The sequence below is a fragment of the Acinetobacter sp. neg1 genome (assembly GCF_000788125.1).
Lineage (GTDB): Bacteria > Pseudomonadota > Gammaproteobacteria > Pseudomonadales > Moraxellaceae > Acinetobacter > Acinetobacter vivianii.
Genome location: NZ_JSZD01000006.1, coordinates 1,038,088 through 1,221,763, shown reverse-complemented (window position 1 = coordinate 1,221,763; position 183,676 = coordinate 1,038,088). Strand labels below are relative to the sequence as shown.

The 183,676-nt window shown below is 41.2% G+C and carries 159 protein-coding genes, 4 tRNA genes, 1 other RNA gene and 3 pseudogenes (1 of these 167 cut by a window edge); 94 read left to right on the top strand and 73 right to left on the bottom strand.

The window, feature by feature from the left end; all coding sequences use genetic code 11:
- From PJ15_RS06740 to PJ15_RS06720, 5 genes are all read left to right on the top strand, one after another.
- Window positions 1–1,159 (top strand): YadA-like family protein (locus PJ15_RS06740; RefSeq protein WP_047429102.1); only part of this gene is annotated, 1,159 nt, incomplete at its 5' end.
- A 57-nt stretch (window positions 1,160–1,216) separates the two neighbouring features.
- Window positions 1,217–2,008 carry a trimeric autotransporter adhesin/peptidogylcan-associated protein TpgA gene (tpgA, locus tag PJ15_RS06735; protein WP_047429100.1) on the top strand — a complete coding sequence of 264 codons (792 nt, stop codon included), beginning with the start codon at window positions 1,217–1,219 and terminating at the stop codon, window positions 2,006–2,008.
- Window positions 2,009–2,364: 356 nt separating this feature from the next.
- Window positions 2,365–2,565, top strand: a complete 201-nt coding sequence (locus tag PJ15_RS06730) for a hypothetical protein (protein ID WP_004773777.1) — start codon at window positions 2,365–2,367, stop codon at window positions 2,563–2,565.
- 284 nt (window positions 2,566–2,849) lie between these two features.
- The gene (locus tag PJ15_RS06725) at window positions 2,850–4,088 is read left to right on the top strand and encodes a putative solute-binding protein (RefSeq protein WP_047429098.1); all 1,239 of its coding nucleotides are present in this window, start codon (window positions 2,850–2,852) and stop codon (window positions 4,086–4,088) included.
- Window positions 4,089–4,176: 88 nt separating this feature from the next.
- A complete protein-coding gene (locus PJ15_RS06720; RefSeq protein ID WP_047429097.1) occupies window positions 4,177–4,929 on the top strand; it encodes an NAD-dependent epimerase/dehydratase family protein in 753 nt (250 codons plus the stop codon).
- A gap of 10 nt (window positions 4,930–4,939) precedes the next feature.
- Here the strand turns inward: PJ15_RS06720 and ssrS are convergent.
- The 3 genes from ssrS to PJ15_RS06710 all read right to left on the bottom strand — a co-directional run bounded on the left by ssrS (window position 4,940) and on the right by PJ15_RS06710 (window position 6,056).
- A non-coding RNA gene (gene ssrS / locus PJ15_RS18320) (6S RNA) lies at window positions 4,940–5,121 on the bottom strand.
- 90 nt (window positions 5,122–5,211) lie between these two features.
- Window positions 5,212–5,499, bottom strand: a complete 288-nt coding sequence (locus tag PJ15_RS06715) for a cell division protein ZapA (protein WP_005258901.1) — start codon at window positions 5,497–5,499, stop codon at window positions 5,212–5,214.
- 2 nt (window positions 5,500–5,501) lie between these two features.
- Window positions 5,502–6,056 (bottom strand): hypothetical protein, encoded by a 555-nt coding sequence (locus tag PJ15_RS06710; protein WP_004773773.1) that lies wholly within the window; start codon window positions 6,054–6,056, stop codon window positions 5,502–5,504.
- Window positions 6,057–6,122: 66 nt separating this feature from the next.
- On the opposite strand from PJ15_RS06710, the gene PJ15_RS06705 reads away from it, so the two are divergent.
- The 5 genes from PJ15_RS06705 (at window position 6,123) to PJ15_RS06685 (ending at window position 11,187) form a co-directional block, all read left to right on the top strand.
- On the top strand, window positions 6,123–6,755 hold the full coding sequence (locus tag PJ15_RS06705; RefSeq protein ID WP_047429095.1) for a UPF0149 family protein: 633 nt from the start codon (window positions 6,123–6,125) through the stop codon (window positions 6,753–6,755).
- Window positions 6,756–6,824: 69 nt separating this feature from the next.
- Window positions 6,825–8,138 carry an aminopeptidase P N-terminal domain-containing protein gene (locus tag PJ15_RS06700; RefSeq protein WP_047429093.1) on the top strand — a complete coding sequence of 438 codons (1,314 nt, stop codon included), beginning with the start codon at window positions 6,825–6,827 and terminating at the stop codon, window positions 8,136–8,138.
- A gap of 185 nt (window positions 8,139–8,323) precedes the next feature.
- On the top strand, window positions 8,324–9,535 hold the full coding sequence (ubiH, locus tag PJ15_RS06695; RefSeq protein ID WP_047429090.1) for a 2-octaprenyl-6-methoxyphenyl hydroxylase: 1,212 nt from the start codon (window positions 8,324–8,326) through the stop codon (window positions 9,533–9,535).
- Window positions 9,532–10,764 (top strand): FAD-dependent monooxygenase, encoded by a 1,233-nt coding sequence (locus PJ15_RS06690; protein ID WP_047429089.1) that lies wholly within the window; start codon window positions 9,532–9,534, stop codon window positions 10,762–10,764. The genes ubiH and PJ15_RS06690 overlap by 4 nt, the downstream gene beginning before the upstream one ends.
- Window positions 10,765–10,938: 174 nt before the next feature.
- Window positions 10,939–11,187: a hypothetical protein gene (locus PJ15_RS06685; protein WP_005258891.1), complete on the top strand. Its 249-nt coding sequence runs from the start codon at window positions 10,939–10,941 to the stop codon at window positions 11,185–11,187.
- A gap of 25 nt (window positions 11,188–11,212) precedes the next feature.
- Here PJ15_RS06685 and PJ15_RS06680 read toward each other — a convergent pair whose 3' ends face one another.
- Window positions 11,213–11,662, bottom strand: coding sequence for a MerR family transcriptional regulator (locus PJ15_RS06680; RefSeq protein ID WP_047429087.1), 450 nt, complete (start codon window positions 11,660–11,662; stop codon window positions 11,213–11,215).
- A gap of 61 nt (window positions 11,663–11,723) precedes the next feature.
- On the opposite strand from PJ15_RS06680, the gene PJ15_RS06675 reads away from it, so the two are divergent.
- The gene (locus PJ15_RS06675; protein WP_047429085.1) at window positions 11,724–12,365 is read left to right on the top strand and encodes a cation transporter; all 642 of its coding nucleotides are present in this window, start codon (window positions 11,724–11,726) and stop codon (window positions 12,363–12,365) included.
- Between the two features lie 63 nt (window positions 12,366–12,428).
- Here the strand turns inward: PJ15_RS06675 and rsmI are convergent, their stop codons facing one another.
- Window positions 12,429–13,271 carry a 16S rRNA (cytidine(1402)-2'-O)-methyltransferase gene (gene rsmI / locus PJ15_RS06670; protein WP_005258885.1) on the bottom strand — a complete coding sequence of 281 codons (843 nt, stop codon included), beginning with the start codon at window positions 13,269–13,271 and terminating at the stop codon, window positions 12,429–12,431.
- Between the two features lie 16 nt (window positions 13,272–13,287).
- On the opposite strand from rsmI, the gene PJ15_RS06665 reads away from it, so the two are divergent.
- The 4 genes from PJ15_RS06665 to PJ15_RS06650 all read left to right on the top strand — a co-directional run bounded on the left by PJ15_RS06665 (window position 13,288) and on the right by PJ15_RS06650 (window position 16,292).
- Window positions 13,288–14,220 carry a penicillin-binding protein activator gene (locus PJ15_RS06665; protein ID WP_004773759.1) on the top strand — a complete coding sequence of 311 codons (933 nt, stop codon included), beginning with the start codon at window positions 13,288–13,290 and terminating at the stop codon, window positions 14,218–14,220.
- Between the two features lie 12 nt (window positions 14,221–14,232).
- Window positions 14,233–14,640: a YraN family protein gene (locus PJ15_RS06660; RefSeq protein WP_004773758.1), complete on the top strand. Its 408-nt coding sequence runs from the start codon at window positions 14,233–14,235 to the stop codon at window positions 14,638–14,640.
- A gap of 65 nt (window positions 14,641–14,705) precedes the next feature.
- Window positions 14,706–15,416, top strand: a complete 711-nt coding sequence (locus PJ15_RS06655; protein WP_004773756.1) for a BON domain-containing protein — start codon at window positions 14,706–14,708, stop codon at window positions 15,414–15,416.
- 3 nt (window positions 15,417–15,419) lie between these two features.
- Window positions 15,420–16,292, top strand: a complete 873-nt coding sequence (locus PJ15_RS06650; protein ID WP_047429082.1) for an alpha/beta hydrolase — start codon at window positions 15,420–15,422, stop codon at window positions 16,290–16,292.
- 72 nt (window positions 16,293–16,364) lie between these two features.
- On the opposite strand, the gene PJ15_RS06645 is transcribed toward PJ15_RS06650, so the two are convergent.
- Window positions 16,365–16,613 carry a helix-turn-helix domain-containing protein gene (locus tag PJ15_RS06645; protein WP_004773752.1) on the bottom strand — a complete coding sequence of 83 codons (249 nt, stop codon included), beginning with the start codon at window positions 16,611–16,613 and terminating at the stop codon, window positions 16,365–16,367.
- Between the two features lie 211 nt (window positions 16,614–16,824).
- Between PJ15_RS06645 and PJ15_RS06640 the strand changes: the two genes are divergently transcribed.
- Window positions 16,825–17,370 (top strand): hypothetical protein, encoded by a 546-nt coding sequence (locus PJ15_RS06640; RefSeq protein ID WP_047429080.1) that lies wholly within the window; start codon window positions 16,825–16,827, stop codon window positions 17,368–17,370.
- Here the strand turns inward: PJ15_RS06640 and nudC are convergent.
- The 3 genes from nudC to dnaQ all read right to left on the bottom strand — a co-directional run bounded on the left by nudC (window position 17,367) and on the right by dnaQ (window position 21,244).
- The gene (gene nudC / locus PJ15_RS06635) at window positions 17,367–18,119 is read right to left on the bottom strand and encodes an NAD(+) diphosphatase (protein ID WP_047429078.1); all 753 of its coding nucleotides are present in this window, start codon (window positions 18,117–18,119) and stop codon (window positions 17,367–17,369) included. The two genes, PJ15_RS06640 and nudC, sit on opposite strands and share 4 nt — an antisense overlap.
- Window positions 18,119–19,765, bottom strand: a complete 1,647-nt coding sequence (locus tag PJ15_RS06630) for a hypothetical protein (RefSeq protein ID WP_047429077.1) — start codon at window positions 19,763–19,765, stop codon at window positions 18,119–18,121. The genes nudC and PJ15_RS06630 overlap by 1 nt, the downstream gene beginning before the upstream one ends.
- A gap of 126 nt (window positions 19,766–19,891) precedes the next feature.
- On the bottom strand, window positions 19,892–21,244 hold the full coding sequence (gene dnaQ / locus PJ15_RS06625; RefSeq protein ID WP_047429075.1) for a DNA polymerase III subunit epsilon: 1,353 nt from the start codon (window positions 21,242–21,244) through the stop codon (window positions 19,892–19,894).
- 330 nt (window positions 21,245–21,574) lie between these two features.
- Here dnaQ and PJ15_RS06620 point away from each other — a divergent pair, with 330 nt between their 5' ends.
- From PJ15_RS06620 to PJ15_RS06590, 7 genes and pseudogenes are all read left to right on the top strand, one after another.
- Entirely contained in the window at window positions 21,575–24,826 is a 3,252-nt protein-coding gene (locus PJ15_RS06620) for a lytic transglycosylase (protein ID WP_047429073.1), read from the top strand.
- Between the two features lie 6 nt (window positions 24,827–24,832).
- On the top strand, window positions 24,833–26,674 hold the full coding sequence (locus PJ15_RS06615; protein ID WP_047429071.1) for an extracellular solute-binding protein: 1,842 nt from the start codon (window positions 24,833–24,835) through the stop codon (window positions 26,672–26,674).
- A gap of 327 nt (window positions 26,675–27,001) precedes the next feature.
- Window positions 27,002–28,072, top strand: coding sequence for a microcin C ABC transporter permease YejB (gene yejB / locus PJ15_RS06610; protein ID WP_047429069.1), 1,071 nt, complete (start codon window positions 27,002–27,004; stop codon window positions 28,070–28,072).
- Complete coding sequence (locus PJ15_RS06605; protein WP_047429068.1) at window positions 28,072–29,082, top strand: ABC transporter permease; 1,011 nt, start codon at window positions 28,072–28,074, stop codon at window positions 29,080–29,082. Before yejB ends, PJ15_RS06605 begins: the two co-directional genes overlap by 1 nt.
- Window positions 29,060–30,664 (top strand): ABC transporter ATP-binding protein, encoded by a 1,605-nt coding sequence (locus PJ15_RS06600; protein WP_047429066.1) that lies wholly within the window; start codon window positions 29,060–29,062, stop codon window positions 30,662–30,664. The genes PJ15_RS06605 and PJ15_RS06600 overlap by 23 nt, the downstream gene beginning before the upstream one ends.
- A 99-nt stretch (window positions 30,665–30,763) precedes the next feature.
- Complete coding sequence (locus PJ15_RS06595) at window positions 30,764–32,008, top strand: NADH:flavin oxidoreductase/NADH oxidase family protein (RefSeq protein WP_004773733.1); 1,245 nt, start codon at window positions 30,764–30,766, stop codon at window positions 32,006–32,008.
- Window positions 32,009–32,119: 111 nt separating this feature from the next.
- Window positions 32,120–32,308 (top strand): annotated as a pseudogene (locus tag PJ15_RS06590) (hypothetical protein); the annotation flags it as partial.
- A 156-nt stretch (window positions 32,309–32,464) separates the two neighbouring features.
- On the opposite strand, the gene PJ15_RS06585 reads toward PJ15_RS06590, so the two are convergent.
- The 3 genes from PJ15_RS06585 to pyrC form a co-directional block, all read right to left on the bottom strand.
- Window positions 32,465–32,540: transfer RNA gene (locus PJ15_RS06585), tRNA-Glu, on the bottom strand.
- 19 nt (window positions 32,541–32,559) lie between these two features.
- Window positions 32,560–33,225, bottom strand: a complete 666-nt coding sequence (gene rnt / locus PJ15_RS06580; RefSeq protein WP_004773731.1) for a ribonuclease T — start codon at window positions 33,223–33,225, stop codon at window positions 32,560–32,562.
- Window positions 33,210–34,244, bottom strand: a complete 1,035-nt coding sequence (gene pyrC / locus PJ15_RS06575) for a dihydroorotase (protein ID WP_004773730.1) — start codon at window positions 34,242–34,244, stop codon at window positions 33,210–33,212. The genes rnt and pyrC overlap by 16 nt, the downstream gene beginning before the upstream one ends.
- 162 nt (window positions 34,245–34,406) lie before the next feature.
- Here pyrC and PJ15_RS06570 point away from each other — a divergent pair, with 162 nt between their 5' ends.
- On the top strand, window positions 34,407–35,678 hold the full coding sequence (locus PJ15_RS06570; RefSeq protein ID WP_047429062.1) for a GGDEF domain-containing protein: 1,272 nt from the start codon (window positions 34,407–34,409) through the stop codon (window positions 35,676–35,678).
- A 60-nt stretch (window positions 35,679–35,738) separates the two neighbouring features.
- Here the strand turns inward: PJ15_RS06570 and PJ15_RS06565 are convergent, their stop codons facing one another.
- The gene (locus PJ15_RS06565; RefSeq protein WP_004773728.1) at window positions 35,739–36,968 is read right to left on the bottom strand and encodes a L,D-transpeptidase family protein; all 1,230 of its coding nucleotides are present in this window, start codon (window positions 36,966–36,968) and stop codon (window positions 35,739–35,741) included.
- A 199-nt stretch (window positions 36,969–37,167) separates the two neighbouring features.
- Between PJ15_RS06565 and hemE the strand changes: the two genes are divergently transcribed.
- From hemE to PJ15_RS06545, 4 genes are all read left to right on the top strand, one after another.
- Window positions 37,168–38,241 carry a uroporphyrinogen decarboxylase gene (gene hemE, locus PJ15_RS06560; protein ID WP_004773727.1) on the top strand — a complete coding sequence of 358 codons (1,074 nt, stop codon included), beginning with the start codon at window positions 37,168–37,170 and terminating at the stop codon, window positions 38,239–38,241.
- Between the two features lie 44 nt (window positions 38,242–38,285).
- A complete protein-coding gene (locus PJ15_RS06555) occupies window positions 38,286–39,080 on the top strand; it encodes a DUF817 family protein (protein ID WP_047429060.1) in 795 nt (264 codons plus the stop codon).
- A gap of 172 nt (window positions 39,081–39,252) precedes the next feature.
- Window positions 39,253–39,723, top strand: a complete 471-nt coding sequence (locus tag PJ15_RS06550; protein WP_004773725.1) for a DUF3015 family protein — start codon at window positions 39,253–39,255, stop codon at window positions 39,721–39,723.
- An 81-nt stretch (window positions 39,724–39,804) separates the two neighbouring features.
- Entirely contained in the window at window positions 39,805–41,685 is a 1,881-nt protein-coding gene (locus PJ15_RS06545) for a DUF4105 domain-containing protein (protein ID WP_047429058.1), read from the top strand.
- A 36-nt stretch (window positions 41,686–41,721) separates the two neighbouring features.
- On the opposite strand, the gene PJ15_RS06540 is transcribed toward PJ15_RS06545, so the two are convergent.
- The 6 genes from PJ15_RS06540 to trpD form a co-directional block, all read right to left on the bottom strand.
- Window positions 41,722–42,081, bottom strand: coding sequence for a cupin domain-containing protein (locus PJ15_RS06540; protein ID WP_047429057.1), 360 nt, complete (start codon window positions 42,079–42,081; stop codon window positions 41,722–41,724).
- Between the two features lie 14 nt (window positions 42,082–42,095).
- Window positions 42,096–42,644 (bottom strand): GTP cyclohydrolase I FolE, encoded by a 549-nt coding sequence (gene folE / locus PJ15_RS06535; protein ID WP_171062185.1) that lies wholly within the window; start codon window positions 42,642–42,644, stop codon window positions 42,096–42,098.
- 91 nt (window positions 42,645–42,735) lie between these two features.
- A complete protein-coding gene (locus PJ15_RS06530; RefSeq protein WP_004773719.1) occupies window positions 42,736–43,425 on the bottom strand; it encodes a Smr/MutS family protein in 690 nt (229 codons plus the stop codon).
- Window positions 43,426–43,563: 138 nt separating this feature from the next.
- Window positions 43,564–43,989 carry a hypothetical protein gene (locus PJ15_RS06525; RefSeq protein WP_047429055.1) on the bottom strand — a complete coding sequence of 142 codons (426 nt, stop codon included), beginning with the start codon at window positions 43,987–43,989 and terminating at the stop codon, window positions 43,564–43,566.
- A 96-nt stretch (window positions 43,990–44,085) separates the two neighbouring features.
- A complete protein-coding gene (trpC, locus tag PJ15_RS06520; protein WP_047429053.1) occupies window positions 44,086–44,892 on the bottom strand; it encodes an indole-3-glycerol phosphate synthase TrpC in 807 nt (268 codons plus the stop codon).
- 9 nt (window positions 44,893–44,901) lie between these two features.
- Window positions 44,902–45,951 carry an anthranilate phosphoribosyltransferase gene (gene trpD / locus PJ15_RS06515; RefSeq protein ID WP_032863949.1) on the bottom strand — a complete coding sequence of 350 codons (1,050 nt, stop codon included), beginning with the start codon at window positions 45,949–45,951 and terminating at the stop codon, window positions 44,902–44,904.
- 355 nt (window positions 45,952–46,306) lie between these two features.
- Here trpD and PJ15_RS06510 point away from each other — a divergent pair, with 355 nt between their 5' ends.
- Both PJ15_RS06510 and PJ15_RS06505 read left to right on the top strand, forming a co-directional pair.
- Window positions 46,307–49,039 carry a TonB-dependent receptor gene (locus PJ15_RS06510; RefSeq protein WP_047429051.1) on the top strand — a complete coding sequence of 911 codons (2,733 nt, stop codon included), beginning with the start codon at window positions 46,307–46,309 and terminating at the stop codon, window positions 49,037–49,039.
- A gap of 7 nt (window positions 49,040–49,046) precedes the next feature.
- A pseudogene (locus tag PJ15_RS06505) lies at window positions 49,047–51,819 on the top strand (M1 family metallopeptidase).
- 57 nt (window positions 51,820–51,876) lie between these two features.
- Here the strand turns inward: PJ15_RS06505 and PJ15_RS06500 are convergent.
- The 4 genes from PJ15_RS06500 to PJ15_RS06485 all read right to left on the bottom strand — a co-directional run bounded on the left by PJ15_RS06500 (window position 51,877) and on the right by PJ15_RS06485 (window position 57,812).
- Window positions 51,877–53,241, bottom strand: coding sequence for an L-cystine transporter (locus tag PJ15_RS06500; RefSeq protein WP_047429047.1), 1,365 nt, complete (start codon window positions 53,239–53,241; stop codon window positions 51,877–51,879).
- A 356-nt stretch (window positions 53,242–53,597) separates the two neighbouring features.
- Entirely contained in the window at window positions 53,598–54,182 is a 585-nt protein-coding gene (locus tag PJ15_RS06495) for an anthranilate synthase component II (RefSeq protein ID WP_004773708.1), read from the bottom strand.
- Between the two features lie 289 nt (window positions 54,183–54,471).
- Complete coding sequence (locus PJ15_RS06490) at window positions 54,472–56,274, bottom strand: aminopeptidase P family protein (protein ID WP_047429045.1); 1,803 nt, start codon at window positions 56,272–56,274, stop codon at window positions 54,472–54,474.
- Complete coding sequence (locus tag PJ15_RS06485) at window positions 56,271–57,812, bottom strand: peptide MFS transporter (RefSeq protein WP_047429043.1); 1,542 nt, start codon at window positions 57,810–57,812, stop codon at window positions 56,271–56,273. The genes PJ15_RS06490 and PJ15_RS06485 overlap by 4 nt, the downstream gene beginning before the upstream one ends.
- 733 nt (window positions 57,813–58,545) lie before the next feature.
- Here PJ15_RS06485 and glnA point away from each other — a divergent pair.
- From glnA to PJ15_RS06460, 5 genes are all read left to right on the top strand, one after another.
- Entirely contained in the window at window positions 58,546–59,961 is a 1,416-nt protein-coding gene (gene glnA / locus PJ15_RS06480; RefSeq protein ID WP_171067993.1) for a type I glutamate--ammonia ligase, read from the top strand.
- Window positions 59,962–60,087: 126 nt separating this feature from the next.
- A complete protein-coding gene (locus PJ15_RS06475; RefSeq protein WP_047429205.1) occupies window positions 60,088–60,579 on the top strand; it encodes a chorismate--pyruvate lyase family protein in 492 nt (163 codons plus the stop codon).
- A 15-nt stretch (window positions 60,580–60,594) separates the two neighbouring features.
- Window positions 60,595–61,476 carry a 4-hydroxybenzoate octaprenyltransferase gene (gene ubiA, locus PJ15_RS06470; protein ID WP_047429041.1) on the top strand — a complete coding sequence of 294 codons (882 nt, stop codon included), beginning with the start codon at window positions 60,595–60,597 and terminating at the stop codon, window positions 61,474–61,476.
- Window positions 61,477–61,586: 110 nt separating this feature from the next.
- Entirely contained in the window at window positions 61,587–63,032 is a 1,446-nt protein-coding gene (locus tag PJ15_RS06465; protein ID WP_047429039.1) for a lipase family protein, read from the top strand.
- 111 nt (window positions 63,033–63,143) lie between these two features.
- Window positions 63,144–63,350, top strand: a complete 207-nt coding sequence (locus PJ15_RS06460) for a hypothetical protein (RefSeq protein WP_004773701.1) — start codon at window positions 63,144–63,146, stop codon at window positions 63,348–63,350.
- Between the two features lie 19 nt (window positions 63,351–63,369).
- On the opposite strand, the gene PJ15_RS06455 is transcribed toward PJ15_RS06460, so the two are convergent.
- From PJ15_RS06455 to PJ15_RS06440, 4 genes are all read right to left on the bottom strand, one after another.
- Window positions 63,370–63,810 carry a DUF2726 domain-containing protein gene (locus tag PJ15_RS06455; RefSeq protein ID WP_047429203.1) on the bottom strand — a complete coding sequence of 147 codons (441 nt, stop codon included), beginning with the start codon at window positions 63,808–63,810 and terminating at the stop codon, window positions 63,370–63,372.
- A 58-nt stretch (window positions 63,811–63,868) separates the two neighbouring features.
- Window positions 63,869–63,944 (bottom strand) — tRNA-Asn (locus PJ15_RS06450).
- A gap of 85 nt (window positions 63,945–64,029) precedes the next feature.
- Window positions 64,030–64,338, bottom strand: coding sequence for a hypothetical protein (locus PJ15_RS06445; RefSeq protein ID WP_004773697.1), 309 nt, complete (start codon window positions 64,336–64,338; stop codon window positions 64,030–64,032).
- Window positions 64,339–64,519: 181 nt separating this feature from the next.
- Window positions 64,520–64,595: transfer RNA gene (locus tag PJ15_RS06440), tRNA-Asn, on the bottom strand.
- A gap of 236 nt (window positions 64,596–64,831) precedes the next feature.
- On the opposite strand from PJ15_RS06440, the gene PJ15_RS06435 reads away from it, so the two are divergent.
- Window positions 64,832–65,263: a hypothetical protein gene (locus tag PJ15_RS06435; protein ID WP_047429202.1), complete on the top strand. Its 432-nt coding sequence runs from the start codon at window positions 64,832–64,834 to the stop codon at window positions 65,261–65,263.
- 30 nt (window positions 65,264–65,293) lie between these two features.
- On the opposite strand, the gene PJ15_RS06430 is transcribed toward PJ15_RS06435, so the two are convergent.
- The gene (locus PJ15_RS06430) at window positions 65,294–65,731 is read right to left on the bottom strand and encodes a PaaI family thioesterase (RefSeq protein WP_047429038.1); all 438 of its coding nucleotides are present in this window, start codon (window positions 65,729–65,731) and stop codon (window positions 65,294–65,296) included.
- A gap of 185 nt (window positions 65,732–65,916) precedes the next feature.
- Here PJ15_RS06430 and PJ15_RS06425 point away from each other — a divergent pair, with 185 nt between their 5' ends.
- Both PJ15_RS06425 and PJ15_RS06420 read left to right on the top strand, forming a co-directional pair.
- The gene (locus PJ15_RS06425; RefSeq protein WP_047429036.1) at window positions 65,917–66,330 is read left to right on the top strand and encodes a GFA family protein; all 414 of its coding nucleotides are present in this window, start codon (window positions 65,917–65,919) and stop codon (window positions 66,328–66,330) included.
- Window positions 66,331–66,459: 129 nt separating this feature from the next.
- Window positions 66,460–67,314, top strand: coding sequence for a DMT family transporter (locus PJ15_RS06420; RefSeq protein WP_047429034.1), 855 nt, complete (start codon window positions 66,460–66,462; stop codon window positions 67,312–67,314).
- Window positions 67,315–67,339: 25 nt separating this feature from the next.
- On the opposite strand, the gene PJ15_RS06415 is transcribed toward PJ15_RS06420, so the two are convergent.
- Window positions 67,340–68,575: a pyridoxal phosphate-dependent aminotransferase gene (locus PJ15_RS06415; protein WP_016651780.1), complete on the bottom strand. Its 1,236-nt coding sequence runs from the start codon at window positions 68,573–68,575 to the stop codon at window positions 67,340–67,342.
- 213 nt (window positions 68,576–68,788) lie between these two features.
- Between PJ15_RS06415 and PJ15_RS06410 the strand changes: the two genes are divergently transcribed.
- Window positions 68,789–68,968 carry a hypothetical protein gene (locus tag PJ15_RS06410; protein ID WP_005258791.1) on the top strand — a complete coding sequence of 60 codons (180 nt, stop codon included), beginning with the start codon at window positions 68,789–68,791 and terminating at the stop codon, window positions 68,966–68,968.
- A 37-nt stretch (window positions 68,969–69,005) separates the two neighbouring features.
- Here the strand turns inward: PJ15_RS06410 and PJ15_RS06405 are convergent, their stop codons facing one another.
- Window positions 69,006–69,800, bottom strand: coding sequence for a hypothetical protein (locus PJ15_RS06405; protein ID WP_004773688.1), 795 nt, complete (start codon window positions 69,798–69,800; stop codon window positions 69,006–69,008).
- 177 nt (window positions 69,801–69,977) lie between these two features.
- Here PJ15_RS06405 and uvrB point away from each other — a divergent pair, with 177 nt between their 5' ends.
- From uvrB to proB, 8 genes are all read left to right on the top strand, one after another.
- Window positions 69,978–72,002, top strand: a complete 2,025-nt coding sequence (uvrB, locus tag PJ15_RS06400) for an excinuclease ABC subunit UvrB (RefSeq protein WP_047429030.1) — start codon at window positions 69,978–69,980, stop codon at window positions 72,000–72,002.
- 120 nt (window positions 72,003–72,122) lie between these two features.
- On the top strand, window positions 72,123–72,707 hold the full coding sequence (locus PJ15_RS06395; protein WP_004773684.1) for a lipocalin family protein: 585 nt from the start codon (window positions 72,123–72,125) through the stop codon (window positions 72,705–72,707).
- Window positions 72,708–72,808: 101 nt separating this feature from the next.
- A complete protein-coding gene (rarD, locus tag PJ15_RS06390; RefSeq protein WP_047429028.1) occupies window positions 72,809–73,753 on the top strand; it encodes an EamA family transporter RarD in 945 nt (314 codons plus the stop codon).
- 256 nt (window positions 73,754–74,009) lie between these two features.
- A complete protein-coding gene (locus PJ15_RS06385) occupies window positions 74,010–75,467 on the top strand; it encodes a glyceraldehyde-3-phosphate dehydrogenase (RefSeq protein WP_005258782.1) in 1,458 nt (485 codons plus the stop codon).
- Between the two features lie 136 nt (window positions 75,468–75,603).
- A complete protein-coding gene (locus PJ15_RS06380) occupies window positions 75,604–76,347 on the top strand; it encodes a hypothetical protein (protein ID WP_005258781.1) in 744 nt (247 codons plus the stop codon).
- On the top strand, window positions 76,347–77,027 hold the full coding sequence (locus PJ15_RS06375; RefSeq protein WP_047429026.1) for a hypothetical protein: 681 nt from the start codon (window positions 76,347–76,349) through the stop codon (window positions 77,025–77,027). Before PJ15_RS06380 ends, PJ15_RS06375 begins: the two co-directional genes overlap by 1 nt.
- A gap of 195 nt (window positions 77,028–77,222) precedes the next feature.
- Window positions 77,223–78,440, top strand: a complete 1,218-nt coding sequence (cgtA, locus tag PJ15_RS06370) for an Obg family GTPase CgtA (RefSeq protein WP_004773676.1) — start codon at window positions 77,223–77,225, stop codon at window positions 78,438–78,440.
- Window positions 78,441–78,455: 15 nt separating this feature from the next.
- The gene (proB, locus tag PJ15_RS06365) at window positions 78,456–79,589 is read left to right on the top strand and encodes a glutamate 5-kinase (RefSeq protein WP_004773675.1); all 1,134 of its coding nucleotides are present in this window, start codon (window positions 78,456–78,458) and stop codon (window positions 79,587–79,589) included.
- Window positions 79,590–79,614: 25 nt separating this feature from the next.
- Here proB and PJ15_RS06360 read toward each other — a convergent pair whose 3' ends face one another.
- Together PJ15_RS06360 and PJ15_RS06355 are read right to left on the bottom strand one after the other, a co-directional pair.
- Window positions 79,615–80,289 carry an HAD family hydrolase gene (locus PJ15_RS06360; RefSeq protein ID WP_047429024.1) on the bottom strand — a complete coding sequence of 225 codons (675 nt, stop codon included), beginning with the start codon at window positions 80,287–80,289 and terminating at the stop codon, window positions 79,615–79,617.
- On the bottom strand, window positions 80,256–81,464 hold the full coding sequence (locus tag PJ15_RS06355; protein WP_005258773.1) for a DUF1615 family protein: 1,209 nt from the start codon (window positions 81,462–81,464) through the stop codon (window positions 80,256–80,258). Before PJ15_RS06355 ends, PJ15_RS06360 begins: the two co-directional genes overlap by 34 nt.
- Window positions 81,465–81,546: 82 nt before the next feature.
- On the opposite strand from PJ15_RS06355, the gene dusB reads away from it, so the two are divergent.
- Window positions 81,547–82,572 (top strand): tRNA dihydrouridine synthase DusB, encoded by a 1,026-nt coding sequence (dusB, locus tag PJ15_RS06350; protein ID WP_047429023.1) that lies wholly within the window; start codon window positions 81,547–81,549, stop codon window positions 82,570–82,572.
- Between the two features lie 54 nt (window positions 82,573–82,626).
- Here dusB and oxyR read toward each other — a convergent pair whose 3' ends face one another.
- The 4 genes from oxyR to rubA form a co-directional block, all read right to left on the bottom strand.
- Window positions 82,627–83,532, bottom strand: coding sequence for a LysR family transcriptional regulator OxyR (gene oxyR / locus PJ15_RS06345; protein WP_004773664.1), 906 nt, complete (start codon window positions 83,530–83,532; stop codon window positions 82,627–82,629).
- 6 nt (window positions 83,533–83,538) lie between these two features.
- Window positions 83,539–84,483, bottom strand: a complete 945-nt coding sequence (gene estB, locus PJ15_RS06340) for an esterase EstB (RefSeq protein ID WP_004773662.1) — start codon at window positions 84,481–84,483, stop codon at window positions 83,539–83,541.
- Between the two features lie 83 nt (window positions 84,484–84,566).
- Complete coding sequence (gene rubB, locus PJ15_RS06335) at window positions 84,567–85,748, bottom strand: rubredoxin reductase RubB (RefSeq protein WP_047429021.1); 1,182 nt, start codon at window positions 85,746–85,748, stop codon at window positions 84,567–84,569.
- Window positions 85,749–85,830: 82 nt separating this feature from the next.
- Window positions 85,831–85,995 carry a rubredoxin RubA gene (gene rubA / locus PJ15_RS06330; protein ID WP_004678010.1) on the bottom strand — a complete coding sequence of 55 codons (165 nt, stop codon included), beginning with the start codon at window positions 85,993–85,995 and terminating at the stop codon, window positions 85,831–85,833.
- A 348-nt stretch (window positions 85,996–86,343) separates the two neighbouring features.
- Between rubA and PJ15_RS06325 the strand changes: the two genes are divergently transcribed.
- On the top strand, window positions 86,344–86,781 hold the full coding sequence (locus PJ15_RS06325; protein ID WP_005258764.1) for an SRPBCC family protein: 438 nt from the start codon (window positions 86,344–86,346) through the stop codon (window positions 86,779–86,781).
- A gap of 158 nt (window positions 86,782–86,939) precedes the next feature.
- The gene (lysS, locus tag PJ15_RS06320) at window positions 86,940–88,466 is read left to right on the top strand and encodes a lysine--tRNA ligase (RefSeq protein WP_004773657.1); all 1,527 of its coding nucleotides are present in this window, start codon (window positions 86,940–86,942) and stop codon (window positions 88,464–88,466) included.
- 56 nt (window positions 88,467–88,522) lie between these two features.
- On the opposite strand, the gene PJ15_RS06315 is transcribed toward lysS, so the two are convergent.
- Window positions 88,523–89,017: a DUF2059 domain-containing protein gene (locus PJ15_RS06315; RefSeq protein ID WP_047429006.1), complete on the bottom strand. Its 495-nt coding sequence runs from the start codon at window positions 89,015–89,017 to the stop codon at window positions 88,523–88,525.
- A 168-nt stretch (window positions 89,018–89,185) separates the two neighbouring features.
- Here PJ15_RS06315 and PJ15_RS06310 point away from each other — a divergent pair, with 168 nt between their 5' ends.
- The 4 genes from PJ15_RS06310 to PJ15_RS06295 all read left to right on the top strand — a co-directional run bounded on the left by PJ15_RS06310 (window position 89,186) and on the right by PJ15_RS06295 (window position 93,996).
- A complete protein-coding gene (locus PJ15_RS06310; protein ID WP_047429004.1) occupies window positions 89,186–90,637 on the top strand; it encodes a capsule assembly Wzi family protein in 1,452 nt (483 codons plus the stop codon).
- Window positions 90,638–90,961: 324 nt separating this feature from the next.
- Window positions 90,962–91,870: a sulfate adenylyltransferase subunit CysD gene (gene cysD / locus PJ15_RS06305; RefSeq protein ID WP_005231558.1), complete on the top strand. Its 909-nt coding sequence runs from the start codon at window positions 90,962–90,964 to the stop codon at window positions 91,868–91,870.
- An 83-nt stretch (window positions 91,871–91,953) separates the two neighbouring features.
- Entirely contained in the window at window positions 91,954–93,567 is a 1,614-nt protein-coding gene (gene cysN / locus PJ15_RS06300; RefSeq protein ID WP_047429002.1) for a sulfate adenylyltransferase subunit CysN, read from the top strand.
- 147 nt (window positions 93,568–93,714) lie between these two features.
- Window positions 93,715–93,996 carry a hypothetical protein gene (locus tag PJ15_RS06295; protein ID WP_047429000.1) on the top strand — a complete coding sequence of 94 codons (282 nt, stop codon included), beginning with the start codon at window positions 93,715–93,717 and terminating at the stop codon, window positions 93,994–93,996.
- 49 nt (window positions 93,997–94,045) lie between these two features.
- Here the strand turns inward: PJ15_RS06295 and PJ15_RS06290 are convergent, their stop codons facing one another.
- Window positions 94,046–94,594, bottom strand: a complete 549-nt coding sequence (locus tag PJ15_RS06290) for a DUF2239 family protein (RefSeq protein ID WP_005258754.1) — start codon at window positions 94,592–94,594, stop codon at window positions 94,046–94,048.
- A gap of 222 nt (window positions 94,595–94,816) precedes the next feature.
- On the opposite strand from PJ15_RS06290, the gene PJ15_RS06285 reads away from it, so the two are divergent.
- A complete protein-coding gene (locus PJ15_RS06285) occupies window positions 94,817–95,332 on the top strand; it encodes a hypothetical protein (RefSeq protein WP_004773643.1) in 516 nt (171 codons plus the stop codon).
- 55 nt (window positions 95,333–95,387) lie between these two features.
- Window positions 95,388–95,651, top strand: a complete 264-nt coding sequence (locus PJ15_RS06280) for a ribosomal protein L7/L12 (protein WP_047428998.1) — start codon at window positions 95,388–95,390, stop codon at window positions 95,649–95,651.
- Window positions 95,652–95,689: 38 nt separating this feature from the next.
- Here PJ15_RS06280 and PJ15_RS06275 read toward each other — a convergent pair whose 3' ends face one another.
- Both PJ15_RS06275 and PJ15_RS06270 read right to left on the bottom strand, forming a co-directional pair.
- Window positions 95,690–97,018 (bottom strand): hemolysin family protein, encoded by a 1,329-nt coding sequence (locus tag PJ15_RS06275; protein ID WP_004773640.1) that lies wholly within the window; start codon window positions 97,016–97,018, stop codon window positions 95,690–95,692.
- A 143-nt stretch (window positions 97,019–97,161) separates the two neighbouring features.
- A complete protein-coding gene (locus PJ15_RS06270; protein ID WP_004773639.1) occupies window positions 97,162–98,151 on the bottom strand; it encodes a LysR family transcriptional regulator in 990 nt (329 codons plus the stop codon).
- 530 nt (window positions 98,152–98,681) lie between these two features.
- Between PJ15_RS06270 and PJ15_RS06265 the strand changes: the two genes are divergently transcribed.
- Window positions 98,682–100,286, top strand: a complete 1,605-nt coding sequence (locus PJ15_RS06265) for an isocitrate lyase (protein WP_004773636.1) — start codon at window positions 98,682–98,684, stop codon at window positions 100,284–100,286.
- A 299-nt stretch (window positions 100,287–100,585) separates the two neighbouring features.
- On the opposite strand, the gene PJ15_RS06260 is transcribed toward PJ15_RS06265, so the two are convergent.
- From PJ15_RS06260 to PJ15_RS06245, 3 genes are all read right to left on the bottom strand, one after another.
- Window positions 100,586–101,212 (bottom strand): superoxide dismutase, encoded by a 627-nt coding sequence (locus PJ15_RS06260; RefSeq protein ID WP_004638474.1) that lies wholly within the window; start codon window positions 101,210–101,212, stop codon window positions 100,586–100,588.
- A 227-nt stretch (window positions 101,213–101,439) separates the two neighbouring features.
- Window positions 101,440–102,063, bottom strand: a complete 624-nt coding sequence (locus PJ15_RS06255) for a superoxide dismutase (protein ID WP_047428995.1) — start codon at window positions 102,061–102,063, stop codon at window positions 101,440–101,442.
- Window positions 102,064–102,389: 326 nt separating this feature from the next.
- A complete protein-coding gene (locus PJ15_RS06245) occupies window positions 102,390–103,148 on the bottom strand; it encodes a Nif3-like dinuclear metal center hexameric protein (protein WP_047428992.1) in 759 nt (252 codons plus the stop codon).
- 188 nt (window positions 103,149–103,336) lie between these two features.
- On the opposite strand from PJ15_RS06245, the gene PJ15_RS06240 reads away from it, so the two are divergent.
- Complete coding sequence (locus PJ15_RS06240; protein ID WP_004773630.1) at window positions 103,337–104,518, top strand: trypsin-like peptidase domain-containing protein; 1,182 nt, start codon at window positions 103,337–103,339, stop codon at window positions 104,516–104,518.
- A 329-nt stretch (window positions 104,519–104,847) separates the two neighbouring features.
- Here the strand turns inward: PJ15_RS06240 and PJ15_RS06235 are convergent, their stop codons facing one another.
- From PJ15_RS06235 to map, 3 genes are all read right to left on the bottom strand, one after another.
- Window positions 104,848–106,068, bottom strand: coding sequence for an MFS transporter (locus tag PJ15_RS06235; RefSeq protein ID WP_413772461.1), 1,221 nt, complete (start codon window positions 106,066–106,068; stop codon window positions 104,848–104,850).
- A gap of 155 nt (window positions 106,069–106,223) precedes the next feature.
- Window positions 106,224–107,369 carry an OmpW/AlkL family protein gene (locus PJ15_RS06230; protein WP_047428988.1) on the bottom strand — a complete coding sequence of 382 codons (1,146 nt, stop codon included), beginning with the start codon at window positions 107,367–107,369 and terminating at the stop codon, window positions 106,224–106,226.
- 204 nt (window positions 107,370–107,573) lie between these two features.
- A complete protein-coding gene (gene map, locus PJ15_RS06225) occupies window positions 107,574–108,398 on the bottom strand; it encodes a type I methionyl aminopeptidase (RefSeq protein WP_004773623.1) in 825 nt (274 codons plus the stop codon).
- A gap of 214 nt (window positions 108,399–108,612) precedes the next feature.
- Here map and rpsB point away from each other — a divergent pair, with 214 nt between their 5' ends.
- Together rpsB and tsf are read left to right on the top strand one after the other, a co-directional pair.
- Window positions 108,613–109,365 (top strand): 30S ribosomal protein S2, encoded by a 753-nt coding sequence (rpsB, locus tag PJ15_RS06220; RefSeq protein ID WP_004652723.1) that lies wholly within the window; start codon window positions 108,613–108,615, stop codon window positions 109,363–109,365.
- A gap of 138 nt (window positions 109,366–109,503) precedes the next feature.
- Window positions 109,504–110,379: a translation elongation factor Ts gene (gene tsf, locus PJ15_RS06215; protein ID WP_004773622.1), complete on the top strand. Its 876-nt coding sequence runs from the start codon at window positions 109,504–109,506 to the stop codon at window positions 110,377–110,379.
- 97 nt (window positions 110,380–110,476) lie between these two features.
- Here tsf and PJ15_RS06210 read toward each other — a convergent pair whose 3' ends face one another.
- The 3 genes from PJ15_RS06210 to PJ15_RS06205 form a co-directional block, all read right to left on the bottom strand.
- On the bottom strand, window positions 110,477–110,953 hold the full coding sequence (locus tag PJ15_RS06210; protein ID WP_004773621.1) for a copper resistance protein NlpE: 477 nt from the start codon (window positions 110,951–110,953) through the stop codon (window positions 110,477–110,479).
- Window positions 110,954–111,064: 111 nt separating this feature from the next.
- A complete protein-coding gene (gene ykgO, locus PJ15_RS18315) occupies window positions 111,065–111,190 on the bottom strand; it encodes a type B 50S ribosomal protein L36 (protein ID WP_005231541.1) in 126 nt (41 codons plus the stop codon).
- Between the two features lie 229 nt (window positions 111,191–111,419).
- Window positions 111,420–112,340 (bottom strand): LysR family transcriptional regulator, encoded by a 921-nt coding sequence (locus PJ15_RS06205; RefSeq protein ID WP_047428985.1) that lies wholly within the window; start codon window positions 112,338–112,340, stop codon window positions 111,420–111,422.
- A gap of 98 nt (window positions 112,341–112,438) precedes the next feature.
- On the opposite strand from PJ15_RS06205, the gene PJ15_RS06200 reads away from it, so the two are divergent.
- Together PJ15_RS06200 and PJ15_RS06195 are read left to right on the top strand one after the other, a co-directional pair.
- A complete protein-coding gene (locus tag PJ15_RS06200) occupies window positions 112,439–113,659 on the top strand; it encodes an alpha-hydroxy acid oxidase (RefSeq protein ID WP_047428983.1) in 1,221 nt (406 codons plus the stop codon).
- Between the two features lie 100 nt (window positions 113,660–113,759).
- Window positions 113,760–115,073: an MFS transporter gene (locus tag PJ15_RS06195; RefSeq protein ID WP_047428980.1), complete on the top strand. Its 1,314-nt coding sequence runs from the start codon at window positions 113,760–113,762 to the stop codon at window positions 115,071–115,073.
- A gap of 150 nt (window positions 115,074–115,223) precedes the next feature.
- On the opposite strand, the gene PJ15_RS06190 is transcribed toward PJ15_RS06195, so the two are convergent.
- From PJ15_RS06190 to PJ15_RS06180, 3 genes are all read right to left on the bottom strand, one after another.
- Window positions 115,224–115,299, bottom strand: a tRNA-Gly gene (locus PJ15_RS06190).
- Between the two features lie 62 nt (window positions 115,300–115,361).
- A complete protein-coding gene (gene cysS / locus PJ15_RS06185; RefSeq protein WP_047428978.1) occupies window positions 115,362–116,783 on the bottom strand; it encodes a cysteine--tRNA ligase in 1,422 nt (473 codons plus the stop codon).
- Between the two features lie 108 nt (window positions 116,784–116,891).
- Complete coding sequence (locus PJ15_RS06180) at window positions 116,892–118,298, bottom strand: purine-cytosine permease family protein (RefSeq protein ID WP_047428976.1); 1,407 nt, start codon at window positions 118,296–118,298, stop codon at window positions 116,892–116,894.
- A gap of 375 nt (window positions 118,299–118,673) precedes the next feature.
- On the opposite strand from PJ15_RS06180, the gene PJ15_RS06175 reads away from it, so the two are divergent.
- The 11 genes from PJ15_RS06175 (at window position 118,674) to PJ15_RS06125 (ending at window position 129,833) form a co-directional block, all read left to right on the top strand.
- Complete coding sequence (locus tag PJ15_RS06175) at window positions 118,674–119,651, top strand: KpsF/GutQ family sugar-phosphate isomerase (protein WP_004773618.1); 978 nt, start codon at window positions 118,674–118,676, stop codon at window positions 119,649–119,651.
- A 3-nt stretch (window positions 119,652–119,654) separates the two neighbouring features.
- Window positions 119,655–120,194, top strand: coding sequence for a KdsC family phosphatase (locus PJ15_RS06170; protein ID WP_004773617.1), 540 nt, complete (start codon window positions 119,655–119,657; stop codon window positions 120,192–120,194).
- A 39-nt stretch (window positions 120,195–120,233) separates the two neighbouring features.
- Window positions 120,234–120,782 carry an LPS export ABC transporter periplasmic protein LptC gene (gene lptC, locus PJ15_RS06165; RefSeq protein ID WP_004773616.1) on the top strand — a complete coding sequence of 183 codons (549 nt, stop codon included), beginning with the start codon at window positions 120,234–120,236 and terminating at the stop codon, window positions 120,780–120,782.
- The gene (gene lptA / locus PJ15_RS06160) at window positions 120,766–121,314 is read left to right on the top strand and encodes a lipopolysaccharide transport periplasmic protein LptA (RefSeq protein ID WP_004773614.1); all 549 of its coding nucleotides are present in this window, start codon (window positions 120,766–120,768) and stop codon (window positions 121,312–121,314) included. The genes lptC and lptA overlap by 17 nt, the downstream gene beginning before the upstream one ends.
- Window positions 121,314–122,060: an LPS export ABC transporter ATP-binding protein gene (gene lptB, locus PJ15_RS06155; protein WP_004773613.1), complete on the top strand. Its 747-nt coding sequence runs from the start codon at window positions 121,314–121,316 to the stop codon at window positions 122,058–122,060. The genes lptA and lptB overlap by 1 nt, the downstream gene beginning before the upstream one ends.
- A gap of 347 nt (window positions 122,061–122,407) precedes the next feature.
- Window positions 122,408–123,898, top strand: coding sequence for a TolC family protein (locus PJ15_RS06150; protein WP_004773611.1), 1,491 nt, complete (start codon window positions 122,408–122,410; stop codon window positions 123,896–123,898).
- On the top strand, window positions 123,898–126,021 hold the full coding sequence (locus PJ15_RS06145) for a type I secretion system permease/ATPase (protein ID WP_032810841.1): 2,124 nt from the start codon (window positions 123,898–123,900) through the stop codon (window positions 126,019–126,021). Before PJ15_RS06150 ends, PJ15_RS06145 begins: the two co-directional genes overlap by 1 nt.
- Window positions 126,022–126,045: 24 nt before the next feature.
- Entirely contained in the window at window positions 126,046–127,236 is a 1,191-nt protein-coding gene (locus PJ15_RS06140; RefSeq protein ID WP_004773607.1) for an HlyD family type I secretion periplasmic adaptor subunit, read from the top strand.
- A gap of 94 nt (window positions 127,237–127,330) precedes the next feature.
- Complete coding sequence (locus tag PJ15_RS06135; RefSeq protein WP_047428975.1) at window positions 127,331–127,918, top strand: IMPACT family protein; 588 nt, start codon at window positions 127,331–127,333, stop codon at window positions 127,916–127,918.
- A 74-nt stretch (window positions 127,919–127,992) separates the two neighbouring features.
- Complete coding sequence (locus PJ15_RS06130; RefSeq protein WP_004773604.1) at window positions 127,993–128,607, top strand: chloramphenicol acetyltransferase CAT; 615 nt, start codon at window positions 127,993–127,995, stop codon at window positions 128,605–128,607.
- 383 nt (window positions 128,608–128,990) lie between these two features.
- The gene (locus tag PJ15_RS06125) at window positions 128,991–129,833 is read left to right on the top strand and encodes a universal stress protein (protein WP_004773602.1); all 843 of its coding nucleotides are present in this window, start codon (window positions 128,991–128,993) and stop codon (window positions 129,831–129,833) included.
- Between the two features lie 119 nt (window positions 129,834–129,952).
- On the opposite strand, the gene PJ15_RS06120 is transcribed toward PJ15_RS06125, so the two are convergent.
- The 12 genes and pseudogenes from PJ15_RS06120 to PJ15_RS06065 form a co-directional block, all read right to left on the bottom strand.
- Entirely contained in the window at window positions 129,953–130,621 is a 669-nt protein-coding gene (locus PJ15_RS06120; RefSeq protein ID WP_004773601.1) for an O-methyltransferase, read from the bottom strand.
- 137 nt (window positions 130,622–130,758) lie between these two features.
- Complete coding sequence (locus PJ15_RS06115) at window positions 130,759–131,472, bottom strand: D-Ala-D-Ala carboxypeptidase family metallohydrolase (RefSeq protein ID WP_032874297.1); 714 nt, start codon at window positions 131,470–131,472, stop codon at window positions 130,759–130,761.
- 126 nt (window positions 131,473–131,598) lie between these two features.
- Window positions 131,599–131,928, bottom strand: coding sequence for a ferredoxin FdxA (fdxA, locus tag PJ15_RS06110; RefSeq protein WP_004652744.1), 330 nt, complete (start codon window positions 131,926–131,928; stop codon window positions 131,599–131,601).
- 168 nt (window positions 131,929–132,096) lie between these two features.
- A complete protein-coding gene (locus PJ15_RS18600) occupies window positions 132,097–132,264 on the bottom strand; it encodes a hypothetical protein (protein WP_004773598.1) in 168 nt (55 codons plus the stop codon).
- A 138-nt stretch (window positions 132,265–132,402) separates the two neighbouring features.
- Window positions 132,403–135,060, bottom strand: a complete 2,658-nt coding sequence (gene mutS, locus PJ15_RS06100) for a DNA mismatch repair protein MutS (protein ID WP_047428970.1) — start codon at window positions 135,058–135,060, stop codon at window positions 132,403–132,405.
- Between the two features lie 372 nt (window positions 135,061–135,432).
- Window positions 135,433–136,218 (bottom strand): annotated as a pseudogene (locus PJ15_RS06095) (metal-dependent hydrolase); the annotation flags it as partial.
- 635 nt (window positions 136,219–136,853) lie between these two features.
- Entirely contained in the window at window positions 136,854–137,987 is a 1,134-nt protein-coding gene (tcuB, locus tag PJ15_RS06090; protein WP_047428967.1) for a tricarballylate utilization 4Fe-4S protein TcuB, read from the bottom strand.
- Window positions 137,977–139,383 (bottom strand): FAD-dependent tricarballylate dehydrogenase TcuA, encoded by a 1,407-nt coding sequence (tcuA, locus tag PJ15_RS06085; protein ID WP_047428965.1) that lies wholly within the window; start codon window positions 139,381–139,383, stop codon window positions 137,977–137,979. The genes tcuB and tcuA overlap by 11 nt, the downstream gene beginning before the upstream one ends.
- Window positions 139,384–139,486: 103 nt before the next feature.
- Window positions 139,487–140,416: a LysR family transcriptional regulator gene (locus PJ15_RS06080; protein WP_047428964.1), complete on the bottom strand. Its 930-nt coding sequence runs from the start codon at window positions 140,414–140,416 to the stop codon at window positions 139,487–139,489.
- 131 nt (window positions 140,417–140,547) lie between these two features.
- Window positions 140,548–141,342: a substrate-binding domain-containing protein gene (locus PJ15_RS06075; protein WP_047428962.1), complete on the bottom strand. Its 795-nt coding sequence runs from the start codon at window positions 141,340–141,342 to the stop codon at window positions 140,548–140,550.
- An 85-nt stretch (window positions 141,343–141,427) separates the two neighbouring features.
- Window positions 141,428–142,738, bottom strand: a complete 1,311-nt coding sequence (locus PJ15_RS06070; RefSeq protein WP_047428960.1) for an MFS transporter — start codon at window positions 142,736–142,738, stop codon at window positions 141,428–141,430.
- Window positions 142,739–143,014: 276 nt separating this feature from the next.
- Entirely contained in the window at window positions 143,015–143,944 is a 930-nt protein-coding gene (locus PJ15_RS06065; RefSeq protein ID WP_047428958.1) for a LysR family transcriptional regulator, read from the bottom strand.
- Between the two features lie 303 nt (window positions 143,945–144,247).
- Between PJ15_RS06065 and kdpA the strand changes: the two genes are divergently transcribed.
- From kdpA to PJ15_RS05990, 16 genes are all read left to right on the top strand, one after another.
- A complete protein-coding gene (kdpA, locus tag PJ15_RS06060) occupies window positions 144,248–145,945 on the top strand; it encodes a potassium-transporting ATPase subunit KdpA (RefSeq protein WP_047428956.1) in 1,698 nt (565 codons plus the stop codon).
- A gap of 16 nt (window positions 145,946–145,961) precedes the next feature.
- Window positions 145,962–147,974, top strand: a complete 2,013-nt coding sequence (gene kdpB, locus PJ15_RS06055; protein WP_047428952.1) for a potassium-transporting ATPase subunit KdpB — start codon at window positions 145,962–145,964, stop codon at window positions 147,972–147,974.
- Window positions 147,975–147,983: 9 nt separating this feature from the next.
- Window positions 147,984–148,595: a potassium-transporting ATPase subunit KdpC gene (gene kdpC, locus PJ15_RS06050; protein ID WP_047428950.1), complete on the top strand. Its 612-nt coding sequence runs from the start codon at window positions 147,984–147,986 to the stop codon at window positions 148,593–148,595.
- A gap of 12 nt (window positions 148,596–148,607) precedes the next feature.
- A complete protein-coding gene (locus PJ15_RS06045; protein ID WP_047428948.1) occupies window positions 148,608–151,256 on the top strand; it encodes a sensor histidine kinase in 2,649 nt (882 codons plus the stop codon).
- A gap of 11 nt (window positions 151,257–151,267) precedes the next feature.
- Window positions 151,268–151,966: a response regulator gene (locus PJ15_RS06040; protein WP_047428947.1), complete on the top strand. Its 699-nt coding sequence runs from the start codon at window positions 151,268–151,270 to the stop codon at window positions 151,964–151,966.
- A 175-nt stretch (window positions 151,967–152,141) separates the two neighbouring features.
- Complete coding sequence (locus PJ15_RS18915) at window positions 152,142–152,354, top strand: hypothetical protein (RefSeq protein ID WP_032810794.1); 213 nt, start codon at window positions 152,142–152,144, stop codon at window positions 152,352–152,354.
- A gap of 91 nt (window positions 152,355–152,445) precedes the next feature.
- Window positions 152,446–154,323, top strand: a complete 1,878-nt coding sequence (locus PJ15_RS06030; protein WP_047428945.1) for a potassium transporter Kup — start codon at window positions 152,446–152,448, stop codon at window positions 154,321–154,323.
- 204 nt (window positions 154,324–154,527) lie between these two features.
- Window positions 154,528–154,713 (top strand): hypothetical protein, encoded by a 186-nt coding sequence (locus PJ15_RS06025; RefSeq protein ID WP_047428943.1) that lies wholly within the window; start codon window positions 154,528–154,530, stop codon window positions 154,711–154,713.
- A 186-nt stretch (window positions 154,714–154,899) separates the two neighbouring features.
- A complete protein-coding gene (locus PJ15_RS06020) occupies window positions 154,900–157,968 on the top strand; it encodes a type VI secretion system Vgr family protein (protein WP_047428942.1) in 3,069 nt (1,022 codons plus the stop codon).
- The gene (locus PJ15_RS06015) at window positions 157,965–159,443 is read left to right on the top strand and encodes a hypothetical protein (RefSeq protein ID WP_047428940.1); all 1,479 of its coding nucleotides are present in this window, start codon (window positions 157,965–157,967) and stop codon (window positions 159,441–159,443) included. The genes PJ15_RS06020 and PJ15_RS06015 overlap by 4 nt, the downstream gene beginning before the upstream one ends.
- A gap of 5 nt (window positions 159,444–159,448) precedes the next feature.
- The gene (locus tag PJ15_RS06010) at window positions 159,449–160,516 is read left to right on the top strand and encodes a PoNe immunity protein domain-containing protein (RefSeq protein ID WP_081402753.1); all 1,068 of its coding nucleotides are present in this window, start codon (window positions 159,449–159,451) and stop codon (window positions 160,514–160,516) included.
- Between the two features lie 211 nt (window positions 160,517–160,727).
- Complete coding sequence (locus PJ15_RS06005) at window positions 160,728–161,576, top strand: type VI secretion system immunity protein, TaeI family (protein ID WP_047428938.1); 849 nt, start codon at window positions 160,728–160,730, stop codon at window positions 161,574–161,576.
- Window positions 161,577–161,601: 25 nt separating this feature from the next.
- A complete protein-coding gene (locus PJ15_RS06000) occupies window positions 161,602–162,735 on the top strand; it encodes a hypothetical protein (RefSeq protein ID WP_052138560.1) in 1,134 nt (377 codons plus the stop codon).
- A gap of 25 nt (window positions 162,736–162,760) precedes the next feature.
- Window positions 162,761–163,576 (top strand): hypothetical protein, encoded by an 816-nt coding sequence (locus tag PJ15_RS05995; protein ID WP_227504684.1) that lies wholly within the window; start codon window positions 162,761–162,763, stop codon window positions 163,574–163,576.
- Between the two features lie 91 nt (window positions 163,577–163,667).
- Entirely contained in the window at window positions 163,668–163,904 is a 237-nt protein-coding gene (locus PJ15_RS18810) for a hypothetical protein (protein ID WP_413772463.1), read from the top strand.
- A 73-nt stretch (window positions 163,905–163,977) separates the two neighbouring features.
- A complete protein-coding gene (locus PJ15_RS05990; protein ID WP_047428936.1) occupies window positions 163,978–164,874 on the top strand; it encodes a PoNe immunity protein domain-containing protein in 897 nt (298 codons plus the stop codon).
- A 90-nt stretch (window positions 164,875–164,964) separates the two neighbouring features.
- On the opposite strand, the gene PJ15_RS05985 is transcribed toward PJ15_RS05990, so the two are convergent.
- Window positions 164,965–166,338, bottom strand: coding sequence for an NAD(P)/FAD-dependent oxidoreductase (locus PJ15_RS05985; RefSeq protein ID WP_047428934.1), 1,374 nt, complete (start codon window positions 166,336–166,338; stop codon window positions 164,965–164,967).
- Between the two features lie 76 nt (window positions 166,339–166,414).
- Window positions 166,415–167,167: a hypothetical protein gene (locus tag PJ15_RS05980; protein WP_047428932.1), complete on the bottom strand. Its 753-nt coding sequence runs from the start codon at window positions 167,165–167,167 to the stop codon at window positions 166,415–166,417.
- An 81-nt stretch (window positions 167,168–167,248) separates the two neighbouring features.
- Here PJ15_RS05980 and PJ15_RS05975 point away from each other — a divergent pair, with 81 nt between their 5' ends.
- A complete protein-coding gene (locus PJ15_RS05975; RefSeq protein WP_047428931.1) occupies window positions 167,249–167,845 on the top strand; it encodes a TetR/AcrR family transcriptional regulator in 597 nt (198 codons plus the stop codon).
- 292 nt (window positions 167,846–168,137) lie between these two features.
- Complete coding sequence (locus PJ15_RS05970; RefSeq protein ID WP_004773551.1) at window positions 168,138–168,542, top strand: hypothetical protein; 405 nt, start codon at window positions 168,138–168,140, stop codon at window positions 168,540–168,542.
- Between the two features lie 45 nt (window positions 168,543–168,587).
- Here PJ15_RS05970 and PJ15_RS05965 read toward each other — a convergent pair whose 3' ends face one another.
- The 4 genes from PJ15_RS05965 to PJ15_RS05950 form a co-directional block, all read right to left on the bottom strand.
- On the bottom strand, window positions 168,588–170,597 hold the full coding sequence (locus tag PJ15_RS05965) for an esterase/lipase family protein (protein WP_047428929.1): 2,010 nt from the start codon (window positions 170,595–170,597) through the stop codon (window positions 168,588–168,590).
- Between the two features lie 417 nt (window positions 170,598–171,014).
- Window positions 171,015–171,890 carry a phytanoyl-CoA dioxygenase family protein gene (locus PJ15_RS05960; protein WP_047428928.1) on the bottom strand — a complete coding sequence of 292 codons (876 nt, stop codon included), beginning with the start codon at window positions 171,888–171,890 and terminating at the stop codon, window positions 171,015–171,017.
- A gap of 205 nt (window positions 171,891–172,095) precedes the next feature.
- Window positions 172,096–173,016 (bottom strand): alpha/beta hydrolase, encoded by a 921-nt coding sequence (locus PJ15_RS05955; protein ID WP_047428926.1) that lies wholly within the window; start codon window positions 173,014–173,016, stop codon window positions 172,096–172,098.
- A gap of 68 nt (window positions 173,017–173,084) precedes the next feature.
- The gene (locus tag PJ15_RS05950) at window positions 173,085–174,620 is read right to left on the bottom strand and encodes a flavin-containing monooxygenase (protein WP_171248563.1); all 1,536 of its coding nucleotides are present in this window, start codon (window positions 174,618–174,620) and stop codon (window positions 173,085–173,087) included.
- A 414-nt stretch (window positions 174,621–175,034) separates the two neighbouring features.
- Here PJ15_RS05950 and PJ15_RS05945 point away from each other — a divergent pair, with 414 nt between their 5' ends.
- Entirely contained in the window at window positions 175,035–175,640 is a 606-nt protein-coding gene (locus tag PJ15_RS05945) for a TetR/AcrR family transcriptional regulator (protein WP_004773542.1), read from the top strand.
- 249 nt (window positions 175,641–175,889) lie between these two features.
- Entirely contained in the window at window positions 175,890–177,242 is a 1,353-nt protein-coding gene (locus tag PJ15_RS05940) for an outer membrane protein transport protein (RefSeq protein WP_047428920.1), read from the top strand.
- Between the two features lie 204 nt (window positions 177,243–177,446).
- Here PJ15_RS05940 and PJ15_RS05935 read toward each other — a convergent pair whose 3' ends face one another.
- The 3 genes from PJ15_RS05935 to PJ15_RS05925 are packed head-to-tail and all read right to left on the bottom strand — an operon-like array spanning window position 177,447 to window position 183,317.
- Window positions 177,447–178,898 (bottom strand): efflux transporter outer membrane subunit, encoded by a 1,452-nt coding sequence (locus tag PJ15_RS05935; protein ID WP_047428918.1) that lies wholly within the window; start codon window positions 178,896–178,898, stop codon window positions 177,447–177,449.
- 10 nt (window positions 178,899–178,908) lie between these two features.
- Window positions 178,909–182,088 (bottom strand): multidrug efflux RND transporter permease subunit AdeG, encoded by a 3,180-nt coding sequence (gene adeG / locus PJ15_RS05930; RefSeq protein ID WP_047428916.1) that lies wholly within the window; start codon window positions 182,086–182,088, stop codon window positions 178,909–178,911.
- A 5-nt stretch (window positions 182,089–182,093) separates the two neighbouring features.
- Window positions 182,094–183,317: an efflux RND transporter periplasmic adaptor subunit gene (locus PJ15_RS05925; protein ID WP_047428914.1), complete on the bottom strand. Its 1,224-nt coding sequence runs from the start codon at window positions 183,315–183,317 to the stop codon at window positions 182,094–182,096.
- A gap of 196 nt (window positions 183,318–183,513) precedes the next feature.
- Here PJ15_RS05925 and PJ15_RS05920 point away from each other — a divergent pair, with 196 nt between their 5' ends.
- On the top strand, window positions 183,514–183,676 hold the start of the coding sequence (locus tag PJ15_RS05920; protein ID WP_047428913.1) for a LysR family transcriptional regulator. It continues 869 nt past the right edge of the window; the window shows 163 of its 1,032 coding nt (coding positions 1–163); its start codon is at window positions 183,514–183,516; the stop codon falls past the right edge of the window.

The window sequence follows — 183,676 nt, the reverse complement described above, 5'->3', positions numbered from 1 at the left end:
AACAGCAGAAGACAAGACCAGCGGTGAGAACGTGATCACACGTACCACAGAAGATGGCATCAAGATTGAATTGTTGAAAGATGCGAAGTTCGACAGCATTACCACTGGCGATACTGTATTGAACAACAACGGCTTGGTCATTAAAAACGGCCCAAGCATTACTAAAGATGGCATCAACGCGGGTAATAAAACAATTACTAACGTTGCTGATGGCGTGAATGGTAAAGATGCAGTCAATGTTGACCAGTTGAATAAATTGAAAGATCAGATCGGTAAAGACATCGGTAATCTTTCAGATAACGCGGTTCAATATGACAAAGACAAAGATGGCAATGTTGATAAGAACTCAGTGACTTTAGGTGGTGGTGATAAGGGCACTAACTTGAAGAATGTTGCTGATGGTAAGGTTGAGAAAGATTCTAAAGATGCGGTGAATGGTGGTCAGTTGTGGGATGTCAAACAGAATGTTGACAAGAACACAAATGATATTCAGAACATCCAGAACAATATCAACAACATCAACAATGGTAAGTCTGGTCTTGTTCAGCAACAGGAGTCAAATGGCGAAATTACTGTTGGTAAAGATACTGGTGGTAAGAGCGTCAATATGGCTGGTAAAGATGGTGACCGCGTTGTTAAAGGTGTCGCAGATGGAACGATTGCAAAAGGTTCTAAAGATGCAGTGAATGGTGGTCAGATCCATAATATTTCTGACAGCATCAAGAACAGCATTGGCGGTAACACGACAGTCAATCCAGACGGTACGATCAAAACCAATAATATTGGTGGTACAGGCAAAGACACGATTCATGATGCGATTGGTACATTGAACCAGTCAAATCAGGAATTGGGTAACCGTATTACTAATCTTGGTGATCAGTTACAACAAGCGTTCTACGATACCAACCAACGTATTGATAGCGTAGAGAAAAAAGCCAATGCTGGTGTTGCAGCTGCGATGGCATTAGAAGCGGCTCCATTTGTTGCAGGTAAATATACCTATGCTGCGGGTGCTGCTTACCATGGTGGTGAAAACGCGGTCGGCGTAACTTTGCGTAAAACTTCTGATAATGGTCGCTGGTCAATTACCGGTGGTGTTGCAGCAGCATCTCAAGGTGATCCAAGCGTACGTATCGGTATCAGCGGTGTAATCAACTAAGAAACTGGCGGGGAGAGCGCATGCTCTCCTTACTCAACAAATGAAGAGAGTAATGAAATGAAAAAAACGATTCAATGCTTAGCAGTAGCAGCTCTTGCTGGTTTCTCAGTAGCGACTTATGCAGATGAAGATACAACTCCAGTTCAGCAAGAAGAAATCAAGTTTCCTGCGGTTGAAAAGAGTTATTTAAAACAGGTAAAACGTTATGAATATGACGATGTTGCCCGTTTAGATACAGGCTTAACCAAAGACCAGATTCGTCATTTATTGGGAAATCCTCAATTTAGCGAAGGCGTATTCTTTGTTAAGACCTGGAACTATGTTTTAGATATTCGCCAGCCGAATAGCCAAGACTATTTACGTTGCCAACTCCGCGTCGATTTTGACAAAAAATATTTGTCAGAACGATTGTCATGGAAAGGCGAAGCATGTGAAGGCTTAATGGCTTGGGGTGCAAATAATCAGGTGCCTAACGATGCAAACGTAAATACTGCACGTTCTGGCAGCGTATTCTTTGCCTTTGACCGTTTCAATGCCAATGCAATTGAACAAGGTTCGGCTTCGGTATCAGCGATTGCACAACGTATTAAACAAAGCAATGCAACAGGCCCAATCCTTGTCGCTGGCTTTGCGGATCCATTAGGGAAATTTGCTTATAACCATCAATTATCAGCCCAACGTGCCAATACAGTCGCGAAGTTGCTGGTAAATGAAGGTGTTGATGCAAACCGTATTCAAATTCAAGCAAATAGCCAGACTGACTTATATCAGCAATGTGCGGGTAATAAAGCCAACTCTAAACTTGTTGGTTGTTTGGCACCAAACCGACGCGTTAACGTAAGCTGGTAAGCCAGTTCATCTTAAAAAATGGCTGCTTTAAAGTGGCCATTTTTTTATGCCTTTATGAAATAAGGAATCTAAAATGCAGTTAAACCGATGCATAAAGTAAAAAAATATTTTGTATGAATTTTTACGAAAATCTAATTTTTTGTGAACTGTTAGACAAAATGTGTAATTTTGCTTAATAAGTGATCTAGAATGCAGCGCGTGAGATAACAGCTTTAGATGTCAATTATATGTATCTCAACCATTAAATAAGTATTTTTTAGCAGGAATGGTCTGCTTAGATTGACCATTTGCGGGGATGGAAGTTTAGCGACTTTAGAAAATACTTCACATTGCGATGACTTTTTAGAGAGAAAACGATGTTTGAGTCAAAAAATCTAATTGTTCTGGATCAAATGCTTGTCTTAAAAAAAGAAGGTAAACGTGATTTAGTCTATGAGAATGATACGCTTCTCAAGGTCAAAATGATTTCTAACCAGCATATTGTGGTAGAAGATGATGCTCAGACCAGCTTTTTATTAAAACCTCAGGATGAAAATGTGGTTTGGTCATTTATTTAATCTGAAATACCTTGGATAAGCTGCTCGTTTCCATGTCATAGAAAGCAGCTTATTCGGCATATTTCAGTTAATTCGGCTTTCTAGTAAAAATATCCGATAAACGTATTACGCCTTTTGTAACACCACATCCTTTAGTTGCTCAGCATCTTTTATGGCTAAAATGGGGCGGCTTGTTTATTTTGACTCAATTGACACGCACCGACCAAATACAGTCAATTCTATTTTTATCTTTTCTCCTTAACTTGAATAAAACTGTTGGGAAATAGCTAAAAATGGATCGGTCTATGCACAATAATAAATTTATCAAATTCACAAAATCCTTTTTGACTCACTGCGTTCTGGCAAGCTCGATATTGCTGATGAATACCACTTATGCAGCGCCAGAAGGAAAGCTGGATTTAACGCTGTCGACACATTCGCAGAATAAGATTAAACAACTGTTGAATGATCCAAAAACATGGCAGCAGATTCCCAAGCAAGTCACTTTATGTGTGTTTTCACCCAATGGTGAACATAGCGAGGCTTTTGAACAGGCCACTAGTTATATCACTGAAATCCCTCGTATGGTTCGTGTCGCGAAGCAATTCGGTGTCAATATGAATGTGACCCGACCTTCGCATCTGCAATTCAAACTGGATTTTGATTATCCTAAATTAAAAAAAGAAGCCTCAACTCTGGTTAATCTAAAGGTCTATACCAATGAAGCGGTGCTTACGGAAGATTTTCGTAGTAAGCGTTGTGATGGAGCGGGGATTAGTAACCTTCGAGCCAAACAGTTTAATAAATTTGTAGGCAGTATCGATGCGATTGGTGCATTACAAACTTATAAGCAGCTCAGTTCTGTGATTCAGGTTTTGGCTAATCCAAAATTCGATGAAAAGATGGTGAATAAAGATTATGAGGTAGTTGGTATCGTACCGTTGGGTGCGGCTTATATCATGGTGACTGATCGTAATATTAATACTTTGGCAAAAGCTGCTGGTAAGAAAGTAGCGGTATTCCAGTTCGATGAAACGCAAAAGAAACTAGTACAGAATGTTGGTGCGCAACCTGTATCTGTGGATTTGGTGACGGTAGGTGGAAAGTTTAATAATAAAGAAGTCGATATTATGGCTGGGCCAGCGATTTTATTTGAGCCATTGGAACTACAAAAAGGCATGACTGATAAATCAGGTAAAGCCGTTGGAGGCATCATTAAATTCCCTGTGATACAGGTCACAGGCACCCTGATTATGCATCGTAATAAATTTCCAGCAGGGATGGGCTCTATTGCACGTGAAGTGATTTCCAAACAGCTGAATCCAGCCTTTGAATTTGTAGACAATATTGAAGCCAAGATCCCTGACAAGTTTTGGTTAAAACTGAATGAAAGTGATAAGCCTGGCTATGTGCGCTTGATGCGTGAAGCGCGGATTCAAATGACCAAAGAAGGCTTTTACGACAAGGATATGATGAAGTTATTGAAACAGGTACGTTGTTCACAAGAGCCAAGCAATTATGAATGTGCTTTGAAAGATGAGTGATTAAGCTCAATTAAAGTGATGCCCGTATAGAATAGTGTCGAAAATATCGGCATTATTTTGTCAGCTCATCGATTAAGCAACTTTTTAAATGAAAAATAATCATTCTGATCGACCAATTGTCTTTGTTGCTGGGGCAACAGGTGCAATCGGCTATAAACTTTGTCTTATTCTCAAGCAAAAGGGCTTTAATGTTTATGGTTTGACTCGCTCAGCTGACAAGGCAAAGTTTCTTCAAGCAATCGGTGTTCATCCGAGGATTGCAGATATTTTTGATGCGGAAAGGATTAAAGAAATAATAAGTGAAGTTGCGCCAGATGTGGTGATTCATCAACTCACAGATTTACCTTATGGTTTACAGCCAGATTTAATGGAACAAGCACGCATTAGAAATGCAAAAATTAGAAAAGTAGGAACTTACAATCTTATTCAGGCTTTAACAAACAAGTCCTGTAACTTAATTGCCCAAAGCATCGCTTTTGCTTATGTGCTAGATCAGCCTTACTATGATGAACAAACAGAATTAGACCTAGATTCAGTCAATCCTGTATCGAAGTTGAATGCTGAGAGTATTTACGCATTAGAGCAACAGGTTCTTGGCTATGGATTGAACAGTGTGATTCTGAGATATGCAAAACTGTATGGGAGTGCGACAGGATGTAGTGCTGCTCAGCTATGTAAAGTCCACGTCGATGCCGCTGCATATGCTGCTTATTTAGCGATTGAAAAGGGCGAGGGGATTTATCAAATTGTTGAAGATGAACAATTATATTTGAATGAAAAAGCCAAAAGAGAGTTGGGGTTTAATCCAGATTATCGTTTTTATATGAACATAAGTCATTGAATACTTAAAATAATGCTCCAGAGGTGCCGCTGCATGGTCGTTACCCTGAACCCGATGAGTTCAAGGTGGAGGTGACGCGTACTTAACGGGTTTCCTACTCGAGGCAGGCATACACTCAAAATACACAGAACACATCCATAAATTTAAGTATCGGCAGGGGAATAGACGTACTGGCGAACACCCTAGAGACAGTTTTAGTATAACTGATCTTTACACGATGACAATCCTTGCAAGGCAGTTATCTGTAAAGATACTTACTAATTGATGGGGCTTTGTGCAATTTTACTCAACAATTTGTTCGACATCTTCCAAAATGGTTTGGAGTAGATGTTCGCAGTGTGCATATTCCTGTAAAGACTTATTCAGGCTAAATACTTCCTGCGCCATTTGTAGCGCCACCATAATCACAAGTTTGTTATGTTCTACACGCGGTGCATTACGACGCATATCATGAAACTTCTGATTCAATAATTCAGCGGCGCGTTCCAGTTCTTCACGTTTATCTTCAGTCGTGTTTAAACGAAAAGTCTGTTCAATTAAGCGAAGTTCGACAACGATTGATTCACTCATGATCAGGTCTCCTCGTGTGTTTCAGCATTTGGATGGGCGAGTTGCTGAATTTCTTGTGCATGTTGATCTTGGGCGGTACCTAAAATAGAAAGACGCTGGATAATGGCTTCCACTTTAGATTTTGCAAGTTCATTTTTTTGCAACAAACGATCACGATCCTGTTGTAAATCCTGAATTTCTTGTTGGCTATGACGTTGCTGTGCTTGTAATTTTTCTTTGTTCACACGCAAGTCATTACGCTCAGCCAGGATTTCCTGAAAGCGATTTTTTAAATCAGTGGTGCTTTTCTCTAAACGGCTATAACGTTCCGCTAAAGTTGTTGCATCTTGATTCAGTTGTTTAAATTGATCTTGTAACTGAGTCAGTTGTTCAGTTAAGTTATCAACTTCTTCCTGCTTTTGCGTGATGATGCTATTTTTCTGCACAACTTGTGCATGATGGTCAGTTTCAGCTAATTGTTTAGCTTCAGTGAGCGATGTATTTTCTCGCTCAAAGTGATGTAGGCGTGTTTTTAAAACACCAATATGCGCTTGTAGACGCTGTAATTGTTCTAACATAACGAAGGTCGCACAGAGTTGCAATCAAAGGTAATATATACAGCAGTATAGAGATTGGATAAACGAATGCAAGACGATATTTCAGGTTGGACGGAATGGAATGCCCATTTTGATGGGATTGAAGAAATTTCAAGTCCAAGTGAGTTACATGGTTTACTCACTGGTATAGTTTGTGTGACACAAGCGCCAACCGCAGATGAATGGTCACAAATCTTAAACACCCTTAATGTACCTGCTTTACAGCCAGAAGCACTGGAAAGTTTGACAGATGAAGCAGAAGATGTGGCGCATGCTTTATCTGATGATGAATTAGACTATTTACCAATGCTCCCAGATGACAATCATTTGCTGGTTGATCGTGTTCAGGCATTGGCTGACTGGTGTGCAGGGGTTGTACTTGGTTTTGGTTTGGCTTCAGGTCATATTCGTGGCGAGGAGCAAGAGCTGATTGAACATTTACAAGATGTTGCAGCGGTTGAGTTTGAAGACTCTGACAATGATGAAGAAGGCGAAGAAAGCTATCAGGAATTGTACGAATTTGTACGCTTGATTCCAGTGAGCCTGTCGATTGGCCGTACCAAGATTCCTGTTGCTGAAAGTTCTTTGTTACAAAACTTTCATGCTAAAAGCAGAAACTCGGATAACCCAGCTGATCCGCAAACCGTGGTAGAAATGTTTACCCCACATCGTCCGAGTTAACTCGGGCGGTGCCTTAAACTTTTATAAATAAAGATACTTACAATTATTCATCTTCATTAGAAGGACAATATGAAATTAAGTCAGGCCGATTTTAAACTACGTCGTGATCTTCTTGCTCAACAGATAGGTAGCAATAGTATTGCCATTATTGCGACGCGAGCAGAAATGTATCGTAACCGCGATGCGGATTATAAATATCGTGCAGACAGTAGTTTTTATTATCTGACTGGATTTGCAGAGCCAGAAGCGGTTGCCGTGATCGAAACCTTTGAAGAAGGTGAGGAATATAGCTATAGCTTATTCTGCCGCGAACGTAATCGTGAAATGGAAATCTGGAATGGCTATCGTGCAGGTATTGATGGGGCGATTGAAATTTATGATGCAGATGAAGCTTATGCAATTGATCTACTTGATGAAGAAATCATCGACAAATTATTGAATAAACAACGTCTTTACTATCGTATTGGACAGAATGCTGAGTTTGATGCGCGTGTCAGCCAGTGGATTCAGAAGGCGGATGCACATCGTGGGGGTACTGCGCCAGCAGAAGTAGTGCAACTTGATCGTATTGTTGATGAAATGCGTTTGAAAAAATCGGCACAAGAAATTGAGCTGATGCAGATTGCATCGAATATCAGTGCTGAAGCGCATACCCGTGCCATGCAAATGGTTAAACCTGAGATGATGGAATACGCGCTTGAAGCGGAACTCAATTATATCTTTGGTAAAAACGGCTGCGTGCCAGCCTATAACAGTATTGTAGGCGGCGGTGAAAATGCCTGTATTTTGCACTATGTTGAAAATAACCAGCCGTTAAAAGATGGTGATTTAGTGCTGATTGATGCAGCATGTGAATATGAGTTCTATGCATCGGACATTACTCGTACATTCCCTGTAAATGGTAAATTCAGCCCTGAACAAAAAGCGTTATACAACGTGGTTCTTGACGCTCAGCTGGCTGCGATTGATGCAACCCGTATCGGCAATCCTTATAAATATCCGCATGAAGTGGCTGTGAAGATTTTAACTCAAGGTCTGGTTGATCTTGGTTTAATGAGTGGCAATGTGGATGAGCTGGTTGAAAGCGAAGCATTCCGTCAATTCTTTATGCATGGTACAGGGCATTGGCTTGGTATGGATGTGCATGATGTCGGTACCTATAAAAATGGCGAAGACTGGCGTGTTTATGAAGCTGGTATGGTTGTAACCGTTGAGCCAGGTTTATATGTGGCACCTGATGATGAAACGGTCGATGCAAAATGGCGTGGTATCGGGATTCGTATCGAGGACGATATTGTGGTCACTGAAAATGGCCCATTGGTTCTAACCAAAAATGTGGTGAAAACTGTTGAAGAGATTGAAAGCTTGATGGCGAACCATTAAGTTGAGATTTAAAAAAAGGCTTATCGATAGATAGGCCTTTTTATTTGCTTTGATGTTCAAAACAAACTTTTGAATATATTTTAAAAACATAGACCAAACAAAGTACAAATTCCCTTCCTGATTTGAGTTAGAGTAAGATAGGTCCCGAAACATCAAGTCATGAAAAACTGATAAGGAATAATATTATGCAGCAACAAGTCATCATTGTCGGTGGAGGTATGGTTGGACTCAGCCTTGCTTTAATGTTGGCAAAATCTAATATCGCAGTAAAGCTATTAGAAGCTGTGAAATATCCGAATTACGATGACGAAAATGTTGCCCCTTATCATTCCAGTTTTGATGCGCGTAATACCGCCTTGTCACGTCGTAGTGTACAGATTTATCAAAAGTTAGGTCTGTGGGATGCCTTGCAGCAACATGCCACGCCGATCTTGCAGGTGCATATTACTGAGCAGGGCAGTTTTGGTAAGGCACGCCTCGTCGCTGAACAAGAAAAAGTAGAAAGCTTTGGGCAAGTGATTGAGAATGCATGGTTAGGCCGTGTATTGCTAACCCAAGTGCGTCAACAGCCGTTGATTGAGTTGATTGATGGTGTACAAGTGACTTCACTCACGCAAAATGAGAATGAGGTACACATCGAAGCGATGCGCAATGGTGAATATATCCATTCCTTAAAATCCAAGTTGGTGATTGCTGCCGATGGTCGTGATTCTTTCTGCCGACAAGCGATTGGGATAGGTGTGGATGAGCATGATTATGACCAAGTGGCGATTGTGACTACCGTACAAACTTCTAAACCGCACCAGCACGTTGGTTTTGAGCGTTTTAGTGCATTAGGGCCATTGGCACTCTTACCTTTACCGGGTGAATATCGTCGTTCGGTGGTATGGCCTGTGAAGAAGGGCACTGAAGCAGAATGGTTAGGTGAAGAGAACGACCAGCACTTTCTTGATGCTTTACAGGAAACTTATGGCGATCGTGCTGGGAAATTTGAAAAAACGGGTAAGCGTTTTAGCTATCCATTGGCACAAGTGTTGGCGCATAAGCAGGCCGTTGGGCGTGTGGTGCTCATGGGTAATGCGGCACATACGATTCATCCTGTTGCAGGACAAGGTTTTAACCTGTGCTTGCGTGATGCGGATGTGCTGGTTCGTTTCTTGATGGAACAATTGGCGAAGTCCCATGATATTGGTGCGCCTGAAAATTTATTGGCCTATGAACAATCCCGTTTAAAGGATCAACAACGTGTGATCAAGTTCTGTGATTCGGTGGTGCGTGGTTTTAGTAATCAGAATCCAATCCTTAAATTATTACGCAATACGGGACTGATTGCATTTGATGTAATTCCAGGCGTTAAGCCTCTGGTTGCCAATTATGCGATGGGACTAAAAGCATGAGCGAAATCTTAGATGTTGTCATCGTCGGTGGTGGTCTGGTTGGTGGGCTAACTGCTTTATTGTTGGCACAAGGGGGTGTGCAAGCGACGGTATTGGATGCTGCGCCTGTACTTGATCAAGACAAAACACTGGCAGTAATGAATCCACGGGTATTGGCACTCAGTCAGGCAACCATACATCTGCTTAAAACCGTCGATGTTTGGGATGATTTAGCACGTCAAATGCCTTATTCAGGCATGCAAGTCTGGAATAAAAATGGCTATGGCGAAATTAATTTTGGACATGCTTCTGAGCAGCCACCCCAGTCAGATCAAGCATTGGGTTCAATGGTCGAACCGAGTGTCTTGAATGTTGCCATTCAACAGAAAATGTTGCAGCAGCTCAACGATTACCGTACTCAAGTCAAGGTGATTCGGATTGAACAGATTCCACAAGGCTGGTCGATTCAACTGGCGGATGGCACAACATTAAAAACAAAGTTGCTCATTGGTGCGGATGGTGCGAACTCTTTTGTACGAGAGCAAGCCTATATCGATTTAGATGTTTTGGATTACAAACAGGCTGCCATCAGTTGTGCGATTAAAACCACACAGCCTAATCAATATGTTGCTCGCCAGATTTTCTTGCCGACAGGCCCATTGGCTTATTTGCCGATGGCCAGTCTGGATGCGCAGGAAAATGGTTACTGGCAGTCGATTGTCTGGACATTGCCCGATGATTATGCGGATGAATATTCGGCGCTTACTGATCAGGAATTTATGCAATTGCTGACTCAGGAAAGTTTACAGATGCTGGGTGAGGTGGTTGAAGTACGTTCCAGAGCACAATTCCCACTGAAAGCACGCGCAGCGCAACGTTATATTAAATCGGGGCTGGCATTGATTGGTGATGCAGCACATGTGATTCATCCTCTAGCAGGACAAGGCGTGAATATTGGTTGTCTGGATGCCGCCGTACTTTGTGATGTCTTACTACATGATTTAAAACGTGGTGCATGGGCCAATGAGCAAACCTTGCTGCGTTACGAGCACCAGCGTAAAGGCCAGAATGATGCGATGATGCATAGCATGTCTGCGATTGGCTGGCTGGAAAGTTCAGAGCTATTCCCGTTTGTGTGGGCACGAAATTTTGGTCTTAAACAGGTGGAACAGTTCGACTGGTTCAAAGATCGTTTTATGCAGCAGGCGAACGGATTAGGTGCGTTGAAACACACACAATATGCGTGCTAAAAAATAGTAGATATTTTTTAAACAATCATTTATAAATCAGAGTGAATTTGGTCGTAAAAAATACGATTTAATCAAGATTGTACTTTGCGAATTGACGAGAGCTTGCTAAATTTCACCAAGTTCTGATGACCAAATAGCGATGATGAGAAATTTAGTCATTGTGGGGAGATTAATATGACGGAAATGAATGATTACGACGAAAACACAGAAGATTCTGCTGTAGACGACGAAGAGGCGAAAGCCGCAGAAACTGGTGCAGATAGCGAAGAGTCGAGCGCCAATGATGCCGATCTTGCCGAAGCAGAAACGTTAACGGTGACTGCAAAGCAGAAACAACGTCAGGCTTTAGAAGATGAAGTGGCTGCGTTTCTTGCACGTGGTGGACGCATTACCGAAGTCCCACCAGATGAACATCAAGATTAAGTCGAATAAAGACATCAAAAAAGCATCACGATTGTGGTGCTTTTTTGTGTTGATGTGATTCATGTTCACATTCGAGTGGTTGATGTAGTTCTTTTAAAATTCCACATTGTTCAATGGTACGGTGTTGAGAGCATTGTTGTTTTAAATGCGTTAGATCCTGCTTGAGATGTTCCAGGTTTCGAATCTTCTGAGAAACCTCGGCAAGATATTGATCAATCAGATGATCGACTTCCATACAGGTTTGATTCGGGTTCTCTGACATATCCTTGAGCTTTTGAATATCCTGTAAGGTAATGCCCAGTTCACGGCAATGCTTTAGAAACAGGAGTTCTGACAGCATCTGTTCAGAATAATGTCGATAATTGCCCGCCGTGCGTTTAGCTTTCTCAAGCAGCCCAATTTTTTCATAATAACGAATCGTATCCACAGATACGCCAGACTTTTTTGCCAATTGCCCAATTGTAAAATGTATCATGCTTGACTCTGGAGTTACTCTAGGGTTTTAAATCACTATAAAAGATTAAGTGAGAAAAGTCATGGCAGGATGTGGATGCAACACAACATGTTCACCAACACAAAAGATTAGCCCGAAGTTTCGTAGAGCTTTGTGGATCGCGCTCGTTCTAAATGCGCTGATGTTCTTTGTGGAAATTATTGGTGGTTCACATGCACGCTCTGTATCGTTATGGGCCGATGCGTTAGATTTTGCAGGTGATGCGGCTAACTATGCCATCTCATTGGCAGTGCTATCTATGACCCTGTATTGGCGCGCGACCGCAGCTTTAGTCAAAGGTATCACCATGGCGGTATTTGGTATTTTTGTGATTGTTAAAGTGTTTTGGTCATGGTGGCTGGGTGTTACACCTGAACCAATGCTCATGGGGGCCATTGGTGTACTTGCACTGGCGGTGAATGTGGTTTCTGCACTCCTGCTTTATGCATTCCGTGATGGTGATGCCAATATGCGTTCAGTGTGGTTGTGCAGCCGTAATGATGCGATTGCCAATATCGCAATTATTATTGCAGCTGTCGGCGTTTTTGGAACAGGAACCATGTTTCCCGATTTACTGGTCGCTTTTGTGATTGCTTATCTTGGTGTGTCTTCGGGGCTGAGCGTGATTAAACAGGCGAGGGCGGAAAGAAAAATGGATCAAGCTAATATCATGACTAAGGCTTAAAATATATTGTTCTTATTGCATATTTAAATGATAAGGGGAGATTATAAAATCTCCCCTTATGTTTTATTCATTATTTTGGGTGAGTTCCAAAGCGCGCTGATAAGCCACTTTCTTTTTAATGCCGGTCAAATCCGCAGCCAGTTGCGATGCCGCTTTGACTGATAAATCTTGTAATAAGCGTTTTAACAACTCATCCAGTTTATCCTGTTCCATGTCTTTTTCTGCCGATGCACCGCCGACCACCACCACGATTTCACCTTTTTCTTGGTTGTGATCATTTTCAATAAAAGTGACCAGTTCTTTTAAGGTCATTTTCTTGATGGTTTCAAATGTCTTGGTAATTTCACGTGCAAAACCAACAGGACGATCTTCACCAAAGACCTGAACCATATCTTGAATACACGCCAGAATACGGTGGGGTGCTTCATAGAAAATCAGGGTCTGGGTTTCATCTTTGAGTTTTTCAAGCTGGCCAATTCGTTGTGATGCCTTGGATGGCAAGAAGCCTTCAAAGCTAAAACGGTCACTTGGTAAACCCACCGCACTTAATGCGGCAATTGCAGCACAGGCACCAGGCACAGGAATTACGCGAATGCCGTGTTCTTGTGCAGCACGAACTAGTTTAAAACCAGGATCGCTAATCAGGGGCGTTCCAGCATCACTAATTAAGGCAACACTCTCACCATTTAGCATTTTTTGGAGAAGTTGATCAATTTTGTTACTTTCGTTGTGATCATGACACGCTGTTAGCGGAGTTGAGATATTATAGTGTTTGAATAATTGAGCAGATTGACGAGTGTCTTCTGCGGCAACCACCGAAACGGATTTTAATATATCAATTGCACGAAAGGTCATGTCATCTAAGTGCCCAATCGGGGTTGCTACAACAAATAATTGAGCACTCATAAAAGGTAACTCCCTAATGTATTACAAAAAATATTGGCTGCTACTCAGTTTGGCAGCAATTGTGAGTCCAGTTTATGCGGACGTACTGGTGATTCTACCTGAATCTGGTGCGATGGCGCGAGCTGGTCAGAGCATCAAACGCGGTTTCTTGAGTGCTTATACAGCATCTGGTAGCAAAGAAAAAATCATTTTTGTAGATTCCGCAAAAAATAACATCGATACGATTTTCAAAAAGCGGGTTAATAATAAAACTCGTTTGATTGTTGGCCCATTGGCTCGGCCTGATATTGAAAATGTGATGCAGCGTAATCCAGCGATCCCAGTATTGGCATTGAATGATATGAACTCCCAAGCCACCAATGTCTGGCAGTTCAGTCTGGCCAAGCAGCATGATGCAGTGGCGCTGAATCAATTATTGAAAAAAGACAAAATTAAAAAGCTGCTGGTGGTGCGTCAGGCAGGCACAGAGTCGGCAACAGAGCTATTTATGATGGCATTGATGTCTGAGTTTGGTTCAGATATTCATGTGGTCAATGAAGTCCCTAAAAAACTGTCACGTCGAGAAGGGCTGTTATTGCTCGGTGATCATCAATGGCTAGAACAATTGGGAACACTGCCAGAAAAGAATATTTATGCGACAGCACTGAGTATTGAGCAGGATAAACCGATTCCTACAGGATTAAGCTTCTGTGATACGCCTGCTTTATATAATGGGCATTGGGCTGATGTTGTCAAAGCTTATAAAGAGCAACCTGAAAATATGGCTTTCCAGCGTTTACTGGCTTTCGGTGGAGATGCCTGGACCATCAGTCAGCAATTTCTCAGCAGTCCTGACCGCAAGTTTAATTTTGAAGGTCGTACTGGGGCAATTGAGGTGAAGGACGGTAAAATTTACCGACAACCGTATTGTTATCAACAGCAGAAAAATGGCATTCAGGTGTTGAAATAAGTTGACCGATCTATGCAACAGTCATTTCAGGATTTAGGGCAATGGGCTGAACAGACAGCGCTTGCCTTTTTACAATCACATGATTATGAATGCGTAACGCAAAATTATCATTCACGTTATGGCGAAATTGATCTTATTGTCCAGCGCCAGCAGGAGCTGGTCTTTGTTGAAGTCAAAGCCAGATCGGCTGGAAGTTATGCCGAAGCATGTGAGGTCATTTCCCCAACTCAACAGCGAAAAATTATTAAAACTGCACAGCTATTTTTACAGAAATATCCTAAATATTATGACTTTGATTGCCGTTTTGATGTGATTTGTTTTGATTTTCCACAGAAAATTGCAAAAACAGTACAACCAGATTTTTCAAAATTGCAGTATGATCAGCAATGGATTGAACATGCATTTACTTTAGATGGGTGAATGTACGGTCTAAAGCTAAATATTGAAATTGAACAAATTTGTTTGTAGTTAGGGAGTCTTGCCAAGTGTTAAAACGTTTAACGATTACGTTGCTTTGCGCTGCAAGTTTATCGGGATGTGCGAGTTTTATTTCTGGTGGTACGGGAACGTCGCCAGTTGGAACAAATAGTGGTGAACGTAGTCTAGGGCAGATTTTTATTGATTCTTCAATCAAGCGTACTGCAAATATCAATTTGTATAAATTAGACCACCGTTTTAAACAGTCACGTATCAACATTGAAAGTTTTCACAGCAATGTTTTATTGACAGGACAAGTGCCTGATCCATATTTGAAACAGCTGGCTGAAGACAACTTGCGCTCAATGACGGATGTTAAAGCAGTACACAACTATATTACGGTGGGCGACAAAGTTGGCTACAACACTATCATGCAAGATGCGACGGTGACTGCAAATACTCGTGGCTTGTTAATGAAAGCGCCAGTGGTATCGGACAGTAAAGTACTGGTACATACAGAAAATGGTGTGCTGTATGTGATGGGGCGTTTAAATACAGCTGAATCACGAGATTTGGATGACGTCTTACAAAAAGTTGGAAATGTGACTAAAATTGTGACGCTCATTGACAATGTGGACCAGCCTTCAGGTACTGTAGCGAGTTCAACAGCAGCAGCCCCAATGGTGGGTACTGCGACGACACAGCCCTTAGTTGAGACACCTGTTGCAATTGACCCAGATCAGGCGGACCCTGCGACCATTACTCCAACTAATCCTTAATTTATGAAGCAACTCATCCAACAAGTACAAGAAAATGTCATCAAGGCGAAAACGTTATATCAGGAGTTTCGCCTTTATGATTTTGCCAGTTATTCAATTAACTATTTAACGCCTAAAGATACTTTTGAAAAAGAAGAGCATCTAGCCTATGGGCTCAAAGCAAGACAGCGTCTGGATCTGTATCGGACTAAAAATCCGAAAAAGCAAAGACCCTTGATTGTATTTGTACATGGCGGTTCTTGGCAACATGGCAATAAGCGTGATTATTTATTTGTTGGAGAAAGCTTTGCCAGAGAAGGCTATGATGTGGTGGTGATTAATTATCATCTTGCACCAGCGCATATCTTTCCCACCTTTATTGATGATATTGCGCAAGCGATTCATTACCTGAGTCAGAATCAGGACAAACTCAATATTTCGACAGATAACATCATATTGATGGGCCACTCAGCGGGTGCTTTTAATGTAATGTCTGTAGTTTATTCAGCTTATTCACAAAGTTTTAAATATAAAGACAAGATCCGTGCAATTGTTGGCATGGCTGGCCCTTATCATTTCGATTATAAGGGTGACCCGCTGGCAGAGCATGCCTTTGATCAGAAAGTGTCGTATCAGCAAGTCATGCCTTATTACTTTATTGAGCCGAACCAGATTAAGCATTATTTATTGATGGCTGAACAGGATCAGCTGGTTGGTAAAGAAAATAGCTTTGATCTGGATAAAGCATTAAGAGAAAAGGGCAATCATAGTCATATCGCCGTGATTCCAAAGACAGGGCACATTACGATTGTGGCGACACTCGCAAGTTTAATGAGCCATTATTTTAAAACCAAACGTACAATTCTGCATTTTCTGGATGAGGCGTTAGAGCCTTAATAAACATCTTGCTCTGATTGATCCATTCGGATTGTGAAGGCAGATTGCTGAGAGATCAGTGATCTGCCTTTTTTAATTTGATTGCATGGCATCAAGAATGAGATGAATCCCTGTTTGCGGATCAATGCTCAAGGCTGTGCAATACCAGACATATTCCACCACATCCAGTCGCCGTTCACCTTGCTCTACTTTTTGTACATACGAGTGTGGCTTAGCCATGCGCGATGCTAATTCGCGCATAGTCAATTGTTGCATTTTGCGCTGCTGCTTAAGCCAATGGCACAAAATGTTCATTTCATCGGTATGAATGCTACTTGTCATTGTACCTATTTATGGTAAATTGACTTAATTACCCAAAATAGGTACAAATCTGGTGTTGGGTAATGCATGAAAAAATCTGAATATGTGTGATAGATCAATAAAAAATTAAATACTTTGAGGGTGATTCAATGTTGTGCAGCAGGTACAAAAAATCGCAATTAAGGCGAGTTTTCTTATTGCTAAATAGGAATGTGAAAGCAGGTGCAATTGAATGGAGGATATGAATTGCAACAGCGATATAAAACATTGGGCACAAGCATTGATGAGAGAGGATCCGATCCTGAATGTCTTGTTTTTACCGCCACAACCACTTGAACCGGAAATATTTCCTCCAGAAGTGGTGCCTGCAACCTTGGCAAATCTATTTCATTTTCTGATCCGTAATGAAGATGGACAATGTGAGACGACACTTGCCCCAGTCATTCAATCTTTATTTAGCCATTATCCCGATGCCCAGCAAAAGCTGGTTCAACGTATACTTCAATCCAGATCTGGAATGATGTTGAAACTTATTGCTTCACAACTGGTGAGTATTTCACAGCTACTGGATCAGCAGACGCATGAGTGGTTAATTCAACAAACGCTGAGCCTGATGTTCTATCGGCAATGGACAGATGAGCAGGTACATGAGGTGCTGAATCACTTATCTCAAGCATTGAATATTGATTCAGCACGGATGCAGGCGATTATTGCAGGGCTCAAGGGCATTCGTGGATCAGACAATACTGATAAACATCAATCCAATGAAAGGATTTAGGCCACCTTTTTGTTTTCGATCATTTGCATAATCATGTTATGCGCAATACTGCCTTTAAAGGGAATTTCTGGCAGTTGATCGAATTTAAAAAACTGTGCATCACTAATTTCTTCAAGCTGGAGCTGGATCTCACCAGATTCGTATTCAGCATGAAAGGCAATCATCAAGTTACTTGGAAAGGGCCAAGGCTGGCTCGACATATAGCGGATATTTTTCAGTTTCAGTCCGACTTCTTCAAATGCTTCGCGTTGTACGGCTTCTTCCAAAGTTTCGCCGACTTCAACAAAACCTGCGATCAGTCCATACATATTGGTTTTATTGTGCGCTGACTTGGCCAGCAGGACTTCATCATTGCCTTTGGTGATAATGGTAATGATGCACGGTTGAACACGCGGATATTGATGATAAGCACAAGCAGGGCAAATCATTGCATATTCTTTAGGATGTACTTCGGTTGCATGACCGCAGTGACTACAGAATTTGTGATTGCGTCGCCATTCCAGCAATTGAACTGCACGGCTGGCTTGCAAGAAATCACTACTTGACCAACTTTGAATAAGTTCCCGAATCGGAATGAGTTGGTAGCCTTCAGGAATAGCTTCATCTTCAAGAAGATCACGTGCGATGACGTGATCATTCTGATGGATGGGGAGGTCACTTGCTAACTTTTCAACCTTTGGCAGTTGAAAGTTTTCGTCTACTAAAAGTTTTTGGTGTTGAAAAATATAAGCAAGTGATAGTTGAGTCATTATGCGGCTTTAGATTGTAATTGCTGACTGTTTGATAATGCCACATCAAACATAGATTGCAAGACTGGTTGCTTGTTCTTCAAGTTATCAACCAGTAAATCCAAGCCTGCCACAACATTTAAAATACAATTGATTTCTTCCGCAGAGAACGCCTGATTTTGTGCCAGACGATGCTGAGCGAATTGTGCTGCACCCACCAAAGCATTTTGTTGTGCTGAGCTACCGAGGAACAGGGCCGCACCAGCAAGCTCTTTCAAATAGCCTGGCAAAGCCTCTAGACTATGTGCGCTAGGATCTTGCACGTAGAGACTTAAAGTCTGGGTTAAGGTTTCTACCAGCGTTTTTGTTTCAGTCAATAATGCCTGATGCGCTTCATCTAAACGATCCAGCGAGATCTGCATATTATTGACGCGTAACTGTAAACGGCTCGAAGTGTAATTACGTTCTAGAATGCCAATAGAGTTCATTGACGCCAAGATACTGTTCATGAGCTGCTGCACCGAAGTTGCATCAGTTAAGGTATTTGGCAAACTCAGTTTTTCAGCTTGCTGAGTTAACTCTCGTGCAGCTTCATTGAGATTCAATACCTTGAAAACATTGCAAAGTTGAGTCAGTTTTTGCTGAATTTCCTGTGTCTTTTCAGGTGACATATTTTGATGGTTATATTCAATTTCATTACGAATCTGAACCATCTCATTGGTCATTAACTGGCTAATGGTGTGCACTGTTTCATAGTCAGGGCCATATAAATGACGGCTCAGAACTTGAAGCTGAGTGTCGCTAAGTAATTCATCACCAATATTTAACTGTTCACGAATATGTTCAGACACTTCATCTTCCTGACTGATACAGATGCATAAAATGTCTGCCAGATCAGCAATGCTATTCTTGAAAATAGTTGGCTGTGCCAGAAATTTACCGATATTGGTTTCAATTTGAATCAAAGTACGTAAACGTGCTTCGGTAATCGAAAGTTCATCAATGTGACCTAAGCCAACGTTGACCAGTTGCCAGTACTGCTGACTTGGTTGGCCTGCCGCTAAACCAGCAAGATAAACACCTACTAATTTAATGCCTTGCAGGTCAAGCGCTGTTTCTGATTGTTTAATCAGTTTGTTTAGACAAAGCTTATATAGCTGATGAATATATTGCGATTGTTCCAGATTCGGTGCCTGAGGCAAATTAAAACTTGGCGTAATAAACTCAAGTAATGGTTGAACCGTCTGGCCTTCTTTGGTTAGTGGGCGGCCTAATGCTTTTTCTAAACGGTTAAGTGTATCTAGCAAGAATTGCGGCACTTTTACTTCGCGTAAGCAGATAAACTCAATATAACGCTTCAGCATGGTTGTGCCTTCGCTTAGAGCAACCACATCACTGGTCTGAACCTGTTGAGGTTGAGCCATGATTTTACGCATCAACTCAGCAGAGTATTGAGTAATTTGTGATAAGTGAGGCATATCAATCAGAGCAAGTACTTGCGTACATTGTTCAAACTGGTTGAGCGCATCATCAATCCCGAATGGTAAGGCTTGTTCTTCGGCAAGGGTATTGACTGCTGTTTCTACCAATTTAATCGAGTTATCGATCTCATTTTTTATTATTAATAATGCCGTTGGGTCGAAGTGAATCGAGGTTTGGTAAGACATATGACCTACACCTTTCCTGAGTTGTTATATCCATGGGCCTTCTGTTGAGAAGGCCTAAATCTTTAATAGTTAATATAACGTAAGTTTTAAAACTTGAAATACAAAAAATTACATTGAGCAGTAAATTTATTTTGCGAAAAGGCAAGGCTCTCCATGTTTTTGTTCATATTGTTTGACCCAAGTCTCATGTTCATTTAATTCATGTTCCGAAGGTTCGATGATGGGTAAATCAACCTGCACACGTTGACGTGTTGTTTTATTCTGATTTTTTTCGGTCTGAGAGAGGGCATCCATATCAAAAGACACTTGCCCACCCGTCATGGCAAGATAAACATCAGCCAGAATCTCGGCATCGAGTAATGCACCGTGGAAGGTACGATCTCGTGCTGGAATTTCATAACGGCGAACTAACGCATCCAATGAGTTCTTCTGTCCCGGGTGCTTGTTCTTGGCAAGTGCCAGCGTATCGGTCACTTCACACACATCTGAGAGTGGCGGGAGGCCAACCCGTTTGAACTCGGTATCAAGGAAGTTCATATCGAAGGTTGCGTTATGCGCGATAATTTCAGCGCCTTTTAAATAGGCAAATAAAGTATCGGCAATCTCGGCGTATTTCGGTTTGTCCTTTAAAAAGTCATCGCTAATACCGTGGACATTTTCAGAGTCGCCAACCGGTTTTTCTGGATTGATATAAATATGAATCGAGCTGCCCGTAAGTTTACGGTTGATCATTTCAATCGCACCGACCTCAATAATACGATCGCCATCCTGAAAGTAAAAACCTGTGGTCTCCGTATCCAGAATAAGCTGACGTGGGCCTTGCAGCTTTAATTTTGCTTCAGTCACAACAATGTGCGGATGTTGACTAGAAACAACGGGTGCTGGAGACATTTCTTCTGTAGTCTCGATTTCATCAGCAACATTATTTTCAGTTTCTTCGATCATCTCAACATCATCCACATCTGCATCCATATCTAAGCCAAAAGGATCATTTAAGAGCCAATCAGCTTCAGGCTTTTTTGTATCAGCGTTAGCCTGTGTTGTATTTTTTAATTGTTGAGCCGTTTGTTCTGCACCTAAATTTGCTAGTTGGTCGGCCATTTCATTGCCTTCATGACCGGCATGACCTTTGATCCAGTTCCACTCAATGTTTCGGTTGGCACAGACGGCATCCAGTTTTTGCCATAAATCTGGATTTTTAACATCTTTCCAGTTTTTCTTTTTCCAGCCATGAATCCATTCGGTGATGCCTTGTTTTACATAGTTGGAATCTGTCCAGATAATGAGATGGGCATCTACAGGACAAAAGGAAACCCCTTCGATTGCTGCTTGCAGTTCCATGCGGTTATTGGTTGTTTGAGGTTCGCCGCCACAAAGTTTGTGCTCACCTTGTTCGGTAATGACATACGCACCCCAACCACCGAGACCTGGGTTTCCTTTGCATGCGCCATCAACGTAAAGCGTGATTGTTTGTGACATATCTGAACCTGAACAATAAAATAAACAGCGTGAAAAATTTGAGTATTTAGAATCCGAAAAAGAAGGCTAATCTTCAATTGCGAATTAAGCAAATCAACCAGAACCCAGATTTCTATTTGAGTTCAGGTCATTTGAGAATTTTAGCATCCCCATGCGCCAAGGGGTATTGTAAAGCCAAATTCTGTTTTTGAACGTTACAAAACTCATCTTTTTTAATTTCTTGTAACATTTCCATGCAAATCACGTTAAATTATTACCTTGTCTAAGTGACATGCTTTAATACAATGGCAAATCTAAAGTAAAACTAGCGTGAGTTGACTGGAAGTTTTTATGTATAAATCGGGCAAATTGGTGTGGCAAACATCTGCAACATCATTATTCAAAATCACTGTACTCACTTCTGCTCTAGCCGCGTTGGGAATTACCACGGGTTGTTCTTCAACACCTCAATCAGGAAAAACATCATCTTCTAAACAGGCGGGTTCGGGTTATCTGGACGCAAGCAGTTTAGACTCACTGGAAGACTTACTTTCTGCTACCGATATGCGTGCGGTGGAAGGGGACCGTTTACTGGTACTCAAACACGGTGATGTGTGGAAACGCATGACAGTCGGTTTCAAGATGGACTTGAATCATTGGGATTCCCGTATTGAAGCGCAACGTAGCTGGTTTATTTCACGTCAACCTTATTTAGACCGTTTGAGCGCCCGTGCCAGTCGTTATTTATATCACACAGTAAAAGAAGCAGAACGTCGCGGTATGCCGACCGAGCTGGCTTTACTTCCGATTATTGAAAGTTCTTACGATCCTGCAGCGACCAGTAGTGCAGCAGCAGCAGGTTTATGGCAGTTTATTCCAAGTACGGGACGTATTTATGGTTTGCAACAAACCAGCCTGTATGATGGTCGCCGTGATGTCGTAGAGTCAACGCGTGCCGCTTATGAGTTTTTTGGAAGCTTGTATAACCAGTTTGGTTCATGGGAACTCGCGCTTGCTGCCTATAATGCAGGCCCAGGTCGTATTCAGCAGGCGATTAACCGTAACCGTGCTGCGGGTCTACCAACTGATTATTGGTCATTAAAACTTCCACAAGAAACCATGAACTATGTGCCGCGTTTCTTAGCGGTTGCCCAAATTATTAAAAATCCAGGTGCTTATGGCGTGAGTTTACCGCCGATCGCCAACCGTCCTCACTTCCGTGAAGTAAGTTTATCGACGCCACTTGAGTTAAACCAGATTGCTTCGATTACAGGTTTGAGCCGTGCTGAGCTGTATGCATTGAACCCAGGCTATCGTGGTGAAATGGTTGATCCACTCAGCCCGATGCGAATTTTAATTCCTGCGGATTTAAGCCCATCAATTGATGCTAAATTACGTTCTGGCAAATCAAGTTCAGGTGGTTTCTGGGCAAGCAACAAAACGCCACCGCCAATGGCAAACAATTCGTCGAGTACATCAACCACCATTCGTACCACAACAAATACAGCGCAAACGGTGAGTCCATCGACCAAGACATCGCCGAATTTAACAGCAAGTAATACAACGCGTACCACGACACCAACGATCCCAAAGACTAAAGTGAATACGCCTAGAGGCTCTGATGCGCTGGCTTCATTTGCAGCAGCGGCAGATGTTCCAAGTGCACCACGTATTCCAGTGGCAATTACACCTGCTACCAATATTAAACCTGTGAAAACAGAGCCACCGATTTCTGCGCAAGAGCGTGAGAAAATCACGGCTGCAATCAAGGAAGAAGGCAAAAAGGAAACTGTTGCTCAAGCTTTAGAGCCACAAGCCACTCAGGCTGAGCGTGATCAGGTCGTTGCTGAAATTAAGGCAATTGCACCGAAAGGTACCGAGATTGTTGATCCATTTGATGGCAAGATTAAACTGACTGCGATTCAAACCAGCCAGTCCGTGGCCGATGAGAAAGGTCAGGAAGTCAGCAAGGGCTTTGCTTATCCAAAAAATCTGGTTGAAGATAGTGCCACAGCAAATAGTGAAGACGCTAAACGTAACCAAGGCAAGCCTTATATCAAGACGGATACCGATGTTGTCGTGACCGCGCCGAAAGGCAAACGTAGTACCTATGTGGTACAACCAGGAGATACCTTAGCGGTTATTGCCCAAAAAAATGGCGTGAACTGGCGCGATATCGCCCAGTGGAACCAGATTGATCCAAACGGAACTTTATTTGTTGGCGCAAGTTTGTATTTATACAATGCCAAACCACAAGCAGAAGCTCCAAAAGCAGCAGAGAAACCTGAGAGCTATGTGGTGCAATCAGGTGATAGCTTAACCAATCTGGCTTCACGTTTTGATTTAAGCCTGAAGCAGCTCGCTGATTATAATAATCTGTCTGTGACCGATGGTTTATTCGTTGGGCAACGACTTACGCTGATTGAGCCTAAAAATAATTCACGTACCGCACAGCAAAGTACCCGTAATAATGAGACAAAAGCGGCCGCAACATCTAAGGTTGCAACAAAATCTTATACGGTTAAACGTGGCGAATACTTGAAACTGATTGCTGATCGTTATGCATTGTCAAATCAGGAATTAGCTTCTTTAACCTCGGGTTTAACTGCGGGCAGTAGTCTATTTGTGGGACAGAAAATCAATGTTCCATTGCATGAAGTTTCTCAAACAGAAGAAGCTGCTGAGCCTGCTAAAAATACCGTTAAATACGAAAATGTAACTGCATCGACCAGTTATAAAACTGAAAATTATACTGTGCAACGTGGTGATACTTTATCCAGTATTGCAACCAAGTCAAAGATCAGCTTGAGCGAGTTGGCTGAGCTCAACAATTTGAAGTCAAATAGCGGTGTTCGTTTAGGTCAAAGCTTAAAAATTCCAGCAGGTTCAACAGTCCCTGATCAGTATGTGGTTCAGTCGGGTGATAGCCTGAATGCGATTGCTGCCAAGTATAATCTGCAATTGAGCTATGTTGCTGACTTGAATGGTCTGGAACGAACTGCGGGCGTACGGGTAGGTCAACGTTTGAAATTAACAGGCGATGTTCCTGCAAAAACGGCGACCAGTAGCAATACAAAATCGAGAGAAGACAGCACACCAGAAGTCTATACTGTGAAGTCGGGTGATACTTTAGGCAACATTGCAAACCGCTATAATTTACAGCTGGATTATGTGGCAGGCTTAAATGGCTTAACCCGTACCAGTAACGTGCGTATCGGTCAGCGTTTGAAATTGACAGGCGATGCGCCTAAAGCTGAAACAGCAAGTGCCGATACAGCGCCTAAGGCCGCAGCATCAAGCCGTAATACCGAACGCTATAGTGTAAAAGCAGGCGAGTCTCTGAATAGTATTGCCAATCGTTTTGGTATGTCGGGTCGTGAGTTGGCAGATTTAAATAATCTGAAAGCCAATGCCAGTTTGCAACGTGGACAAAATATCTTAGTTCCGAAAACCATTGCTGAGTATAAAGTTAAACGTGGCGATACGCTGATTGGTTTAGCAAGTCGTTATGGCATGGAAACCAACGCATTGGCAGAAATGAATGACTTAACCCCAAGCACACAATTACGCATTGGTGATGTGATTAAAGTTCCTAGCCTGTAATTCAGCATGAACTCATTGCTTTGCACAAAAAGGCTTAGTCTATTGTATGGACTAAGCCTTTTTGCTCCGCTTTCATTTGCAGCCATGCAAACCACACCCTATTTAGCCATGCATGTGCAACCTAAATATGCCCAGCTTAAAGCAATGCCTTATGCCAATCCTAATGCGCTCAAAGGCGGGATGCTGAGCCAATCTAGTCTGGGAACCTTCGATAATTTAAATAGCATGAATGGCAAGGGCAGTTCGACTGAGGGGGTGAACTATCTGTTTGATAGTCTGATGGATCGTTCGCTGGATGAACCGCGGGTGATGTACCCTTTATTGGCTGAGAAGGTCAGTTATGATCCCAACCATTTGCAAACAGTGACCTTTCATTTAAATCCCAAAGCCCGTTTTAATAATGGTCAGCCGTTAACAGCAGAAGACGTCAAATTTACCTTTGATACCTATCAAACCAAAGCCAATCTCGGCTTTCAGATGTATTTGTCTGATCTGGCAAGAACGGAAGTGCTGTCTAGACATCAGGTTAAATTCATTTTTAAATCCAAGAATAATGTCGAGATGCCCCTGATCGTGGCGAGCCTACCGATCTATTCAAAACTGGACTGGAAAAATAAAGATTTTAGCCGTGTCACGTTGCAACCGATTGTGGGTTCTGGGCCTTATAGGGTAGAGCGTATTGATGCCGGACGCAGTATCACCTATAAACGCAGTCTGAACTATTGGGCCAAAGATTTACCTGTTAATAAGGGCCGTTATAATTTTGATCGGCTGAAATATGTATATTATCGAAATTTAGACGTTAGTTTTGAAGGCTTTAAATCACGGCAATTTAATTTATATGAAGAAAAAAATATCCGGAATTGGGTCACCTCCTATAATTTTCCAGCTGCGAAATCAGGCTTGGTCAAAAAATACAAAGCACGGTTAGCCACACCGCTTGATATTCAAAGTCTGGTATTTAATATCCGTCGCGCTCCATTAAATGACATTCGCTTACGTCAGGCATTGACCTATGCCTATGATTTTGAATGGCAGAATAAAGCTTTATTTTTTAATCAAAATCAGCGCTTACAAAGTTATTTTGATAATACCGATCTGGCTGCTAAAGGTCGCCCGAGTGCTGCTGAGTTAAACATACTCAAACCTTATTTGGCACAATTGAATCCGTTGATGCGACAAGGCGTATTGACTGATTGGCGCTATCCTGTTTCAGACGGCAGTGGCTTTAATCGAAACAATTTACTGATTGCGCAAAAGATTTTAAAAGATGCGGGTTATGTGATTCGTGATGGCAAATTATATGATCGCACAGGTAAAGCCATTCAAATTGAATTATTGATGCAGCAGGAAAATCCACAACGTGAGCTGATGCCTTTTGTGCGGAACCTGAAAAGATTGGGCATTCAGGTTAATCTTAGACAGGTCGATGTTCCTCAGTACATGGAACGCATTCGCCGTCAGGATTTTGATATGATGGTGCTGAAATTGCCACAGACCTTAACACCTGGTAAAGAACAGGCTCAGTTTTGGGGAAGTGCAGCAGCAGATGAATCGGGTAACTATAATTATTCAGGTATTAAAAATCCTGTAATTGATCAAATGATCGAAAACATTGTTATGGCTAAAACACGTGAAGAAGTTGTGCTCTATACCCGTGTGCTTGATCGTCTGTTACGTGCGGGTTATTACCAGATTCTGACCTATGGAAAACCTGAACGCTGGTTTGCCTATTGGGATATTTATCAACAGCCAGCAGTGAAGCCAAAGCTTTCTGTAGGATGGGAATATTGGTGGATGGATGCAAATAAGGCGAAGAAACAGGAGCAGGCTATACAAAAGCATTAATTAGAATGGTTTTGACTAGCGTTTGATGAAGTTGTTAGATTAATATTACGGAGTCATCGAGTTCCCATCTTAATTTCAGGATAAGTTTTTCAGCTGGAGTGACTTTGGTTTCGCCTAGTAAGAAGCTACGCTGCGGAAGAAAGGCTTCTTGCGCTGCTATATCGCAGCTCATCTCAAAACCTGTTTACTTATTGGACCTCTTTTATAATTTCGCAAAAACATGATCTTGTTTAAAACACGCAGGTTGTGGATGACGTTTCCGCGTATTTTCTCTCAAGTTAGATTTCATAAAAACTTAGTAAATAAATTAATAAGGGTTCGATTTCAATGGTTCACTATATTCTAAAAAGAATGTTGTTGATGATCCCGACATTATTTTTCATTTTATTGATTAATTTCTTGATTGTGCAAATTGCTCCTGGCGGGCCAGTTGAACAGGCCATTCAGCAAATTCAAAATGCACAAGGTTTAGGCGCAGGAGCAAGCGGGCAGTCTAATCTGGCGAATCTGGCACAATATCAGGGTGCACGTGGTTTAAGCCCCGAAATGATTGAAAAAATCAAAGCCCAGTATGGTTTTGATCGGCCTGCAACAGAACGTTTCTGGCTGATGCTGAAAGGGTATATGCATCTGGATTTTGGTACCAGTTTTTTTAAAGATAAACCCGTCACGCAACTATTATATGAAAAGCTACCTGTGACCTTGTCTTTGGGATTGTGGAGTACTTTTCTGATCTATTTGATTGCCATTCCACTCGGCATTAAAAAAGCAAAAAATAATGGCTTGCTGTTTGATCAATCCACATCGTTATTATTGGCAGTCAGTTATGCCATTCCATCGTTTGTTTTTGCCATTTTATTGATCGTCTTTTTTGCGGGTGGCAGTTATCTGCAATGGTTTCCATTGCAAGGGCTAGTGTCTGAAAATTTCTCCCAGTTAAGCTTCTTGGCAAAAATCAAAGATTATCTGTGGCACATGTGTTTGCCGATTTTGAGTATGCTGCTCGGTAGCTTTGCCGCACGTACTTACCTGACAAAATATGCATTTGTAGAAGAGCTGAACAAGCCTTATGTATTAACAGCCCGAGCGAAAGGATTAAGTGAAAATCAGGTGCTATATGGGCATGTCTTTCGTAACGCGATTTTGATTGTGGTTGCTGCTTTGCCAGAAACGTTGGTGGGTATTTTCTTTGTCGGTAATTTATTTATCGAGATCATTTTTAATCTGGATGGGATTGGATTATTGGGGTTCGAGGCGATTACCCAGCGTGATTATCCTGTTATTTTTGGCACCTTGTTTTTATTTACCTTGTTTGGAATGATTTTACGTTTATTGGGTGATTTGCTTTATCACCTCATTGATCCGCGGATTGATTTTGAATCAAGAGGTGGACAATGATGTCACCCTTAATGCAAGCGCGATTTGATCGTTTTCGGCAAAATAAGCTGGGATTTCGCTGTTTAATTCTGTTCTTGATTATTTTTGTGCTGTCTTTGCTGGCGGAACTGATTGCCAATGATAAGCCTTTGCTGGTGCGTTATGAGCAGTCTTTTTATTTTCCGATTCTGAAAGATTATCCAGAAACCGCATTTGGTGGGGAATTTGAAACGGCAACGGATTATCAAGATCCAGTGGTAAAGCAGTTGATACAGACGCATGGCTGGATGATTTCACCTCCTGTAGCTTTTTCTTATCAATCGCCGAATCTGTCTTTGGCTGTACCTGTTCCTTCTGCACCGAGCGCACAGAACTGGCTCGGCACGGATGATCAGGGGCGTGATGTATTTGCCCGAATCCTGTACGGTCTGCGGATTTCGCTCTTATTTGGATTTGCACTCACATTCTGTTCTGCTGTGGTCGGGATTATGGTCGGGGCGATACAGGGCTATTATGGTGGCTGGGTTGACTTGATTGGGCAGCGCATTCTGGAAGTGTGGGGTGGCTTACCGATGCTTTTCATTGTGATGATTCTAGTCAGTATGTTTAGCCCGAGCGTGTATTGGCTATTTGTGATCATGTTGCTTTTTGGCTGGACAGAGCTGGTCGGCCTAGTGCGTGCTGAATTTCTCCGTGCCCGTAATCTTGATTATGTTCGTGCGGCGCAAGCGTTAGGTGTTAGTCAGCATAAGATTATCTTTAAGCATATTTTACCCAATGCGATGAGTTCTAGCCTGTCGCAAATTCCTTTTATGCTGACGGCAAATATTATTGCCTTAACTGCACTGGATTTTCTGGGCTATGGCTTGCCACCTGATTCAGCTTCGCTCGGAGAGCTATTATTACAAGGGAAAAATAATCTGGATGCGCCGTGGCTAGTGTTGTCGGGCTTTTTTAGCTTGACGATCGTTTTGTCTTTACTGATTTATATTGGGGAGGCGGCACGCGATGCATTTGACCCAAGACGATAAGTTGTCTCTAAATCAACCTTTACTCAAAGTACAGCAGCTTAGTATTTTTAATGGTGCTGAGAAGCTGCTTGAGGATGTTAGTTTTGAGATTTATCCTGCACAAACCGTTGCCATCGTGGGAGAAAGTGGTTCAGGTAAATCCATTACTGCGTTGGCCTTATTGGGTTTATTAGCTCCGACATTAAAGGTGACAGGTGCAGTTCAATTTCAAGATCAGGATGTACTGAAACTGAGTCAACCGCAGTTGCAGCAAATACGTGGCAAGAAAATTGCCATGATTTTTCAGGAGCCTATGACAGCACTGAATCCTTTGCATACTGTAGAAAGAATGCTTGGAGAAAGCCTGCTTTTACAAGGTTCCGCAAAAGCTGCGGTACGACAAAACACGTTGCGTTTGTTAGAAGATGTGGGCTTGCCTGAAGCGGAATATCTTTTAAAGCGTTATCCACATGAATTGTCAGGCGGTCAACGTCAGCGCGTTATGATTGCCATGACCTTGGCCTTAGAGCCAGATATTTTAATTGCTGATGAGCCAACTACAGCGTTAGATGTGGTGTTACAGGCACAGGTCTTGATGCTACTGAAAAAACTACAGCAACAACGACAGATGGCGCTGATTTTAATTAGCCATGATCTCAATCTTGTTCAGCAATATGCAGATCATGTGGTGGTACTGAATCAGGGACGGCTAGAAGAGCAGGCAAGTAGCGCTGAAATTTTTAGCTGTCCTCAGAGCGTTTATACGCAAAATTTATTGAATCACGATTTTGGGCAAGCTTTGCTGCTACAACCCTCAGAATCATTACTTGAACTTAAAAATGTCAGGGTAAAATATCCCGTTAAAAGAGGTTTATTTCCTCGGATCCAAGCCTATAAGATTGCTGCTGAATCAATCAGTTTTACTCTAATGCAAGGTGAGGCTTTGGGGATTGTTGGAGAAAGTGGTTCAGGCAAGTCCTCAATCGCCTTGGCAATTGCCCGTTTGATTGCGAGTGAAGGGGAAATCAGCTTTCAGACACGGAATATTAATCAGCTTAACCAGAAACAGCTTTGGCCGATTCGTAGTGAGCTTCAAATTGTATTTCAGGATCCTTTTAGTAGTTTAAATCCACGAATGACCGTTGAGCAGAGTATTGCCGAAGGACTTAAACTCCAAGCGATTTCCCAGCAACAATGCACTGCAAAAATTGATGAAGCCTTGCTTAAGGTTGAGCTATCTCCCGAGGATAAAGACAAATATCCGCATCAGCTTTCAGGTGGGCAACGGCAACGGGTCGCACTCGCACGAGCTTTGGTGGTGCAGCCGAAACTGATTATTCTGGATGAACCGACCTCTGCGCTGGATCGATCTACCCAGCTTGCAATCATTCAATTGTTACGACGTTTGCAACAGCAAGAACAAATCAGTTATCTGTTCATTAGTCATGACTTGCAAGTCATTAAAGCTCTATGTCAAAAAGTGCTGGTGATGCATGAAGGGAAAGCCTTGGAATATCAGGCAACCGAGACTTTATTTGCCCAGCCCCAGACGGAATATACCCGTCAGCTGATTGCTGCCAGTGGATATCCTCATTGTAAATAAACTGACATGTGATATTGTCAATTTGTCGGAACAGCTATTGACACCACTAATAATCGGATTAAATTAGAGCAAACACTCTAATTGCAGCAGAGGATGGCCATGAGTCAGATTGCAGACAGTATTCAGATACGTAATACCACATTTAAAAATCGCATCATTAAAGGGGCAATGAGTGAAGCACTTGCCAATGATGCAGGGCAACCGAATGATTTGCTGATTGGTTTATATGAAGCTTGGGCGAAAGGTGGTTTAGGGTGCGCCGTTACAGGTAATGTGATGGTGAATATTGGCGCCAAAAATGAACCAGGTGTGGTGGCAATTGAAACTGAGCGTGATCTGGAAAAATTAAAGCAATGGGCTGCTGTCGGTAAAAAACACGGTATGGTGCAATTGATCCAGTTGTCACATCCAGGTCGCCAATGTCCGAAAGGCTTAAATAAAGAAACGGTTGCACCTTCGGCTGTGCCTTTTAGTCCTGTATTGGCCACCATGTTTGGAACGCCACGTGAGCTGACGCATGATGAAATTCTGGATATTATCCAGCGTTTTGCGACCGCTGCTGCTGTTTGTGAAAAGGCAGGTTTTGAAGGGGTACAATTTCATGGTGCACATGGTTATTTAATCAGCCAGTTTTTATCACCTTTAACCAATAAACGTACTGATCAGTGGGGCGGTTCAATCGAGAACCGTATGCGTTTCTTGCTGGAAATTTATAAAGCAGTACGTGCGGCGACCTCTGAAAATTTCATCATTTCGGTTAAATTAAATTCGGCTGATTTCCAGCGTGGTGGCATTACTGAAGAAGATGTCATTACTGTATTTAAAGCGATTGATGCAGCAGGTATCGATATTATTGAAATTTCAGGCGGTACCTATGAAGCACCTGCGATGGCGGGTGCAAAAGCAGAAAAGCGTAAAGCCAGTACCATTGCCCGTGAAGCTTATTTCTTGGAATTTGCCGAAAAGATTCGTCAGCATGTGTCATGTAAATTGATGGTGACAGGTGGTTTCCGTACAGTCGAAGGAATGAATGCAGCTTTGGCCAGCGGTGCCTGTGATTTCATTGGAATTGCGCGTCCTTTAGCGGTAGAACCAGATTTGCCAGAGCGTTTAATTGCAGGGCATGATGTTCGTTATGCGGTAAATCAGATTAAAACAGGGATTCCATTTGTTGATAAAATGGCAATCATGGAAATCATTTGGTATGCAGCGCAATTTAAGGCGATTGGACAAGGCAAAAAACCAAATCCAAAACTATCGCCGCTATTGGTCTTCTTGAATTATGCAAAAGGGAATATCAAGGCTGTGGTGAAAGGCCGAGTCAATTCGCGTAAGTCAGCGTAATATTTTCTAGGACTCTTCGGAGTCCTTTTTATTTTTAATCAATAACGTCGTAGTAGAATTCTTTTAATAATTACATTTAGAATGTTCTTTTTATTGAAGGGGGAAATATTTATGACGTGGATCATTATTTTAATTGTTGTGTTTACAATTTTGACTTTAGTTTTAGGGAATGTGAAGAAAGAAAAGAAAGGTGGAGCGCGTAATCCGATTAAGGGTAAACGTATTCTAACAATGAACGAACAACCAACTTTCTTCAGATTAAGAGAAGCATTACCAGAGCATATTATTTTGGCACAAATAATTGAATCTGAAGTACCAGAGAAGACTGTTCTAGTCTCAGAAGCTTTTGTTTTTGAAACTGAATCAAATGAACAAAAAGTACTTTGATCGTTATAGGAAATATTTTAATTAAATAAAAAAGCCACTGTCTAAATAATGCAGTGGCTTTTTTGAATTTGGCGTCCCTACGGGGATTCGAACCCCGGTTACCGCCGTGAAAGGGCGATGTCCTAGGCCTCTAGACGATAGGGACTTCTTGAGGTGGGTGTATATTAGGGGTCTGTCACCAAAGTGTCAAGAAGGTGAGGAGACAGTTTGTTCAAAATATAGCAAAACAGTTCAGCAGTCTTCTGTGTATCGTACAACGCAGAGTGTGCTTCTTTGCCATCAAACTCGATTCCAGCCTGAATACAGGCACGCGCCAACACCGTTTGTCCGAACATCACCGCACTCAACGTCACCGTATCAAAGACTGAAAAGCTATGGAACGGGTTCTGGTTCTTTGTTCCAGAGCGTGCAATCGCAGCTTGAAGGAAACCTAAATCAAAGTGCGCATTGTGTCCCACCAAGACCGCATGGGTACATTGTTGGGCTTTTCGGACTTCATTTAAAGATTTGAAAATACGGCGTAAAGCAGTACGTTCATCTTCAGCCATGGCAATACGCATTGGGTTAGAAGGATCAATGCCAATAAAATCGAGCGAGCGTCGATCCAGATTGGCACCTTCGAATGGGTTGATATGCGCTTGGAATGATGGGCCTGGTACAAATTGACCGTTTTCATCATAAACAATTGGAATACATGCGATTTCAAGCAATGCATCGGTTTGTGAGTTAAAACCTGCTGTTTCGACATCGACGACAACAGGTAAAAATCCACGAAAACGCTGACCAATCACAGGAGCTTTGTTTTCTTCTTGTGTCACACTTTTCTCCATTGCAGTGTTTTGCCTGCATGAAGTGGAATAATTTTTTGATCTTCAAGATAATCAAAAGACTCGGCAACCGTATTTTCTTCTTTCACTAAGGTGATTGTTGAAGTATTACGTGGTAAACCATAGAAGTCAGCACCAAACATGCTAGCAAAACCTTCCAGACGTTCTAGCTTACCGACTTGGTCAAATGCCTGTGCATAAAGCTCAATGGCATTTGGTGCGCTATAGCAGCCTGCACATCCACATGCATTCTCTTTGGCATTTTGCGCATGTGGTGCGCTGTCTGTGCCAAGGAAGAATTTTGGATTACCGCTGGTCGCCACTTCTAATAACGTCGTTTGATGGGTTTGACGTTTTAAAATTGGCAAACAGTAGAAGTGCGGCTTAACACCACCAACCAACATGTCATTACGGTTAAACAGTAAATGTTGAGGGGTAATTGTTGCAGCAACATTACGATCCTGCTCAAGTACAAAATTAGCCGCGTCGCTTGTTGTAATATGTTCTAGCACGACTTTTAATTGAGGGAATTGCTTGAGGAGCGGTGACAGGACTTCATCCAGGAATCTTTTTTCACGATCAAAAATATCGACGTGATTATGAGTTACTTCACCATGAAGCAATAAAGGAACCTGATGTTCCTCAAGTTGTTCAATAACGCCATATACCTTACGGATATCACTTACGCCATTATCCGAGTTGGTGGTTGCACCAGCAGGATAAAGCTTAATTGCATTAACGAACTCAGATTCTTTAATTTTACGAACTTCATCTGGAGAGGTATGGTCAGTAAAATAAAGCACCATGCGCGGATCAAAATTCAGACCTTCAGGAACATGCGCCAGAATACGCTCGCGGTAAGCTAAAGCTTCTTCGACAGTTTTAACAGGTGGAACAAGATTCGGCATACAAATTGCGCGTGCAAATTGTTTGGCTAAATCAGGGACAGTGCGTTTTAAAGCTAAACCATCACGCAGGTGTGCGTGCCAATCATCGGGTTGCAAGAGTGTAAGAGTATTCAAGGTCTACTTCAAACTTAAAAATAATACAAATAATAATGCATAAACCGTGAAAATGGTAACTACAATTACGGATAAGTGGTTAAGCAAAGCACATGACAAAATGAGAAATTGTGTTATTTTTATGCGGCACAAGAATAGTGCATTATAAAAAGAGTATTCGGGATGGATAACCAATATGATCTTGATCAATTACGGCGGTCAAAAGAAGATCTAGAGCGGCTTGTTGCCCAGCATATCCAGTCCAAAAATGCCCATCAAACTTTACCTCAAGCACTGGAAAATGAATTCTGGAAGTTTAATGTCGACCGAACGCGAATTAATGCGATTCAGTTTTTCGGACAGGGCGTCATTACCTATACTATTTTTGTGCTACTGATATTACCTTCTAATTTTATTGTGATTCGAAACAGCGAAAATTTTGTTCTGGATTTTATTTATAGCATCCTGAGCCTGATTGTGGTGGGTGCTGCGCTTTTCCTGTTTTGGGCAGTGTCCCGTTTTAAACAAGTCAATTCCTTATTTTATCCAGCCGTCTGTGTGATTGTTTTTTTTACAATCGTATTGACCTCATTACTCATGATGAGTGTGTCGAATGTCATCTTACAAAATCAGGCTATGGTACTGGTGGCATTCCTATATATGCTGGGTTTTATCCTGAGTGGCATTCGACCCGTACATATGTTGTGGATTGGTTCTTTCGCAGCAATATCGATTCTTGGATTTTTATATATATTTCATATTCCGTGTGATTTTCTCATGATCGGGAGGACATTGATTGGAAGTTTATTATTAGGTTTTTCAATTAGTGTCATGCTGACCTCCAAAGAAAGAAAAATATTCATCAAGTCAAAAATATCGGAAATTGATGAGCAGATTCTCCGTCTTCAGGCTTCCGAATTATTACATTTAAGTCAGCATGATGAACTGACCAATGTATCAAACCGCCGTACTTTTGAAGAAATGTGTACCTATCATTATCAGCAAGCGTGTAAAGAACATAAGCCTTTGTCTGTGCTGTTTATCGATATTGATTATTTTAAAAACTATAATGATTTCTATGGTCACCAGATGGGGGATCAGGTCATTGCTGAAATTGCAAAAACCATAAAAAGCTCAATTCGACATATGGATTTTGTGGCGCGTTACGGGGGCGAAGAATTTGTGGTTCTACTTCCTGAAACGTCGGCTCAAGGTGCTTATGCGGTGGCAACTAATATCTACCGCGCGATTGACCGCTTAATGATCCCACATCACAAATCGACAGTTTCTCATTATGTGACTATTAGTCTGGGCATTACCGTGTTTAATGGCGATGCAAAAATCAGTCAGGAAATGCTGATTCATACGGCCGATAAAGCTTTATATCGTGCTAAGCAACTGGGACGTAACCAGATTTACTATCAGCCATTACCGACCTTAGAAGAAAATATTTAAGCAATAAAAAAACCGAATATCAGAATCGATATTCGGTTTTTTGTTTAGAACAATTTTAAATTATTCCAAGAATTTTACAGTCACGCCTGAACGTACTTTCGCGCCCAAGTCGTTAGCATCCCAGTTAGTCAAACGGATACAACCGTGTGATGCTGTTTTAGAGATTAAAGACGGATTTGGCGTACCATGAATACCAAATGATTTTTTGCTTAAACCGATCCAGATATTACCTACTGGTGCATTTGGACCTGGTGGTAAAGAAAGGGGTTTAAGGTTTTTACCTTGCACAAAGTTTGATGGAGAGTAGCTATACCAAGGGTTTTTCGCTACGCCCACTACTTTATAGGTACCTGTCGGAGAAGGCGTATCAGTACTGCCAATTGTTGCAGGAAATGAGGCAATCATCTGGTTATTGCTGTTGAATAAATACAGTTGACGCGCGCCTTTATGTGCCACGATCAAGTGAATATCTTCAGGTAAATCATTGCGCACATTGGCTACAATAATTTTTTCACCAGGTTTTTTGAAGGTTGCCGTCGGATTCAGTTTCTTTAAGAAAGCCTCATCCATATGGAATTTTTCACCCAGCATTTCTGTAACACGGGTGTAGTACAAACCTTTCATTTTTGCTTGTAAAGCATAGTCTGATGGGATTGAATCAGCATAAGGGCCTTTAAAGTCAGCATCAGTCAAGGTGTATTCTACATAAGCTGGCTTAGTTTGCTTGGCAACGAGGGCATCCCATGTTTCTTTGGTCAACTGACCCGTTGGGGTAATACCGTTCATTTGCTGGAATGACGCAATCGCTTTTAAGGTATTTTTACCATTTGAACCATCAATAGCACCAGGTGAAGCATGTGCATTGTTCAACATCACATGTGCACGTGCATAAGCTGGTAGTTGTCCTTTCGGTAAACCTTCAGGCCATTCAGCATTATTCATGCTGTCCAGCGTCCATGAAACTTTAGCTGTAGGAGCAGCAGTCTTTGAGGTCGTTGAGTCAGATGTATTTTCTAATTTTTGTGATACAACCGAAGCAGCGCCAGTATTCACTTGAGGCTCAGATGCCGCTTGAGCGACCACACTCGAAGCGGGTTGAGCTGCAACACTTGAGGCAGGCTGGGCAGTAACACTTGAAGCTGGACGCTCGATAGCCAGAGGATCAATCGGATCTTGTACGGAGCCAGCGATTTTTTTTGGATTTAATGGTTGCTCAGTTGTTGGAGCAGCGAAAGCAACATTAGCAAGAATACAACTTAAACTCATAGCGAGTAATGAGCGAACAAACATGTAATTCAACCTTATGAATTATTCATATTGAGATATAAGATATTGCAAGTATTACAGAAAATGAGCGCGCTTGCAGTAGCAGTTTTGTGTCAAAGCGAAAATTTATTTTAAGTCATGAATTTTGTATGGAATTCGAATTATAAATTCCAAGCTAACTTTGTTATCATGCGCTTTATATGAAAAAATTTAGAGATTGGTAATGACAACGTTGAAAAATGATCGTTTTTTACGAGCTTTATTACGTGAACCTGTAGACACCACGCCCGTATGGATGATGCGTCAAGCAGGGCGTTATTTACCAGAATATCGGGAAACGCGTGCACAGGCAGGTGATTTCCTCTCTTTATGCAAAAATACCGAATTTGCTTGTGAAGTAACTTTGCAGCCACTACGCCGTTATGAGCTAGATGCAGCAATTTTATTCTCGGATATTTTAACTGTTCCTGATGCTTTAGGTTTAGGCCTGTATTTTGAAACTGGTGAAGGCCCGAAGTTTCATAAAACAGTACGTACCGAACAAGATGTCGCAAATCTGCCGAAATTAAATGCCAAGTCAGATTTAGCTTATGTGATGAATGCGGTATCGACCATTCGTTCAGCTTTAAATGGGCAAGTGCCATTAATCGGTTTTTCTGGCAGCCCTTGGACTTTAGCCACTTATATGATTGAAGGTGGCTCAAGTAAAGAGTTTCGTTTCACCAAAAATATGATGTATGCACAGCCAGAAGTGTTGCATGCGTTATTGGATCATCTTGCAGATTCAGTGATTGATTATCTCAACGCTCAGATTGATGCGGGTGCTCAGGCGATCCAGATTTTTGATAGCTGGGGCGGTGCGCTGGCACATAGAGAATATGTTGAGTTCTCATTGAACTATATGACCAAAATCATTGCTGGATTGCAAAGAGAAAAAGATGGTCGCCGTATTCCGATTATTGTCTTTACTAAAGGTGGCGGACAGTGGTTAGAGAATATGCTGACTACGGGTGCAGATGCATTTGGTTTAGACTGGACTACACCGCTTTATACCGCACGTGATGTGATTGCAGGACGTGCTGCCTTACAGGGTAACCTAGATCCAGCCGTACTTTATGGTTCAGCCGCTTCGATTGAAAAATCGGTCAAAGCCATGCTGGATGATGCCTATGCCAATGGTGAGAAAACAGGTTATATCGCCAACTTGGGTCATGGTATTACACAGTGGGTCGATCCAGCACAACCGAAAATTTTTGTGGATACAGTACATGAATACAGCGCGAAATATTTAGGCTGATATTTAACAGACACTTCAACGTTAAACAGGCTAGGATCAGTTTCGTGCAGTTTATTGTATTACCACTCAGTTTTATTACTAAGGCAGCTTCGGCTGCCTTATTTGGGTTATTGTTGCTGATCGCATTTGCAGTCACTGCACCCATGGGAAGTCATGAATACTGGGGCTTCTTTCGTTATGATTATTTGCTGTTTTATGCCCTAGTCATTCAGGTTTGTCTGGTTTATTTAAAGTTAGAATCATGGGCAGAAGCGAAGGTTATTGCCTTATTCCATATCATGGCAATGGGCATGGAGATTTTCCTGACCCATCCTGCGATTGCATCTTGGCAATATCCACAACCCGCCATTTTTAAATTATGGACTGTGCCACTCTTTGCCGGATTTATGTATTCAGCCGTGGGCAGTTTTTTCGCTCGGTCATTACGGCTTTATCAGGTCTCTTTTGAGTCTTTACCGAAATTTGGCAATATGCTGTGTCTGGCGGTTTTATCTTATTTAAACTTTATGACCAAGTTTTTTATTCCAGATATTCGGATGGCTTTATTTATATGGAGTGTTGTGATTTTCTGGAAGACCAAACTTTATTTTCAGTTGCAACAATATCGCTTTAAAGTGCCGATGTTACCGATTTTACTGTTGTTGGCTTTCCTGATCTGGATTGCTGAAAACATTAGTACTTTCTATCAAATCTGGCTCTATCCAAGTCAGGTAGATGCATGGCATATGGTGGGGTGGGGCAAATTAGGCTCTTGGTATTTATTATTATTACTGAGTCTGGTTTTGGTATTAAAGATTCTTGGTACACGAGATAAACATGGGATATGGCGCTTAAATTAAAATTGTCGAGAGAATGGGGCTTTTGCCCCTGATATAAATATTTCAGATATATTTAAAAATTTATTTGCTAAAACAAGTCAAGCTGGTTATTTTAATTCCTGTGTAAGAAGAATTACACAACACAATAGTGATAACAAATAGTTAAAAATAATTGATACTGGAGATCGTTCCTATGTTAAAGAAAATTGCATTAGCTGCATTGTTAGCCGCTGGTTCAACTGTAGCAATGGCTGATAATGATGTGGGTTGTGGTGTGGGTACACAAGTTTGGGCGGGTAAAAAAGGTGTTGCACCTAAAATTCTTGCTGCAACAACCAATGGTATCTTTACCAACCAGTTACTCGGTATTACCTTCGGTACTTTAGGCTGCCGTCAGGGTGGAACAGTCACAGCTCAAGTGGTGACATTTACCAATGAAAATGCTGAAGCTTTAGCGCGTGATATGGCTGTTGGTCAAGGCGAAAGCTTAAATGTTCTTGCTGAATTAATGCAAATTAAAGCCAATGATAAAGCACGTTTCTTTGCTGTATCTAAAGCTAATTTTGCAGAAATTTACTCAAGCAAAAATACAAATTCACTTCAAGTTCTAGACGCTTTACAAGGTGTGATGGCAAAAGACGCTGTACTTAAAGCTTACGTTTAATTTGCTGCATGATGAACCCTGTCTCGATGGCAGGGTTTTCTTATCGCTATTTTCCTTATACTTAAAAATATTTGCTGCTGAATGAAATTAATTACTTTTGCGATAGCGTCTTTGATGTGTCATTTTGCACATGCCTCGGTTGAATCTGATTTACAGCAATATTTAGACCTTGCTCAACAAAAACAATTAGACCAGCAAATCACATGGCAACGCTTGATGTATGCCGACCAAAAACAAAATAGTGAAGTCGGTTATGTAGGTTATTTTTATGCCAAAGATGGCAAAACGAATTTAAAAAGCGAATTACAAGCAGATATTAAAGCCTTATTTCTGGAAGCTGCCGATAATCAATCGATACGGTGTAACTTCCCTGCACGCAGTCGCTGGTTGATGCAGCAGTTGAATATTGAGTCGACACAACTTCCCCAAGCCAATTGTACTGAGTTTGAGGACTGGATTAACCAGATCAAGCCGTATAAGGCCACCCTGATTTATGCCACTGACTTTATGGGCAATCCAAGTTCCATGTTTGGGCATACCTTATTGCGCCTAGACCCTAAAGATCAGAAACAGCTTAATCTGGTCTCGTATGCAGTCAATTACGCTGCAACGGTGAAAGGGGATGATAACTGGTCTTATGCATGGAAAGGCTTAACTGGACAGTATCCCGGTGAATATTCATTGATGCCGTACTACCGTAAGGTCAAAGAATATGGCGATTTTGAAAGCCGTGATCTATGGGAATATGAGCTGAATTTAACTCCAGAAGAAACCCGTTTTCTGGTCGAGCATATCTGGGAAATGCAGCATGTGAGTTTTCCTTATTATTTCGTCAGCGATAACTGTGCTTATCGCTTGCTCGGCCTGATTGATCTGGTACGTCCGAATTTAAACTTAAAACAGCAGTTTAATTATGCTGCTATTCCAATTGAAACTTTGAAGGCTGTTGACCAACAAAATCTGGTTAAAGAAGTGGTCTATCGTCCTGCACTGGAAACCCAATTACTTGCTCAAGCCAAGCAGCATGGCACGGCTTTAGCTAAAGTTGCACATCAGGTTGCGTTTACTGAGATCAATCAGGCTGAACCTGTTTTAAAAAATTACAGTCCGTCTGAGCAGGCCAAAATTCTTGAAATGGCCTACGACGATTTATATCTACAATATATTAGCCATCAGGTCGATGCAGATTTTGCTCAGCCACAATTACGTCAATTACTAGCTCAACGTAGCCAGATAGAAGTGCCTAAACAGCGTCAGGAACCAGCCCGTCCGAAAAAGCAGCCTGTAGAAGGGCATCATGCGCGTAACTTATCGGTAAATGTGGGTGAAGTACAAGGGCAGAAGTTTATTGAGCTGGGTCACCGTCAGGCTTACCATGATCTGATCGATCCCCAAGGCGGCTATCGGACAGGCACACAATTACTGTTTCTGGATGGCAGTCTGCAATATCGTGATGACAAGCTTAAACTCGAGCATTTAGACCTCTTATCTGTCAATTCATATAACCCGATTCAACCTTTTAAATCACCTTTAACGTGGGGCTTTAATCTCGGCTGGAAACAGGAAAGCATTGAGAAAGGCCAGTTTAGCGAAGACCAACAACATGGCGTGATGAATTTAAATATGCAGGTGGGTTATAGTCTGGCAGATTATGATCGTCGACATTTATGCTACGCCCAACTACAAAGTCATATTCAAGGTGGAAAGGACTTGGATAAAGGTTGGCATGTTGGCGCTGGGCCTACAGTGGGTTGTATGAATGTATGGTCAGACAATATCAACAGCGTTGTACAGGTAGAATTACCGTATTGGCAAGATTTAAACCAGTGGAATTTAAGAGTGGGCACACAACTGCAATATAGTTTAAGTGCAAATGATGCTGTGCGTCTGAATTGGGATTTCGAACAGCAAGATCATAAAGACTGGAATAAATTCGGCTTGGGATATGTACGGTTTTTTTAGAGAGACTCGAGCTTTGATCAGTGCAATTCGCAGTGATCAGATTTCTACAATCACGTAGTATTTTTTGACGGTTTCCACCACTTCAAATGTTCCCACAAATGCAGGTGGGATAATGCCTGCTTGGCCAGCAGTCACTTCAATAAAGGAATTGGTTTTTGCATCATGGATGCGGACAATGCCTTCAATGATCTGAAAGAATTCTTGCTTGTTATCAGCAAATTGAATATTCCATGCACCGACTTCACACTGCCAGATGCCACAGTCCATCCGCGGATGTTCATACAAGCTATAAGTGAGCCGTTCAGGATTACCCTGAACCAGACGATCTGGACGAGGGTAATCAACGCTGGCTTCATTTTTTAAATGACCGAAACCTGCTAACTGAATGGATGACATATGCAGTACTCGTATTAATAGCTTTCTGGCACAGCGCTCAAGAACTCGCGACGCGTATCTTTATCTGTTTTAAAGTCACCGATAAAAGAAACTGTACGAGTGGTTGATTCTTGCTTACCCACACCACGCATCATCATGCACATATGTGCAGAGTCAATCACAACTGCAACACCACGAGCCTGAGTTACCTGAGCAACTGCTTCAGCAATCTGCTGCGTCAGGTTCTCTTGAACTTGAAGTCGACGCGCAAACATTTCAGTAATACGAGCAAATTTTGATAGGCCTAGTACCTGACCTTCAGGTAAATAAGCGATATGCACGCGGCCATAAAATGGCAATAAATGGTGTTCGCAAAGCGAATAAAATTCGATGTTTTTAACCAATACCATTTCATGGTTATCGGAAGGGAAGAGTGCGCTATTCGTAACTTCTTCAAGCGTTTTGCTATAACCAGAAGTTAAAAAAGAAAAAGCTTTCGCCGCACGCATCGGTGTATCTTGCAAGCCCGGGCGATTTAGGTCTTCGCCAACGGCAGTTAAGATATTTGCGTACGATTGCTGCATAGACATAACAATGTTCACTTAGGTGGGTTGAACAAAAACGGCAATTGTATCAGAAAACGATTAAAAATCTTAATTTTGATATAAATACCGATTACTGTTTGAATTTAGGGTTCTTTTCAGCACGTTTGAGCAGGACTAAAACAGCGCCTGTGCCGCCCTGATTTTCAGGCGCGCTCACAAAAGCAAGTACATCACGATGCTGTCTCAGCCAGCCATTGACATAGGTTTTTAAAATCGCTTCTGGGCCTTTGCCATGCACGATCTTAATGACATTCTGGTTTTCTTCTTTTGCCATTTGAATGATTTGCAGAACCGCTGCACGTGCTTGTTCCACGGTACAACCATGTAGATCCACCGCCTCGAACCAGCGAATTTTACCGGCTTTTAAGTCTTCAAATACTTTGTGCTGTAAGGTCGCGATGCGGTAGCTTAATGCCGCTTGGCTAGCCACAGGATTTAAGATCGCTTGGGTATCTGAAATTTCTGTAAGCTCTTGCTCAGCTCCACCTTCTGCCGCAGCACGTTTTGCCAAGGTTTGGGCATCAACTTTTTTGCTACGCGCCACTTTGGTATCGGCAATATTTTGATTGTCGATTGGTTTGACCCCAAGTAGGGCTTTTTTAAAAAGTTCTGTATCTTCCAATTCTTCAGCAGCAGCTTGAGCCTTTTTTGATTCGGCTTGCTTTGCAATCGCGCTGGATTGAGGATTAGAGATTTGCTTTTTAAAGGCTTTCAGTAAATTAAACTGGTCTTTAGAAAGCGATGAATCGTGTTTACTCATAATGTTAGAAAAATAGGCAAGATACGAGAGAGGTGTGAAATTATAGTCTGAATCTGTGATGATTTGAACTGTATTACGTTCAGAAGGGTATGGAGATGAGTTTTTTAGAGCGGATTGAAAATTAAAAATGCATTATTTTTAAGATGATGACTCACTTATAATTTTTATCATTCGAGATTGATTTAAACCTTTATTTTTAAAGCGGTCGTATAGTTCAAAACAAATATGCTGATTTGCTTGGAGACGCGGTAAATTGCGATCAAAATCAAAATAACGAATATAACCAGATTGGTCCATGATAATTGCGAGCCGTTCGAAGTGACCGTCTCGTTTTGGAAATCTCTTATATTGTTCGATTACACCACATGCTTGAGACGTCATTAGAGTCTGAGCAGGGGATGAATACATTGCAATGCCAATCAAAATGCATCCAGAAATGATCGTTAAGTAGTAAAAAACTCTTGGGTCTTTAAAACTCTGAATTTTTTCGTGAAAAAATAAATGACTATAAATAGGAAAACCCACTAATAAGATTAACCCGATGATGAATAAAAAGTTATTCATATTGTTCCATCAATTTTATTCTTTATTCGGAACTTATTTTAGTTCTAGTATCATTTTAAAGGTTCAAGATAAAACCTTAGCTTGAACCTTATTGGCTTAGATTTGCTCAGGCTGACCAAACAATTCATTAAATGCTTGATCTGGGCGAGGTTGCTTCATAAAGCTTTCGCCGACCAAGAAAGTATGAATATCATTGGCTTGCATCATTTCTACGTCAGCAGGTGTGGCAATACCACTTTCTGTCACCAAAACGCGGGAAGCAGGCAATAATTTCTTTAAACGCAATGAGGTATTTAAATCGACATCAAAGGTTTTAAGATTACGGTTGTTGACACCTAAAATGCATTGTTCAGAAAGTTTTAAAGCACGCTCTAATTCATATTCATCATGCACTTCAACCAACACATCCAACTGCTGCTCAAATGCCGTTTTCGACATTTCTTCCAGCTGTTGATCGGATAAGCAGGCCACGATCAATAAAATACAATCCGCATGTAAAGCACGTGCTTCAATGACATTATAAGGATCAACCAAGAAGTCTTTACGTAAAGCTGGCAGGGCACAGTGGTTACGTGCGATTGCGATATTTTCATCCGCGCCTTGGAAGAAATCCACATCCGTTAATACAGACAGGCAAGCAGCGCCCGCTTGTTCATACTGTTGAGCAATTTCTGCGGGATTGAAATCTGCACGAATAATGCCTTTAGACGGAGATGCTTTTTTTATTTCAGCAATAACAGCTGGACGTTTATGTTGCAAGGCATTGGCAAAACCACGTACAGGTGAAGCCTCTTTTGCCCATTGTTCAACATCATGCAAGCTACGTTGTTTTAAACGTGCTGCAAGCTCCTCATGTTTGCGGTCAACAATTTTACCTAAAATGGTATTTTGAATATCGATCATGAGAAGTCCTTAGTCTGCCTGATATTGTTTCAATGTCTTGGTAAATTCAGCCAAGATACTCATTTTTTCGAGCGCTTGTCCGCCGTACAGAATATCCTGAGCCAGCTCAACAGCTTGTTTATAGGTTTTGGTAATGCCCGCTACATAAATCCCAGCAGCTGCATTCAGTGCAATCATATTTGCTGCTTTTTCGCCAATGTCGGATTTATTACGGCCTAGTGCATCTTTAATCAGTTTTAGGCTTTCTTCTGAACTATTCACCACTAAACCTGATAAGGTTTGAGATGGAATACCGACATCATCCGGATTCAATGTCCATTCGGTAATTTCACCATCTTTGAGTTCAGCGACGGCAGTGGGTGCAGCCAGACTGATTTCGTCCAGACCATCTTTAGAATGCACAACCAGTACATGCTCGGCACCCAACTGTTTTAATACTTCAGCAATTGGACGGCAAAGTTCATCTGAGAATACGCCAATCACAAAACGGTTCACGCCAGCAGGGTTGGTTAATGGTCCCAGTAAGTTGAAAATACTACGGATTCCCAATTCACGACGTGGGCCAACAGCGTATTTCATGGCTTTATGATGATTTGGCGCAAACAGGAAACCGACACCCATCTCACGGATGCAGCGTTCAGTTTGTTGCATATCTAGGTCAAGCTGAATCCCGATTTGCTCAAGTACATCAGAAGAGCCTGATTTACTGGATACACCGCGATTACCGTGTTTGGCAATAGTTGCACCCGCAGCGGCAATCACAAAGCTAGAAGCGGTTGAAACATTAAACAGGTTTTGACCGTCACCGCCTGTACCCACGATATCGACGAGATGAGGAATATCACTGACATCAATCTTGATGGCAAACTCACGCATAATGCGTGCCGCAGCGGTGATCTCATCAATACTTTCACCTTTCATGCGTAAGCCCATCATCAGTGCACCAATCTGCGCTTCCGTTGCTTCGCCTTGCATGATGCTGCGCATCACATCTTCCATTTGAGGCTGGGTAAGATGAATGTTCTTGGTAATGTGATTAAGGGCCTGTTGGATATTCATAGTCATGAGTTACAGCATCAATGATTAAAATTTTGAGTGAGGTCAGTTGTCTGAGTAGATGGTTTGGCTTTTTGTGATCCATGATTCACTAGCTGCGAGCTATGTTATCAGAAAATAAACAAAGTTTTTTGTTGTTCGGTCATAGTTTTAAAAATTTTGCTGCTTCTCTGATATGGTATTTTTGAATAGCTCGATTTATTTCTGGAAAAAGGTTTTAATTTATTCTGAGTTTTTATGATAAGGAATTAACCTTTTGGTATATCTTAATCATACATATCCCTAGAAAAAATGAGTATAAATCAACTAAATAAAAGTGGATATATTAGGTCGGTCTTCATTTTATTCATCCATAAATATGTACCTAAATTACTTGAAATATCTTGGGGCTGCTAAAAATAAAGGTTGTTTTGTTTTTGTCTTTATTGCATGCCTTCATCCATTAGAAAGTTATGCTGAGACCCATGTAGAACAGCCACAAAGCAAGGCAACATCGGATAAAGTGGTGCGTGTAGCAGTCACAGGTTCACGTATTTCCAAAGCTCAAAAAGATGGCCCGACCAGTGTAACCGTGATTACTGCAGCGGATATCGAAAAGCAGGGCTTTAGCAATGCCTTTGATGCATTAAATAACCTGACCCAAAATACCGGCTTTGTGCAAGGAGCTGACTATGGCAATACCTTTACGCCTGCCGCCAATGCAATTAGTTTACGAGGTTTAGGACCGAATCATACTCTGACCTTAATCAATGGACATCGGGTGGCTGATTATCCTGTGCCATATGATGGCGCTGTGAATTTTGTCAATTTAGCCAATATCCCAACTGCAATTATTGATCGAATCGAAATATTAAACGGTGGTGCTTCCGCGATATATGGTTCAGATGCGATTGCGGGTGTGGTGAATATTATTCTGAAAAAGAAAACCGATGGAACCCAATTTAATATCAAGGCGGGTGGAACCAAAGAAGGCGGCGAGAACCTACGTTTACAACTGAGTGGTAGTAAAACACTGGATAAGTTAAATCTGGTGTATGGACTTGAGCTGAGTGGTCGTGAACCGATTTGGGCAGCTGATCGTGACTTTATGACGAGCCGAACACGTTTGGGGGAAAAGCCAGACACGATCGTTGGGCGTAAAAATGCCAAGACAGGACAATATCTCTCAATCGGTGGTTGTGATGCATTTGATGGCTTATTTAAAGGATCAGTCCAGAATATAGGAAAAACAGGTGCAGATAACTGTGCCAGTGGATTAGCACGACCGACCTATTGGACGGTTCAAACCAAGAATCGCAGCCAAAATGGCTATCTCGGTTTGGATTATGAGCTGAATGAAAAAACACAATTATTCGCAGATGTTTTGATTGGTGCCAATCAAATTGAAAATAATACTCGTGGCCCGATATGGACATCCTTAGGTGCAAGTAGCGGCTATTTTCTTAATCAAGACACAGGAAATTATGAAATCTGGACACGACGTTTTGCGCCAGAAGAATTAGGGGATGTTGAGCAAGCCAATAAAAAATGGAAAGAGCTCTCTACAAATTTAAATTTTGGTATTCGTGGTGATATTGGGGACAGCAGCTGGCGTTATGAAGCTGCCTATAATGGCTCGATTTATACCAGTCAATTACGCAAACAAGGTCTGGTACGCTCGAATGTTGATGCATATTTCTTGGGCCAGCAACTGGGGATAGATCAGGATGGCATTCCGATTTATTCACCGAATCTGGATCGTTTAAGTCGACCACTGACGGTAAGTGAATTTAGAACGATTTCGGGCACGACAGAAGAAAAAGATAAGTCTTGGGCACAGAGCTTAACTTTAAGTGCCAATGGTGATGTTTTTGAACTTCCTGCAGGAACGACCAAGCTGGCTGCTGTGGCAGAAATTGGGCGTCAAGGTTTTAAAATCAAACCAGATAAGGCGGTAGAAAATGGTGACTTCTATAATGCGACTTCTAGTGGTGAATATGGTGGGGCGCGTACACGCCAAGCACTGGGTACGGAATTATTCTTACCGCTAGCAAAGCCATTAAATTTAACGCTGTCTGGACGTTATGACCGTTATGCTTTGTCAGATAACAGTATTGATAAATTCACGTTTGGTTCAGGACTTGAGTTTAGGCCACATCCAACCTTATTGGTTCGAGGTAACTACGCGACCAGTTTCCGCGCACCAGATATGAATTATCTGTTTTTAAATAAACAAAAAGGTTATTTCCCAAGTACCACCGATTATTTACGTTGCAGTCAGACTGGACAAGCTTTAGATAAATGTAGCTTTAAAGATTATTCACCGGGAGCAAACTACACCTTAACGGGCAACAAGGATTTAAAGCCTGAAGAAGGTAAATCTTATGGTGCAGGTTTTGTTTGGTCACCAAGTAATAAGTTTGATATTTCCGTCGATTATTGGGATATCAAAATTGATAATCTGGTAACCAATTTAAGTGAAGATAAAATTTTACGTTTGGAAGCAGATTGTCGTTTGGGTGCACAAGATATCAACTCCGCACAATGTATGGATGCGTTGGCACGTGTAGAACGGAATCCTGCAAATGCAGTGGTTGATCCAAATGTGATTAAGAATATTAATATTGTGCCGATCAATGCCGCTTCAGATCATACTCGCGGGATTGATTTCACCAGCAAATGGCGCTGGAAAACAGAAAATCTGGGTAATTTCCTGTGGACGGTGAATTATAGCCGCGTGCTTGAACGTGAATATCAACAATCTAAAGACGGCGAGAAAGATAATTATCTTAAAGACTTAACCATTCCAGATTGGAGAGATCGTTTCAATACCAGCCTCAGTTGGAATCGAGGTGATTGGGCATCGACCGTGCTGGTGAATCGCTATGGCAAGATTCCAAACGGGAATCAAACGGCTTACTTAAGCCCAACCTATTTGGTCAATTGGAGTGGAACCTATCAAATTTCGCCAAAAGCCTCTGCATCAATCATTGTGAATAACCTGTTTGACAAAGTGAAACGCGATGACACAGGCGGATGGCCATATTATCCAGTAGGATCATATTCACCATTCGGCCGTCAGGGCTGGCTGGAGTTTAATTATAAATTCTAACAATGATGTGTGGATGCAGCGAAGTGGTACACCATTTGCTGCGTCTTTTTATTTTAAAAACTACAGAGGACAGATCTCCTATGTTGGTCAAACCTTCATTAAAAAAACGATTGCTACTTACGACATTAATTTCTTTATCCGCAACACAGATTTCTGCGTCAAATAGCAAAGAACAAATTCCAATTGGAAAATTACCTGAATGGGTTGTGCCTGAATCTTATGATTTAGACTTTAAAATTGATCCTGCACAAAAAGGGTATACGGGCAAAACCGCCATTCATTTAAAACTCACCCAAGCGACCGACCATCTATGGATTCATGGCAAATCCTTGTCGGTAAAAGAGGCGAGTATTAGCTCCGTAAATGGGCAGAAAACCAAAGCCAAATATGAGCAAGCTTCAGAAGTTGATGGCGTGAGTGTGATTAAATTTGCCAAGACCTTAGCTGCTGGACAATATCGTTTAGTACTGGATTTTAATGCAGATTATGATCAGCAACTTGATGGTATTTATAAAATAGAGTTTGAAGGTAAACCTTATGTCATGACTCAAATGGAAGCCATTAGTGCCCGTCAATCATTTCCATCTTTCGATGAACCACGTTTTAAAACGCCGTTTAATATTCGTCTGACCATTCCAGAGAAATATTCAGGTTTTGCCAATACCAATCAGACATCGGAGCAGACCGATCAGTCAGGTTGGAAGACTTTAAGTTTTGCACAGACTAAACCATTACCGACTTATTTACTTGCGCTGGCAGTTGGACCTTGGCAATTACAGAAAGGGCCAGATATTGCTGCAACACAATGGCGCAAAGATGCCATTCAACTGCGCGGGATTGCACCAGATGGTAAGGCTGAAAAAATGCAGCATGCTTTATTGGAGACCCCTACAATTTTAAAAACACTAGAAGATTATTTTGCTTTTGGCTATCCCTTCGACAAATTAGACTTACTTGCTGCGCCTGACTTTGCTGCGGGTGCAATGGAAAACCCTGGGTTGATTACCTTTAGAGATTATTTGATGCTGCTAGACAAAGACTCACCTGTGTCATTTGTACAGGGCTCATTTAATGTCAATGCACATGAGTTGGCGCATCAATGGTTTGGCGATGTGGTAACGATGCCGTGGTGGGATGACTTATGGTTGAATGAATCTTTTGCCACTTGGATGCAAAGTAAAATCACCCAACAATTGCACCCTGAATTCAATGCTGATCTGGAACGAGTCGTAGATACAGCAGGTGCAATGAAAAGCGATAGCTTGGTCAGTGTACGCCGTATCCGCCAGCCAATTTTAAGTAATGCCGATATTCAAACTGCTTTTGATGGTATTACCTATCAAAAAGGCGCGGCTGTTTTAAATATGTTTGAAAGTTATTTAGGTGAGGAAAAGTTCAAACAAGGTGTACGGAATTATATTAACAAGCACCAATATGGTAGTGCCACCGCCAATGATTTAATCAGTTCTCTTGCAGAACAGTCTGGTCAGGCTGAGCGTTTTAGCAAAGCGGTAAAAAGTTTTATTGATCAACCGGGCGTACCTTTGCTAAATACCTCATTGCAGCAACAAGGTAATAAAGTCTTTTTAAATGTGAAACAAACTCGCTATTTACCAGTCGGTTCAAAAGGGGATGCAAATAGCCTTTGGGGCGTACCATTATGTGTACGCTACGAAGTTCCAAATGCTGCAAGCAAAGTTCAATGTGAACTGGTTGACCGAGCTGAAGCCAAAATTGAGCTCAAAGGCGCAAGTATTAACAGTTGGTATATTCCAAATGCAGATGCAGCAGGCTATTACCAATTTAGTTTACCCGAACAAGAACTTGCTCGTCTGACAGCAGCAACAGCAAAACTCTCTAATACTGAACAATTGGCCTATGCTTATGCGATTTCGGCAGCATTTAATCATGGTGATATTAACTTGTTGGCGGTGGTGGATGTTGCGAAGAAGTTTGCTCACTCGAATAGTCGCCAAATCAGTACTGCATTATTTCAGCAGCTTAGCGTGATACAACGTCATGTATTGAAAACAGACGCTGAACGTGAGCATTTGAGAAAGGTTCTGGCGAATTTATACTTACCAAAACTGAATCAGTTGGGTTATACCAGTAAAGCAGGTGAATCTGCTGAGGATAGTTTATGGCGTAGTGAGTTGGCGCAGTTCCTTGCACTGGATATTCAGGTACCAGAAGTTCGTCAAAAACTCTTAAAGCAATCGGATGCTTTATTTGAACAGAAGCAACTGAACTTTGCCCAGCTCACGCCAGAATTATTACCCACGATTCTGGCAGTACGGGTTCAAGAAAAAGGGCAGCCTGTATTTGATCGTTTAGTGGGAGAATTACAACGGATCACTCAGCCGACACAACGTCTGGCAATTCTATCTGCTTTAGGCTCAGCCAATCAGGCAGACACACGTCAGCAGGCACGCCAGCTCGTTCTTGATCCGCGTGTGAAGGTGGGGGAAGTACGTACGGTGATCAATGCCATCAATAACTATAGCGGTGAGCAAGGTGGATTGTGGTCATGGTTTAAAGTAAATCATGATGCAGTATTTGAGCGTTTAGGGAAGTCTTCTGCGGGACGTTTCCCAGCATTGTTTAGTGGCGCTGCATGTACCCAACAGGAAGCGACACAGTTGAATAATTTCTTTGCACCGAGAACCAAAGAACTGGTTGGGGTCGAACGCGGCTTAAATCAAACCAGAGAACGGATCCAACTGTGTGAATCTTTAGTTGCAAAACAGGATGGCTCCATCGTGCAACAATTGAAGTTGTAATTTACTAGCCATAAAAAAAGCCAACATTGTTGTTGGCTTTTTTTATTTCAATACGATTTAAGCATCATTATCGGGTTGAGGGTCTCTTACTCCCAATAATTGACTGGTTGCTGTACCTGCGGTCATTGAACCATTTACATTTAATGCGGTACGTCCCATATCAATCAAAGGTTCGATTGAAATCAGTAAAGCCACTAAAGTAATTGGTAAGCCCATCGCAGGGAGCACGATTAAGGCAGCGAAAGTCGCACCACCACCTACACCAGCAACACCGATTGAACTGAGTGTGACGATGACAACCAGTTGCGCAATCCATAACGGATCCAGCGGGTTGATACCAACGGTTGGGGCAACCATGACAGCAAGCATTGCAGGATATAAACCTGCACAACCATTTTGACCAATCGTCGCACCAAATGAAGCCGAAAAGCTGGCAATCCCTTCAGGTACACCTAATTGCTTGGTTTGTGCTTCAATATTCAGTGGAATACTGGCTGCACTTGAGCGACTAATAAAAGCAAAGCTCAGGACTGGGAAGACTTTCTTGAAAAAGTCGACTGGATTGATGCGTACAAACACTAAAATCAAGGCATGGACTAGGAACATAATCGCAAGGCCGAGATATGAAGCAACAAGGAATTCGCCCAATTTTACGATATCGGCAAGATTGGCTGTTGCGACCATTTTAGCCATTAAGGCCAGCACACCATAAGGTGTAAATTGCATTACCAAACGAACCAGACTAATGACGAGCGCTTGTAATGCTTCAATACCATGCTTGATTCTTTCGCCATTTACATGATCTTTATCCATCAGCTTTAAAGCTGCAACACCTAAAAATGCAGCGAAAATCACCACGCTGATAATGGCAGTAGGACGAATACCTGTTAAATCAGCAAATGGATTTTGAGGAAGTAGAGAAAGCAGAAGTTTTGGTATATCTAGATCGGTGACTTGCCCAATATATTGACTTTGAATCGCAGCTAAACGAGCAGCTTCTTGGGTACCTTGTACCAGACCTTCGGCGGTTAAACCAAATAAGTTAGTCACAGTGGCACCCACCAGCGCGGCAATTGCCGTGGTTGCTAACAGGATGCCAATCACTAAGACACTGATTTTTCCAAGCGACGTTGTCTGATGTAATTTCACTACGGCACTGACGATTGAAACGAAAATCAGCGGCATGATCACCATTTGTAATAGCTGGATATAGCCATTACCCACAAGGTTGAACCATGCGACAGAGTGTTCAATAATCTGACCATCGTCATATATGGTTTTAAGTGCCAGACCGTAGATGATACCCACCACCATACCGATCAGAACTTTCTTTGAAAGGCTCCAATCTTTTCGGTAGGAAAAGAACAATCCTGCCATAAGCAGGACAAAAACAATAATATTCAATAAAACCAAGATATTCACTATAGGTTGTCCTGATTGATATTTCAGGGAGTGCTAAAAATAATGGCGTAGATTCTACCATCCAGCAGCCCTGAAACTTAATCATTCCTATGACTATAGTTAATCTAAAAAAGTAAAAAGGGCGCTGTTCAATCCGAAATCCTATCGCACGTTTACTTTTTCTATTCTGTGAAAAGTGGATTAATTATTGAAAAAGAATGATTTGTTTTAAAGTAATAGATCGTCTTTTAATTTTAAAGCTTAAAAAATAATCAGTTTGTATGAGTTGTATATTGTTTTTATATGTTCAAAATAAAAACAGCCTATTGGATGGCAACAGGCTGTTTTAATACTGAAATTAAAAAGTCAGTTTTGGTTTAAGCATAAAGCTCTAGGAAGTTTTTAAAAATTTGATGCCCATGCTCACTCAAAATTGATTCAGGGTGAAACTGAACACCTTCAACTGGAAGGGTTTTATGTTTAACACCCATAATTTCCTCGATCGTGCCATCAGCCTGATTGGTCCAGCAGGTCAGTTCCAGACATTCTGGTAACGTTTCTTGCTCAATCACCAGTGAATGATAACGTGTCGCTGCAAATGGAGAAGGGAGATTGCTAAAAATCCCTTTATCTGTGTGATGCATATCGGATAAGCGACCGTGCATTACGGTTTTCGCACGAATAATATTTCCACCGAATGCCTGTCCAATTGCTTGATGACCTAAGCACACGCCCAATAAAGGAATTTTTCCTGCAAAGTGATTGATCGCTGGAATAGAAATTCCCGCTTCACTTGGAGAACATGGCCCCGGTCCAATCACTAAATATTTTGGCTGCCATCGTTCAATATCCTCTAATGAGACTTGGTCATTGCGAACTACTTTTACTTCCTGATTCAACTCGCCAAAATACTGGACGATGTTGTAGGTAAAAGAGTCGTAATTGTCGATCATTAGAAGCATTTTATATTCAACCTATTGAATTTAAATGATATTTTTTGTTGATGCGGTTTTGGTACTCAATTTGATACTCAATATTGGTAAAGTACATATAAAATAAAGCCACCTCAATAGGTGGCTAATATAACAAAAAATGAAGTGACCAGTTTAACTATTTCATTCATTACACATTTGCAGAAAAAAAGCTCTAACGGATATCCAAGTACTTTGAAAATAGGGATGAAAACCATCAAGGCAGAATAGGCTTTTCTTTAGAAATAAAAAAGGATTCTGCCTCAGTCATGGAAGAAGATTAAATCTTACGGGTGTTATAAATCAGCCAGTCTAAAACCTCTCCAGAGAGATGTTCGGCCAGTCTTTCTTGAACGATTTGATGGTAGTGATTTAACCAGTCTTTCTCTTCATTGCTTAGCATATCAACAACGATGCAATCTAAATATATTGGGCAAAGTGTGAGTGTTTCAAACTCCAGAAATTCACCGTAGGTTTTTTCAAAACCAGCGTGGAGCTGGCTTGCAACCAGATTTTCAATGCGAATACCGTATTTACCTTCATGATATAGCCCGGGTTCATTGGAGATAATCATTCCCTCACGCAATTTGCTATAGGCATGTATCGGCGCGTAATAAGAAAGTACTTGCGGCCCTTCGTGAACGTTAAGCGCAAAACCTACGCCGTGACCTGTGCCATGACGGTAATCTAAACCCTGTTGCCATAAAGTATGACGACAAATTGAATCGAGTAAAGGTGCAGCTAAACCTTCTGGGTAAATGGTTTTTGCCAAAGCAATATGACATTTTAAAACCAGCGTATAGTCACATTTTTGTTGTTGTGTCGGCGTCCCAACGGGAACAACACGAGTAATATCCGTTGTTCCATCTACGTACTGTCCGCCAGAGTCAATCAGTAATAAACCATCACCTTCGATCAATGAATAGTGTTCTTGAGTAGCACGGTAGTGGGGTAATGCACCATTGGCATTAAAGCCAGCAATCGTTGAAAAACTTGGGCCTATAAAACCATCTTGCTGAGCTCGAAAGGCAGTAATTTTCTCATCAATGGTCAGTTCTGAAATGTTCTCTTGATGATGAAGTGCTTGTTCTAGCCAGTGGAAGAAATGACAAAGGGCAACACCATCTTTAAGCATGGCATGACGAATATGCGCAATTTCACTTTCATGCTTGCGTGATTTAAAAAGTGTACTTGGGTTGATGTCGTATACAACCTGAATATCGTTTGCGATAGCTTGTTGGTGATCAATCGATACTTTGGCTGGATCTAACAGTACAGACGCATCAGAAATATTCGCTAAAAATCTAGCGGTATCCTGATAGTTACGAATCTCAATACCATCAGCTTTGAACGCCTCTTGTGTGGTGAGGTCTACCTTATTGCGATCAACAAATAAAACAGCTTGTTGTGGACTGATATATAGGTGTGAAAGGAATACAGGGTTGTACTCTACATCTTGACCACGTGCATTTAACACCCATGCAATATCATCTAAAGATGAAATGAAATGGCCTTCAATTGCCTTACTGTTTAAAGTTTCCCGTATTGCCTGAATTTTTTCTTTACGTGATAAAGCATTTAACCCTTCAGGCATTAAATGGATATTTTTTGAAGGAAGTTCTGGACGATTAGACCAGATTAGGCCGATTAAATCTTGCTGTATTTCAAGTTTAAAGTCATGTTGTTTTGCCGTCTTTTCCAATGCCTTAAACTGCTGGATTGAAAGCGTTTGTCCATTAACTGAAATGACCGAGCCAGACTGTAGATTGTTCTCAAGCCAGACGAGATGTGTCGAAGATTCATCACTGGTCAATTTTTGTAATTGGAAGCCAGTTCCAACGAGTTGTTGTTCGGCTTGTACCCAATAACGCCCATCAGCCCAGAGCCCTGCAAAGTTTTGGGTCACAACCAAGGTACCGACAGAGCCACTAAAACCGCTTAACCATTGCCTTGCTTTCCAATAGTCTGGTAAATACTCTGACATATGTGGATCTGCACTCATGACAACCAAAGCATCAACGTTTTGATGGGTCATGAGTTCACGAAGTTTCGCTAGTTTTTCTGGAACAGTTAAGTCGTTCATATCGTTTCCAAATCAGGTTGAACTTTGCTGGTGCTTTTGCCCATTAATTTGTTCATTGGTTTCTTTAATAAAAATAACACGATTGCGCCAATAACTAAGGCCAATACGCAGCGCATAAATAGGGTGGGTAAATTTTCGATAGCATCTGCCGCGACTTGCCCACCAATCAAACCTGCCATGAGGTTGCCTAAAGCTGAACCTGTGAACCATAGTCCCATAATTTGTCCACGAATGACATCTGGAGCAAGTTTAGTCATGGTCGATAAACCAATCGGGCTTAGGCACAGCTCTCCCAAAGTAAGCAGCAATAAAGCACCGACTAACCACAATGGTGAAACCAAACCATCGCTAATGGCAAAATGGCTAGCCAGAGACATCAGTAAAAATCCGCTTGCTGCCAGTAAAAGTGCAATAATAAATTTTGAGATATAACTAGGGTCTTTGTTCGATTTGCCTAGTCTTGCCCATAGCCATGCAGCAATTGGAGCAAAAATAATAATAAAGAGGGCGTTAATAGACTGGAACCATACGGTTGGAATCTCAAAACCTAAAACATTGCGGTTGGTATAATCCTGAGCAAATAAATTAAATGAAGTTGGCTTTTGCTCAAAAGCGGACCAAAAAAGGGCAGAAGTGATCAATAGAACAAAACAAATGATAATTTTAAATTTGTCATTTTGATCTAAATTAAGGAAAAGCAGTAAATACGCAAAATAGGCAATAATTCCTATACCAATTCCTACAGTTAAATAGGTCGCGACAGCAACAGGGTTGATGTGAATGATGCCAAAGAACGTTAATGCAATAACCACTGTAAGTGCGAATAAGAAGCTAAATACAATTTTGGGTGCATTTTTATTTTCTACGACAGGTTTGCTACAGCTGTTGGTTTCTTGACGTAACTTGTTAAAATTTTCCAGTTGGGGAATTGCCATAAAACGGAAAATTAATAAAGCAATGAGCATCCCAAGGCCACCAATACCAAAGCCTAAATGCCAGCCATGATCTCTTACCAAAAGCCCAGTAATGAGCGGGGCAATAAATGACCCCATATTAATTCCCATATAGAAAATGGAAAAGCCTGCATCACGTCTTGCGTCTTGGGCTTTATATAAAGTTCCAACAATCACCGAAATACATGTTTTAAATAGTCCAGAACCTAAAACAATAAGTACTAAACCAAAATAAAAGAAAGACTGATCAAAAACAGGCGTAAGCGCAATTGAGAGATGACCTAAGGCAATAATAAGAGAGCCATACCAGACAGCACGTGCTTGACCTAACCAATTATCTGCAATCCATCCACCAAAAACGGTCATTAGATACATGGAACCTGCAAACAATCCCACAATCGCTGCGGCAGTGGGCCGATCAAGTCCCAGACCGCCGTCATTGACCATGGCAATCATATAAAGGATCAGTAAAGGCCGGATACCATAATAGGAAAATCTTTCCCAAAGCTCGGTGAAAAAAAGCGTTTGTAAAGGCTTAGGATGGCCAAAAAAAGCTTTATCCGACCGTTCAAAGTCATATTTCATTAATCAAATCCTTGAATGATTTTAAGTTTTTATAAACATAACTTTGAGTTTGTTTATTAATAATAAAAATTTATGTATACGATTTTTAGTTTTTTTTAATTGTAAAAGCAAGTTTGGCCTGTATAAAAAAAGTGAATGAAAAAGAACATGAATAGTAAAATTTGTTTTTCGTTCGATAATAACAAGTCTACGCGAATGGATTTGAGTCGTTGATTACTCAGCTGTTAAATCGTTCACCTAATAAGAAAAATTCATAAAATGAAAAAATATTAATTGGATTTTAAATAAAGAATATCGCCTATGGATGAATAGGTTAAGCAACAAATTTTAGTTGTTGAAATAAACCAAAACATTCATTGAACAAAAGGCTGTAAAAGATGCGATTATTTTTCGTGTTATCCGATAAGAATCTCAGCATTCTATATAAGAAAGTATTATGATCATGAACGATTGTTTGAAATTGATGCAGTGTGTTATATCAGTGCAACAATTTTGCACCAAATTGGGGCGATAGTGAGCTATTTAAATATGCCATAATTTGAAAATGTGTGAATATGGTGCATTTACACAAGCAAACAGTATAATGAGTTCAAGACAAGGAGCCTAAATCATGATTACTTATAAGTAATTCAATGTTTTAGGTATGCTTTAAAATTGTTGGTATGATAATTGCTAATTATACATCAACACCTAACACGCACTTAACAAGTGCATAAAAATTTCATTGGAGCAAATGAGCATGGCGAACAAGGTCCTTCAACTCATCAAAGAAAGTGGCGCAAAATGGGTCGATTTTCGCTTTACTGATACTAAGGGTAAAGAACAGCACGTAACTTACCCAGCTGATACCATTGATGAAGATACATTCGAAGACGGTAAAATGTTTGATGGTTCTTCAATTGCTGGCTGGAAAGGCATTGAAGCATCTGACATGATCTTACGTCCAGATGCTGAAACTGGTTTCCTTGACCCGTTCTTTGCTGAACCGACTGTTGTTGTGACTTGTGACGTTATCGAGCCATCAACTGGGCAAGGTTACGAGCGTGACCCACGTTCAATTGCTCGTCGTGCTGAAGAATACTTAAAATCTACAGGTATCGGTGATACTGCATTCTTTGGTCCAGAACCAGAATTCTTCGTTTTCGACGAAGTGAAATGGGACATCGACATGTCTGGCGCGCGCCACACATTGATCGCTGAAGAAGCGGCTTGGTCGACTGGTAAAGACTATGAAGCTGGTAACTCTGGTCACCGTCCACGTGTGAAAGGTGGTTACTTCCCAGTTCCTCCTGTTGATTCTTCACAAGATATGCGTGCTGACATGTGTGCAAAAATCGAAGACATCATGGGCCCAGGTCGTGTAGAAGTACATCACCACGAAGTTGCATCTTGCCAATTAGAAATTGGTGTAAGCTTCAACACTTTAGTTCGTAAAGCGGACGAAGTACAACAGTTCAAATATGCAGTTTGGAACGTTGCTCACCAATATGCAAAAACAGCAACCTTTATGCCTAAACCAATGGTAGGCGATAACGGTTCTGGTATGCACGTTCATATGTCAATCTCTAAAGATGGCAAGAACTTGTTTGCTGGTGACGAATATGCTGGTTTATCAGAAATGGCATTGTTCTTCATTGGTGGTGTGATCAAGCATGCTCGTGCATTGAATGCAATTACAAACCCTTCTACAAACTCGTATAAGCGTTTGGTTCCACATTTTGAAGCGCCAATTATGCTTGCTTACTCAGCACGTAACCGTTCTGCTTCGATCCGTATTCCTTACGTTTCTAGCCCGAAAGGCAAGCGTATTGAAGCACGTTTCCCAGATCCAATGATGAACCCGTACTTAGGTTTCGCGGCATTGTTGATGGCTGGTCTTGATGGTATCCAAAACAAGATCCACCCAGGTGAAGCTGCTGATAAAAACTTATATGATCTTCCTCCAGAAGAAGAAGCAAAAATCCCAACAGTTGCTCACAGCTTGGATATGGCACTTGAAGCACTTCAAAATGACCATGAGTTCCTGTTAAAAGGTGGCGTGTTCACTAAAGAAATGCTTGATGCATATATCGAACTTAAAACTGAAGATGTACGTCGTCTTAACACGACGACTCACCCAGTTGAATTTGATATGTACTACAGCCTGTAATACATCCCTGATTCAGAAAAGCTCGCTTCGGCGAGCTTTTTTTATGTTTTTGATTCGGTTGAAAGTCATACTCTTTTTTGAAAAAAAATCATGTACACTAATCGCGATGTTTTTAGTGAGCCAAGCATGCGAAATTTACGACCAAACAGAATAAAAGGAAAAGAGCTTCCTGCAGTATTAAAAAAATGGTTGTACGCATCAGGGTCATTGACCCAACAGTTAACTGATTTAGGACAAGGTCAGTTTCATGTTGAACGCCTTAAAGAACATTATCAGCGCCTGACTTTGAATGACAGCCAGTGGATGAAAATGCCAGCACAGCATGTGGCATGGGTCCGAGAAACCAATCTTTATGGCAGCGAAGAACAGGCCTGGGTAAAAGCAAAAAGTATTTTTCCAATTTTAAGCTTGCAAAAAAAGGCGAGATTATTTCAGCATATTGGTAATAAACCGATTGGCTGGTTTCTGTTTCAGAGAACCAGTCCAGCTTGCGAGAGACGCGTCATTTATCTTGAAGAGGGATGGACACGTCAGAGTTGCTATACTTGGCATGGTTGTAAGTTTATTGTGCAGGAAACGTTTTTACCTGCATTTGAACAGTTTATTCAACAGCATTGACGCCTAAGGATTATCATGGAAACAGTGCAACACACGACTTGGCGACAACGTTTAGAAGCCTATTATTACCTTTGTCGTTTTGATAAGCCGATTGGCACAGAATTAGTATTTTGGCCAACCATGTGGGCGTTATGGATTGCATCCAAAGGAATTCCAGATCTCAAAATTCTGTTTATTATGATTTTGGGTGTTATTTTTATGCGTGCAGCTGGGTGTGCGATTAATGATTTTGCTGACCGTAAAGTAGATGCGCATGTTGAGCGAACCAAAACACGTCCTTTAGCAACAGGAATTATTCGTGCTAGAGAAGCTGTTTTTGTGTTTCTGGCCTTGGTGTTAGCAAGTGCTGCCTTGTTATTTTTTCTGCCGATTGAATCATTTTACTGGTCTTTTGGGGCATTGTTCTTAGCGTTTATTTATCCTTTTATGAAGCGCTATACCAATTTACCGCAAGTATTTTTAGGTGCAGCATTCTCGTGGTCAATTCCAATGGCGTATACGGCTGTTGGGCAAACGCCTGATTTAACCTGCTGGCTGCTTTATTTTGGTAATTTGGCGTGGACAGTGGCCTACGATACCCAATATGCAATTACAGATCGTGAATATGATCTAAAAATTGGGGTGAAATCGACTGCTATTTTATTTGGTCGTTATGATATCCAGATAATTGGTCTGCTTCAGGTAATGAGCCTGATCTTGATCGGCAGTGCCTTGTATCTGGAAAATCTTTTGTTGCCTTTTGGCTTGATTGCATTGTGCGTGGTCGCGGCTGATTTTATTTATCAGGCGATAAGAACCAAAGACCGAGATCCACAGATCTGTTTTTGGGCATTCCGTCACAATCGCTGGGTAGGGATGATTATTTTCATCGGAATTTTTTTAGAATTAATAGCTTAATCTGACTATCTAGTTGAAAAGTGTCCTATGCAGGGCACTTTTTTTATGCCTTAATAAGGTGGCATGTAGTTTCATGCACAAAAATAACACAAGCATTAAAAGGATATTTTATGAAACGGTCTAAGATCGCATTGGCAATGACGTTCTCAATTTCTGCATTATTTTTAACTGCGTGTAATGACAATGATGATCGTTATACGGGTAGTGATTCAAATAAAACTTACCTATTCGAAAGCAACTATGCCATTGATACAGTAAATAATGCTTCATCTATTAAGGTCATGACCTATAACATGGCGAATGTACAAGGTAAAACCGCTACTGCGACAGCAATGGTTTTATTTCCGAAAGTAGCTCAACCTAAAGATGGTTATCGGGTTGTGGTTTGGGAGCATGGAACAGTTGGTGTGGGGGATGATTGTGCACCAAGTAAAAATCTAATTAATCCACGTTTTAAAATCCTTGCTGATACTTTATTAGCGGCAGGTTATGTCATTGTTGCGCCTGACTATGAAGGTTTAGGTACACCAGGGGTTCATCCTTATCTAAACTTAGCCAGTGAAGCTAAATCTGCGATTGCTGCGGTACGAGCTGCAAAAGACCATTACGGGTCGCAATTGAAAGGAGACTGGATGTCGATTGGTCAATCTCAAGGTGGTCATGCTTCATTAGGTACTGCTGAGTTTGCTAATACAGATACAAGTTATAAAGGTGCTGTAGCGGGCGCGCCAGCCTCTAGCTTAGGAACAATTATTCAGATTTATATTGACCCTCAATTCAATCTGGATGCCAATGGAAAACCTAAAGGGGTGAACAAATTAGATGAAAACTTACAGCAAGTGCGTTATGCGGTAGCTAATAAGTTATTAACTCCAGAACAAGGTCAGGCAAAAATTGAGGAAATTGCAGATGGTTATGCAGAGTTGCTAGCATATGCTGCATTAGCAAGTGCGGGTATTAAGGCACAATCTCCTAACTATGATTTGAAGACGATTTTTACCTCGGGAGCGGCTGACATTGCAGAATTGGCTCATGGTCGTACAGGGGATGATGGTGCATGTTTAAGTTATCCTGATCCTAATAGTGCAAATGGATTACAAGAAAAATTTAAAGCAGGGGTTTTAGAGTTCTTAGTAGATCCTACGCATCAAATTGCGCAGTATGGTATAGATCTAAATAAATTTAAAAATGACCCTGTTGTTCAAAACTTTTTAGTTTCAACTCAACCAGCAACCAATGCTACAGTTGAGAAAGTAATTAAAACACCTGTGCTGATGATTCAGGGTGAAAAAGATCAGGCGGTGTTGCCAGTGGTTACACTGGGTTTATTTGATAAGATGAAAGCCAATGCTTCCAAACTTTTCCCGCAAGCAGCTTACGATAAAGGCTATAAATTAACGATTGTACCTAATGCGACACATACACAAGCAATTGTATGTGAAAATGCAAATGCAGTAGACTTTATTCAGGCTAATATGTCAGCGGGTACGGGTGTTGTTTTGACTGATGCTCAGAAAGATGCCAGCCAAAGTCCGCACTGTACAGGTAAGTTCTAAATTTAGTTTTTATTTCGATCTAAATGTCAAAAAAGAGTCTCTTTATCGAGGCTCTTTTTTGTTATATTGTTGCACTTGTTAAAATTGATGTCGTTTGAGTTTAAATCGCTTATGAGCCAGCAGCCTGTTGAAAAAAAATCAGTTCCTTGGTTATTAATGGGTTTGGGATTATTGATTCCAATTTTTATTGTAGGGATGGCTTTTCTGGCAGCTAAAAGTGATGCGCAAACCAAGAAGAAATATGATCAGCAACATGCTGAAATTGCCAAAAAATTTGAACAGCAAAAAAGTGCTGATCAAGCAGAAAAAACTGAATAATCTCCTTAGCAGTGCTACGTTATCGAATATCCATCTGTAACTGTTTTATCGATGGAATCTGAGTATAACGTTGCACTTGATAGCCTGCTTCTTGCAGCATTTGATCGCGTTTCTGATCTTCTAATTCCTTACCAATATGGCTTGGGTCATCTAACTCGATAATCGCGAGTACCTTCATTTCTTTATCTAAAACCACAAAGTCTGTGACCTTGCGATTGAACTTACTGCGAATTTTGTAGTGATGACTGGTAATGAGTGCGCTAAACGCCACTTGTGCCAGAACATGGTGTTGGGGGAAGGCTTGCTGCAAACGGATAAACATTCGAGATTCAAAAGAAGTAATCACAGGACGAGCAAAAAATTCTTGTTTGCTAAAGAAAGGGCGCAGGCAGCTAAAAAGAAGTATAGCTGTGCTTAGAAAGCCGATAACCAGAAAGATGAGATGATTTGATTCAAACATATATTTAACAGGGTGCAAATAAAAAACCCACTCAATAAGAGTGGGTTTTTTAGAATCTTGGCTCTCCCACCTGGGCTCGAACCAGGGACCTGCGGATTAACAGTCCGTCGCTCTACCGACTGAGCTATGGGAGAATCTGGAACGAATTTTAGGGGGTAAATGCAGGCCCGTCAAGTAAAATGAGTATGAATAATAATCGCTTAACTAAAATATTGGCTATTAACGTGCAACTTGGTTACATTGTGTCAATTCAGACGATTTGGCATTCCAGATCGCACCCGCCGAGTTTTTATAATAACTAATCTTACCGATACGTAACACGAGGCTTTGACAAGAGTCTAGAGATAGGGCATTTCCCCAAGGGCCGGACATCGTACAAACTTTTCCATTACACTTCCAGACCACATTGGGTCCGTTCTCGATTGGGACAGTTACGGTTCCTTTATAAGAAGAACCTGCATACCAAGTGGTTTGGGCAGCCATGACTGGGCTGGATAGGAATATTAAACAGAATATAAATTTTTTCATTATGTGCTTTCCCTAACATTGTTATTCAATTTGATTTTATATTAAAAATAGCATGGTGGATAAAATATATACGATTATCTGAAATGAGAAGAACAAATACATCGTAATGATAAGAATAGAACAGAATTTTATACTTATAAAATAAAAAGCCCATATCAATGATATGGGCTTTTTAGAATCTTGGCTCTCCCACCTGGGCTCGAACCAGGGACCTGCGGATTAACAGTCCGTCGCTCTACCGACTGAGCTATGGGAGAATCTGAGTGCCATTATAGGCAGCTTTTTAAATCGGTCAAGCTAAAAATGTCATGTTTCCTTCATTTTTGTGTCGTATGCTTTTTATTTGCACAATTACGAGAAAGTAGGAAAAATAACTTGAACTTTGATCAGGCTATTGCTAGATTCGAATTAGAAAGAACGTTTAGATATTCATCTAAACAGTGTGGATTTAACCCTACTTGCCAGCACTAAAATGGCTAAACCGGAGGTCGAAATGACGACTCTTAGTATTAAAACTATTTTTTCAAATTTTTCTTTTTATCAAGAACATTATCTCGAAATCATTCAGGATTCGGCACAGTATTATACGCCAGTCGAAAATGCATTCTTAAATACTTTTCCATTTAAGCTACAAGCCTTGTTTTTAGGTGATTTATTGCAATTGTGGTTCGGCAATAAATGGAAAATCCAAAACGTTCATAATCTATTAGCGCAAAAAAATATCTCAACGCTTGATGAGCATGCACCCTTGTATTTATTTCAATTGGGCGGGGAACTGTTTTTAGGCGCAAATACTGCATTGGCATGGTCTGTTGCAGAGCAGAAGGTGGTCACAGTACAGGTTAAAAGTATCTGGCAATATGCGGTGTTTAGCCATTTGTGCATTCGACCAAAGCTATTCAAACAAAATAAAGCGATTGCATAGGGCTATACCTAGCCCTAGTGCACTTTTGAATTAAGCTCGGATGATCATGCAGGTCGCAGTAGCATGAGCGTACAGCTTGCCATCGGCATCGACAATTTTACCTTCGGAAATGCCTAAATTTTTACTGATATTAATTATATTTCCAGTGGCAATGAGCTTCTGATTTCTTGGAATAGGGCGGCACATTTTAATATTGAGATCAATGGTGCCGTAGCCTACACCAGCTTCTAAAAGGGTATGCACAGCACATCCTGTTACCGAGTCCAGTACCGTTGCAGCAAAACCTCCATGCACACCTCCGAGAGGATTCAGGTGTCTTTCATCCGCCTGTACTTCAAATTTGATATAACCTTCCGCAACTTCAACCGGTTGCATGGGAATAGTCTGGCTAATACTAGCGGGTGGAATTTTTCCTTCACACATGGCAGTTAAAAATTCAAGTCCATTCATTTCTTTTGGATGCTTCATCTTATATTTCCTTTTGTAGTTCTAAAATAGAACCTGTAGATAAAATAGCCGTGAGAGATCAGGCTGTCAATATTGCTCATTCATTCGCTGAGTATTTTGTAAATTCTAAGTTACTCGCGAAATGCTTTGTTTTATGATGTTTATAAATGTCTTTATAACAATTTTGAATAAAAGGTAAATTTATAATGAACGGACAGTGTGTATGTGGTGAGACCACTTTTGACGTTGAATTAAGTAATCATGATGTACATGCCTGCCACTGTTCTATCTGTCGTAGGCAGACCAGTGGCGTGATTATGACCCTTGATGTCGAACAAGGCAGTTTAAAATTTTTGAAGCAGGATCATTTAGCAATTTACAACTCATCTGCATGGGGAGAGCGCGGTTTCTGTAATGCGTGTGGAACAACTTTGTTTTGGCGCACTAAAGATCAAAACTATTGCAATATCAATGCATTTTCTCTGAATGAACCCCCTGAAGATCTAAATTTGGATTTAGAAATTTATATTGATTGTAAACCTGACTTTTATGCTTTTCAGAATCCGACTAAGAAAATGACCGAAGCTGAGGTGATTGCCTTGTTTAACCCGAATGAATAGTGATTTATTTATTGCTATAAGTTTTATAAGACCATCATTGCTAGTCATTTAAATACGGGGCGTGAAAGCAACCAAGCAAATGTGCTTTTCAATTTTAGAGTGAATAGAGCGCAAGGAATGCGTACAAGCATGTTATTCAAAATTATTATTGCGATGCTGGCCTTTGCTGCAAATTCGGTATTGTGTCGCCTAGCTTTGGCTGGGCAGCAAATTGATCCGATGAGTTTTAGTTTGCTACGTGTACTCAGTGACGCTGTTGTGTTGATGTTTTTATATTTTGCTCATCGTCGACGTAGTGAAAACCCTTTAAAAATTGAATGGAATCTTAAAAATGCAATTTACCTCGCTGTGTATATTGTTGCCTTCTCGATGGCTTATCTAAAAATAAATGCGGGTGTTGGTGCACTCTTGTTATTTGGAACGGTGCAATTGAGCATGGTGGCTTATGGCCTTTTTCATGGCGAGAAAATTAATCTCATGTGTGGAATTGGTCTGGTTGTTGCTGTATTAGGGATTCTATTTTTATTGTTACCGGGTGCAAATACGCCTAACTTATTTTATTCACTCATCATGATGATTTCTGGTCTGGCTTGGGCAGCATATAGTATTGCAGGGAAGACCATGCGAAGTCCTTTATCCAGCACTCTGGCTAATTTTGTCTTGGCGGTACCAGTGGTCAGTCTTGGGTTTGTATTATTTGCAAAGGATGTTCTGATCTTGCCGCAGGGGATTGTACTCGCGCTACTTTCGGGTGGTCTGGCATCAAGCGGTGCTTATATTCTATGGTATTCAATTGTGCAGAAAATTGACCGAATTACAGCCAGTACAGTACAACTTTCTGTACCTTGTCTGGCGATTTTGGGTGGGAGTTTATTTATTGGAGAAATACCGAATCTTCGAATGATTGTTGCGACAGTGATTGTTCTGATCGGGATTTTATTGGTAATTTTTTCCAGTTCGCATAAAAAAACTCATCATGAATGATGAGTTTTTTTATGGCTTTTATGACTTATTTAGCTGCTTTTTCTGCTGCGATTGATGCAATTGCAGCGTCTACGCCCTCAATTGAATCAGCCGCTTTTTTGATACGCGCTAAAGCATCAACCAGTACTTCGTCAGCAGTTGCGTAAGAAATACGCATAAAACCGCCTAATCCGAATGCATCACCAGGAACAACGGCAACGCCAGTTTCTTCAAGTAACCATTCAGAGAATTCTGTGCAAGATTTTAAGCCTTTGGCACGAATCAATGGACGGATATTGGCATAGGCATAGAAAGCACCATCAGCAGGTAAGCAAGAGATACCTTTGATGTCATTTAAGCCATTCACAACGAGGTCATGACGGCGTTTGAATGCTTCAATCATTGGTTGTAAAACGTCTTGTGGGCCATTCAATGCCGCTTCAGCCGCAACTTGTGAAATTGAAGTTGGATTAGAAGTCGATTGAGACTGGATTTTTTTCATTGCACCAATGATTTTCGCAGGGCCCGCTGCGTAACCAATACGCCAGCCTGTCATTGCATAGGCTTTAGACACACCATTTAACACAATCGTGCGGTCATATAAGTCTGGTGCAACAGTTGCGATATTGTAGAACTCATCTTCCCAGCGAATTGGTTCATACATGTCATCAGATGCAACAAAAACCTGTGGGTGACGACGTAATACTTCAGCCAAAGCTTCAAGTTCAGCTTTGGTGTAGATCATGCCTGTCGGGTTAGATGGGCTGTTTAAAACCACTAAACGTGTATTTGGCGTAATTGCAGCTTCCAGTTGTTCTGGTGTGATTTTGAAACGTTGTTCTTCACCACATTTTACGATAACTGGTGTACCTTCAGCGATAATCACCATATCTGGGTAGCTTACCCAGAATGGCGCAGGGATGATCACTTCATCGCCTTTGTTTAACAAAGCAAGTGCCAAGTTAAAGAAACTTTGTTTACCACCGCAAGACACCAGAATCTGGTTTGCTTGATAATCGAGATTATTATCGCGTTTAAGTTTCGCAATAATTGCTTTTTTTAAGCTTGGAGTACCGTCTACCGCTGTATATTTGGTAAAGCCTTTATTAATGGCTTCAATTGCAGCATCTTTGATGTGTTGAGGTGTATCGAAGTCTGGTTCGCCTGCGCCTAAACCAATCACGTTTTTACCTGCAGCTTTAAGCTCAGCAGCCTTGTTGGTTACTGCAAGTGTAGGGGACGGTTTGATAGCATTGACACGATCAGAGAGACGTACGTCCACGGCATTATTCCTTCTTATGGGATTAAAAAATAAAAAGCAGGTTATCTTAGCCTAATTAGACTTCATTGTGGTCGAAACTTGCCTTAATCGCATAAAAAGTTACCAAATTTTAATTCTCGAACGCATTCTATTTTTTTACATATTTTATTTTTATCAAAAGCCTAAAAATCCATTACAATAGCGGCTAGAAATCTAGATTTCGAGAGAATTTCAATGAGTACCCAGCAACCTAAAGCAAAAAAAGCTTTAGTGAAATTACCATTCCCTATGCCATCTGCTCAGGATGATTCTGATGATGCGGCGCATAATCAGGTTCGTCCAAAACCTGAGCAATATGCAGATCGTACCTGGATGCCACCACGCGGCACACGCCGTTCGATGGGGAAGCGTTAAGAGAAAAGCCAATCAATCTGATTGGCTTTTTTGTTTTTTAATGGCGATTTAATGGATGTTGTATTTCTAGTTCACCACGCCATAGCTTGATAAAATCATATTCATCAATATCGTAAAGCTCCATCAAGGCAATAATCACACTGACATAAATCATTGCACCTTCCGATTTGTCATGGAAATTAAAAATCTTGCCGTTAAGCTTACCGAGAATATCGCTGATCTCATGTTCACGCCCACGTCCATAACGGTCACGTGGATAAAGCTCTTCATTTAAAACCACCAGTGCAATGGCTTTTTCAGCTGCTGTTAAACTGGTTTTATCCAGTGCTTCTTCAAAAGACTCATAACCATGATTGAAGTAGAAAATCACTTCATCGTTAATAAAAGCCTGCACAGTGGCTGCGGTGAGGTTGGGAAACTGTGAAACCGCATCTTCTTCAATATAAGGACGGAAAGATTCGGGGAAAATCACATTGGAATGGATGCCTTTAAATAATGGCGCGATTTCAGAGACTTTATAACCTGCAATACCACAACCTAGCGCCGTCAAAAAGTATTTCATTTTGGCATGGTTTTTTGCATAGATCTTGAAATCATCGACATAATGCTCGATCTGGGCGAGTGGCATTTGTTGTAAATGTTCATTTAGGGTCGGAATTGCAAAGCTTTGTCCTGCCCAACCTCGACCAACACCTTTGACTGCTGCAAAGTGTTGAGCTGCGACACGTGCTGCACCGCTGTCGTGTATACCCGCCAGATTACTGCCAAAAACAAAAACTGTATCTTCTGGGAGTTCCGTTACTATTGTTTCGTCGTGGTATTGGTAAGACATATTTTTACCATTGAAATCGAGTATAACTTCATGTTGCAGTCGATTGGGCAGATGGTCAAGTAAAATCTAAGAAATTACATGGCACAAAAGATTTCATAAAATCATCGATGCAACACTTTAAATCAATCACATTTTCCCCCATAAATAGGGATTAAGTTTTAGTGTAGGAATGAGCTTGTGAGCGAAAACCAGCCTTTTGAGTTAGTCACCAATTATCAACCTGCGGGTGATCAGCCTCAGGCCATTGAGAAATTGGTCAGTGGTATTGACCAGGGTTTTCGTAATCAGTTGCTGCTCGGGGTAACCGGTTCAGGTAAAACCTATACCATGGCCAATGTGATTGCCCAAACCCAACGTCCAACCATTGTGATGGCGCATAACAAAACCCTTGCGGCTCAGCTTTATGGTGAGTTCAAAGCATTCTTTCCAAATAATGCAGTGGAGTATTTCGTCAGTTATTACGATTACTACCAGCCAGAAGCGTATGTGCCATCTTCAGATACGTTTATTGAAAAAGATTCGGCGATTAATGACCACATTGACCAGATGCGTTTGTCTGCGACGCGTGCTTTGTTAGAGCGTCGTGATGCCATTATCGTGGCTTCGGTTTCTGCGATTTATGGTTTGGGTGATCCAAATGCCTATATGCAAATGCTCTTACATATCGTACAAGGTGATCGGGTCAGTCGTGATGACATTATTCGTCGTCTGGTGGAAATGCAATATACGCGTAATGAGCTGGAGTTCTTGCGTGGTACTTATCGTATTCGCGGTGAAATTATTGATATTTTCCCTGCGGAATCGGATAAGGATGCGATTCGGGTTGAATTGTTTGATGACGAAGTTGATTCGATTCGCTGGTTTGATCCATTGACAGGCAAACTGGTACGTAAAGTTCCGCGAGTAACGATTTATCCAAAAAGTCACTATGTTACGCCAAAAGACCATTTAACCCGTGCCATTGATACCATCAAAGATGAATTGAAAGACCAGCTCAAATTTTTCAAGGATCATGACAAATTACTGGAAGCGCAACGTATTGAACAGCGTACCCGTTATGATCTGGAAATGATGCAACAGCTTGGTTATACCAACGGGATCGAGAACTATTCACGTCATTTGTCAGGTCGTACAGCCGGTGAAGCACCACCAACCTTATTTGATTATGTGCCAGAAGACGCATTGCTGATTATTGATGAGTCGCATGTGACGGTACCTCAGATTGGCGCAATGTATAAAGGTGACCGTTCACGTAAAGAAAATCTGGTGAATTATGGTTTCCGTTTACCAAGCGCTTTAGATAACCGTCCAATGAAATTTGAAGAGTGGGAGCGAATTGTTCCGACCACGGTTTTTGTGAGTGCCACGCCAGCGCATTATGAACTGGAAAAATCTGAACAAATCGTTGAGCAGGTAGTTCGTCCGACAGGTCTGATTGATCCCGAGATTGAAGTACGTCCAGTGTTGACACAGGTCGATGATGTTTTATCTGAAATTAATATTCGTAAACAATTGAATGAACGTGTGCTGGTGACCACCTTAACCAAGCGTATGGCAGAAGATTTAACGTCTTATTTAAAAGAATATGGCGTCAAAGTGGCTTATCTGCATTCGGATATTGATACGGTTGAACGGGTCAAGATTATCCATGAATTACGTACTGGTGTGCATGATGTACTGGTCGGGATTAACCTGTTGCGTGAAGGTCTGGATATGCCTGAAGTCTCTCTGGTGGCGATTCTGGATGCCGATAAGGAAGGCTTCCTGCGTTCAGAACGTTCATTGATCCAGACCATTGGTCGTGCTGCACGTAATGTGAAAGGTAAAGCGATTTTATATGCAGATCGTATTACGGATTCCATGCGTAAAGCGATGGATGAAACCGAGCGCCGTCGCAATAAACAGATTGAGTTTAATGAATTGCATGGCATTACGCCGCGTAGTGCAGTCCGTCAGGCGATTAAGGAAATTGATACGGGTGAAGTGTTGAGCGATGATGAGATTGATGAAAAAGTGCTTGAACAGGCGCAAAGCATCAGTGCCGATGAACAACATCTTTTATCTGATCCGAAATTATTTGCGAAGCACATCAGTAAACTGGAAAAGGAAATGTTGAAAGCCTCTAAAGAGCTACAGTTTGAGCAGGCGGCAAGATTGCGCGATGAAATTGTGCGTTTAAAAGCACACATGTTGCAATCTTAATTGAGCAGAGAAACCCTCAAAAGTGATACATATCGCAACAGTTTTTGTTTATTAAATAGGCTATTTTGAATAGCTAAGTATATGACTATTGATAACAAATTTTTGTTTTGAGGATTTCTCATGCCATTTATTAAGAATTTCCCGAAAGCGAGTTGGCGTTTAGCAAAGATTGCAGTGGGTGGGGCGGTTTTGACTGGATTGGCTGTTGGAACCATTGCTTATGCTCAGGCAAAACCTTTACCGACTGTAGAAAAAGTAGAACTGGATAAATATTTAGGTGTCTGGTACGAAGTCGCTCGAAAACCGATGTTCTTTGAGCGTAAGTGTGTCTATAACATTACTGCCACCTATACTGTTAATGAAAATGGCAATATTGTGGTTGATAACAAATGCTATGACAGTGAAGGAAATCTACAGCAAAGTGTGGGTGAAGCTTTTGTTGCCAATGCGCCTTTTAATACCAAATTACGAGTAAGTTTTTTACCTGAAGTGGTACGTTGGGTGCCTATGGCACGAGGCGATTACTGGATTTTGAAACTGGATAATGACTATCAAACAGTTCTGGTGGGGGAGCCGCGCCGTAAATACTTATGGGTATTATCGCGAACACCAAACCCGCACAAAGAAACCATTCATGAATATTTAAATTATGCGAAATCACTTGGCTATAATATTAGTGATGTGATTTATCCTGAACATCGTTAAAATAAGATATACTTGTTTAAAAACCATGCATGCATGGTTTTTTTATTTTTATATAGTGGATAAATCACGTATTTTTTAATTTCCCCATGTAGAGGTTCAAATTGGTTAAAGGTATCGCTTATTCAGTTTTGGCTTCTATCACATTTGGGGTTTTATATTTTTATACTCAACTCCTCGGTGCGCTGGACAGTGAGCAAACCTTTGGCTGGCGGATTATTGCGACCTTGCCTGTTTTGACACTATTTATGTGGTTTAGTGGTGATTTAGTCCATATCAAAACGATATTTAAAAGAATTTTAGCAAAACCGACATTATTACTGTTTTTAATGACCACTTCTGTGCTGACTTCAGCGCAATTGTGGCTGTTCCTGTGGGGGCCAATGCATGGTCGTGGTTTACAGGTTTCATTAGGTTATTTTCTTTTGCCTTTGGTTTTGGTGCTTGCTGGAAGTTTTCTCTATGGAGAGAAACTTTCTAAATTCCAGTATCTCGCTGTAGTGCTCGCGGTGTTTGGAGTGGGGCATGAAATTTGGCGTTTAGGTAGTATTGCTTGGGAAACGGCTTTTGTGGCATTGGGCTATGCGGCTTATTTCATCCTGCGTAAAAAAATCCAGACCGATAATTTGGGTGGATTTTGGTGGGATATGTTAATTATTCTTCCTGTTGCCATTTTCTTTACACAAACGGGCGAGATGCCTTTTCTCAAGTTTCTCGAACAGCCGAGTCTGATTCTTGTCGTAATCGGTTTAGGGTTATTAAGTGCGATTGGTTTAGGCAGTTATATTCTAGCCAGCCGTTATTTGCCGCTGATTATTTTTGGTCTATTGGGCTATCTGGAACCTGTTCTGCTGGCACTGGCATCTTTGGTCTTAGGTGAGAAAATTGGCGCTGAAGAATGGCTGACTTATATCCCAATCTGGTTGGCTGTCTTGGTATTGGTGATCGAAGGTGCGATACATCTTTATCAGCAAAACCAGCGTAAAAAACACTTGGCCCTGAACCTTCAACAATATTCTAAACGTGTCGAGGTAGAAGACAAAACTTAGAAACGCTTAAAAATCCGCCAGCAATGATCAGAAAAACTGTTATGGTTGTGATGCACATCACAGCTATTATGATGATTGGAAAAGATTTTTACCTAAATTCACAAAAATAATTATAGGTATTTTATGAATTTATAGTCAATTAGGACAAAATCTTAGCTCGTTTAGCAGCTTTTGATTCAATCTTGATGATAATTCTATTACAATAATGGCGTTTTAAAAATTCACGCCCAGTATATATAAATTAGAGGACGTAACTGTGAGCAAAGAAACAATCGTTGCCCTACACGCAGAACACCAAGGTCGTTGGAAAAACCGTGAAGAAATCGCGGAACGTATGATTACCTTAATCGGTCAATTATACCGTGAGAAAAATATTGTTGTTTCTGTTTACGGTCGTTCTTTAATTAACCGTTCAGTGATCCAGATTTTAAAAACACATCGTCGTACACGTATGCTTGATGTTGAACTTTCTGTTGTAAATACCTTCCCGATTTTGGAAGCGTTAATGAAAGTTGAAAACATCGGTTCTGCTGAAGTGGATATCGGTAAACTTGCTGTTGAATATAAAAATGCAGGCGGTGATGTAGACGCATTTGTTGCAAACGCTGTTGCTTCAATTCAAGGTAACGCAACTGCTGCTGCGCCTAAAGATGTTGTTCTTTACGGTTTTGGTCGTATCGGTCGTATCTTGGCTCGTTTAATCATCAGCCAGTCTGGTTTAGGTCGTGGTTTAAGCCTTAAAGCAATCGTTGTGCGTAAATCATCTGATGGTGACTTGGCGAAACGTGCTTCATTATTACGTCGTGACTCTATTCACGGTACTTTTGACGGTACAATTTCTGTAGATGAAGAAAACGAAGCAATCATTGCAAATGGTCAGTTCATCAAAGTGATTTATGCATCAAGCCCAAGCGAAGTGGACTACACTGCTTATGGTATCGAAAATGCACTTTTGATCGACAATACAGGTAAATGGCGTGATGCTGAAGGCCTGAGCCAACACTTGAAATGTGCAGGCGTTGCGCGTGTTGTATTAACAGCACCAAGTAAAGGCGAAATGAAGAACGTTGTATTTGGTGTGAACAACGGCGATATCCTAGATGAAGACAAAATCATCTCTGCTGCAAGCTGCACAACCAACGCAATTACCCCTGTATTAAAAGTTTTAGACGACAAATACAAAGTATTGAATGGTCATGTTGAAACAGTTCACTCTTTCACAAACGACCAGAACTTAATTGATAACTATCATAAAGCTGACCGTCGTGGCCGTGCTGCAACGTTGAACATGGTTATCACTGAAACTGGTGCTGCTAAAGCAGTTGCTAAAGCTTTACCTGGCTTAAAAGGCAAGTTAACAGGTAACTCTGTTCGCGTTCCAACACCAAACGTTTCTCTTGCAATCTTGAACTTAAACTTAGAGAAAGAAATTGATCGTGAAGAAGTCAACGAATACATTCGTCAAATCTCGATCAACTCTAAGTTACAAGGTCAAATCGGTTATACCAACTCGACTGAAGTTGTATCAAGTGACTTTATCGGTTCACGTACAGCAGGTGTATTTGATGCGCAAGCAACAATCGCTTCTGGTACACGTTTAACTGCTTATGTTTGGTACGATAACGAAGTTGGTTATAGCTGTCAGGTATTACGTATTGCTGAACAAATGTGTGGCGTAAGCTATACCAAAGTTCCTGCTGAAACAAATGCATAATTTGTTCACAGAGCAATAAAAAAAGCCCAGTTTACAACTGGGCTTTTTTAATGACTGTACAGAATATATGCTGAATAAAACATAAAAATCGATGAAAATGCAGGAAAAGGGAAATAATTAAACAAGGGATAGATCATTGTTGCAGTTCAGACGTTTATTCGTGGTATTTGCTTTAATTGTTGTGGCCAACTTATGTGGTGTGTATATCGCAATGTGGGTGTTTAAGCATTTTAATATTTATATCCCATTGAAGAATCAAGATGTTGCGATTGATTTACAAGAGCCATTGCAGGTGCGGGTAAAAGTAAAAGATGCGCTCAATGTTGATGTGAATGGACGTGTTGATGCCAAGATTCCAATCAATGAGCAGTTAAATGTTCCTCTGACGCAAACCCTGACGCCGCGCGTGTACTTTGATAGTCAGGTTCCGATCAGTACAACCATTCCTGTCAAAGAAACCATTAAGGTCAATCAAAGCCTCCCGATCGATACCAAGGTACAGGTTAAAATTTTAGGCAAGGATGTGACGCTGCCTTTAAAAGGCTCGATTCCTTTGCAACTGGATGTACCGATTGATATTCAGGTGCCATTACAACAAAAAGTACATTTGAAGTTTGATGCGCCAGTTCGTACCGTCCTCAAGGAAAATTTAAATATTCCGTTGAAAGCACAGCTGAATGCCAATATTCCGATTCAAGGCAATTTAAATGTGCCGATTACTTCTGAATTGAATGCTTCTGTCGATGTAAAGAATACCTTACCTGTTAAAATTGCGCAGGGTGAACTCAAGATTCCTTTATCTAGTATGTATTTGGGGCGGGTAAAAACACAGGCTGTAGATGAACCTGCCACACCAACCGATGTCAAAGTAGGTGAGTGATGGATATAACCAAATCACTGAAAAGCCTGTTGATCAGTTTTGTGATCGTCACAACGCTGGTTGCGATCTTATTTTGGTTTTATCTGAATATTCAGGCCTCATTAATCGTTTCTGCGCAGCAGGCAGATATTCGTTTACCTGAATCATTAGGTACCAAGATTCAGGTTGGAAAGCATCTGCGCGTTAAGTCAGAAGGTCAATTGAACACTGTGCTGGATATTGACCGTAGTTTGGCCTTGCCTTTAAAAGGCAAATATCTGGCTGATTTAAGCTTTGAGGTCGAAACCCCGATTACGGTTGATATTAATTATGAAACCGTACTTAAAGTCGATGATGTAGTACCGATTGAGACCAATACCGATCTGATCTATCAAAATAAATTACTGCCGAAATTTCCGTTGAGCCTAAATATTCCAGTGAAGCTGGATATCCCATTTCAATTGAAGCGAACCTATACCGTTCCTGTAAAAATCGTATTTGATGGGCCAGTGCATTTTGCTTTTGATGAGTCGATTAATTTGCCTGTAAAACATCAGTTTAAACCCAGCTTTTATATGAATGATGCGATTAATATGAGCAAAATCTCGTCTTTTGATGCAATCATGTATAACTCGGTGCAGCAGACCAAAGCCAATCTGGATATGCAAATGGCGTTACCTTTAAAAAATGTAAAACCGTAATCGATATTTTCCAGTTGTTAAAAAATGAGAGGGTAAATATTCTGCCCAAATTGATATTTTTCGGTGTTGAATTGTTCAATTTGAATATTCAACCCAGAATAAATTTAAAAAAATCAATTTGCTGATTTTTCTATTCGAGAATTTTCTTAAAATGTGGCAAAATACCCCGTTTTAAAGAATTCAGAGGATTGGCACATGCGCTTTGTTGATGAAGCAGTCATTACCGTAGAGGCTGGCGACGGTGGCAATGGCGTAGCCAGTTTTCGCCGTGAAAAATTTGTCCCTTTCGGTGGCCCGGATGGCGGTGATGGGGGACGTGGCGGAAGTATTTACATCCAGGCGGATGATGATACCAGCACACTTGTAGATTACCGTTATACCCGTCGTTATCGCGCAGAACGCGGTAAAAATGGTTCGGGTGCAAACTGTTCAGGCCGTGGCGGTGAAGACGTTATTTTAAAAGTGCCAGTCGGTACAACGATTGTTGATACTGAGTCTGGCGACATTATTGGTGACTTGGTCGCTGATGGTCAACGTGTCAAAGTTGCCCAAGGCGGTGATGGTGGTTTAGGGAATACTCACTTTAAATCGTCAACCAACCGTTCACCTCGTAAATGTACACACGGGATTAAAGGCGAATATCGTGAAGTCCGTCTAGAGTTAAAAGTACTCGCAGACGTTGGCTTATTGGGTATGCCGAATGCAGGTAAATCGACATTTATCCGTGCAGTCAGTGCGGCAAAACCAAAAGTTGCTGATTATCCGTTTACGACGATGGTCCCTAACTTAGGTGTGGTCGACGCCGATCGTCACCGTTCATTTGTGATGGCGGATATTCCAGGACTGATCGAAGGCGCAGCAGAAGGTGCAGGTTTAGGGATTCGCTTCCTTAAGCATTTGGCACGTACGCGTATCCTGTTGCATATCGTTGATGTGCAACCGATTGATGGTTCAGATCCTGCACATAATGCAAAAGCGATTTTGGGTGAATTGGTTAAATTCTCACCAACTTTGGCAAAACTTCCAGTGGTACTGGTTCTAAACAAACTTGACCAGCTTCCAGAAGAATCTAAAGAAGAGTGGTGTCAGCACATTCTTGATGAATTGCAATGGAAAGGCCCTGTATTTAAAACTTCTGGTTTGATGTCTGAAGGCACCAAAGAGGTTGTGTACTATTTAATGGATCAGATCGAACAACAACGTGAACGCGAAGTTGAAGATCCAGAATATGCAGCAGAAGTTAAAGCATTCCGTGAGCAGCTTGAAGCTGAAACACGTGAACAAACCATCGCAGCTAAAGAAGCCTATCGTGCCATGCGTAAAGCTCAGCGTGACGCTGGTCTGGACGATGACGAAGACTTTGATGACGATGAGGATGAAGGCGATGTAGAAAGTATCTACATTCGTGACTAGTAAACCGAGGGAAAAATGATAGAAGTGGTCGATGGGCAACGTCAGCTCAATGCGTGTAAACGAATCGTTGTTAAAATCGGATCATCTTTACTCACTGCAAATGGGCAAGGTCTAGATTTAAATGCAATTTCGCACTGGGCGAAACAGATTGCAGATCTACACAATGCCGGACATGAGATTATTCTGGTGTCTTCAGGTGCAGTTGCAGAAGGGATGGTACGCATGAAACTTGCGAGTCGACCCACCGATCTACCCAGTTTGCAAGCTTGTGCGGCCATTGGCCAAATGGGCCTGATCCATACTTGGTCAAGTGTGCTTGATCAGCATGGTATCCAGACCGCACAGGTTTTACTCACGCATGATGATCTTGCTGATCGTCGTCGTTACCTCAACTCATGTGATGCATTGCAGAATCTGATTGATTGGCATGTGATTCCAGTCATTAATGAAAATGACACCGTATCTACTGACGAAATCCGTTTTGGTGATAATGATACCTTGGCTGCTATGGTTGCAGGTCAGGTACATGCAGAATTACTCATTATCCTGACAGATCAGCAGGGGATGTTTGATTCTGATCCACGCAGTAATCCAGATGCGAAACTGTTTTCAGCCGTTCGCGCACTTGATGATAGCCTGTTCGAGATGGCAGGTGGCGGTGGTGTACTGGGTCGTGGCGGTATGGTGACTAAGGTTCGTGCAGCACGTCTCGCAGCGAGATCAGGTTGCCCGACATTGATTGCCAGTGGTGAAAGTGACAATGTACTAGCACGCTTAATGGCGGGCGAGATGTTGGGCACTTTATTTACGACAGACAATGATCGAGTCACAGCACATCAGCAATGGCTTGCAGCGCATTTGCAAACGGCCGGGCGTTTAGTGATTGATGATGGTGCCGTTGAAGCGATTAAGCGCAAGCACCGTAGTCTTTTACCTGTGGGTGTGAAAGCGATTGAAGGACATTTTGATCGTGGTGATGTGGTGGAATGTGTTGATAAAAACGGTGGTCGTATTGCGGTTGGGCGTGTCAATTTTAGTTCACGTTCAGCAGAAATGATCAAAGGTTTATCATCAGAAAAAGTCTATCAGGTGTTAGGTGAAGCACGTTCACTTGAAATGATTCATCGAGATCATATGGCGATTTATTAAATTGTCATCCATAAAAAAGCTCGCTTTAAGCGGGCTTTTTTATGTCTACTGATTTTGTATATTTGGAATCCAGAACTGGTAATCCTTTTTGCTCACCCATCATATAAGGGTAGTCTGCAAGTGAAAGCATCTCTAAATCTTCTTCACTATTGCCATAGGCATAAACCGCATGATAATTGTCTAAATGATACTTTTCTAAAATACGTACTTTCTTCTGTTCGCAACTACAGTCTTCAGAGCTATATTTTCCTGTTAACAGACCATCTTTTGTTTCGGTCTGGGTGCAGATTAAATCAATCTTGAGCACATCACAGATTGGAGCGAGATAAAGGTCAACCGAAGCCGAGACCAGAACTACATGGTCACCGCGTTGTTGGTGCTGTCGAAGTTGGTTAAGTAAATCTGGATCTAATTTTTTAAATAATTTTTGAGTATATTCCTGTGCTAATTTTTCCACAAAATCGATCGGCGTATCTTTAAACATGGTTTCAAATAGACGTGGTCGCATTGCATGCGCAGGGTAAAGGCGTAAATAGTAGGCCTGAATCCAAGGCAGGATTTTCAGACCTCTTTTAACAATGTGGCGTTTTGATAGCGCAAAGAAAATAAATCCCGTGAAACTGTCTTTGGGATAAAGTGTTCCATCAAAATCAAATAAGGCAAGATTTACAGTTTTATACGTTTCGCTCTTTGCATGCATGCTTCATATCGTCCATTTACACGACTTGCGAACCAATTGGTATTGTAATCACGGCTGAGTTTAGGCCCTGAAATAATCACCTCAGGCATAATTGCATAAATTGGTTCTTTATTAGTTTTAGTTTGATAGAGTTTTTGAACCGCTAGGTAAGTCTGTGTATCTTCAAATTTTCTCTCTTTTTCTTTCTTTAAATCCGCACGAATTTGACGTGGCGTCACCAAAATCCTATTACTGGTAAATGCAGCAATAATTTCTTTTTCTGACTGGCTCAATGCGGATTGTGGATTACCATCTTTATTATAAAGTAATAAATCGCCATCTAAATCAAGATCTTTATCTTGGATTACTTCAAGCATCTTTTGGAAAGCAGCATTACGGCTTGAATACATCCCCGAATTATAGTCTGCAAAGCGGTAAATGGCTTTATCATAATCGGTCGAATATTCCATTAGGCGATGAATACCATAATATAACCCACCGTATTGGGTATAGAGGTCATCACGCAATTCTGCAATATTGCCACTTTGGCGCTTATGCTCTTTGGCATAGTTAATATGTACTTGCATTGAACCCAGCGTGGTGATTGGATTCATTTTCTCGCCAATATCTTGGCCAATTAATTTAGCAGCACCAGTTAAAGCACTCACATGATAATGCTTTGACATATAGTCAAAGATTTCACGATAGAGGAGATCCAGTTCGCGTTCAGTTTTTACTTTGCGCATCTGGCTCATGTAATTATTTTCTGGAGAAGGCTGATTTTTCAACACATCTTCGAAATAACCTGCCACCGTACCGCCAATCGTTTCACCTAGCTTGGCTTCGAACTTTTCCTTGAGTCGGGTATTGATTTCCTGAACAGCTTTTTCACCTAAGCCAGGAACAGCAGGGTCGGCAACAAAGTTAGATTCCTGATCCACGACCGCCACAATGCTGCACACATTTTGCTTGGATTTCGGAATACTCAATTGTTGCATGATGTCAAAAATATCTTGCGACCATGACTCACGATCATTTACGCGCGGCGGAAGAACTTTTTTGATCTGTTCTGCCTTCATTTCAGGTTCTTTACTATTTGACCACCAAGCATTATCGCCACAAGCAGTTAAGCTTATGCTAATTGCCAACAGGCTAAATGTTTTGAGTAGAGGACGAGTCGAAACAGATTTGTTCATAATGAAGACAACACCGCACAAAAAGATGAGCCGAACGGGCGAATGAAGTATACTATGTTGGTCAGAAATTGTAAGAAAATATATGTATATTGGTTCGTATCAACTGTCAAATAATTTGATCGTTGCCCCTATGGCCGGCGTAACAGACCGTCCATTTAGAACGCTATGTAAGTACTTTGGTGCAGGACATGCAGTCAGTGAAATGATGACCGCAGACAAGACCTTGCGCATGAGCAAGAAGAGCCTTTATCGGGCTAATTTTGATGGTGAGCTGGCGCCAATCTCTGCACAAATCGCAGGTTCTGATCCTGAACAACTGGCGGAAGCCGCACGTTATCAGGTGGCAAATGGGGCGCAAATTGTTGATATCAATATGGGTTGTCCAGCCAAAAAAGTCTGCAATAAATTGGCAGGTTCGGCGTTATTACAAGATGAAGATCTCGTCGCCCGTATTCTGGATGCCGTAGTTGCAGCCGTTGATGTGCCTGTAACCTTGAAAACCCGTTTGGGCTTTTTAAATGGTCATGAAAATATTTTACGTGTGGCGAAACGTGCCGAAGAGTCAGGAATTGCTGCCTTAGCTTTACATGGTCGTACCCGTGAAGATATGTATTTAAATACGGCACGTTATGAACTGATCAAGCAGGTGAAAGAGCTGATTGATATTCCATTGATTGCCAATGGTGATATTGATAGTCCTGAAAAAGCTAAATATGTGCTGGATTACACAGGCGCAGATGCCATTATGATCGGGCGTGCTGCTCAAGGCCGACCATGGATCTTTCGGGAAATTGCTCACTATTTGAAAACGGGTGAACATCTCGCCGCGCCAGATATTGCAGAAGTTAAGGCAGTTTTATTGGGACATCTGGCTGAACTGTATGAGTTCTACGGTGAGTATTCTGGCTGTCGTATCGCGCGTAAGCATATTGCTTGGTACACCAAAGGATTACGTTCAAGTAATGAGTTTCGTCAGAATATGTACAAAGTGGAAAATACCGCGGAGCAGGCAAAAGTCGTTGAGAGTTACTTTGATCAATTACTGGATCAAGGGCAGCGGATGAGCGATGTGCAGGCTGAGCAAGTTAATTTGCTGGATATTAAATAATTAGTCTTGTTTGATGTAAAAAAGCCTGTAATCAATTACAGGCTTTTTATTTGATTATTCTAAGTGAGCAGTGATTTTTTGCAGAATTTGCAGAATCACATCAAATTCACTTTGTAATGGCGTACTTTTACGTGTGACTAGGGCCAGCGTACGGCTTGGGGCAGCTTCAATCGATTTCACGTCAATATCTTCATTAAAGTGAATCATGCTGTTCTTCAAGGCAATCTCTGGTAACAGGGTAAAGCCAAGATCAGACGATACCATTTCCACCAGTGTTGGCAATGAGCTCGCTTTTAAACGGTGATCATTTTTACGCTCACCCACAGGGCAGGCACTTAAAGCATGGTCACGTAAACAGTGTCCTTCTTCAAGCAACATCAGGCGTGATAAATCGAGGTCATCGAGAGAGTTTGCATTTGCCGCATTGGTATCTTTTTTGTTGTACACCAAGAACAAATGTTCTTTCGCAATTTCGGCAACTTTAAGGCTGCGTGTGTCGAAAGGAAGAGCCAGTACAATCATGTCCAGATTGCCGTGTTCCAGCTTTTCTACAATTTTCTCACTTTGCGCTTCATGTAGATGCAACTGGATTTTTGGCAGTTGTTGATGCACTTCTTCTAGCAATTGCGTCAGGATAAATGGCGCAATCGTTGGAATAATACCAAGATGCAAATCACCTGTGAGTGGTTCACTCATTTCACGGCTTAAGCGCATCAAATCCTGAGCATCGGCAAGTAGTACGCGGGCACGTGCCACAACCTGTTCACCCAAAGGTGTTAAACGGACGTTTTGACGATCACGCTCAACTAAGACGCCACCTAATAAGCGCTCTAATTCCATGATGCCGCCAGACAGAGTCGACTGGGTGACAAAGGAACGACGCGCTGCTTCAGTAAAATGTAAAGTTTCTGACAACGTAACTAAATATGATAGCTGTCTTAATGAGGGTAATGCAGCCATAGAGTCCTAGTGTGATGATCTAAAGTGGTGAGCAAACAAACCACTAAGTTGTGGAATGAAATGTGCAGGAATATCATGCCCCATTCCTTGGATTAATTCAAACTTAGCACCAGAAATTGCTTTTGCAACAGCTTTCCCGTGACTTGGTGGTAACAGTCGGTCTTTTGATCCGTGTACAACCAGTGTCGGCTGAGTCATCGTTTTGTTCAATGGTAACAGAGAACCCGTACATAATATTGCTAAAAACTGTTGAAGTACACCCGCTGGATAAAAACTACGACGATATAATTTGCGAATGGTTTGAATTGATTCAACTGGATTGACATAACCTGGCGAACCAATAATACGGAAAACATTCAGGCTGTGATTGATAATAGTTTCTTCATCATGTGCAGCTGGCTTACCGAGTAGGCTAAAAAGTTGTTTCGGATAAGGTGGTGGTAGAAGCGGTTGATTATTGCTGGTAAATAATAAGCCGACCTTTTCCACTTTTTCTGGATATTTTGCCGCAACAATTTGTGAAATCATACCGCCCATAGAGGCACCCAGAATATAGGTTTTCTCTAGGCCAAGCTGGTCAATCAGCATCGCAACATCATCAGCCATATCATAAAGCGTGTAGGGTGCACCTTCATTACCCAGACCGAACATAAAGCGGCTCATCAATTTCATGGTATTGAGCCTTTTGCCTTTATTACGGATTTTAGAAGATAGACCGATGTCACGGTTATCAAAACGGATGACTCGGAAGCCTTGATCAATCAGTGCCTTACAGAAAAAATCAGGCCAGAATAACATTTGTGCGCCTAAACCCATGATCAGTAAAATCGTTGGGTGTTCAGGATTACCACCAATTTCAACATGCAATTCAATGCCATTGCCCAAAGTTACTTTGGTTTCTTGCATAAAGGAAGCGTATGGCGACACATTAAACTGGAGGGCACTGTTCATGATATTCGTTCCGAATTGAATTCTTTTTATCGCTTAAGGGCTTGCTGGACATTCTTTTCTCAGCAAACCCTCGTATTTAAAACCTAAACCTGTGCTGGAATCAAGTCCGGAACCAGTTTGGTTAAGGTTAAACGTTGTTTACCCGCAGTTGCACCTAACAGAACAAATCCTCTTAAGGTACCTTCGCCATCTGCGGCTTTCGCAAGCATCCCATCTTCAAATTCTTCAGTTTCCCAGTTCACCTCAACATCCAGTGGTGCTGGTAATACGGTTAATGGTGCGGCAGGGGTTTTCACTGCGACTGGCATGGCAGGGTAGTGAACAGCAGTACTTTGACCACTCAAGGTTTTTGCTAAGGCACGGGCTTGTTGCATGATCGGCATGACAAATGGAAGCAAAGTACCATTCACTTCAGCACAGTCACCCACGGCATAAATATCAGCCTGATTGGTTTCTAATAAAGTATTGGTAATGATGCCACGACTGGTCTGGATGTCTGCTGCCTTAGCTAAAGCAATATTTGGCTGTAAACCAATTGCAGAAAGGACAATATCTGCAACTAAGGTTTGACCATTGGCTAAAGTGACTGCATAGTCTTCGCCATCATTAATTTTCGTGACTTTTTCAACGGTCGTTGAAAGAGCAAATTTAATACCTGCCTGTTCTAAATTGGTTCTAAATGCATCTGCCACATGGTTTGGCAATAAACGACCTAAAGGCTGTGGTGCAAGATCAATGACCGTTACTTCATAATCACTGTGCAGTAAGTCATTGGCAAATTCACAGCCAATCAGGCCGGCACCCAGAATCACAACACGTTTGTCTTTACGTTTCGACAGATTTTCACGGAAAGTACGATAGTCAATCAGGGAGTTCACTACGTGGATGTCTTCGCTACCGTCACCCGCAATCGCTAAACGGATTGGATTTGCGCCGACTGCGAGGACCAATTTTGAATAAGGTTGGGTAATGCTTTCGCCATTTTTTTCTAAAATAATTTCATGTTTTTCGGCATGGATTTCTTTGACCCAAGTTTCTGCTTCGATGCGCATATTCAATTGGGTCGCCATTTTTGCAGCATCGCCTAACGCAATTTGTTCGGGTGCTTTTTTACCTGCAAAGGCATTTGATAATGTTGGTTTTGCATAATTTACCGCATCGTCCGCACAGATCATGACCAGCTCTTGCTCTGGGCTTAATTTGCGAAATTCTCGTGCAACGGTATATCCAGCCATACCTGATCCGATGATGACGATAGGGTGCATTATATTCTCCAGTATTTTCTTATTTAAAAATGAACGCTCAGAAAAAAAGACCATGATTTTCATAGTCTTTTTTCTTTGATCTTTAGATTTCAACCATTTCAAAATCAGCTTTTGAAACGCCGCAATCTGGGCAAGTCCAGTCATCAGGAATATCTTCCCATTTGGTTCCTGCTGCAATGCCGTCTTGTGGCCAACCTTCTGCTTCGTCGTAAATCCAACCACAAACGATACATTGATATTTTTTCATGTGACTCTCCAAACTGATCGGTATGCTCAAGTTGCCTTTCAGTAAAACTATTCCGTAATGTCGCTATGATCGCTGCAATAGGAACTAACTTATGTTAATCGGGAATTAGATTTTTACGCAGAACGACATTTAAGTAAAGTAAATGCAAGAGTTTAATCATTTATTCAAAAAGCGATATGGCAATTCTATCTGAAAGTCTTGTTATTTGAGCAATTGCTCTAAATTTTTATCAAAAGTTCAGGATTTATATAATGAATAAAGCCAATCGTATAAAAATAGTATGTATAAAAAACAAACATTCAAAATCAAGTTATGATGAAGAAAACAACGATAGAAGGAGAATAGCGCATGGAAACCTTATCTTATAATATTAAAATTTATGCGACCCCTGAAAAAGTCTGGCAGGTGCTTTGGTCACCTGAAAGTTATCCAGAATGGACTAAGTTCTTTGCCTGTGATTCCACCATGAAAACAGACTGGAAAATAGGGGGTAGAACCTATTTTGGTGATGGTAAAGGCAATGGCATGGTCTCTACCATTGAAAGTCTGGATGAACCGAAAGAGGTTGTGTTTAAACATCTGGGAATGATCAAGAATGGTCAGGAAGATCTGGACAGTGATGAAGTCAAAGACTGGGTAGGCGCTTTGGAAAAATATATGTTGTTCGATTTTAATGGCGAAACGCAACTGCATGTTGAAGTGGATATTCAGCCAGAGCATGTAGAATTTATGAATAAAGGCTTTGATCAGGGACTCGCCATGGTCAAACATCTGGCTGAAAAATAAGCTCTGAGAATGTTGATTTAACCAGGCCAACTGTTGCGTAATCTCGATTCAAAATTGATAAATATTCATTTTTTTGAATTGTCTGATTGAAATAATACGAAAATGGGTTGTGATCTGCTATTCTATGTCACTTCATTTTTTACTTAATCGAGGCAGAGATGACGCAACAAAACGCTCAATCGACTTCTGAACAAACACTTTCCGAAAACGATTTAATCGCACAGCGTCATGCCAAGTTAAAGCAAATCCAAGAGACTGCAAAACAAACAGGTAAGAGCCCGTGGCCAAACACGTTTAAACGTGAACACTATACAGCTGATTTGCAAGAACAATTTAAAGATCAAGATAAAGCACAAATAGAAGGTGCTGAAAAAGTTTATGTCAAGGTTGCTGGTCGTGTGATGCTTAACCGTGGATCATTTATCGTGATTCAGGACATGACAGGTCGTATCCAACTTTATGTGGATCGTAAAGGTTTACCAGCAGACGTTTTAGAAACGATCAAGAGTCTGGATCTTGGCGATATTATTGCTGCTGAAGGCTATATCGGTCGTTCTGGTAAAGGTGACTTATATGTACACCTTGAAGGTTTTGAATTACTGACTAAATCATTACGTCCACTGCCAGACAAATTCCATGGTTTAACTGATACTGAAGCGAAATATCGTAAACGTTATCTCGACCTGATTGTAAACGAAGAAACGCGTAAGACTTTCGAGATTCGTGCCAAAGTGGTAGCGGGTATTCGTGCATTCTTAACCAATGAACGTTTCATGGAAGTTGAAACGCCGATGATGCATGTGATTCCAGGTGGCGCATCTGCGAAGCCGTTCGTCACGCATCATAATGCATTGGATATGGAGCTTTATCTCCGTATCGCACCAGAACTTTATTTGAAACGTTTGGTTGTTGGTGGTTTCGAGCGTGTGTTTGAAATTAACCGTAACTTCCGTAACGAAGGTGTTTCAACACGTCATAACCCAGAATTCACCATGATCGAATTCTATCAAGCTTATGCTGACTATAAAGACTTGATGGTATTGACTGAGAATATGCTTGAAAAGCTGGCAATTGATATTTTAGGTACTACTGATGTGCCGTATGGTGAAGAAGTTTATAGCTTCAAAGGCCCATTCAAGAAAATCTCAATGTTTGATGCGATTCTTGAACATAACCCAGATTTCACCCCTGAAAATGTCAATGATCGTGAGTTCTTGGCGAAATTTACTCAAGAAGTGTTAAAAGAGCAAGTTAAACCTGGTTTTGGTTTAGGTAAGTTGCAAACGATCGTGTTTGAAGAAACGGTAGAAACTAAGTTACGCCAGCCAACATTCATTACTGAATATCCAGCTGAAACCTCACCGCTTGCACGCCGTAATGACGACAATCCGCATATTACGGATCGTTTCGAATTCTTTATCGGTGGTCGTGAGTTAGCCAATGGCTTCTCTGAGTTAAATGACCCGATTGATCAGGCTGAGCGCTTCCAGGCACAGGTTGCTGAAAAAGATGCAGGTGATGATGAAGCAATGCATTACGATGCTGACTTTATTGAAGCATTGGAATATGGTTTACCGCCTACAGCAGGTCAGGGTATTGGTATTGACCGTTTGGTGATGTTATTTGCTAATGCACCAAGTATTCGTGATGTACTTTTATTCCCGCATATGCGCCGTAAAGATTAATATTCTTTATCTTAAAAAAGCCACGTTTAGCGTGGCTTTTTTTATGCTTGAATGAGTTATTCAGCTTGCATTTCTTTTGCTAACTTTTCTGCGGCCTGCATAATTTTAGGTGTAACGCTATCCATTCGTTTATAGCCCACTTGCATGCTTTTTTGCATCACGATTGGCATTTTATCAATCATGGATTGCCCTACAGGTGTTTTATAGAATTGGATCATGCCATTAATTTCCTCTTGGGTAAATTCTTCGGCATAGATTTTAATCATTTCTGGTTCTAACTTTGCCCATGTCAATTCCTCTTGCATAATTTTGCCAAGTTCCTGAGAATAATTAACCATGGCAAGTTCTTGTTTTGTTGTTAATTTTTTGCCTTGAGTGATCTTATCCATATTTGAATGCATCATGCTATTCATCTGCTGACTCATTTGACCAAGAAATTGTTCAGACTTGGTTATCTTTAATAACTCTTTTACAGATTGGTTTGACGCTGGCTGAGCAAACGCAGGAATTGAGATTGCTACCGCAATAATAAATGTCGCAATAATTTTCATTATTTGATTTCAGTCGTGTTATAGGTGAAATAAATGTTACTGATAGGCATCAATTATTGTCAATTTTATCCTGCATGTTAAAAAATGTAATTGTTTCGTTTGACGATTGAAATGTGCTCATAAACCAACGATCATGTGTCCATAAATAAATTTGAGAACAGTCTGGACATGTTTTTAAAAAAATCGCTTTGTATCGCATTATTTGCTGCTCTTTCTTCTCCTGTATTTGCTCAGGGTCTTGTACTCAACGATGAAAATTTAAGAACGGATTTAAACTGGTTAAACCAGCAAGGTGTCATCCAAATCAGTACATCGACTTGGCCAATGAGCGGTGATGAAATTCAACGTGCATTGTCACAAGCAAAAGTGAGCAATAACACGCAGCAGAAAGTCATTAACTCTGTATTGAATGCATTACAGGCAGATAATGAAACAGTCAAAGTCGGTTTACATGCAGGTACTGATCTTAAAACTGTTCCTCAGGCTTTTGGTGATAACCAGAAATCTCAATATCAGGCAGCTGTTGAGTTTAATGCAGGTGGCGAGAATTGGGATGCCAAACTGCGTGTCAATGGAGAGAAAGATCCATTGATTGATAATGGAAACGACGTCAATGTCGAAGGTTCGTATATCGCAGGTAAACTTTGGAACCAATGGATTGTCGCTGGTCAAATTCCGACGTATTGGGGACCGGGACATGATGGCAGCTTGATTCGTGGTGATGCCAGCCGTCCAGTATATGGTGTGACAATGCAACGTGCAGTTCAAGATGCATTTGAAACCAAATGGTTGTCTTGGATTGGGCCGTGGCAATATCAGGCTTTTGCTGGTCAGTTAGATGATTATAAAGCTGTTCCCGACACAAAATTAATTGGTTTGCGCTTAACTGCACGACCATTTCCAGCTTTAGAACTCGGTGCTTCACGTGCGATTCAGTGGGGTGGAGAAGGACGACCTGAAAGCTTTAGCTCATTATGGGATGCTTGGACAGGCACCAAAGACAATGGTGGTACAGGTAAAGAAGATCCATCTAACCAGATTGCGGGCTTTGATGGTCGCTTATTCTTACAACCATTATTTAATGTGCCAGTTAGTTTATATACACAATTTGTAGGTGAAGATGAAGCAGGTGGTCTACCTGCAAAATATATGTACCTCGGTGGTGCCGATTTCTCATCAAGCTATAAAAATATGCCGTACCAACTCTACGCAGAATGGGCGGACACACGTACCAATGGCGAAGCAAAAGGTATTTCATATAGCCATACCACATATAAAGATGGTTACTACCAGCATGGGTTCCCATTAGGTCATGCAATGGGTGGCGATGGTCAAATGTATTCGGTTGGTGGTGATATTCGTTTTGATGTGATGAATCGCCTGAGTGGACGTTTACTATATGCAAATGTCAGTCAAACAAGCCGTGTCGAATTGAATAACGATGCATTTCCTAAAGCAGATAAGATTAAAGGTTTAGATGTAACCTGGACACATTATCTAAAACCAACAATTCCATTGAAAGTGAATGGTTGGGTGAGTGATTCTGACCTACATGGCAGTGATGGTGGTGTTTCTGTAGGCGTTGAAATTCCATTAGAAACAAAAATGTTCCGCTTTTAAACAAAGTTGAGCCGATAAAAAAGAAGTCCAGATGGGCTTCTTTTTTTTAATTTATTCATGTGAAAGTGGTTGTATTGATATTCCATAAACTTATTTTCATATCATAATTTTGCATATTGATATGAAAAAACAAGCTAAAGAATCGAATCTAAATTATTATAATGAATATCCTTTACTCGATCGTGAAAGTAGCGCGAGTAAGAATCTTGATATCATGAAAAATTGGAGTTGTTATGGCACTCGTTCCTCCACACAGTCTTCAAAGTGGTGGTTTGATACTACTTATAGATTTTATGGATAGCATGGATAAGGGGGAAATTGTACATGACTGAAAATAGATTAACGCACCTCAAGCAACTTGAGGCAGAAAGTATTCATATTATTCGTGAAGTTGCAGCCGAATTTGAAAATCCTGTGATGCTTTACTCAATTGGTAAAGACTCAGCAGTGATGTTGCATCTTGCACTCAAAGCTTTCTATCCGGCAAAACTTCCATTCCCGTTGTTGCATGTAGATACGGGCTGGAAGTTTAAAGACATGATCGCTTTCCGTGACAACATGGCAAAAACACACGGCTTTGATTTGATCGTTCACCAAAATGTTGAAGGTCGTGATGCAGGGATCAATCCATTTGATCACGGTAGTTCAAAATATACCGACATCATGAAAACCCAAGGTTTAAAGCAAGCCTTGGATAAGTATCAGTTTGATGCTGCATTTGGTGGCGCTCGTCGTGATGAAGAAAAATCACGTGCCAAAGAACGTGTGTATTCGTTCCGTGATAGTAAGCATCGTTGGGATCCTAAGAACCAGCGTCCAGAACTTTGGAATCTTTACAACGGTAAAGTGAACAAGGGTGAGAGTATTCGTGTATTCCCATTATCGAACTGGACTGAGTTAGATATCTGGCAATATATTTATCTGGAAAATATCCAGATTGTTCCTCTTTATTTCTCTGCAGTTCGTCCTGTGGTTGAACGCAGTGGCACGTTGATCATGGTGGATGATGAACGTATGCGCTTAAAAGAGGGTGAAGTTCCACAAATGAAATCGGTACGTTTCCGTACACTTGGCTGTTATCCGTTAACAGGGGCAGTTGAGTCTGAAGCAGATACCTTGCCTGAAATTATTCAGGAAATGCTTTTAGCAACCAGTTCTGAGCGTCAGGGTCGTATGATTGACCACGACGAAGCGGGCTCGATGGAAAAGAAAAAGCAAGAAGGTTATTTCTAGTTTCCTTAAGCAAGTCCCTCTTTTTAAAGAGGGATTTAGGGGGATTAAAAGCGATTTCTAAAGAATATGTGGAGTTTTGAGCAATGTCTCATCAATCAGATCTTATTAGCCAAGATATCTTGGGTTATTTAAAACAACATGAACAAAAAGACTTATTGCGCTTTTTGACTTGCGGTAACGTCGATGATGGTAAAAGTACTTTAATTGGTCGTTTACTTTACGATTCAAAATTGATTTATGAAGATCAATTGCAAGCTGTAACACGCGACAGTAAGAAAGTGGGAACTACAGGTGATGCACCTGACCTTGCTTTGCTGGTCGATGGTCTACAGGCTGAACGTGAGCAGGGTATTACCATTGATGTAGCTTATCGTTATTTCTCTACTGAAAAGCGTAAGTTCATCATTGCGGATACGCCTGGACATGAACAATACACACGTAACATGGCAACAGGTGCATCCACTGCCGATCTTGCCATTATCCTGATTGATGCACGTTATGGTGTGCAAACGCAAACTCGCCGTCATTCATTTATTGCTAGCTTACTCGGTATTAAAAATATCGTCGTTGCGATTAATAAAATGGACTTGGTTGAATTCTCTGAAGCGCGTTTCAACGAAATTCAGGTTGAATATGATGCATTTGTAAGCCAACTTGGCGATCGTCGTCCTGAGAATATTTTATTCGTGCCAATCTCGGCATTGAATGGCGATAATGTGGTGAACCCATCTGCAAGCACGCCATGGTACAAGGGTCAAACCTTGATGAGCATTCTTGAGTCTGTGGAAATTAAGCGCGAATCAAATAAACATGAATTCCGTTTCCCAGTTCAGTATGTAAACCGTCCAAACCTTGATTTCCGTGGTTTTGCCGGAACGATTGCATTAGGTGCAATCAATGTGGGTGATGAGATTGTTGCATTGCCATCAGGCAAGAAATCAACGGTGAAAGAGATTGTCACTTTTGATGGCAATCTTGAGCAGGCCGTTGCAGGTCAGGCCGTGACTTTAACTTTAAATGATGAAATTGATATTTCTCGTGGTAACGTTTTAGTCCGTGCGGGCGAGCAGCCTTTGATTTCACGTAGTGTACGTGCTTCAGTGGTCTGGATGAATGAACATCCATTGGTGAAAGGTAAGCTTTACAACGTCAAAATTGGTACTCAGACAGTTCCGGCTAAAGTCACTGCAATTAACTTCCGTGTCAATGTAAATACATTAGAGCATACGCAAGTTGAAGAGCTTGAACTGAATGCAATTGCGGATGTAGTGGTTGAGTTTGATGCACCAGTGGTCTTTGACCAATATCAAGACAGCCGTTATACAGGTTCATTTATCTTTATTGACCGTTTAAGCAACGTCACTGTTGGTGCAGGTATGGTTGAAGCGGCAGTTGAATGGACGGCACATAGCAATCCTGTGACTGCGGAAGATCGTGCAGGTCGTTTAGGTCAGAAGCCTGCGGTGATTGGTGTTTCTGCACAGTTAGTCGAGAAAGCTCAAGCTTTAGAGAGCTTGTTGATTCAGCAAGGTGTGGTTGCGATTGCAAAAGCTAATTTAACGGCTGAGCAAATTGCATTGTTACGTGAAACAGGTGTGGTGGTTATTACAACGACTGTGGACGTTACAGATACAGATATTACTGCTGAAACAGTTGAAGAAGCCGCTGAGAAAGTAGTGGAATTGGTTCGTCTTTAATAGACTGAATTGATTTGAAAAAAACCCGCGTAAGCGGGTTTTTTTTATGCTTATGGCTTTAACCGTCTAATAATAAATCATTTAAAATATATATGATATTTCACATAAAATATTTCTCTATACAATGCCTGCCTTAGAGAGGTATTTATGAAAAAAATATTATTTTTAATGGGTTTATGTCTGGCTTTTAATGTTGAGGCCAAACAGGTAGGGAATAGCACAGCGGCAATTAAACGAAAAATTATTCAAGAATCTATTGAGAGCTATCCAGGTAATTGCCCATGCCCCTATAACACTGCACGTAATGGCAGTCGCTGTGGAAAACGTAGTGCCTATAACCGTGCAGGCGGATACACACCTTATTGTTATCCAGAGGATGTGAGTGATCGAAAGGTAAAAGAGTATAAAGAAAAGAAAAACTTAGCCTGAAAAAAAAGCCCCTGCAATAGGGGCTTCTTAATAAATCAAAGCTGCCTTTTTAAAAGGCATGCATGGATAATCTACAAATATATTGTTGGGGATCTAAAGGATAGTTTTTAATTAGTTTTAAGAAAACAGCCTGATCACCCTGATACAAAGCACGAGTTGCTTCTTCGTAATTGGGCATGTTGCCTAACATCGCCGACATAAAGCGATCAGTGGCTTGCTTGGCAAGCATGATATTGCTTTCAGATGCTGGGTCATTCAATTCCTTATCTATCAGCTTTCGAATCACGGCTGATGCACTGGCACTCTGTTGGTCTAACCAGTCCCAATGTTTTTTCTGTAAAGTAATTTCACGAGAGATAACGCCGAGCTTCGGTCGCCCAACTTTCTTTGCTGGCTCAGGCTCGCTATAACGTTGTTGGATTTCTTGTTCAGAGCCAGAAAGATCAAGATCAATTTGTCGGCCAGTTTGATCATTGAAAATCAAAATATTCTCGGCAGTTTCAGAAAGATGTTTGAGCTTTAATGCAATGTCAGGAAGTTGCGCTTGAGCAATCAGCGTGTGACCTGAAAAAGCAGTATAGGTATTTTGAGTATTCATTTTATTTAAATATTTTTATACGGGTAAAACAATATTATCAGGGTAAAAATAAATTGGCAAACAAATTCATTCATCTTCTAAAAGGAACCTGAACTCGTTGGGGTAGATTTTGGAAACCGATATAAAAAATTATGCAGATAGAATGCCAATTTTCATTTTTATTCTGCTTTGATAACGCTTTTATGAGACAATGTTTCTTTATTTATGTGTATAAGGTCTCCCATGATTGAGCAATCTCCTGAATCTTTAAGCGATATCGAAGTTTTAGACATTTTACAGTCTATGAAAAAAGATAAGCTGGATACGGAAGCAAATGAGATTATCCGTAATGGGGGGAAAGCTGGTCGTCAAGAAGCACATAAACAAGCTTTGGTTGCACTGAATACAAGTTTTGAAGACAAGTTCGTTGAAGCTGTGACATTGGCATTGGGCTTGAATTCTGGTCAGGCTAAAAAAATCCGTTATAAAAAAGACCGTATTCGCATTTTAAAAGCGCGTGGAATTGATTATTTAGCCATTGATGGTGCAGAAACTGCACAGGTACTTGCTCAGGTTGCACAGGCCATTGGTCGTGAAGATGCGACGGTGACCCATGACTTGCACAATATTTTTCCATTTTGGAAAGAAGGCTGGCCAATGGTTCAATTTGACAATGCGTATAAGATTTTAGCAGAAGATATTACGATCCATTATCAAGCGACTTTGGATACATTGTTGGCACAACTCGGCGGAAACTAAGCGCGGATAGTAGCCCGTTCTGCTCATCGTCAAACATAACAAGGATTGTTAGTTTATGAGTTCATTTCCTCGTGTTCCACCTGAAGCATTAAATGTATTACGTGAAGGGCAGTTGATTGATGCCATCAAGATTACACGTGAGCAAACAGGATTGGGTTTAAAGGAATCAAAAGATTTAATCGATCAGTATTTGCAAGAACACCCACAAGAACAGGCCCATGTGCAGGAGCAGTTGGCGCAGAAAAGTTGTGGTGGAATAAAGGTTATTGTCTTTATTATTGTGATATTGGCTGTTCTGATCTGGTTTGTAGTGAAATAAATAAAGCCCGTAAATCGGGCTTTATTTTTGTTCTTTGCTTAGTCTTCGGAAGTGGTGAGAGACTCATTTTCCTGACTTGGTAAAACTTGGGTGACAAGTAATTGATCAATTTTATAATGGTCAATATCGACCACTTCAAACTTGAATCCAGCATATTCTACGGCATCAGCAGGACGCGGGATTTTGCGGAGGCGATACATGATAAAGCCAGCAATAGTTTCGTAATTCTCATTTTCAGGAAACTCTTCAATTTCCAAAACATGTTTGACGTCTTCGATTGGTGTGCCACCATCAATGAGCCAGGAATGATTGTCGCGTTTAATAATCTGCTGTTCTTCATCCATTGGAGTGACCCAGTCACCCATGACCGTGATCATGATATCACTTAGGGTAATCACGCCAACAACCAAGGCATATTCATTAATGACGACTGCAAATTTCTCTTTGGTTGAGCGGAAGCGGTCTAGTAATTCTGACAGGGTTAAGGTATCTGGAATCATTAACACATTACGAATGGTTGATTCATTCAGTTGTGTAAAAGACTGTTTATTGAGAATACGGACCAGAATATCTTTGGCATCGACATAGCCGATCACCTGATCAATATGTTCATTACAAACTAGAAATTTTGAATAAGGATATTCGCCCAGTTTTTGACGAATACTATCTTCAGGTTCTGTCAGGGTGAAAAACACTACATTTTCACGTGTGGTCATACTTGAAGGAACAGTACGTTCTTCGAGTTCAAACACGTTTTCAATAAAATGATGTTCTTGCTTTTGTAAAACCCCAGCTTGTGCACCTGCATCCATGACCGCTGAAATATCATCAAAGGTAATATTGTCGTCACGAATGGTATTGACCTTGAATAGGCGGAATAGCAGATTGGCAATCGCATTGATGCCCCATGCCAACGGCTTGCAGATTTTAATAAAAATCTGAATCGGCTCAATCACGCTAATGGCAATTTTTTCTGGCGCAATCATTGCCAAACGTTTTGGCATAAGATCGGCAAATAAAATAAATAAAGAGGTGACCATGGTGAAGGAAAGGGCAAAACCAATCGTCTCTAACCAAGGGCCTGAATAAACCCGTACAATCAGGTCAACGAAGAAAGGTCGGAAGGCTGCTTCACCGAGAATACCACCTAAGATTGCAACAGCATTTAAACCAATTTGCGAGGCTGCGAAGAAGTCAGCGGATTGTTCTTGTAGATCTAAAACTTTTTGTGCGCGGGTTTCGCCAGATTCGGCCAAAATTTTTAATTTAACTTTTCTAGCGCCAGCGAGAGCAATTTCTGTGAGTGATAAAAAGCCTGCTGCTGAAATAAGCAGGGCGATAACAATAATATTTTGGAAGAGACTCACACATCACCTGTGTTGCATATTATTATGAATATGTTGTAACACAAAAAAGAACAGAGGTAATCAAATCATTACCTCGTTATAACAATTTCGCTTAAGAAACAAGCATATCCATAGGGAATTAAATATTATTATAGAGCAATATTTTAGTATTGTGAAAACTGTGAGTTATTTAACAGAAATTCACGATTCTCTTCCTCGATCATCTGTCGTGCAACAAACAGGATAAGCTGTCTTAACCAACGATGTGCAGGATGATGATGCAGTAAAGGACACCAAGCCATTTTTAATTCAAATTCAGGAATATAAAATGGAGGATCCTTTATAACTAGTTTTGGATTCTGTGTTTGCAAACGTGCCATACGTGTTGGCAAGGTCGCAATCAAATCTACATTTTGTGCTAACAGCGCTGGCATTTGATAATGACGGGTAAACACTGAAATTTTACGACGTTGACCAATACGTTCTAAAGCTTGATCAATCCAGCCAAGACCTGCCTGTTTATCTGGATTCACACCGAAGCCCACACCCATTCCTGTTTTTGATACCCAGATATGCTGTGCATCTAAATAGCTTTTCAGGTTTAAGTGAGTCACAGCAGGGTGTTTGTCATTTAAGATACAGCTAAAGCTATCACGCCAGACCAGAACCTGATGGAAACTTTGTGGAATTTCATTGAAGCGGTTAATGGCGAGATCAACTTTACCTTGCTCCATGTCTCGATAAGACACGTCACTCGGCGTTAAGAAATCCAGTACAACATTTGGCGCTTCCGAGCGCAATGCCTTGACAAGGCGAGGCACTAAGGTTGCTTCGGCATAATCCGAAGTCATGATACGAAACACGCGAGTACTGGTATAAGGACGGAATTCAGTACGCGGCTCTAAAATCATGGAAAGATCTGACAGCGCATCGCGAATACGAGGTTGTAATTCCAATGCACGTTCAGTAGGCGTCATACCTTCAGAAGAGCGAATCAGTAGGGGATCATTAAATAAGTTACGTAAACGACGTAAAATATTACTCATCGCAGGCTGGGTAACACCGAGTTGCTCTGCGGCGCGTGTGACATTTTTTTCACGAAGAAGTACGTCAAGATAAATTAATAAATTAAGATCGACCCGCTCCAGATTCATAAAAAAAATACCGAAAATAAAATCCTTAAATTGTGTTGAATTATGACATATCTAAAGCCTTTTGTGTAACTTAATCCTACATAAAAGCAACAGCCATAAGGTGTGTCATGGAACTTGGCACATTGAGTTAATTTATTAAATTTAGATTGGTTGATTTTAGCTCAATTACTTTTTTGGAGCAGGCATAAAACAGGGTAGAAATTTATATCTTTTTACGATTTGAGCGCCTGTTTTTTCGCATTTTTTGAACTGATCAGTCTAGAAAAATGGCCTGAAATAGGGTTTTTATACATTTTGGTGTATCTTGAAAATTAATTAAAAACAATTGCTTATGTCTTATTTTTGAGGGTTTTGATAAAAGCCTATACATACATTTTCTAAGAAAATACTGAAGATTAAGCCAGAATATTGGATAAATCGCTTGCCAAAGACTAAGCTTTGATTCATGTTGATGAGGCGCTTGAAATCTAGACTAAATAAAATCAGGATTTTTAGCCCCCGTTCGATGCCAATCCTCAAAGGAATAGATCATGACTACATATCAAACAGCGATTGATGCAATCCGCGAATTAAAAGCAAAATTTGGCAATACTTGGGCAGATATTAGTCCTGAAGATGCTGCTCGTATGCAACTACAAAACCGTTTCAAAACTGGTTTAGACATTGCTAAATACACAGCTGCGATTATGCGTCGTGATATGGCTGCTTATGATGCCGATTCTAGCAAATATACTCAATCATTAGGTTGCTGGCACGGTTTCATCGCACAACAAAAAATGATTGCGAACAAAAAATACTTCGGTACAACTGAACGTCGTTATATCTACCTTTCTGGTTGGATGGTTGCTGCACTTCGTTCAGAATTTGGTCCACTTCCTGACCAATCAATGCATGAAAAAACATCTGTTCCTGCTTTGATCGAAGAAATCTACACTTTCTTACGTCAAGCTGATGCAAAAGAATTAAACGATTTATTCCGTGCACTTAAAAAAGCACAAGAAGCAGGTGATACTGCTAAAGCGGCTGAAATCACTGCTCAAATCGACAACTTTGAAACTCACGTTGTGCCAATTATTGCTGACATCGACGCTGGTTTCGGTAACGAAGAAGCGACTTACTTACTTGCTAAGAAAATGATCGAAGCTGGTGCATGCGCACTTCAAATCGAAAACCAAGTATCTGACGCAAAACAATGTGGTCACCAAGCTGGTAAAGTAACTGTTCCACACGAAGATTTCATTGCTAAAATCCATGCATTACGTTATGCATTCTTAGAAATGGGTCTTGATGACGGTATCATCGTTGCGCGTACTGACTCTGAAGGCGCTGACTTGACTCAAAAAATCCCAGTGGTTAAAGAGCCAGGCGACATCGCTTCTCAATATATCAGCTACTTAGACACAACTGAAATTGACATCGCTGATGCTCAAGAAGATGAAATCCTGATCAAGCGTGATGGTAAATTACATCGTCCTAAGCGTTTAGCTTCTGGCTTATATCAGTTCCGTCCTGACACTCAAATTGACCGTGTTGTACTTGACTGTGTATCTAGCCTTCAAAATGGTGCTGACCTTCTTTGGATCGAAACTGCGACTCCAAACGTAGAAGAAATCGCTCACATGGTTAACCGTGTACGTGAAACAGTTCCAAATGCGAAGCTTGTTTATAACAACAGCCCATCATTCAACTGGACTTTAAACTTCCGTCAACAAGCTTACGACCGTTGGGTTGCTGAAGGTAAAGACGTTTCTGCATACGACCGTGCTAAATTAATGAGCGCTGAGTATGACAATACTGAATTAGCTGCTGATGCTGATGCTAAGATCCGTACTTTCCAAGCAGACGCTTCTCGTGAAGCGGGTGTGTTCCATCACTTGATCACACTTCCGACTTACCACACTGCTGCTCTTTCTACGCATGAGCTTGCACAAGGTTACTTCGGTACTGAAGGTATGTTGGCTTATGTTGCTGGCGTACAACGTAAAGAAATCCGTGGCGGTATCGCTTGTGTTAAACACCAAGCAATGGCGGGTTCTGACATCGGTGATGATCACAAAGAAATCTTCTCTGGTGACAACGCACTTAAAGCACATGATGATGCTAAAAACACAATGAACCAATTCGCTGCTCACTAAGCACTGAACTGATTCAAAAAAGACCCTGCGAAAGCAGGGTTTTTTTTATTGTTTAAAGGTTTAAAGAATGTATGGCTCAAAATAAATCTTTGATTTAGGAAAGGTGAGAAACAGTTTTTTATAATTATAAATGAGCAGAAGTGTTGTATTTGAAAAATGAATAAAGATAGGTGAGCGAGCTTTTTATTTATTAGAGAAATGGATGCTAAAAGAATGATAGAAAGGGGGGAACTGTTGAAAAATATAGATATAAAAAAACTGCTCATCAAGAGCAGTTTTTTTATTGAAGAAATAAAAACTTATTTCTCAACACCTGCTGGTTGACCTGCAAGTTTAGCATTTGCATAGTCCCAGTTTACTAAGCTTTCTAAGAAAGTCGCGATGTATTTTGGACGTAAGTTACGGAAGTCGATGTAGTAAGCATGCTCCCAAACGTCGATTGTCAATACAGCGATTTGACCGTGAGCAAGTGGGGTGTCTGCATTGGCAGTTTTAGTAATAGATAATTTACCGTTTACTTCGTCAGCAACTAACCAAGCCCAACCTGAACCGAATTGAGTTGTTGCAGCAGCAGTGAATTCTTCTGCAAATTTTTCGTAGCTACCAAAAGCTTCGTCGATTTTCGCTGCAATCGCACCTGTAGGTTTACCACCACCGTTTGGCTTCATGCTGTTCCAGTAGAACGTGTGGTTCCATACTTGAGCAGCATTGTTGAAGATACCTGCTTTAGATGCATCACCAGCAGAAGCTTTGATGATTTCTTCTAAAGTTTTACCTTCAAGGTCAGTACCTTTGATTAAGTTGTTTAAGTTAACAACATAAGTATTGTGGTGTTTGTCGTGATGGTATTCTAAAGTTTCGCGAGTGATATGTGGCGCTAGATCGTCATAGCCATATGGAAGTGCAGGTAAAGTAATGGTTGTCATGTTTCATTCCTTGCAAATTTGCTGGGTTTTACATTAAGTGCTTTTATTGTAAATGATTCTGCATGCAATAGGGCAGTCTTTTAATACACAAAATATGCAAAAAATTTCCATCTGAGACATATACCATACACAAGATAGAATTAGAGCCAATGGATCTTTAAGTTTATTTTTTTGATGACTCTAATCTACCTTGATCAAGAATAAATTTTTAACTTTATTATTTAAAATCAATTTTTTATTGCTTTTAATGCCTCATGGTAGCGGCGATTGACCTCCTTCCAATCCACGACGTTATAAAATGCAGCAATATATTCAGGGCGACGGTTTTGATATTTTAGGTAATAGGCATGTTCCCATACGTCCAGTCCTAAAATAGGGGTATGACCATGCATTAGTGGAGAGTCCTGATTGGCGCTGCTTTCTACTACAATTTTACCTACAGGTGTCACACTCAACCACGCCCAACCACTTCCAAAACGGCTAATCGCTGCTTTGGTAAAAGCATCCTTGAATGCATCAAAGCCACCGAGTTGCTGATCAATCGCTTCAGCAATATCACCTGTAGGCGCTCCGCCACCTTGTGGGCTCATGACCGTCCAGAACAGTGAGTGATTGGCATGTCCACCAGCATTATTGATGACCATGTTTTTAAGCTCAGCAGGAACTTCATTGACTTTGGCAACCAGTTCTTCCACTGAAAGTTTTTCCCATTCTGTGCCTTCAATTGCGCCATTAATATTATTGATATAGGTCTGATGGTGTTTACTATGATGAATTTCCATTGTCTTGGTATCAATATTGGGCTCGAGTGCATCATAAGCATAAGGAAGTGCAGGTAAAGAATAGGCCATGTGTTTGATTCCTTTTGTAATCAATGTAGTTTTATAACGATGGATTAAAGCGCTTTTATTATTTATTTAAATACAAATGATAATCAATACATTTATTGGCTACTTTTTTATCGGTGAAAATGAATTAAAAATAAATTTTATTTATAGGTTGGATGGGGGACGAGTAAATGGTCTAAAGCACGTACTTATTTACGCTTTAAAATCTGGCTGTAGGTTGAATAGGGATACTTGGGATCAGCAGATAATTGATCTGCATGGTACTTGAGGATTGGCGAAATGCAATTGAATGAAAAGAGTCTCACTCAATTGCATAAACTTGAGAAAGTTTAGATCGGATTGTTGAGTTCAAAATATTCAGATTCAATGGCAAACTGCGTTGCAATTGCTTGTGCTAAACGCTGAACACCATAACGTTCAGTCGCATGATGACCACAAGCAAAATAGTGAACACCTAATTCTTTGGCTTCATAGAAAGTACGTTCACTGACTTCACCAGAAATATAGGCATCGCAATTTTCTTGCGCTGCTTTGCCAATAAAATCCTGAGCTGCGCCTGTGCAAAAGCCTACTTTTTGGATCGTCGTTTTATCAGTTGGCAGATGCATAATGTCAAAATCAAAAATAGCCTGTAATTTTGCCTTGAATTGCTCGGGACTCAATGCATTGTCTAAATAAGCAATATTGCCAATTGGATGTTTTTCCGATGCATCCAGTGCTTCAAGATTATGTAAACCGATTAAATCAGCAATCGCTGCGTTATTGCCCAAGCTTGGATGCGCGTCTAAAGGCAGATGATAGGCAATCAAAGAAATATTATTTTGAATCAGTTTTTTAATGCGATTGCCACGCATGCCTGTAATCGGGTAGGGTTCGCCTTTCCAAAAATAGCCATGATGAACCAGTAAAGCATCTGCCTGTTGAGCAATGGCTGCATCAATTGCATCTTCAGAAGCGGTCACAGCACATAAAATTTTATTGACCTCGGCTTTGCCTTCAATTTGTAAGCCATTTGGCGCATAGTCTTTAAACTCATTTGCTTTTAAAGTTTGATTACACCAGTGCACAATATCATGCAAATTTGCCATGCGATTCCTCAAATGATTAACAGCTTTTATAGACGTCAATAAAAACATATTTTTAAATGTAACTAAAGCTAGACAAAACTTTTTTAACTTTTGCATTGATTTTAAGCAATTTACTTTACAATAGTGGAAACTTCCAGTTCTTCAATAAATTACGTTCATAACATAATTTCGCCTAGAGGATAATAGACGTGCGCCGTGCATTTACATGGTTACCTTGGGTATTACTCATTCTTGTTATATTTAGTTTTCTGGCTTGGCAGAAATCACATCAACCGAAACCAACTGTTGCGGCTGATGGGGTAAAAATGCCAGCAGAAAAGGTTGAGCCTCTCATTGATACATCACGTGCAGGTGGGGTGGTTTCCTATAGTGCTGCGGTCAAAGTGGCTGCGCCTGCCGTGGTGAATATTTTTACCACGCAGAAAGTAAAACAGATGAATCATCCATTATTGAATGATCCTGTATTTCGCGAGTTCTTTGGCAATCAAGTGCCGCAACAGCCTCAAAATGAAAACAGTTTGGGTTCAGGGGTGATTGTACGTGCAGATGGTTATATCCTCACAAATAATCACGTGATTGCTCAGGCTGAACATATTGTGGTGGCGTTACATGATGGTCGCCGTGCTGAAGCGAAAGTGATTGGTACAGATCCTGATACGGATTTGGCTGTGATCAAGATCGAGTTAGATAAATTGCCAGTTTTACCGTTCAAATTGAGTGGTAACGAAGTGGGGGACGTGGTGCTCGCGATTGGTAATCCATTTGGTGTTGGTCAAACCGTAACTCAAGGGATCATCTCAGCGACGGGCCGTTCTGACTTGGGAATCAATACCTATGAAGACTTTATTCAAACCGATGCAGCAATTAACCCGGGTAACTCTGGTGGTGCATTGATTGATGTGGCGGGGAATCTGATTGGTGTTAATACAGCGATCTTCTCTCAGTCAGGTGGTTCATTGGGGATTGGTTTTGCGATTCCTGCGAAAGTTTGTCAACAAGTTCTTAATTCAATTCTGAAAGATGGTCGTGTAGTTCGTGGCTGGTTAGGCATTAGTTTAATCCCAAATAATCTCGATGAAGATGTCTTGGCTGCTAAACCGATTGGTGTCACAGTTGCTGATGTATTGCGTGAAGGGCCTTCAGACGTAGCTGGAATTAAACGTGGTGACAAGATTATTCAAGTCAATAATGAGCAGATTTCTTCCGCTTCACATTTAATCAACTATGTGGCTTTGCAAGATCCAGGAAGCTTGATCGATGTGGTTGTTGAGCGTGAAGGGAAGCAGCAAACCTTACAGGTGAAAGTGGGCGAGCGTAAAGTCCAGCAAAATGCACAATCTCAATATATTCCGTTGCCGAAACATCAGTAATAAAATTGATGATTTCTATCCAATCAGGGTCGCTTAAAGTGGCCCTTTTTGTAGGTACAATAAAAAAGCTTGCTGACGATGAGGTCAGCAAGCTTTTTGCGTTTTGTAGTTTTTTTATTTTTCATTAAACCATTCAATTTTTATCTTTTTATGACAATTTTTTGATCATTAGATGACAAGTGTAAAACACTGACATACTTGTTTAGTGTGCACAGAAGGCTTGATTGAAATATTCAAACAGATCAGGTGTTTGAAACCAGATCAAGATTGAAATACTGATTAAACAAAGCACACATCCAATCAGTAAAATTTTAAAATTTCGTTCAATATTAGTCATGAATAACAGCCTCTTCATTCACGAAAAGATGAATCACCACACCAAAAGCACTTAACAGCAAACAGGCAAGCCAGATCATATTGTAGTTGCCTGCGAGATCATGATTGACACCACCTAACCAGCCACCAAAGAATGAACCGATTTGATGGGTAAAAAACACAATGCCGCTCAACATTGATAAGTATTTTACCCCAAACATATTGGCAACAATACCATTGGTTAATGGTACGGTTGAAAGCCATAACAATCCCATGATGATACCAAAGCTATAAACGGTAAATACACTGAGTGGTAATAACAGGAAGGCAATGATTGCGATACCACGTAGGCCGTACAGTAACATCAGCAGTTTAGGTTTTGAATAACGATCACCTAACCAGCCAGCTCCATAGGTCCCAACAATATTAAATAGACCAACCAGTGCCAAGAATATGGTGCCTGTGGTGGCATCAAAGCCATGATCGATCAAATAACCCGGTAAATGCACACCTAGAAATACCACTTGGAAACCACAAACCAGAAAACCTAAGGATAACCACCAAAAAGGTTTGTGCTTGCTGGCAATTTCTAAAACCTGTTTAAAGCCGAGACTGGGTTGATTCAGTGCTTTCGGTGCCATCGAAGTAGGGGATTTTAATAACCATGCCAAAGGAACAATGAATGCAATCGCGAATGCACTGACGAGGAGTGCGGAGGACCAGCCAATGCTTTTAAGTAGCAGCAAGGTTGATGGCAACATGATAAATTGACCGAATGAACCGGCGGCACTGGCAATCCCCATCACCATACTGCGTTTTTCTGGCGGGGCCGCACGACCTACGGCTGAAAGCAGCACGGTAAATGACGTTGCCGATAAGGCTAATCCAATCACAAGCCCCAAACTGAGATTAAGCAACAATCCTGTCGAGCTAAATGCCATCATGATCAAGCCGATGGCATAGAGTAAACCACCTGCTGCAACTACTTTCTTGGTGCCATATTTATCTGCAATTGCGCCTGTGAAGGGCTGTGCTGCACCCCAAATCAGATTTTGTAAGGCGATGGCAAAACTAAAAATATGATGTCCCCAGCCAAATGCATCACTCATTGGGACAAGGTACAAGCCAAAGCCATGACGTACGCCGAGAGAAAGTGCAAGGATTAGTGCACTTCCGATCAACATATAAATCAACTGTTTCGAAAATTGTTGGTTTGACATTGTTGTTATGATCATAGAATAAGTGAAAAGTATTTTAAAATACTTCTGTTTATATTTCGATTCTAAAAAGCGATTAGAGTTCTATTCGTTGGAACAAGTTGTTTCCCATTAAAAAATGTCAGGAAATAAAAAAGCAGCTGGGATTGCTGCTTTTTTATGAGCGAAGATGCTTAGAAACGATAGCCGACACCGACATAGGTGATTAATGGGTCGATATCAATTTTGGTATTGGCACGAATCAACTCTTTACCTGTATTGGAGTCTGAAATAGTGATTTTTGCATCGCTACTCATTGGTGCATATGTGACAGAACCTACAGCAAACCAGTTTGGATTAAAATCATAAGTCGCACCTAGAGTCGCCATTGGTGCCCATGCATCATCTGCTTCAACTTTAATTTTAGGGTTGGCTGAGGAGGTCTTGCCATCAAGTGCAGCGCCTGCTTTGTTGTCGAGTACATTCTGGATCATATGACCAGCAGCGACTAAATCATTGCTCACATTTCCATCGAGTTTTAAATGGGTGAAATGAGCATACATGACACCTACGCCAATGTAAGGTCTGAATTTATTAACGCCTGATTTACCAAATTGATAATGAATTTCTGCAGCTGGTAACCATGCAGTTGCTGAAGCAGCTTTTTTACTTTGTGATAGATTGGTAATAGGAATATCTTTTTTAAGAGGTAAATCACCTCCAATAATTAATCCAGCATCAATGATTCCCGCAACTTTCCCTGGTGTATCTGTACCCGTTAAAGGCGCGTAAATTTGTCCTTCGCCTTTGATATCAACTTTTGGCGGGATGCCTGCTTTAACTTCAAGTGAAATATTATCGGTAAAGAAATAATTTGCCATTATGCCTAGCGTATCAACATTATCGGCGGTTAATCCCGTTCCTTGGGCTTGCCAATTAGATAGGCCATTAATAGTCGCTTCACCAGCAACCTCACCGTTTAAATATCTTTTTCCATCAGAACCTTCATGTGTAATGAGTGGTTTTGTCAATGGATTATTTACCAGTTTTTCTAAGGTATCGTGTTTTTTCTTACCATCCGCAGTGGATTGATCTACAGCACCAAGAACTGAGTCCACAGTAATATCGCCAACTTTAGATTTTGTTCCTTCAGCTACGCTAGTATTGATATTAATTGGATTACCATTTCCTTGTGGCATGGCATGCAACCAACCAGCAGAAACTGAAAAGCGCTTAAACCCATCACCATCTTTTAAACTGAAATAAGGTGAATTTGCGAAAGTAATTGTTGGTAGGGTACATAAGCCTGTAAGCAGGCAAGCAAATGACTTCTTCATCATCTCGGGACTCCATGTCCTAAAGTTTGTAAGGATTTTTCTTGCGCCCACGATAACTCTTTTTTAAATCTGCTTTGTTTAGTTAAAATAAATAATTGTTATGCTTGTGAAATTTTTTGTTTAATTTAAATAAATTAATGAAGGAATTATGAAGACATAAAAAAAGCTACCGAAGTAGCTTTTTTTGAAAAAATTAAACAAAATAAATTACATAAAACGAGATAAGTCTTCTTCAGGACGTGCAGTTAAAACTTCGATGCCTGTTTTTGTTACCAAAATCGTATGTTCGTATTGAGCAGATAATTTGTGGTCTTTTGTGACAACTGTCCATTTATCGCCTAAAAGCTTGGTTTGCCAAACACCTGCGTTGACCATTGGTTCAATTGTAAAGGTCATGCCTGCTTCCAGACGCATACCCGTGCCTTTTTGCCCATAATGCAAAACTTGTGGTTCGTCATGGAAGACATTGCCGATACCATGACCACAGTATTCACGGACAACACTGAAACGCTCAGATTCAACATATTGTTGAATTGCATAACCGACATCACCCAAGTATGAGCCGTCTTTTACAGTTGCCATGCCGCGATACATCGCTTCTTGAGCGACTGAACACAAACGGTTTGCAAGAATAGAGGTTTCACCACCCACGATATACATCATGTTGGTATCACCGTGATAACCATCTTTAATGACTGTTACATCGATATTAAGAATATCGCCGTTCTTTAAAATTTTATTTTCAGAAGGAATACCATGACAAACTACATGGTTGACCGAAGTACAAATAGAATGTTGGAAAGCAGGACGACCTGGCGCTGCGCCGTAACCTACACAAGCGGGAATCGCTTGCTGTACATTTTCAATGTGATTGCGACAGATTGTATCGAGTTCTAGTGTGCTCACACCCGCTTTAATATGCGGTTTAATCATGTCTAGAACTTCAGCCGCCAATTTGCCAGCAACACGCATCTTTTCAATTTCTTCAGGTGTTTTGATTAATCGACGAGGGGCTGTATAAGTTGTATTCATGATCTCTAAAAACTTTTGGTAATTTGCAAGCGTCTATGGTATAAATAGCCGCCTATTTTATCAAATGCTTTTCGTGAATATATTTTACGAAATTATCTGATAATAATAGTCGTAAAAAAATCCGCACATATATCGACACATTACTCTGGGTGCCTAGCAATAGGTGGAGAATGCGGATATATGGAGGCCTAACCCAAACTTTAAGGTAAAGAAAATGGCAGATTACAACGTAAGCATGCGCGACCTTCTTCAAGCAGGCGCACACTTTGGTCACCAAACTCGTTTCTGGAACCCAAAAATGCGTCAATACATTTTTGGCGCGCGTAACAAAATTCACATCATTAACCTTGAGCACACTGTTCCTGCGTTAAATGATGCTTTGAACTTCGTTAACAACCTAGCGAGCAAAAAGAACAAAGTATTATTCGTTGGTACAAAACGAGCTGCTTCTAACATCATCCGTGAACAAGCTCAACGCGCTGGTCAACCATATGTAGATCACCGTTGGTTAGGTGGTATGTTGACGAACTGGAAAACACTTCGCCAATCTATCAACCGTTTAAAAGATCTTCAAACTCAATCTCAAGACGGTACTTTTGCTAAGCTTACTAAACGTGAAGCTTTAGAGCGTACTCGTGAGATGGAAAAACTTGAACGTGCTTTAGGCGGCGTTAAAAACATGGGTGGTTTACCTGACGCATTATTTGTAATCGACGTTGATCACGAAGCGATTGCAATCAAAGAAGCGAAAAACTTAGGTATTCCTGTAATCGGTATCGTTGATACAAACTCTAACCCAGACAACGTTGATTACGTTATTCCGGGTAACGACGATGCGATCCGTGCAGTAACTTTGTATGCTTCTGCTATGGCTGATGCGATTCTTGCTGGTAAAGAATATGCTCAATCACAAGCAAATGCACAAGCAAAAGGCGACGACGCTGCTAAAGACGCTTCTGAGGCTTAATGCGTTTTGACGCAAGCTTGTCATTTTTGCGACATGTAATGGTGGCAGATTAAAGCGTCGAGATTGCAAACGGCCCAGAGATTCTTTGGGCCGTTTTTGTTGAACAGATTTATTTTCTACCGATTTTAGGAGATCAACATGACTGCAGTTACTGCGAGCATGGTAAAAGAATTACGTGACCGTACTGGTCTTGCAATGATGGAATGCAAAAAAGCATTAACAGAAGCAGACGGTGACATCGAACTTGCGATTGATAACCTTCGTAAATCAGGTCAAGCAAAAGCTGCTAAAAAAGCAGGTAACATTGCTGCTGATGGTGCGATCACTATCATCCAAAACGGTAACAAAGCAATCCTTGTTGAAGTTAACTGTCAAACTGACTTCGTTGCTAAAGACGAAAACTTCAAAAACTTCTCTGATAAAGTTGCTACTGCTGCACTTGCTGCAAACGAAACTGATGCTGCGAAAATTGCTGAACTTAAGCTTGAAGACGGTGCGACTGTAGAAGAAGCTCGTGTTGCACTTGTTCAAAAAATCGGTGAAAACATTCAAGTTCGTCGCGCTCAAATCGTTGAAGGCGAAAACTTGGCTATTTACAAGCACGGTTTAAAAATCGGTGTTGTTGTATCTTACACAGGTGATGCTGATACTGGTAAAGGTATTGCAATGCACGTTGCTGCGTTCAACCCAGTTGCAGTAAATGCTGAAGCTGTTCCAGCTGACTTGATCGCTAAAGAGAAAGAAATTGCTGAAGCGAAAGCGTTAGAATCTGGTAAGCCAGCGAACATCGTTGAGAAAATGGTAACTGGTTCAGTTGAAAAATACTTGAACGAAGTTGCTCTTGATCGTCAAATGTATGTTATCGACAACGACAAGAAAGTTGCTGACGTATTGAAAGCGACTGGTACTGTTGTAGCTCAATTCGTTCGTTTCGAAGTGGGTGAAGGTATTGAGAAGAAAGCTGAAATGAGCTTTGCAGAAGAAGTTGCTGCTGCTCAAGCTGCTGCGAAGTAATTCGTATCTTCTAAAAAACCCAGTCATTATGACTGGGTTTTTTTATTGTTTTAAAAAAGCCCACTTCATAAATGGGCTTTTAAAAATTATTTAAGGCTTAGTCAGCTTCTTTTTTGAGCTCGTATTTGCTTGCCAATTCACCTGTAATTTCTTTACCTTCTGTATCTAAAGCTTTTAGATAACCTTCAGCAACGAAATATTTACGGCCATCACCAGCTTTATCCAATGTAATCACTGATGTGTTTGTAGTATCAAAGGCGAAGCTACCTTTACTTTCGAATGCTTTACCATCGCCTTTACCTAAATATTTTTCTTTTAACTCAAAGGTCTTGTCTTGATTTAGTTCAAGTTCAGTCTCAATGCCTTCGCAGTCAGCGCATGGAAGTACGCCTTTGTAGGTACCATTCCAGTCGAGAGAGTTTTCCGCTGTGTGCGCACTATCAACAGCTTCATGCGTTGTTTCTGTTGTAGTCGCTGCTGGTGGAGTTTGCTCGTCAGTTTTTGGTGTTTCAGCCTTGTTACATGCCACAAGGAAAATAGACGCTAGAGAAATGGCAATAATTGATTTTTTCATCTTGGATATAACCTTATTCGAAAGTATTGATATCCAAGTTATTAGATTTTAAAAAGAAATGGAAGTAAGGGAATGTAAGGGTTGTTTAACCTTTGGTAAAGCAAGACAAGTTTAACCTTGTCTTGCTTTGAAGCGAGGATTTGATTTGCAGATGACAAATAGCTTGCCGCGACGTTTCACAATCTGACAATCAGCACTACGGCGCTTTGCACTTTTAAGGGATGAACACACTTTCATTTTTGATTCTCTGAATTTAATGTAATGTTATAATATTACATTAAGATGGGTGTGTAAAGTTTGTCTCGTTGTAAAAATCTAAAGGGGGGTAAAAGCTTTCATTTCTAGATTGATAATTCTTGTGTCGTATATAACCTTAGAATTACATAAATATAAGCAGAATTTTAATTTTTATAGATTAATCAACTGGTAGTAGATATCCCTTTTTTATCCGTAATGGGGGGAGATTTTATAAAATATCATTAGGTCTAAGTGAAAAATTGATGTGTTCACGCACTAAGGTTTGCATGGTCGGGATAATATTGCGAATATCTCCACGTCTCCACTGAAAAGCATAATGTAGTGATGGTAAAGGTGGATCACTTTCAAGTTGAATGAGTGTTGTCCCGACTCCATTTTCCATCCAGCCTTTGGGTAAAAAACCAATACCAACACCTTCTCGAATCATGCCAGCAACAGCACTCCAATTATTACAAGTAATGCGCTTAATTTCATGAATATTTTGAGTTAAAAGCCAATCATCTAAAATACGGGTTGTTCCTGCTCCAGCAGGTAGGGTGACGAGCGTATGCTGAGTTAATAGACTCATTAAGTCTTGAGGTGAGGTTTGATCGAGTAATGGTTCGGCGATCATCCATACAAAATCAGCTTTCATAATAGACTGAGATAGAATGCTGCTTTTAGATGATCTGCCTGCCATGATTGCAAAATCGAGTTCGCCTGCATCTAATTTTCGTTCAAGTACTGCACCCACATCAACATAGGGCTCTAAATGTAATAGGGGATGTTCTTTTTGAGCAATCGCAATAAATTTTGGTAGCCATGTCAGTGCTGATAATTCTCCCACACCAAACTTTAGTCTGCCGTTTAGCCCCTTTTGGTCATTTATATTTGTAAATGTCGTTTGTAGTGTTATGACCGCTTCAAGTACTTTGCTTGCCATGCTTAATAAGCGTTCTCCATCCTCGGTTAAAACGGCTCGATGTCCACTACGATCAAAAAGTTGGTGATCTAAAACACATTCTAATTCATGAATTCTTTGCGATAACGATGAAACGGATATATGGAGACGTTGGGCTGCTACAGCAAAATTGACACACGTTGCTGCCCAGTAAAAAGCTTCAAGTTGCTTAATGGTAGGAGAAGACATTGTTCGATTTTTCCGAATAACTTTGTTTAAATAATATCGCTTTTATTTATATTCCTCTATCACTATAAAGTAGGTTATGGGAAATGGATGAGCGATTTATGAACGCAAATAAGCAGAATGTTCAAGGAGGAGAGATGCCCTCCAAGAAGATACCTAAAGTTTTAGAAGATATTTTGTGTTTACAGGATTTTGAGGAAAAAGCACGTCAAAAACTACCAAGACCGATCTTTGGTTATATTGTTGGGGCAGCAGAGGATAATACGAGCCTTAGGGATAATCGTTCAGTTTTTAAAGATTATCGTTTTATAACTCAGGTCTTAACAGATGTTTCTCAGCGCCATCAAAAAATAGAGCTCTTTGGAAAAACTTATAATTCACCCTTTGGAATTGCTCCAATGGGATTAAATGCATTATCAACTTATCGGGGAGATGTCGTTTTAGCACGTACTGCCCAAGCTGCCAATATTGTTTCAATTATGAGTGGTTCCTCCTTAATTCCTTTAGAAACAGTGGCAAAAGCTGCTCCTGATACATGGTTCCAAGCTTATCTTCCTGGAGATACACCACGTATTTTGGCATTGCTTGATCGAATAAAGAATGCTGGTTTTAAGACATTGGTGATTACGGTAGATATTCCTGTCTCTGCAAATAGAGAAAATAATGTGCGTTCTGGTTTTTCGACGCCATTACGTCCAAGTTTGCGTTTGGCTTGGGATGGGCTTACCCGACTTTCTTGGTTATTTGGAACTTTTTTTCGCACATTTCTAAAACACGGGATGCCTCATTTTGAAAATTCCTTTGCCACAAGAGGTGCGCCAATTTTATCTGCGAATGTGCTCCGTGATTTTTCTGCAAGAGATCATTTAAATTGGGAGCATTTCAAACAGATTCGTCAATATTGGCAAGGGAATTTAGTGATTAAAGGCGTGCTAAGTGTCAAAGATGCACGTCTTGCAAAAGAGATGGGGGCCGATGGCATCATTCTATCTAATCACGGTGGTCGTCAGCTGGATGGCGCCATTTCACCTATGCGAATTTTACCAGATGTTGTTCAGGCATTAGGTTCAGATTATCCAGTCATGATTGATAGTGGTTTTAGACGTGGTTCAGACGTGCTCAAAGCGATTGCTTTAGGGGCAAAGATGGTGTTTGTGGGACGACCATTTAATTATGCAGCCGCTATAGCAAGCGATATGGGAGTTGAGCATGCAATTAACCTGCTGCGCGATGAAGTCGATCGTAATATGGCTATGTTAGGTGTTAATCGTTGTGGTGAGCTTAATCCTAGTGTGCTCATTAATTGTTTATCTTCAGATTAGATCGTTTTTACTTTTAATAATCAGTTTGAATTGTGACCTGTCTTATAGATGGAAACTATAGGCCATAGGGGTCATGCGCCTTAAATAAAGGATTATCAATATGCAAAATGTTCATGAAACAGAACAAGAAAAAGCCAAACGCCTAAAGAAAGTGGCAACAGCGACCATTGTTGGTTCAATGTTGGAATGGTATGACTTTTACTTATATGCCACGATGGCCTCTATTGTTTTTAGTAAAGTTTTTTTTGATAAATCTGATCCGAGTACAGCAGCAATAGCTGCCTTTGCAACCTTCGCAATTGGATTTATTGCTCGACCATTTGGCGGTATATTTTTTGGGTTTTTTGGCGATCGTTATGGTCGTAAAAAAATGCTTTATATTACCTTTTTGCTTATGGGGTTATGCACTGTCTGTATAGGTTTAATTCCAGGTTATGACACGATTGGTATTTGGGCTCCCATACTTTTAGTTTTTTTTCGTATTATTCAGGGACTGGGTGCAGGAGCAGAATTTGCTGGGGCTGCGATTACGTCTTATGAGCATGCATCGGATGAAAAACGTGGTCGTCAAGGCGCTTGGCCTGCATTGGGCTTAAACTTGGGCTTATTATTATCCTCACTTACTATTTTTTTACTTACTTTAAATGGAGATGAATTTTTATTAAATGGCGGTTGGCGTATTCCATTTCTATTAAGCTTTGTATTGGTGCTTGTTGGGGTGTGGGTAAGAAAAAATTTACCTGAGACACCAGATTTTGAACAAAAAATTAATGAAGATTCAAATGTTAAGACTGAAAATCCTTTTAAAAGTTTACTTAAAGCCAATCTAAAAGGAATTTTAGTGGTTTTGTTTGTGGCAATTGGATATAACGCTTTAAGCTATATTTTTAAAACTTTCTCTTTAGCTTATTTAACACAGTTCAAAGAGGTTACGGCGCATGTTACATCTTTATCGATTACGATCGCTAGTTTAGTTGCTATTGTCACTGTGCCATTCTTTGGGTGGTTATGTGATTACTGGAGCAGTAAGAAAGTGCTGATATTGGGTGGGCTTTTATCCTTATTATTCGCTTATCCATTTATGAAATTACTAGAGACAGGTCAAGATATCTTGATTTATATTGCTATTGCGATAGGAACGGGTATTTTGGCTCCGATGATGTTTGCTTCACAAAGCTCATTTTTATGCCGACAATTTTCAGTGGAAAATCGCTCTACTGGTGTGAGTTCTAGTCGAGAAATTGGTACAGCAATTGCGGGTGGTTTAGCTCCATTGGGTGCTTTAAGTATGGTCGCGGCATCACCAACCCACTCAACCGCTAGTGTCATCATTATTTTAGCAGCCGCAGCAGTCTTTGTTGTGATTGCAGCATTATGTGATCAGGGTTACCGATTCTCCAAACACAAAAATTAATATTAATCGTTTTGATAAGTGTTTGTTGTGAGATGTTATTTGAGTATTCGAATACGATGAGGTCGAGTCTGATCATATTAAATTAAGCTGATGCTATAACGAGGAACAAATAAAAAAGCCCTTATCGAAAGATAAGGGCTTTTTTGAATTTGGAGCGGGAAACGAGACTCGAACTCGCGACCCCAACCTTGGCAAGGTTATGCTCTACCAACTGAGCTATTCCCGCAATAGGACGCATTATAGAGAGTTTCATTCAGCTGTCAACTCTCTGGCATGCTAAGTGTTGAATTAATCAGCACGTCGCCAGATTGTTCCTTGACGTGTATCTTCCAAAACCACACCCTGATCCAATAAAGATTGGCGAATACCATCAGCTTTGGCAAAGTCTTTGGCTTTTTTTGCATCGACACGTTGCTGGATAAAATCTTCAATTTCAGCATCTGAAAGCGCTAGTGCTTCCTGACCAATATCTGATTTGAGGAAGTCATCAACATCATGCTGAACCAAGCCAAGAACGTCAGTTAAATGGCGTAGGGTAGAGTAAAGAAGCGTGGCTTGTTCAGCTTGTTCTTCTTTTACTGCACGGTTCAGTTCCTTATTGAGTTCAAACAGAACTGCCATTGCTTCAGCAGTATTGAAGTCGTCGCGCATCGCACTATTAAAACGCTCAACAAAGTGCTGCTCTAACGTCTCAGTGGTTTTTTGACCATAGACTTGCTGATAGGCTTTAAAAGAGTGATAGAAACGGCTAAGTGCTGTTTTCGCTTCTTTTAAGGCCACATCAGAGAAGTTGACTGGACTACGGTAGTGCGATGACACGATGAAGTAGCGAATCACTTCTGGATGGAATTTTTCCATCACATCACGGATGGTGAAGAAGTTGCCTAAAGATTTAGACATTTTCTCGCCATCAACGTTGATGAAGCCCACATGCATCCAGTAATTAACATATTGTTCGCCAGTCGATGCTTCACTTTGCGCGATTTCATTTTCATGGTGTGGGAACATCAGATCTGAACCACCACCATGAATATCGAAATGATTGCCCAAACAGCAAGTCGACATTGCAGAACATTCAATATGCCAGCCTGGACGGCCATTGCCCCAAGGTGAAGCCCAAGCCGGTTCATTTTCTTTGGCATGTTTCCAAAGCACAAAGTCAAATGGATGTTTCTTTTCAACTTCAACATCAACGCGCTCAGATGCACCCGCCTGCATGTCTTCCAGTTTACGACCAGATAGACGACCATATTTATCGAATTTACTGACTTCAAAATAAACATCGCCATTGCTAGACGGATAAGCAGCGCCTTTATCAACCAAGGTATTGATCATGCTTTGCATCTGATCAATATATTCAGTTGCTTTTGGCGCTTCATCAGGTGCAGCACAGCCCAAGTTTGCTGCGTCTTCATTCATGGCATTAATAAAACGTGTAGTGAGTTGCTGAATGCTCTCACCATTTTCATTGGCACGTGCAATGATCTTGTCATCAATATCGGTGATGTTACGGATATAGCGAACTTTCCAGCCCTGACTACGCAAGAAGCGAATGATGTAGTCAAATGCAACCATAACTCGAGCGTGCCCGATATGACAGTAATCATAAACAGTCATACCACACACATACATATCAATTTGACCTTCTTTGCGTGGGACAAATTCAACTTTTTTACGTTGCTCAGAATTATATAGAACAAAAGGTTGCATAAGGGTTTTCAAACACTCTACAAAAATCGTTATTCATCATAACGTATGCACCATATTTCATAAAGTTATCAGTAGAAAAAAGATGGTTTTGGTTTGCAATATTTTTCCTTATTCAAAACGTAGTTTGCTGGTCGCTCGAACTTGAGCTTTTTTTGCAAAATAATAATAAATCACTGCTGTTGCTAAAAGACCGACCAGCCAGGAAATATCAATACCACCTAATGCAGTGGCAATTGCACCTGTAAAAAACTTACTATGAATAAAAGGAAGCTGTAGTAAAACACCCATGACATAGCAGCCAATACCGATACTATTCCAGCGGCCATACTTTCCGTTCGGATCATATAATGCAGCTACATCGCACTCTTCTTTAGAAATAAAATAGTAATCGACTAAATTAATTGCACTCCACGGGATAAAAAAAGTGAGCAAGAACAGGATGAATGCTTTAAAGGTATTTAAGAATGTATGTTCGCCCAAGATTGCGATCAAGGTCGAAATAGCCACCATACCCAGTACGATACTTAACCGCGTGAGTTTGGAAATTTGATATTTTGGTTTGAAGCTATTCCAAATGGTTGCAATACACATGAAGCAACCATAGGCATTGAGTGTCGATAAGGTGACTTTGCCAAAGGCAATGCTGAAATATAAAAAAGTAATCACCAGTGCAGCAGCATTCATACCCACTACATATTGCACCTCATTCCCGACAAAGCCACCTTGGGAAATCTGCGCAATGAATACACCCAAGGTCATGGAGATTTGCGAACTGAGCAGTGAACCTAAACCAACCGCCAGAAAAACACGGGTGGAGGAGGTGTTTGTGGGTAAATATCTGGAATAATCCGCCACATAAGGACCGAAAGAAATTTGCCAAGAGGCCGAAAGCGAAATTGCCAATAAAAATGAAGGCCAGCTAAATTTTTGAACTGCGATTAATGCTGAGAAATTTGAATGAGTCAAAATCTGGCTCAAAATAATCACAAATGCAATGATGCCAATCACGCTGGCAACTTTTCCAACCCAGTGGATTAAGCGGTAACCAATGGTCGCAAAGATCACAATAAAAGAGGCGTAAATTAAAATACCAGTTGTACTACTGACATTGATCAATTGTGCGATCGCTTTACCTGCCAGTACCTCACCGGTGGCTGTAAATCCGATATACATCAGACAAACCAACAAGATTGGAATACAAGCACCATATACCCCAAATTGAACGCGGCTTGAAATCATTTGTGGAAGACCAAGCTTTGGACCCTGTGCTGCGTGTAAAGCCATCACAACGGCTCCGAAACATTGTCCAATCAATAAACCAATAATGGACCAAAATACATCGCCACCAAGCACCACTGCCAAAGCACCAGTAACGATTGCAGTTATTTGTAAGTTGGCTCCAAACCACAGGGTAAATTGACCAAATACACTGCCATGTCGTTCATGTTCTGGAATGAAGTCAATACTTCGGTTTTCAACAAACTGGTGTTTTTCTTTCTCATCCAATGAGCTCATCTTTTACTCCTGATCCATGAAGCATTGATTGTTATAGAAAATACATGATCTGGTTTTAGTGTGCTTATGTACAATCTAGTGTGTATATGTATATACAAGTTGTTTTAAATCTGGGCAAATTTATTTGTGTTAAGAAAGGTAAGTTTTCTATCCCTGATGAAGCTGTAAATCCTATACGGAAGAGAATGACGAAAATTTTGTATTTCACACAAATTCGTGATCGATGATTGCACGCCGAAAAGCTCTCCATTTTTCATGAAAACTTATACATTTAGAAACGTGCATAATTCACAGTTATGTTAGAATCGCCCTCATTCTTTTGATTAAAATCATCTGCCAATAGGTAGATAGAGTATTATTTTGAGTCAAGCTCATATGTCACAAGCCATAAATTTCCAGAAAAGCGCAATAGAAACTCTGCGTATTGAACAGCAAGCGATTGAAGTACTTGCAACACAAATTAATGAACATTTTGATCGTGCCTGTGAAATATTGCTGCAATGCCAAGGGCGTGTTGTGATTACTGGTATGGGGAAATCGGGTCATATCGGTCGTAAAATGGCGGCAACCTTCGCATCGACAGGTACACCTTCATTTTTTATGCATCCAGGTGAAGCGGGTCATGGCGATCTGGGCATGCTGGTGCGTGGCGATGTACTTATTGCGATTTCAAACTCGGGCAAGAGTGATGAAATCATGATGTTGATGCCACTGATCAAGCATTTAGGCGTGCCATTAATCACGATTAGCCGTGATGATAAAGGCCCAATGCCACAAAATGCAGATGTTGCATTAACACTGGGCGCTGCTGACGAAGCATGTCCTTTAGGATTGGCACCAACATCAAGTACAACGGCTACGTTGGTTCTTGGTGATGCTCTAGCAGTTGCATTATTGGAAGCGCGTGGCTTTACAGCAGATGACTTTGCGCGTTCACACCCAGCAGGTGCATTGGGTAAACGTTTACTGTTGCATGTGAAGCATCTCATGCATACAGGTTCAGAATTACCGAAAGTACGTCCAGATACACCAATGAATAAGGTGTTATATGAAATTTCTGATAAGCGTCTTGGTTTAACCACGATTGTTGATGACAATGATACGTTATTGGGTATTTTCACCGATGGTGACTTACGTCGAATGATTGACCAGCAACAAGGTTTTGATGTCAATCTGGCAGTTTCTGAAGTGATGACCAAAAATCCGTTAACGATTTCTCAAGAAGCCCGTGCGGTCGAAGCATTAGAAAAAATGCATGAGAGAAAAATTAATCAGTTTGTTGTAGTGGATGACGCGAAAAAAGTGATTGGTGTGATCAGTATGCATGACCTTATTCAGGCGGGAGTAAATTAAGCCATGGCATCTTATGCTTTACAAGAACAAGCACGTCATTTACAGGCACTCGTGCTTGATGTGGATGGAATCTTAAGCGATGGCTTTGTTACATTAACCAACTCGGGTGATGAAATTAAATCATTTGATATCCGTGATGGTCTGGGCATGAAATTAGTCCAGCAAGCGGGTATGAAAGTGATTATTATCACGGGCCGAAAAAGTCATATCGTTGAAAAACGGATGTCTGATCTCGGTGTCGATCTGGTGTATCAAGGGCGTGAAGATAAGGGAACAGCCTTACGTGAAGCTTGTGCTCAACTTGGTTTATTGCCTGAAGACTGTATCTACATGGGTGATGACTGGCCAGATTTATCTGCATTTGCAATTGCTGGGATGAAAGTGACTGTTCCGAATGGTCATGAAGAAGTCCGCCGCCGTGCCAATCTGGTGACTCAGGCGATGGGCGGTCGCGGAGCTGTTCGAGAAGTCTGTGATATGTTGTTGATGGCAAAAGGTGTTTACCAAGAACTGCTTGAAAAATATCTTGCTGTACCACATTAATATAGTGTTGATTTGCTCAAAGGTTAGGTAACCCAGTTTATGGATACCAAAGTTTTATATGTTGTTGCTGTTGCAGTCGCTGCGGTGAGCGGTGGCTATTATTATTACAGTGGCAAGGCAAAAAAGCTGGATGTTGATTCAGCCAAGAATATGACTTATTCCGCACAGGGTGTTCATTTAACACAAACTGATGAGAAGGGTAATTTATATATTCGTGCTGAAGTGAAGCAGTTGCAGCAAAATATGCAACTTAAAACCTCTCAGCTGGATCAACTGAATGCAGTGATGTACAAACAGGGCAAAGCAGACGCAACCTTTTACGCAAAACAGGCAAATGGCTATGATGACAACACTAAAGTTGTCTTGCTTGGTAATGTTGTTGCGACGAAATTGTCCGATCAGGGTAAAATGGAGTTTCATACTGATGAGCTCACAGGTTACCCAAAAACAAGAGAACTCGAAACACAACATCAGGTCACGGTTCAATCGCCAACGGCTGAGTTTGTGAGTCAAGGTCTAAAGGCTAATATGAATAATGGTCAATATGAATTTTACAAAATTCGAGGAAAGTATGCGCCAAGCTCTTAATTCTAAATCTCGTCTAACTTTCCTTAAACAAGCCAGCTGTGTCGCTGTGGTTGCGTTATCTGCAAGCACGAGCTTTGCCTTGCCGTCAGACCGCAATCAACAGCTTTCTCTAGTTGCTGATCGTGCAACCTATAATGATAAATCGGGTGTAACGACCTATACTGGTAATGTCGTGATTGAGCAGGGCACCATGAAATTGCAAGCAGATTCACTGGTTGCAAACTTAAATAGCCGTAAAGAAATCCAAACCATTACGGCAAAGGGGCGACCTGCGAAGTTCCAGCAACAAATGGATGCCAATAAAGGTCTGGCACGTGGCGAGGCTCAAAATATCGTATATAACGCAGATACTGGGATTATCACGCTAACAGGTAATGCTTACCTGTATCAGGATGGTTCAAGCATTCGTGGTAATAGCCTGAAATATAGTATGAATAAAGGTGATGTCGAGGCTCAAGGTTCTTCGAGCAATCGTGTACAAATCATTATTCCACCATCAAGCTCTAAAAGCTTCCCAGGGGCGCGTGATTAATGGAACAGGCAGTGCAACAACCACAGACTTTATGTATTAAGCATTTAGCTAAAAACTATAGTAAACGTTGGGTGGTAAAAGACGTTTCTTTTACTATGCAAAGTGGACAAATCGTTGGTCTACTTGGCCCGAATGGTGCAGGGAAAACCACTAGCTTCTATATGGTTGTTGGTCTTGTTCGTATGGATAAAGGCGAGATTCATTTAGATGATCTCGATATGTCTGATCTTGCGATGCATGAACGTGCGCGTAAAGGGATTGGCTATTTACCCCAAGAAGCTTCGATTTTTAGAAAGTTAACGATTTCTGAAAATATTATGGCGATTTTAGAAACACGTAAAGACCTGAACAAACAGCAGCGCCAGCAACGTTTGAATGAGTTATTAAGTGATTTTAAAATTACCCATATTAAAGATTCATTGGGTATGAGTGTTTCTGGTGGTGAACGCCGCCGTGCTGAGATTGCGCGTGCTTTGGCTGCTGATCCGAAGTTTATGCTGCTGGATGAGCCTTTTGCCGGGGTTGACCCGATTTCGGTGGGTGATATTAAAGATATTATCCAGACGCTCAAAGATCGTGGTATTGGTGTACTTATTACCGATCATAACGTGCGTGAAACTTTAGCGATTTGTGAAAAAGCTTATATCGTCAGTGAAGGATCCGTGATTGCTGAGGGTACTCCACAAGAAATTCTGGATAATGAACAGGTGCGTAAAGTGTATTTAGGTGACGATTTCGTCGTTTAACACCGAATGAATTCTGTATTTGAAGAAAGAACCGAAAGGTTCTTTTTTTATGGCAGTTTTTTAAGTGGAAATCCTGAATACCAACGCTTCTGCTCGGAGATATTGGGCTTTTTGCTGTAATTTGCTGATAAATATTTATTTTATTTTTTTAATTAGTTTGGCATATTTTATAAAAATGAGAACTGTTTTACAAAAATAAACACTTATAAATGTGTGAAAACGTGTTTAGAACATAGTGTTTTATGTAAAAAAATGATTAAAATGAAAATGCTGAAATGATAACAATACGAAAAAATATGAACTTAAAGAAAGATATAAAAGTGAATAATGGATCATGGAAAAGAAGTATGGATTTTAAGTGGTTACTTTATGTAGCAACGCTATCTGTGCCAATGACACATGCAACAACACCAAGTGAACAATATCACACTTTAAAGAATAATCTGTCTCGGCTGTTTGTTCCGCAAAGTAGTGATGAATTTAAAGTTGCCCAGATGCAAAAACTGAGTAACTTCTCGGTCGATTCATCATTAGGCAGTGATTTGCCTGTTGTTGGATCAGGGCGTCCGCAAGAGACGGCAGTCGCAAATGCATTTTGGCAGAATCAACGTAAAGTATTGAAAGATGCAGTACAGGTTGCGGTACAACGTAATCCTGATATCTCTCAAGGAATCGCAGCATTGGCTTCACAAAATGCCAATATCGATGTTGCAAAATCGGGCTATTACCCACAGATTGGTGGCGGTGTCAGCACGGGAGACTTAGGTAAGAAAAGTACTCGCGGTCAGCAATTACTGACTTTAAGTGCAACCCAGATGCTTTATGATTTCGGCAAGGTTAAATCTGGCGTTAATGTAGAAAAGGCCAAGGTTGTGGTTGGGCAAGCCAATGTGCTGGTGAAAATTGATGATATTTCACTAGATGTTGCGCAAACAATTATCAATATTCAGCGTTATCAAACTCTTATCCAGATTGCAAATCAGCAGATCGCAGGGATCAGACGGATTCAGGAAATGGCGAATCTGCGAGCAAATGCCGGAATCAGTAGTCAGGCTGATCCGATCCAAGCGCAATCGTATTTACAATCAGCACAGTCAGCGATGATTGCCCAGCAATCTTTACTCAGTCAGTATCAGCAACATCTTTATACATTGCTTGGTTTTGATACCCGTAATGTGAAATGGGCGATTCCTGAAGATTTTGTAAAACAATCAGATTTATACGCAACACCACAATTCAACACCATTCCGCAAATGATCGCTGCACAGGCGGGTATTGAAGTTGCGCGTAATCAAAAATTACAGACACAAGTGAGCAATTATCCGACACTATCTGTAAAAGGAGAACTGAGTCAGGCTTTACACGGACGCAACCCAGGTAATGATAAAGAAGGTGGCTTTGATAGTGCGATCATGCTCGAAGCCAGCAGCCAGTTCTACCAAGGGGGAGCAACTTCCTCAAGAACCAAGGCCGCAAGTTATGCTGAAGAGGCAGCAAGAGCACAGGTCAATGCGGTTTATCTAAAAGTGCTGGATCAAATCAGAACTAGCCGTGAACAAATTGAAAATAAACAACGCCAGATGCAGGTTTTGGCGGGACAACAAGCAACAACAATACGTACAAGAGAGCTTTATCAAGAACAATATAAGTTGGGAACACGAACTTTAGTCGATTTGTTAAATGCAGAACAAGCGATTCATAGTGCGAACTCAGAGGCTGAAACAGCACGTTATGATATTTACAGTAGCATTGCGCAATATATTGCTGCGACAGGACGTTCTCGTCAGGCCTATGACCTCAATAATTTAAATATACAAGGGTTTGAGGTACAACCATGATTACTACAAAAATAAATTATCAGCCCTGGTTACAAGCAATATTAACCATCGCCAAGCATTACCGAATTGAACCATCTGAAGAACGGATTCGCTTACAACTGGACTGGAATCAAAACCAGAATCTGGATGAGGTTCTGGTGCTGATTAGCCGCCAGATTGGCCTGAATTTACGCAAAGTTGCTTTCACTAATGAAGTGATCAACCCTTGGCGTTTACCTGTATTGGTCGAATTGGCTGATGGACAGGTGGGTGTTATTGATAAGGCTGATGGTACTGGCCATGTCAGTATTCAGTTGAGTGGTGATCAGGGACTTTCGCAAAAATTTGCGGTGGGTGCGCTACGACACATCATTAAAAATGTCTATGTACTGCGTCCTGAACAGTCGGTGCCAGATGCGCGTGTTGATGAATATATCAAACCTTATCAACCAAGCTGGTTCTGGTCGATCGCTCTGCAAGACTGGAAGCGTTATATCGACATTATGCTGGCATCGATGATTGCCAACATTCTGGCATTGGCGACCATTATTTTCTCAATGCAGGTGTATGATCGGGTCGTACCTTCACAATCCATTCCGACGCTTTGGGTATTGGCAGCGGGTGTATTAATCGCCGCGATTTTCGAATTTGTACTGCGTCTTTCGCGTATTTACATTTCAGATATTATTGGAAAGCGTGCCGATTTAAGAGTGTCAGATCGTGTATTTGGTCATGCACTACGTATCAAAAATAGTGAACGTTCTAAATCTACCGGTACTTTTATTTCTCAAATTCGCGAGCTGGAAGGCGTACGTGAGCTGGTCACTTCGACCACAATGGGCGCGATTGCAGATTTACCTTTTTTCTTCTTATTCCTGATTATCTTTGCGCTGATTGGCGGAAATTTATTTTGGGTCATGCTACTTGTTGTGCCTTTAATGATTTTGCCTGCGATCTTGGCACAAAAGAAACTGGCTCAACTGGCCCAAGAAGGGATGCGCGAATCCTCAATCCGTAATGCGATTCTGGTCGAAGCCGTGCAAGGTATTGAAGATATCAAGCTATTACGTGCGGAGTCGCGTTTCCAGAACCAGTGGAACCACATGAATGAAGTGTCTGCCGATATTAGTATGCAACAACGTAAAATTGTTGGTGTGCTCACGGCATGGACACAAAAGATTCAGGGTCTAACCTATGCCGCGGTAATTCTGGTGGGCTGTTTTGCGGTGATGAAAGGTGATATGACCACGGGTGCATTGGTGGCATGTTCGATTTTGTCTTCTCGTATGCTGGCACCGATTTCGCAAATCACAGGGATTCTCGGACGTTTACAACAAGCCAAAGTGGCTAAAAAAGGTCTGGATGAGTTAATGAAAAAGCCTGTTGATCAGGCAGATCAGGCTCATCTGGTTCATAAAGAAGTGCTACACGGCGACTACGAGCTTAAAAAAGTTGTATTCCAATATTCCGAAGATGATCCTCGTCCAAGTTTGTCTATTCCTCATTTGAAGATCCGTGCTGGTGAACGTATTGCCATTCTCGGGCGTAATGGTGCAGGCAAATCAACACTGCTCCAGATTTTATCTGCCATGCAATTTCCAAATGCAGGTTCGGTTCATTTAGATGATCTGGATATTAGCCTGATTGATCCGTCCGATGTACGCCGTGACATGGGCTTGCTCAATCAGAATGCACATCTATTCTATGGCACGATCCGTGAAAACCTGACTTTGGGCGCACCACTCGCACGCGATGAAGACATTTTAAAAGCACTGAAAGTGACGGGTGCATTGAGCTTTGTGCATGAGAAGAAAGAAGGGCTTGATCATCTGGTTTTAGAAGGAGGCGTCGGTTTTTCTGGGGGGCAACGACAAGCTTTATTGTTAGCACGTCTCTTGATCCGTCAACCGAACATTCTGTTGCTTGATGAGCCAACGGCAGCCATTGATGATGTTGCCGAGAAGCAGCTTATTGACCATTTAAGAAACTGGTTGGGTTATCGAACTTTAGTGGTGGCGACCCATCGTCGAGCCGTTCTGGAATTGGTTGACCGGATTATTGTCATGAATGAAGGCAAGATCGTGATGGATGGGCCAGTGGAACAAGTCTTACAACAATCAGCAATAAAACAAAAAATAGTTTAATACTTAGAGAATAGAGGCAAATTTATGAGTGAAGAACAAAAAACGAGTAGCCGTCCGATGAATGTAACTTACAAGGAACCTAAGTTACCTCGTTCGACACTCGTTGTTTGGATGATTGGGATTGGTTTACTTGTACTCTTGATCTGGGCATGGTTGTTTAATTTAGAAGAAGTTTCTACGGGGACGGGTAAAGTTATTCCATCTTCAAAAGAGCAGATCATTCAGTCACTTGAGGGTGGTATTTTAACCAAGCTTGATGTGAATGAAGGTGATGTGGTGGAAAAGGGGCAGATCCTTGCTCAACTTGATCCGACACGTTTGGCGTCGAATGTGGGGGAGTCGCAGTCTTTACTGATTTCGGCACAGGCAACCGCAGCGCGTTTACGCGCGGAAGTGAATGGCACGCCGTTGACTTTTCCTGAGGAAGTTAAGAAAAGTCCTAAACTGGTTCAAGAGGAAACCGCACTTTATTATTCGCGCCGTGAGAATCTGGAGCAATCCATCGCAGGTTATGAACAGGCTGCCAAGTTAGTGCGACAAGAGCTTGCCATGACTGAGCCATTAGTGGCAAAAGGTGCTGCAAGTGAAGTTGAAGTGTTGCGCTTAAAACGTGAAGCCAATGACTTGAATAATAAGATCAATGACACGCGTAACGAATATTATGTCAAAGCGCGAGAAGAGCTTTCCAAAGCCAATACTGATATCCAGACACAACAACAAGTAGTGAATGGACGTGCTGATAGCTTACAACGTGCGGTATTTAAAGCGCCAGTACGTGGTGTGGTCAAAGAAATTGATGTCACGACTTTAGGCGGGGTGATTCCGCAAAATGGTAAATTGATGACCATTGTCCCACTGGAAGATAAACTGTTGATTGAAGCTCGTATTTCTCCGCGAGATATTGCTTTTATTCGTCCGGGACAAGAGGCCTTGGTGAAAATTACGGCCTATGATTATTCGATCTATGGCGGTCTGGATGGGAAAGTAACAGTGATTTCTCCAGATACCATTCGTGATGAAGTGAAGCAGGATCAGTTCTATTATCGTGTTTATATCCGTACCGATTCGGATCGCCTCTATAACAAGGCGGGTAAGGCATTCAGTATTACCCCGGGTATGGTGGCGACAGTGGATATTCGTACAGGTCAAAAAACCATTATGGATTACCTGCTTAAACCGTTTAATAAAGCCAAAGAAGCATTACGCGAACGCTAAGTTGTGCTGATTGAGAAAACCTCGCTTCAGGCGAGGTTTTTTATTTGTCAGTTAAGCAGCTATAATCTGCTTTTCAGTTTTTATCTTGTTTTTTATGCCATTTACCATTGCCAGTACGGTAACTTTTGAAGAAGACATTAAAAAAAGTCGTTTCCAAGCGATTGCGGCTGTTGTTGAAAATGAACAGCAGGTTAAAGATTTTCTGGAGCAATATAAAGATACTTCAACCACGCATCAATGCTGGGCATGGAAAATTGGGCATCATGTCCGTTTTAATGATGATGGCGAACCTTCAGGCACGGCAGGTCGTCCCATTCTTGCAACCATTGAAGGTAATGAACTGACCAACGTTATTGTACTGGTCAATCGTTGGTATGGCGGCATTAAATTGGGTACGGGTGGTTTGGTACGTGCCTATGGTGGTTGCGCAGGCCAGTGCTTATTGTTAGCAGAAAAAATTGAATTGATTGAAAAGAAAGAAATCCAGTTTGCATGTCTGTTCAATGAATGGGCCATTATGCAGTATGAGTTGATGCAGCAACAGATTGAATATCAGGAAAGTTATACCGATACTGGTGTTACAGTTCAGGCTCGACTGCAAGTGCATCAGATTGAGCCTTTAAGACTTAAGCTGCAAGATGTGAGTAGAGGGCGTGAGAAATTACATGTATGTGATGACTGAAAAGTATCTGTCTTCTCTTGCGAGGCGATGCCTTTCAGGGCGTGAAGTGCTGAAGTTTATTGAGGAGCAAGAGGATGAATGATCCTTTACTGAAATATCGTGAGCAGCATAAGCAGCGCCTTAATTATATGCCTTGGTTATATTGGACACTCAAGCCAAAACATCGTGAATGGGCAGAAGCATGGCAAGCTGAATATCAGGCCTATTTAATGGACATGGAAACGGTGGAAATCGGCAAGAACTGTTTCATTTCTCCATTGGCACATATTTTTGCAGAACGTGGTCGTAAGATTTCGATTGGAGATAATACCTTTATCGCCGCAGATTGCACCTTGCATGGCCCCTTAGAAATCGGCAATGAGGTCGCGATTAACCATCACTGTATTCTGGATGGAGGGCGTACAGGGATCAAATTAAATGATCAAGTCAGGATTGCGGCTTATAGTCATTTATATGCCTTTGATCATGGTATGGAAATGGATCGTGCTATCTATCAGCAACCTGTTAGCTCTAAAGGAATTGAAGTTGGACGCGATGTCTGGCTCGGCGCGCATGTGGGGATCAAGGATGGTATTAAAATTGGAGATCATGCAGTTGTGGGCATGAACAGTATGGTAACCAAAGATGTAGACGATTATGCAATCGTGGCAGGGAATCCAGCAAAAATAATTCGTTATCGTAATGAGTAAAAGTGTAGGGTCTATTGAAATTTCACCCATGCATTGCGTTATTGGCTAAAACGACACAAACAAGGCATGAAATGCAGGCAATGGCGACCCCCTTGTCAAATTTCATAACGAGGTTTGAGGAGATTTTAGCCATAACCCTGTGGGACAGGGACATTTTTTGCTGCCACTGCGTTACATTCAGCTCATTTAGAATGACTAAATTTCGCCAAATGTGCCTTGTGCCATCTAAAAAATGTCCACTGTCGCAAGCATCGTGAAATATCAACAGACCCTCTTAAAAAGCTTATGAGATTCGATACATAAATTTAACCTTCCTCGCTATCATCTGTGATAAGTTAAAAATAAGTAGAAGACCTAAGGTATTACCTAAAGAGAGGCGAAAAATGAACCGTGTAATTGCATGTATTGATTCTTCACCCTGCATTGATGCTGTGGCTGAGGCGGCTGTGTGGGTGGCCAAACAGACACAAAGAGAATTGGTACTATTGCAAATTCTGGACTATTACCCAGCGAGTTATCATTTAGGTGAAATCAGCGGTGTGATTGGCTTTGAAAGTAATGCCATGCTGCTGAAAGAGCTGGCTGAGCTAGAACAAAAGCAAAGTGAGCTTGCACTGGATTATAGTAATAATTTGCTTAAACATATCTCTGAGCTTATCGAAAAACAGTATGGCTTAACCAGCACCAAGATTCAGGAAAAAGGTGATTTTCTTGAGCAAAGTTTTAATCTTCTCGATGAAAACGATATTGTGATTATTGGTCGGGTGGGTGAGCGTGCTGCTGAGAAAAACAAACCGATTGGTAGCAATGTTGAAAACTTCATTCGTGGTGCAAACTGTACTGTTATTACGGTAGGCGAGCATTTCCAGCCACCGAAACGTTTTATCTTTGCCTATGAATATTCACCAACCTGCCAGAAAATGCTGCAACGTATTGCAAAAAGTGACCTTTTGAAACTCTTGCAATGCCATTTGCTTTACGTCGGTGATCATCCTGAAATGCTGGCAGAACCAGAAAAGTACTTAACTGATGCTGGATTGGAAGTAGTATCCGTGTACCGTTATGGTGATGTTGCTCAAAATATTCTTGAATATCAAAGGGAACATGATATTCAGCTGATTGTATTAGGGGCATTTAGCCACAGTAAAATTCATCAGTTCTTCTTGGGTAGTATCACAACCACGATCTTCCGTAATGCCAATGTACCTTTGCTTGTCGCTAAGTGATTCATTTCTTTCCATACAGTTATCCGCAATTCCTGTGGATAACTGTATGGAAAAGCATTAGAGATAAATATAATTTGTTGATATTACACAACTAAATTAAATAGGTTGTTTTTTAATCTCTATTTTACGATGGCAATTGCAAAGCCATCATGTCCTTTTGAGCCTACGGTTTGTAATGCTGTGCAAGATAACAGTTGAGGATGGTCTTTTAATGCCGTGAAAGCTTCACGAATTCCTTCAATACTTGGCTTCTTGTTATTTTCATCCAGAATATCTCCTGCACGAATCACATTATCAAGCACGATAATGGTACCTGAATGAGCAAGTTTTAAACTTAGCTCAAAATACTCAGGATAACTTTGCTTATCCGCATCAATGAAAATGAAATCAAATGGCTCACTGCCTTCTGCAATCAGCTGATTCATGATATCTGCACCACGCCCTTTTTTTAGTTCGATGGTGGTTGGCATATTGGCAAAATCAATATTTTCCTGCGCAATGATGACATGGGTATCGCGTCCTTCAACAGTGAGTAGATAACCATCTTCTGGCAGCGCTTTTGCAAGCCAAATAGTGCTGTAGGCGCCAAAAGTTCCTAGTTCCAATACACGTTTGCATTGGTTCATCTGGATCAGCATCTGCAAAAACATGCCTTGATTAGGCGCAACAGCCAAATGATTAGAAAACCCTTGAGTATCGGTATTGTCTAATGCATGTTGAAGTCTTGGATCCGTGGGAATTAAATGTGAATTGATATAGTCATCAATGTCGGTCCACATCTGTTGCATAATCAAGTTTACCTATGAATCTGTTAGCTGCATTTTAAACGTTTATGATCAGAGTGCAATTTGATTGCTCAATTAATCCTGTGCAATGAAACAAAAAAGAGATCAATTTGATCTCTTTTTAAGTTGCCGAGGGATTTTTAGAAATTACACATCGAGCTATTGCGGGTCAGGTCAGGACCCCAAGTACGATAGCCTTGCGTATCAATATGAATCTGTCCAGAACTATATAAACCAACGCCTATATCCAGACTTTGTCCATGCTGTGCCCAGAACTGGCATAACTTGAATTTTGTCTGTTCGATAAAGGCATAATCTTGTGGCTGTGGGTATTCAGGGCCAATACGGAAATCAATGGCAGAGTTAAATAGATGTTTTGAAGAGCCCGCACCACCAGCACATTGGTTCAAAGGCAGATCTCGATAAACCGAGGTGACTTCAAAATCCGTTAAAACTTTTGCTGCGACCAGATATTTAAAAACACGTAAGGTTGGCAGGGCATTTCCCCATAACTCACGATTAGGCACCATATATTCTGAACGGCCACATTTTTGCCAGTCTCGTGCAGTACGTAGCAACTCAAAACTTGGAACAATATGGGCAACATTATTACGGGCAAGATACTGCTCGTATTCGCGAACGCGTGCATAATTATCGCCTTGACCGAGCCATCGGCGATAGGAAGCAGGTTCGACTTTATTTGGAACAGGGCGGGTTAAAGTAACTTGTTCTTGAGGAATGTAAATTCTTTTACCTTGGTTTTGATTTACTTTTGTGGTTGAACTTGTACAACCTACCATCATCACAGGGATGGCAAATAATGATAATAGACCCTGTAATTTATTTCGAATCATAAAAAGCGCAGTTCATAATCGATAGGCGTATTATTTTAATGCAAAATGGCGTATGAATAATGAGGTAATTGCAAAGAAATGTGTGATTAAAGTATAAAAAAGACCAGTAAAACTGGCCTTTTTTAATTATTTTTCTAAATATTGCAGCTTGTCTGGCTTACCATTCCACTCTTCACGGTCAGCAGGTTGCTCACCAATTTGAGTGATATTATTGCCAGCCCATTTTTCAGACAATTCAGCATTGAGTTCGATAAAGACTTCTTGACCTTCTGGTAACTCATCTTCCGAGAAAATTGCATTTGCTGGACACTCTGGTTCACATAGTGCGCAGTCAATACATTCATCTGGATTGATCACAAGGAAGTTTGGACCTTCGTAGAAGCAGTCTACTGGACAAACTTCAACACAATCTTGATATTTACATTTAATACAATTTTCGGTGACAACAAAGGTCATGGCGGCAGCTACCTAAAAAATATGGTTTTCATTTTGCATAGCGTATTTTAGGCAAAAAATACCGATAGAAACAATTCCTTTTATTGATATTTATTATTCGTATCAATGAAATGGACTTATTTATATGACTTTTGTTGATAATAAGTCTCAACTACAGCCGCAATTTGCTTATTTGTGCTTTTTCTTGAGACCACCACCATCTTGCTTATTCACCGTTGCCCAAGCAATACGTTCAGCATCTTCCTGAGAGCGACCTTGTTCCAGTTCACTTTCTTCAATATGCTTGGCTTGTCGTTTCTGTTTTGCTGTATATGCAGATTTATCGCCACGAGACATGGTATTTCCTCCACAGAATAATTTTCTAGGTTTAGGAATAACATGAACCTTAAAAAAGGTGGGTGAGCAATTGTTAGATTACGCAAGCGCTATGTAAATAAGCTCTACCTCAAAGGATAGAGCTTATTGATCGGTGGATTAATTCTCAAGTGCCTGACTGGTCTTAAATAAAGCTTTGAGTTGATAAAGCTGTTCAAGCGCTTGACGTGGCGTCAGGTCATCAACATCAATGTTTTGTAACAACTCTAATGCAGGCGATTTTGCTTCAACCTCAATGACTTTTTCAATGACCTGAGTTTCAATTTCATGCTCAACGGCACTGAATAAGTCATTCTGCACACTATTTGGTAAATGTTGATGCTGCTGCTTTTCCAAAATTTTCAAACGCTTTTGGGCTTCCTTGATCACACTTGCAGGAATACCTGCCAGTTTCGCAACCTGTAAACCGTGACTTTGGCTTGCTGGACCATGTTGAACTTTATGTAGCAAAATCAAATTGCCATTCAGTTCTTGTGCGGTGACATGGTAGTTATCAATGCCCGCTTCGCTACCCAGTTCAGTCAGCTCAAAATAGTGGGTCGCAAAAAGACACAAACATTTTACGCGTTTGGTTAAATCAACCACACAGGCCCAAGCCAGAGAAAGACCATCATAGGTACTGGTTCCACGACCGACTTCATCCATCAGTACTAAAGATTGGCTAGTTGCGTGATGAAGGATCTGCGAGGTTTCGGTCATTTCAACCATAAAGGTTGATTTACCTGTCGATAAATCATCTGCAGAACCAATACGGGTAAAGATACGGTCAATCGAACCCAGCTTTGCAGCTTTGGCAGGGACAAAGCTACCACAATAGGCGAGTAAACTAATAAGTGCCGTCTGACGCATAAAGGTTGATTTACCGCCCATGTTCGGGCCAGTAATAATTGCCATACGATGCTGTGGATCAAGGAAAGTATCATTCGGCGTAAATGGTGCTTTATTTAACGCTTCTACCACAGGATGACGGCCAGCCTGAATCTTGATACAGGTTTCAGCAGTAAATTCTGGTCTTGCCCAACTATTTAATCGTGCTTGATGGGCAAAATTTGCCAGTACATCGATATGTGCAATCGCCGCACTCATCATTTGTAAATGCGCAATATTCTGACGCAATTCATCTAATAACGATTCAAATAAAAGTTTTTCACGGGCGAGGGCACGCGATTCACTCGAAAGGACTTTATCTTCAAAGCCTTTGAGTTCTGGCGTGATATATCGTTCAGCATTTTTCAGGGTTTGTCGACGAATATAGTCTGCAGGTGCCTGTTCAGCTTGTGCACGTGTCAATTCGATATAATAGCCGCTGACGCGGTTATAACCGATTTTCAGGGTGTTGATTCCTGTACGTTCACGTTCTTTAATTTCTAAATCAATCAGGAACTGACCCGCATGATCACGAATTTTGCGTAATTCATCCAGTTCTTCGTCATAGCCTTCTGCAATTACATTGCCATCACGAAGAAGTACAGGTGGGCTTTCAACAATCGCAGCCATTAAGTGCTGATGAAGGCTCTTAAAGTCGCCCAGCTCTTGGTCAAGCTGTGTAAGTAATTTAGATTGCTGGGTTTTTAATACAGGCGCTAATGCATGACGCAAGAACGGAATCTGTGCACATGCATGACGGAGTTGTACCAGATCACGGGGACGAGCACTGCCTAAAGCAACACGGCTGAGCACACGTTCAATATCACCAATTTCTTTTAATACCAAACGAACAGGCGCTTCATGGAAACCTTTTAATAACTGTTCAGTCGCATCAAGACGTGCATCGAGAATGGCTGTGTCACGGATCGGTTGCATCAGCGTTCGGCTCAGCAAACGTCCGCCCATCGCCGTTTGGCAATCATTGATGAGTTGAAACAGAGAAGTACCATGCTCAAATAGAGGTTCAATGATCTCTAAGTTGCGGCGCGTAATCGGATCAAGCGCAATAAAGTCAGTACTTTGCTCAATCTGAATTGAACGGATATGGGGTAATGCCGTTTTTTGGGTTTCTTTAGCGTAATGAATCAGCGCAGCAGCGGCAGCTCTAGCAAGCGGTAATGGATCTAAACCAAAGCCAGATAAGGTCGAAACTGAAAATTGGTCACATAACGTCTTTTGGGCATTATTTAAATTAAAGTCGACATTTGGGCGCTTGGTAATCGGACAGTCCAGATTCTTTTTGATTTGTTCAATAATATTTTTATCAATCAGATCTTCATCAATCAGGATTTCGCTTGGCATTAGGCGTGCCAGTTCGATTGCCAGTTGCTCTGGCTTATAGTCTTGTTGCTGGACTTTGAAAATACCTGCACTGAGATCAAGCAGTGCCAAACCGATTTGATTTTGCTGAATGCAAAGCGCAACCAGATTTGAAGATTGATAACTGCCAAGCAGTGCATCATCCGTTAAAGTTCCAGGCGTCAAAATACGAACAACTTTACGCTCAACAGGCCCTTTTCCTGTAACTTCACCGACTTGCTCGCAGATCGCAACAGTACGTCCAGCTTTGACCAAACGCGCGAGATAACCTTCAGCTGCATGGTAAGGCACGCCAGCCATTGGAATCGGTTGACCGCTGGCTTTACCACGATGGGTCAGTGTAATGCCGAGTAATTTGGCTGCTAAATGAGCATCTTCAAAAAAAAGCTCGTAAAAATCGCCCATACGATAGAACAGCAAAGCATGTTGATAGTCGGTTTTGACTTTAAGGTATTGCTGCATCATTGGTGTGTGGTTGGATAAGTCAGCCATGATTTCAGCGCTGTTCATTCGTACTAAATCCTTGAAACTTAATATTTAGATAAATCTGATCTGGAGGATTAACGATGTCATCCATCCTCATAATTCTGTGCAAATCTGACTGAATTAGATAAAAAAGTATAGCTTTTTTATGTCACATTGAGTCAGTGGCATATGCGGTGTAGTTAAATTTGCACGTGGTTCATCTTAACAAATCCATAGAAATTCACAAAAAGGATTGCTTGGAGAAATGAAGAAATAAGCAACAAAAGAAGTTGCTTTGTCAGCTTGTACAACAGTTAATTACAGGTTTGATGATCTTTCGCTTTGACGTTATCGAAATGAGAGGATTGATAAAAATATCGATAAATGTAATTTCATGCGTTTTTTAATAAGAATCTATTATAAACCCGCTTCCCAAAATTTATTTGCTGCATAAATTGGGTCATTCGTTTCTTCAATGGCTTTCACCCATACATCATAATGATTAATAATTGGGTAGTGGCTAGGATTAAAGTCTTCTTTTAAACTATCTAAAATTAATGGCATTTTTGTGCTCATCATACCTTTCGGGCCAAAAAGCCAATCCTTTCCTTTATCCAACATCAGTTTTCTTTCATTGTTACTGAAACCATCACAACGTAACATAATATTTGCTACTCCAAGTGCTGAATCAAAAATAAGAGAAAAAGTTTTGCGAAAGGCGATGACTCTCATCTCTTCATCAACATTGCCCACTTGTTTCATGACATTGAAAGCGACCTCTCTATGCTCCATTTCTTCTATAGAGTGCCAAATCCATAGCGCTTGCATACGTGGATTCGCCTCAGCAGAAACTAGTCTATCTTCAAATAAACATTGGGCGAGTAGGGCTGTAACATGTTCATATGCAACTGTAACTGCTAAATTGAATTCTAGAGATTTATTATAATTTAATGAGTTTTTAAGCACGCCCATCAGACGCTTAACTGGAATATTCTGTTTCTTGAGATTTTCATTCATTAAGTTATGAATAATGCCATGCTGGGCTTCTTGTTTGATAAAGGCAGAGATATCATTGAGCAGCTTAGGATCTGTGACTTTATCTCTAAAAGCTTTAACGCTTTGTATGAAAAATTTCTCTCCGTCGGGAAAAGATAACCCTAAAGCATCAAAAAAACGAGTTTTAAAAGGATCTTCTCCAAACCAATATTTAGGTACTTAATCAAAGTGGAACTCTAAATTCGTTCTGGAGGCTATTTCGTCTGTTTTATAAAGAGTGGCATTTTTCATAAACGTATATAAACTGAACAAGAAAAATCTTATCTAGATAAAATCAGAGTGTTGGTCGAGATAGCAACATAAGGCATATTTTGTTAATTATTTTGAGTTTTTTTGAGCTAAAAAGTAATCAATAAATTATTCTTAAGAAGCATTGAATATACGATATAGAAAACAATACTTACAGCTAACCGAAGAACTTATTTATTTTTATCTATATGATTAAATTAATTATTTGTATAAGTGGTTTTATAAGGGGAGTTTGCATGAAGGGTTATCCCGACGAGATTAATATGGATAGAACAATACTATATTTGCCGGTTCTGTATGATTGCGTATTATCAGCTTCAAACAAGTTATTTATTCAGTTTAAATTAAGCTAATCGCTCTAATCTAAAACTACGGTATAACCGTAGCAAGCAAAGCAATACTTTAGCCACATTCTCCAGATGTGGCTTTTTTTATCCAAAAAATTATCAATGATCCATTTTAGATACCCTTAATTTTTTATGGAATATAGGGGGATATCCATAGTGTTATGCTAAAAATATTGGGAATGATTTTTATCGGCCTTTCGAAATACGTTCTTCGATGGCAAATTTCAGTAAAGAAGCACTGCGGTAAAAACCATGTGCGAACTTTCCAAAAGGCATGGTAATAAAGAATGTCATGACCGTAGCTAAATGGAAAATTAGTAAAAGTGCCATGTAAGGAGTATTGCGAAATGCCATGAGTGCTAACCCTGAAGCACTGACTAAAATTAAAAGGAAAATAAAGCCTCGATCTACAGGTTTTTGCTCGCGGTCACCATGTAATGGATGGCGTTTAAGGTTTAAATAGAGTAAGCCAGATGGTCCAATCACTAAGCTAAACCCACCCAAAGTACCCAAAATAACAGGCAAGCTAAAGATAGGGTAAGGCGCATGTAGGTTAAGGAAATAGTGATATAAAGTCGCTACACCTGTGGCTGCAAAGCAAAGCATAAAGCCATAAAAAGTCAGGTGATGGAACACGCGGCGGATTTGTGTATAACGGTCATCTTGTTCATTACAGCCTTTGCCATGTCCACCATCTAAATATTTAAGCGTTAATACATTTTGAGAGGCTTGAATAAGGTCTGGTTTCTCAACTTTGCCGTGAATAACTTTAGAGGTCTGTCTCCAAAATTTACTAATTCCAATGCCGAGTAAAACAATGGCAACTGTAAAGGTCGCTCCAAACAGTAGCGCTAAAAAGTTATGCGGAAAAATCGCATAGAAATTACCTTGATAGCCTGCAAACAGGTCGGTGCCTTTGTACCACACCACAGCTAACATGCATAAAAAGAAAATAGCTGATAATGCCGAAACAAAAGGAATGCCCACCGATTTATAAAGTCGGCCTAAAGGCTGAGGGGTAGCAAACTCTTGGTAAGTTTCCAAACGTACTTGCGCCATTGCTTGTGGAATGTTTACACCAAACTCATGTGGCGGGGCATATTGGCAAGCGTGTAAACATGCACCACAGTTATGGCACAGATTTGCTAGGTAATGAATATCGGCTTGATTAAACTCAAGACGCTTGGTCATCGACGCAAATACAGCACAAAAAGACTCACAGTAGCGACAAGCATTACAAATCTGTAAGGCTCGTTGAACTTCTTGTTCATGGTCAGAGAGCTGAACAACTGGAATTAGGGCTTTAGTACTAGCATTCATGTTCAACTCCTTGTGAAAGTGCATAGTGGGCTGCATTTTTTCCGGCAATGCGTCCAAAGGTCGTTCCGATCGACATGCCAACGCCCGCGGTATAACCCTGACCCAGTACGTTACCTGCCATCATTTCACCAGCGACAAACAGGTTGCGGCTTGCTTTATTGTTAAAACGTACCGCAGCATCGTCTTCGACTTTTAAGCCTAAATAGGTAAAGGTAATGCCGGGTTTAAGCGCATAGGCATAGAACGGTGGGCGATCAAGAGGAACGGCCCAATGGGTCTTGTTGGGAACAATATTTTGGGTGGTGCAGTCATCTAAAACGGTATGGTTAAAGGTGCCTTGCACACAGGCTTGATTAAATTCTTCTACCGTGTGACAGAAGGTTTCTGCATCCAGCCCGATTTTTTCGGCCAGTTCTTGAATGCTATTTGCTTTTACACCCGCAAACACAGGTGGCATAAAGCGTCCAATTGCTTTTGAATCAATAATCGAATAGGCAATTTGCTGAGGTTGTTTGGCAACAAGGCGGCCCCAAATCGCATAACGTTTTGGCCAGAAGTCGTCGCCCTCATCGTAAAAACGTTCGGCTTTGTTATTGACCACAATTCCCAAGGAAACGCAGTCAATACGGGTGCAGATGCCGCCGTCATATAACGGTGCTCGTGCATCTACGGCTACACAGTGCGATTGAGATGGATCACCAATAATATCGGCGCCTTGATCTATCATAAATTTGAGTAAGTTGCCCTGATTAAAGCGGGTTCCGCGAATAATGAAATTATCGGCAGGCCATTCGCCGTTTTCATTTTGCCCCCATGCTTCTCTTAGCCATTCCAGATTTGACTCAAAACCACCTGCGGCCAATACACAGCTTTTCGCTTTAAACACACGGCCATCTTCCGCAATTGCAGCTTCAAAATGTCCTTGGTTTAACTTTAGATCTTTAATTTTTGTGTCGTATAAAATCTCAATGCCAAGCTCTTGAGCACTTCGGTAATACGCATTAATGAGGGCTTTACCGCCACCCATAAAAAAGGCATTGGTACGTGCAACATGTAAAGCTCCCGATAGGGGCGGCTGAAAATTCACGCCATGTTTACGCATCCAGTCGCGGCAAGTCGCCGTGCTACGTATGACCAGACGAGCTAAGTGCTCATTGGTTTTGCCCGCAGTCACTTTAAGTAGATCTTGCCAATATTCTTCTTCGGGGTAGGCATCGACCAATACATCTTGAGGAGCATCATGCATGCAGCGAAGGTTACGAGTGTGTTGTGAGTTACCACCACGCCATTCTTTAGGCGCTGCTTCTATGACAAGCACCGACGCGCTACTTTCTTTTGCCGTGAGCGCGGCACACAGTGCGGCATTCCCACCACCAATTACAATCACATCATGCATGGATTTCTCCCTTTCTCAGCTATGGCTAATGTAGCTTTAAAAGGGAAGGTGAAGTGAGAGGCTAAGCTTGAATGGGTGTTTAGTAAAAATAAACACTAAGCGCTTAAGTGTTTATGAGTTTCGCACCGGGCCAACGCTTTTCATTAATCAGGTTGGTCACACATGCACGAATCACCACTTTGGTGGCTAAAGTAGCAGGTGAGAGTTCTTCTTCAGACAGACTAATTAAATAGTTAATGCGTTCAATAGCAGGTTCTACAACGCGCAGTAAACAGAGGTCTTGCCGTGAGTTTAACGATGCACCCGCAGGTTGAATGGTTGCCATTTCGAGTTGGCTAATGCTTTCCATTAACAAATGCAGCCCATCAATTTCATAAGCCACTTTAAGCTGATGAATTTTCTGTTCGAGCAACAAGCGCAGTCCATGTCGTTGACTCGGTAAAATCAGCGGAAGTTCTTTAAGCTGTGAATGTGTAATGGTTTGAGTGTCGATACAACTTTCAAGGTGGTACTGACTCAGCACTTCTTTAAGCGAGATTAAAAACATCTGTTCTTTGACTAAAGGCTGTATGGCCCATTGTGGATCGACATCGTCACTAAAGATGATGGCAACATCAAGCTGCCTTGCATTAACTAAAGCTTTTAAGTCACCCGATAAACCTTCAATTAAACGGACTTTAATGTCGGGGTAACGATTTCTCATGAGTTTTAAAAAGTGCGTGCCTATAACCGATGCGACACTTGGCGAAAAACCGACGGTGACATGACCACTTAAACGCGAAGAGTGTGCAGAATCTACAGCATGGTCTAAGTGTCTAAGTGCCAGTTGAACTTGTTGAAAAAAAGCTAAACCTGCAGGGGTGGGAACTGTACCCAAAGCAGTACGTTGTAAAAGGCGAATAGAAAGCTCGCTTTCTAATTTTGAGATTTGCTGACTTAATGCAGAAGTTCCAATATCGAGATTTTTTGCAGCTTTACCCAAGCTTCCTGACTCGATCACCGCAATAAAATACTTTAATTGTTTGAGTTCCACGGCAAATACTACATTGACCTTTATTGGTTATTCTACACTGGTTTATTGCTATACATTCTGTTCTATTGTGCTGAGTAAACCACTAACAGAGTAAAGGCAACATCACCTCAAAACGTTGCCTTTTAGAGCTTTTATTGTTTAACCTGCTCAAGACCCTGTTCTTCAATAATTTGTGTTGCTTGTGGTGACTTCACAAATTTGATGAGTTCTTTTGCGACTTTTTCATGTTCAGAGTTTTTACCAATGCCCGCTGCAAATACAGTGACTTTTTGATAAGGCGCAGGAATTGGACCGACTAAATCAACTTGACCATATTGGCCGGTAAAAGGTTTGATTTCACTAATTTGCTGGAAACCAATATCAAACTGACCTTCGGCAATACGTTTTGCAACGCGGTCACCGACCACTTTTTCTGCTTTACCAGAAATCACTTTGTACTCGACAGGTGGGAAGCTTGGGAAAACATCTTTTTCAAGATGCGTGCCGCTCGCACTTGCTGAATAACCAATGTGCTTGGCATTGAATAAAACTTTTTCGAATTTTGCCGCAGAGCTAATATCTGGTTTTGGTGCACCTTTAGGTACAGCCATGCCGATGCTTGAATTGACTAAAGCACTTTGTGAACTTGGGTCTACGTAACCTTTTTCTGCAAGCTTGTTCAGTTCAGGAGCAGCCAACACCACCACATCAAAATGTTCCCCACGATCGAGTCGATTTGGAATTGCAGTTGGCGACGCACCCATTGATGAACCAGATGAAAGGTGAACCGTGTGACCAGTTTGCTTTTCAAATATTGGAATGAGTTTTTCCATAGATGAATAAAAACCACCTGAGCTAATCACTTCGAGTGTATCTGCGTTAGCAAGCGTTGAGCCTAAACCAGCACCAGCTAGGCAAATGGTCATGAAGATAGGGGACTTTTTCATAGTACCTCACTTGAATTGCAAGAACGTACAGTACGTAGACTGATGATCTGTCGTACTGTTCATTAAAACTAAAGGTGTAGTGGAGTTACGCGCTCACCTTAGCTGGTTCAACAATCGGGTCAGCATTCTTCTGTTTCGAACTGCGACATAAATACAGGCTTGAGACTAAGCTACATACCGCAGCGAGCATCAGCCAGAAAGCAGGGGTACTTGGATTACCCGTATGTTCGACCAAGAATGTACAGGCCATTGGAGTCATACCACCGAAAATAGCGGCGGCAAGGCTAAATGCTAAAGAGAAACCAACTGTACGGACTCGTTTAGGCATCACTTCGGCAAGTGTTGCAACCATGGTGCCGTTGTACATACCAAAGAAGAATGAGAAGTAAGCAAGCGAGATAATCAGATTGGTAAAACTAATGTCACTGACTAACCAGCTTAAAACTGGATAAGTTGTAAAGATGGCAAGGGTTGTAATGCCGACTAACACTGGACGACGGCCGATTTTGTCTGAAAGCAAACCACCCATTGGTAACCAGAAGAAATTTGATAAACCCACAAATACGGTTGCTAAAAGACTATCCGTTACCGACATTTCTAAAGTACGTTTTGCATACACAGTGGTGTAAACTGTAATGAAATAGAACGTGGTTGTGGTCATGGCACTCATCATCATGCCCGCAAGTACGATGCGCCAGTTGCTCGCCAGTGTGCTGAAAATTTCTTTAGTCGATGGATGAGTTTTTTGTGCTTTAAAGTCTTCAGTTTCTTCTAACGTGCGACGGAACAAGAAGATTAAAGGAATAATCAAACAGCCAATTAAGAAGGGAATACGCCAGCCCCATTCACCCACTTGAGCAGTCGTTAAGATAGTGTTTAGCCAATAACCCAGTAATGCCGCAAATACAACTGCAATTTGCTGGCTGCCAGATTGCCAGCTTGTGATAAATCCACGGTTTTTATCTGTTGCAATTTCAGCGAGATAAATCGATACACCGCCAGATTCAACACCTGCCGAGAAGCCTTGTAATAGACGGCCAATCACCACCAGAATTGGCGCAATAATACCAATGGTTTCATAACCTGGTACAAAGGTAATCAGAATCGTTCCGATGGCCATCAGACTTAAGGTCACGATTAAGCCTTTACGACGTCCCACTCTATCAACATAAGCACCTAAAAAAATAGCGCCGAGAGGACGCATAAGAAAGCCCGCAGCAAATACGGTAAATGTCATCATTAAAGAGACATATTCATTTTCAGAGTGGAAAAATTTTGCTGCGATATAAGTGGCATAGAAGCCAAAAAGAAAAAAGTCGTACTGTTCTAAAAAGTTGCCACTTGTTACATTTAATATTTTTTTAAAAGTAGCCCTGCGATTATTTGTAATATCCATTAGAGACCTCCTTGGCCTAGCAAAATGGAAACATTCACAATTTTCAATATTGGAAAAAACAGATCGGATCAATCAACCATTCATAGAAATGGATGGGAAATGAGATCTAGCGCTATCCTTTGCAGAAAATGTGATGCCTTGTTTCCAGTTAAAACTACACATCTAAATTTTGATAAATAGAAATCCACTTATCTTTCGGAAGAAAATGTAATCGCAAAAAGCAGAGGAGAGTGAGAGGGCAAAAGTAATGAGGTATTTAAAAAAATTAATGACCTTTTATAAAATAATTTCAGAACACGGCCAAATCTGATTTTGGATCAGTTCTTTCACGCATGCTTTAATCGCTGATTTTGCAGCAAGTGCCGCTGGCGATAGTTCTTCTTCAGCTAGGCTGACTAAATAATTAATTCGTTCTACTTCGGGGTCAACCAGTTTGAGTAATTGAATCTGGTGTTTATATTCTTGTAGGCAGGCACTCCCAGGGCGAACACTTGCAAGATCAAGATGAATCAAGCTGTCCATGAGTAAGTGTAGGCCATCAATTTCATAGACGACATTGAGCTGTCCTATCTTGTGTTCGAGCAGTTTTCTTAAGCTATGGCGCTGACGTGGCAGTACTAATGGAAGATCTCCAATCTGTTGAGACTGAATAATTCCACTTTTAATACATTCAGAAAGACCATATTTTTCCAGCACTTCCTTGCGTGCCATTAAATACATTTGCTCACGTACTAATGGTTGTATTGACCATTGCTTATCAATTTCATTGGTGAAAATAATGGCAATATCAAGCTGACGCGAATTAATGGACTGAATTAGATTTCCTGACAATGTTTCCACAATTTCGAGACGAATGTCTGGATAACGTTCAGACATTAATTTCATTAAAGGAATGCCAATTAAAGCGGTGATTGTTGGTGGAAAACCAAGGCTGACATGACCAGAAAGCCGAGCAGAATGAGCAGCATCAATCGCAAAGTTAATTTGACGCAAGATGAGTTGAGAATGTTTTAAAAAGGCCAAACCCGCAGGGGTCGGTGTCACACCAAAGGCATTACGCTGTAATAAACGAATACTTAATTCTTGTTCTAACTTACTGATTTGCTGGCTAATTGCCGACGGCCCGACATCAAGTTTTTGAGCAGCTTTACCAATACTGCCTGCTTCAACAACCATCGAAAAATACTTTATTTGTTTGATTTCCATGGAGATATGTTCTTCTGTATGTAGATGTCAGATTATTCAGTAGCGCAATTTAATGAATATGATGGATGTTATCAATGTTATTGGAAAAATTTATATTAAGACTTTACAGTGTTGGATGACAAGCAATCGAGTTACTTGTTTTAAGGTCATGGCAGAATAGATACAAGCATTCTGCACTCTTTTAATTAAGCATGAATAAATTTTTATTTACGTAAAATTTACGTTTTCAGGTTTTTTCAATATAGAGAATTTACGTCCCTCATTTCCATACTGGTGTTGACCAATTTTTAAATGGCATCTGCTATGTGGGAATTTATTTCTGTATTTGTCCTTTCTTTGCTGCTGGCTTATCCGCTCGGTGCTTACCTCGCTGATGTGATGCAAGCAAAACCAATGAAAAGCGACCGATTGTTTAACTGGATCGAGCAGCCAATTTATGCCTTACTTGGCGTACAACGCCGTGGTATGAACTGGCGCCAATATCTTGCTGCTTTTATCTTTAGCAATATTTTACTGCTTGGTGCAAGTGTCACAATCTTGATGACACAGGCATGGCTGCCTCTGAATCCCGATCATATTCCGAATATGAACTGGGATTTAGCTTTGCATACCACGATCTCATTTTTGACCAATACCAACCAGCAACATTATTCAGCGCAGGCACAACTGTCTTATCTATCACAAATGACCGTGATTGTCGGCTTGCAATATTTATCACCCATAATTGGTCTGGCCTTATTGGTCGCTATGTTGAGAGCTTTATTCCTACAATCAGGTCATGGAGAAGCAGCAAATCAAAAAGACTGGGATACGGTCAATCTGGGTAATTACTGGATGGATCTCATTCGACCATTGTTTAGATTCTTTATTCCACTTGGTTTAATTTTTTCTTTGCTGCTGACTTTTCAAGGTGTGCCAGCAACCTTGTCTGCGGGACCAACAGCGCAGGTCTTAGATCAAAGCGCTGAGGTACAAACACAACATATTCCACTTGGCCCTGTTGCACCGATGGTCGCCATTAAACAGCTTGGCAGTAACGGTGGTGGTTGGTATGGGCCAAATAGTAGTGTGCCTTTAGAAAACCCAACACCGTTGTCCAATGTGATTGAGATGATTGCGATCTTACTGATCCCGTTGTCAGTAGTGTTTATGGTTGGACGCTTTATCCAACGTAAAAAACTGATGTGGATGATTTTTGGCAGTATGTTGTTGATGTCATTGATTTCCACCTCATTGGCTTTCTGGACTGAAAAATCATCTTTGATTGCTAATGCAGCCTTGATGGAAGGTAAGGAAGTGCGTTTTGGTACGGATGCATCGGCACTTTGGGCAAGTCTCACCACACAAGTGAACAATGGCTCAGTCAACATGATGCATGACTCGGCCTCACCACTCACAGGCTTGGTTGAACTGTGCAATATGCTGATCAATGCCATCTGGGGAGGGATTGGCTGTGGTTTATTACAGTTCTTTATTTATCTATTTTTAGCAGTATTTATCGCGGGTTTAATGACGGGTCGTACACCTGAATTATTTGGTCGAAAAGTAGAAGTAACTGAAATCAAGCTTTTAGCTCTTGTGATCTTATTACAACCCGTTGTGATTCTTGCTTTGACTGCGATCGCAATCGCATTTCCAACGCTGACAGGCAATTCTAATCCAGCATTTCATGGCATTAGCCAAGTGTTCTATGAGTATGTTTCCGCTTATGCCAACAATGGCTCTGGTTTTGAAGGTTTAGGCGATAACACCTTGTGGTGGAATCTGAGTGCCAGTGTGGCTTTATTGGCAGGTCGTTATAGCGTGTTGATTATTCCTGTTTTAATTGCGGTCAGTCTAGCAACCAAACCGCAAGCTGCTGAAAGTAAAGGATATTTACACATCGAATCACCCACATTTGCACTGACCTTAATTGGGATCGTGTTGATTCTCACCTTATTGCAATTCATGCCAGTGTTGGTGATTGGACCAATTGCTGACTATCTGTCTATAAAAGTTTAAGTGTGGAGCAAACACAATGAAACATTCAAATGCGACACAACAGATGGATATTTTGAATAAAGAAATCCTTCAACAAACTTTTTATAAGCTATTGCCGCAATATGCATTTAAAAATCCAGTCATGGCATGTGTATGGGTGGGCACACTCTTAACCATTGCAGCGACCTTCATGGGAAGTACCAGCTTCGGTTTCGGTGTAGTGTTGAGCTTGATTCTATTGGTCACCGTATTATTCGCCAATTATGCGGAAGCAGTTGCAGAAGCGAAAGGCCGTGGACAGGCAGCATCCTTACGCCAAGCGCGTGAGAACCTAACTGCCAATCAGATTGCTGATCTGAATGCAGCACCGATAATCATCTCTGCAAACCTACTTAAAAAAGATGATTTAGTCATTGTTAAAGCTGGTGAAATTGTCCCTGCGGATGGGGAGATTATTCAAGGTTTCGCGACCATTAATGAGTCTGCGGTGACCGGTGAGTCTGCACCTGTATTGCGTGAAGCCAATACTGACCGTTCAGGTGTTATTGGGGGAACCAAAGTTTTATCTGATGAAATTATGATTCGGGTCAGTAATGAAGCGGGACATAGCTTTCTAGACCGTATGATTGCATTGGTTGAGGGAGCCAACCGTCAAAAAACACCGAATGAGATTGCACTGAGTATTTTACTCAATATCATGACCATTACCTTTATTGTGGTGGTCGCGACCTTACCCTTTATCGGGGCAATGGTCGGGATCAAAATCAGTCTAGTCTTGTTGATTGCTTTACTGGTGTGTTTGATTCCAACCACGATTGGAGGATTACTACCAGCGATAGGGATTGCAGGCATGAACCGCGCCTTAAAAGCCAATGTTCTTGCTAAATCAGGCAAGGCTGTCGAAGTTGCTGGTGATATTGATGTACTGCTATTAGATAAAACAGGCACGATCACCTATGGTGACCGTCAAGCCACTGCCTTTTATCCTTTGGCTGGCGTAAGCCCAAGTGAGTTACGCCAAGCCGCAATGTTAACTTCTTTTGCCGATCCAACTCCTGAAGGGAAGTCAGTAATCAGCCTTGGGAAAGAACTGGGTGAAAGCATTAAAGAACCAACAGGTGCAGAATTCATCCAGTTTAGTGCGGCAACACGCTTGTCTGGTGTGGATTTAGTCACAGGGCAAAGCATTCGTAAAGGTGCGGTGGATGCGATTATTAAATTTACTAACCAAGACATCAGGGATAACGTTGAGCTTAAAACCCGAGTAGAACAGGTTGCATCGAAAGGTGCAACACCACTCGTTGTTGCTTTGAATCACAGTATTTTAGGGGTGATTGAACTCTCAGATGTGATTAAACAAGGGATTAAAGAACGCTTTGCACTATTACGCGAGATGGGCATTAAAACCATTATGGTCACAGGGGACAATCCATTGACTGCCGCTGCGATTGCAGCTGAAGCCGGGGTGGACGATTATATTGCTGAAGCACGGCCTGAAGATAAACTGGCTTGTATTCGCAAAGAACAAGCGGCTGGTAAATTGGTGGCGATGGTGGGTGATGGAACCAATGATGCGCCTGCTTTGGCTCAAGCAGATATTGGCTTGGCCATGAATTCAGGCACCCAAGCAGCCAAAGAAGCAGGCAATATGGTGGATCTTGATTCAGATCCAACCAAATTGCTTGATGTCGTGGAAATTGGGAAGCAGCAATTAATCACCCGCGGTGCATTAACCACCTTTTCTTTGGCAAATGACGTGTCTAAATATTTTGTGATTTTGCCCGCTTTGTTTTCAGTGGCGATTCCGCAACTGGGCGTACTCAATATTTTGCAACTGGGCAGTCCAAGCAGTGCTGTGATTTCAGCCTTGATCTTTAATGCGCTGATTATCCCGATGTTGATTCCATTGGCACTAAAAGGGGTGCAGTTTAAGCCTGCCAGTGCCTTGCAATTATTACGCCGTAATATGTTGATCTATGGCGTGGGTGGGGTGATTTTCCCTTTTATTGCAATCAAGTTGATTGACCTTGTTGTGTCATTGTGGATTTAGGAGAAAGAAATGAATACATTAGAAAATCTGCCCTTATCAACCGAAGTTCAGTCTGCGCTACGCCCGAGTATTGGTTTGATCTTGATTGGCTTTTTAATTGCAGGTGTGTTGTATAGTGTGCTCAGCGTTTCTATCGCCCAATTGGTCTTTCCTCAACAGGCGAATGGTAGTTTGATTGAGCTGAATGGAAAGATTGTAGGTTCAAGTTTAGTTGGGCAGAATTTCGTGAGTGAGCAATATTTTCATGCTCGCCCCAGTGCGATAAGTTACAGTGTAGATGGAATGGCAGGGAGCAATTTGGCGGTCTCCAATCCTGATTTGCAAAAACAAATTAAAGAAAGAACACGACACTTTGCGCAGTACAATCAGATTGCTGAGCAGCAGGTACCACTGGACATGATCACTGCATCAGGCAGTGGGGTTGATCCAGATATTTCACCTGAAAGTGCCTTGTTACAGATGAAACGCGTAGCACTGCAGCGTCATTTATCAGAATCGCAGGTCAAAAAATTAGTACAGCAACAGATTCAGCCTGCACAGTTCGGTTTATATGGACAGGCGCGAGTCAATGTTCTACAACTGAATCTGGCCCTAGATCAATTGTCATCGACCACACGTTGATAGAGCGTAATTATGCAGATCGACCGTAATAATAAAGCGGATGCATGGCTGGCACATAGCCAGCGTGAACAGTCTGGACGTCTGACCATATTCTTGGGGGCTGCGCCTGGCGTAGGGAAAACCTATGCGATGCTGACCCGAGCACATGAGTTGATGCAGCAAGGGCAGCAGGTTGTGGTTGGATTAGTCGAAACGCATGGTCGATCTGATACCGAACGTTTGATTCAGGGGCTAAATGTTATTCCTCGAAAGACGGTGGAATATCAGGGGCGAATGTTGGAAGAGATGGATCTCGACCAAATTCTCAAGCTGAAACCTGAAATTGTGTTGGTTGATGAGCTGGCACATCGGAATGTACCGAATAGCCGGCATGAATATCGCTGGCAGGATGTGAATGAATTATTAGATGCGGGTATTGATGTCTATAGCACCTTGAATATTCAGCATCTGGAAAGTCTCAATGATGTGGTGTATCAGATCACGGGGATTCGGGTCAGCGAAACCGTACCCGATGCATTACTCAAACGTTTGAAAGATATCCGTCTAGTTGACTTGCCTGTGCCTGAATTATTAGAACGGATGAAGCATGGCAAGATTTATTTGGCAGATGTTGCACCACATGCGCTACAAGGCTTTTTTAAACCTGCTCATTTGACTGCCTTACGTGATTTGGCGATTCAAACAGTGGCAGGACAAGTTGAGATTGATTATCGGGAAAAATTTGTCACCCAAGGACAGATCATTCCGATTCAGAATCATGTTATGTTGGCGATTGATGGTTCCGCATTTTCGGAGGACTTGGTACGACGCGCACATCGTATTGCAGAACGACGCAATGCAACCTGGAGCGTGATTTCGATTCAAAAGAGTCAGACTTCAAATACCCAATCCTTTGCGGTGACCAAGGCATTTAATCTGGCACGTAAACTGGGCGCAGATACTTATTTGCTCTATAGCAATCATATTGCAGCGACTATTTTACAGGCAGCTTATGATTATGGAGCATCCAATATTCTGCTTGGCAAAAGTCCTCAAAAATCATTATGGCAACGGTTGTTTTCAGATCACATTGCCGATCAGTTGTTAGAAAAGCAGCATCCTTTTGAAATTACTTTTGTTCAACCTTTAAAAGCTAAAGATCACGCAATCAGGCCACAGGAACAGAGTGAGCGTTCGTTCTGGCCGAGGCAAGCAGTGAATTTTCATCCGCGTGAAATGATTGAAAGCATTTTGATTGTGTTGCTGGGCTTAATCGCTGCAACAGTAAGTGATCATTTTATTGGTTATAGCGAATTGGCTTTAATCTTTGTGGTCACGGTACTTGTGGTTGCAATGCGGGCAAGGATGTTTATCACGATCATAAGCGTTCTGATTTGCTTCCTGCTCTATAACTACTTATTTATTGAACCGCGTTTTACCTTGCGAATTAGTGCTGAGCGTGGAGTGATAACGATGATTATCTTTATCATTTCAGCCTTGCTGGTGGGGCGTTTAGCCAATCAGTTACGTGCTCAGGTATTGAGTTTACGTGCAGCAAATTCTATTTCCGTACAGCTTCAGGAGCTGGAGCGAAAATTATCAAGCTGTGTTGATCTTGAGCAAGTTTTAAATGTCGCCAAACAACATTTAGAAAGTTCGTTGAATGCGCTGGTCTGGCTTAGAATCGGAACACAAGAGTCGGGAGCGGATCCTCTATTCAATGAAAAAGATCAAATTGCGGCAAATTGGACACAGAAAAATGCCAAGCCTTGCGGGCGCTTTACCAATACTTTGACTCAATCCGAATGGTGGTTTAATCCGCTGAATCTGGTGGGGGGCTTTGGTGTGATTGCGATACGCTTTCAGCAAAATGCAGAAAACATCAGTTTTGAACAGCAACGTCTGGCTGAATTGATGATCGATGATATTGCCCAAACGGCTTCGCGGGTACAGTTAGCTTTGCAACTGGAAAATTCTCGTGTGGTCGCTGAAACTGAAAAGTTGCGTTCTGCATTACTGTCTTCGGTATCGCATGATTTACGTTCGCCTTTAGCCGCGATGATTGGTTCTGCGGATACGCTAAAATACTACGGCGAACAGATGCCTGAACAAGATCGCCATGAACTGTTAGATACCATTCATGTCGAGGGTGAGCGCTTGGATCGTTATATTCAAAATTTACTGGATATGACCCGCTTGGGCCATCAAGGTTTAAGCTTAAGCCGAGACTGGATCAGTGTTGAAGAGCTGATTGGATCTGCCACACAACGTCTGAAACGCTATCAACCCCATGTGAATATTGATGTGTCCTTAACCGAGGATTTACCTCAGCTCTACGTGCATCCAGCTTTAATTGAACAGGCGATTTTTAATGTATTGGAAAATGCGGCCAAGTTTTCACCTGATGATGTACCCATCGAAGTAACAATTAAAAAAGAGGATAATTTCCTGCAAATTGATATCGAAGATCAGGGTGTCGGGATTCCTGAAGAGGAGCGCGAGCAAATCTTTGATATGTTCTATACCATGCAACGTGGAGATCGTGGTAAAACAGGAACGGGTCTAGGGCTTGCCATCGTAAAAGCCATCATTGGGGCGCATATGGGCAGCATAGAGGCTTTAGCGGGAACTCATGCTCAAGGCACTTTAATTAGAATACGCTTACCACTTCATCAGGATTAAAATCATTATTTATGCCGCAAACATTAAATCAGCATGCTTCTATTCTCATCATTGATGATGAACCTCAAATTCGGAAATTTCTGGATATTGCTTTGCGTGCGCAAGGGTATTCGGTACATGTCGCTGAAAATGGAATGAAGGGACTGGAGAGTCTGGCGACGCGTGGTGCCGATCTGCTGATTCTGGATCTGGGTTTACCCGATATGGAGGGACAGAAGGTTTTAACTGAATTGCGGCAATGGTCAGATATTCCTGTGATCGTATTATCTGCACGGCCCGATGAAAATCAGAAAATTAAATTGCTGGATGCAGGTGCAAATGATTATGTGACCAAGCCCTTTAGTATTCAGGAACTGTGTGCCCGTATCCGTGTAATGTTTCGCAATAAACCACAACATGCAGAACAAAATACGGTATTCAATGATGGTCAGCTTTGGGTGGATGTGGCAGAACATACCGTCACCTTGGCGGGTGAGGAAATTACCTTAACCAAGAAAGAATTTCAGCTTTTAGCCTTGTTGATTCGTCATCAAGGCAAGATTGTGACCCAAAAACAAATCATGACTGAGTTATGGGGGATTACCCATGAAGAAGACACCCATTACCTGAGAATCTTGGTAAAAAAACTTAGAACAAAAATTGGGGATTCAGCGCTGAGTCCAAAATATATTTACACGATAGCCGGTGTTGGGCTACGTTTTCTGGGTTGATTTTTTAACACATCATTTAAATGACTTTGATCCTGCGTGAATGGATGAGCAGGGCGGGCAAACTTTGTCTAATTAAAGTCGATGGACGAGAGGAAAAATTTACGCAAATTTTACGCCTGTAACTTTTTAAGATTATTAAAATGCGATTTTGGAGATCATTATTATGGGTAGGTGAATGGGTTTCTTTAATACGGACAGTCAAAGCAATCATTTCCATAACATGGTTCTAAATCAAAAAAGCGTATTTACAGGTTACAGCACTGAAGTCCTGGTTGAAAAATATCCCGTAAAGCCTGCTGAAATACAAAAAATAATTGTTCAGATTTTAAAAGAAAGAGGATACACCTCGATAGAAATACAGCAGATGCTTAAGTTGCAAAGAGCTTAGCGTTGCAGAATCTAGAGCAAAGAACTGAGCTAATTTAAATCACACATTGTTAAAAATGTTGCCCGCCATAACATGATATAGAACATTCATTATGCAAAGTACTGTAAAAAAAGCTGCATTGCCAGCGACTGCATTAGCAGCCTTAGGCGTGGTCTTTGGTGATATTGGAACCAGTCCTTTATATGCTTTAAAAGAGTCTTTTCATGCCGCGCATGGTTTAGCGATTCAGCCTGAAAATGTATTGGGCATTCTCTCGATTATTTTCTGGTGTTTAATGCTGATTATCAGTATTAAATATATTGCAATCGTGATGCGTGCTGACAACAATGGCGAAGGTGGCATCATGGCTTTACTCGCCTTGAATCTACGTAAAGCTAAAATTACAGATCATAAAAAGATTTATCTGATTGCAATTGGTTTTATCGGTGCTTCTTTATTTTTCGGCGATGGTATTATCACACCAGCGATATCCGTGCTTTCGGCAGTTGAAGGTTTATCTATTGCCACGAATGCGCTTGATCCTTTTATTATTCCCATCGCGCTGGTGATCGTGATTACATTATTTTTAATGCAAAAACATGGTACCGCTTTTGTGGGGAAATTCTTTGGCCCAATTACGCTAGTCTGGTTTCTCTCGCTGGGGGTGCTGGGTATTGCCAGTGTGATACAGACGCCGTTAGTGCTTGGGATGATTAGTCCGCATTGGGCGATACAATTTATTTTTACCCATCCTGTACAGTCTTTTTTTATTATGGGCGCCGTGGTCTTAACCGTGACTGGAGGCGAGGCACTCTATGCCGATATGGGACATTTTGGCCCTCAGCCTATCCGGTTGGGATGGTTTAGTGTGGTACTTCCATGTCTGGTCTTAAACTATGCAGGACAAGGTGCATTACTATTGCGTAATCCTGCTGCCATTGAAAATCCTTTTTATTTGCTGATGCCGAGTTGGGCGTTATATCCCATGATTATTCTAGCGACAATGGCTGCGGTGATTGCTTCGCAGGCTGTTATCTCTGGTGTATTTTCTTTGGCGCGTCAGGCCATACAATTGGGGTATTTACCGCGCTTAAGTATTAAGCATACCTCAGATTTAGAGGCAGGCCAGATTTATGTACCTTTTCTAAACTGGTTACTTTTAGTCGCAATCGTGGTGCTGATCTTGATTTTTCAAACCAGTTCCAATTTAGCCAGCGCTTACGGTCTTGCGGTCACCTTGACCATGTTGTGTGACACGATTTTGGTTGCAGTCTTTATTTACTATGCATGGAAATGGAGCTTGCCAAAAGTTCTACTTTTGATTATTCCTTTCTTCTTGCTGGAATCTGTTTTAGTCGCGGCGACATCTTTAAAAATGTTCTCGGGCGGTTGGGTACCTCTTCTTATTGGTGGTATCGCAATAACAATATTGATGACGTGGAAACGAGGGCGGGAGCTTACTTTTGCCAAGCTTGAGCACGATACATTGTCACTGGAGTTATTTGTCAAAAGTATCGGGAATAGTGTACTGCGTGTACCTGGCGATGCTGTATTTCTGACGGGCACGCCAAATGTAGTTCCACATTCGATGCTGCATAATCTTAAACACAATAAAGTCTTGCATGAGCGTAACATTCTCGTGACAGTCGTGGTGGAAGATATCCCATTCGTCTCACAGGAAGAACGTATTAGTGTTGAAACTCTGGATGAGCATTTTTATCGTATTAAGATTTTCTATGGGTTTAAAGACGAACCTAATGTGCCGCAAGCATTGGTTCAGGCTTATGAGCAATTAGAGTTTGAATATGATGTGATGCAAATCAGCTTCTTTATTTCACGTGATCGTATTGTACATAGCGTCGGGGATGGGATGTCACCTTGGCGTGAGCGCTTATTTATTTCGATGCAACGTAATACCAGCCCTGTTAGTGATTTTTATCAAATTCCAACCAATCGTGTCGTGGAGTTGGGAAGCCAGATTGAAATTTAATTGGTGATTTAAATAGTTGCTTCAACTGCATCATGCGTGGTGCAGTTTTATTCTCTTTTATAGATGAGAAAATCTCGATATAAAATATTTTGTTTTAGGCGCTAACATATTTTCTAAGCTGTTATACGGAAAAATACTGATAACAAAACATTGGTTGAAAACTCGGCTAATTAATTTTATTTTTTTATTAAAAAGGAGTGGATTATGAAATATTTTTTATTGGTGGTGACGTTGCTAGGCAGTGTGAGTCTTACGGCTTGTGCTGTACATACGCGTGAGGGAAGTATCGTTGTTGATCCTGAAGGCCGACTCAATGATGGGCGCTACTATGACGGGCATGGAAATGGTCGTTTCTGTCCTCCTGGACAAGCCAAGAAAGGCAACTGTTAGTATATTTTAGAGAATTAATTAGCTCATCTTAGGACGGGCTTTTTATTTTTTATATTGATTTTAATTTTTGATATTCCGCTATAAAAATTGAGTGACGTAAATTGTCATAAACAGACAGAACCGTATAGACAGATCAACACTATACTTTGTAAAATGCACTAAATTTAAGCGTAAGCCTATAAGAAGATGTTGAACAATATATTTCAAGCCTTAGACAGCTTAGGGCTTACTGCACAAAAACGCGCCTTACATATTTTATTTTCAAATTCAGATTTAAATACGCAAGTCTTCCTACAGCGTATTTATGGTCAACACCAAATCAATGCTGGTGTGAAAGCCGAACTCATTTGCCTGTCAACCAATGCCACCATTCCCCTCAAACAATTTATTGGTAGTCAGGTTGCCGTTGATCAGGTCACAGATACAGGGCAATTGTTCCGTACCACAGGTATTATTACTCAAGCTTTGCAGGGGCAATCGGATGGTAGTCTGACAGTCTATAAACTGACTTTAGAAGACCCGACTGCATTGTGGAAGCATCGCAGAAACAGCCGTGTTTTTATGGCAAAGACTGTGGTCGATGTGGTTCAGACCATTTTTAAAGAATGGCAGGAAAGAAGCCCATTATTCGCTTCCAGTCTGACTTTGGACTTAACTGGACTCAGCCAGCAATATGATGTCCGCCCATTTATCATGTCCCAAAATGAAAGCGACTATGATTTTCTGACGCGATTGATGCGTAGTGAAGGGATTAACTGGCTGATTGATGAAGCACAACTGACAGTATCGAATTCAAATAGTGCTATTCAGCCGCAACGCTTGAGGCTGATTGATGACAATGCCCAGTATCAGGCTTTAGATCGACGTAAAGTACAATACCATCGTAGCAGTGCAACGGAACAATTTGACTCGATTACCAGTTTTATCGGCAACCGTTCCTTACAGCCGACTTCGGTGTATGTGAACCGTTGGCAGCCTGATGCTTTAGATATGGATGAAGGTACAGGTTCAGTTCTCACCACCCAGCAGCATTCAGAACAGCATGATGCAACTAGTCTGGGACTGGAGGATGCATGGCATTTTACCCCAGCATGGATGCAAGACCTGAACAAGGAAGATGGCGCAACGCCTTCAGGTAATCAACAGGTTGAACGTTTCAATCAAAATCTCAGCCATTATCATAATGCACAGGCCAAGAAATTCATTGCCCAATCGACCTTACGTGATGCACAAGTGGGTTATTGGTTTGAGTTGAATGATCATCCCGAAATTGATCAGCACAATGGTGCAGACAAAGAATTCCTGATTACAGGCAAGCATTTTTATAATCAAAACAACCTGCCTAAAGATTTACATCAACAAATTGATCAGCTATTGGCACAGAGTCACTGGCAACCTAAACAGTTCAATACAGGTAACACAGAAGAACGCCAAGCCAATCAGCTCACACTACAACGCCGTCAGATCAAGATCGTTCCAGAATACAATCCACAGCAGCATCGTCCCGAAGCTCATCCGCAACGGGCGAAAGTGGTCGGGCCAAGTGGTGAAGAAATTCATGTCGATGAATGGGGCCGTATTAAAGTCAGATTCCTGTTTACTCGAGCAGATGATCATAGTCATGATGGTGGTGCGGGTGCCAATGACAACGATACCGATTCTGCATGGATCGATGTACTGACGCCGTGGGCAGGTGAAGGCTACGGCGCACGTTTCTTACCAAGAATTGGTGAGATTGTGGTGATCAACTTCTTTGATGGCAATATTGATCGTCCTTATGTGGTTGGACGGATTCATGAAGCACAGCGTAGCCCAACTAAATTCGATAATGCAGGCAAGCTGCCTGATACCAAGAAACTGGCGGGGATTAAGTCTAAGGAATACCAAGGCGAAGGCTTTAACCAATTGCGTTTTGATGACACCACGGGGCAGATCAGTGCACAACTACAAAGTAGTCATGCTGCCAGCCAACTGAACCTCGGTAAACTGAGCCATCCAAAAGACAAGGCTGAAAGTGAAGATCGTGGAGAAGGCTTTGAACTGCGTACTGACCAATGGGGAGCTGTGCGTGCAGGGCAAGGCTTACTTGTTAGCACGCAAAAACAGGATCAGGCACAGGGTGAGCATCTGGATGCACAGCCAGCTAAGCAGCAACTCGAAGGCAATCAGAGCAATGCCAAAGCATTAAGTGAAGTTGCTAAGAATCAGCAAACGGATGAAATTGAATCATTAGAACAGTTAAAAGACTTTGCTGATCAGATTCAGGACAAGATCGCCAAATTTGAAAAAGCTTTATTGCTATTGAATTCACCTGCGGGAATTGGTCTGAGTAGCAATGAAGATATTCATCTTTCTGCGGATGGACAGATCAATCAGATTGCAGGCGATAGTATTAACCTGAGTACGCAAAAGAATCTGGTTGTCCATGTCCAGAACAGGATCAGCCTGTTTGCCGCGCAGAATGGGATCAAGCAGGTCGCTGCCAAAGGTAAGTTTGAAGTGCATGCCCAGTCGGATGGGTTAGACTTGCTTGCCAAGCAAGGCATTCAAATTATTTCAACCGAAGACCGTATTGAAATTACCAGTCCTAAGGAAATTGTATTTACCGCGCAAGGCTCGCAACTCAAGCTGAATGGCTCTGGGATTTTTCCGACCACGGGTGGCAAGTTTGAGGTGAAGGCGGGGCAGCATTTGTTTATGGGTGGGGCGAGTGTTTCACCTAATTTGCCAGCATTGCCAGCTCTAAATCTATTGCCGAAAGAACTTGAGTTAAAGTATGTCTACGATGATTTAAAGCCTGTAATCCAAGCACCTTATAAACTAATATTTTCAGATGGCACCTCTCAGGAAGGAATTCTTGATGCAAATGGCTATGCTAAGGTATCTATTCCTGGAGATAAAACACAATCCAAAGTTTATTATGGATTTAGTCATGTAGAGGCAAAGCCTGATAAAGAGAAAGTAGCTAATCCTTTTAAAGATAGGAAAGTTATGAGTGTCGCAGAAGCAGAACAGCTAATCGAACAATATAATCACCAAGAATTAGCAACCTTATTAGATGAATATTTTCCTGATGAGATTGAAGATATGATCAAAGGAGATGATATCGAATATGATGATCATATTAGCGATTATGAAGAACATTTAATTGCATCAGAAAATAATGCAGAAGATGTACTGGAGGATGATGCAGAAGAAATTCTATTAAGCAGCGAGGATTCAACTTCTGGGTTAGGGCTAGGAGATAAACAATGAATACAGCTGTAGCGAGAACAACATCTCAAACAATGAGAGTCACTCAGAAAGGTGAGGAGTCGGCAGCTCAATGGATTAAAGGGGTACTTGATGGGAGTGGATCAAGCCCAGCACAGATTATTGTTGCTGTTGTGATTGGTTGTATTCCTTTTGTCGGTCAAGGGGTAGACGTTGGGAATGTCATTGTTTCTGTAGTGAAGATAGCTGAAAAACCAGAAGAAAAAGATAACTGGTTTGATTTGGTTTTTAATCTTGTGGCATTTATTCCTGTAGCTGGAGATGGGTTAAAAATTGTCTTTAAGCAATTACGCTCAGGTAAAGCGATGGGGGCTATTTTAGATGCGATTCCAAGTAAAACCATGCGAGGCAATGTTGATAAGTGGTTTAGAAACGTAAACTGGAATACTTATACCAAAGAGCTGCAAACGACTTGTAATAAGATTATTGATGGTTTAACTGATGTTTTTGATAGCTGGTTAACTAGAGCTGTATTAGGGCAAGCTAGACTAAAAACTTTGGTTACTCAGTTGAAGCAAATGAAAAAAGTTGCCAATCAAAAAATTGATATGGTGATGAAAGAATTACAAGCTGCGCATCGAAAAGCATTGGGTACACCTTATCCTAATACAACAGCACGAGCTCCTGTCGTGACGACGAGAGCACCCTCAACACCAGCGGCAAAGACTCCTAGACAACCGAATCAACAACCTGCGCCTCACACACCGCCAAATGGTAGTGTACCTAAAAATACTGGTGGAAATGCGGCGAATGCTGGTACACAAAATAATTCAACCAAAAGAAAGCAAAGAAAGAGAAGACGACGTTCAAATCAAGAGTTAGGCTCTGGTGGTGAACATATAACGGATTACTACTATGTTAAGCGCATGAAAAGTAGGACTAAAATCAATTTTAATGGTGTGCTTTATGAATATCATGATAAAGGTCACAACGGGATTGATCATGTATGGCATAGTGCAAGATTAGGGCATAAATACCGAGTAACCGACAGTAAGGCGACCAATGCTTTAAGTCATAGATCATTGATGACCCCAAAAGCTGCGATGATGGCTTTAAGAATGGGCTTAGATGTTTATATGGCTTCAGACGAAGACGATAAAGTAAAGCGTTCCGTAGGTACGACTGTGGGAGATGGCGTACAAATGTCACATCTATGGATTTCTAGAAAAATAAATTCATCTAGGATAGTCCCAGAGCATAGTTCATGGATTCGACAAGTTAAAGCATGGGAACGTGTAGAGTTTAAGCCATCTTCAGAAAGGGTATTTAAAGATGGTAAAAGACAAACGATAGCTATTCAGTGTCCTTATGATCGAAGCTTAGTAACCATTACAGGAGATAAGTTTGATCATCATCAAAAATGTAAAGGACTTGATAAACCGAAGTGTACGCGTACAGTGACAGCACATGGTATTAAATTGGAATTTGTTTTACCAAATGATATGTTGCCGGAGTAAGAAAGTTGAATAACCAAATAAATGATTTAAATATTGATTGGGAACAGTGGTTTAATCAAAAAAGATTAGTTCATGAAAATTTTAGAGATAATTATTTAACAGAATTGGATTATCAGGAAAGTTTTGATGAATTTTTAAATGGTATTTATTCAGTAACTGACGGTTTTCAAAAATATAAGACAAATGCTAAATCCAGTAAAATGATGGCAGCGGGTAGAAGACGTATTATTGATGTATTGGATTTAATGTCATTACATTATTCTTCAGGTGGAGATATTGCATTTATTCAGGAACTTTACCCATATCTTTTAAACTGGACAGAAGAATATGCCGAAATTCATAGTCAATATCATCAAAGCCCTGAGGCAGATGGACGGTATGTTTGGCATATCAGTTTAGGAACAGAAGACTATTGGTATATTGCTTTACGTCTGATTTGTTTTGGACTGTTGACTGGTTATGCGGATCAGATGGATCGGATTATGCCCATCATTGACTATGTAGAAGCAACGCCCGAAGGACAGGAAAAAGATGGATTAATTGAACGTTTAGTTGCTCCTTTTGTTGCAGATCGTGGAACTCCACCAGATGAGGCTAGACGACATTTACCTTATCGTAAGCTGATCAAAGTGTTTAATACTCCATCTGAACAGCGTCCAGCTTTAATGCTGCAATACCTAGAAGACTGGTATGAGGCGAGCCGTCGAGAACCTTACCATGATCAACATCCTCAACCAGATATAAGATCTGGAGTTAGCTATTATGGCTATTGGTCATGGGAAGCAGCAGCGGTAACGTGGTTGCTGGATATAGATGATACGTCATATTGTGAACATCAGTTCTATCCAAAAGATTTGGTTGATTTTGCTCGAACACAGTCAAAAGTAGTTCTAGATGATCAACAACTAGAGCGAATGAAAGTTAAGGGCGGAGAAGCCTGTATTAAAACAGGTTATTGGAGAACACCAGCACAACCAGATTCACGACAATACTTTAAACAAGGTGAGATTGTTCCCGCACTTATCGAGCTAGATTGGGGGGAGGTATATTGGTATTGGGATGGTGAAAAATAATTTAATCATTTAAGAAAAAGCCATCCTCATTTGGATGGTTTTTTGCATTTATTAAAGCTTCAAATAATTAAGTAAAGACAAAACCGTTCAATTGGTTCTTAAATGGCAGCAAAGGAGCGTCTAGCTAGTATGGATACTGCGGCAGCTAAGGCTAAGGGGAAAGATGCATGGATGTTGAATTGAAGCGTTGTAAGTAATGGAGAGTAGTAAGATGAACCAAGAAGATATTGATTACTTTTACGAAAAATATGGTCAGCCAATTGATAAAGTCGAAGCTACAGAGAGCATAATAAAAAAATATCGGGGTAAATTGCCTGAAAGTATTTTAGAGCAATGGCGATTGTTTGGTTTTGCAGGCTATTTAAATGGTTTGTACTGGATTACCAATCCAGATAATTACGCTGAAGTAATTTATGATTGGTTGGAAGAGACACTATTGCCTGATGATGATGTTTATCATGTTTTAGCGCGTACCGCATTTGGTGAGCTGTTAATTTGGGGTGAAAATAATTTTTATAGATATTATATAAAGCCGATGGAAGGTATTTTGCATGATACTGGGGAAAAAACGGAAACTGCAGAATTCTATGGGGATCTATTTTTTTTCTACTCGGATAAAGACTCATTAGATCATATTGATAAAAATGGGAAAAAGTTATTTGATCGTGCGGTGAAAAAACTTGGTGTTTTAAAAGCAGATGAAATGTATGCTTTTGAGCCTGCACTTGCTTTAGGTGGTGAAGAGTCTTTAAGCCATTTGGCAAAAGTTAATTTACCAGTCCACATGAAATTATTAAAGCAGGTAACGCCACTTCATCTAAGGGATTTTGGAGATCTTTCTACTGCACTCTATGGCGTTTCATACAATGTTGATGAATTAGTAAGTCAAGATTCTATAAAGCAGGAGTCGGTAAAAGCAGGGGATATTTGTCCAAAATCAGGATATTGGTTTACTGTTTCTCAGGAAAATTCTCGTCGATACTTTAAACAAGGAGATGTGTTGCCTGAAATTAAAAATCAGGATTGGGGCGAAGTATATTGGCAGTTTGATGGTGAGTAATGATCATATTGAATAGATAAAATACATGAAAAATCCTATTACCTTTACTTCTGGATGCGCTATCTCGGATGATATGGTATATGTATCGAGCTCATTGGATAAATTTGATGATAATCAGCAATTTAGTCGATTGTTTATGTATGATTATACTGAAGATAATGGGCAAGGATGGTATTATCATGATGTTAATTTTATTGTAGTGGATGTATGTTTCTATAATGTTGAAAATAATAAAAAGTTAGTTGCATTAAGTGATGAAGGTGAGATTGAGGAGTTTGATGGTGAAAATAGTAAATTTAAACATATAGATGGAGCTGGTTTAAATCATGAGTGGAGTAATGATCGTGGCTATCTCTCTAAAATAAAATTTCAAAATGGCAAGTTATTTGCTTGTGGATATGATGGTCAGGTTTATGTTAATGATTTTAAGTGGTCTGATTTCTCAAATGGGCTAAATATTAATGATAATCAAGCACTGAATTTTGATTCGCTTGATCATGAAGATGATATTTCTGTTATTGATATATGTGAAGTGGATGGTAATTATTTCTGTGTAGGTCGTATTGGAGATAATGGGCTAATTGCTAATTATGATGGTAATCAATGGAATATATTGAAAAAGGTTACTCCAGCTACACTATATTCAATTCTTTTGAAAAAAGATGGTAAATTAATTATATGTGGAACATATGGGAATTTAATAGAAATTAATGATAATACTGATTTTACTCGGAAAACAAACTTAAGTATAAAAGATGATTTCTATTCTTTAACTGAATTTAATGGAGTAGTTTATATAGGTTCAGCATGTGGTCTATATAAATTTCATGAAAATGAAATTACCAAAGTTAAAGTTCATGAGGAGATTGATAGTAATCTTGTATTTAAAGTGGATTGTACTGAAAATATTTTATGGATTTTTACGAATAAGCTTGTGGGCAGATATGATGGGGTTTCTTGGAGGATTTTTGATCATCCTGATAATAAAGAATACCAGAAAATATCTTTAACTGTTAGTGCTAATGAAAAATGTCCTAAGTCAGGATACTGGTATACGGTTGCGAAACTTAATTCAAGAGATTATTTTAGACAAGGTGATTCTTTCCCTCAATTAGTCACTGATTGGGGCGAAGTATATTGGCAATTCGATGGTGAGTAATAGTTATATTTATTAGATCAAATATATGAAAAATCCTATTACGTTTACTTCTGGATGTGCTATTAGCGCCCATAGATTCTGTTTATCAGCAAATATTGATGAATTGGATACATGGGATTGCTTTAGTAAAACAATAATTTATAAACATTTTGAACAGCAAAACTGGTCATGTTTGGATTTGGAAGGATGGAAAGTTATTTCAGTTGCTTACCAAAGTAGAGAGGGCGAACCTTCCATTATTTCGCTTGATCAAGAGGGGGATGTAGGGATATTTCAACAAAATAATAATGAGCATCAAGAAATTAGATTTAAATTAGAGGAAAAAATTTATGGGCAATTTAATAAATTGCGTACAGTAAGACAGGAGCTTTATGCTTGTGGTGATGGTGGACAGGTATATTTAAATGCTGGGGACAGTTGGAGCAATATAGGATTTAATCTAGAAGAACAGCCTCTTGAAGTAAAACAAGGAGAGATTTTCTCTCTAGATAGTGATTTTTCATTTGAGCGAAATTTATACGATATCAATGGCTTTGCTCATGATCATCTTTATGTTTGTGGAACAAAAGGGGACGATGGCTTCATTGCTTTTTTCAATGGTAGTAATTGGATAGAAGTCAACCGAATCACACCATCTGCTTTGTATAGTATTACGTTATGCCCTGATGGGAAGAGTGTCTTAATTTCCGGCCAATACGGAACGCTTTTGAAAGGAAATATAGATGATGGATTTAAAAATTTAAAAAATATAAGTATAAATTCGACTTTTTATAATGCAGCTTTTTATCAAGAGGCTATATATATAGCGTCAGAGCAGGGACTATATATATGCAGATTCTGAGTATTCCATCGTTCCTGAGTTAAGTGATATACAAGGAGTCATTTCTGTTGAGGAGAAGGATGGAGTTCTTTGGGTACTGAGCTATAAACAATTGATTAGATTTGATGGAAAAACATGGGATAAAATTAATCATCCAGACAATGATGAAATACAATATAGCCAATTAAAATGTAGAGTTGGAGAAGTTTGCCCTAGATCTGGAGATTGGTGGAGTCCAGCAAATAAGATGGAAAAACGCTATTTTGATCAAGGTGAAACAATGCCTGAAATTCCGAATAACCCTTGGGGTGAAACCATTTGGTATTTAGACATAGAGAGCAATGATTGAATCATTTGAGAAAAGCCATCCTCTTTTGGATGGTTTTTTTACTTTTACCGAATGAAATGCTGGAGCGTTAGAAATGTCAATAATAGTGAATGATCAGGAAATAGATTGGCAGAAATGGTTGGCGTTAGAAATTACTGATGAAGACTGTTTTAGAGATAACTATTTATTAAAACAGGATTATCATGAAAATTTTGATGAGTTTGTAAATGGCTTATATTCAGTTACAGATGGCTTTAGTAATTATAAAAATGAAAAAAAATATGGCGGTTATATCGCAGCAGGGCATCAACGCTTAAGAGATGCTTTAAATTTAATGTCTTTACAGTATTCCGCTGGTGGTGACATCGAATTTTTAAAAGAGTTATACCTATATTTATTGCATTGGGTCGAAGAATATGCGGAAACTAGTCATTTATATAATTTAAGCTCTGATGCAGATGGACGATTTGTTTGGCATATCAGTTTGGGAACAGAAGACTATTGGTATATTGCTTTGCGTCTGATCTGTTTTGGGCTATTGACTGGTTATGCGGATCAGATAGATCGGATTATGCCCATCATTGACTATGTAGAAGCAACACCTGAAGGACAGGAAAAAGATGGATTAATTGAACGTTTAGTTGCTCCTTTTGTTGCAGATCGTGGAACTCCACCAGATGAAGCAAGACGACATTTGCCTTATCGTAAGCTCATTAAAGTGTTTAATGCTTCACCTGAAAAGTGTCCAGCTTTAATGCTGCAATACCTAGAAGATTGGTATGAGGCGAGCAGCCGAGAGCCTTATTATGATCAACATCCTCAAACTGATTTAAGATCAGGAAGAGGTTACTATGGCTATTGGTCATGGGAAGCAGCAGCGGTAACGTGGTTGCTGGATATAGATGATACGTCATATCGTGAACATGAGTTCTATCCAAAAGATTTGGTTGATTTTGCTCGAACACAGTCAAAAGTGGTTTTAGATGATTAACTCCAACAAATCTCTATTTCATTTTGATTTTCTTCGCTTTCATCAAATATAAGAAAGAGATTTGTTATAGAGCTTTTATTTAAAGATTTCTTATCTCACTGAATCTGTGGCAATAGAACGTGCTTTACGGTCCGTTAGACGATCATAAAAAGCAGCCGCTGAGAAAGCGGTTTTAAAAGCACACCACTGCAATGGCTCAGGGAGGGTCGAAGGCGTTTTATGATACAGGGCAGTTAAAATAGGACTCTCAACGCCTTTGATTTTCTCAGCAAGCAACTGCCCCATAAAGGATTGAGTGGCAAGCCCATGTCCAGTGCAGCCAGCAACATAAATGATATTTTGATGCGTTCCTGTGGTGCCTACCACAGGCAGAAAATCATATGCCACGCTAACGTAACCACTCCAGCAATGCTTGATACCAAGACCTTGCAAGGTAGGATGACGTTCACGTAAGGTTTGTACCAATGCGGCATAGGCATCTTGATCTGGTATGTTCGGGGTCTTTGAACCATAAACATAATTTAACTTCTTCACCGTCAACACCATCGTATTGTGTGCTGTGAGACGATGGCTCTCCATCATGAGATGCGGTGTAATAATTCCTTCTCTATTCTGCCAACCCAAAGATGCCAATTGCTTTGGAGACAATTGCTCGGTTTCAATTGCTGATACGCGTATCGGCGCTACCTTATCACGTAGTAACCCCAACTGTGGTGTGAACGCATTTGTCGCCAATACCACGATTGGGGCAGTTGCACGACCCCGTGGAGTCTTGCAGGTTATTTCCGCGCCTTCACTGTAAGACAGCAAGGGCGTTTTTTCATAGAGCTTAACGCCTGCCTGAATTGCCGCACGACGTAAACTGCTGACATATTTACCGGGATTGAGCGTGCCGCCACGTTGCTCACTACCAAATAGAAACGCTGGTGGAATACCGCGAGCGCGCATCTCGGCTTGATCTACAAAGCGAGTGATTGACCCCAGTTCACGACCAACCTCCATACTGCGACGTAGCCATTTTTCCTGAGAAGGATCAATCGCAGCACGTATGATGCCAGAAGGGTTGTAATCACATTGAATTTCCAACTCGGCTAGACGCTTTTCGACGTAGCACACGGCTTCGTCATAAAAATTCACAAATTTTCGTGCATGCTCAACGCCGACGCGTTTTGCGAACATTTCAAACTCAATTCCCATACTGCCGAGCAGATAACCAGCATTACGCCCACTTGCACCGAAGCCACCAAACTCCTGTTCAAGCACAATCACTTTTGCACCACGGGCAGTCAGCTCAAGGGCTGTAGATAATCCTGCAAAACCAGCTCCAACTACAATGACATCAGCGCTGTCGGAACCTTCCAGTTCGGGTTGAAGATCATCAGGTTGCTCTATCCAGCCTCCCAGAAGACGAAAGGGTAACGATTTAGGGTTGTAGTTCGCCATTTCTTCATTGATATGATTCATTTGCTATCCTTTTTTATCTTCACCGTACTCCTGTACGGTGTTTGATTTTAAAAATAATGATGCGGTGATGTATGGATTAGTGAGCTGGAATCAGAGATGCTCTGGAAAGTGTCTTAGAACGTGCCAGTGCGTCATAGGCGTAATACAACTGGATGACAGCATAAGCCCAGGTAATAAATGCCCAAGTCATAAAGATCATATGCGTATCATCGCCAGGGATCGGGAAGAAGTCATAGACGATTGCGACGGCGAGGCTGACGATTAAAGTGAATGTTGTCGCCACGGCATGCAGAGTTTCCCCAGCACGTGCCAAGCAAAGAATGAAGTAGCAGAGATAGATCGCAAGAATCACCCACATGACGACGTAAAAATACGGGCGTATCCCGTCAAAGAAATCGGCCGAGAAGATAACAAATGTGCCCGCGAATGCAGCGGCGAACAGCAGTACTTCCTTCAACGCTGTGGGTTTATAATTATGGGTCAGTGCCATTAAGCCCAGTACGGCAATGACGGGCATACCAAAGCTGCGTGAGAATGAATCCAGAAACATTGTAATTGAATAATGAACATGCCCACCTGTCAGCATATACAACACAAAGTTTGTCGCAGAAAAAGCAACAATCCACCATTCTAGCCCAAGCAGGTAGTTGTTCTTCTTGAGAAATTTCGTGCCATAAATCCAGCCCGAAAGCGCCAGAACAATACAGGCAACCAGCCCACAGATATTGATAATTTCCAGAATAGCGGTATGCAGCATTTCACTATCAGTTAAGATTTGTGCTGTTGTAGCGTCCATTTCGCTACCGACAGCAAGTCCAAGTATTTTCATAATATGACTTCCTTTAATTAATTGACTGTCATGTCAGTAAAATAATATGGTATGATTAATTAGTAAACATTTTTTTTATTTATGACGATGATGGAAAACAAGATAGGAAGACCGAGTAAAGCACATGAACGGTCATATGAAATTCTTCAAGCTGCTGTTTCAGTCGTTGCTAGGGAAGGACTAGAAGGAATTACTTTTGCCAAAGTAGCGGAAGCATCAGGCATGCAACGCACGCTGGTACATCATTATTTTTCTTCACGTGCAGATTTAATCAATGCTTTCATTGAGCACTATATTGGAGAAATGGGCACTGCAATTATTCATCGGTTTAGTGGAAAACCATTGAGCGAAAGAATCGTCATGTTATTCACGCCCGAAGTTTATCGGAGTCAGGATGATTTGATTGTTTGGTTAGAACTGGTTGCGCAAAGTGCCAGAAATCCGTTGATCAAGCAGATGTTGCATGATCTTTGGACAAAGCATTGGCTGCCTGATTTTGAAAATCAGTTGGCACAAGAGTATCCAAACGCAACTCAAGATGCGATTAGTTCGACTGCTTACGTACTGGCTTGTTTATTTGAAGCATATTGGGGATTCAGTGTTCAAGGCGTTACGGATACACAGAAACAAAAGCAAATGGAACAAACTGTGTTAATGCTGTTGAATCGTTTAATCTGATTTTTAGCAGAATCAATTGAAAAAGATCTCTTGGGAAAAGATGCTCTGAATTAAACCAGCGCTCAAGATGCTTTATTTAACCTATCCGAATATTGATGTTGTTTAGAGAGCAAATCATTATGCATCTTATTAGGAGTGGGCTAGGTTAAATTGAGCGTCTTTAAGCTTGATTGAAAGGACCAAAGAGAGATTTATTCAACTGTTATAAAGGCCCGTTCTTGTGAAAGAGGGTTCCTTCTTCAACAACAATCAGTAAAATTAAAGACAAGAAAACTAATAATGCACGGTATCTATGAAGAAAAATTCTAAACTCGATCAAGATACATTATTTATTAAATTATTATTCAAATCTTCCTCTAAAGTGACAAAGGAGGAAATCGAGTACTATCGAAAATATCCTGATCAAATTGACCAAGTCACAGCGCCGATTAATATCCATAAAATCTTTTTATGGACGGGGGCATTATTAGGGATTCTGGTTGTAGCAATCGCCAAGTTTCTTAAATTTTCTGGCATGTTAGCATTCTTATCCGAAGGTGTGCTTGAGTTCGTTATCGATATCATTTATGAAAGTGGCATTGCTTTGATTGGTGCAGCAGTGACCGCTTATATGCTAGGCGTATTACTCAATAAACAACAAGAAAATGCACTGAAATGGCGAGAAGAAATTCGCAAAAGAATACAGGAAAGCGAGTAATAAAAGAAAAAAAAGCTAAAGTGCTGTCACTTTAGCTTTGGATGTTTATTTTTTCACTTTGTATAAATCATGCTCGGTTAAATGTTGGCTCAAGATACGGCGGAGTTCCAATACCGTTTCAGGCTTTATTTGAATAGAATGCCCGCCTTTAATGATTTTCTCTGAAATCGCACCTTCTAAATGGGCACTTTTATAAGGAACAATGCCATCGGTAATCTTATCCATATCATTACTTTTGGTGATATTGCCCATGATGGAATGAAAAACTAGACCTTCTTTAGGCTGTATACCCGAGGTGAGTTCCATAAACTCAGATTTATTACTCAAATCGCTAGGGCCATTTTGCAGCCTATTATTGATGGTTCTGACAAAATCTTTAAGATCATCATCATAGCTCGTGAGTGTATCGGTTAATGTTTTTAAAAATGCTGAGGGCAGTCCAATAATCTTTCGTGCAGTGACGGTAAACCAGCGGTCGGCGTAGCTTGTTCCACGATGAGGCGCAGCGAGGAAAATGACGCGATCAAAGTTTGGAATCGGTTCCATCTTTAAACGTTCGCCTATGACGGGATGTTTTCTCATCCGTGCTTGTACATGGTTACTCATCATTGGTAAGGCTTCTTTTGAAATATCCGCATGACTGACTAAAAGGCGGCTAATAATTCCTCCCATGCTATGACCAATCAAAACAGCATTTTGAGATGCAGGATCTTGGGGATTGAGAGAGGCAAACGTTTGTTTTAGTAAAGCAGAAATCTGAAAGCGACTTTCCAGAATGGGCATATTGGTTGAGTAAAATACCTGCCAGACTTGATAATGCTCACGTAGCGTCTTATCGCCCATAATTTCATTGGTCACCGCAATCCACGCCTCTGGGCTACTAGCGAGTCCATGGATCAATACAATCACTTTTTTATTCGGATTATAAGGTTCAAGCATATATAGATGAGGCATGGTCAAACGTTGATTACGGTCAATCAAGGTTAGATATGCTGCAGAGCCCAAGTTATTCTCCGCTAACCATAAACCATAGGGTGCAGAGAAGTTCGCAGCAAGGGAATATTCTTTATTTTCAATTTTGATCTTTTCGATATGGTAAGGATCATAGATTCTTATTTTGAAATCAGGCCGATTGAGTATCTCGCTGAGTGTGGCTTGCTCATCGACTGGCTGAGCAATCAGCGTCGACGCAAGATAATGGGCTTCATGGATATTGGGATTAACGCCATTTGGGTAAGCATAGTTCAATGGATCAAGAATATAGGGATTTCCATTTTTGGGGTCATTTTCTTTAGTGTGCAAAACCGCGACGAAATCTGCACCGAAACCATCACGACGGTTAATGGTTCTTAATCCAGAGAAATTCATGTTATAGCTTGAGGTAAATTTCTCAAGCTTTTTACCTTGTAGTTTGGGATAGGAATTAATATCAATCCTATAGGTACTTTCACCAATTTTAATACTGTCTGGAATCGTTGCTGATGAATTCTTCGCACTGTACACATTGACTAACTGATTAAGTGCCTGATTATAGAAGTCCCGAATTTGCACCTGACGATTATCGAAAATACGGTCTTGAGGCTGACGAGAGGTCTTAAACAGATAGGCATAGCTGTACCGAATACTTTTATCTAAAGCTTGCAGTTGTTGGTCTAAACATTCATTCACCTGTGGAGCGGGTTTAACGCTGGTTTTAGGGTTTTTATTTATTTTGCAATCATGTGAGTCTGCAAGTGCCAAAGCTTTAGAGAGATATAACTCACTAGCGGCGGATAATAATTGTTCTGTCTGTACCTGAGGAATTTTTTCCAGATCGACAATACATGCATCTGGATTTTTCATGCACAGTTTCATGTCCATATCCGACATATAGAGCAGATTCAGGCTGGCGCCACTTAATTTATTTTGAGTGAGAATACTGTTACGTTCATTGGCAATGGTGGTATGCAGTGTCTGTTTTTTTAGGCTAACCACCTGACAGCCACTTGTTATTAGAACGCTAAATACAGTCAGAATACACAGCGGCTGATATAGAGGAAATGTAAGTCTTTTCATAAATTGACCCTTCGGCATTCTGTCCAGATTGGGGGAGTTTTGATACTGGTATTATTTTGAATGTTTGTGTAATGACGATTATTAAAGTGTGGAAACAGTGTGGAGATGAGAGAATTAATCAGCTTCGATTGAGTATTTTAACCCTATTACCGAAACCACTGACTCACGTTGACGTGAGGAAGGGTATATATAGAATTACATTGATGGTTATTTAAAATATGCAGAGCACAGTTGCATATAAACTCTTGCAGACCAGTGATTGATTTGATGGTCTAAATGAACTGATAAGGATGTGATGAAAATATTTAAAGCATCCAGAAATTTTTAAATATTAAGACAGTGATTGGCGATAAAATGCGTAAGAAAACGTCGACTTGATCGACGTTTTCTTACTTTCCAATTTCCAGATACTAAGGCTCAGATAATCCCAGTGGTTTTAAACTCCTGAACATTTAACATATCGATTGGACTCATCATCTTGCCTTCATGTTCGACAAATCCGACAAAAGTGGTGCTCATATTCCAGCCGAGCAATCCTCTTAGCTCATCTGGGAAGCTTTTAATTGTTTCGGTGGATAGAGATAAATAATGGTTTTCTTCCTGTCTGAGAAAGCCAAGATCATAAGACATCGTGAGTCCGATACGAGGTGCATGACTGACATTGGCACCTCCACCATGATAGGTCGAACCAATCCAGATTAAAGCATCTCCAGCTTTCATTTCAGCCGCGACGGTTTCGTCTTCTTTAGGTACTCTTTGATCATCCCACAAATGGCTGGCAGGAATGACGCGAGTCGCGCCATTTTCTTCTGTAAAATCAGTCACAGCAAACATAATCTGGACTCTGGCTTCACGACCATAACCTGGGTGTTGCCACATCCATACCGTATCGTCACGATGTAAGGGTTGTGCTTTTTGACCTGGCCAGATCTGAATCGCTTGAGTCACACCTACCTGAATGTCTGGATAGAGTTCAATTCTATTTTCACCACTCCATGCCTGTAGTGGGGTTTGAAGAATCGATTTTGCGGTATCTAAAAATACTGGATTCATTGCCACCAAGGGCATTTGTGGCAAGCGTGCAAATAAACGGCTCATTCGGCGGGTCTTCGTACCTGCAAAATATTCATCTTCTCCGTCTGGGATCAACTCTAATTGCTGTGATAATGTTTGATAAATATCTTGGGTTATTTCATCATTTAAAAAATTTTCAATGATGACACCACCATCTCTTTTAATAATCGAAACGATTTCATCGATTTGTGTATCTTTGCTTAATTTGACGAGTGACATAAGATTTCCTTATCCATCCTGATTGATATGATTTCAAAGCATTTAAATGAACTGCTTTGTGATGCGATTGGTGTTCATACATAACGCTTCAGTTTTTAGTCTTCATCGCGATAGCTGATTAAATTTTTGAGGCTGTCGCAGAATGCTATGCACTTATGTATGTATTTGAATTAAATGTTTTTCTACAATGAAAATTTATAAACTTTCATTTCTCTAGGGAGGGTGGAGCAAGTGTCTTTTTCAAGAAATTGATCTGATCAATTAGCACGGTTTCACCCCATGATTCGGTATAGAAATCAAAATGATCAATTGGATATTCCAGCAATTCAGCTGGGCCTTGAATCAGACGTGCAGTTTTTCGGGCTGGGTTCGGTGGTGCAATTTGGTCATTGGCACCCACTTGGATCAAGGTCGGGCATTTCACATTTTTTGCAAAAGCTACAGGCCGGTTGTATGAAACTTCCAAAGCTGCACGAGCACAGACTTCATTCCGCCAAGTCGGACCTGCCATAGAGGTATAGCTTTCTTCGGCACCGGGTGTGCTGATCATTGCAGCCGTACCGGGTTGTCCAACAATTGGAATGAGATGGGGAGGGCGTTGAGTGATGGCATGCATTAAATCTTTTATGCCATGACCGATTGCAGTCGATATCTGTTTTATTCCGCCATATTGGAATACTTGTTTTAGAGCTGCTAAACCATCAGTTGCCGGATTCATGGAGACGACAGCCGATATTTTTGGATCTTGTGCAGCAACGACCACCACATGACCACCCGAATAAGACGTGCCCCACAGTGCAATACGACTTCCATCGACATGGGGTAAATTCCGTGCAGCTTCGATCGCGGCATGATAATCCTCTCGTTGTTGAATATAAGAGACATGCTGTCTTGGTAGTCCAGCAGACTCTCCAAATCCACGATAGTCAAATGCGAAAGTATCAAAACCTGCCTGACTGAAAGGCTCGGCAAAATCAAGTAAACCCGTATCTTTGGTACCACCGAAACCGTTACCCAAAATAATACAAGGTCGTCCTTGAGAAGACTTGTATTCATCTGATTTTGCAGGGATGTACCATGCGGCACAGGTAATTCCTTTACTTGTAAATTTAATATTTTCCATCATATTTTCCTTGATCGATTTATGTCCCTGACTGCTACTGGCAATAAGAGATGTCAATGTAAATCGCTGTGTTAAGCCTGAATTTTGATTTGTTCTGGCATTGTTTCTGTGGTAACAACGCTTGGCTTTTTCTTCGGCTTAATCTGGGTGAAACTTAGTTCTTTATCGAAAACAGGACCTTTACGAAGTCGCTCAACATCGAATTTATAATCTTGTTTTACAATCCATGGGCCTTGTGTACCTGCCATTGGAAATTGTGCGATGCTTCGTTGAATGTAGCCTGAGTTCAGGTCTACAAATGGAATGCGTTTCATGCTTTTATCACTGATGACGGGTGTGAATGTGGCGTACTTATTTTCATCCATGTAATCCAGTAATCTACAGAAGTGTTTCCAGACCAGATCAACTTTTAAGGTCCATGCCAGATTGGTGTAGCCGAATGCGAAAGCAAAATTGGGAATGTCGGATAACATCATTGATTTGAAAATTGTGGTCTCTGGATAAACTATTTTTTTCCCGTCCACAATCAATTGTGTCTTGCTAAATGCGACCGCATTAAGGCCTGTAGCGGTCACAATGATATCGGCTTCCAGCGTTTTTCCTGATTTAAGTAAAATGCCTTCTTTGCTAAAACGCTCAATATGATCGGTGACGACAGATGCTTTACCCGCAGAAATCGCTTTGAACATATCGCCATCGGGGACAACACATAAACGTTCATCCCACGGATTGTATTTCGGTGAAAAATGAGTGGCGACATCAAAGTCTTTTGGTAGATTTCGTTGTACATCCGAGATTAAAAAGCGACGCATCAGCTTTGGAAAGCGACGACTTAAATTGTAGACGCCCCGTGTCAAGGCAATATTTTTACGGCGGATCAGATCGAAAGCACGTTGTGGTGAGAGAACACTATTGAGAGTATTCGCGATTGCATCTGTACTTGGCGCTGCCATGACATAGCTTGGTGATCTCTGGAGCATGGTAATATGCCCGACCTTGTCAGCCATCGCAGGAATTAAGGTCACGGCTGTTGCACCACTACCAATCACCACAACCTTTTTGCCAGAATAATCGAGGTTTTCTGGCCAGTGTTGAGGATGAATAATGAGTCCTTGAAATTCCTCAGCTCCCTTAAACTCAGGTGTATAGCCGTTATCATAGTCATAATAACCTGTACTCATCAGTAAGAAGCGGGAGCGGAAAGTGATTAAAGTTTTCTGATCTTTACGCTTCACTTTTACTGTCCAAAGACCTTCAGAAGATGAGAATTCGGCACTAGTCATATAATGGCCAAAGCGAATATGAGATTCGATGTCATTCTCAGTGATCGTTTCTTTTAAATAATTACAGATCATTTGAGCACTGCCAAAAACCCTTTTATTGGTCCACGGTTTAAAGCCAAATGCAAAAGACTGCATATCTGAATCTGAACGAATGCCTGGGTAACGGAACAGACTCCATGTGCCTCCAATTTCGTCGCGGCCTTCGAGCAAAGTGAATGTCGTATTCGGTCTATATTTTTTTAGATGGTATGCTGCGCTAATACCTGAAATCCCTGCGCCGATAATTAAAACATCAGTAATAGCAATTTGGTCTGATGTACTCATATCTTTTTCCTCTTCACACAATTTTAATAAATTGAGCATCAGTTAGATTTCCTAAGATGATGATTTTTATAATCTTCATTTTCCCTGATGAACAAAGTCCTTGATCCAGTCCACATTCACTTCGATTTAAATCGAGTGAAGTCTAGGCATGTGAATATTATTAAGCCAATAATTACACACTGTCAATGACTGTGTGTAATTATTGCAATATTGTCTTTCGGGTTAAGAGGGAATAAAGAGGAAGGGGAAATTTGGTCGAATTAAGCTACTGAATTTTATAATTTATATTTGATTTTTTAATGAGTCATTTTTTCTGATTTTAAGCGGGTAGAGAGAACGCACAATGGCACAAAGACTTGTCGAAAGATTTATTAATACCTACAATGACATCATACCAATAGGAAATGGGACTGTATGACAACTTCTCGCCGTAGACCTAAACATGATCCAAAAGAATCTGAGCGAGAAATATTAGAGGCTGCTGAACAGTTTTTAAATGAACATCATTTTCGTGACCTCAATATTGATGAGGTCATGCGCCGTACAGGTTTAAAACGCCCAGCTTTTTATGTCCATTTCCGTGATAAACATGATCTTACACTTCGTCTTGTTGAGAATATTGCCAGAGAATTATTTAATATCACGGAACGGTGGTTGGCAGGAAATAATCTCCAAGACGATCTAGAGCGTGCCTTGGTCGACTCTATAAATGTCTATATACAACATGGTCGTTTATTAAGGGCCTTTGTCGAAGCAGCAAGTGGAGATGAACGCGTTGATAGCGTCTATCGAGCAATAATTCAAGATTTTATCAAGGCGGCTGCTCAACACATAAGAGCAGAACAACAGGCAGGAAATATTAAAAAAAATTTAGATATCGACGAAACAGCAAAAGCGCTGATATGGCTGGAAGAGCGTTATCTTTCCGAAGCATTCGGACGTTCATCTCCTGTAGAACCTGAGGTTGTGATTCGTGTACTTCGAAATATCTGGACTTCAACGCTTTATGAGAATAAATAAAACACCAGCTACAGTTTAAACATTTTTAATTGAAAATATTTTATTTATGAATGGCTTGTATTAAAGATAAAAAGTCAGAGTAGCAATTTCTCTGCATAAATTACACATAGTCATTGACACTGTGTAATTTATTTATCAGTATATTCTTTATCCATTTCATCTGGTCTTCATGATGGTAAATGGATAAGGAAATATCTCATCATTTGTGTGATTGAACAAAAAATTATAATTTTCAGGATGAATTTAATAATGGAAAAATCTGTATGCAAGGAGAGTGTGGGCTTCTCTAGATTATTCTCGAAAACTAGAGAAGTAACTCGAAATAATGGTTTGAATGGCTCATTTTCTAAGATCCATCGGTTCGGATTAGCTCCCATTATGTGCGGCATAATCAGTGTGCTGATCAGTGATTATACCCAAGCTTCCGCACTTGATCAGTCTGGTCAGTCGATACTGCCATTTTTAGAAAATGGTCATTATTTTGAAGCGAATGCATTTGCTGTCGATGCTTCAGTTTCTGGTGTCGTGCATGATCGTCCAAATCTTGTGCGTGCCAATCAAAGCCGTGATACAGGTGATATTGGGCAAAATGTGCAATTTTATACAGCTGCATTGAAGCTACAGTTAACTGATCAGTTTAGTTTCGGCCTGCTTTATGACCAACCATTTGCGGCAAAAACTGCATATCCACTTCGCCCCAACAATAGCTATTCAGATAATGATTTTAGTCAGGAAGGTACATCTGTAAATGTGGAAAGTCAGGATTTAAGTTTCATTTTTGGATATTCACCTTTTAAGAACTTCCAGATGTATGGCGGGCCTGTTTATCAGGAGGTTAAAGGAAAAGCGTCTTTCCGAGGCATGGCATATACCGAGGCTTTTAATGGTTATGAGGCGAATTTTAAAGAAAAAGGAGAACTGGGTTGGCTGGCTGGGGTGAGCTATCAAATTCCAGAGATTGCATTGAAAGCGGCAGTCACGTATCGCTCCAAAATCAAATATAAATTTCAGGTCGATGAAAGTATATTTGGTGAACCTTTGCAGTATGTCGAAGCCGCAAAAACGACAATCGAAACCCCTCAATCCGTCAATATCGACTTTCAAACAGGAGTTGCCGAAAAAACAATTGCTTATATGAATTTGAGATGGGTGAATTGGAAAGATTTTAATATCCGCCCGACCCAATACAACGCACTTACCGCGGATTATCTGGATGAGCTTACGGGAGGTGCATACAAGGAAGGGGTTGATTTAGATTCGTATCAAAAGGATCAATATAATGCAACGATAGGAATAGGCCATCAATTTACAGAAAAATGGAGTTTTGCCACCGATATCGGCTGGGATTCTGGAACAGGTAATCCTGCTTCTACGCTGGGGCCAATGAAGGGTTCATGGTCAATGGGACTTGGTGCACAATTCAATCCTGCTCAAAATTATTTTATCGCCGCCGGTGTTAAATACTACTGGTTAGGTGATGCCAAGTCCGAAGATGGTGCCTACTATTTACCTATCGATGGAATTAAAGAAATGGCAGAACAGGCTGAGTTTAAAAACAATAATGCTATCGCTTATGGACTCAAAATTGGCTATCACTTCTAAGTCATTTGATGAGAGTAATCGTAAATTGAAAAGACTTTTGATTTTTGTGCTTATCTAAAAAAATAAGTCATTTCTACTCTGACATTGGCAATTTAGTGAATGACAGAGATAGATAGCTCATTCATCTTACCTTTGTATAAAGAGCAGCAAAGTAATGAAATTTCCCCAATACTTTGCTGCTTTCATTCAATCGTTGGGCGATTCCTATTGGCTATGCCAACCCCCACCTAAAGCCCGAATTAGATCTACACTGGCAATCATTCGACGACCATGAAGCTGCGCAGCCAATTGTTCCTGTTGCAAGATATTCCGATCAGAATCAATTACATCAAGATAGCTAATGCGACCTTCACGATAACGAAAATGTGAAAGCTGATTGGCATGTCGAGATGAAGCAAGTGCTTGGCCCTGAGCTTGTATTTGCTGATCCAGAATACGTTGATCAGACAAGCCATTTTCAACTTCACGAAAAGCATTCAGTACCGTTTGCCGATAATTGGCAACACTTTGCTCATAACCTGCACGTGCCTGAGCGATACCCGCCTTACGTTGCCCACCGTCAAATAACGGTAAAGACAAAATTGTGCCTGCAAGGGGGCCGAGTAAAAAAGTCCGACTCGACCATTTGCCTAAATTACCTAAACTTGCAGATTCATAACCCAGTGCACCTGTGAGATCAAGTTTGGGGAAAAAGGCAGCACGTGCAATACCGATTCGGGCGTTATCGGCGGCCATCGCGCGTTCTGCGGCAGCAATGTCAGGACGACGTTCGAGCAGCGACGACGGTAAACCTGCGGGCAGGCGAATCGCCGTAGCAGACAAGGGTTGAATCGCTAAGCTAAAATCAGCAGGGGATTTACCAAGTAATACAGCCAATCCGTGTTCGGTACTGGCTCGACTCCGTGCAATGCTAAGAGCATTGGTCTGTGCTGTAGATAGTTCCGTTTGTGCGCGAGAAACGTCCAGATCACTGACCAAGCCATTGCGATAACGTGCTTGGATCAAATTTTGATTCTCAGTCAGTAATTTGATGTTTTGCGCATAAATGGCCTGTTCAGCATCGAATTGCCGAATCAGAAAATAAGCTTGGGCAACATCGGCTTGTAGTGCTAACAGTGCGGAATGATACAAGGCTTCCTGTTGCTGCACATCAGCCGTTGCTGCATTGACACTACTAGCAATCCGTCCAAATAGATCCAGTTCATAGGAGACATTGGCTTGTGCCCGCCATAAGGTACGTGCAGATGTTGGTGTATCTGCATCGAGTCCTAAAGAAGCGGGTGAAGGCTTTTGACGGGTCGGGCCAAAACCTGCGCCGATGCTAGGTAAACGTTCAGCTTGTGCAGCAGACCTCAAGGCGCGTGATGCCTGAATATTGGCTGCTGCCGCTTTTAGATTCTGGTTCCCCACAATTGCCTGTTGTTGCAGATCATTCAGCTGTGGATCATTAAAAATATGCCACCATTCACCGCGAGACTGTGCATCAGCGGGTTGGGCAATGCTCCAGTTAGGATCATCCAGTTTGGCATCCGCTTCTTTAAATTGCAGTGGAATAATCACCTTGGCTGGCTGATATTCAGGTGCCAATGAGCAGCCTGCAAGTAGCAGGCTTCCCATGAGGGAGGAGAGTATCCAGTGTGGTTTGAATCCTGTCATATCCTGCTCCTTAGTGATCATGTGAACTGTGCAATGGTGCTTCATGCACCGCTGCCGAATGCAGTTTATGTTTGCTGTTCAGTGTACGAATCAACACATAGAAGGCAGGCGTCAGGAACAAACCAAAGAAGGTCACTCCGATCATACCAAAGAATACCGCAACGCCCATGGCATGGCGCATTTCAGCACCTGCACCTGTTGATGTGACTAACGGTACTACCCCCATAATGAAGGCAATCGAAGTCATCAGGATCGGACGCAAACGTAAACGGCTGGCTTCAACCGCAGCATTGAATGCAGTTGCGCCTTGCATTTCCAGTTCTCGGGCAAACTCGACAATCAAAATGGCATTCTTACAGGCCAGCCCGACCAGTACCATCAAGCCGATTTGGGTAAAGATGTTGTTATCTCCACCTGTGAACCAAACGCCTGTCAGTGCAGCCAAGATACCCATAGGTACAATCAGAATCACAGCCAATGGCAAGGTCAGGCTTTCATATTGAGCCGCCAAGACCAAGAATACCAACAGCACACTGATCGGGAAGACCCACAATCCGGCATTACCTGCCAAGATCTTTTGATAGGTCAGGTCAGTCCATTCAAATTTCACCCCACGCGGTAAGGTTTCAGCTGCTATTCGTTCAACTGCGGCTTCGGCTTGGCTTGATGAGTAACCCGGTGCAGGACCACCGTTAATATCCGCTGCGGTATAGCCGTTGTAGCGCACCACCATTTCTGGGCCATAGGTTTCAGTGACATTGACCAGAGAAGACAGCGGCACCATTTGTCCAGCATTGTTACGGGTTTTGAGCTGTAAAATATCTTCAGGATTGGCACGGAATGGTGCATCGGCTTGGGCACGTACCTGATAGACACGACCAAAGCGGTTAAAGTCATTCACATATTGTGAACCGAGATAAATCTGCATGGTGCTAAATACATCGGTCACCGCAACGCCTTGTTGTTTGGCTTTGACCCGATCCAGATCAACATTCAGTTGTGGCACATTGATTTGATAGCTAGAGAACATCGGCCCCAACTCAGGTGCAGATTGTGCCGCTTTCATAAAGGATTGTGCTGCATTATTCAATTCGGCATAGCCTAAAGCACCACGATCTTCGAGCTGGAGTTTAAAACCGCCCATCGTTCCGAGACCCATCACGGGTGGTGGTGGAAAGACCGCAATATAAGCATCTTGAATCGCTGAGTATTTCTGATTTAAAGCACCTGCAATGGCATTGGCAGAAAGATCAGCTGCTTTACGTTCAGCGAAAGGTTTTAAGGTGACAAAGACGATCCCTGCACTGGAACTGTTGGTAAAACCATTAATCGATAAACCCGGGAAGGCCACCGCACTTTCTACGCCCGGCTGTTTTAGCGCGGCATCACTCATTTTACGGATCACATTTTCGGTTCGATCCAGTGAAGCACCATTGGGTAATTGGGCAAAGCTGATCAGGTACTGCTTATCTTGCGCAGGGACAAAACCACCCGGAACGATATAAGAAATACCAATGGTCAGGCCAAGCAGGGCTGCATAAACGCCCATGGCTGAGGCTTTATGGGAAATCACCCGATTCACCCCTCGACCATATTGATCCGAGGCACGTGAGAACACACGGTTAAACAGTGCGAAGAAGCGTCCGAAGACTCGGTTCATCACGCGGGTCAAAAAGTCAGGTTTAGCATCATGTCCTTTGAGCAACATGGCTGCTAAAGCAGGAGATAGAGTGAGTGAGTTAAATGCCGAAATCACGGTAGAGATGGCAATGGTCATGGCGAATTGCTTATAGAATTGCCCGGTTAAGCCCGTCATAAAGGCGAGGGGGACAAACACGGCAACCAGTGTCAACGCAATCGCGATAATCGGTCCACTGACTTCACGCATGGCACGATAGGTGGCATCTCTTGGACTGAGTCCTGCTTCAATATTCCGCTCGACATTCTCCACCACCACGATGGCATCATCGACCACAATCCCGATGGCGAGTACCATTCCGAACAGTGACAATGCATTGATGGAATAACCAAAGGCCAGCATTAAGGCGAAGGTACCAATGATTGAAACAGGCACTGCCAGTAACGGAATAATTGAAGCGCGCCATGTTTGTAAGAACAGGATCACCACGACAACCACCAGTGCAATCGCTTCAAGCAGAGTATGAATCACCGCTTTGATACTTGAGCGTACAAATTGGGTGGGGTCGTAAACGATGTCGTATTTAATCGAAGATGGAAAATCTTTGGACAGTTCCGCCATGGTGCTACGCACTTGGTCAGAGACCTGTAAGGCATTGGCACCCGGTGCTTGGAAAATTGGAATCGCCACCGCCTGTTTATTGTCCAGCAATGAGCGTAAACCATATTGCGAAGCGGCAAGTTCAACACGCGCGACATCACCGAGTCGAGTCACTGCACCATCCGCAGCGGTTTTTAAAACAATATCGGCAAATTCCTGTTCAGTGCTTAAACGACCTTGCGCATTCACCGAGAGCTGTAAAGGTGAATTGTTGGGCGCAGCACCGATAGTACCTGCGGCAACCTGAATATTCTGTTCACGAATCGCATTCACAATTTCAGTCGCGGTGAGGTTACGTTGAGCCACTTTTTGTGGGTCTAACCATACGCGCATGGCGTAATCACCCGAACCAAACAGGCCGACTTCACCCACACCTTGTAAGCGTGCCAGACGGTCTTTGACATTGAGTACGGCATAGTTCCGCAAGTAGGTCATGTCATAGCGATTGTCTGGTGAGGTGAGATGCACCACCATGGTTAAGGTAGGTGAACTTTTTATTGTGGTTACACCTAGGCGTTGTACATCCTCGGGCAAACGAGGCAAAGCCTGAGAGACCCGATTCTGGACCAGTTGTTGTGCTTTATCAGGGTCAATCCCGAGCTTGAAATTGACAGTAATAGTCAGGTTACCATCGCTATTGGCTTGAGACTGCATATACAGCATGTTCTCTACGCCGTTGATAGATTCCTCCAAAGGAGAAGCAACGGTTTCAGCGATCACTTTGGGGTTGGCACCCGGATATTGTGCGCGCACGACTACAGAGGGCGGCACTACTTCTGGATATTCAGAAATCGGCAATTTGAAAACAGAGAGTAAGCCCGCCAGTAGAATCAGGACGGACAGCACCCCAGCAAAGATCGGACGATCAATAAAAAACTTGGAAATATTCATGAGGATTAACCTTTTGCCGAAGTTGAGGTTTTTTCTGTAGGCTGAGGTTGTTGTGCAGTGTTATCGGCAGCGATTTGAGGATTTGGCATAGCAATGAGGTGAGGTTTGACAGGATCACCCGGTCGAATGCGTTGTAAACCATTCACAACAATGTGGTCACCCACTTGCAGACCGCTATTGATGATTTGCAAGCCATCTTGCTGAGCACCCAATTTAACTTCACGATATGCGGTTTGGTTTTTCGCATCAACGACGACCACAAAGCGTTTATCCTGATCAACACCAATCGCCGTTGGGCTAATCAGAATGGCTGCGCGAGGTTGCCCACCACCCAAGCGAATGCGTGCATAGAGTCCTGGTAGCATTACGCCTTTGGGATTATCAAAAGTGGCTCGGACACGAATCGTGCCTGAGGTGGTATTTAAATTATTATCGATAGAGCTGATATAACCTTCACGGCTAAAACCAGATTCATTGGCGAGACCGAGATAAACAGGGACTTGGGCTGAATTCCGTTGATTGCTGATATATTTCAGATAGGTTTGCTCATCTACATCAAAAGATGCGTAAAGGCGAGAAACGGAAACCAGACTGGTCAGCATCTGTGCGCCATTGCCTGCGGAAACCACATTACCGACTGTGACTTCGGCACGGGAAATACGGCCACTGACAGGTGCGGTAATACGGGTGTATTCCAGATTTAAACGGGCGGTTTCGACTGCGGCTTTGGCAGCTTGCAAGTTGGCATTGGCCGAACGCGCTTCATTTTCCGCTTGATCGAGTTCTTGATGGGCAATCGCGTTACTCTGGATTAAACGCTGGTTTCGGCCCAAGTTTGCTGAGCTATAGGTGACTTGCGCTTGTGCTGAAGCCAATTGTGCTTTGGCCCGATTCAATTCTGCTTCAAAAGGACGTGGATCAATAGTGAATAACAAATCGCCTTTATTCACTAAACTGCCATCTTTAAAATGGACTGCAATCAGTTTGCCTGAAACTTGAGGACGGACATCGACTTGATCGATGGCTTCGAGACGTCCTGAATATTCTTGCCAGTCCGTAATGGTTTTACTGAGTACACTGGCAACATCTACGGTTGCGGCTGGCGGTGAACTTGCTGTTGGGGTAGCTTTCGCATCTGCATTTTCTTGGAAGAGAATAAAACTGCCACCTGTTGCGAAAATGGCAATAATGACAGCAGACAGCGTCAGCTGTTTGCGGGAAAGTGACATGGGATGCTCCTGGTTATATGAATCCCTGTTTTCAGACTTTTTGTTTTGGTCTGTATGGGAGAAACAGGTTTATGGAATGAAAGGAGCATAAAAGTTTGTCAATTACGAATAAATATACTAAATTTGATAACACTATTCGTATTTTTATAATAATTGATGTATAAAAGCCAAAAAATGCATCAATGGGAGTGGGCCAGTGGATCTATTTCATGCAATGAAAGTCTTCAACAAAGTGGTTGAAACCAACAGCTTTAGTCTGGCCGCGGATAGCCTTGGATTACCACGCGCATCGGTTACGACCACGATTCAGGCTTTAGAAAAACATTTACAAGTTCGCTTACTGAATCGAACCACGCGTA

Excerpts from the sequence above, each read along its gene's own strand:
- tpgA (WP_047429100.1), top strand. The coding sequence starts at position 1,217 with ATGAAAAAAACGATTCAATGCTTAGCAGTAGCAGCTCTTGCTGGTTTC.
- PJ15_RS06730 (WP_004773777.1), top strand. The coding sequence starts at position 2,365 with ATGTTTGAGTCAAAAAATCTAATTGTTCTGGATCAAATGCTTGTCTTA.
- PJ15_RS06725 (WP_047429098.1), top strand. The coding sequence starts at position 2,850 with ATGCACAATAATAAATTTATCAAATTCACAAAATCCTTTTTGACTCAC.
- PJ15_RS06720 (WP_047429097.1), top strand. The coding sequence starts at position 4,177 with ATGAAAAATAATCATTCTGATCGACCAATTGTCTTTGTTGCTGGGGCA.
- PJ15_RS06715 (WP_005258901.1), bottom strand. The coding sequence starts at position 5,499 with ATGAGTGAATCAATCGTTGTCGAACTTCGCTTAATTGAACAGACTTTT.
- PJ15_RS06710 (WP_004773773.1), bottom strand. The coding sequence starts at position 6,056 with ATGTTAGAACAATTACAGCGTCTACAAGCGCATATTGGTGTTTTAAAA.
- PJ15_RS06705 (WP_047429095.1), top strand. The coding sequence starts at position 6,123 with ATGCAAGACGATATTTCAGGTTGGACGGAATGGAATGCCCATTTTGAT.
- PJ15_RS06700 (WP_047429093.1), top strand. The coding sequence starts at position 6,825 with ATGAAATTAAGTCAGGCCGATTTTAAACTACGTCGTGATCTTCTTGCT.
- ubiH (WP_047429090.1), top strand. The coding sequence starts at position 8,324 with ATGCAGCAACAAGTCATCATTGTCGGTGGAGGTATGGTTGGACTCAGC.
- PJ15_RS06690 (WP_047429089.1), top strand. The coding sequence starts at position 9,532 with ATGAGCGAAATCTTAGATGTTGTCATCGTCGGTGGTGGTCTGGTTGGT.
- PJ15_RS06685 (WP_005258891.1), top strand. The coding sequence starts at position 10,939 with ATGACGGAAATGAATGATTACGACGAAAACACAGAAGATTCTGCTGTA.
- PJ15_RS06680 (WP_047429087.1), bottom strand. The coding sequence starts at position 11,662 with ATGATACATTTTACAATTGGGCAATTGGCAAAAAAGTCTGGCGTATCT.
- PJ15_RS06675 (WP_047429085.1), top strand. The coding sequence starts at position 11,724 with ATGGCAGGATGTGGATGCAACACAACATGTTCACCAACACAAAAGATT.
- rsmI (WP_005258885.1), bottom strand. The coding sequence starts at position 13,271 with ATGAGTGCTCAATTATTTGTTGTAGCAACCCCGATTGGGCACTTAGAT.
- PJ15_RS06665 (WP_004773759.1), top strand. The coding sequence starts at position 13,288 with ATGTATTACAAAAAATATTGGCTGCTACTCAGTTTGGCAGCAATTGTG.
- PJ15_RS06660 (WP_004773758.1), top strand. The coding sequence starts at position 14,233 with ATGCAACAGTCATTTCAGGATTTAGGGCAATGGGCTGAACAGACAGCG.
- PJ15_RS06650 (WP_047429082.1), top strand. The coding sequence starts at position 15,420 with ATGAAGCAACTCATCCAACAAGTACAAGAAAATGTCATCAAGGCGAAA.
- PJ15_RS06645 (WP_004773752.1), bottom strand. The coding sequence starts at position 16,613 with ATGACAAGTAGCATTCATACCGATGAAATGAACATTTTGTGCCATTGG.
- PJ15_RS06640 (WP_047429080.1), top strand. The coding sequence starts at position 16,825 with ATGGAGGATATGAATTGCAACAGCGATATAAAACATTGGGCACAAGCA.
- nudC (WP_047429078.1), bottom strand. The coding sequence starts at position 18,119 with ATGACTCAACTATCACTTGCTTATATTTTTCAACACCAAAAACTTTTA.
- PJ15_RS06630 (WP_047429077.1), bottom strand. The coding sequence starts at position 19,765 with ATGTCTTACCAAACCTCGATTCACTTCGACCCAACGGCATTATTAATA.
- dnaQ (WP_047429075.1), bottom strand. The coding sequence starts at position 21,244 with ATGTCACAAACAATCACGCTTTACGTTGATGGCGCATGCAAAGGAAAC.
- PJ15_RS06620 (WP_047429073.1), top strand. The coding sequence starts at position 21,575 with ATGTATAAATCGGGCAAATTGGTGTGGCAAACATCTGCAACATCATTA.
- PJ15_RS06615 (WP_047429071.1), top strand. The coding sequence starts at position 24,833 with ATGAACTCATTGCTTTGCACAAAAAGGCTTAGTCTATTGTATGGACTA.
- yejB (WP_047429069.1), top strand. The coding sequence starts at position 27,002 with ATGGTTCACTATATTCTAAAAAGAATGTTGTTGATGATCCCGACATTA.
- PJ15_RS06605 (WP_047429068.1), top strand. The coding sequence starts at position 28,072 with ATGTCACCCTTAATGCAAGCGCGATTTGATCGTTTTCGGCAAAATAAG.
- PJ15_RS06600 (WP_047429066.1), top strand. The coding sequence starts at position 29,060 with ATGCATTTGACCCAAGACGATAAGTTGTCTCTAAATCAACCTTTACTC.
- PJ15_RS06595 (WP_004773733.1), top strand. The coding sequence starts at position 30,764 with ATGAGTCAGATTGCAGACAGTATTCAGATACGTAATACCACATTTAAA.
- rnt (WP_004773731.1), bottom strand. The coding sequence starts at position 33,225 with ATGGAGAAAAGTGTGACACAAGAAGAAAACAAAGCTCCTGTGATTGGT.
- PJ15_RS06570 (WP_047429062.1), top strand. The coding sequence starts at position 34,407 with ATGGATAACCAATATGATCTTGATCAATTACGGCGGTCAAAAGAAGAT.
- PJ15_RS06565 (WP_004773728.1), bottom strand. The coding sequence starts at position 36,968 with ATGTTTGTTCGCTCATTACTCGCTATGAGTTTAAGTTGTATTCTTGCT.
- hemE (WP_004773727.1), top strand. The coding sequence starts at position 37,168 with ATGACAACGTTGAAAAATGATCGTTTTTTACGAGCTTTATTACGTGAA.
- PJ15_RS06550 (WP_004773725.1), top strand. The coding sequence starts at position 39,253 with ATGTTAAAGAAAATTGCATTAGCTGCATTGTTAGCCGCTGGTTCAACT.
- PJ15_RS06545 (WP_047429058.1), top strand. The coding sequence starts at position 39,805 with ATGAAATTAATTACTTTTGCGATAGCGTCTTTGATGTGTCATTTTGCA.
- PJ15_RS06540 (WP_047429057.1), bottom strand. The coding sequence starts at position 42,081 with ATGTCATCCATTCAGTTAGCAGGTTTCGGTCATTTAAAAAATGAAGCC.
- folE (WP_171062185.1), bottom strand. The coding sequence starts at position 42,644 with ATGCAGCAATCGTACGCAAATATCTTAACTGCCGTTGGCGAAGACCTA.
- PJ15_RS06530 (WP_004773719.1), bottom strand. The coding sequence starts at position 43,425 with ATGAGTAAACACGATTCATCGCTTTCTAAAGACCAGTTTAATTTACTG.
- PJ15_RS06525 (WP_047429055.1), bottom strand. The coding sequence starts at position 43,989 with ATGAATAACTTTTTATTCATCATCGGGTTAATCTTATTAGTGGGTTTT.
- trpC (WP_047429053.1), bottom strand. The coding sequence starts at position 44,892 with ATGATCGATATTCAAAATACCATTTTAGGTAAAATTGTTGACCGCAAA.
- trpD (WP_032863949.1), bottom strand. The coding sequence starts at position 45,951 with ATGAATATCCAACAGGCCCTTAATCACATTACCAAGAACATTCATCTT.
- PJ15_RS06510 (WP_047429051.1), top strand. The coding sequence starts at position 46,307 with ATGTACCTAAATTACTTGAAATATCTTGGGGCTGCTAAAAATAAAGGT.
- PJ15_RS06495 (WP_004773708.1), bottom strand. The coding sequence starts at position 54,182 with ATGCTTCTAATGATCGACAATTACGACTCTTTTACCTACAACATCGTC.
- PJ15_RS06490 (WP_047429045.1), bottom strand. The coding sequence starts at position 56,274 with ATGAACGACTTAACTGTTCCAGAAAAACTAGCGAAACTTCGTGAACTC.
- PJ15_RS06485 (WP_047429043.1), bottom strand. The coding sequence starts at position 57,812 with ATGAAATATGACTTTGAACGGTCGGATAAAGCTTTTTTTGGCCATCCT.
- glnA (WP_171067993.1), top strand. The coding sequence starts at position 58,546 with ATGAGCATGGCGAACAAGGTCCTTCAACTCATCAAAGAAAGTGGCGCA.
- PJ15_RS06475 (WP_047429205.1), top strand. The coding sequence starts at position 60,088 with ATGCGAAATTTACGACCAAACAGAATAAAAGGAAAAGAGCTTCCTGCA.
- ubiA (WP_047429041.1), top strand. The coding sequence starts at position 60,595 with ATGGAAACAGTGCAACACACGACTTGGCGACAACGTTTAGAAGCCTAT.
- PJ15_RS06465 (WP_047429039.1), top strand. The coding sequence starts at position 61,587 with ATGAAACGGTCTAAGATCGCATTGGCAATGACGTTCTCAATTTCTGCA.
- PJ15_RS06460 (WP_004773701.1), top strand. The coding sequence starts at position 63,144 with ATGAGCCAGCAGCCTGTTGAAAAAAAATCAGTTCCTTGGTTATTAATG.
- PJ15_RS06455 (WP_047429203.1), bottom strand. The coding sequence starts at position 63,810 with ATGTTTGAATCAAATCATCTCATCTTTCTGGTTATCGGCTTTCTAAGC.
- PJ15_RS06445 (WP_004773697.1), bottom strand. The coding sequence starts at position 64,338 with ATGAAAAAATTTATATTCTGTTTAATATTCCTATCCAGCCCAGTCATG.
- PJ15_RS06435 (WP_047429202.1), top strand. The coding sequence starts at position 64,832 with ATGACGACTCTTAGTATTAAAACTATTTTTTCAAATTTTTCTTTTTAT.
- PJ15_RS06430 (WP_047429038.1), bottom strand. The coding sequence starts at position 65,731 with ATGAAGCATCCAAAAGAAATGAATGGACTTGAATTTTTAACTGCCATG.
- PJ15_RS06425 (WP_047429036.1), top strand. The coding sequence starts at position 65,917 with ATGAACGGACAGTGTGTATGTGGTGAGACCACTTTTGACGTTGAATTA.
- PJ15_RS06420 (WP_047429034.1), top strand. The coding sequence starts at position 66,460 with ATGTTATTCAAAATTATTATTGCGATGCTGGCCTTTGCTGCAAATTCG.
- PJ15_RS06410 (WP_005258791.1), top strand. The coding sequence starts at position 68,789 with ATGAGTACCCAGCAACCTAAAGCAAAAAAAGCTTTAGTGAAATTACCA.
- PJ15_RS06405 (WP_004773688.1), bottom strand. The coding sequence starts at position 69,800 with ATGTCTTACCAATACCACGACGAAACAATAGTAACGGAACTCCCAGAA.
- PJ15_RS06395 (WP_004773684.1), top strand. The coding sequence starts at position 72,123 with ATGCCATTTATTAAGAATTTCCCGAAAGCGAGTTGGCGTTTAGCAAAG.
- PJ15_RS06375 (WP_047429026.1), top strand. The coding sequence starts at position 76,347 with ATGGATATAACCAAATCACTGAAAAGCCTGTTGATCAGTTTTGTGATC.
- cgtA (WP_004773676.1), top strand. The coding sequence starts at position 77,223 with ATGCGCTTTGTTGATGAAGCAGTCATTACCGTAGAGGCTGGCGACGGT.
- proB (WP_004773675.1), top strand. The coding sequence starts at position 78,456 with ATGATAGAAGTGGTCGATGGGCAACGTCAGCTCAATGCGTGTAAACGA.
- PJ15_RS06360 (WP_047429024.1), bottom strand. The coding sequence starts at position 80,289 with ATGCATGCAAAGAGCGAAACGTATAAAACTGTAAATCTTGCCTTATTT.
- PJ15_RS06355 (WP_005258773.1), bottom strand. The coding sequence starts at position 81,464 with ATGAACAAATCTGTTTCGACTCGTCCTCTACTCAAAACATTTAGCCTG.
- dusB (WP_047429023.1), top strand. The coding sequence starts at position 81,547 with ATGTATATTGGTTCGTATCAACTGTCAAATAATTTGATCGTTGCCCCT.
- oxyR (WP_004773664.1), bottom strand. The coding sequence starts at position 83,532 with ATGGCTGCATTACCCTCATTAAGACAGCTATCATATTTAGTTACGTTG.
- estB (WP_004773662.1), bottom strand. The coding sequence starts at position 84,483 with ATGAACAGTGCCCTCCAGTTTAATGTGTCGCCATACGCTTCCTTTATG.
- rubB (WP_047429021.1), bottom strand. The coding sequence starts at position 85,748 with ATGCACCCTATCGTCATCATCGGATCAGGTATGGCTGGATATACCGTT.
- rubA (WP_004678010.1), bottom strand. The coding sequence starts at position 85,995 with ATGAAAAAATATCAATGTATCGTTTGTGGTTGGATTTACGACGAAGCA.
- PJ15_RS06325 (WP_005258764.1), top strand. The coding sequence starts at position 86,344 with ATGGAAACCTTATCTTATAATATTAAAATTTATGCGACCCCTGAAAAA.
- lysS (WP_004773657.1), top strand. The coding sequence starts at position 86,940 with ATGACGCAACAAAACGCTCAATCGACTTCTGAACAAACACTTTCCGAA.
- PJ15_RS06315 (WP_047429006.1), bottom strand. The coding sequence starts at position 89,017 with ATGAAAATTATTGCGACATTTATTATTGCGGTAGCAATCTCAATTCCT.
- PJ15_RS06310 (WP_047429004.1), top strand. The coding sequence starts at position 89,186 with ATGTTTTTAAAAAAATCGCTTTGTATCGCATTATTTGCTGCTCTTTCT.
- cysD (WP_005231558.1), top strand. The coding sequence starts at position 90,962 with ATGACTGAAAATAGATTAACGCACCTCAAGCAACTTGAGGCAGAAAGT.
- cysN (WP_047429002.1), top strand. The coding sequence starts at position 91,954 with ATGTCTCATCAATCAGATCTTATTAGCCAAGATATCTTGGGTTATTTA.
- PJ15_RS06295 (WP_047429000.1), top strand. The coding sequence starts at position 93,715 with ATGAAAAAAATATTATTTTTAATGGGTTTATGTCTGGCTTTTAATGTT.
- PJ15_RS06290 (WP_005258754.1), bottom strand. The coding sequence starts at position 94,594 with ATGAATACTCAAAATACCTATACTGCTTTTTCAGGTCACACGCTGATT.
- PJ15_RS06285 (WP_004773643.1), top strand. The coding sequence starts at position 94,817 with ATGATTGAGCAATCTCCTGAATCTTTAAGCGATATCGAAGTTTTAGAC.
- PJ15_RS06280 (WP_047428998.1), top strand. The coding sequence starts at position 95,388 with ATGAGTTCATTTCCTCGTGTTCCACCTGAAGCATTAAATGTATTACGT.
- PJ15_RS06270 (WP_004773639.1), bottom strand. The coding sequence starts at position 98,151 with ATGAATCTGGAGCGGGTCGATCTTAATTTATTAATTTATCTTGACGTA.
- PJ15_RS06265 (WP_004773636.1), top strand. The coding sequence starts at position 98,682 with ATGACTACATATCAAACAGCGATTGATGCAATCCGCGAATTAAAAGCA.
- PJ15_RS06260 (WP_004638474.1), bottom strand. The coding sequence starts at position 101,212 with ATGACAACCATTACTTTACCTGCACTTCCATATGGCTATGACGATCTA.
- PJ15_RS06255 (WP_047428995.1), bottom strand. The coding sequence starts at position 102,063 with ATGGCCTATTCTTTACCTGCACTTCCTTATGCTTATGATGCACTCGAG.
- PJ15_RS06245 (WP_047428992.1), bottom strand. The coding sequence starts at position 103,148 with ATGGCAAATTTGCATGATATTGTGCACTGGTGTAATCAAACTTTAAAA.
- PJ15_RS06235 (WP_413772461.1), bottom strand. The coding sequence starts at position 106,068 with ATGATCATAACAACAATGTCAAACCAACAATTTTCGAAACAGTTGATT.
- PJ15_RS06230 (WP_047428988.1), bottom strand. The coding sequence starts at position 107,369 with ATGATGAAGAAGTCATTTGCTTGCCTGCTTACAGGCTTATGTACCCTA.
- map (WP_004773623.1), bottom strand. The coding sequence starts at position 108,398 with ATGAATACAACTTATACAGCCCCTCGTCGATTAATCAAAACACCTGAA.
- rpsB (WP_004652723.1), top strand. The coding sequence starts at position 108,613 with ATGGCAGATTACAACGTAAGCATGCGCGACCTTCTTCAAGCAGGCGCA.
- tsf (WP_004773622.1), top strand. The coding sequence starts at position 109,504 with ATGACTGCAGTTACTGCGAGCATGGTAAAAGAATTACGTGACCGTACT.
- PJ15_RS06210 (WP_004773621.1), bottom strand. The coding sequence starts at position 110,953 with ATGAAAAAATCAATTATTGCCATTTCTCTAGCGTCTATTTTCCTTGTG.
- ykgO (WP_005231541.1), bottom strand. The coding sequence starts at position 111,190 with ATGAAAGTGTGTTCATCCCTTAAAAGTGCAAAGCGCCGTAGTGCTGAT.
- PJ15_RS06205 (WP_047428985.1), bottom strand. The coding sequence starts at position 112,340 with ATGTCTTCTCCTACCATTAAGCAACTTGAAGCTTTTTACTGGGCAGCA.
- PJ15_RS06200 (WP_047428983.1), top strand. The coding sequence starts at position 112,439 with ATGAACGCAAATAAGCAGAATGTTCAAGGAGGAGAGATGCCCTCCAAG.
- PJ15_RS06195 (WP_047428980.1), top strand. The coding sequence starts at position 113,760 with ATGCAAAATGTTCATGAAACAGAACAAGAAAAAGCCAAACGCCTAAAG.
- cysS (WP_047428978.1), bottom strand. The coding sequence starts at position 116,783 with ATGCAACCTTTTGTTCTATATAATTCTGAGCAACGTAAAAAAGTTGAA.
- PJ15_RS06180 (WP_047428976.1), bottom strand. The coding sequence starts at position 118,298 with ATGAGCTCATTGGATGAGAAAGAAAAACACCAGTTTGTTGAAAACCGA.
- PJ15_RS06175 (WP_004773618.1), top strand. The coding sequence starts at position 118,674 with ATGTCACAAGCCATAAATTTCCAGAAAAGCGCAATAGAAACTCTGCGT.
- PJ15_RS06170 (WP_004773617.1), top strand. The coding sequence starts at position 119,655 with ATGGCATCTTATGCTTTACAAGAACAAGCACGTCATTTACAGGCACTC.
- lptC (WP_004773616.1), top strand. The coding sequence starts at position 120,234 with ATGGATACCAAAGTTTTATATGTTGTTGCTGTTGCAGTCGCTGCGGTG.
- lptA (WP_004773614.1), top strand. The coding sequence starts at position 120,766 with ATGCGCCAAGCTCTTAATTCTAAATCTCGTCTAACTTTCCTTAAACAA.
- lptB (WP_004773613.1), top strand. The coding sequence starts at position 121,314 with ATGGAACAGGCAGTGCAACAACCACAGACTTTATGTATTAAGCATTTA.
- PJ15_RS06150 (WP_004773611.1), top strand. The coding sequence starts at position 122,408 with ATGGATTTTAAGTGGTTACTTTATGTAGCAACGCTATCTGTGCCAATG.
- PJ15_RS06140 (WP_004773607.1), top strand. The coding sequence starts at position 126,046 with ATGAGTGAAGAACAAAAAACGAGTAGCCGTCCGATGAATGTAACTTAC.
- PJ15_RS06135 (WP_047428975.1), top strand. The coding sequence starts at position 127,331 with ATGCCATTTACCATTGCCAGTACGGTAACTTTTGAAGAAGACATTAAA.
- PJ15_RS06130 (WP_004773604.1), top strand. The coding sequence starts at position 127,993 with ATGAATGATCCTTTACTGAAATATCGTGAGCAGCATAAGCAGCGCCTT.
- PJ15_RS06125 (WP_004773602.1), top strand. The coding sequence starts at position 128,991 with ATGAACCGTGTAATTGCATGTATTGATTCTTCACCCTGCATTGATGCT.
- PJ15_RS06120 (WP_004773601.1), bottom strand. The coding sequence starts at position 130,621 with ATGCAACAGATGTGGACCGACATTGATGACTATATCAATTCACATTTA.
- PJ15_RS06115 (WP_032874297.1), bottom strand. The coding sequence starts at position 131,472 with ATGATTCGAAATAAATTACAGGGTCTATTATCATTATTTGCCATCCCT.
- fdxA (WP_004652744.1), bottom strand. The coding sequence starts at position 131,928 with ATGACCTTTGTTGTCACCGAAAATTGTATTAAATGTAAATATCAAGAT.
- PJ15_RS18600 (WP_004773598.1), bottom strand. The coding sequence starts at position 132,264 with ATGTCTCGTGGCGATAAATCTGCATATACAGCAAAACAGAAACGACAA.
- mutS (WP_047428970.1), bottom strand. The coding sequence starts at position 135,060 with ATGAACAGCGCTGAAATCATGGCTGACTTATCCAACCACACACCAATG.
- tcuB (WP_047428967.1), bottom strand. The coding sequence starts at position 137,987 with ATGAATGCTAGTACTAAAGCCCTAATTCCAGTTGTTCAGCTCTCTGAC.
- tcuA (WP_047428965.1), bottom strand. The coding sequence starts at position 139,383 with ATGCATGATGTGATTGTAATTGGTGGTGGGAATGCCGCACTGTGTGCC.
- PJ15_RS06075 (WP_047428962.1), bottom strand. The coding sequence starts at position 141,342 with ATGAAAAAGTCCCCTATCTTCATGACCATTTGCCTAGCTGGTGCTGGT.
- PJ15_RS06070 (WP_047428960.1), bottom strand. The coding sequence starts at position 142,738 with ATGGATATTACAAATAATCGCAGGGCTACTTTTAAAAAAATATTAAAT.
- PJ15_RS06065 (WP_047428958.1), bottom strand. The coding sequence starts at position 143,944 with ATGGAAATCAAACAAATAAAGTATTTTTCGATGGTTGTTGAAGCAGGC.
- kdpA (WP_047428956.1), top strand. The coding sequence starts at position 144,248 with ATGTGGGAATTTATTTCTGTATTTGTCCTTTCTTTGCTGCTGGCTTAT.
- kdpB (WP_047428952.1), top strand. The coding sequence starts at position 145,962 with ATGAAACATTCAAATGCGACACAACAGATGGATATTTTGAATAAAGAA.
- kdpC (WP_047428950.1), top strand. The coding sequence starts at position 147,984 with ATGAATACATTAGAAAATCTGCCCTTATCAACCGAAGTTCAGTCTGCG.
- PJ15_RS06045 (WP_047428948.1), top strand. The coding sequence starts at position 148,608 with ATGCAGATCGACCGTAATAATAAAGCGGATGCATGGCTGGCACATAGC.
- PJ15_RS06040 (WP_047428947.1), top strand. The coding sequence starts at position 151,268 with ATGCCGCAAACATTAAATCAGCATGCTTCTATTCTCATCATTGATGAT.
- PJ15_RS18915 (WP_032810794.1), top strand. The coding sequence starts at position 152,142 with ATGGGTTTCTTTAATACGGACAGTCAAAGCAATCATTTCCATAACATG.
- PJ15_RS06030 (WP_047428945.1), top strand. The coding sequence starts at position 152,446 with ATGCAAAGTACTGTAAAAAAAGCTGCATTGCCAGCGACTGCATTAGCA.
- PJ15_RS06025 (WP_047428943.1), top strand. The coding sequence starts at position 154,528 with ATGAAATATTTTTTATTGGTGGTGACGTTGCTAGGCAGTGTGAGTCTT.
- PJ15_RS06020 (WP_047428942.1), top strand. The coding sequence starts at position 154,900 with ATGTTGAACAATATATTTCAAGCCTTAGACAGCTTAGGGCTTACTGCA.
- PJ15_RS06015 (WP_047428940.1), top strand. The coding sequence starts at position 157,965 with ATGAATACAGCTGTAGCGAGAACAACATCTCAAACAATGAGAGTCACT.
- PJ15_RS06005 (WP_047428938.1), top strand. The coding sequence starts at position 160,728 with ATGAACCAAGAAGATATTGATTACTTTTACGAAAAATATGGTCAGCCA.
- PJ15_RS06000 (WP_052138560.1), top strand. The coding sequence starts at position 161,602 with ATGAAAAATCCTATTACCTTTACTTCTGGATGCGCTATCTCGGATGAT.
- PJ15_RS05995 (WP_227504684.1), top strand. The coding sequence starts at position 162,761 with ATGAAAAATCCTATTACGTTTACTTCTGGATGTGCTATTAGCGCCCAT.
- PJ15_RS05990 (WP_047428936.1), top strand. The coding sequence starts at position 163,978 with ATGTCAATAATAGTGAATGATCAGGAAATAGATTGGCAGAAATGGTTG.
- PJ15_RS05985 (WP_047428934.1), bottom strand. The coding sequence starts at position 166,338 with ATGAATCATATCAATGAAGAAATGGCGAACTACAACCCTAAATCGTTA.
- PJ15_RS05980 (WP_047428932.1), bottom strand. The coding sequence starts at position 167,167 with ATGAAAATACTTGGACTTGCTGTCGGTAGCGAAATGGACGCTACAACA.
- PJ15_RS05975 (WP_047428931.1), top strand. The coding sequence starts at position 167,249 with ATGACGATGATGGAAAACAAGATAGGAAGACCGAGTAAAGCACATGAA.
- PJ15_RS05970 (WP_004773551.1), top strand. The coding sequence starts at position 168,138 with ATGAAGAAAAATTCTAAACTCGATCAAGATACATTATTTATTAAATTA.
- PJ15_RS05965 (WP_047428929.1), bottom strand. The coding sequence starts at position 170,597 with ATGAAAAGACTTACATTTCCTCTATATCAGCCGCTGTGTATTCTGACT.
- PJ15_RS05960 (WP_047428928.1), bottom strand. The coding sequence starts at position 171,890 with ATGTCACTCGTCAAATTAAGCAAAGATACACAAATCGATGAAATCGTT.
- PJ15_RS05955 (WP_047428926.1), bottom strand. The coding sequence starts at position 173,016 with ATGATGGAAAATATTAAATTTACAAGTAAAGGAATTACCTGTGCCGCA.
- PJ15_RS05950 (WP_171248563.1), bottom strand. The coding sequence starts at position 174,620 with ATGAGTACATCAGACCAAATTGCTATTACTGATGTTTTAATTATCGGC.
- PJ15_RS05945 (WP_004773542.1), top strand. The coding sequence starts at position 175,035 with ATGACAACTTCTCGCCGTAGACCTAAACATGATCCAAAAGAATCTGAG.
- PJ15_RS05940 (WP_047428920.1), top strand. The coding sequence starts at position 175,890 with ATGGAAAAATCTGTATGCAAGGAGAGTGTGGGCTTCTCTAGATTATTC.
- PJ15_RS05935 (WP_047428918.1), bottom strand. The coding sequence starts at position 178,898 with ATGACAGGATTCAAACCACACTGGATACTCTCCTCCCTCATGGGAAGC.
- adeG (WP_047428916.1), bottom strand. The coding sequence starts at position 182,088 with ATGAATATTTCCAAGTTTTTTATTGATCGTCCGATCTTTGCTGGGGTG.
- PJ15_RS05925 (WP_047428914.1), bottom strand. The coding sequence starts at position 183,317 with ATGTCACTTTCCCGCAAACAGCTGACGCTGTCTGCTGTCATTATTGCC.